Origin of the sequence: Pseudomonas sp. TE3-3-F2023 (assembly GCF_036784815.1) — a bacterium.
Taxonomy (GTDB): Bacteria; Pseudomonadota; Gammaproteobacteria; order Pseudomonadales; family Pseudomonadaceae; genus Aquipseudomonas; species Aquipseudomonas pudica.
The window spans coordinates 3,250,200-3,480,885 of record NZ_CP145113.1; the positions used below are offsets into that span (position 1 = coordinate 3,250,200).

Sequence of the window (230,686 nt, forward strand, 5' to 3'; positions counted from 1 at the left end):
GTCGATGACCCGCATGCTCGACCGCCTCGAGCAGAAGGAGCTGATCGTGCGCAACCGCTGCGCCGACGACCGCCGCCAGGTGCGTCTGGCTCTTACCGCCGATGGCCAGCGCCTGGCTGACCGCCTGCCGGAAATCGGCGCGGCGGCCATGAACGAGTTGTGCGGCGCGCTGGCAGCCGAAGAGCTCCAGGCCCTGGAAGGCCTGCTGGCCAAGGTCCTGCTCGCTGCCGGCGACCCGTTGACGATCCGCCGCTTCGGCGATCGTTGATCCCTGTCACGAATTATCCAAGGTATTGTCATGGCCATTCCCGCAGACACCCCGACTCCCTCCGCCGCGCCCGAACCGTCGCGCAAGCGCAAAGCCTGGCTGCTTGGCCTGCTATTGCTGCTGATCCTTGCCGGCGCCGGTGCCTGGGCCTGGTACAGCCTGGTCGGGCGCTGGCACGAAAGCACCGACGATGCCTACGTCAACGGCAACGTGGTGGAGATCACCCCGCTGGTCACTGGCACCGTCACCAGCATCGGTGCCGATGACGGCGACCTGGTCCACGCCGGCCAGGTACTGCTGCAATTCGACCCGGCCGACAGCCAGGTGGCTTTGCAGTCTGCCGAAGCCAGGCTGGCGCGCAGTGTGCGCCAGGTGCGCGGGTTGTACAGCAACGTCGACGCGCTCAAGGCCCAGCTGGAAACCCGCCAGGCCGAACTGCGCAAGGCCCGGCAGGACTTCAATCGGCGCAAGGTGCTGGCCGACAGCGGTGCGATTGCTGCCGAAGAGTTGTCCCATGCCCGCGATGACCTGAGCGTGGCCGAGGCCGCCGTCAACAGTGCGCGCCAGCAGCTCAGCACCAGCGCCGCGCTGGTCGACGACACCGTGGTGTCCTCGCACCCCGAGGTGATGGCCGCCGCCGCCGACCTGCGCCAGGCCTACCTCGACCACGCCCGCACCACCCTTGTGGCACCGGTCACCGGCTATGTTGCCAAGCGTACCGTGCAGCTGGGCCAGCGCCTGCAACCGGGCACCGCGACCATGGCAGTGATCCCGCTGGACCAGGTGTGGATCGACGCCAACTTCAAGGAAACCCAGCTGCGCGACATGCGTATCGGCCAGCCGGTGCAGATCAGCGCCGACCTGTACGGCAGCGAAGTCAGGTACAGCGGCACGGTCGACAGCCTAGGCGCCGGCACCGGCAGCGCCTTCGCCCTGTTGCCTGCGCAGAATGCCACCGGTAACTGGATCAAGATCGTCCAGCGCGTGCCGGTGCGCATCCACCTCAGCCCCGACCAGCTCAAGGACCACCCACTGCGTATCGGCCTGTCCACCGTGGTCGAGGTCGACCTGCACGACCAGAGCGGCCCGGCCTTGGCCCAGCAGCCACCCCAGCAGGCCAGCTACACCACCCAGGTGTATGACCGCCAGCTGGTCGAAGCCGACAACCTGATTGCCCGGTTGATCCACGAAAACAGCGCAACCGGCAAGACGGCCCAGCGATGAGCAACAACGCTGCTGCCCAGTTCACGCCGCCGAGCCTGCTGCTGACCACCATCGGCCTGTCGCTGGCGACGTTCATGCAGGTGCTCGACACCACCATCGCCAACGTGGCCTTGCCGACCATTTCCGGCAACCTGGGGGTGAGCTACGAGCAGGGCACCTGGGTCATCACCTCGTTCGCGGTGAGCAACGCCATCGCCTTGCCGCTGACCGGCTGGCTCAGCCGGCGGTTTGGCGAGGTGAAGCTGTTCATCTGGGCCACGCTGCTGTTCGTGCTGGCCTCGTTCCTGTGCGGTATTGCCCAGTCGATGCCGGAGCTGGTCGGTTTTCGCGTGCTGCAGGGCGTGGTGGCCGGGCCGTTGTACCCGATGACCCAGACCTTGCTGATCGCGGTCTACCCGCCGGCCAAGCGCGGCATGGCCCTGGCGCTGCTGGCGATGGTCACGGTGGTGGCGCCGATTGCCGGGCCGATTCTCGGGGGCTGGATCACCGACAGCTACAGCTGGCCGTGGATCTTCTTCATCAACGTGCCCATCGGCCTGTTCGCCGCCGCCGTGGTGCGCCAGCAGATGCGCACCCGGCCGGTGGTCACCAGCCGCCAGCCGATGGACTACATCGGCCTGCTGACGCTGGTCATCGGCGTTGGTGCGTTGCAGGTGGTGCTGGACAAAGGCAATGACCTGGACTGGTTCGAGTCGTCGTTCATCATTGTCGGCAGCCTGATCTCGCTGGTGTTCCTGGCGGTGTTCGTGATCTGGGAACTGACCGACCGTCACCCGGTGGTCAACCTGCGCCTGTTCGCGCACCGCAACTTCCGCGTCGGCACCATCGTGCTGGTGGGGGGCTATGCCGGGTTCTTCGGCATCAACCTGATCCTGCCGCAGTGGCTGCAGACGCAGATGGGCTACACCGCTACCTGGGCCGGCCTGGCGGTGGCGCCGATCGGCCTGTTGCCGGTGCTGATGTCGCCGTTCGTGGGCAAGTACGCGCACCGCTTCGACCTGCGTGTGCTGGCCGGGCTGGCGTTCCTGGCGATCGGCAGCAGCTGCTACATGCGTGCCGGGTTCACCAGCGAGGTGGACTTCCAGCATGTGGCGCTGGTGCAGCTGTTCATGGGCATTGGCGTGGCGCTGTTCTTCATGCCGACCTTGAGCATCCTGCTGTCCGACCTGCCACCGCAGCAGATTGCCGATGGCTCGGGCCTGGCAACTTTCCTGCGTACCTTGGGCGGCAGTTTCGCAGCGTCGCTGACCACCTGGATCTGGATTCGCCGGGCGGACCAGCACCATGCCTACCTGAGCGAGCACATCAGCCAGTTCGACCCGGCCACGCGGCATACCCTCGAGCAGCTGGGTGGGGCCAGCCCGCAGAGCTATGCGCAGCTGGAGCAGATACTCAACGGGCAGGCGTACATGATGTCGACGGTGGACTACTTCACCCTGATGACCTGGGTGTTTGCCGGGTTGATCCTGCTGGTGTGGTTTGCCAAACCGCCCTTTACAGCCAAGGCCGGGCCGGCGTCGGCAGGGCATTGAGCCGGGCCAGAACAGGGCCCGGGCTCTAGCCCTTGCCAAATGCCATGTCAGGCACTCGCTGCTGTGTACCAGGGCCGCTGCATGCGCAGCACCAGCCGGTCTATTTGCGGCACCAGCAGGTTGCCGGCCAGCACGGCGAAGCAGAGGCCATCGGCATACAGACCGAATTCGCGAATCAGCTCGGTCAGCGTGCCGACGGTGACGCCGAAGAGAATGCGACCGGCGCGAGTATCGGGGCTGGTTACCGGATCGGTGGCGATGAAGAAGGCGGTGAAGAGAAAGCCGCCTAGGCTGAGGTTGTACACGGCTTCCTGAAAGCTGTGGCCGGCAGCCATGCACAGCAATACCGTGCTCGCTATCATCGCCAGCGGAATCTCGATCCGGATCACCCGCAGCGAAGCCAGCAGCAAACCGCCGGCAATGTAGCCGAACCCCGACAGGTTGTGGGTGACATGGGTGAACTCGTTCTGCGCCAGCTGAGTGGCGCCAGCGAACGCATCGAGATCCAGGCGCGGCACCAACTGTAGCTGTTGCAGCAGAACCGCCTTGGCATCCAGGGCTGCGGTCCAGGGGGCATGGTTCGATGGCGCGGGGTACAACTGCTGGTAAAAGCAGATGGCAACGATCCCCAGGCCAACCATGGCAGGGTTGAGGCGGTTGCGACCAAGGCCTCCACTGGCGTGCTTGCACAGTGCGAGCGCGGCAAAGCTGGCCAGGGCGATCATCCATAACGGCACCATCAGCGGCAATGCCCGCGCCAGTATCAGGCCCAGCACCAGCCAGCTGAGGTCGCTCAAACCCTCGCGTACGGCATGCCCGCGCAGGCGCAGCAGGGCGGCTTCGAAGCCCAGGGCGAACAGTACGCACCAGAAGGCCTGCAACCAGACCACGACACCGAATTGCCAGGCATACAGGCCGGTGCCCGGCAGCAGGCACAGGACGACCAGCAGCATCACCGTGCGCAGCCGTTGCGGGGTGGGGTGGCGTACCAGGCTCATGCGCGGACCTCCGTCTTGCTCTGGCGGAAGCGTTCGCGCAACGGGATATTGCTTGGGCAGATGCTGCTGCAGCTGCCGCATTCGATGCAGGCGTCCAGGCGCAGTTCCTGCAGGCTGGCCTTGTCCTGGCGTTCGGCGGCAGCATAGAGGTCCAGCGGCCTGAGCGACATCGGGCAGACATCCACGCAGCGCGTGCAGCGAATGCAACTGCTGGCGGGGCGAGCCGCTGGCAGGTAGCGCTCGGCGCCGAATATCAGGCAGCTGCTGGTCTTGCTGACGAAGGCGTTGGCGTCTGGTAGTGGCTGGCCCATCATCGGGCCGCCGACCTGGGTCAGCTGCCCAGTGGGGGACGCGCCAGCAATCGCGCGCAGTTCACTGATCGGGTAACCCACTGGCACCCGCACATTGCCTGGGCGCTCGCAGTCACCGGTCAGCGTCAGCACGCGGCTGGTCAGTGGTTCGCCATGGAAGACGGCCCGGCCCAGTGCGTAGAGCGTTGCGACATTCAGCGCCAGCACGCCGATATCGGCAGGCCGGCTCCCCGGGGCCAGATTGCGGCCACTGAGGCTCTTGATCATCAGTGGTTGCCCACCTGCCGGGTAACGCTCCGGAAGTGGACAAATCTCGACCCGGGTACGCGCCTGGCGAGCGGCGGCACGTAGCGTGGCCATCGCTTCCGGCTTGTTGGTTTCTATGCCGAAACGGGTTGCCGTTATCCCAAGCAGTGCGGCGACATAGTCGGCGGCCTCGATCAACGCTTCGGCATTCTCGCGCATGAGGCGGTCATCGCAGGTAAGGAACGGCTCGCACTCGGCACCGTTGATCAGCAGCAGGTCGGGCTGCCGGGCGCCGGCCAGCTTGAGGGCTGTCGGGAAACCCGCACCACCCAGGCCGACTATGCCCATCTGCAATGCACGCTCGACCAGCGCATCTGGCGTTTGCGGCAGGCCCGGTGCCGGGCGTTCGATGCACTCATCCAGGCCATCTGCGTTCAGGATGACGGCCATGACCGGCTCGGCCGAGTCGGCCGCGAAGACGTGATCGATCCGTTCCACGGTGCCGGAGGTACTGGCATGCACCCAAGCGGTGGTGTTGTCGCCAATACCGATCACTTCGCCCTTGCGCACATGCTGCCCCGGCTGCACGCAAGGCTGGACAAACCGCCGACCCCGCCCGAGCGGGATCGCCAGCTGGATCTTTCCGACCGCGACCGGGGCAACTGGCGTGGCGTTGGACAGTTCCTTGTATCCCCTGAGCTCGATCCCTCCGTGCCAACTACGCTGAGAAGACGAGGCGATTGCCAGCAGACGGCGCCAGAAAGGCTTCTGTTGCGGCTGACGCTGGGCGCGGATGCGGCTCTGCAGGCGTTCGACGCTCTGCAACGAATGGCTAGACATTGACTGTCCTCCAATTTTTGGGCAAAGGACGCCCCTATGCGCTTATGCACATGATGGTTTTGTAAATTCCGGGACGTTAAGCGGAAAGGGAGGGGGGATGATTGATCACCCGCGCAGATAAGAGTGCTCGAGGAGGATTTTGTTCGGTTTTTGACCAGGTTTGCTGATGAACGGTAGGCCAATTGCCATCTCGCAATTCTGGTGAAATAACCTGTGCCGCGAACGGGCGGCCAGAGTCGGCGAGGTGTCGAATGATGCGCGCGAGTCTGCTGGTCATGCTGGTGACGCTGCTGTGTGGCTGTGGCGAAAGGATCGAACGCTTTGGCGGGCCGACCATGGGCAGCACTTATTCGGTCCAGTACGTACCCACCGCGCAGGCGCCCGCCGCGCAGCAGGTAAAGAGTGAAGTCGAGATGATTCTCGAGGCGCTCGACAAGCAGTTTTCCAACTGGCGCGGCGACTCCGTGGTTTCCCGCTTCAACGCTCTGCCGGCCGGCGCCTGTCAGGCAGTGCCGGAAGAGATGCAGCACTTGCTGGCGTACGGTGTTTCTCTGTTCCGCGAAAGCGGCGGGGCCTTCGACCTGACGGTTTTGCCATTGATGAACCTCTGGGGCTTTGGCCCGCAGTCACGAGGCAGGCAAGTGCCAGATGCCAGCACGCTGGCGCGTGAGCAGGCACGGGTAGGCCTGCAGCATTTGCACCTGCATGGAGAAAAGCTGTGCAAGGATGTGGCGGCGCAGTTGGATTTCGACAGCATGCTCGCCGGTTATGCAGTGGACCGGGTAGGTGACAGGCTTGCGGCGTTGGGTATCCAGGCCTATCTGGTCGAGATCACCGGCGAACTCAAGGGGGTCGGCCGCAAGCCGGATGGCGCGCCCTGGCGTATTGCCCTCGAAGTACCAAGTGGCGAGGGCGAGCAGCAAGTGGAGCGCGCCATCGCCCTGGATGGCTACGGTGTTGCCACCGCCGGCGATTACCGCAACTATTTCGAGGAAGGTGGCCAGCGCTATTCGCATACCTTCGATCCACGTGTCGGCAAGCCGGTCAAGCACGCGCTGGCGGCAGTGTCGGTGGTCGACCCTTCCGTGCTGCGTGCCGATGCCCTGGATACGCTGTTGATGGTGCTCGGCCCGGAGGAAGGCTATGCCTTCGCCGAGCGGCATGAAATAGCTGCCTATTTCATCATGCACCAGGGGCCGGGTTTCGTTGCGCGGGCGACGCCGCGATTCGAGACGTTGTTTCCCCGGCAGGGCAAGCCCAGGCAGTAAAAGGAAAGGTCATTCCCACGCGCAGCCTTTTCCCCTATTGTCGAAGCTCCCTTTCCAAACGATTGGCAGATCCATGGAGAAAGTCCTCGTCATCACCGGTGCCAGCCGCGGCATCGGCGCCGCCACGGCACTGCTGGCCGCCCGCCAGGGCTATCGCATCTGCATCAACTATCACACCGACGATCAAGCCGCCGATGACATCCTTGAACAGGTCCGCGCCTTGGGCGCCGAGGCTATCGCCGTACGCGCCGACGCCAGTGTCGAGGATGAGGTCATCCGGCTGTTCCAGCGCGTGGACGAAGAACTCGGCCCGGTCACCGCACTGGTCAACAACGCAGGTACCATCGGCCAGCAAAGCCGGGTCGAGGACATGTCCGAATTCCGTCTGCTCAAGGTCATGAAGACCAATGTCGTCGGCCCCATGCTCTGTACCAAGCACGCACTGCTGCGCATGGCGCGCCGGCACGGCGGGCAGGGCGGGGCCATCGTCAACGTGTCGTCGGTGGCCGCACGCCTGGGCTCGCCCAACGAATACGTGGACTATGCCGCTTCCAAGGGCGCCCTCGACACCTTCACCATTGGCCTGGCAAAGGAAGTGGCAGGCGAGGGTGTGCGGGTAAATGGTGTGCGGCCAGGCTACATCCATACCGGGTTCCACGCGCTGTCGGGCGACCCCGACCGGGTAAGCAAGCTCGAGCCCGGCTTGCCCATGGGCCGCGGCGGGCGCCCCGAGGAAGTGGCCGAGGCCATCCTCTGGCTGCTCTCGGACAAAGCCTCGTACTCCACCGGCAGCTTCATCGACCTGGGCGGCGGGCGCTGAGCGCGCCGCTCAATCCTCCAGCAGCGCGCGTATTCGGTCGGCCAGCACTGCCAGCTCGAACGGTTTGGTCAGTACCTGAGTACCTTGCAGCAACTGGCCGTCACTGAGCGCCGCACTTTCGTCGTAGCCGGTGATGAACAGCACCCTGAGGCCGGGGTGGCGCTCGCGGCAACGTTCAGCCAACTGGCGGCCATTCAGGCCGCCGGGCAGGCCGATATCGCTCAACAGCAGGTCTGGCCGCTCGCCATCTTGCAGGTAAGCGAGGGCGGCCGGGCCGTTCTCGAATGCATCGACCCGATAACCCAGTTCTTCCAGCACCTCGCAGACGACCAAGCGCAAGGCGGCGTGGTCTTCGACCAGCAGGATACGCTGCGTGGCGCTGCTGCTTTTTTCCAGCAATGTGCGCGCTGGCCTGGTGGCGGGGGCTGCGGGGGGCTGGTGGTGGCGGGGAAGCAGCAGCTCGATGCGGGTGCCTTCGCCAAGTGTCGACAACACCCGTAGCTGCCCGCCCGACTGGCGTACGAAACCGTAGGCCATCGACAAGCCCAGGCCGGTGCCCTGGCCCATCGGCTTGGTGGTAAAGAACGGGTCGACGGCGCGTTCGGCCACCTCCGCCGACATGCCGTTGCCGTTGTCGCTGATGCACAGCCGTACGTATTCACCAGCTGGCAGTTCCAGTGCACGGGCTTGCTGGTCGTCGAGCTGCAGGTTGTCACCGAGGATATCGATCACGCCGCCGGCGGGCATGGCATCGCGGGCATTGATGCACACGTTGAGCAGGGCGCTTTCCAGTTGCGGCGGGTCGATGAAGGTCGGCCACAGCTGGCAGGGGAAATGGCTGGTCAGGGTGATGGAGGGGCCGATGGTGCGGCGCAACAGCTCTTCCATGCCGCCCACCAGCGTGGCCACCTGCGTGGAGCAGGGCTGCAGGGTCTGCTGACGGGAAAATGCCAGCAGCCGGTGTACCAGCGAAGAGGCCCGCTGCGCCGAGTCGCTGGACAGCTTCAGCAACGGCTCCAGGGCGTCGAAACGGGATTGCTCCAGGCGTTGGCGCATCAGCTCCTGGGCACTGAGGATGCCGCCCAGCAGGTTGTTGAAGTCGTGGGCGATGCCGCCACTGAGCTGGCCGATCGCTTCCATCTTCTGTGCCTGGCGCAGGGCCTCCTCGGCCTTGGCCTGTTCTGCCAGTGCCGTGTTGACTCGTTGTTCCAGCTCCTCGTTCAGGCGCCGCAGGGCCTCCTCTGCCCGTCGGCGTGCGGTGACGTCCTTGAACAGTACCGCCACCTGGCGCTTTTCGGCAGGCTCTACGCGGAAGGTGGTCACCGACAACACATGGCCGGTGGCGACCAGCTCCTGCTCGAAATGCAGCGGCTCGCCCGTGCGCAGCACCGCGCCATAACGAGCGACCCAATCGTCGGCCTCATCGGGCACCATCTCGCGCAGTTTCTGCCCGACCACGTTGGGGATGCCGGCGTGCTTGGCATAGGCCGCATTGGCCAGCACATGCACATAGTCGCTCAGCGGGCCGTGCGGGCCATCGAAGAATTCGATGATGCAGAAGCCTTCGTCCATGGTGTCGAACAGCGAGCGGTAGAAGTTATGGTCGTGTTGCTGCTGGCTTGCCAGGCGGGCTTCCAGCAGCGCGTTCTGTTGCTGCAGGGCTTCGACTTGTTGGCGCAGTGAAAGCAGGTCGCGGGAGGGCATGCCGACGTCCGACAGTGGATGAAGCCCAGACTTTAGCGTGTTCGGCAACAGGCGAATAGGCAGTCAACGCGGGTGTGGCGCAATGCCCAGCAGCCGCTCGATCCGTTCGCCAAGGGTGCTCAGGTCGAAGGGTTTGTGCAGCAGTTCGGTGCGCCTGTCGGGCCGGGCAAAGTGCATCTTATCGGCAGCGTCGTAGCCGGTAATCAGCAATACCGGGGCATGCTCCACAAGGTTTTGGTAGGCCTCTGCGAGCTGATAACCGTCAACCCGCCCAGGCAGGCCGACATCGGTAATCAGCAAGTCCGGTGGCGGCCCTTCCTTCAACGATTCAAGCGCCGGGTGGCCGCCCTCGAATGCCTGCACCTGGTGGCCCAGCTCCGTCAGCACTTCGACCAGCACCAGGCGCAAGGCCGGTTGGTCTTCCACCAGCATGATCCGGCACCCGCGCGCCTGCAGGGGCGCGGTGGCGGATGTTGCTGGCTCGTCGTGGCAGGTTGCGGGAGCGCTCCGGTCCCGGGGCAGGTACAGGTGAACGCAAGTGCCTTGCCCGATGACGCTGTCGATCAGCAGCTGGCCCCCGGACTGGCGAACAAAGCCATAGACCATGGACAATCCCAGGCCAGTGCCCTGGCCCAGTGGCTTGCTGGTGAAGAAGGGTTCGAGGGCGCGTTGCAGCACCTCACTGGACATGCCCACGCCAGTGTCCTCGACTCGAATGCGCAGGTAGTGGCCTGGCGGCAGGTCCAGGCGCTTGGCGTCGGCCGCTTCGAGATCGGCGTTTTCGCAGCCGATCCGCAAGGTGCCGCCCAGCGGCATGGCGTCACGGGCGTTGATGCACAGGTTGAGCAGGGCGTTCTCCAGCTGTTGCGGGTCGATGCGGATCGACCATTGTGCAGCCAGCGTGCGATCATGGAAGTCGATGTGACGGCCGGTCGAGCTGCGGATCAGGTCATGCATGTCGGCAACCAGTCGTTGCACGTCCACCGCCTGTGGCATGAGCGTCTGCTGGCGCGAAAAAGCCAGTAATCGCTGCACCAGGGCTGAGGCGCGCAGTGCGTTGCTACGGCCGAGCCCAAGCATGCGGGCGGTGTCGGCAAGGCGTTGCTGGCTCAGGCGTTGCTCTGCCAGCTCCAGTGCGCCAAGCAGGCTGCCCAGCAAGTTGTTGAAGTCGTGGGCGATGCCACCGGTCAACTGGCCGACCGCCTCCATTTTCTGCGACTGGCGCAGGGCTTCTTCGGCCTGGCGCAGGCGCTCCTGCTCGGCCGTGCGCTCGGTGATGTCATAGGCAAACAGATACCCGCCCTGGACTTGCTGTTGCGCATCGTGCAACGGGTGGTAGCGAATCTCGTAGTGGCGGGGGGCGTCGGGCGGGCCGAGGGTGATGGTGTCGATGAAGGCTTCGCCGGCCAGTACGCGTGGCCACACCGGTGCCAGGCGGCCCATGATGTCAGGCTGGTTGATCAGGAACTGTGGCACGTAATCGCCGATCTGCGGCACGAAGCCACGGTAACGCTCGAAGGTTTCCCGGGCCGTGCGGTTGATCGCTATCAGGCGCATGCTGCGGTCGGCAGCAAACACGTTGGCCAGGCTGTTGTCGAGCAGCTCGCCCAGCAGCTGGATATGGGCCTGTACCGTGTCGTCGCGCTTGGCCAGGCGCGCTTCCAGTTCTGCGACCCGCGCTTGCAGCTGAGCCAATGACGGGAGCGAATCTGCTTGCATGGCGAGGGCCCGGTGAGCGTATCGGGCAACTATAGTCGCCCACCGGGGCACCAGCCATCAGAACGAGCGGATGATCCGCCCCAGGGTTTCCATGGCCCGTTCGGCATCCTCGTGCCAGGGGCTGCCGTAGTTCAGGCGGATGCAGTTGCCGAAGCGCCGGGTGGGCGAGAAGATCGGACCGGGGGCGATGCTGATGCCTTGGGCCAGGGCCATGTGGAACAACTTGAGGGCGTCCATCTGTTCGGGCAGCTCCAGCCACAGGAAGTAGCCGCCGGACGGTTGGCTGACCCGTGTCTGCGCCGGGAAATGCCGGGCAATGGCCGCCAGCATGTTGGCCTGCTGGCCTTCCAGGGCATAACGCAGCTTGCGCAGGTGGCGGTCGTAGCCGCCGTGCTGCAGGTAGTCGGCGATGGCCGCCTGAGCCGGCATCGAGGCACACAGCGAGGTCATCAGCTTGAGCCGTTCGATCCTCTGCGCAAAGCGCCCGGCTGCCACCCAGCCGATGCGGTAGCCGGGTGCCAGGCTCTTGGCGAACGAGCCGCAGTGCATCACCAGGCCCTGGGTGTCGAAGGCCTTGGCCGGTTTGGGGGCCTGTTGCGCGTAGTACAGTTCGGCGTACACGTCGTCTTCGATCAATGGCACCTGATGACGCGTCAGCAGCTCCACCAGTGCCTGCTTTTTCGCCTCCGGCATGCTGGCGCCCACCGGGTTCTGGAAGTTGGTCATGCACCACACGGCCTTGACCGGGTGCTTCTCCAGCGTTTGCGCCAGCACACCCAGGTCCATGCCTTCACGCGGGTGCACAGGGATTTCCACGGCCTTGAGCTTGAGCCGCTCCAGTACCTGCAGGCAGGCATAGAAGGCGGGGGCTTCGATGGCCACCAGGTCGCCGGGCTGGGTGACGGCCTGCAGGCACAGGTTCAAGGCTTCCAGCGCGCCGTTGGTGATCAGCAGCTCCTCCATCGGCAGCATCAGCCCGCCGACCATGTAGCGCAGGGCAATCTGCCTGCGCAGCTGCGGGTTGCCGGGTGACAGGTCGGTCACCACCATGCGCGGGTCCATGCTGCGGCTGGCGCTGGCCAGCGAGCGCGCCAGGCGTTGCAGCGGAAACAGCTCGGGGCTGGGGAAGGCCGAGCCGAACGGCACGGTGTTTGGGTCCTTGATCGAGTCGAGGATCGAGAACACCAGCGCGCTGACGTCGACGTCGGTGGATTCGCTGACCGGCTGCAAGGCCTGCGGCTCGCTGAACTGGCGCGGGGCGTGGGCGTTGACGAAATAGCCCGAGCGCGGCCGGGCACGGATCAACCCGCGCCGCTCCAGCAGGTAGTAGGCCTGGAACACCGTGGACGGGCTGACCCCGTGGGTCTGGCTGGCATAGCGCACCGAGGGTACGCGCTGGCCGGGGCCCAGCACCCCGGAGCGGATCAGTTCGGCGATGTCGTCGGCAAAGCGTTCGTAGCGTTTCATTCTGGCCTTCTGTCGAAGCCTGGCAGGCAAGGTGGAATCAGTGTAAGGGATCAACGGTTCATCGGTGCGACGAAGCGGCTGTGGGCCACGCTGCGGATGCTGGGGTCGTCGCGCTCGCTGATTTCAAAGCTCAGCGTCTGCGAGCTGCTGGCCGGGCGCTCGGCGAGCATCGCCACCGACACCGGCAGTTCACTCATTTCACCGGCCGGGATCATGAATGAGGTCTTGCCTTGCAGGCTGAAGCCGTCGGCGTCCAGCAGGCGCAGCTCGTAGTGCCGGGTGCTTTCGGTCTTGTTGATGACCTTGAGCAGGTAGATGTTCTCGATCTGGCCCTGGGCATTCTCGCGGAACAGGCCGCGGTCCTTGATCACGTCCAGCGACACCATCGGGCGCAACTGCAAGGCCACCACCAGCGCCGCGATCATCACCCCCAGCGCGGCAGCGTAGCCTAGCAGGCGCGGGCGCAGCCAATGGGTGGTGCCACCTTGCAGGCTGCGTTCGGACTTGTAGCCGATCAGGCCACGGGCGTAGCCCATCTTGTCCATTACCCCGTCACAGGCATCGATGCATGCCGCGCAACCGATGCACGCCATTTGCAGGCCATCGCGGATATCGATGCCGGTGGGGCATACCTGCACGCACAAGGTGCAGTCGATGCAGTCGCCCAGGCCCTGGGCGCGGAGGTCACTGCCTTTCTTGCGCGGGCCACGGGCTTCGCCGCGACGCGGGTCATAGGCGACCGCCAGGGTGTCCTTGTCGAACATCACGCTCTGGAAGCGCGCATAGGGGCACATGTGCAGGCACACCGCTTCGCGCAGCAGGCCGGCATTGACGTAGGTGGCGGCGGTGAAGAACAGCACCCAGAACAGCGCCACGCCGCCCAGTTGCAAGGTGAACAGTTCTGCCGCCAGGGGGCGGATCGGGGTGAAGTAGCCGACGAAGGTCAGCCCGGTGAGTACGCCAATGCCCAACCACAGGCTGTGCTTCAGCGTGCGACGAGCCAGTTTGTTCAGGCTCCAGGGCGCGGCGGCCAGCTTGATGCGCTGGTTGCGGTCGCCCTCGGTGACCTTTTCGCACCACATGAACAGCCAGGTCCAGGTGCTTTGCGGGCAACTGTAGCCGCACCACACGCGGCCGGCATACACGGTGATGGCGAACAGGCCGAAGGCGCAGATGATCAGCAGCGCCGACAGCAGGATGAAGTCCTGCGGCCAGAAGGTGGCGCCGAAGATGTGGAACTTGCTGTTGCCAAGGTCCCACAGCACGGCCTGGCGGCCGTTCCAGTTCAGCCAGGCGGTGCCGAAGAACAGTACGAACAGGGCGCCGGCGAAGCCGATGCGCAGGTTGCGGTACAGCCCGGTGAAGCTGCGGGTATGGATACCATTGTCGGCGCGTCGCGGCAGGGGGCTGGCTGGGGCGGTGGCGATCTCTGTGAAAGGGATTCTATCGTTCATGGCTCGGTGCTCATCAGGCCTCGATCAGGCATGAGCACTATGGCCCTGAGGCTGTTATCAGCACAGGCTCAGATTTTGCGATAAAAACCGTATCAGATTTCCGGGCGGGCCCCGCCAGGCCTCAGATTACCGAGCCTGGAGTGCTGGCCTTCAGATGCCTGCGGCTATCCACCGCACCCGCCACGGTCAGTGCATCGGCCTCGGCTTCAGTGATGGGCACACGCTGGCCGGCGAGCAAGGCCACGGACATGCGCAGCTGTTCGTCGGTGACGATTTCGATGGACGGGCCATCACCCTCGATGCGCAGGTCTTCGCTGATGAGGGTGCAGCGGCGGGTGGTTTCATCGATTTCAACGGGCATGGGGTGGTCCTCCTGGGGTGGTTACAGGGTGGACCATAGGGGGACGGCGGTTTCTGCATCAGGAAGCTGAGCGGCACTTTGCGCTGTGTTCATAGGTCAGTCTTTGTAGATGGCAGGCCCGGCCTCTTCGTGGGTAAACCCGCTCCCACAGGGATCGGAACACCTGTGGGGGCGGGTTTACCCGCGAAGAGGCCGGCCCTGACAACACAATGCTAAGCATGGAACAACGCAATGGACCTCATCTGGCAAGCAATCCAGGCCGAATTTGCCGATATCACCGACCAGCGCGAGGTCACGCGAATCCTCGTACGCCTGCTGATGGCAGCCCTGCTCGGCGCCGTGCTGGGCTTCGAGCGTGAGCACAAGGGCAAGGCCGCCGGGGTGCGCACGCATATGCTGGTTTCGCTGGGCGCCGCGCTGTTCGTGCTGGCACCGAGCATGGCCGGGGCCGATGAGCAGGCGCTGAGCCGGGTGATCCAGGGCATTGTCGCCGGTATCGGTTTTCTGGGTGCGGGCACCATTCTCAAGGGCAACGGCCAGGACGCCAGCCATGTGAAGGGCCTGACCACTGCCGCCGGGTTGTGGATGACCGCCGCCATCGGTACGGCAGCCGGCATGGGCCGCGAAGCCACGGCGTTGATCAGCACGATACTGGCCCTGCTGGTGCTGGGCACGATGCCGTTGCTGGTGGACAAGCTCGAGGGGCAGGATGAGGGAAAGCAGGAGGAGGAAGAGGGCAGGAAGCACTGAGGGGAGCCGAAGCTCCCCCCAAAGCGTTGTTGCCTGCTCTTTTTTTATTATTGGGACCGGCCTTTTGTTGTTTTTGTCAGCCTGTCCTGTTGTTGCGGGCGACCCCCATGCGGGGTCAAGAGCAAACGTATTTTTTTGAGCGCTGACCTGCCTTCATCATTGCTGATCCGAACCTGGCTGCCGCTACCTGAAGGTAGTTTTATTGTTCTGTGCCAGACCGCGGGGCGTACCCCTGAAAAGCGTGTCGACTCCAAAAAAATCTGCTTGCTACGCCTCTGCCGTGTTGTTCTTGTTATGTCAGAGCCGTTACCTGTTGTTTTTATTGGGTGTCACATTCTTTTTGTTGTTGTACCAGAGATATAGCAGGGTGCGTGCCAACTTTTTAAAACCCTTTTAAATCAAGCGTTTGGCGATTTTTGTCGAAATCGACCAGCCTGAAATTCTGCCGATTTGTTTCCCTGTTACCCGATTTTTTGCTGCAAAACGTGGGGGCGGTAACACTCACCCACACCAATGTGACACCCGTATGACTTATTGCGCGCTACGCGCCCGCGCTACCCGCGACCCGTTGTCGCGGCCCAGCACGCTGCTGATGCGGCGGCCGGCGGTGATCAGCCGCTCAAGGTCAATGCCGGTTTCAATGCCCAGCCCCTGCAGCAGGTACACCACGTCTTCACTGGCGATATTGCCGGTAGCACCTTTGGCATAGGGGCAGCCGCCCAGCCCGGCCACCGAACTGTCGAACACGCTGATGCCTTCGAGCAGGCTGGCATACACATTGGCCAGGGCCTGGCCATAGGTATCGTGGAAGTGACCGGCCAGTTGCTCGCGCGGTACCTGTGCCGCGACCACCTCGAACAGGCGTCGGGTTTCGCCGGCGGTACCGGTGCCGATGGTGTCGCCCAGCGATACCTCGTAGCAGCCCATGTCGTGCAGGGCACGGGCTACCGGGGCGACCTGCTCGGCGCTGACCTTGCCTTCATAGGGGCAGCCGAGCACGCACGACACATAGCCGCGCACGCGCACACCGTGGTTGCGCGCGGCTTCCATGATCGGCTCGAAGCGCTTGAGGCTGTCGCTGATCGAGCAGTTGATGTTGCGTTGCGAGAAGGCTTCGGAAGCGGCCGCGAACACCGCCACCTCCTTCACGCCGGCGGCCAGGGCGTCCTCGAAACCGCGCAAGTTGGGGGCCAGCGCTGCATAGGTGACCCCCGGGCGCTGGTGGATGCCGGCGAACACTTCGGCGGAGCCGGCCATCTGCGGCACCCACTTGGGCGAGACGAAACTGCCCACTTCGATATAGGCCAGGCCCGCTTCGGTGAGATCGTCCACCAGGCGCACCTTGTCGGCGACGCTGATGGGCTGGGCTTCGTTCTGCAGGCCGTCGCGGGGGCCTACTTCGACCAGGCGGACGTGTTTGGGCAAAGGCATGGCGGGTTTCCTGTGGCGTTCAGCGGTTGTCTTTGTTGTTCAGGGTGGCGGCCAGGGCTTGTTCGCAGCGCTCCTGGGCGGTGTCCAGCTCCAGCTGCATCTGGTGGATGTCGAGCATCTGCTGTTCCAGCTGGGCGCGGCGCTCGGCGATTTTCGCCAGCATGCTGTTGAGCTGCTTGAGGTTGCCGCTGGAGGGGTCGTACAGCTCGATCAGCTCACGGCATTCGGCCAGCGAAAAGCCGATGCGCTTGCCGCGCAGGATGAGCTTCAGGCTGACCTTGTCACGCGCCGAATAGATACGCTCCAGGCCGCGGCGCTCGGGGCTCAGCAGGCCCTGTTCCTCATAGAAGCGGATGGCGCGGGTGGTGATGTCCAGTTCGCGGGACAGGTCGGAAATGCTGTAGGTCTGGGTGCTCATGCTGGGGCTCGGCGTGGGGTATGCGGGTATCCTGAGGGTAGGTTGACGTATACGTCAAGCAGGGGCGCGAGATGGGTGCTGCCTGTGCCGGCCTCTTCGCGGGTAAACCCGCTCCCACAGGAAGTGCACAGGTCTTGAGGGCTGCGCAGTCACTGTGGGAGCGGGCAAGCCCGCGAAGAGGCCAGCACGGGCGAAAAAATTACTCAGACAAACCCGACCTGCGATACCCATTCGGTGTCTGCCCACTCAACCGCTTGAACCACCGGGCAAAATAGGTGGGGTCGGTAAACCCCAGGCTATCCGACAACTGCCCGATGCTCATCCGCGTATAGATCAGGTTGCGCCGCGCCTCCAGCAGCAAGCGCTGGTGCACCACCTGCAGCGCGGTCTGCCCACTCAGCGCCCGGCACAGCTGGTTCAACTGCAAACTCGGAATATTCAGCCGCGCGGCAAAGTCCTCCACCGACAGGTGCTCACGGTAATGCGCCTCGACCAGGCGCAGGTACTGCCCCAGCAACTGGCGGTCACGTTCATCGCGGTTGCGCGGTGCCTGACCCAGCTGCTGGCGGCGGCTGATCCACACCATCAGCGCCGTGACCAGCGCCTCGAGCAGTGCCGCCCGCGCCGGGGCATTGCCCTGGTATTCCTGCTGCAGGGTTTCGATCAGGCTGCGCAAGCGCACCCGGTCCCGACCAAGCGGGTAACTTGCCGCCTTCGCCAGCACCGCCAGCGGCGCGCCCAGGCGCTGCTCCAGGTCGGCCACCAGTGCCGTGCCAAAGGTCAGCACATGCCCCTGAATATCGGCGCTGAAGCGAAAGCCGTGCACGGTCATCGGCGGCACTACCTGGATTGCCGCTTCGCTGATGATGCTGCGCACCCCCTCGACCTCCACCTCGGCTCGGCCGCGTTGCACATACAGCAACTGGAACAGCTCGGCGTGCTGGTGCGGCTTGATTTCCCAATGGTGCAAACGGCTACGCGCCGGGATCGACTCGCAGTGCAGCAGGTCGGTGCCGGGCCAGGCCTGGTTTTCGCCATACAGCTTGAACAAGGGGACGCCGGGGAGGGTGGATTTCATGCGTGCTGGCCTGTCCGTTAATCGAACGTTTTTTGTAAAAGTGCAGGTTATGCATGGAATAGCACACTTCAATGGCTGTTTTTGCCAGTAAAAATGCAAGGGCAAACCCTAACAGCAGATGCCGCTCCACTGCCAGTCCAGGGCCGGCGTCGTCCGTACAGAGACAACAACAATGAAAACTCAGGTTGCAATTATTGGTGCAGGTCCATCTGGCCTGCTGCTGGGCCAACTGCTGCACAAGGCCGGTATCGATACGCTCATCGTCGAACGCCAGACGCCCGAATACGTGCTTGGCCGCATCCGTGCCGGGGTGCTGGAGCAAGGCACGGTCGACCTGCTGCGTGAAGCCGGTGTGGCCGAGCGCATGGACCGTGAAGGCCTGGTACACGAGGGGGTCGAACTGCTGGTCGGCGGGCGCCGCCAACGCCTGGACCTCAAGGCGCTGACCGGTGGCAAGACAGTGATGGTATACGGCCAGACCGAAGTCACCCGTGACCTGATGCAGGCACGTGAAGCCAGCGGCGCGCCGATCATCTATTCGGCAAGCAATGTCCAGCCGCACGAACTCAAGGGCGAACGGCCCTACCTGACTTATGAAAAAGACGGCCAGGTGCACCGGGTGGACTGCGACTACATTGCCGGCTGTGACGGTTTTCACGGTGTCTCGCGGCAGAGCATCCCCGAGGGCATCCTCAAGCAGTACGAGCGGGTCACCCGTTTGGCTGGCTGGGCATGCTGTCAGACACGCCACCGGTCAACCACGAACTGATCTACGCCCACCACGAACGCGGTTTCGTGTTGTGCAGCCAGCGTTCGCACACCCGTAGCCGCTACTACCTGCAGGTTCCGTTGGAAGAGCAGGTAGAGGCGTGGTCCGACGAGCGCTTCTGGGAGGAGTTGAAGGCACGCTTGCCCGAAGACGTGGCTGCGCGCCTGGTCACCGGCCCGGCCCTGGAAAAGAGCATCGCCCCGCTGCGCAGCCTGGTGGTCGAGCCGATGCAGTATGGCCACCTGTTCCTGGTCGGGGATGCTGCGCATATCGTCCCGCCGACCGGCGCCAAGGGCCTGAACCTCGCCGCATCGGACGTCAACTACCTGTACCGCATCCTGGTCAAGGTGTATCGCGAAGGGCGCACCGACCTGCTGCAGCAGTATTCGCCGCTGGCCCTGCGCCGGGTGTGGAAAGGCGAGCGATTCAGCTGGTTCATGACCCAGCTGCTGCATGACTTCGGCAGCCACAAGGACGCCTGGGACCAGAAGATGCAAGAGGCCGACCGCGAATATTTCCTGACCTCGCCGGCGGGGCTGGTGAACATTGCCGAGAACTATGTAGGGCTGCCGTTCGAAGAAGTGGCCTGAGGCCGTGTGCTGCCTGTCCTGGCCTCATCGCCGGCAAGCCAGCTCCCACAGGTACTGCGCAATGCTTGAGGTCGATGCAGTCGAGGTGTAGCTGGCTTGCGTGCGATACGCGCGAAGCCCGTGCCACTTTGAAAAAAAATACGACAGGGCTTGAAGTCAAGTTTGCGCATCACCGACAGTGCCTTGCTGAATAGGTAACGGCAGGAAGCACAACGATGACATTCTCCTCCCCCCTGATGGGCGCCTTGTGCCTGGTAGCTGCCAGTGGCTGGGCCTGTGCCGACCAGGTGCTGCCCGCACCACCGGAACTGGCCTCCGGCTACCGCACCGGCCTGCAGCCGGTGCATGCCAGCCGGCACATGGCCGCCGCCGCCAACCCGCTGGCCAGCGAGGCGGGGCGTGCGATGCTGCGTGCCGGTGGCAGCGCCATCGACGCGGCCATCGCCATGCAGATGGTGCTGACCCTGGTCGAACCGCAATCCAGCGGCATTGGTGGCGGGGCGTTCATCCTCTACTGGGATGGCCAGCGCGTACAGGCGTTCGATGGTCGCGAGGCAGCCCCGGCGGCGGTCACGGAAAACCTGTTCCTGCAAGCCGATGGTTCACCGATGCCGTTCAGGGCGGCGCAGATCGGCGGGCGTTCGGTGGGCGTACCGGGGGTTCTGCATGCCCTGAAGCTGGCCCATGAGCAGCACGGCAAGCTGCCTTGGCGCGACCTGTTCGCCCCGGCCATTGCACTGGCCCGTAACGGTTTTGCGGTTTCCGAGCGCCTTCACACGCTGGTGGCGGGCGACCCGTTCATTCCCCATTCACCAGCCATGGCCCGTTACTTCCTGAATGAGCACGGCAAGCCGCTGGCGGTGGGGACTACCTTGCGCAACCCCGAGCTTGCGCAAACCTTCGAGCAGATTGCCGAGCAGGGCCCCGAGGTGTTCTACAGCGGCAAGATCGCCGAAGCCATCGTCGCCAAGGTGCGCAGCCATGCCAATGCCGGCTACCTGTCGTTGCAGGATATGCAGCAATACCGGGCCAGGATGCGCGAGCCGCTGTGCGGCCCCTACAAGGCCTGGCGCATCTGTGGCATGCCACCGCCGTCGTCGGGTGGGGTGACGGTGCTACAGACCCTGGGTATCCTCGAAGCACTGCAGCGGGCGTCGCCACAGCGCGACCTTGCCGCCATGCGGCCGTTGCGCACTTCGTCCGTTGCCGGGTTGGAAGCCCCGCCCCTGGCCGTGCACCTGGTTGCCGAGGCCGAGCGCCTGGCCTATGCCGACCGCGCCCAGTACCTGGCCGACAGCGATTACGTGCCGGTGCCGCTCAAGGCCCTGACCGACCCCGCATACCTGGCCAGCCGCGCCGCGCAGGTCGGCGAGTACAGCATGAAGCGCGCCCGCCCCGGTCAGCCGCAGGGGGCCGACCTGGCCCTGGCGCCTGACCGCTCGCCGCTGCGCATTTCCACCTCGCACCTCAGCGCGGTGGACGACCGCGGCCAGGCCCTGGCCATGACCACGTCGGTGGAAGCAGCGTTCGGCTCGCACCTTATGGTCAAGGGTTTCTTGCTCAACAACCACCTGACCGACTTCTCGTTCATCCCTCGGGAACAAGGCAAGCCCGTGGCCAATCGGGTGCAACCAGGGAAGCGGCCGCTGTCCGCCATGGCGCCGACCCTGGTGTTCTCGCAAGCCTCTGGCGAGCTGGTGGCCAGCCTGGGCTCGCCCGGTGGCTCGCAGATCATCGGCTACGTGAACAAGGCGCTGATCGGCCTGCTGGATTGGCAGCTCGACCCGCAGCAGGCCGCCGGCCTGCCCAACTTCGGCAGCCGCAATGCCGGCACCGAAGTAGAGGCGGGGTTGGCCAGCCCGGCACTGATCCGCCAGTTGGCAGCCTGGGGGCATGAGGTGACGCCGATGACCATGACCAGTGGCACGCAGATCATCCAGCGCAGTGGCGAGGGTTGGTCGGGTGGTGCCGACCCTCGGCGCGAGGGCGTGGCTGTCGGCGACTAGCGGCCCGCGTTGCGGTGCAGCAGGTGGCGTGATAGAAGTCAGTCTTGCCATTCAGAAGTTGAATATCAAGATGTCCATCAGCGTGAAATCGAATAGGGCCCTGTTCGACCTCGACCTCCTGCGTGCCATTGTCGTGGTGGCCGATTGCGGCAGCTTCACCACGGCTGCTGCCCGCCTGCACTCCACCCAATCGACCATCAGCCAGAAGGTGCGCCGCCTGGAGGAAATGGTTGGCCACCGCCTGCTGGTGCGTGGCAATCGCGACGTGCTGCCGACCGACGCCGGGCAGACCCTGCTCGGCTATGCCCGGCACATGCTGGCCCTCAACGACCAGATGCTCGAAGCCTTGGCCGGGGCAATGGTCGGCGTGACCGTGCGCCTTGGCGTGCCTGAGGACTTCGTGGGTGGGCGTACCACCAATGCACTGTCGGCGTTCAGCCGGCTGCACCCGCAGGTGAAGCTGGAAGTGACCAGCGGCCTGTGCCGCGACCTCAGCCAGGCCTACGACAACGGTGAACTCGACCTGGTATTGCTCAAGCAGCGGCGCAACAGCCGCGAAGGCGTGGCCTGCTGGCCCGAACGCCTGCAGTGGATCGACAGCGCGCGCGCGCCCGCCTTCGAGCTGGACCCGATCCCGCTGGTTACCTTCCCGCCCCGCGGCCTGTACCGCGACGACATGATCACCGCCATCGAAGGCATGGGCCGGCGTTGGCGCATCAGTTTCACCAGCTCCAGCCTCAGCGGCATCCAGGCCGCGGTCGCCGATGGCATGGGTATCAGCCTGCTGCCGCCACGGGCGGCGACTGGCGAGCACCGGGTGCTGGGGGCAGGGCAAGGGTTGCCGGAGGTCGACAGCTACGAAATCGTCATCGTCCACCGGCCGACGGCAGATATGATGGTCAAGGCGTTGGCCGAGGTGATGACGCAACTGCTTGCGGGTGGCGGGATCTGACATGGTTTGGGGCCGCTTTGCGGCCCATCGCCGGCAAGCCGGCTCCCACAGGGTACGCGGACCACCTGCAAATCAGTTCTTGGCCTTGAGAACGGCGCGATCGGAATGGGGGCCTGGCTTGTCGGCGATAGAGCCGTACGTGCATTTCAAGGCTGGCGCTCGGCCACCGCCCGCAATGTCCGCAACGTCACCACTGGCGCATCCACCACAAATCGGTTGGCCAGCCACCCCGGCACATCGCCCGCCGGGTCGGCCTGCAGTTGGTAGATCACCTCGGTCTCGCGCTCACCCAGCGGTTTCATCCGCCACTCACCGCTGAGGTGCTGCACGCGGATCAGCCCCTTTACCTTGGGTATCCTGCCTGGCTCGGCGCTGAGGTGGCGCAGCAGCGTGCCGTCGTCCAGGCGTTCGGTGGTGACCTTCAGCACGATGTCCCGCGGCATGGTCGGCCACGGCAGGTTGGTGGTCAGGTACACCCAGGTGTTTTCGCCCTGCACATCCAGCAGGCGCATTTCGGCGCAGGCATACAGCCACTTGCAGGCTACCCGAAGGTTCTCCTGCAGGTCGGTGAGCGTGCGAACGCTGGCTTTCATGGTGCTGACACCACGGAATTGCTGGTAGGGCGAGTCGGGGGTGGCGCTCAGGTAAACGCGGATGCCTTCGCGGTCGTAGGCCAGGTTCCAGTCATCGGCGGCTGGGGTGGGGGGGCAGAGCAGCAGGGCGGCGAGCAGCAGGCAGCGGTTCATGGCTGGTACCGCGCGGGGGTGGGTGTTTCAGTATGCGCGGCAAACAGAAAGCCCGCCAGGTTGGCGGGCTTGCGGGCATCAGCCTGGGCTTAACGCTTGGGGTTCAGCGTCAGGTGCACATGACGGTTCACGTCCTTGTACAGCAGGTAGCTGAACTTGCCTGGGCCGCCGGCGTAGCAGGCTTGCGGGCAGAAGGCGCGCAGCCACATGAAGTCGCCGGCTTCCACTTCGACCCAGTCCTGGTTCAGGCGGTACACCGCCTTGCCTTCCAGCACGTACAGGCCGTGTTCCATCACGTGGGTCTCGGCGAACGGGATCACGCCGCCCGGCTGGAAGGTGACGATGTTCACGTGCATGTCGTGGCGCATGTCGGCCATGTCGACGAAGCGGGTGGTGACCCAGCGGCCTTCGGTGCCCGGCATTTCGATGACGGTGGCGTTGTCACGGTGGGTGACGAACGACTCGGGAACGTCCAGGCCTTCGACCTTCTGGTAGTGCTTGCGCAGCCAGTGGAAGGTGACGTTGGACTTGCTGTTGTTGCGCAGGCTCCACTCGGCGCCCGGGGCCAGGAAGGCGTAGCCGCCCGGTACCAGGGTGTGGTGCTTGCCTTCGACGGTGATGTCCAGTTCGCCTTCGACGATGAACACCACGGCTTCGGCGTTCGGGTCCAGCTCAGGGCGCTCGCTGCCGCCTTCCGGGGCCACTTCGACGATGTACTGGGAGAAGGTTTCGGCAAAACCGGTCAGCGGGCGGGCGATGACCCACATGCGCATCTTGTCCCAGAACGGCAGGTGGCTGGTGACGATGTCACGCATCACGCCCTTGGGGATGACGGCATAGGCTTCGGTGAACATGGCACGGTCAGTCAGCAGCTCGGTCTGAGCCGGGTGCCCACCGTGGGGGGCGAAGTACGAATGGTTCGACATGGACGATCTCGACTTGTTGTTCTCTCCCCATGCCGTGAACCGCACCGGCCGGTGCGGCGCAGGGGATGTGGCGACAGAATAGGGTCGAGTGTGTGCCATCCACAAATTAAATGTTGGAATACCCGGTATTTGTCGGCTGAATGCGAACCTGCCGGCCAGCGTGCCCTTCCGGCAAGCGGTCGCCCTGGCCGAACAGCTTGTGACGCAAGGTGCCTTCGGCATAGCTCAACGGGTAGCGCCCACGGCGTTGCAGCTCGGGCACCAGCAGCTCGACCACGTGGGCCAGGTCGTCCGGTTGCACTGCGTAGGTCAGGTTGAAGCCATCGATGCCGGTCTGGTCCAGCCAGCTTTCCAGTTGGTCGGCGACTTCGCTGGCAGTACCCACCAGTACCGGGCCACGGCCGCCCAGGCCAACGAACTCGGCAGCCTCGCGCACGGTCCAGCTGCGGTTCGGGTCGGCGGCGGTGAAGGCGGCCAGGGCTGCGCGGCCGGCATCGTTTTCGACGTATTCGATGGGCGCATCGGGGTCGAGGCCGGCAAAGTCGATGCCGGTCCAGCCTGACAACAGCGCCAGGGCGGCGTCCAGGTCGACATAACGGCGGTATTCGGCGAAGCGTGCCTCGGCCTCCTCCCGGGTGGGGGCAACGATCAACAGCGCCTGGGCATAGATCAGCACTTCTTCACGGCCACGCCCGGCGACCTCGCTGGCCTGGCGGATGCCGTCGGCGTAGCGGCGCAGGACCGTGGGCGTCGGCCCGCTGATGAACACGCATTCGGCGTGCCGCGCCGCGAACTGCTGGCCGCGCGCCGAAGCACCGGCCTGGAACAGCACCGGCGTGCGTTGGGGCGAAGGTTGGCACAGGTGCATGCCTGGCACCTGGAAGTGCTCGCCCAAATGGCTGATAGGGTGCACCTTGGCGGGTTCGATGTAGCGCCCGCTGTCACGCTCCAGCACCACCGCATCGTCGTCCCAGCTTTTTTCCCATAGCTTGTACAGCACCTGCAGGTATTCCTCGGCCAGGTCATAGCGCTGGTCGTGGCCCAGCTGGCGCGCCAGGCCCAGGTTGCGCGCGGCGCTGTCGAGGTAGCCGGTGACGATGTTCCAGCCGACCCGGCCATTGCTCAGGTGGTCGAGCGTGGACATGCGCCGGGCGAAGGGATAGGGGTGTTCGTAGGTGAGCGAGAAGGTGACGCCGAAGCCCAGGTGCTCGGTCACCCCGGCCATGGCCGGCACCAGCAGCAGCGGGTCGTTGACCGGCACCTGCACGCCACCACGCAGGGCGGCTTCGGGGCCGCCCTGGTAAACGTCGTAGATGCCCAGTACATCGGCGATGAACAGGGCGTCGAACAGGCCGCGTTCGAGCAGTCGGGCCAGGTCGGTCCAATAGCTCAGGTGGTTGAAGGCCACGCTGGTGTTGCGCGGATGGCGCCACAGACCGGGGGACTGGTGGCTGGCGGCATTCATGCTGAAGGCGTTGAAGCGGATCGGGCGGGGCATGGTGGGCGCGCTCCGCTCAAGGCAGCACGGAAGCCGGGTAGACCGCGTCGGCCACCTGCAGCTTGCGTGGAATCAGGCCCAGGCCCTGGAAGGTATCGGCCAGCTTCTGTTGCTCGGCAACGATCTGCGGGGTGATGGCCACGGCATTGTAGTTGCGCCGCTCGCTGGCCACTTGCAGCACGTTGGCGTTGATCCCCAGTTGCGGGGCCAGCAATGCGGCGACTTCCGCAGGCTTGGCATTGGCCCACTGGCTGACTTTGCCCAGTTCGACGAAGAAGGTCTTCAGCAAGGCGCGATGCTGGTCGGCGAAGCTGGCGGTGGACAGATAGAAGGTGCGGTTGTTGGACAGACCGCTGCCGTCGCGCAGGTTCTTCAGGCCCGGCTGGCTCTCTGCCGCGGCAAGGAACGGGTCCCAAAGGGTCACGGCCTGGACGCTGCCCGATTGCAGGGCTGCCACGGCATCGGCGGCGTTGTTGACGTAGGCCGGGGTGATGTCCTGGTAGCTGAGGCCGGCCTGTTCCAGGGCAACGGCCAGCAGGTACTGGGCGTTCCAGCCGCGGCCGGTGGCCACGCGCTTGCCCTTGAGGTCTTGCACGCTGGTCAGGTGGTCCTGCTCGCGCACCACCAGGCCGATGCCGCGTGGGTAGGGTTGCTCGGCGGCCAGGTAAACCACCGGCTTGCCTGCGGCCTGGGCGAACACCGAGGGTGCGTCGGCGGCATGGCCGAGGTCGATGGCGCCGGTACTCAAGGCTTCTAGCAGCTGCGGACCGGCGGCGAACTCGTGCCAGCTGACTTTCACGCCTTGCGGCGCCAAGGCCTTCTCCAGGGCGCCGCTGCCCTTGAGGATGTTGATGCTGTTGAACTTCTGATAACCGATGCGCAGGGTCCTGGCCTCGTCGGCAAGGGCCTGGGACCAGGGCAACAGGGTACTGGCGACACTGGCCAGCAAGCCGCCGATCAACAGGCGGCGCAAGGGGGAGAAGGCACGGGCGGGCATGGGCATTGCTCCTTGATATTGGAAGGGAAGCGGTGTGCCCAGACTAAGGAGGTGGCGTTTGGCTTTCAATTTCAATATTCCAATTTGTTAGAACGTTTTGTTATTTTTATATCCTTTTGTTTTGTGATGAATGGTCCATTTCGACATTTTTTTCACATTCGCTTGCTAGGCTCCGCCGGCATTTCCGAGGAGCCCTACATGTCGCACTTCCTGCGCAAGCGCAGCACTCGCATGGCCCTGGCCGCCAGCGCCGGCCTGCTCACGGCCACCCTGGGCTTCTTTGCCTGGCAGAGTTTCTACCCGGTGCAGGCTGCCTCCGGCTGGGGCGTCGAGGTGTTGCACCGCGACGTGACCAAGGCCGCATCTCTGTTGCCGCAAGCCGATGGCAGCCTGTTGGTCAGCCGCGAGCTGGACGACGGCCGTGGCAGCATCCTCAGGATCACCGCCCAGGGCGATCGGGTGGTGGTCATCGACAACCTGTCCAAGCCCGACGGTATGGTGGCTGCGCAGGGAGGCTGGGTGTTCAGTCAGGAAGGCGGGTTTGCCCCGGTCAGCCTGGCCCGCGATGGCCAGGTCACGCGGCTGTTCGACGGCCAGAGCGTGCAGGGCCTGTGGAACGACGGAGAGCACCTTTACGCCATCGAGGACCGCAAGGGCGATGGCCGTTTGATGCGTTATGACTGGCGCAGCGGCCAGCTCGATGTGCTGCGCTCCGGCCTCACCGAAACCGAAGGCCTGACCCGCTGCAGCGACGGGCGTTTGCTGTATACCGAAAAGGCAAGCGGCAAGGTCCGTGCCCTGTCCGACGATGGCCGGGACCCGGTGGTGGTCGATGGCCTGCGCAACCCGACGTTCCTGTTCTGTGACCAGCGCGGCCTGTGGATCAGCGAAGACAACACCCACCGTGCCCGGCTGCTGCGCATCGGCGCCGATGGCGCGTGGCAGACCGTGCTGTCGTTCCTCAAGGCGCCGCAGTCGATCGTCGCCGATGGCAAGGGCGGCTACCTGCTGGCCGAAGGCGGGCGCAACCGTGTGCTGCACCTGACGCCGCCGCTGGAGCGCAATACCGCCCAGCGCGATTGACCCTGCGCCTGGCTGGGCAGGCGCAGTTTGTGGGTGGGCAGCAGCGGTGGGTGATGGCTACACGACCAACAGCGCGCTTCCCTGCATGGGCGCGCTCGCGGATAATCCCCCCATTCCAATAAACAGCCTGTGAGTGGGTATGAGTGATTCCGTAGTCGGCCTCGGCCAGCCTGAAACCGAAGGGGGGCGCAAGACGCGCAAGAACAACCCCGAGAAAACGCGCGAGGACATCCTTCAGGCCGCCATCAACGAGTTCGTCCAGCAAGGGCTGGCAGGTGCCCGTGTCGACGCCATCGCCGAGCGCACCGCCACCTCCAAGCGCATGATCTATTACTACTTCGGCAGCAAGGAGCAGCTTTACTGCGAGTGCCTTATCAAACTGTACGGCGACATCCGCAAGACCGAGCAAAGCCTGGAGCTGGAGTCGCTGCCGGCCGAGCAAGCGATCCGCCGGCTGGTGGAGTTCACCTTCGATCACCACGACCGCAACGTCGATTTCGTGCGGATCATCTGCACCGAAAACATCCACTACGGCGAGTACGTCAAGCAGTCACCGGCGATTCGCGAAATGAGCAGCCTGGTGCTCGAGGCCCTGGGCAACACCTTGCGTCGTGGGGTGCAGGAAGGTGTGTTCCGCGCCGGCATCGAGGTCATCGACCTGCACATGCTGATGAGCTCGTTCTGCTTCTATCGGGTGTCGAACCGCCACACCTTTGGCGAGATCTTCCAGATCGACCTGTCCGATGAGCAGGTCAAGCTGCGTCACAAGGCCATGATCTGTGATGCGGTGTTGCGGTACATCCAGATCGAGCATCGCCCCTGAAGGTTTTCCAGTGCCTGGGCTTGCTTCTTCGCGTGTAAACCCGCTCCCACAGGATCACTGCTGTCCCAAAGATTTGCACAGTACTTGTGGGAGCGGGTTTACCCGCGAAAGGGCCGGCCCAGGCGACACATCGATGAAGCCTTGATGCTCACTCGCCCAACCGCTGCTCACGCGACGGCGGGTAGCCAAAGTAAGCCGCATAGCATTTGCTGAAATGCGACACCGAAACAAACCCGCAAGCCACTGCCACTTCCATCACCGACAGGTCGGAATACTGCAACAGGCGCCGGCTCTTGGTGATGCGCAGCTCCATGTAGTAACGCCGCGGCGAAGTGCCAAGCTGGGCCTGGAACAGGCGGTCGATCTGGCGGCGCGAGCGCCCGCTGTAGGCGGCCAGCTGGTCGAGGCTGAGGGTTTCCTCGAGGTTGTTCTCCATCAGCTCGACGATGGTACGCAGGTGCAGGCTCATGGACTTCTTCGCGCCCGGGCCGACCTGGCGGTAGCGGGCGCCGGAGAACGACAGGATTTCCTCGACGCCTTCGGCCAGGCCGTCGCCATACAGCCGGCGCACCAGGCCGAGCATCAGCTCCATGGCGCCATTGGGGCTGGCAGCGCTGAGGCGGTCGCGGTCGAGGGTGAAGCTGGCCGGGGTAATCCGCGTCTGCGGGCTGCGCTCGGACAGGCTGGCGCGCTGTTCGGGGTGGATACTGCAGCCATAGTCGTCCAGCACCCCGGCGCGGCCGAGGAACCAGGCGCCGTTCCACAGCCCGCCCAGGGCCATGCCGTGGGCCGCGCAATCGCCCAGCAGGCGGTCAAGCTCAGGGTACTTCAATGGCGTGCGCAGGCCGCCGCAGATCACCAGCAGGTCCAGCTCCTTCAGCGCTTCGGCGGATAACTCTGTGGCCACCAGCTCCAGCCCCAGGTCGCTGAGCACGCGGTCGCCTTCCAGCGACAATGGGGTGAACTGGAAGCTGTCGGCGCGCAGCAGGTTGGCCGTGACCAGCACGTCCATGGCCACGGTGAAGCTGGCCATCGAGAAGTGTTCGAGCAATACGAAATCGACTCGATAGGGGGCCTGGGCATTGGCGCTGGCGGACTTCAGCCGCAGCATGTTGCTGGTGCTGGTCTTCTTGCTGAACTGGCGTGGCGTGGGCACTCTGGACTCCGCTTCCTGGCTGGCCTGGAGAGTGTGGCGGCTGGCCTGGGGAAAGACAATCTCCCGGGTGGCCGTGTCGTATTCCAGGTCGTATTCAGGCAACCTGCCTGATGTGGCCGTTGGCGCTATGCTGATGTCCCGTCACTGAGGATGCCTTTGATGAAATCCGCTTTTGCCCTGCTGCTTTGCCTGTTGCCGTTGCTGGCCAATGCCCTCGAACCGGGCGACAAGCTCGCCCCGTGGACGCTGCTCGACCAGCACGACCACGCCTACAGCCTCGACATCGGTACGCACATCCTGCTGGTGGCGCGCGACATGGACGGTGCCAAGCTGGTGAAGGCGGCGCTGGCCGACCAGCCCGAGGGTTATCTGGAGGCGCGCGATGCGGTGTTCGTTGCCGACATCCAGCGCATGCCAGCGCTGATCAGCAAGCTGTTCGCCATCCCCGCCATGCGCGATTACAACTACCGGGTTCTGCTCGACCGCGACGGGCGGGTGGCCAGCCGTTATCCCGGGCAGGATGGCCAGGTGCAGTGGTTGCAACTGGAGCAAGGTAAGCTGGTGAGCCAGCGTGCATTTGCCGATGCGCCGGCGTTGAAGGCGGCGCTGGAGACTGCACCGCGGCATTGAGAGCTGTCACTGCACCTTGTAGGAGCGGCCTTGTGTCGCGATGCGCTGCGCAGCAGCCCCCTGCGGTCCTTTGTAGGGCAAAAATCCTGGGGCTGCTGCGCAGCCCATCGCGACACAAGGCCGCTCCTACAAAGGGCCGCGGTGCCATGCCGCCAGCCAAATCAATCTGAACCCTGGGCCGCTTGTGCAACCCAACCCTTTACATGCCAAATGGGAGAGCGCTCATGGAAATCGGAACGATCTGGATCATCATCGCGGCCTTTGTGATCATGCTGGAAATCTGGGCCATCTGGCACATCATCGGCAGTGACCGGCGCGCCGAGCGCAAGATGCTGTGGATCGTCTTCGTGGTCTACGCGCCATTCCCCGGCTTGCTGTTCTGGGCCTGGCGCGGGCCTAGGGCGGTGAAGGGCAGGGCGGTACTGCAGGAAAAATGATGGAAACGGCCTCAGGCGCGGGGCGCCTGGGGCCGTCGGTGTTCACTTGGGCAGGATTTCGAAGCGAATGGCGGACCCCAGCCCGTCCACCATCAGGCAGCCGTAGAACTTCACGGTCGACAGCACACTAAGATCCTTGAGCGCTTCATGAATGTAATCGTGAAGCAGCTTTTCGGCGTCGCGCCTGCGGTCTGCGAGTGTGGTGCTGTTGAGCGTGATGACCCCGAGCAAGGTGGTCTCTATGTGTTCAACGGTGTCCAGCCCAATTTTCTCGCGCAGGTGCAGGCGCGCCTTTGCCGCATCGTCTTCATCTCGTGCGTTTTTTGGCTTGATGGTGTAAGCCAGCTGAAAATGATTTTTGCTCATCGCTTTATCCTTCATACGTACAGGCCTCCGTGCCGGGCCCTGCAATCTAGCGCCTGGCGGTCACCGCGCATACGAACGTGTGGTTCCACAAAGCCAGCGTGCTGTGCGAAACGTCCTACGCAGGCAAGCCCGCTTTCACGATGCATGCTTGACCTCGAGTTAACTCAAGGTTCGATACTTCGTCCCACTTCCCATTGATCGAGGGCTTACCGTGAGCCATTCAACCGCGTTTCAGCTGAGCAATCCCGAAGGTCTGTACGACCCCAGCGGCAATGCCTATTCCCATGTCGCCGAGGTTCGTGCCGACAGCCGCCTGCTGTTCATCGCCGGCCAGGGCGGGGAAGGCCGCAACGGGCAGCTGTCGTCCCAGTTCGCCGAGCAGGCGCGTCAGGCACTGGCCAACCTGGAGATTGCCCTGGCGTCGAAAGGCGCCAGCCTGGCCCATGTGTTCAAGCTGACCCTGCTGATCGTCGGGCATTCCGAAACGCGCCTGCGTGAGTGGGTAGCCGAGGCTGACAGGGCCTGGGGCCCCTGCATGAAGCCGACCTGCACGCTGATCCCGGTACCCCGGCTGGCGCTCGATGGCATGCTGGTAGAAATCGAGGCGATGGCTGCGGTATAGAGCCGGGCGATTCGGTGGTGGCGCCAGATAAACACTCTATTGTATACCGGTGCTGGCAGCATGGCCGCTATAACAACAATTGATCTCAGAGGTGACCACACCATGAGCACCGGCACCACCACGCTCGCCGACCGCAAGGCCCGAAGCTGGGCCTGGCTAGCACTGTTCAGCCTGATGGCCTTCGCTGCTAACTCGGTGTTCTGCCGGCTCGCGCTGAAGGAAGGGGCTATCGACCCGGCATCTTTCACCATGGTGCGCCTGGCCAGTGGTGCACTGTTCCTGTTGCTGTTGATCCGCCTGCGCAAACCAGCGCTTGCCATGGGGGGTAGCTGGCGCGGCGGCCTGGCACTGTTTCTCTACGCATTTCTGTTTTCTGCGGCATACCTGCAACTGGGCGCAGGCGCGGGTGCGTTGCTGCTGTTCGGCGCGGTGCAGATCACCATGTTCGGCTTCGCCTGGTACAAAGGCGAACCCATCACCGCGCGGATGCTGCTGGGCATGCTGATCGCCTTCGCCGGCCTGCTGGTGCTGCTGTTGCCCGGTACCGCGGCACCACCCCTCGCCAGTGCCTTTGTGATGGCCCTGTCCGGCGTGGCCTGGGGCGTTTACACGCTGCTGGGCAAAGGCTCACCCAGGCCGCTGGCCGACACCGCTGGCAATTTCGCCCGGAGCCTGGCATGCCTGGTGCTGCTGGTGCCGATGCTGTTGCTGGGCGCCGGCTTGCACCTGAGCCCGCTCGGCTTGCTGTATGCGCTGGGTTCCGGAGTGCTGGCGTCGGGAGCAGGCTATGCCGTTTGGTACGGCGTGGTCAGGCAAGTCAGCGCGCAGCAGGCGGCGACCATGCAACTGAGCGTCCCGGTGATTGCGGCGTTGGGTGGTGTTGGCCTGATCGGCGAGCCATTGTCGTTGCGCTTGCTGGTGGCGTGCGTGGTGGTGCTGGGCGGTATCGCCCTGGCGCTGACGTCGCGGCGTTAAAAGAAACTGCGTTGCGCCTTGAGCGTGACCATGCTGTCGCAGTAGGTGTTGATGCCCGAGTACGCATCACACCCGCCACCACTGAGGTTGGAGTTGCTGTAGACCAGGTTCAGGTCGATGCCGAGCCAGGGCCGGGACAGCTCCAGTGACCAATCGGAAAAGGCATTCACCTGGCTGCCATCACCAATGGTGAATGGCGTACCCAGACGGTGATGGGCAAGCTTGACGCTCAGGTCGACGTCAAACAGCGGTAGTTGGCCGAAGTCTGCGAACAGCGTGCCGGTGCGGTTGTCGGGGTTGTTGCGCAGCGCGCCACCGAAACGGCTGCCCAGCACCGAAACACCGCCGTACAGGGCATAGCTGTCGGGGCCTGCGATGTTTGGCTGACTATAATGGATCAATCCCACCTCGTAGCCCAGGCTGCTGTCGAACTGGTGCTTGTAGCCCAGGTAACTATCCAGCCGCAGGGTGGAGTCGGGCGTCACGCCCATGCTCGGGGCGTACTGGCCGAGGTACCAGCCACTGGGGTGGCTGAAGTCGAGGCCGCCGTGGAACGCACCGATGGCGCTGGGCGAAATCAGCCCCTGGGCCATGCTGCGTGAGGGTGTGGTGCCGAGCGTGAAGTCGAAGTCGCCCAGTTCGCGTTTGATCTGTTGGGCCAGCAGCCCGGGGCTGAACAGCAGTGCAGCACCCAGCAACAGAAGGGGCCTGGTCATGGTCTCCGTCCTGGAAGGCTTGCGGTTGAGCGGTAGAGCATACCTGTGCAGGTAACGGGAGGGAACCTCTGGGTGGCCCACTCAGCCTTTGGTCGAACGGTCGGCATCTGCAGCTTCGGTCACCACGGGCAGGTTGCCGGCACGCTGGATTACCCGCCGTTGCTGCTCGTAGTCGTCCAGCGACAGGCCACGGCGTTGCAAGGCTTCCAGTTGCAGTTGACGGGTTTCTTCGACGGTGTAGGGGCGCAGTTCGGGGTGGCTGGCACAGCCGCTGACGATCGCGATGGCAAGAACGGCAAGGGTGGTGGACAGCAGGCGGGCCAAGGTGTTCATCAGGTAGCTCCAGGGGCCAGAGGGCGGGCGGCGAGTCGATGGAGCTAGGTTATTCGGCCATGTCGTTCGGTAGAAATTGCCAGTCTCGATAGTGACTATCGATGGTTCCAGAGAACCGGAGGGTGCGATGGGGCAAGACGAGCAACCGCGTAAACGGGGCGTGCTGCAACCGATCGACCGGATCACCGAAGTCATCTTCGGCCTGTTGATGGCGATGACCTTCATCGGCTCGCTGAGCGTGGCCACGGCAGGGCGCGAAGACGCCCGGTTGATGCTGATTGCGGCGCTCGGCTGCAACCTGGCTTGGGGCCTGGCCGACGCGGTCATCTATCTGCTGCGCACCTGGACCGAACGCACCCGCAGCCGGACCTTGCTGGCCCGCCTGCAAGCCAGCGATATTACCCAGGGGCGCAGGCTGATTGCCGATGCGCTGCCAGAGCGCATCGGCCTGGCACTGGATGAAGACGGGCTGGAGATGCTGCGCGGACGGATGCTGCGTGATGCTGGGCGCCCGCTGCCGGCACGCCTGGGTCTGGATGATTTCATGGCGGCCCTGGCCACGTTCCTGCTGGTGGTACTGGCAACCTTCCCGTTGGTCATTCCGTTCCTGCTGATCGACACCACCGGTACGGCCATCCGTGTATCGAACCTGGTCGCCCTGGCCATGCTGTTCCTGGCGGGCTGGCTGCTGGCACGCTATTCCGGTGGTCGCACCCTGTTGACCGGCGTGGTCCTGGCGGTTGTCGGGGTGTCACTGATCCTGGCGATCATCGCCCTGGGCGGCTGAGCATCAACCGCTCAGTATTTGATGTCGCGGGCGCGTTCACGGCCTTGTTGCTTGGTGTGGCGTTTGTCCTGTCGGCAGCCTCAATTACAGATCTCAACCCAGCCCTGAGATAGCTTCAAAAGCAGCAACCACCCTTACCTTTAGAGCGCGAAAAGTTTGCACCCACGCATCTGGCCAAAAGCATCGCCATTGCTACCCTTAATCCACGCGGTCTGACCTCATGGAGAGAAGCGATGCGCATCCCATTGTCAGCGGTCCTGTCGGTAATCCTGTATCTGAGCGCCCCGCCCGGCCTGGTGCTGGCAGAAGATGTACCGGCTCCGGACCCGGCACCACAAGCCGACACGGTCGCGACCAAGGACCCGGTGTTCACCCAGGAGCAACTGGACCAGATGCTCGCGCCCATCGCACTGTACCCCGATGCGCTGCTGGCCCAGGTACTGATGGCTTCGACTTATCCGGGGCAGGTGAGCGAAGCGGTGACCTGGTCCAAGGCCAACCCCAAGGCCACCGGTGACGATGCGGTCAAAAAGGTGGCGAACCAGCCTTGGGACCCAAGCGTACAAGCGCTGGTGGCCTTCCCGCAGGTGCTGGCGACTCTGGGGCAGGACCCGGTCTGGGTGCAGCGCCTGGGCGACGCCTTCCTCGCGCAGCCCGACGATGTCATGGGCGGCGTGCAGCGCCTGCGCCACCAGGCCCAGGCCGCCGGTAACCTGCAGAGCAACCAGTACCAGAGCGTGACCGTGCAGACAGCACCGGCACCGGCCTCCAGCGGTAAAAGCGCGCAGGCCGTTACGACCAGCAGCCCGCCCACCACCATCATCATCGAGCCGTCCGACCCGCAAGTGGTGTACGTACCCACCTACAACCCGACCACCACCTACGGCACCTGGGCCTACCCGGCATCGCCGCCGGCGTACTACCCGCCACCGCCCATGTACTACCCCGGCTCCGCGCTGGTGGCGGGCCTGGCCTTCGGTACCGGTGTGGCAATCGTCGCCTCGCTGTGGGGTGACTGTGACTGGGGCAACAACGACATCGACATCGACGTAAATCGCTACAACAACATCAACGCCAACAATCGCATCACCAACAACCAGAACAAATGGCAGCACAACGCCGCCAACCGCGACGGCGTGCCGTACCGCGACTCTCGCAGCCGCCAGCAGTACGGTCGCCAGCTTGACGGTGCCACCCAGCGTACTGCCTTCCGCGGCGATGACGCCCAGCGCGCCCAGGCGCGGGACAAGGCCAGGGCGTCGATGGACCGGGCCGGCATCGAACGGCCGGCCACCAGCAACCGCCAGGCACGCCAGCAGATGCGCGAGGCGCAGGCGGGCAATTCGGTCGGCAACCGCATGCAGCCTCGTAGCGACAACCCGCGGGCAACTGACCGCCGACAGGAAACCCGCAACACCCAGGCTCGGCAGCAGAACAACCAGGTGAGCCCGCGCAGGCAGGGCGAAGGCCAGGGGCGGCAGCTGGCGCAAAACCGGCCTTCCAATACCGCCGGTCGGGCGCGTAACAATGCCTTCGACGGCGTGCGTTCACCCTCGCGCACCAGCGCGCAGGCCAGGCGTGGCCGCACCAGCCAGTCGTTCGCCCAGCGCCCGAGCGCATCGCGTGCCGCAGGGCACCAGATTTCCCGGCCCAGTGCGCCCGCACGCCGCGGGGGAGGTGGCCGTCGATGAACCGTCAATCGATAGCGGCACTGGTAATCGCAGCGGGTCTGGCCTGGTCGAGCCTGGCCGCTGCGCAGGACGCCTTCCCGACACCAGAAAAGGCTGTGGAATCCTTCGTTGCGGCGCTGGGTGAGGAGAAACCTGATGAAGACCGCCTGGCCCGGTTACTGGGCGATGACTGGCGTACCTACATACCGCGCGGCGGTGTGCAACGCAGTGACGTGGACACGTTCCTTGAGCAGTATCGCGAGCAGCACAGCATCGATATGTCGGGGGCGAACAAGGCCATCCTCGCGGTGGGCAGTGATCACTGGACGTTGCCCATACCATTGACCAAAGGTGGCGAGGGTTGGCGTTTCGACCTCAAGGCCGGCGGCGCCGAAATCCGCGCCAGGCGCATCGGCCGCAACGAGCTGGGCGCCATGCAGTCGTTGCTGGCCTACCACGACGCGCAGATGGACTACGCCACCCAGGACCACAACGGCAACGGTGCGCTGGAATACGCGCAGAAGATATTCAGCGAGCCCGGCAAGCATGATGGGCTGTACTGGGATGACGATGGCGATGGCCAGGTCAGCCCGCTGGGCCCGCTGTTCGGCCAGGACGTGGTCGGCGATGCCTGGTATGGCTACCACTTCCGCATCCTCGATGCACAAGGCCCATCCGCCCCTGGCGGTGCCTACAGCTACCTGATCGGCAACCAGATGAGCCGTGGCTTCGCCATGGTTGCCTGGCCGGCCAGGTACGATGACAGCGGGGTGATGAGCTTCATGATCAGCCATGACGGCGAGGTGTTCGAGAAAGACCTCGGGCCGCACGGTGACAAGCTGGCCAAGGAGATGAAACGCTTCGACCCGGATGACAGCTGGAAGGTGGTGGATGTGCCGGCGGGAGATTGAGTGAGGCGCACCCGCCGTGGCCGGTTCAAGGTGCGGTTCGCGATTCAAGGTCCATATCAGCTGGCCAGCTCACCTTGGGTGCCAGGCGCAGGGCGAACTCGCACCAGAGCACATCGTTGTGATCCTTGGGTTCCCCAGGTGGTGGCAGGGCTGAGGGGCCTTCCTGCATGTAGGTGCAGATGTAGGCCCAGGCATGCTGGTCGGCACCCATCGTACTCAGGTGAAAACGGTCGATGACGTTGTTCGTGCCCGGCGCGACGATGGACAGCATGACACCCCATTTGAAAATGACCCCACCGTTTGGCAGGGCGCCGGTTTGTGACCAGCGCTCGGCGCGGACTTGGGACCAGTCGTAACTGACCGGCACGACCTTGCCTTTGTCGAAGGGGTTCCACCATTGGCGTTTGAAGTTGTAGGCGTAGATTTTCTGGCGCGCACGGTTGAACCTGATGGGTAAGTCGCGAGGGGGGCATATATCAACTTGGTATCCAAAAAACGTACACCAGACGCCAAGGAGCAGTACAAGAATTCCAATGATGACTAGCTCTATGCTGCCAATACTCCAGCTTTTGAAGATCATGTGAGGAACCTGCAGCGTAAATATGGCCGCAGGCACGGAGAGTGCCGAGAGGATACCTCTAGGTGAAATAGGGGACCGAGGCACTTCAAGGTAAATCGTATCTTGATGGTTTGGTATCTGCCTGCCCAAATTCCTGTCAACGGCTGGAGGAGTGGCTGGGCCAGGCAGATCCTCCTTCCAGCCAGCGCAAGGAGGGACTAGTAATGGGGAGGCCAATTGAGGTGCTCCAAAGATCTGATGTTGTTCTCTGCCATGCTTATCTGTGCTCGAGCTGACTCATTATCAGGATCAGGCCAATAAATCAGGCTTAACTCCAGAGAGGTAATGTTGTGATGATCTGTCAAGGGGAACGCCCCTTGGATGTTCAGCGTCCTGCTTTCTGTGTCGACGCTTTTGTGTAGGCTTTCTAGTATGTCGTCTGCAAAAACGCCGGCAACACTCAGTGCCGAGCTTGACGGCAGTACTAATCTAGTGCTGTCTCCTGATAGGGTGATGGTTTCTTTGCTTCCCCCGGTACGATGCAAATCCAGCTTCCATTGATAATGTGAAGTACCCACCGTGAAATTTGGCATGCTCATATACGCGTTCAGTACAAAGCCTGCTGCCACCGTGCTGCCGTCACTGATTACTGAATCTATTTCCCCCTGTTTGAAACCAATTTTTATCGAGGCCTCGGCTCTCATGCCAAGCGCTGCGGCATTCAAAGCGCCAATAGCCAAATCAATACTTTTTGCCTCACCCCAATACCGATGTTCGGGTGGTAATCCCCATCTGCTACGTCGAGCCCATAGTTCTGTCGCGGATGATTCTTGTTGCTTCGCCCTGGTCGCCAATGCGTATGCTGCCAAGCCCAAGATTATCGCGATTCCCAGCGGCCCTAGTAATGTGCCTGGGACAAGGGCGGCATAGCCCGCCGGGAAGATCGTGGCAAAGGCAATGGCGCTTGCATAGCCATAGGTTTGGGCGGACGCAACGTCCCCCTGGTCACCTGACCTTCGCGCAGCGAAGGCATATTGTGCTGCGTCAGATGCCCCCGCGAGTGCTGCTATGACGCCACCGAATTTAGCGATGCGCTCACCTAAATTCACGGTGCTAATAGCGTTTGGCCACAGCTTTTCCGGGCGAAGTAACTGTGCGGTAAGCCCCACACTCTCTACGCTTGCTCCCAGCACACCAAGGGAAGAAGACCATATTGCGGCAAGCGCTTCCGGGTCTACGTTGGCAGTTTCAAGTAGCGCCTGATAATTTTTGCGCAGGCTATCTTGATGGAACCATATTCCGCCTAGCCCAAGCATCAGGCTGGCGCTTGTCGGGTTTGTTACAGCACTCCGCAAACTATTAGTCGTATCGCTTGCCAAGCTACGAGCCGCCTCTGCACTTAGCCGAAAGGCGTTTGCACCTACAGTAATAGTACGCGCCAGCGTAGTGGCCCCTGATACGGCACTTGCCCGCAACTGAACTAGCCGCGCCTGTAAACTTTCAGCACTTTCCAACGTCCAGAGCATCACCTCGATCATCTGGCTACGGTTACCCGCTGCCGCAATATTGATCGCGCCACTCAGCACCATGGCCCGCACCTTGCGGCCCAGTGGGTCACGGAACTGCTTGTCTACCTGCTGCAGAAACGCATCGGTCCGCGCCTCCAGGGCTTCGTTGAGCAGGCTCATGTATTCGCCCACTGTCAGCGACACCCGCAGCGGCGTTACCTGCTGCCCCGCAAACAGGGCAAACGCCGAGCGATGCACATGGCCGATCAGGGTCTTGGTCCGTTCACTCAGGTGCTGGCTGAGCGCATTCCCGGCGCTGTTGGTCGCGGCCAGCAACTGGCCAACGGCATCCTGTATCGGCTTGATCATCAACAGCTGCCCGTCGGCGGTGCCGGCGATGCCCTTGATGATGTCGTACACCTTGCCGAAGTCATCCCCGGCCAGCGCGCTGGCCACCTGCTGCATCAGCTTCTGATTCTTGGCCAGCAGTGCCTGGTAAAGCAGGCTGCGGTCGTCTTCCAGCAGCTGCTGCCAGATATGCTGGGTAATCCCGAGCGGCTGACCCTCCTGCGGCAAGGTTTCAGTGGGCCCGCCGGCCAGGCAGGCGGCCATCATCTGGATGAAGTACTCCACCGAAACAGGGGAGGTCGCGTCATAGTCGTAGTAGCCGATCTGCTGAAACGCCCGCTTGGCATAGTGCCGCGCATACAGATCGCCAACCTGGTCGATCATCGACTGCCAGTTTTTCAATTCGCGGTCGTAATCGGCCTGGAACGCCGCGCGGGCGCTTTCGTCGTAACGCTCTTCCAGCCGCTCGCGGGCGTCCTGCTGTTTGCGCGCGATGTTGCGTTCGGTCTGCGCGTCGATGTCCACCGGAGGCAGATACGCCTTGGCCGCGATCGGGCTGTCGTTCCACTGCTCGACCTGCCGGGCTTGCCGCTGCGCGTCCTCGGCACCCTGCGCGGCAGCCATGGCAGCGTGCAGTTCGCGGATGCCCAGTAGTGCTTGCGAGGTGAAGTACTCGAAGTGCCGCTGCGGTTGCGCCCGCCATTCCTGCAGGGCCTGCACCCAGCCAGTGCGTTGCGCGTTGAGCTCCATGACCATGCCGACCGGGTCGGGCAGCGTCAGCGCCAGCAGGCCATTGGGCAGTTGTTCCTGCTGAATGACATTGCGCACATGCGTGCGGGTTTCATGCCAGCGGCCCAGGCGGCTGTAAAAGCCATGGACGCTGGTGAACCTGGCAGAGGAGAAGGTAGAGAACTCCAGCACCTGTTCCAGGCCGAAGCGGAAGCTGTCGGTCATGGCGATGCCGAGGCTGGCAGGGTCGTTGCGTGCGGTGTTCAGGTCCACCTCGACGAAGCGGGCGAGGGTGCCCGGGTCACTGTCGACGATGCCTTGCCGATAGCGGTCGAGTACGGCACGGGGCCAGGGGTCGTTGGCGAAGGCGACCCAGGCCTTGCGGTAGAGCAGGGTATCGATGTTGATGAACGAGGCGATCACATCGTGGCCTTCGGTGGCGCATACCTTGGGTAACGACCTGGGTGGCCCCAAGGGCATCTGCGACACCGGAAAGCGCTGCAAGGTACCTTCCGCCGCTACCTCGTAGGCCTGCCAGATTTCCTGGTCGAGCAGTACGTAGACATAACCCTGGCGCAGGAGGCGCAACTGGTCGGTGTGCATCGGGTGGAAGATGATTTCGCTATCGTCTGCCAGGCGATAGGGGCGCCCTGTATCCGGGCGCGGGGCGTAGGCCTCGCGCAGCAGCAGAATTGGCAGGCCGGAGCGTCCGCAGGCGTTACAGGTGCCGTAGGTGTTGGGGATTTCTTCCTGCATGGCGATGTGGATGGTTTTGCTGATGCTCATCAGGAGTTCCTTTTCCAGTGATTTGACGCAACGGCCAAAACACTAGCGAGGAACGCCTTCGCGGGGGAGCAATGGGCTTCCTAAAACGTTGTAGGATTTTTCGCTTTAGTGCCCCTATAGCAGCGGCCTTGCGTCGCGACGGGCTGCGCAGCAGCCCCAGGATCTTGCAGGCGATAAAGGCCTATTGCCCCAACATCTGCCGCACCAGCCACTGCCCCGCCGGCCCGAGCGCGCGCCGGCTCGACCATGCCACATCCATGTCAACCCGTCGCGGGTACCCGGCCACCTGCAGCTCCACCAGCCCACTGCCAAAGCGTGCCACCAGTGCCCTGGGCAGTTCGGCCCAGCCGAACCCGCGCACGGCGAACTCCAGCAGGGTGAGGTAGTCCGGTGCCGACCAGGCCTGGCCACGCCCCTGGTGCAAGCTTTGAGCATAGGTCTTTATATACAGCTGCCGGACGTTCTCCAGATGCTGCATCTGCACCTGGGGCAAAGCCGCCAACGGATGCCCGCTGGCCACGTACACACCAAACTCTGCCTGCTCGGGCAGGCGTGCCACGGCAACGTCAGCGGGGTAGCTGGGCTGGGTGGCGAGAATACCGACATGTGCCAGGCCCTGCTGGATCAGCTCGATCACGTCGGCATCTTCCGACGGGCCGCAGCGCAGCTCGGTATGCGGGTAGTGCTGGGCGAAGCGGGCCATCACCGCGCCCTGGAACGTCACGCTGTAGCTGTCCGACATCACCACCGAGACCAGTGCCTCGACGTTTTCAGCCAGCCGCACCGCCAGGGCATCGAGCTGGGCGCTGGCATCGAGAATCGCCTCGACATGGCTCAGCACCTGTCGCCCAGCCTCGTTCAGCGTGGGGTGACGGCCGCCACGCTCGAACAACGGGCAACCCACATCGGCCTCGAAATTGGCGATGGCGATGCTGATGGTCGACTGGCTTTTGCGCAATTTGCGCGCCGCAGCGGAAAACGAACCCAGCGATGCAGCTTCGACAAAGGCGACCAGAGCTTCGGGTGAGTAGCGCATGGTATTGATAAAATCGATGGTAGCTATATCGCTAGTATCAGTTCTATCAAAGAAAATAGGAAGCACGACTCACGCAAAGGATGGATTTTGCAATGAAAAACGTGTCTTTCACCGAGCGCCTGGTTCACGCCGTCGGTTATGAAGTATTCGCCGTGCTGCTGTGTGCGCCGCTGCTGTCCTGGATCATGGGCAAGTCGCTGGCGACAGCGGGAGCGCTGGCGGTGACCCTGTCGGTGATCGCCATGCTGTGGAACATGGTCTACAACGCGCTGGTCGATCGCTACGTCCGCGGCGAGCGCATCCACTGGAAGGCCAGCGCACGCTTTGTGCACGGCCTGGGCTTCGAAGCCGGGCTGGTGGTGTGGTGTCTGCCGGTGGCGGCGTGGATGCTGGAGATTTCGTTGCTGCAGGCGTTCATGGTGGAGTTGGGCTTCTTCGTGATCATCCTGCCCTACACCGTGCTGTACAACTGGGCCTTCGACAAAGCCCGGCACCTGCTGATACAGCGTCGCCTTGCATGAGAACTACCTGCCTGCGCGGCCCCTCGATTTGTGCATTGTGCGGATATCCTGGGGCCGCTTCGCAGCCCTTTCGCGACACAAGGCCGCTCCTACAGGGACGGCGCAGGCTTCAGGCTTGCGCTGTACCTGTGGGAGCGGCTTCAGCCGCGAACACCGGCGCAGCCGGTGCCATCATAGTTGACCGCGTCAGCCAATAAAAAACGGGGCATGCCATCGCTGGCATGCCCCGTTTTTCAAGCCGCTAAAGCGTCTCAGGCAACCTTGACGATCCAGCCAGCCGGTGCTTCCACGTCACCGCTCTGAATACCGGTCAGCTCGTTGTAGAGCTTCTGGGTAACCGGGCCGACCTTTTCCAGGTCGTGGAACACGTGCAGTTTGCCGTTGTACTCGATGCCGCCGATCGGGGTGATCACCGCCGCGGTACCGCAGGCGCCGGCTTCGACGAAACGGTCCAGCTTGTTGATTTCCACATCGCCTTCGATCACGGTCAGGCCCAGGCGCGATTGCGCCAGTTCCATCAGCGACAGGCGGGTGATGCCTGGCAGCACCGAAGCCGATTTCGGGGTGACGAACTCGTTGTTGGCGGTGATGCCGAAGAAGTTGGCCGAACCGACTTCCTCGATCTTGGTGTGGGTCAGCGGGTCGAGGTAGATGGCGTCGGCGAAGTTGGCTTTCTTCGCTTCTGCACCCGGCTGCAGGCTGGCGGCGTAGTTGCCACCGACCTTGGCCGCGCCAGTGCCTTGCGGGGCAGCGCGGTCGAAGCTGGAGATCTGGAAGTTGTGCGGCTTCATGCCGCCCTTGAAGTACGAGCCAACCGGGATGGCGAAGATCGAGAAGATGAACTCGGGGGCGGTGCGCACGCCAATGTTGTCACCGGTGCCAATCACGAACGGGCGCAGGTAGAGGGCGCCTTTACCATGCGGAGGCACAAACTTCTCGTTGGCCTTGACCACTTGCTTGCACGCCTCGATGAACACATCGGTCGGCACCTGCGGCATCAGCAGGCGGGCGCAGCTGCGCTGCATGCGGGCGGCGTTCTGGTCCGGGCGGAACAGGTTGATCGAACCGTCCTTGCAACGGTAGGCCTTGAGGCCTTCGAAGCACTGCTGGCCGTAGTGCAGGGCGGTGGAGCCTTCACTAATGTGCAGTACGTTGTCTTCGGTCAGGGTGCCCTTGTCCCACTCGCCATTGCGCCATACGGACAGGTAGCGTTTGTCGGTCTTGATATAGTCGAAACCGAGCTTGTCCCAATTAATGCTTTCGTTGCTCATGACACCCTCATTGTCTTGCAAGTGCCCGATTGCTCGGGCTGCTGTTATATGCGCACCACGCCACCATAATACATCCGTGGCAGATCGGGAACGGCCAGTCACGAATTGATAGCCTGCAATGCATTTATTGCGGCGTTTACAGGTGCAGGTACTCGTCCAGCGCCAGCTGGTCGAGCAGTACCTGGTCGTGGGACGCCACCACCAGCGCCCCGCGAAACTGCCCGAGCATGTGTTCCAGTGCGGCCAGCGATGGCAGGTCCAGGTGGTTGCCGGGTTCGTCCAGCAATAACAGGTCGAGCGGCCGTTCGCGGTATAGCACGGCGGCCAGTGCCGCCTTCATCCGCTCACCCCCGCTGAGCAGGCTGCTGGGTAGTTCGATGCGGGCCGCATCCAGGCCCAGTTGCGCCAGGCGGCTGCGCAAGTCGCCCTGGGCCAGCGTCGGGTTTGCCTGGCGCAGGTGCTCGAGCACACTGGTATTGCCTGGCAGTGCGCTGCAGTGCTGGTCGAGCAGGGCGGTTTCCCCACTGAGGCGCAGGCTCTCGGTTGGTGCTGGCAACTCACCGTTCATCAGCCTGAGCAGGGTGGACTTGCCACTGCCATTGGCGCCTACCAGGCCCACCCGCTGGCCCAGGCACACGCGCAGGTTCAGTGGTTTGCGCGTCCCGCGTGGCAGGCGCAGCGCCTGCAGGGCCAGCACTTCGCGGCCTGGATGACGCTGCGGCGTGGGTGCATGCAGGGTAATGGCGCTGTCCTGCTCGACTTCGCGGGCGGCGTCACGCACTTTGCCCTGCAGCGCCTGCCGGGCGTCGCGATGGTCGCGGCGCTGTTTGCCCGCAGTGGCCTGACTGCGCTCCTGCTGGCGGTCGACCAGGATCTTGGCCTGGTTGGCGTGCCTGGCATTGCGCCCGGCGCGGGCTTGATGACGTTCCAGGTCTTCGCGCTGACGCTGCAGTTCGCGCGCCTGGCGTTGCTCCTCCTGTTTCAGCCGGGCAAGTTGCTGTTGGGCCTGCGCTGTCTGGCTGGCTTTCTGGGCCGAATAGAAGGTGTAGTTGCCGCCATATGCCCGCAAGCCCAGGCTGGATAATTCGACGATGCGCGTCATGTGCGCGAGCAGGCTGCGATCATGGCTGATCACCAGCAAACCCCGGTCCCAGGCTTCGATCATGCCCAATAGTTGGGCGCGGGCGTCGCTGTCCAGGTGATTGCTCGGTTCGTCGAGTATCAGGTAGTCCGCTTCGCTGAGCCAGGCGCCGACCAGCGCCACGCGCATGGCCTGACCACCGCTCAGGCTGTGGGCGGGCTGGTGCCAGTCGAGTTGGCCCAGGCCGTGGCGTTGCAGGTGCCCCTGCAATTGCTCGCGAATATCCCAACGTTCGCCGACGGCGTCGAAGTCACTGGGTGCGACACTGCCTTGCTCGATGCGCTCCAGCGCAGCGAGCACCGCGCCCACCTGGGCCAGGTCGGCGACCGTGGCGCTGTGCTCGATCACCTGCTGGTCCAGAAGATGGACGCGCCCAAGGCGCCGACACTGGCCGCTGCTTGGTTCGCGCTGGCCGGCAAGTATCTGCCCGAGCAGGCTCTTGCCCACACCGTTGCGCCCGACCAGGCCGGTGCGGCGTTGGTCGAAGGTTTCGCTGAGGTCGGTAAATAACAGCCTGCCGTCAGGCAAGGCCAGGGAGACGCTGTCCAGCGTCAGGATCGACGTGTTCGTCATGCACAACTCCACAAATGCCGCGACATCTCCGGAGCGAACCGGAGGCTGAAGACTGGCCGTCGAAGTGACGGCGGCATCAATGGCGCATTGGACGAATACCTCGTGACAGGGGAATGCGTAGCCTAACGGATAGAGGCATTGTTGTCGCGGGAAAACACATTCCGCGAGTGCGCCACGGACCCTGTGGGTGAGGGTTCACCCGCGAGACAGGCGACGCGGTGGATGGCACGGGCTTCGCCCGTGTTCGCGGCTAAACCCGCTCCCACATGGCCGGCGTCGCCCTTAAGGCGTGCACCGGACCTGCAGGGCCGCGCATGCCCCTGGTTCAGCGCCCCACCAAACGCCTGGTCCAATCGCCCCCGTGGCTCTGCTGGCTCGCCTCTTCACTGTCAAACCGTACATGCCAGGCTGGATGATCCAGCTGAATGCCGGCCTGCTCCAGCGCAAGGCCCGTCAGCGCGAGCATGCGCATTTTGGCGTCGCCCGCCAAGGCGGCGGCCTTTTCGGCCTCTCGCTCGAATACCCAGGTAATACGCAGGCTGGCCGGAAACTCCTCGAGAGCCAGACGATGGGTAAGCCAGCTGAAACCGACGATCTCCGCCTTGGCGGTTTCGCAGGCTTCGGTCAGGCAAGCCACCAGCTCACGCTCCAGGCGTGCCATATCGCGCTTGTTCAGGGGTTTCACCGGGGGCCTCGCTGCTCAAAGCCACCACTCTAACGCAGTTGCGGCACTTGTTGTCGGCCAGCCCGACAGCAATGGTTGACCACCCGCCAGCCACTGCGTAGCCTTGCCACTTCGAGGTTCTTCGGCCAGGCCGAAGCTAAGACGGGAACGCGGTACAAGCCGCGGCTGCCCCCGCAACTGTAAGCACCGACAACGGATCGACACAGCCACTGCGCCCGCGCGCGGGAAGGCGTCATCCCGCCAGCCTGCTGCACCAGCGGGCACATGGAACGGTGCGAGCCAGGAGACCTGCCTCGTCACGTTTTCGACTTTCAACCGGGCGGGGTGATCCGGTGGCGAACAAGCCCGGCCGGCCTGGCCTGCGGCTGTCGTCCTGCATGCCCGCGCCAATCTGCCAAGGGCAATGCGACATGAAAACACTGGCCAAGCTCCCCGTCACCATCGTCACCGGCTTCCTCGGCTCGGGCAAGACCACCTTGCTGCGCCACATGCTCGACAACGCCCAGGGCCGCCGCATTGCGGTGATCGTCAACGAGTTCGGCGAACTGGGCATCGACGGCGAAATCCTCAAGCAGTGCAGCATCGGTTGCACCGAAGAAGAAGCCACCGGTCGCGTCTACGAGCTGGCCAACGGCTGCCTGTGCTGCACCGTGCAGGAAGAGTTCTTCCCGGTGATGCGCGAGCTGGTGGCACGCCGTGGCGACCTGGACCATATCCTCATCGAAACCAGCGGCCTGGCCCTGCCCAAACCGCTGGTGCAAGCCTTCCAGTGGCCGGAAATCCGCAATGCCTGCACCGTCGACGCGGTGATCACGGTAGTCGACAGCCCGGCCGTGGCCGCCGGCACCTTCGCCGCCTACCCGGACCAAGTCGATGCCCAGCGCAAGCTCGACCCCAACCTGGACCACGAGTCGCCGCTGCACGAACTGTTCGCCGACCAGCTGGCCAGCGCCGACCTGGTGGTGCTGAACAAGGCCGACCTGATCGACGCCGAAGGCCTGGCCAAGGTCCGCGCCGAGGTGGCCGAAGAACTGCCGCTGGCGGTCAAGGTGATCGAAGCCAGCAGCGGCAAGCTGCCGCTGGAAGTGCTGCTGGGCGTGGGTGCCGAGTCCGAGGCGCACATCGATGGCCGCCGTACCCATCACGACTCGCACCATGACGGCGATGACCATGACGATCATGACCACGATGCCTTCGACTCCATCTCCATCGACCTGCCAGAAGCCGACGAAAGCCTGCTGCTCGACGCCCTGACCCAGTTGGTGGTGGAATTCGGCATCCTGCGCGCCAAAGGCTTCGCTGCCATCCCGGGCAAGCCGATGCGCTTGCTGGTACAGGGCGTGGGCACCCGTTTCGACAAGCACTTCGACCGCGCCTGGCGCGCCGACGAACCGCGCATCACCCGCCTGGTGCTGATCGGCCAGGACCTCGACGCCGCCCAGCTGGAAGCGCGCCTGCGCCAGGCACTGGGCGCCTGACCCATGCACCTGCTGCGGACCCAGCCCGGCGGCTTCGTGCCGGATGACAGCATTGCCGACCTCGGCCAGACGCCCGCCGAGCTGGTGATTCTCTGCAGCGGCGATTCCCATCTGGCATTGCTCGCCGATACCGCCGAGCAATTGCCCCAGGATTACCCCAGCCTGCGCCTGGCCAACCCGATGCAGGTACAGAACCATGCCTCGGTCGACCTTTACGTCGACCAGGTACTTCGCCATGCCAAGGTCATCCTGGTGTCGCTGCACGGTGGCGTCGGCTACTGGCGCTATGGCGTCGAGCAGCTGGTCGAGCTGGCCGGCCGAGGCGTGCAACTGATCCTGGTGCCGGGCGACGACCGCCCGGACCCGGAACTGACCAGCCTGGGCAGTGTCAGCGGCGAGCAGGCCGAACGCCTCTGGCACTACTTGCGCCAGGGCGGCAAGGCCAACGCCATCAACCTGTTCAACTGCCTGGCCAGCCAGTGGCTGGGCCGCGACTATGCCTGGGACGAACCACAGCCTTTGCCGCGCACTGCCGTGTATCACCCGGCCAAGGGCAGCGCCACGCTGGAGGACTGGTACCCGCAGTGGCTCCCCGAACAGCCAGTGGCGCCGCTGCTGTTCTACCGCTCGCACCTGCAGGCGGCCAACACCGCGTTCATCGATGTGTTCTGCCAGCGCCTGCAGGCCGCCGGGCTCAACCCGTTGCCGATCGCCGTGGCCAGCCTAAAGGAAAGCGCCTGCCTGGAGCAGGTCGAAGCCTGGCTGGACGAGGTGGGGGCCGAAGTGCTGGTCAACACCACCGGCTTTGCCCTGTCCAGCCCCGAACGCCCCAACCTGCGCCCGTTCCGTCGCGACATCCCGGTGCTGCAGGCCATCTGCGCGCAAGACAACCAGCCCGGCTGGGAAGCCAGCGAACAGGGCCTGGGGGCGCGTGACCTGGCCATGCACATTGCCTTGCCCGAACTGGACGGGCGCATCATCACCCGCCCGGTCAGTTTCAAGGACATGGCCTGGCGCAGCGAGCGCAGCCAGTCCGACGTGGTCTGCTACCGCGCCCACCCCGAGCGCATGGACTTTGTCGCCGAACTGGCCCGCCGCTGGGTCGAGCTGGCGCGCCTGCCGAATGCGCAAAAGCGCGTGGCCCTGGTGCTGGCCAACTACCCGACCCGGGATGGCCGCATTGGCAACGGCGTTGGCCTGGACACGCCAGCGGCGGCGCTGAACATTCTCAAGGCCCTGCAGGCCGAAGGCTATCCGCTGGCCGACTTGCCGGGCAGTGGCACGCAACTGATCCACCAGTTGCTCGGCGGCGTGACCAACGACCTCGACCATCTGGACCTGCGCCCCTGTGCGCAGAGCCTGAGCCTGGCCGACTACCAGGCCGCCTTCGAGCGCCTGCCAGAGGCCAACCGCCAGGCTGTGCTGGAGCGTTGGGGGCCGCCGCAGCAAGACCCGATGTACCGCAGTGGCCGGCTGATGGTGGCCGGCCTGCGCTTTGGCTTGACCTTCGTCGGCATTCAGCCGGCGCGGGGTTACCAGGTGGACCCCAGCGCGGTGTACCACGATCCGGACCTGGTGCCGCCGCACGGCTACCTGGCGTTTCACTTCTGGCTGCGCCATGCCTTTGCCGCCGACGCGGTGATCCATGTCGGCAAGCACGGCAACCTCGAATGGCTGCCCGGCAAGGGCGTCGGGTTGTCGGCACAGTGCTGGCCGGACGCCTTGCTCGGCCCGCTGCCGAACATCTACCCGTTCATCGTCAACGACCCGGGCGAGGGTGCCCAGGCCAAGCGCCGCACCCAGGCGGTGATCATCGACCACCTGATGCCGCCGCTGACCCGTGCCGAAACCTATGGCCCGTTGCGCCACCTGGAGCAATTGGCCGACGAGTTCTACGAGGCCCAGCTGCTCGACCCGCGGCGCGCCCGCGAGTTGCAGCGCGACATTCTCGAACTGGTCAAGGCCAACCACATCGACCGCGAACTGCAACTGGAAGGCCAACTGGACGATGCCGCGGTGTGGCTGCCGCGCCTGGACACCTACCTGTGCGACCTGAAGGAATCGCAGATTCGCGATGGCCTGCATGTGTTCGGCCAGTCCCCGGAAGGCCGGCTGCGCCTGGATACCTTGCTGGCGCTGTTGCGGGTCGAGCGTGGCGACGGTCGCGGCGGCAATGCCAGCCTGCTGCGGGTTCTGGCCAAGGCGCTGGTGCCGGGTTTCGACCCGCTCGATTGCGAACTCGGCCAGCCGTGGCAGGGCGCACGCCCCGAGCAGTTGCAGGCCATGAGCAGCGAGCCCTGGCGCACCTGTGGCGATACCCGCGAACGCCTCGAACTGCTGGCGCTGCAGGTAATCGACCAGGCGCTGGGCGGCACCGCACAGTTGCCTGCCCAGAGCGAATGGCAGCCGGTGCACGATGTGGTGCAGGCGCTGCGCGAAGCGGTGGCACCCAGCCTGGACGCCTGCGGCAGCGCCGAAATGAATGGCCTGCTATCGGCGCTGGCCGGGCGTTTCGTGCCCGCCGGGCCCAGTGGCGCGCCCAGCCGTGGGCGCCTGGACGTGCTGCCTACCGGTCGCAACTTCTATACCGTGGATGTGCGCAACCTGCCTACCACCACCGCCTGGCGCCTGGGCTTCGCCTCGGCCAACCTGGTCCTCGAACGCCACCTGCAGGACCACGGCGATCACCTGCGCCAACTCGGCCTTTCGGTGTGGGGCACGGCAACCATGCGTACCGGCGGCGATGACATCGCACAGGCCATGGCGCTGATGGGTGTGCGACCGGTATGGGCCACCGGCAGCCAGCGGGTCGACGATTTCGAGATCCTGCCGCTCAGCCTGCTCGACCGCCCGCGGGTTGACGTGACCTTGCGCGTTTCCGGCTTTTTCCGTGATGCCTTCGGCAACCTCATCCGCCTGTTCGATGCTGCAGTGCGGGCGGTGGCCGCGCTGGATGAACCGGAAGATCTCAACCCCCTGGCCGCCCGCGTGCGTAGCGAGCGCGCCGCGCTGCAGGCGCAGGGCGTGGACGCCGAGCAGGCCGCGCGCCAGGCTGGCTGGCGGGTGTTCGGTGCCAAGCCCGGGGCCTACGGCGCCGGGGTGCAGAACGCCATCGATGGGCGCCTGTGGCACAGCCGCGACGACCTGGCCGAGGTCTACCTCAACCACGGCGGCTATGCCTACGGCGCCAGTGACGACGGTACCCCGGCCCGCGCCCAGTTCGCCCAGCGCCTGGCCAAGGTGCAGGCGGTGCTGCAGAACCAGGACAATCACGAACACGACCTGCTCGATTCCAACGACTACTACCAGTTCCAGGGTGGCATGCTGGCGGCGTCGGAAACCTTGTCCGGTGCGGCAGTGGCCAGTTACCACGGCGACCACAGCCAGGCCGACCGGCCGCGCATCCGTACCCTCAAGGAAGAGCTGAACCGGGTCATCCGCGCCCGGGCGCTGAACCCGAAGTGGATCGACGGGGTCAAGCGCCATGGCTACAAAGGCGCCTTCGAGATGGCGGCGACGGTCGAAAACCTGTTCGCCTTCGACGCTACCACGCAGCTGATCGACGACCATCATTACCAGGCGCTGGCCGATGCCTACGTGCTCGACCCGGCGACCCGCGACTTCATGCGCGAGCACAACCCCGAGGCCCTGCGCGACCTTACCGAACGTTTGCTGGAGGCCCAGCAGCGCGGCCTGTGGCAGGCGCCTGGCGACTACCGCGAAGCCCTAGAGGAACAACTGCTCGACGGCGAGGAACAGGCTTGAAATGAGTGAACCCGTGCAATTTCCACTGGCAGCCGTGGTCGGTGCCGACGACCTTAAACTGGCGCTGTGCCTGACCGCCATCGACCCTAGGATCGGCGGCGTGCTGATCGAGGGGCCGCGTGGCATGGCCAAGAGTACCCTGGCCCGTGGCCTGGCCGACCTGCTCGGTGAGGGCCCGTTCGTCACCCTGCCACTGGGCGCCAGCGAAGAGCGGTTGGTCGGCACCCTCGACCTGGATGCCGCGCTGGGGCAGGGCAAGGCGCAGTTTTCCCCCGGGGTGCTGGCCCAGGCCGATGGCGGCGTGCTGTATGTCGATGAGGTCAACCTGCTGCCCGATACCCTGGTCGACCTGCTGCTCGACGTGGCGGCCAGTGGCACCAACCGCATCGAGCGCGACGGCATCTCGCACCGGCACAGTGCCCGCTTCGTGCTGATCGGCACCATGAACCCGGAGGAGGGCGAACTGCGCCCGCAGTTGCTCGACCGCTTTGGCCTCAACGTGGCTCTGGAAGGCTTGCCCGAGCCTGAGGCGCGCCAGCAGATCATTCGCCGGCGCCTGGCCTTCGACAGCGACCCGCAGGCCTTCTGTGCGCAATGGGCCGAGGCCCAGGCGCAATTGCGCGAGCGCTGCCAGGCGGCGCGCCACGCCCTGGCGGACATTGCCCTGGACGACCAGGCGCTGGCCTGGATCACCGAACGCTGCTACGCCGCCGGGGTCGACGGCCTGCGCGCCGACCTGGTCTGGCTGCGCGCTGCACGCGCCCATTGCGCCTGGCGTGGCGGCGAGGCCATAGAGGAGGCCGATGTCGATGCAGTGGCCGAGTTCGCCTTGCGCCATCGCCGCCGTGTTACGCCCCAGGCCAACCCGCCTTCAGCTCCGCAGCAGCCTGAGCAACAGCCCAGCCGACAAGGCACGGGCAACCCTGGCGAACAGGGTGGGCAGGGCGACTGGGGGGCAATGCCGGCACAGCCGGTGGCCAGTGGCGCCCGCCGCGAGGTGCCGAACTGGGCAAAAAAGCCCTGAGCATCCCCCAGCCACCTGCCAAAGGGGTGGATGCCAAAGCAGGCGCAGGTAAGCAGTACGGTGCCAGCCGAGGCCGGGCGCGCAATGCCGCGGCCGGTCGGGTGGCCTGGCTGCCGACCCTGCTCAAGGGCCGGCCACGCCAGCGCCAGGACCTGTGCTGGCAGCAACGCCAGGCCAGGCCCGCAGAGCTGTGGCTGATAATTGTCGATGCGTCGGCCTCGACCCGCCGCTACCAGGCGCTTACACAAACCAAAGGGCTGCTGGCGGCGCTGTTCGACCACGCCTACCGCCAGCGGGCCCGGCTGGCCCTGCTTACCGCCAGCGGGCGCACGCCACAGTGGCAGCGCCACGGCCTGAAGGCCTCGGCCGCCTTGCAACCGTGGCTGCAAGCCTTGGGGGCCGGTGGCGGCACGCCGTTGATCGCTGCACTGGAAGAGGCCCGGCAATGGTTGCAGGCGCGGCGACGAGCCCACCCCGAAGAAGCGCTACGCTGCCTGGTGTTTACCGACGGTCGTCTGCAGCACTGGAATACCGTGCAGCCGATGCCGTGCGCCACTCTGCTGGTGGATATGGAACTGGCACCAGTGCGCCTGGGGCGTGCGCAGCGTCTGGCGCAACAACTTCAGGCTGATTACCAGCATCTGCAACAGTTCAGTTTGGTGGATTGAAAAGTATCGATGCGACACTATGTCGCAATAAGAAAAGTTGCCAGAACAGCAACCCGGAAGTCGTACAAGTGCGTGGCGATGCACGCACTTGGTTTGCCGGCCGATATTATTTCGGCATCGACCATGGCTGCAGGTCGTAACCTTTCTCGCACAACTCGGCGCGCACTTCCTCGATCAGGCTGGCCCACTGGGCCGGGTCGGAGTAGATACGCGAGGACACTTGCTTGCTGCCGATGCGGGTGCTGGTCCGGTCGATCACTGCCAGGCTCAGTTCACCAGTACCGTTGGGTGCATCCCAGGCTACGCACTGGAAGGGTTCGAAGGCGTGGTCGGCAATCAGCAGTGCTTCGTTGACACGGAGCGGGGCATTCATGGTTCGGTCTCTCTATGGTCCCAAACATCCAGGTAAGTCCGCGTTGCTTCAAAGTCGCCTCGGTTATCGCGAAGTGCAGCGCGGGGTTATGTGTACTGATGCTCGTTGTCCGGGGGCGAGTCACACATTGGTTGAAAAAAATTTGCCAGGTTCGAATCCGTTCTTGCCCACGCCGCCATGTGATGTCGATAAAGTGCGAAAATTCCCGTCATTGATTGTAAAAAAATGATTCGGCAGACAGACGGTACTGGGAACCGTCAACTTCGTTGCTACTGTTAATTGGGCGCCACAACTTACTGTTTTATTTCAAAAAACCGAAAACTGGCGCCAAGGATCGGTCATGCAGCAGCCTGCCGCCCAACGCCGTTTGCTCATCGTCGACCCCTGCGATGACTGCCACCGTTTGTTGCCTGGATTGTCTAGCGCAGGCTGGGATGTACACAGCTGCATGCTCGGAACCGCGCTGGATCATCCCTGCGATGTGGGCCTGCTGCGCTTGCAGGCGTCACATCTCAGGCGCCCGGACGGGGTCAAGGACTTGATCAAGCGCAGCAACACCGAATGGATTGCGGTGCTCAGCGCCGAACAGTTGCGCATGCCGGCCGTCGGCGATTTTGTCTGTGAATGGTTCTTCGACTTCCACACCTTGCCGTTCGACGTTTCCCGCGTGCTGGTCACCCTGGGCCGGGCCTTCGGCATGGCGCGCTTGCGCGGCAAAGGGGTGGCGAGGGTGGATGAAACCAGCCACGAGCTGCTCGGTGACAGCCGCCCGATCCGCGAGCTGCGCAAACTGCTGGGCAAATTGGCGCCTACCGAGTCGCCGGTGTTGATCCGCGGCGAAAGCGGCACTGGCAAGGAACTGGTGGCCCGCACCCTGCACCGCCAGTCGCAACGCAGCGAGCAGCCGTTCATTGCGATCAACTGCGGAGCGATCCCCGAGCACCTGATCCAGTCGGAACTGTTCGGCCATGAAAAGGGCGCTTTCACTGGTGCCCATCAGCGCAAGGCCGGGCGCATCGAAGCGGCCCATGGCGGCACGCTGTTCCTCGATGAAATTGGCGACCTGCCGCTGGAGTTGCAGGCCAACTTGCTGCGTTTTCTGCAGGAAAAGCACATCGAGCGTGTGGGTGGCAGCCAGCCGATCCCGGTGGATGTGCGGGTGCTGGCGGCTACCCATGTGGACCTGGAAAGGGCCATCGAGCAAGGGCGCTTTCGCGAAGACCTGTATTACCGCCTGAACGTGTTGCAGGTAGTGACCGCGCCTTTGCGCGACCGGCATGGCGACCTGTCGATGCTGGCCAGCCATTTTGCCCATTACTACAGCCTGGAAACCGGGCGTCGACCGCGTTCGTTCAGCGACCATGCCCTGGCGGCCATGGGCCGGCATGACTGGCCCGGCAATGTCCGCGAATTGGCCAACCGTGTGAGGCGCGGGCTGGTGCTGGCCGAAGGCCGGCAAATCGAGGCGCAGGACCTGGGGTTGCAGGCCCTCGACCAGGTGCAGCAACCGCTGGGCACGCTGGAAGAGTACAAGCACCGGGCCGAGCGCCAGGCGCTGTGCGATGTACTCAGCCGGCACAGTGACAACCTGAGCGTGGCGGCCAAGGTGCTAGGTATATCGCGGCCGACGTTCTATCGGTTGCTGCACAAGCACCAGATTCGCTGAGCAGTGGATGGCACCGGCTACGCTGGTGTTCGCGGGTAAACCCGCTCCCACAGGTACTGTATCGACCGTGACGCTGGCGCAGTACCTGTGGGTGGGGCTGCCCGCGAACAGGCTATCGATCAATGCGGCCCGCGCGGAATGGTCTTCAGCAGGTCTTCCGGACTGATGTGCCCCACCACCTGGGCCACCGCGCTGCCTGGGGTCGGCAGGTCGATGATGTGGCTTTTCATCTTGCCGATCACGTGCATTTCGCACGGCTTGCAGTCGAACTTGAGGGTCAGCACTTCATCACCCTGAATCAGCTGCATCGGTGCCACCTTGGTGCGCACGCCGGTCACGCCCTTGGCCTGCTTGGGGCACAGGTTGAAGGAGAAGCGCAGGCAGTGCTTGGTGATCATCACCGGCACTTCGCCATGCTCTTCATGGGCCTCGTAGGCCGCATCGATCAGCTGCACGCCGTGGCGGTGGTAGAAGTCGCGGGCCTTCTGGTTGTACACGTTGGCCAGGAACGACAGGTGCGACTCTGGGTAAACCGGCGGTGGCGTGGTCTCGGCCTTGCGCCCGCCACGCGGGTGCGCCTGAACGCGTGCATCAGTCAGCGCCTCGATGGCTTCGCGGCGCAGGGCCTTGAGCTGCGAGTTGGGGACGAAGTACGCCTGCGGGGCGTCCAGCTCGATGCTGTCGGCGTGGTACATGGTGGTACCCAGCTGGCCGAGCAGGTCGTGCAACTGCTCCAGCGCCTGTTGCGGCTTGTTGGCCGGGCCGAACGGGCCGTCCAGTGCCACTTGTGCGCTCACGCCTTCCTCGCTGGTGACGGTCAACGCCAGGCGTTGCTCGCGCAGTACCGCGTGCCATTGCACGCCGACCCGGCGCTCGGCCGAGGTGCGTTGCAGGGCCTGCTGCCAGTTGTGGTCGAGGTTGCGCGACAGCGGGTGGTTGGGCCGCAGCTTGTGCAGGCCTTCGGGCATTTCGTTGGGCTCGACGCGGTAGCGGTAGCGCTTCTCGCCGTCTTCCTCGAACTCCCCACGCGGTTCGGCGATGTTGGCGCGGAAGCCCACCACTTCGCGCTTGACCAGCACATTGAGGCCGTCGCCATTGGTCAGCGGCACCTCGGTGACTACCAGCATGTCACGCTTGCCGACCTTTTCCACCACGCCCACCGGCAGGCCGGTGAAGGTTGGCGAGTCGAAGGCACCGATGTCGACCTTGCGGTCGGTGACGAAGTAGTCGGTGCTGCCGCGGTGGAAGGTCTTGTCCGGGTCGGGCACGAAGAAATGTTCGGTGCGACCGCTGGAGGCGCGGGCCAGCTCCGGGCGGCCTTCGAGGATGGCGTCGAGTTCCTTGCGGTAGTGGGCGGTGATGTTCTTCACATAGGCCACGTCCTTGTAGCGGCCTTCGATCTTGAACGAGCGTACGCCGGCATCGACCAGGTCAGCCAGGTTGGCGGTCTGGTTGTTGTCCTTCATCGACAGCAGGTGCTTCTCGAACGCGACCACCCGGCCCTGGTCATCCTTCAGGGTGTAGGGCAGGCGGCAGGCTTGCGAGCAGTCGCCACGGTTGGCGCTGCGGCCGGTCTGCGCATGGGAAATGTTGCACTGGCCGGAGAAGGCCACGCACAGCGCACCGTGGATGAAGAACTCGATGGCAGCGTCGGTTTCTGCGGCGATGGCGCGGATCTGCTGCAGGTTCAGTTCACGCGCCAGCACCAGCTGGGAGAAACCGGCCTGATCGAGGAACCTGGCCCGTTCCAGGGTGCGGATGTCGGTCTGGGTGCTGGCGTGCAGCTCGATCGGCGGGATGTCCAGCTCCATCACCCCCAGGTCTTGCACGATCAATGCGTCGACACCGGCGTCGTACAGCTGGTGGATCAGCTTGCGCGCGGGCTCCAGCTCGTTGTCGTGAAGGATGGTGTTGATGGTGGTGAACACGCGTGCATGGTAGCGATGGGCGAACTCGACCAGTTCGGCGATATCGCTGACTTCGTTGCAGGCGTTATGGCGCGCGCCGAAGCTCGGGCCACCGATGTAGATGGCGTCGGCGCCGTGCAGGATCGCTTCGCGGGCGATGGCCACGTCACGGGCAGGGCTGAGCAGTTCCAGGTGATTCTTTGGAAGGGACATGTCGTTATAGGTTCGGGCTGTCACGGTTTAGGCGGGCATTGTAGCGGCGAAACGGGCTGGCGGCATCATCGGGGTGCTTGCAGGAGCGGCCTTGTGTCGCGAAGGGCCGCAACGCGGCCCCGGCAATACCTGCTGCGGAGCTGAGAATCTGGGGGCGCTGCGCACCCCAATCGCGACACAAGGCCGCTCCTACAGGATTGCGTATTGCGCGAAAATCAGCGCTTGGCGGCCATTGCGGTCACTTCCACGCGCATGCCTTCGACCGCCAGTGCAGCCACACCCACGGCAGCGCGTACCGGCCAGGGCTTGCTGAAGAAGCGCTGGTAAACCTCGTTGAATGCCGCGCGGTCGGCCATGTCGGTGAGGTAGATGGTCAGGTGCAGCACGCGGTCCATGCCGCTGCCGGCCTTCTCCAGCGCCACTTTCAGTGCCTGCAGGGTGCACTCGCTCTGCTCGACGATGCCGCCCAGTTCCAGGCTGCCATCGGCGTGGGTCGGGATCTGCGTGGTGACCAGCACGCCGTTGTATTCGGCGACGTCGGAGGAAATCGACTCGGCGTCCGGGTCCGGGGTGTAGATGATGTCTGCTTGTGCCATTGTGTGTTTTGCCTTGCTACGGAAGGAAAGCGGCAAGCCTACGCGAGCGCGCTGGCCCGGTCGAGGGCACCCCGGAGTTTGAAATGCGCGGCGTTCGCCGTCAGAATCGCGGCCGATTGCAAAGCAGGGGTTTACGTTGAACGAACAGACATTGTCCAGGCGCCTGGAGCGCGTGGCTGCACAAGTACCGCAAGGTGCACGCCTGGCCGACATCGGCTCGGACCATGGCTACCTCCCGGTGGCCTTGATGCTGCGCGGCGTACTGGACGCGGCGGTGGCGGGCGAGGTGGCGCAGACGCCGTTCGCCTCGGCCCAGCGCAACGTGCGCAGGAACGGCCTTGAAGGGCGGGTCAGCGTACGCCTGGCCAATGGCCTGGCAGCGGTCGAGCCGGAAGACCGCATTTCGGTGATCAGCATCTGCGGCATGGGTGGCGACACCATGTGCGAGATCCTCGAGGCCGGCAAGCAGCGCCTGGCTGGCGTCACCCGCCTGGTGCTGCAGCCCAATGGCGCCGAGCGCGAACTGCGCCAGTGGCTGATGGGCAATGGCTACCGGATCGTCAGCGAAGAACTGCTGCGGGAAAACCGCTTCGACTACGAGATCATCGTCGCCGAGCCGGGCGGGGCAGCGTACAGCGCTGAACAGCTGTATTTCGGCCCGGTGCTGGTGCAGGAGAAAAGCGAGGCGTTCCTGGTCAAGTGGCGGCGCATGCTGCGGCAGAAGCAACAGACCCTGGCCAACTTCGAGCGGGCCCGCGGTGCGGTGCCTCAGGCGAAAATCGACGACTTCAGGCAACAGGTCGGCTGGATCACCGAGGTGCTGGCCTGACTCACTGCTGCGAGCAGTTGCCCATTTCCCGGTAGTCGATTTCGTGTTTCTGGCCCTGATGGTCGACATACACCATGTGCGCGGTACCAACCTGGCAGTCGGCGGCGTTGGTGGCCGGGGTGATGGAGATGACCTTGGCCACATCCAGCGGCATGCCGTATTCGTAATTGCTGCTGCTGACCGGCTGGTTGCTGCCGGTGTCGGCAAAGGCACCGAACGAGCCGAGAGTAGCGGCAACGGCAAGGACAGCGATCGAACGTTTCATGGCAGGCTCCTTTTTTTCAATATATGGCTAATGATCCATTCATTGGTCATCCACAATAAATGGGCTAACTCGTGATAGATTCCTGCCTGTAACGCAAGAATAAGACCGAACAAGGAGCACACCTTCATGGACATGCTGCATGCCATGCGTACCTTTGCCCGTGTGGTGGAATGCGGCAGCTTCGCTGCAGCCGCCAATGCCCTGGACATTTCCGCGGCTCAGGTTTCGCGCATCGTTGCCGAGCTGGAAAACCAGCTGCAGACCCGCCTGCTGCACCGCACCACGCGGCGTTTGCGCATGAGCGAGGCGGGCGAGCGGTTTCTCGAGCGCTCGCGGCAGATCCTGTTGCTGACCGAAGAGGCGGTGGGCGAAGCCCGTGGCGCGCACCTCACGCCCCGCGGCCACCTGCGCTTGCATTGCCCGCACGGCATGGGCCTGTTGCTGATGCCGCTGGTGGCCGGCTACAACGCACTGTGCCCGGAGGTGGTGATCGAGCTGACCCTGTCCCAGCGCAACCCCGACCCGCTGGCCGAAGGGCATGACGTGGTGATTACCGTGGATGGAGCGTTGCCGGATTCGCAGCTGATCGCCGTGCCGCTGGGCAACATTTTCAGCATCCCCTGCGCGGCCCCGAGCTACCTGATGGCCCATGGCGTGCCAGAGCGCCCGGAAGACCTGCACCAGCACCGTTGCCTGCGCATGGCTTATCCGATGTACGAAGGTGACTGGGTGTTCCCGCAAGGGGTGGACCAGTGCGTGATCGCACCGAGCGACAGTTTTTCCACCAACGTCGCCGACGCCATGCTGGTGGCCAGCGAGCTGGGCATGGGCATTGGCCTGCTGCCGTTCTACACCGCCAGCCAGGCGATCGAGCAGGGGCGGTTGTGCCGGTTGCTGGCGCCGTATCGCCTGCGCGAGAGCGCGCTGTACGCGATCTACCCGTCACGGCACTACCTGGATGCCAAGGTGCGTACCTGGATCGACTACCTCAAGGAGCAACTGCCGGCGCTGTTCGAGGGGCATGCCAGGGTGGTGGATGATTCGCGGTATTGGCGTTGAAGCACTGATCTGGTTTTTTTTGGCAACTTCTCGCACTGCCTGTACTGGCCCTATCGCCGGCAAGCCAGCTCCCACAAGGTACTCCACAGGTTGCGAAGGCGGTGCAGTGCCTGTGGGAGCTGGCTTGCCGGCGATAGGGCCGCACAGCGGCCCCTGTATCCCGTCTGATTACAGCGGATAGTGCTTCAACTCCCGCGCAATCAGCATCCGCTGGATCTCGCTAGACCCTTCATAGATCTGCGTGATCCGCGCATCGCGGTAGTAGCGCTCCACCGGGTAATCCTCCAGGTAGCCATAGCCGCCATGCACCTGGATCGCCATCGAGCACACCCGCTCGGCCATTTCCGAAGCGAACAGCTTGGCCTGCGAGGCCTCCGACAGGCACGGCTTGCCGGCGCTGCGCAGGCGTGCGGCATGCAGGATCAGCAAGCGCGCGGCATTCACCTGCACCTGCATGTCGGCCAGCAGGTTGGCGATGCTCTGGTGTTCGTTGATCGGCTTGCCGAACTGCACCCGGTCACGCGAGTAGACCAATGCCGCCTCGAACGCGGCGCGGGCAATGCCCAGTGCCTGGGCAGCAATGCCGATACGGCCGCCCTCGAGGTTGGACAGGGCGATGGCCAGGCCCTTGCCACGCTCACCGAGGATGTTGGCGGCAGGGATGCGGCAGTTGTCGAAGGTGACCGCGCAGGTGTCGGAGGCGCGGATGCCCATCTTGTGCTCGCTGCGATCGACCTTGAAGCCCGGGTTGTCGGTGGGCACCAGGAACGCCGACAGGCCCTTTTTGCCCAGCTCCGGGTCGGTCACCGCGAAGACGATGGCCAACCCGGCGCGGCGGGCGTTGCTGACGAACTGCTTGGCGCCGTTGATCACCCACTGGCCATCCACCAGCTCGGCGCGGGTGCGCAGGTTGTGCGCCTCGGAACCGGCCTGTGGCTCGGTCAGGCAGAAGCAGCCGATCACCTCGCCGGTGGCCAGGCGTGGCAGCCACTGCTGTTGCTGTTCTGCCGTGCCATAGGCCAGCAGCGGGCCGCAGCCCACCGAGTTGTGGATGCTCATCATCGCTCCGGTGGCGCCGCAGGCGGCGGCGATTTCTTCCACCGCCAGGGCGTAGGCGACGTAGTCGGTGTAGCTGCCGCCGAAGTCTTCCGGCACCACCATGCCCAGCAGGCCCAGTTCGCCCATCTTGCGCACCACGCCATCGTCGATCCAGCCGGCCTTTTCCCAGGCCTGTGCATGCGGGGCGATCTCGCCACGGGCAAAGTCCCGGGCCATGTCGCGGATCATGATCTGTTCTTCGCTCAGTTCCAGGTCTTGCATCTGTGTACTCCCGGGCTCACAGGCCTTCGAAGAATTGGTCGACCCGCTGGCGTTGCAGTGCGGCCAGGGTCGGCGGGTTCCAGCGTGGCTGCTTGTCCTTGTCGATGATCAGCGCGCGCACGCCTTCGATGATGTCGCCGTGCTGGAACCACTGGCGGTCCAGGTGCAGCTCCATGGCAAAGCAGTCGTCAAGGCCCAGCTGGCGACCCCGGCGCAGCATCTCCAGAGTAACCGCCATGGCCAGCGGCGAGCGGCTTTCCAGCTGGTCGGCGGTGGCCACGGCCCAGGCGTGGCTGTCGCCAATGCTCACCGCACGCAGTTGCTCGACGATGGCAGGCACGTCCGGCAGAGCGAAGAAGTGGTCGATGACCGGTCGCAGTTTTTCCAGCGGCGCATCGGCGAGCACCTGGGTGCCGAGCCTGGCCAGCAGGTTTTGCAGGTCCTTGAGGGGGTGGTCGCCAAAGCGCAGCTGGTCCAGGCCCTGGTCGAGGGCTGCCAGCTGGTCGCTGGCCAGGTACCAGTCGGCCAGGCCGCAGTACAGTGCATCGGCTGCCTGGATCTGCGTGCCGCTGACACCCAGGTAGGTGCCCAGTTCGCCGGGGATGCGCGACAGGAAGTAGCTGCCACCCACATCCGGGAAGTAGCCGATAGCCACTTCAGGCATGCCCAGGCGGCTGCGTTCAGTGACCACGCGCAGGTCGCAGCCCTGGGCCAGGCCCATGCCGCCACCGAGGGTGAAGCCGTCCATCAGCACCAGCACCGGCTTGCGGTAGCGGTGGATGGCCAGGTCAAGGGCGTATTCCTCGACGAAGAAGGTTTCATGCAACGTTTCGCCGGCCTTGAAGCTGTCGTGCAGCGAACGGATATCGCCACCGGCGCAGAAGCCCTTGGGGCCCTCGCCACGCAGTACCACGGCGCGAACGTGCGGATCATCGGCCCACAGGTCGAGGTGCTGGCGCAGGCTGCGGACCATGTCCAGGGTCAGGGCATTGAGGCCGGCGGGGCGGTTCAGGGTCAGGTGGCCGACCTGGTTGCGGACCTCGGCCAGCACATGGTCGGTTGCCGAGGTATGAGCGTGCGCAGTCATTGCGTTCTCCCTGCTTTGTTATTGATTTTCCAAGTGAAGTCTGGAGTTCGCTGGAGGATCGCAGGATCCTGTCATGCGAATTTGCCTTGCACAATCGACAAATCTGCAGGGGGATTCTGCATTTTTGTCTTGTGTGGCGATAACGCCACTCTAGCAAGGTTTCAGGTTGGCCGGGCTGGCCCTATCGCCGGCAAGCCAGCTCCCACAGATACCGCACAACCTTCAAGGCCTGCGCTGTACCTGTGGGAGCTGGCTTGCCTGCGATAGGGTCATGAGCGACAGCGCATATGCTAAATCGTTACCCTGACCGTAACGATCAATGCCTGAGCTTGATTGATGCGCAACCACCCCAGCCCTAAGGTGACCCCCACGACAGCGAACCCGTGGAGTCACCATGACAACAACCAAGAATCCACCGCCGCAATGGTCGCGGCGGCGCGCCGAAAAGCAGCGTCGCCTTGACCGGGTCCGCCACCTCGCCGACGGCGTGGTGCTGCCCACCGAGCGAATCGTCGAAGCCCTTGAACTGCTGCTGGCTCCCGGCGACCGGGTAGTGCTAGAAGGCAACAACCAGAAGCAGGCCGACTTCCTCTCCCGCGCGCTGGCCAAGGTCGACCCTGGGCGCCTGCACGACCTGCACATGATCATGCCCAGCGTCAGCCGGGCCGAGCACCTGGACCTGTTCGAACGTGGCATCGCCCGCAGGCTCGACTTCTCCTTCGCCGGCCCGCAGAGCCTGCGCATTGGCCAACTGCTGGAAGACGGCCTGCTCGAAGTCGGCGCCATCCACACCTATATCGAGCTGTACTCGCGGCTGTTGGTCGACCTGATCCCCAACGTCACCCTGGTGGCTGGTTTCATGGCCGATCGCGATGGCAACCTGTTCACCGGCCCCAGTACCGAAGACACCCCGGCACTGGTGGAACCGGCCGCTTTCAGCGACGGCATCGTCATTGCCCAGGTCAACCAGCTGGTGGACCGTGTGGATGACCTGCCGCGGGTCGATATCCCGGCATCCTGGGTCGATTTCGTGGTGGTTGCCGACCAGCCTTTCTATATAGAGCCGCTGTTCACCCGCGACCCGCGCCATATCAAGCCGGTGCACGTGCTGATGGCGATGATGGCCATTCGCGGCATCTACGAAAAACACCAGGTGCAGTCGCTGAACCATGGCATTGGCTTCAACACCGCCGCCATCGAGCTGATCCTGCCTACCTATGGCGAGTCCCTGGGCCTGAAGGGCAAGATCTGCCGCAACTGGACACTCAACCCGCACCCGACGCTGATTCCGGCCATCGAGACCGGCTGGGTGGAAAGCGTGCATTGCTTCGGCACCGAGCTGGGCATGGAGGACTACATCGCCCAGCGCCCGGACGTGTTTTTCACCGGCCGTGATGGTTCGCTGCGTTCCAATCGCATGATGTGCCAGCTGGCCGGGCAGTACGCTGTCGACCTGTTCATCGGGGCCACCCTGCAGGTGGATGGCGATGGCCATTCCTCGACCGTGACCCGCGGCCGCCTGGCCGGCTTCGGCGGTGCCCCGAACATGGGCCACGACCCCCGTGGCCGGCGCCACGCGACCCCGGCCTGGCTCGACATGACCGTGCCGGAAACCATGCTCGAACGCGGTCGCAAGCTGGTGGTGCAGATGGTCGAGACCTACCAGGAAGGCGGCAAGCCCACCTTCGTGGAAACCCTCGATGCTGTGGAAGTGGCCAGGAAGGTCGGCATGCCGCTGGCGCCGGTGATGATCTATGGCGACGATGTCACCCACCTGCTGACCGAGGAGGGCATTGCCTACCTGTACAAGGCCCGCAGCCTGGAAGAGCGCCAGCAGATGATCGCCGCCGTGGCCGGGGTTACCGCCATCGGCCTGCGGCACGACCCCAAGGACACTCAGCGCCTGCGCCAGCAAGGCCTGGTCGCCTTGCCCGAAGACCTCGGCATCCGCCGCACCGACGCCAGCCGCGAACTGCTGGCTGCGCGCAGCATCGCCGACCTGGTCGAATGGTCCGGCGGCCTCTACAACCCGCCTGCACGGTTCAGGAGCTGGTGATGAAAGCACTCGACTTGCAACCGCGTGGGCTTCTTCGCGAGCATGCTCGCTCCCACAGGGAAAGTGATGCACTTGAAAATTGCGCGGTCCCTGGCACAGAACCCGAACCTGGTGCGGTCCCTGTGGGAGCGGGCATGCCCGCGAAGAGGCCTGCACAGGCAACCAAATTACCCCTGGCCGACCACCTGGCCGACCTGGCCGTGGAAGCCCTGATCGACGAAGCCGACCTGTCCCCCAAACCCGGCCTGGTCGACCGCCGTGGCAACGGCGCCCACCACGACATGACCCTGGCCCTGATGCATGCCTCGGCCCTGGCCCTGTGGCCCTGCCTGCGCAACATGGCCGAAGCCGCTCAGGCCATCGGCACCCTCGGCCAGCCCCTGCGCACCACCCTGGGCCAGCTCGGCCGCGAAGGCGAGGCGGCAATGCTGGCCGCCACCGGCGGGGTCAACACCCACCGCGGCGCAATCTGGGCCCTCGGCCTGCTGGTAGCATCCAAGGCCCTCGATACCCAGGCCGATGCCAGCACCCTGGCTGCCCGTGCCGGTCGCATCGCACTGTTCGACGATCCCGCCATGACCACCCAAGACAGCCATGGCCTGCAGGTACGCCGCCGCTATGGCACTGGCGGTGCCCGCGAACAGGCGCAACAAGGTTTCCCGGCGGTTATCGGCCACGGCCTGCCGCAACTGCAGCGCAGCCGCGCCGCCGGTACCAGCGAGCCGCACGCCCGGTTGGACGCGCTGCTGGCGATCATGGCCGTGCTCAACGATACCTGCGTGCTCTGGCGCAGCGGCCCGACCGGGCTGGCTGCCGTCCAGCACGGCGCCCGTACCGTGCTGGGCGAAGGCGGCAGCGCCACGCTGGCCGGGCGCCGGCAGCTGCGCCGGCTGGACCAGCACCTGCTGCACCTGAATGCCTCACCGGGCGGCGCCGCCGATCTGCTGGCCGCCTGCCTGTTCCTCGACAAAGCCGGGAGCCTGTGACATGGAAACCCTGACCTTTCAATTCCCCGCCGCCGCACCTGGGCGTGGCCGCACGCTGGTGGGCTGCGTCAGCTCCGGCGACCTTGAAGTGCTGATCCAACCCGGCACCGCCGGCAGCCTGCAAATCCAGGTGGTGACCTCGGTCAACGGCAGCGCTGCCCGCTGGGCGCAGCTGTTCCAGCGCCTGTTCGAGGGCCGCACCTGGCCGGCCGTGAACATCGACATCCATGATTTCGGCGCCACCCCAGGCGTGGTGCGCTTGCGCCTGGAGCAAGGCTTCGAGGAGATCGCCCATGACTGATATCGCGCGCCTGCTGCACAGCCGCAGCTTTGTCGAACTCGGCGCCCGCCAACGCGCCCGCGCCTTGCTCGACCCGGGCAGCTTCCGTGAACTGCTGGGCCCTTTCGACCGGCTTATGTCACCCTGGCTGCCGCGCCAGGGCATCGTGCCCCAGGCCGATGATGGCGTGGTCATCGCCAAGGGCCTGCTGAACGGGCGCAACGCTGTGGTTGCCGCCATCGAAGGCGGTTTCCAGGGCGGCAGCATGGGCGAGGTGGGGGGGGCCAAGATAGCCGGTGCGCTGGAACTGGCCATCGAAGACAATCGCAACGGCATCCCCACCTGCGCCGTGCTGCTGCTTGAAACCGGCGGTGTACGCCTGCAGGAAGCCAACCTGGGCCTGGCGGCGATTGCCGAAATACAGGCGGCGATTGTCGAGCTGCGCGCCTGGCAGCCGGTAGTCGGCCTGGTCGCAGGGTCGGTCGGCTGTTTCGGCGGCATGTCCATCGCCGCCGGCCTGTGCAGCCACTTGCTGGTCACCCGCGAAGCCCGCCTGGGCCTCAACGGCCCGCAGGTGATCGAGCAGGAAGCGGGCATCGGTGAATACGATGCCAAGGACCGCCCCTTCATCTGGAGTTTGACCGGCGGCGAGCAGCGCCACGCCAGCGGCCTGGTCGACGCCTATGTGGCCGATGACATCGAGGCTTTGCGGGAACGCTTGCTGCAACTGCTCGAGGAGCCTTCAACGGATCGCGCCGGTCAACACGCCTGGTTCCTCGAACGCCTGGCCCGGCTGGGTGATGGCTGCCCGCAACTGGATGCCGCTGCCGTGCGTGACCTTTACCAAGGAGATGCCGAATGAACCGTGCCTTGAACTGGCTGCCGGGCCTGGCCGGCGGGCAAGCCTTGCCAGGCTACCCCGCGTCGTTGCGGGTAATCGATGGCGAACTGGACAACCGCCTGGCGCGCTTCATCGCCGTGGTGCCGGACGCCGAAAACCCGTTCCCCCGTGCGCGCTCGGGCGAAGTCGGCCTGCTGGAAGGCTGGGGCCTGGCCAAGGCCGTGAGCGAAGCGGTCGAGGCTGACCGCCGTGGCCAGAAGCGCGCCATCGTCGCGGTGATCGACGTGCCCAGCCAGGCCTATGGCCGCCGTGAGGAGGCGTTGGGGATCCACCAGGCTTTGGCTGCTGCGGTGCAGGCCTATGCCCAGGCACGGCTGGCGGGGCACCCGGTGATCGGCCTGCTGGTCGGCAAGGCCATGTCTGGTGCCTTCCTGGCGCACGGTTACCAGGCCCAGCGCCTGATCGCCCTGGACGATGCCGGGGTCATGGTGCACGCCATGGGCAAGGCTGCGGCGGCGCGCATCACCCTGCGCAGCGTCGAGCAACTGGAAGCCCTGGCCGCCGAGGTGCCGCCAATGGCCTACGACCTTGCCAGCTACGCCTCGCTTGGCTTGCTGTGGCGCCGCCTGACGGTGGACAACGCCGAGACGCCTAGCAGTGCCGACATCGCTCAGGTACGTGCCTGCCTGGCAGATGCGGTGCGCGACATCGGCAGCTCGAGCGACTTGTCGTCGCGGCTGGCGGGCGAAAACCGCAGCGCCTCGCGCCAGGTGCGCGAACAGCTGCGTCGCCAGTGGCAGGGCGCTTGAGATGAACGCGCCAAGGCCACACGACCTGCTCTGGGGCATGCCCGTATCTGGCCTGCCTGCCGATGCGCCGCGTTGGGCGCAGGATGTGCTGCTGAGCGGCCAGCCGGTGGTGGTGCGCCGTGCCACCTGTGCGGACGGCTGGGTGGCGGTGGGGCTGCGTGGCCAGGGCAGGGCGCAGCGGTCGGGCGTACTGATGCGGCTGGCCGATATCCAATGTCAGCAAGGCCCCGAAGCGCTGCGCTGGCAGGCGGAAAGCCCTTGGCCTGCATTGCAGGCCCTGGCCTCGGTCGCCCCGGTGCTGGATGCCAGCGGCCTGGCCTGGGGGCCGACAGGTGGGGTGGGGTATCAGCTCGCCACCGGTATGGAGGTGGTACACGCCGAGAGCGACCTGGACTTGCTGCTGCGCACGCCACAACCACTGGCCCGGGCGCAGGCGCGTGCGCTGCTGGATATTCTCGATTGCGCGCCTTGTCGTATCGACCTGCAGCTGGAAACCCCGGCGGGCGCTGTCGCCCTGCGCGAGTGGGCCGGCTTCGCCCGCCGCGTGCTGCTCAAGTCGGCCGATGGCCCACGCCTGGTCAGCGACCCATGGGCAGTGATGGAGCGTGCCGCATGAGCAGCCTGTTCGCCTTCCCCGGCCAGGGCGCTCAGCAGGTGGGCATGCTGCAGCGCCTGCCCGAGTGTGCCGGGCAATTGCTGGAAGAAGCCAGTGACACCCTCGGCCAGCAGGCCTTGGCGCTGGACAGCCAGCAGGCCCTGCAGACGACCCGTGCCGTGCAGCTGTGTCTGCTGCTGGCTGGCGTGGCCTGGGCGCGCTGGCTGATGCAGCGCAGCCCCGCGCCGGATTACGTGGCGGGGTTGTCGATCGGCGCCTATCCGGCAGCGGTCACGGCGGGCGCCCTGGGCTTTGCCGATGCCGTGCGCCTGGTTGCCCTGCGTGGCGAACTGATGCAGCGCGCCTATCCGCAAGGCTATGGCATGACTGCACTCAGCGGCCTGGACCTGGCCTGCGTCGAACGCTTGTTGAGCGACACAGGCGGCGAGGTGTATGTCGCCAACCTCAACAGCGACGACCAGATCGTCATCGCCGGTAGCGATGACGCGATGGCTGCGGTTGCCGCCAGGGTACGCCGCCTGGGCCAGGGCGTGGCCCGGAGGCTGGCGGTCAGCGTGCCGTCGCATTGCCCGTTGCTGGATGGCCCCGCGGCCGAACTGGCCAGTGCCTTCGCCACGGTCGAGTTGCAGCGACCGCGTATCACCTACCTCAGCGGCAGCAGCGCACGGCCGGTGTTCGATCCACAGCGTCTGCGCGACGACCTGGCCGGCAACATGGCGCGGCTGGTCGACTGGCGTGCCACGTTGCGCAACGCCTATGAGCGTGGCGTGCGTCTGCACCTGGAGTTGCCGCCCGGCAACGTGCTCGGCGGGCTGGCCCGACCGGTGTTCGAACAGGGCAGGGTGGTTGCTGTTGAAGGCACCCGCTGGGACACCCTGGATGCGCTGCTGCGCCAGGAGGTGGCTAACGAACGATGACAGCGGCACTGCGGCGGATGGTGACCCCTGTGGGAGCGGGCGTGCCCGCGAAGCAGGCACCTCGGTGAATGGCACGGGCGTCGCCCGTGTTCGCGGGCACGCCCGCTCCCACAATGACCGCGATAGCCGCACAAAAGTGTGTTTACGAAGAACAACAACAAGCAACTTCGACACTACCTGAGGACAACAACAATGATCATCTATGGTGTGGCACTGCTGGCGGTCTGCACGCTTGCCGGCGTCATCGTCGGCGACTTCCTGGGCGTGCTGCTGGGCGTCAAATCCAATGTGGGCGGGGTCGGTATCGCCATGATCCTGCTGATCTGCGCACGCCTGTACATGCACCGCAACGGCGGCATGAGCAAGGAATGCGAGTTCGGCGTGGGCTTCTGGGGCGCCATGTACATCCCGGTTGTGGTAGCCATGGCTGCCCAGCAGAACGTGGTCACCGCCCTGCACGGCGGGCCGGTGGCGTTGCTGGCGGCGGTGGGGGCGGTACTGGTGTGCGGTGCGACCATTGCCCTGATCAGCCGCAGCCACCGCGGCGAACCCCTGCCGGCAGTGGAGGCCGGCCCCGAAAGCAATGTGCAGGCTGCCCCTGCAGGAGGGCGTTGATCATGTGGCCGATCATCGACAATGCCCTGGAACATAACGGTTTGATCACTGCCTTCGCGGTGGTGGGCGCGATCATGTGGTTGTCGGTGGTGCTGTCGAAGTACCTGACCTTCGGCCGCGTGCACGGCTCGGCCATCGCCATTGTCATCGGCCTGGTGCTGGCCTGGGGCGGTGGCACCATAACCGGTGGCCAGAAAGGCCTGGCCGACATGGCGCTGTTCTCTGGCATCGGCCTGATGGGCGGGGCCATGCTGCGCGACTTCGCCATTGTCGCCACGGCCTTCGAGGTGCAGGCCACCGAGGCGCGCAGGGCCGGGATGATCGGCGCGGTGGCTCTGCTGCTCGGCACGGTGTTGCCGTTCATTGTCGGCGCGGCGGTGGCCTACGCGTTCGGTTACCGTGATGCGGTGAGCATGACCACCATCGGTGCGGGTGCGGTGACCTATATCGTCGGGCCGGTGACCGGGGCGGCGCTGGGGGCCAGCTCGGACGTGATGGCGCTGTCGATTGCCACCGGGCTGATCAAGGCGATCCTGGTGATGGTGTTCACCCCGGTATCGGCGCGCCTGCTGGCGCTGGACAACCCACGTTCGGCGATGGTGTTCGGCGGGTTGGCGGGAACGGTGTCGGGGGTGACGGCCGGGCTGGCGGCGACCGATCGGCGCCTGGTGCCGTACGGGGCACTGACAGCCACCTTCCATACCGGGTTGGGCTGCCTGATGGGCCCATCGATCCTGTACTTCTGCGTACGCGCCCTGGTCGGGTGACAACAATCTGCTGGCCTGCGCAGACCCCTTGTAGGAGCGGCCTTGTGTCGCGATCGGGCCGCAACGCGGCCCCAGCGATATCCGCATCGCCGTCAAGATCCTGGGGCCGCTGCGCGCCCCATCGCGACACAAGGCCGCTCCTACAGGTACAGCGACAACCTCGAGAGCAATGCTGTACCTGTGGGAATATCTCGTGACGAACACCTGCAAACCACCCCCCGTTTCGGGGAAAACCGCTGGGGAATCCTCCCCAACCTGTGTCGTTTACCGCTGCAACCAACTGAAAATAAAAGCAATCCGTTCCTGGCATACACCTTGCTCCAGCTCCACGCAGAGATCCTGTGTACCGGAGGTGCAGCATGTCTATGCCACTCAAAGGCCCCATCCTGTCATCACTCGTACTGGCCTTGCTCGGCTGGGAGTCGACCAGCGAAGCCGCCGTGCAGTGCCAGCGCACCCTGGTCGCCAACGTGGTGGCGCTGGACCAGCCACTGATGTTCAACCGCCTTGGCGCGCAAAACGCCAACGGCATGATGTTCGCCCTGCGCGAGGATGTGGTGGACGACAAGATGGTCCCCCTCAGCAGCGGCGGGGCGGCGGTACCGGGCAAGGTCACCCTGCGCCCGGACAAGCGCCCGCGGCCCATCGTGCTGCGGGTGGCCGCCGGTGAATGCCTTACCGTCAACCTGACCAACCTGCTCGACTACAAGGCCAACCCCAACAAGCACGGCATCGAGGCTGAAGAGCCTGAGGGCGAAGCGGAGGGGCCGGAGCTTGAAAATGACGCCGCCGAAGGCTTCGTAGCCGACGAGCAGGTGGCCGAGCGCATGGTCGGCTTCCAGGTCAACGGCATGCAGGCGGTCAACAGCATCGCCGACATTTCTGCCTACACCGGGCGTAACGGCAACTTCTTCGTCAGCCCAGGCAGCACCCGCAGCTATACCTTGTACGCCGCACGCGAAGGCGCTTTTGCCGCTACCAGCAAGGCCGCCACATTCGGCGGCGAGGGCACTGCGGGCAACGTTGCCAACGGCCTGTTCGGCCAGGTAGTGGTGGTGCCAAAACTCGGCCGCACCTACCGCAATACCCTTACCGAAGAAGAAATGCGCCTGGCCACCACCGGCCGTACCGCCACCGGCCAACCGGTGATCGACTACGAAGCCCGCTACCCGCAAATGCAACCCTGGATCGCCGAAGGCAAGGCCGGCAAGCCGATCATTGCCATGGTCGACGGCAACCAGATCATCAACAGCGAAACCGATGCCATCGTCATGGGCCCCAACCCCGATGGCAGTTTCCCCAAGTCCACCTACCCGCTGGAAAGCCTGGGCAAGCGCAACCCGGCGTTGCCCAACCGCCTGGAGGCGTTCCGTGACTTCGCCTCGCAGTTCGCCGACGAGGTCGCCGGCACCCAGGCGTTTCCTGGTTACTGGGCCGACCCGGTGATGGGCCACGTACTGGAACCCACCCGCGACTCGTTCATGATCAACTACGGTTCCGGTGGCATGGGCGCCGAAGTGGTGGCCAACCGCCTGGGCGTGGGGCCGATGCATGACTGCCTGTCGTGCGCCTATGAGGAGTTCTTCCTCAGTTCGCACACGGTCGGTGATGTCGGTACGCTGGTGGACGTGCCGGCCAACGTCGGCCTGGAGCACATCCGTCCTGGCGAGGTACCACCGGCCAGCGCCGTCGGGGTCAAGGCCAGCATGGCCCTGTTCCCGGCGGAACCGGCCAACGTGCACCACAGCTACATCGGTGACTTCACCAAGTTCCGCAACACCCACAACGGCCATGAACAGCACATCTTCCACCTGCATGGCCACCAGTGGCTGTTCAACCCCAATGACGACAATTCCGACTACATCGATGCCCAGGGCATTGGCGCGGGGGTCGGCTACACCTACGAAATCGCCAACGGCGGTGCGGGCAACCGCAACCGGGTGGCGGGCGATGCCATCTACCATTGCCACTTCTACCCGCACTTCGCCCAGGGCATGTGGGCCATGTGGCGAGTGCATGACGTGTTCGAGGAAGGCACCCGCCTTGAAGTGAGCGGGCAGGGCGAAAACGGCTACCACAGCACCCCGTTCGCCCTGCGCAGCGGCAAGCCGGCGGTTGGCGCACGGGCCCTGCCCGATGGCGAGATCGTTGCCGGCACGCCGATCCCGGCCATCGTGCCGCTGCCCGGCAAGGCCATGGCGCCGATGCCAGGCAAGGTGGTGGTGGTACCGAAGCTGTCCGAAGAGCTGGTTGCTGCCAATGACGACGAGCCCGAAGAAGAGGATGACGAGCCAGCCAACCAGGCGCCGGTTCGCAAGGCCATCGGCTCGCTGGCGCTGGTCGACCGCAGCGACGCCAACCGCAACGCCGACGGCACCTTGAAGAACCCTGGCTATCCGTTCTGGATCGGCGGTATGGAAAGCAGCGTGGGCAACCGCCCACCAACCCCGCCACTGGACATGCTCGACCCGGCCATGGCACGCCAGCTCAAGGAAAGCGGCAAGGCTCTGTGGGCCAACCTCGACCCCAACCAGGTCGATGGCTGGGACGGTGGCCTGGGGCGCCATGCGCTGGACGGCGTATCCGCCGGCGGCGAAGCCGAAACCACCACCACCAAGCTCGATTTCACCAAGGTGGTACACAAGGCCAAGCCGATCTATCTGCCCGAAGAAGGCACCGATGTCGAGCAGGCGGCCATGCAGTTCCACGCCCAGGCCGAACACCAAAGCTTTGCCCTGATCCCCGGCAGCGAGCCGGTGGCCAAGGCGTTCCGCACCAACGGCGCATTGCCCACTGCCGGCGCGCCGTTCTACGAGCCGTGCATGGATGACCGGGGCAAACGCCTGACCCAGTCCTCCGGGGTAGGCGAATACTTCAGCGGCGAAAGCCTGTCGGGCCTGAACTTCCGTGGCGCCTCGGCCTTCACCGCCGACCGTCCACGCATCTACAAGGGCGCCAACATCCAGTTCGACGCGGTGTACAACAAGGTCGGCTACCACTTCCCGCAGGCACGCATCATCGCCCTGTGGGAAGACGCCTGGCCGGTGATCACCAAGCAGCGCCCGCCAGAGCCGCTGGTGATGCGCATGAACACCTTCGACTGCACCATGTACCAGCACACCAACCTGATCCCGAACATCTACGAGATGGACGACTACCAGGTGCGCACCCCGACCGACGTGATCGGCCAGCACATCCACCTGCCCAAGTGGGACCTGACCGCCGCCGACGGCTCGGCCAACGGCTGGAACTACGAAGACGGCATCCTCTCGCCCGGCAGCGTGGTCGAGCGGGTGCAGGCCATTCGTGCCTACAACGGCTGCACCCAGGGCGATAGCCGCGACGGCACCGCCGCCTGCCCACAAGCCCGGCAGCACCCGTACTTCGGCCGCTTTGGCCGGGCCGACTGGCTGGGCGCACGCACGGCCATGCAGCGCTGGTTCGCCGACCCGCTGGTGAACGTGTACAACGTCGACCGTGGCCTGGGTACCATCTTCACCCACGACCACCTCGGCCCATCGACCCACCAGCAGCTTGGGCTGTATGCCACCGTGCTGGCCGAACCGGCCAACTCCACCTGGTACCACGCCGAAACCGGCGAGAAGCTGTACAACCCGGCCACGCGGCAGGACGGTGGCCCAACTTCGTGGCAGGCGGTGATCCAGACCGGTGACCACGACGGCGACGGCAAGAACGACAGCTACCGCGAGTTCTTCCTGGAATACAGCGACTTCCAGCACGCGTACGAGGCCGGTGTGTACGTCGGCGCCGGGCCGGACGGCATCCCCAATGCCCAGTCGTACCCGGCCACTGCCGACAGCTTCCGCTACGCCATCAACCCGCCCGTGCGCGGCAAGGCATCGAACCTGCTGGAGGCCATCGTCGAAGAACGCGGCGGCATCAACCCGGGTTGCCCAAGCCGGCCCTGCCCACAGGCCATCTCGGTGGATGACCCGGGCATGTTCGTCGTCAACTACCGCAACGAGCCCCTGGCCCTGCGTGTTTACGACCCCAACAAGGTCGGCCCGGACGGCAAGCGTGGCATGCAGGCCGACGGCCTGGCCGGCGACCTGAGTTACGCCTTGCAAACCCGTACCGACCGCGCCATCCCGGCAATGAACCTGGCGCCCTCGGCGATCACCTCGGCGGTCGGCCCCACTGGCGGCACCACGCTGTTCCCGCCGCACATCAACGCTGCCGGCAGCGAACCGGGCGACCCGTTCACCCCGATGCTGCGCACCTACTCCGGTGACAACGTGCGCCTGCGCATGCACGCCGGTGGCCATGAAGAGGAGCACAACATCACCTTGCATGGCGTGAAGTGGCTGCAGAACGGCACCGGCTACGGCAACAGCTCCAACTCGGGCTGGAAGTCATCGCAGATGATCGGTATTTCCGAGCAACTGGGTTTCATGGCGCCGGTGTCGATGATCTCCAGTTCGGCGGCCACCAACGGTGACTACCTGTATTCGCTGGATGCGGCCCTGGAGGGCTACTGGAACGGCATCTGGGGCATCATGCGCAACTACACCGCGCAGCGTGCCGACCTGTTCCCGCTGCCCAACAACCCGCAGCCGGTGGCCATGCGCAACACCGTGAACTTCGATGGCATCTGCCCGAAAACCACGGCCAACCCCAACGGCATCGGCACCCGCCCCACGGTCAAGCGCAGCTACGAGATCGTCGCGGCACTGGCCAACGATATCCTCGAGAACCGTAACGGTGTCAGCATCAACGACCCGGCCGGTGTCGGCCAGCATGTCGGCGGCCCGCTCAAGGCCAACGGCGGCACCTTGGTGTTCAACAGCCGCAAGACCGCCATTCCGCTGGTCAGTGGGGTAGACCCCGAAGATGGGGAAACCTTCACCATCGGTGGCCACAGCGCGCCGCTGCACGACCCGACCGCGATCCTGTACGTGCGCAAGGCCGACCTGGACGCCACCACCGGCAAGCTGAAGGCGGGCGTGCCCGTGGAGCCGCTGGTGCTGCGCGCCAACGCAGGCGAGTGCATCAGCATCACCCTGGAAAACCGCCTGCCACTGGTAATGCCGGACTTGCCCAGCACTGCGGTGATGCACAACGTGGTCAAGCGTGACCGCTTCGACAGCGAGGGTGCCACCGCGTTTGCCAACAATCTGATGCGGCCATCCAGCCACGTGGGCCTGCATGCCCAGTTGCTGGCCTACGACATCACCAAGTCCGACGGCGCCAACGTCGGCCTCAACCCGGTGCAGACCGTGGCCCCGCGTACCGGCACCAGCGGCGCCTGGCCGACCCGTACCTATCAGTACTATGCCGGCCACCTGGAGCGTGAAGGCAAGCCGGTGTCGCAACTGGGCCGCACGGTAGACAACATCAACACCACGGCCATCGAATTCGGCGGCCTCAACCTTACCCCGTCGGACGTCATCAAGCAGCCGCAGAAAGGCCTGGTGGGTGCCATGAGCATCCTGCCGCAGACCGCCACCTGGACCGAGGACACCGCAACAAGGGCCCAGGCCACGGTCAAGGTCACCGGCCAGCCGGACTACCGCGACTTCGTCACGGTATGGCAGCGTGCGCTGAACATGCGCTGGGCCGACGGTCGCCCGGTGGAGGGCATCAATACCGAAGGCAACGGCGCCGCCGGCGACCCTCAGGACAACGGCAACATGGCGGTCAACTACAAGACCGAACCCCTGTGGCTGCGCTTCGGCATGGCCCCCGACTCACCCTTCGGCCGCGCCGGTGGCCTGGGCTTTGGTGATGTACCCAACGCCCATATGGCCTACGCCAACGCCCTGGTCGGTGGCGACCCGCAAACCCCGGTGCTGTACGCCAAGCCCGGCCAGCCAGTGCGCAACCATATCGTGATGCCCAGTGGTGGCAGCCGCGGCATGGTCTATCAGCTGGATGGCCACTTGTGGCCACTGCACAACTACCAGGCCGAGAAGAACGACGTGGACGGCTACCCGCTGAGCCTGCCCGGCATCGGCTCGGTGCGCTTCGGCTACAACCCGATGGCCATGTACATCGGTGCCCAGGAAAGCGTGCTGCCAGCGGCGCACTTCAGTTTCATGCTGCCCAGTGCCGGCGGCGCCAACGCGGTGGCGGGTGACTACCTGTTCCGCGACTACGCCGCCTACGGCAACCTCTCGGGGCTGTGGGGGATCTTGCGAGTGACCAATGAAGCGCCGCCGGCAACGGCACCGGCGCAGTGACGGTAAATGGGGGCGCGAACATGAACAAGAAAACCCGCCTTGCATGCATGGGTGTAGCACTGGGGGCAGCGCTGATCGGCCTGGGCGTAGCCTATGAAAGCCTCTGGTGCGATCCGCGCGAGTATCTGCAGGACGCTGACGACCCGCAGGCCCTGCACCGGCTGAGCCGGGACGGCGTGACCGTGGAGTTCGAGGCCCGGCCGCTGGCGGGGGGCGAGCTGCAGGAGGGCAGCTTTGCCAACATCCGTTTCAAGGTCAGTGACCAGGCCAGTGGCCAGCCGTTGTCGGGCATGGCCCCAGGGGCGTGGATCGACCCGACGCAGTCGGCCCCGGAGGGCGACCGCGACCAGAGCTGCAAGGCCCGTGTCGCGCTGTTTCTCAAGAGCAGCATCGGCGCCCGGCCATTGCTCGACCTGAACGGTTACTTTCTGTTGATGATGAACAGGGACGCCAGCCTGACGGTGATCGACCCGACCGTGTCGGTGGGCGGCGTGACCAGCACCATGGCCCGCATCGACCTGCCTGGGCGGCCCATGGACTGGGTGGCCACCAGTGACGACAAGCTGGTATTCGTGTCCATCCCCGAGCGCGGCAAGGTCTCGGTGATCGACACCGAGACTTTCACCCGCGTGGCCGACCTGGACGCTGGCGACCAGCCGCTGCGTGTGGCCCTGCAGCCGGACCAGCACCGGCTGTGGGTAGGCAACAACAGCAGCGACCCGGCCAAGGGCGGGGTGACGGTGATCGATGTACCGGGTCGCAACACCCTGAAAACCTTCAACACCGGCAGCGGGCACCACGAAATCGCCTTCAGTGCCGACTCGCGCTACGCCTATGTCAGCAACCGTGACAGTGGCACCCTGAGCGTCATCGACATCCCGGAAATGCGCCTGGCCAAGACCATCAAGGTTGGCCCGCACCCGCTGTCGGTCAGTTACTCGGCGTTGTCCCAGGCGGTGTACGTGGTCGACGGCGAGGAGGGCAGCGTGCGCGTGTTCGACGCCCGCAACCACCAGCTGCGGCACACGGTCCAGGCCGATCCGGGCCTGGGGCCGATGCGCTTCAGCAGCGATGGCCGCTACGGCATCGTGCTCAACACCCTGGAGAACCAGGCCCTGGTGATCGACGCCAGTACCGACAAGCTGATCCACCAGATCCCGGTGGCGGCCGAACCGTACCAGCTGACCTTCACCAAGGGCTATGCCTACGTGCGCGGCCTGGCTTCGTCGAAGGTGAGCATGATCAACCTGGCCAGCCTGGGCGAGGGGCGTTCGCCGATCATCCAGGGCTTCGAGGCCGGCCCGGCGGCGCCACGCCAGGCGGGTGACCTGCCGCTGGCCCAGGGGCTTTCGGTATCGCGCGACGACAATTCGGTGTTCGTGGTCAACCCGGTGGACAACACCACCTACTTCTACGCCGAAGGCATGAACGCACCGATGTCCGGTTACAACAACCGCGGCCACCAGGCCCGCGCCGCCATCGTCGTCGACCGCAGCCTGCGTGAACTGGCACCGGGCGTGTACGGCTCGACGGTGAAGATGCCCGCGGCCGGCAAGTTCGACGTGGCCTTCCTGCTCAACCAGCCGCAGATCATCCACTGCTTCAGCACCGACGTGGCCGCAGCGCCGAATGCCGGCAAGCGCAAGGGTGCGCACGCCGAGTTCATCGGCCTGGACAGGCCGTTGTCGCAGCACAGCGCCATTAATGCACGGGTGCGCATCCTTGGCGACGATGGCCAGCCGCGCCTGGGCCTGAACGACCTGAGCCTGCGTTACTTCCTGGCGCCTTCGTCGATGCCGCGCAACCTGCGGCTGGAGGAAGTGGGCGAGGGCATCTATCAGGCAGCCCTGACCCTGCCAGAACCCGGTGCCTGGTACCTGCACGTGCAGTCGCCGTCGCTGGGGCGCAGGTTCGCCGAGGAAAACTACACCAGCCTGCGCGTCCTGCCGGCCGCAACGTCCACCGTTTCCGAGAATGACGTGAGGAATCTGCGATGAACGCCAAGCATGCTTGCAAACTGTTGGCCTTGAGCCTGGCTTTTGCCGGCAACCTGGCCCAGGCCCATGGTGGCCACGACCACAACGGCCACGCCGAACAGCCACCGGCGGCGCGCCAGGAAAAGGCCAGCGTGCGCTTTGCCGATGTCTCGCTACTGAACCAGGACGGCATGCCGGTACGCCTGGAAAAAGACCTGGTGGGCGACCACCTGGTGGTCATGGGCTTCATCTACACCAGCTGCACCACGGTGTGCCCCGTGGTGTCGTCGATCATGGGCAAGGTCCAGCAGCAACTGGGTGGCCGGGTAGGGCAAGACATTCATCTGGTGTCGATCAGTGTCGACCCGCAACGTGACGACGCCAAGCGCCTGCAGGATTACGCCAAGGCCTTCCAGAAAGGGCCGGGCTGGAGCTGGCTGACCGGCACGCCGTACGCCATCAGCGAAACCCTCAAGGGCCTGGGCAGTTTCAGCGCCGACCTCAGCCAGCACCCACCGCTGATCCTGGTGGGCGACGGGCGCACCGGGCACTGGACGCGCTACTACGGGTTTACCGACCCGGCTGTGCTGATCGATGAAATCAACCGCCTCGGCGCCCGCCGGGTGCATGCCAAGAGCACGGCCATTGCCGACCATCACGAGGTGCAACCATGAGCCAGACAAGCTCCCGCCGCGTAGGCATGCGCGGTTTTGACTGGCTGGTGCTGGGTGGCTGCCTGTGGATCCTTGCCTCGGTGGCGCTCGCCCATGAAGGCCATGCCCCGCAGGCGCCAGAGCCGCAGCCGGCCCCGCAGGCGATGACCAGTGGCGGCGGTACCCGCGATGCCCAGGCCTGGTTCACCGACACTGTGCTCAAGGACCAGAACGGCCGCGAGCTGCGCTTCTACAGCGATGTGCTCAAGGACAAGGTGGTGATGCTCAACGTGATCTTCACCCACTGCACCGACGCCTGCCCGCTGATCACCCGCAAATTGCGCGAAGTGCGTGAGACCATGGGGCCGCAGCTGGCCAGCCAGGTGACCTTCGTGTCGATCAGCAGCGACCCGCTCAACGACACCCCCGAGGTGCTCAAGGCGTTTGCCGGGAAGCAGGGCGTGGATGGGCCCAACTGGTTGTTCCTGACCGGTAACAAGGCCAATGTCGACCTGGTGCTCGGGCGCATCGGCCAGTTCCTGCCCAGCCCCGAGCAGCATTCCACACAGCTGATTGCCGGCGACGTGGCCGGCAAGCGCTGGAGCAAGATCCGCCCGGATGCACCGCCGGCGGCGATTGCCCAGCGCATGCAGTTGCTGGCACTGCCTCTGGCAGGGCGGTGAGCATCATGCGCAGTACTTCGCCAATGCCGGCGCCTAATTTGGCGCGAATCCCGGCGCGAATCCTTGTAGGAGCGGCCTTGTGTCGCGATCGGGCGCGCAGCGGCCGTAAAACCGGCATACCCGGAGTACCTGATGAAACACATTCGCCGGTCCTGCGGCCGCTGCGCGCCCGATCGCGACACAAGGCCGCTCCTACAGGGATTCGCGTCCGTATTGAAGCACTGCTGCGCTATCTGGCATTTGCATTAGGCATTGCCATGTGCAGCGGTGCACTCGCCCTGGACCTGACCGAACATGAACAAGCCGGCAAACACCTCTACCGCCAGGGCATCTCCAGCAGCGACGCACAGTTGCAGGCCCGGGTCGGTGCCAGCGACATGACGGTGCCCGCCAGCGTGCTGCCCTGTGCCAGCTGCCACGGCAACGATGGCCGCGGCCGCGCCGAAGGGGGTGTACGCCCGCCCAGCCTCGACTGGCAGCGCCTGGCGCAAGGCCAGGGCGAACGCGAGGTCAACGGCCGGCGCTATCCGGCCTACACCGACAGCAGTCTGGCCCGGGCCATTCAGCACGGCGTCGACCCGGCCGGCAATCGCCTGGACCCGGCCATGCCACGCTTCGAACTGACCCTGGCCGACCAGCGCAACCTCACGGCCTACCTCAAGCGCCTGGGCCAGGAGCGCGACCCCGGCGTAGAGGAAGGCGTGCTGCGTTTGGGCACCCTGCTGCCGGCATCCGGCCCGCTGGCCGAGGCCGGCCAGGTGGTGCGTACTGTGCTGGAAGACGGCCTGACGCAACTCAACCAGCAAGGTGGCATCCATGGGCGACGCCTGGAACTGGTGGTGCTCGACCCGGGCCCCGACCCGGTCAGCGCCGAGCGGGCGCTGCAGCAGTTGCTGGAGCAGGAGCGAGTGTTCGCCCTGATCGCGCCATTGGCACCCATGCTCGACCAGCGCCTGGCAACCTTGCTGGCACCACACAATGTACCGCTGATCGGCAGCACCCCACGCAGCGGTGGCAGCCCACAGATTTTCGACCCGTTGCCCGGCTTGCCTGTGCAATTGCTCAGCCTGGCCGGCCACGCCCGCGCGGCGTTGGGCCTGGCAGCGGGCGACTTGCGTGTGGTGTATGCCGGCAACGAACAAGCGGCGTTGGCCGAGCAGGTGCGCGAACGCTTGCAGCAGCAGGGCTGGGTACCACCGGCGGCCCAGGCCTTTGCTGGCCAGCCCGTGGACGGGCGGGGCATTGTCTTCCTCGGCCGTGCCCAGGCCTTTGCCGAACTGGCTTCGGCACTGCAGTCAGCCGGCCGCCAGCCATACCTGTTCGCCGCCTCCAGCCAGGTGACCGGCGCCGTGGCGCGCTTGCCCGAGGTTTGGTCGCAACGGGTGTTCCTGGCTTATCCGTACGTGCCCGAGGACTGGACCGAACAGGGCCTGGCGACCCTGGCCGGCCTGCAGCAGCGCCAGGGCCTCGACCCACGCCAGGCGTCGTTGCAGGTCAACACACTGTGCGCCCTGCGCCTGTTGAGCGAAGCGTTGAAGCAGACTGGCCGTGACACCAGCCGCGAGCAGCTGATTGCCGCGCTGGAAGGCCTGCATGATGTGTCCACCGGCCTGACTCCGGCCTTGGGCTTCGGCCCAGGTCGTCGGCAAGGCATGGCCGGTGCCCATGTGGTGGCGGTGGCCCTGCCCGGGCCGCGCTTTACCGCAGTCACCCCGTACCGGCCACTGCCGGAAAACCCTTGAGCGGAGGTTGCCATGCGTGTTCTGTTGTTGTGCCTGTTGCAGGTGCTGGCCAAGGCAGCCTGGGCTGACATGCCGGTGGCGCGGGTCAACGGTGTGGAGATCGAGACGATGCGCCTGGAGCGCTATTTCAGCGAATACCTGGACGCCCAGGGCCGCGCGGTAGCCAGTATCCGCAACCCCAACCTGTATCAGCGCCTGCGCGACCAGGCCCTGGATGAGCTGATCGACAAGGAGCTGTTGTGGCAGGAGGCCCAGCGCCGCGGCATAGCCGTCAGCGATGAGCAGGTATCGGCGCATGTGGGCGAGGTCGAGGCCGCGCTTGGCAGCCCGGCAATTTTTGAGCGGCGGCTGGCGGAAGCGGGTTTCGATAGGGCACAGTACAATGAGTACACCCGGCGCGAGCTGGCCGCGCAGCAGGTGTATGCCCAGCTCAGCGCGGTGGCCGCGCCCAGCCAGGCCGAAGTGGAGGCATTCTATGATGCCAATTCGCGAAAACTGCAAGGAGTGCAGCAACAAAGTGACGACTCTTCGGTCATACGCGAACAGGGCCTGGCGCTGGCCAGGGCCGCGCTCATCGGGCAGCGGGAGGCGCAGGCGCGCCAGGCCGTGCGCCAACGTTTGCGTGCGTCCGCTACCGTTGAGATCGCCAACTGAGGCCCCTGATGGCGTTTCCCCAATGCTGGGGAATAACGAAGTAGCAGTGTGCTATCAGTTTCCCCGCATGTGGGGAACGGGGCCGGTACGCCTGTTTGCCGCGTTGCGGGTGGTGATCGGCGCCCCTGCAAAATCAATGAGTTACGGTTATTCAGCATGACTATTCACGCCTGGCACGAAGCCTGCTCAAGCCTGTACAGGGGCGCACTTCGCAGACCGGGTTACCGGGCAGTTCTTGGGAGTCGACCTTGGTGAACAGAGTATTGGTAGTCGATGACGAACAGACTCTTGCGCAGAACCTGCAGGCGTACCTGCAGGCGCAAGGCCTGGAAGTTCATGTTGCCCACGACGGTGCCAGTGGTATCGAGCAGGCTGCAAGCCTGGCACCGCAAGTGATCGTGCTGGATTACCGCTTGCCCGACATGGAGGGGTTTCAGGTTCTGGAGACCGTACGCAGGAACAGGCAGTGCCACTTCGTGCTGATTACCGCCCACCCCACCGTCGAGGTGCGTGAGCGGGCCGCCGAACTGGGTGTGAGCCATGTCCTGTTCAAGCCGTTCCCGTTGGTGGAACTGGCCCGTGCGATCTTCGACCTGATGGGCATCGAGCGCCGGCGCAGGGCCACGGACAACCCGGCTGAAGGGTTCGTCGAACGACGCCAGAACAGGAACGAATCGTTCCCCCTGCAGTTGTACGATGGAAGCTGGGTTTTGGCCGACCGCCGCCGTAACGGCGCCAAGCCTCCAGGGCCCGACGACGATCAACTGCTCACAGGGGAATAGCGGCGCCCGCACCCTTGGCCGAGCCAACCTGCGACGCGCCCCTGAGCGGAGTCGCAGGCCATGCCAGAAGCATTCGATGCAACCCAGGACGCTCTACCGCCTGCACCGGCCTCTTCGCGGGTACACCCGCTCCCACAGGGGCACTGCAATCCTGAAGATATCGAAAATCCTGTGGGGGCGGGTTTACCCGCTAAAGGGCCGGCACAGGTAAAAGCATATTCTGCCTACCCCCGCGACCTGTTGGCCCAGGCCCGCCTGCAAAGCAGCGACGAACGCCTGCTCACCCGCCTGGAACAGCTGGCCTGCGACACCCCCGACATATTCACTCAGCGCCTGGGCCATACCCTGCATTATCCGGTGCTGGGCAGCCATGCCCTGCTGGCCAGCACCCCACGCTTCGACAAGGTCAGCCTGGCGATGTGCCTGAAGCGTGAATTCGTGCTGATCGAGCAGGGCGGCCAACTGCTGGGCGTGTTCGCTGATCCCTTCGACCACGCCCGCCTGGCCTGGATCGACGATGTGCTGCAAGGCGCACCGCTGTACCTGGCCCATGCCGCAGACCTGGCCACCTTCCTGGCCCGCCATGAAGAAAGCTTCCACGCCGTGGACGCTCTTGACCACGACGCCGAAACCAGCAGCGAAAGCGACCCGCTGCAGCGCCTGTCGCTGGCCAGCATCAGCGAAGACCAGAGCCGCGTGGTTAAGCTGGTCAACTCTACCCTGTACGACGCCCTCAAGCTGCACGCCAGCGACATCCACCTGGGCATGACCGGCCAGGGCCTGACCATCAAGTACCGCATCGACGGCGTGCTCAACGGCGCCGGCAAGGCCAGCGGCAGCGCCTTCGCCGACCAGGTGATCTCGCGCATCAAAGTGATGGCCGAGTTGGACATCGGCGAAAAACGCGTGCCCCAGGACGGCCGTTTCAAGGTTGCCGTGGGCGACCGGCAAATCGACTTCCGGGTATCGATCATGCCCAGCATCTTCGGCGAAGACGCGGTGCTGCGGGTGCTCGACAAGCAGGACCTGTCCGACCGGGTCAGCGGCGTGCAGCTCCAGGCCCTGGGCTTTGCCGAGGAAACCCTGCGCGCCCTGCGCCGGCTGGCCGCCGAACCGTACGGCATGATCCTGGTCACCGGCCCTACCGGCAGCGGCAAGACCACCACCCTGTACGCCATGATCAGCGAGATCAACCACGGCGTGGACAAGATCATCACCATCGAGGACCCGGTCGAATACCAGCTGCCCGGCGTGCTGCAGATCCCGGTCAACGAGAAGAAGGGCCTGACGTTCGCTCGCGGCCTGCGCTCGATCCTGCGCCACGACCCGGACAAGATCCTGGTCGGCGAAATCCGCGATCCGGACACCGCGCAAATTGCCGTGCAGTCGGCGCTCACCGGCCACCTGGTGTTCACCACCATCCACGCCAACAACGTATTCGATGTGATCGGCCGCTTCAGCCAGATGCAGGTCGACCCCTACAGCTTCGTCTCCGCGCTCAATGCGGTGCTGGCCCAGCGCCTGATTCGCCTGGCCTGCCCGCACTGCGCCACGCCGTGCGAAGTCGACGACGACACCCTGTACGGCGCAGGCCTGACCCGTGAGGGCGTGGCCGGCTGGAGGTTCGTCCGCGCCCAGGGTTGCGGTCAGTGCCGCGGCAGTGGCTACCGCGGCCGCAGTGCCATCGCCGAACTGCTGCACCTGGACGACGACCTGCGGCAGATGATCGTCGAGCGCCGCCCCCTGTCGCAAATCAAGAACCTCGCCTGCCAGCGCGGCCTGCGCCTGCTGCGGGCCTCGGCCCTGGATCTGGTCCGGGATGGCCGTACCACTCTCGAGGAGATCAACCGTGTCACATTCATCTGATCGTGGCGCTTACAGATACAGCGCCGTACTCGGTGCCGAAGGTGTGGGCCTGGGTAGCTGGCACGCCAATCACCACCAATGGCTGGGCAGCCGCGACTTTACCTGCGATGCCACCCAGCCGGCCTGGGAGGCCGCCGCCGACGCCCTGGCCACGCTGCTGGCCGAGCATGCTGTGCGCGGTGCCCAGTTGCGGGTACTGCTGTCGGCCCGCTACAGCCGCTTCTGCCTGGTGCCCTGGAGTGATGCCATCAGCCACCCGCGCGAGCTGGACGCCTACGCCCGGGCCTGTTTCGAAAACCTCTACGGGCAGCCGCTGGACGACTGGCGCATCGTGCTGTCGCCCGAGCCGGCAGGTGCCGCGCGCATCGCCACGGCGCTGCCCGAAGCCTTGCTGCAGCGGCTGCAGGCGCTGGGCCGGGAAAGCCACCTGAGCCTGCGCTCGGTGCAGCCGTACCTGATGGCCGCCTACAACCGCTGTTCGGCACAGCTGGAGCAGGGTGACTTCCTGTTCGTCCTGGCCGAACCGCGCCGCAGTGTGCTGCTGCTGGCCGCCGGAGGGGCCTGGCAGCAAGTGCTGGCGCAAGGCTGCGCCGATAGCGACCAGGCCCTGCAAGCACTGATCGAGCGCACCTGCGAGCTGTACGGTGAGCACCTGCCACGGGTCTACCTGCATGCCCCGGGCCGGCGCGAGGTGCCGCAACTGGCGGCGGTGCAGCTGTGCCAGCCGGCCAGCGATGCCGACCCGCTTTGCGCCATGTGGCGGGCGGTGGCCTGACATGCGCCGTCTCGACCTGGAATTCCAGCCCCGGCGCAGCAGCCCGTTGGCCTGGTCGCTGCTGGCCGTGGCGAGTGCCATGGTCGCCGGCCTGGTGCTGGTGCAACAAAGCTTGCAGGCCGAGCAGGTCGAAGTGGAGGCCAGCGTGCACCGCCTGGAGCAGCAACTGGGCCGTCGCCCGGCCACTGTCGCACCGCTGAGCAGCGCCGCCAGCCGCGAACAGGTCGAGCGCCTGGCGCAGATGCAAAGCGTGTCGCAGCAGCTGCAACGGCCCTGGCAGCAGCTGTTCGGCATGCTCGAAGCGCAGCCACAGGACGACGTGGCCCTGCTCAGCCTGGCCCCCGACGCGCGCAAAGGCCAGCTGCGCATCACCGCCGAGGCGCGCAACCTGGAAGCGATGTTGCAGTACCACCAGCGCCTGGAAGGCAGTGCCGAGCTCAGCGATGTGTCGCTGCTCAACCACGAGGTGCTGGCCGCGCAGCCCGAGCACCCGGTGCGCTTCACCCTCACCGCCACCTGGGAGACCGGCCATGCGCGCCCGTGAATCGCTGAACAGCCTGATCCTCCAGGAACGTCTGCGTCGCATCGGCCCGGTCGGCCTGGCAGCGGTTGCGGTGGGCCTGCTGGCCGTGGGCGTGCTGTGCGTCGGGGTGTTGCCGCAATGGCAGAACCTGCGCGAGCTGCGCGCCGCCGAAGCGGACGCCAGCGTGCAGGTCGAGCGGGTCAGGCGTGGCGAGCTGAAGATCGCCATCAAACCCGAGCAGCAGGCCCTCGACAGCCTGCGCCAGCAACTGCCGGGGCAGCCCCAGGCCAGTGCGCTGATCGAGCGCGTGTACCACCTGGCCAGCGCCGAGCACATCAGCCTCGCGCGTGGCGAATACGCCCTGGGCATCGACCCCAGGACGCAACTGGCGCGCTACCAGATCGTGCTGCCGGTGCGCGGCAGCTACCCGCAGATTCGTGGCTTCCTCAAGGGCCTGCTCAAGCAGTTGCCGACCCTGGTACTGGAAGACCTGGAGCTGCAACGCAAACGCATTGGCGACAGCGAGCTCAACGCCCGCCTGCGCATGACCCTTTACCTGTCGAGGTCGTGATGAACACACAACGTGCTGTCATCTGGGTTGGCTTCCTCGGCGTGAGCGCGGCGCTGGCCTGGGCCCCGGGCCATTGGTTCGGCGAGGAAGACAGCGTCGTCCCCTTCGCGGGCAAACCCACGTCCACAAAATCGGCGGAAACCACGGCCCCTGTGGGAGCAGGTTTACCCGCGAATGGGCCGGAACAGGCCTCCAGGGATCTGTTCCCAACCCAGCAATGGACCAAGCCCCAGGCCCTGGCCACCGTCACCGAACAACCCGTGGTCACCGCACCCGCCGTAGCCGCAACCCCGACTGCCCCGGCCCTGCCATTCCAGTTCATTGGCCGCATCGGCGACCGCGACGACCTGCAGATCTTTCTGCAGAGCGGAGAAAAACTCTACGTCGTGCGCCAGGGCGACGTGATCGAAGACACCTACCGCCTCGAACGGGTATCGGCCAGCGAGCTGCATCTGGTCTACCTGCCTTTGCATCAGTCGCAGACTTTGTCTGTAGGGAGCGCACCATGAAGTCGTCAAAGCTGTGCAAACCGGCTCCGTTCCTGCTAGTGGCGCTGTGCGTGGCCATTGCCGGCTGCGGCTCCAGCGCGGTACGCAAGGACAGCGACCAGCTGATGAAGGAGGGCCAGTACGAAGCCGGCATCGCCAGCCTGGAAGAAGCCTTGCGCGAAGACCCACGCGACACAGAGCTGAACATCGCCCTGGCCCACAGCCGCCAGGCCGCGGTCGAGGCGCTGCTGACCCAGGCCGACGCCGACCGTATCCGCCACGACTTCGCCAGCGCCCGCATGGGCTATGGCCGTGTGCTGACCCTGGAGCCGAACAACCGCCGCGCCCAGGAAGGTATCCGCCAGCTGGAGCTGATCCGTACCCTCGACGAGCGCGTGGCGCTGGGCCAGGCGGCGCTGCGCCAGGGTGACCTGTTCGGTGCCGAGCGCTACATGCGCGAAGTGCTGCGCCTGGACCCGCAGAACCAGAAGGGCATTGCCCTGCGCAGCGACATCGAGAACGTGCAGGCGCGCACCGCGCAACCGTTCCCGCAGCTGCGCAGCAAGCTGGAGCGGCCGGTGACCCTGGAGTTTCGCGATGCCAACCTGAAGACCATCTTTGAGGTGCTGTCCCAGGTCGCCGGCATCAACTTCATCTTCGACAAGGACATGCGCCCGGACATGAAGGCCACCATCTTCGTGCGCGAGTTGCGCATCGAGGACGCCGTGGCACTGCTGCTGGAGCAGAACCAGCTGCGGCAGAAGATCGTCAACGAAAACACCCTGATGATCTACCCCGACTCGCCACAGAAGACCAAGGACTACCAGGAACTGGTCATGCGCACCTTCTACCTGACCAGCATCGACTCCAACACCGCGCTGAACATGGTCAAGACCATGCTCAAGACGCGCGACGTGTTCGTCGACGAACGCCTCAACACCTTGACCATGCGCGACACCCCCGATGCCGTGCGCATGGCCGAGAAGCTGCTGCAGTCGCAGGACCAGTCGAACCCCGAGGTGGTGCTGGAAGTGGAGGTGATGGAAGTGGCCACCTCGCGCATCCTCGACCTCGGCCTGCAATGGCCGAACACCTTCGGTGTGCTGAGCTCCGACGGCCAGCCGGTGAGCGTGCTCGACCAGCTCAAGGGCATCGACTCCAGCCGCATCAGCATCGCGCCGGCGCCGCAGGCCAAGATCAACGCCCAGGACAAGGACATCAACACCCTGGCCAGCCCGGTGATCCGCGTCAGCAACCGTGAGCAGGCACGCATCCACATCGGCCAGCGGGTGCCGATCATCAGCGCCACCTCGGTGCCGTCCACCCAGGGCCCGGTGATCACCGAAAGCGTCACCTACCTGGACGTCGGCCTGAAGCTTGAAGTGCAGCCCACCGTGCACCTGAACAACGAGGTGGCGATCAAGGTAGCCCTGGAGGTGAGCAACGCCACCCCGCTGGAGGCCACGCGTCAGGGCACCATCCCGGTCCAGGTCGACACCCGCAACGCCCAGACCACCCTGCGCCTGCACGATGGCGAAACCCAGGTGCTGGCCGGCCTGGTGCGCAACGACCACAACGCCAGCGGCAACAAGATCCCGGGCCTTGGCGACATCCCCGGCCTGGGGCGGCTGTTCGGCAGCAACAAGGACGACATGAGCAAGTCGGAGCTGGTGCTGGCGATCACCCCGCGCATCGTGCGCAACCTGCCGTACCAGAGCCCGTCGGACATGGAGTTCGCCACCGGCACCGAGTCGGCCATGCAGGTGCGGCAGATGGCGCCGTTGCCGCCGGCAGATGTGCCTGGCAATGCCCCGGCCACCGACGCACCGGTGGTGGAAAGCCAGATGGCGATCGCCCCGGCCAAAGGGAGCCCGCGGCCATGATCGCGCAGCGCCGCATGCAGGGCTTCAGCCTGATCGAGGTGGTGCTGACCCTGGCACTGCTCGGGATGCTTGCCAGCATGGCCGCACCGTTGACCGAAACCGTGGTGCGCCGCGGCAAGGAGCAGCAGCTGCGCGAGGCGCTGTACCAGATCCGCGATGCCATCGACGCCTACAAGCGCGCGTTCGATGCCGGCTACATCGAGAAGCGCCTGGACGCCAGTGGCTACCCGCCGAACCTGCAGGTGCTGGTCGACGGCGTGCGCGATGTGCGCAGCGCCAAGGGTGCCAAGTTCTACTTCCTGCGGCGCATCCCGCACGACCCGCTGGTGGCGACCAAGGGTGAGGATGAAGGCGGTTGGGGATTGCGCGCCTATGACAGCAGCCCGGACAACCCGCGCGAAGGCGAAGACGTGTTCGACGTGTATTCCAAGGCCCGCGGCAAAGGCCTGAACAACATCCCCTACGGGCAATGGTGACAGCCATGAAACGCAGCAAAGGCTTCACCCTGATCGAACTGCTGGTAGTGCTGGCGATCATCGCCACGCTGATGACCATCGCCATGCCGCGCTACTTCAACAGCCTGGAAAGCTCCCGCGAAGCCACCCTGCGCCAGAGCCTGGCGGTGCTGCGCGAGGCGCTGGACCACTACTACGGCGACACCGGCCACTACCCGGACTCACTGGAGCAACTGGTGGAGCAGCGTTACCTGCGCAACACCCCGATAGACCCGATCACCGAGCGCAGCGATGCCTGGCAGCTGGTGCCACCGCCCGAAGGCGTGGCCGGCGGCGTGGCCGATATCAAGAGCGGTGCCACAGGGAGGGCGCGCGATGGCAGCCTGTTCGCGGAATGGTAAGGCCGACGCCGGCTTCACCTACCTGGGCGTGTTGCTGCTGATTGCGGTCAGCAGCGTGGCCCTGGCCGCCACCGGCACGCTCTGGGCCAGTGCTGCCCAGCGTGACCGCGAACGCCAACTGTTGTGGGTGGGCAGCCAATATGCCCAGGCCCTGCGCAGCTACTACCGCGCCTCGCCGGGGCTGGCCCAGTATCCCCAGGAACTGGCCGACCTGCTGCAGGACAATCGCTTCCCGCAGGCCAGGCGGCACATTCGCCGGCTGTACCCCGACCCCATCACCAACAGTGACGATTGGGGCCTGCTGCGCTCGATCGATGGCCGCATCACCGGCGTGCACAGCCGCTCGGACGCCACCCCGTTCAAGCGCAGTGGCTTCAGCGCCGAATGGAGCGGTTTCGACGGGCTGGAGCACTACAGCGACTGGCAGTTCGTCGCCGAGCAGGCCTTTGCCGAAAGTGCCGGTGGCGTGCAGACCCATGCCGGCCCGGGAGACACGCCATGAGCCGCCTGGCCGCGCTGTATCTGGGCCTGCTGCTGGTGGCAGTGCTGGCCACCTCGGCCAGGGCAGGGGACGAGGACGAGATGCAAGGTTTCATCGTCGACAACACCATCTCGCACATCGGCCACGACTTTTACTACTACTTCGCAGACCGCCTGCGCGCCACCAGCCGGCTGGATTTCAACCTGGTGGTGCGCGAACGCCCGGATGCCCGCTGGGGCAGCCTGGTCACCGTGGAATTCGAGCGTGAGGTGGTGTACCGCCGCTTTCTGCCACCGAACACCACCGAGCTCAAGGACGAGGCCGTTGCAGCAGCCGACCTGGTCAAGCAGCAAATCATCCAACGCAAGTTGCAACGCCTGCTGCAGGACACCACCGATCTGGAGAGGGACGAGCTATGAAGTACCACATACCCCGTTGCATCGCCGCCTGCCTGTTTGCCAGCGCATGTGCCGTCCAGGCCACCGAGCTGGTGTACACCCCGGTCAATCCGGCCTTTGGCGGCAACCCGCTCAATGGCACCTGGTTGCTGAACAACGCCCAGGCGCAGAACGACCACGACGACCCCGACCTCCAGGACCGCTCCTCGGCCTTTGCCGGCACCACGGCCCTGGAGCGCTTCAGCAACCAGCTGGAGTCGCGGATGTTGTCGCAGTTGCTGGACAACATCAGTAACGGCAACACCGGCAGCATGGCGACCGATGCGTTTCTCATCGACGTCATCGACGATTCCGGGGCCTTGAGTATCAAGGTCACCGATCGCGCCACAGGAGAAATCTCGATCATTGAGGTCAGCGGCCTGAACCCTTGAGGGTGCAAGGCTATTTGTTGGGGAGAGAACACCATGAAACGTCTGCTGAGCACACTGCTGATTCTCACGGCCCTGGGCCTGCACGGTTGTGGCCTGCGCGAACCGATGCCCGCCGAACAGGACTCGGAAACCCCGACCCTGACCCCCCGGGCCTCGACCTACTACGACCTGATCAACATGCCACGGCCCAAGGGCCGGTTGATGGCGGTGGTGTACGGCTTCCGCGACCAGACCGGGCAGTACAAGCCGACCCCGGCCAGCTCGTTCTCCACCAGCGTCACCCAGGGCGCGGCAAGCATGCTGATGGACGCCCTGAACGCCAGCGGCTGGTTCGTGGTACTGGAGCGTGAAGGCCTGCAGAACCTGTTGACCGAGCGCAAGATCATCCGTGCTTCGCAGAAAAAGCCTGATGTACCGGAAAACATCATGGGCGAGCTGCCTCCGCTGCAGGCCGCCAACCTGATGCTGGAGGGCGGTATCATCGCCTACGACACCAACGTGCGCAGCGGCGGCGAGGGTGCTCGTTACCTGGGTATAGACATCTCCCGCGAGTACCGCGTCGACCAGGTGACCGTTAACCTGCGTGCGGTGGACGTGCGCACCGGGCAGGTGCTGGCCAATGTGATGACCAGCAAGACCATCTATTCGGTCGGCCGCAGCGCCGGGGTGTTCAAGTTCATCGAGTTCAAGAAGCTGCTCGAGGCCGAGGTGGGGTACACCACCAACGAACCGGCGCAGCTGTGCGTGCTGTCGGCGATCGAGGCGGCGGTGGGGCATCTGCTGGCGCAGGGGATTGAACGGCGGCTGTGGCAGGTGGCGGGGGATGCGGGGGAAGGGCAGGCTACGGTGGACAAGTACCTGAGCCAGAATCAGCAGCCGTGATTGGCTACGAGGGCCTCTGCGCGGGTGAACCCGCTCCCACAGGTACAGCTTCAACTCCAAGCCCGCGCTGTCCCTGTGGGAGCGGGCGCGCCCGCGAAGCAGGCTACGCGGTGGATGGCACCGGCTTTGCCGGTGTTCGCGGGCATGCCCGCTCCCACAGGGACCGCGTGATCTCAAGTGCGACGCCATCCCTGTGGGGTTTACCCGCAAATGGGCCGGTGCCGGGTGTCTGGCGGGCACCTGGGCTTTGTTGAAATCAAGCGGCAGTCGTGATTGAGCTTGAGGGCCTCTTCGCGGGTGAACCCGCTCCCACAGGTTCAGCGCCAACTCAAAGCCAGCGCAGTACCTGTGGGAGCGGGCCCGCCCGCGAAGCAGACGACGCGGTGGATGGCACCGGCTTTGCCGGTGTTCGCGGGCTTGCCCGCTCCCACAAGTACCGCGTGATCTCAAGTGCGACGCCGGCCCTGTGGGAGCGGGTTTACCCGCGAATGGGGCGGTGCCGGGTGTCTGGCGGGTACCTGGGCTTTGTTGAAATCAAGCGGCAGCTGTGATTGACCTCGTGGGCCTCTTCGCGGGTGGACCCGCTCCCACAAATATTGCGCAAGCTTCCAGATCTTGAGCAAGGCGGCGCTCCTGCGTGTCCCTTTACGTAAACGTCACCATATGCCACCTTCTACCGCAGCCTGATGACGGCCAGGGATTTCTCCCGCAAACTGCGGAAAATTCCCAAGCCCGTTCCCCGCCACCTTGGCGGGGCACAGCCGGAGTAGAAAATGGCGCGACAACTAATAACAAACGCCCACGACCCGCTGCACGAATCCCGCCAGGCCCGCCTCAGGCTGGCCAGCGAAGGCGAGCTGCCACTGGGCATGCTGCGCGACGAGATCGATGCCTCCTGGCGCCGCAGTCTGGGCCATGGCCTGGATTGCCTGCAGGGCGAGCAGGTCGGCCTGGGCCTGGAGCAGGGCCACGACCTGCGCATGCTGCTGGAGCGCAATCGCCTGCTGGTCGACGCCGTTACCCCCGAACTGGACTACCTGGTCGCGCGCCAGGGCAAGGCCGGCATCGTCATCCTCGGCGACGCCCAGGCCAACGTGCTGGCCATAGAAGGGCAGAAGCACGTGCTGCAACGCGAGGGCCTGCGTGACCTGCACCCGGGCAGTTGCTGGAGCGAGTCATTGCGCGGCACCAACGCCATCGGCACGGCAGTGGTAGAAGGCCGGCCGACCTTGATCAACTGCGGCGAACATTACCTCGACCGCCTTAGCCCGTTCTCCTGCACCTCGGTACCCCTGCGCGACCCGCGCGGCGAGGTGATCGGCGTGCTCGACATCACCCGTGAAGGGGTGATGGCGCAACCACAGGACAGCCTGTCGACGCTGATGCTGGCGGCCGGCAACATCGAAAGCCGCATGTTCGGCCTGTGCCACCCAGAGCAATTGGTGCTGGCCTTCCATAGCCGCCCGCAATACCTCAACAGTGCCTGGCATGGCCTGCTGGCGCTGAGCCTGGACGGCGAGGTGCTGGCTGCCAACGACAGTGCCTGCCAGCTGTTGCAGGTGCCGCGCCATGAGCTGTTGGGCCGGCGCAGCAGCGACCTGCTGGGTGAACGGTCACCGGCCTTCATCGCCCGCCTGTGGCAGGGCGGGGTTAGCAGCGTGCAAACGGCCAAGGGCGAGTTCTACTTCCGCGCCCTGCAGCTGCCGCGCCATGGCCGGGTCAACGGCAGCACGCCGGTGAGCAAGCCGGCGCCGGGCAAGCAGTCGCCAGCCCTCGACGCCCTGGCCGGTGGCGACCCGCGCCTGGCGCGCAACCTGCGCATGGCCCGCCAGGGACTGGGCAATGGCCTGCCGGTGCTGTTGCTGGGCGAGACCGGTACCGGCAAGGAGGTCGTCGCCCGGGCTCTGCATCAGGCCAGCCCGCGTGCCGACAAACCGTTCGTGGCCGTCAACTGCGCGGCCATCCCCGAAGGGCTGATCGAGTCCGAACTGTTCGGCTACCGTGAAGGCGCGTTCACCGGTTCGCGCCGGGGCGGCATGGTCGGCCGGCTGATGCAGGCCCATGGCGGCACGCTGTTCCTCGACGAAATCGGCGACATGCCGCTAGCACTGCAGGCGCGCTTGTTGCGGGTACTGCAGGAACGGCGAGTGGCCCCGCTGGGGGCGGGCGACGAGCAGGAAATCGACGTGGCATTGATCTGTGCCACCCACCGCGACCTCAAGCGCCTGGTGCAGGAGCAGCACTTCCGCGAAGACCTTTACTACCGGGTCAACGGCGTGTCGCTGCGCCTGCCGGCACTGCGCGAGCGTGATGACCTGGCGGCGATAATCCAGGGGCTGCTGGACAAGTCAGATGCCCGGGGCGTGACGCTGGACCCTGCCCTGACCGCGCTGCTCGAAGGCTTCGACTGGCCGGGCAACATCCGTCAGCTGGAAATGGTCGTGCGCACCGCGCTGGCCATGCGCGAGGACGGCGAGCAGGTGCTGACCCTCGACCACCTCACCGACTGCCTGCTGGACGAACTGGCCAGTGGCACGGCACCTTCCGGCAGCCTCAAGGACAACGAGCTGGAGTTGATCCGTGGTGCCTTGGCGCGTCATCAGGGCAACGTGTCCGCGGCGGCCGAGGCGCTGGGTATCAGCCGGGCGACGCTGTACCGCAAGCTCAAGCAGTTGCGCGGCTGACGTGGGCGGCCTGTTCGCCCGGCTGGTGGAATCCAGCGACCCTGTGCTCATGCGCCAGGCGTTGGCCTGGCTGTATGGTTTCGTGCGCCCCCATCGACGCGCCATCGGCCTGTTGCTCGGCTTGTCGCTGGGCGCCTCGTTGCTGGCGCTGGCGCAACCCTGGCTGGTCAAGACGCTGATCGACGAGGGGCTGCTGGCCAAGGACTACCAGACCCTCTGGCACATGGCCGCGATCATGATCGGCGCGGGCCTGCTGGGTACCGTGCTGGCCGGGGTAAACCGCTACCTGCACACGCGCTTGTCGGGGCGCATCCTGTTTGCCCTGCGCGATGACCTTTACCGCCACCTGCAGCAGCTGTCGCCGACGTTCTATGGGCGGCGGCGCATTGGCGACATCCTTTCGCGGCTGGATGGCGATGTGGCGGAAATCCAGCGCTTTGCCGTGGATTCGCTGTTTTCGGCGGTGTCGGCGGTGATCGGCCTGGTGGGCGCGGTGGTGCTGATGCTGATGCTGTCGTGGCAACTGTCGCTGCTGCTGGCGCTGCTGGTGCCGATCGAAGTGCTGTGGCTGCGCTGGATGCGGCGCAAGGTGGAGCGCGAAGTACGCAACCTGCGCGAACGCTCGGCGGATGTGTCGTCGTTCCTGGTCGAAACCCTGCCGGCGATGAAGTTCATCCAGGCCGCCGGCCAGCAGGGCCGCGAGGCGGGGCGCCTGGACCAGCTGGGCCAGGGCTACATGCGCCAGTTGCTGAAGGTGCAGGTGACCGAGTTCTTCACCCAGGCCATTCCCGGCACGCTGACCTCATGGTGCCGCGCCTGCGCGTTTCTGGTTGGCGGCTGGTGGGTGATCCAGGGCACCTGGCAACTAGGGGCGCTGATCGCCTTTTCCACCTACATGGGCATGGCGGTAGGGCCGGTGCAGAGCCTGCTGGGCCTGTACGTGGCGGTGCAGCGCATGGCGGTAAGCCTGGGGCGGGTGATGGAACTGAAGCAGGAGGCCGTCGCCGTGCGTCCGGCAGCCAACCCTCAGCCCCTGCCCGATGGCCCGGGCGAATTGCGTCTGGAAGGGGTGAGCTTTGCCCATGAAGGGCGCCAGGGCGCGGTCCTGAACAACGTGCAGGTGTGCGTGCCGGGTGGCCTGAAGGTGGCCATCAGCGGTGCTTCGGGGGTGGGCAAGTCGACCCTGATCGACCTGCTGCAGCGCTTCTATGACCCGGACGCCGGGCGCATCCTGCTGGATGGCACCGACTTGCGCGAGCTGGACCTGGCCGCCCTGCGTCGGCGCATTGCGGTGGTCAGCCAGGATATCGTGCTGTTCCGCGGCACCCTGGCACAAAACCTGGCCTACGGCGTGCCCGAGGCAAGCCGTGAGGAACTGGAACGGGTAGTGCGCCTGGCGCGGCTGGACAGCCTGGTCGACAGCCTGCCGCTGGGCCTGGACGGCCTGCTGGGTGAGCGTGGCCAGCAGTTGTCGGGCGGGCAGAAACAACGCATTGCCATCGCCCGCGCGGTGTTGCAGGCGCCGGCGATCCTGGTGCTGGACGAGGCTACATCGGCGGTGGACGAAGCCACCGAGCGCGAGGTGATCGCGGCCATCGACCAGCTGTTCGCCGGCCGCACGCGCATCCTGATCAGCCATCGTGCTTCGACCCTGGCCGATGCCGACCTGCACCTGCAGCTGCACGATGGCCAGGTGCAGGTGTTGCCCGAGGAGGTGATCAAGCATGGGCACTGACTTGCGCGTTGGCGTCATCGACAGTGGTTGCTCGCCGGAGCAGGCCAGTGCCTTGCTGGGCGCGCGCCGCTTCTGGCTGGAGGACGGCCGGTTGCGCGAAGGTGACCTGCTGCCCGACCAGCTTGGGCACGGTAGCGCCGTGCTCGCCGGCTTGCAGCGGGAGGCAGGGCCGGTACCCGTGCTGCTGGCCCAGGTTTTCGACGCCCAGGCCAGCACCAGTGCCCTGCAGGTGGCGGCCGCGCTGCTGTGGCTGGTGGAGGCGGGGGCTACGCTGGTCAACCTCAGCCTTGGCCTGCAGCAGGACCGGCCTGTGCTGCACCAGGCCTGCGCCGAGGCTTTGGCCGCGGGTGTGCTGTTGTGCGCCTCCAGCCCGGCCCAGGGCGGGCCGGTGTATCCGGCCAGCTACCCCGGGGTGATCCGGGTTACCGGCGATGCCCGCTGTGCGCCGGGCCAGTGGTCCTGGCTGGGTACCCGGCAGGCGGACTTTGGCGGTTATGTGGGCGTGGGCGGCAGGGCGGGCGCGAGCCTGGGCTGTGCGGCCCTGAGTGGCAGGGTGGCTGCGTTGCTGCGTGATCGGCCGGGCATGGACCTCCCGCAGGTTCATGACTGGTTGCGCCACCACGCGGCGTTTGCCGGCCCTGAGCGACGAGGTGCCGGCCATGGCTGAGCCACGCATTGTGGTGCTGGGGGCAGGCCCTGCGGGTGCGGCCACGGCCATTGGCCTGCGGCGGCTGGGCTATGCGGTGGCGGTGGTGTCCGAATGGCGCCGGTTTGCGGCGGTCGAAGGGGTTTCGCAGCGGGTGCTGGAGGGGCTGCGCCACGCCGGCCTTGGCGGGGCGTTGCGCCAGGCGGCGATGCCGGCGACTCGGCAAGTGCACTGGAATGGCCAGCAGCTGCACCTGAACCAGGAATTTCTGCTGGATCGGCAAAGGTTTGACCGGGCGCTGCGTGACGACCTTCAGCGTGCGGGTGTGAGCGTGGTCGAGGGGCGGGTGCGCGAGGTGGTTCGCGACGTCGGTCATGGTATCCGCCTGGACGACGGGCAGGTACTGCAGGCCGATTTCCTGGTCGAAGCCCGAGGCCGCCAGGCCCCGCTGGCTGCCGATCGCCTGCGTGGGCCGGAGACGGTCAGCTTGCTGAATGTCTGGCAGGCCGCCCCCGGGGCGCCCGCATCGGCGGTGGAGAGCCTGGCGGATGGCTGGGCGTGGATGGCGCGCCTGGAAGACGGCCGCTGCTACTGGCAAGTCACCCTGGACGCCGCGGGGCTGCCGGGCAAGGCCGGGTTGGCGGATTACTGCGCGGCGCGGCGAGCCGACAGCGCGCTGGTGGCCGAGCTGTTCGATGCCAGGGCATTGGCGTCGGCAGAGGTGCATGCTCGCAGCAGTACCGCGATCCTGGCTGGTGAGTGCGTCGGGCAGGACTGGATACGCGTGGGCGATGCCGCGATGGCCGTTGACCCACTGTCGGGCAACGGGATCTTCCAGTCGCTGTCTTCGGCGCTGCAGGCGCCGGTGGTGATCAATACCTTGCTGCGCAGGCCCGAGCGGGCAGGGTTGGCGCGGCAGTTTCACCAGCAGCGGATCGAACAGCTGTTTTTGCGCTTTGCCCGGATCGGGCGGGATTTCTATGGCCAAGAGCAGGGGCGCGTGGGGCAGCCGTTCTGGGCACGGCGGCAGGGGTGGCCGGACATGCAGGCATTGCACGTGGCGGCGGACTGGCGTGCGGTGAGGGTCGAGCGGCGGCCGGTGTTGCGTGACGGGCTGGTGGATGAGGCGGAAGTGGTGGTGACGGCGGATCAGCCGTTGGGGGTGTGGCATTTGCAGGGGGTGGAGCTGGCGCCGGTGGTGCGGGGACTGCGTAGCGGCCGACCTATCGAGGCAGTGTTGTCAGGCCTGCCAGGGGAGCAGCAGGTGATGGTGCGGCGGTGGTTGTTGGAGCAGGGTCTGGCTTGAGATTGCAGGGGCCGCTTTGCGGCCCTTTCGCGACACAAGGCCGCTCCCACAGGTTCACGCAAACCTTGAGGGCAGCGCTGTACCTGTGGGAGCGGCCTTGTGTCGCGATGGGCTGCGCAGCAGCCCCGGGATCTCGAATCAGAAGAAAGTCCCGACGATCAACTGCATGTAGGTCCCGGTATCCCGCACGCCCAGCTGCGTTCCGCCATTGGCCGCGCTGCGCTCCGGCTTGTAGAACCCTACCAGCGGGCTGATCAGCAGGTGGTCGTTGACCATCCATTCCACATACAGGTCCAGCTCCCGCCCGCCCAGGTTGCCCTGGTCGGTGTCCAGCGTATCGAAGTCGAAGTACAGCGCCCCGACGGTCAGGTTGGCCCGTGGTTTGCCCTTCAACGCCACGTGATGTACCTGGCTGTTGCTGTTGAACGGCCCGGCATAGTTGGCTGCCACCTCACCCTGGAACCAGGTGCCATAGCCACGGCTCAAGCCATAGAACAATGGGTCGAAGTCTTCGGAAAAGCGGCTGTAGCGGTAGGTGGCGGTGGGTGACCAGGGCAGTTCGGAGAAGGTCCAGTTGCCTTCCAGGTACCAGGCGTTCTCCCGCCCGCCGGTTTTGTCCTGGGTCACGTACTCGGCGGCCAGCTCCAGGTCTTTCACCCCCAGGTTGCCACGCCCGCGCAGGCTGGCGGTGTCCATGCCGTCACGGTGTTCCAGGCCCATGATCTGCGCGTAGCGCTGGTCCACGTCGAGGCCGCGGATCCAGCTCAGGCCCACGGTGCCGGCGTCGGCGACGTGTTCCAGGTTGGCCACCGCCAGCGATGTGTCGGCCTGGTAGTGGTTGTCGGACTTCAGCCACATCAGGTCGCTGCGCCAGCCTTGCTTGCCGCCCAGGCGCAGCACGGCGGTGCGGTCGAAGGCCTTGCGTGCGGCCAGGTAGTAGGCACCGCCGCGGTCGAAGTTGGCGCCCAGGTCGACCTTGCCCAGGTTCACCGGATCGCCCTGGATCAGGAAACCGTCGCCCAGGGTCACCACTTGGCGGCCGCCGGAAATATCCACGCCGTCCTCCCCCAGGGCCGGGAACAGGTTGGCCGAGCGCCAGCCCAGGTACAGGTCTTCGATGGCGGTGCGGCGCTCGTCGCCCAGGGTAAGGCCGGCGGCATCGCCATCGCCCCAGGTGGCGGAGCTGAGCAGGTTGAAGGCGCCGTAGAGCGCGCCGCTGTCGGCCAGGGCCTGGCTGCCGCTGAGGCCATACTTGACGTAGCCTTCCTGCCAGGCGGTGCTGCCGGGCTTGCGGTTGCCGGCCAGGTTGAAGCTTTCGTCGCTGTGGAAGGCGCCGAACAGGGCTTCGAGGTCGGCGTTGAGGGTGGTGCCGTCGTGGTTGTACAGCTCGTAGGCCTGGGTGACTTGGGCGGCGAACAGCAGGGCCAATGTGCAGGCGAGTTTGTGCCTCATGGTGTGCTCCATGTTTTTGTTGTTGTTTTCGGGTTGCCTGTGCCGGCGTCTTCGCAGCACAAGGCTGCTCCTACAAGGACCCCACAGTATTCAGGCCTGTGGTGATCCTGTGGGAGCGGGTTTACCCGCGAAAGGGCCGGTACTGGCTGAAGATCAGAGCTTGATCAACACCGACTTCAGCTCGGTGTAGTGCTCGATGGCAGCGGCCCCCATCTCACGGCCGACCCCGGACATCTTGTAGCCGCCAAACGGCAAGGCAGGGTCGAGGGCGCTGTGGCAGTTGACCCACACCGACCCTGACTTGATGCGCGGGATCATCCGGTGCACGGCGGCCAGGTCGTTGGACCAGATGCTCGCACCCAGGCCGTAGGGGTTGTCGTTGGCCATGCCGATCACTTCGTCGATGTCATCGAACGGCATCGCCACCAGCACCGGCCCGAAGATCTCTTCCTGCACCAGGCGGTGGCGCTGGTCGACATCGACGATCACCGTCGGCTTGACGAAGTAACCCGGCCCGAAGCCTTCGCCGCCGCAGGCAATGGTCGCACCCAGCTCGCGGCCAAGCTCGATGTAGCCGGTGACGCGGTCCTGCTGCTTGGCCGAAATCAGCGGGCCCATCTGCACCGCCGGGTCAAGGCCGCTGCCCAGCTTCATGCCGTTGGCGATGCCGGCGATGTCGGCCACCACGTTGTCGAAGTGCTTGCGGTGCACGTACAGGCGGGACCCGGCGCAGCATACCTGGCCCTGGTTGAAGAAGATCGCCGTGGCGGCGCCGGCAGCGGCTTCCTGAAGGTTGGCGTCGGGCATGACGATGGTCGGCGACTTGCCGCCGAGTTCCAGGGTGACGCGGGTCATGTTGTCCATGGCCGCCTTGCCGATCAGCTTGCCGACCTCGGTGGAGCCGGTAAAGGTCAGCTTGTCCACGCCGGGGTGGCGGCTGAGTGCGGCGCCGGCGTTCAAGCCGGTGCCGGTGACCACGTTGAACACGCCAGCCGGATAGCCGGCTTCGTCCACCAGCTCAGCCAGCTTGAGCACGCTCAGCGGGGTTTCGTCGGCGGGCTTGAGCACTACGGTGCAACCGGTAGCCAGGGCCGGGCCGAGCTTCCAGCAAGCCAGCAGCAACGGGAAGTTCCAGGCGACGATGGCGCCGACCACGCCCACTGCCTCGCGTCGCACGAAACCATGGAACTGGTCGTTGGGCATCAACGGCATCGAGGCTTCGACGGTGCTACCCTCGATCTTGGTAGACCAGCCGGCCATGTAGCGCAGGAAGTCGATGGCCAGTTGCACGTCCATCACCTGGGCCACGGCGGCGCTCTTGCCATTGTTCAGGCATTCCAGTTCGGCCAGCTGGCGGGCGTCGCGTTCCATCAGGTCGGCCAGGCGCCACAGCAGGTTCTGCCGTTCGCGCGGGCGCAGGCGGCTCCACGGCGAATCATCGAAGGCCTGGCGCGCGGCGCGCACGGCGCGGTCGACATCTTCGGCCTCGGCGGCGGGCACTTCACCCAGTACCTCGCCAGTGGCCGGGTTGCGGAACGACAGGGTGCGACCGCTGGCGGCGTCCTGCCAGTCGGCGCCGATGCGCATCTTCAGCTTGCGTTCGAGAAAGGCGCGGGTGGCGGGCAGGATGGGCAGTTCAGAAAGCATGGGACGGTGCCTCTTGTCATTGGATGTGACGGGCACAGGCGCAATGGGCGTGCCAAGGTCGGCAGATGGCCGCAAGCCGTTGAGCAGGTTGGTTTTTGTCCTGGGGCAAGGTTGGGATTGCAGGGTTGCGCTGTTGCACATTGAGACGGTGTGAGACGGTGGTGAAACAGTGGCATCAAGGGCCAATCGTCGGCAAGCCAGCTCCCACAGGTACAGCACAGGCCTTCAAGGCAGTGATTAACCTGTGGGAGCTGGCTTGCCGGCGATTGGCCTGCGCAGCAGGCCTTGTCTCAGGATGAAACACCCTGTCGCGAAATGGCACGCTGCAATTGGCCATACCTGCTGCTGGCCAAGGCCGGAAAACCGGTTAAAAGGTTGAAAGAAAACACTTTTACAGCACCTGGCACAGTTCCTGTATCACTACCGTCACATGCACACCTGCTGTACCAAAGCGTGCGAAAACGATAAGAACAACAACCGTGGAGGTCTGACCTTGAAGACGACTCGACTCCGGCGGCATGCGGGCAAACTGGCGCTGGTCGCCGCCGCGCTGCTGAGCACCCAGGCCATGGCGGCCGAGCAGGGCCCGAGCCTGTTGCAGAACAAGTGCATGGGGTGCCATATCCCCGAAGGCAACGACACCTACAGCCGTATCAGTCACCAGCGCAAGACGCCGGAAGGCTGGCTGATGAGCATCGCCCGCATGCAGGTGATGCACGGCCTGCAGATCAGCGACGACGACCGCCGCACCCTGGTCAAGTACCTGGCCGACAAGCAGGGCCTGGCGCCCAGCGAAACCGATGGGGTGCGTTATGCCATGGAGCGCCGGCTGAACACCGTCGAGCAGTTCGACACCCAGCTCAGCGAAACCTGTGGCCGTTGCCACTCCGGTGCCCGTGTCGCCTTGCAGCGGCGCCCGGCCAAGGAATGGGAGCATCTGGTCAACTTCCATCTCGGCCAGTGGCCGTCCCTCGAATACCAGGCCCAGGCGCGTGACCGCGACTGGCTGCCGATCGCCCTGCAGCAAGTGGTGCCTGACCTGGCCAAGCGCTACCCGCTGGAAAGCGCGGCATGGGCCGAATGGCAGAAAGCCAGGCCCAAGGCCGATGCGCTGCCGGGGCAGTGGGCATTCAGCGGCCACATGCTGGCCAAGGGCGACGTGCGCGGGGTGATGAGCGTCACGCCTGACCAGGGTGACACCTTCAAGGTCGAGGTCAAGGGTGCGTATGCCGACGGCACACCGTTCAATGGCAGCGGTTCGGCGATCCTCTACAACGGCTATGAATGGCGTGGCAACGTCAAGGTGGGCGACGCCAACCTGCGCCAGGTGTTCGCCGCGCTGGATGGCGAAATGAAGGGCCGCATGTTCGAGGCCGAGCACGACGAGCGTGGCCTGGACTTCACCGCGGTGAAGGAGGGCAAGGCGCGCCTGCTGGCGGTACAGCCGGCATTCATCAAGGCTGGTGGCGAAAGCGAGATCACCCTGGTCGGCAGCGGCCTGGCCGGCAAACCGGACCTGGGCGCTGGCGTGGAAGTGACCGAGGTGCTGGAGCAGACCCCGACCCTGGTACGGCTGAAGGCCCGCGCCGCGGCCGATGCCAAGCCTGGCCAGCGCGAAGTCGCCGTAGGGACGCTCAAGGGTGTCAACCTGGCGGTGTACGACAAGGTCGAGGAAGTGAAGGTGGTGCCGGCGTTTTCCATCGCCCGCATCGGCGAGAACGGCGCTTCGGTGCCCAAGGTGCAGGGCCGTTTCGAGGCCGAAGCCTGGGGCAAGGACGCCAATGGCCAGCCGCTGCGCATCGGCTACCTGCCGGCCAGCTGGAAGGTCGAGCCATTCAACGAGCGTGCGGTCGAGGACGAAGACGTCAAGTTTGCCGGGAAGATGCAGGCCGATGGCGTGTTCGTGCCAGGCGGTGCCGGCCCCAACCCGGAGCGCAAGATGATGACCAACAACGCCGGCAACCTGAAGGTCATCGCCACCCTGGCCGACGGTGGCCAGACTGGTGAAGGGCACATGATCGTCACCGTACAGCGCTGGAACAACCCGCCGCTGCCGTAACGGCAGGGGCTTACGGTTTTCCAACGGATCGTTTATCGGGAGGTCGCCATGGGCGCGCTACTGAACCTGGTCGAACGCAACCTGCATGAAGTGCAGGTCGACGCCGACCGCATGCTGTTCCATATCCCCAGCAGTTCGCTGTTCACCGCCGACGCGGTGACCGGCGGCATCATCGACACCCTGCGCCAGCAAGGCTGTTCGGCCGAGGAGCTGATGCAGCGCCTTGGCCAACAGTTTGCCGGCAGCGATATCCAGGACACCCTGCGCGAGCTGATCGCGCTGGAGCTGGTCAGCGACGGCTCGCCGCTGACCCCGGAAATCGCCCTCAGGCAGGTCGAGCGCACGGCGCTGAACACTGTGGTGCTCAACGTCAACACCGGCTGCAACCTCAGCTGCACCTACTGCTACAAGGAAGACCTGGACAAACCGTCCGCGGGCAAGAAGATGAGTACTGCCACCGCCGAGGCTTCGGTGGAGATGCTGCTCAAGGAGTCGCCCGACGAGCAGCGCTATAGCGTGGTGTTCTTTGGTGGCGAGCCGCTGTCCAACCGGCCGTTGATCGAGCACATGGTCGCCTACTGCGAGCGGCGCTTCGCCGAGGCTGGCAAGCAGGTGGAGTTCATCATGACCACCAATGCCACCTTGCTCACCGAAGAGATCGTCGACTGGCTCAATGCCCACCGGTTCGGCCTGTCGGTCAGTATCGATGGCCCCAAGACCGTGCACGACCGCAACCGCATCACCGTGGGCGGGCAGGGCACCTATGACGTGGTAAGGCGCAAGGTCGACATGCTGCTGTCGCGCTACCACAGCCGCCCGGTGGGCGCGCGAGTCACGCTGACCCGTGGCATCACCGACGTCGAGACCATCTGGAACCACCTGTTCAACGAACTGGGGTTCGCTGAAGTCGGCTTTGCCCCGGTTACCTCCGGCGATATGGCCAACTTCAACCTCACCGGCGAAGAGCTGGTACAGGTGTTCGCCAACATGAAGGCGCTGGGCCGGCGTTACCTGGAGGCTGCGCTGGAGCACCGCAATATCGGCTTCTCCAACCTGCACCAGCTGATCACCGACATCCATGAAGGCCACAAGAAGGCCCTGCCGTGCGGCGCCGGGCTGAAGATGCTGGCCGTGGACCATGAGGGCGAGCTGAACCTGTGCCACCGCTTCACCGGCTCCAGCCTGCCGACCTTCGGCAATGTGCACCAGGGCGTGAAGCAGGCGCAGCTCAACGACTTCCTGTCGCAACGCCTGGACCGCAGCAACACCGGCTGCGACAGCTGCCGCATCCGCAACCTGTGCTCCGGCGGCTGCTACCACGAAAGCTATGCCCGCTATGGCGACCCGCAGCACCCGACCTACCACTATTGCGAACTGATGCGCGACTGGGTCGACTTCGGCATCGAGGTCTACAGCCGCATCATGGCCGCCAACCCGGCCTTCATCGATCGCTACATCACCCCGCGGAAGGCGCACTGACATGAAGCACTTGAAGCCCCTGAACAACAAGGCGCGCATCCTCGAGCAGGCCGCCGCCGAAGACCGTGTCGAAGAAGTCATGGCCATGAGCGCAGTGGCGGGCTGCACCGCCACCACCGACCCGGGCTGGGAAGTGGACGCCTTTGGTGGCGTGAGCTCGCTGTGCCAGCCGATGGAGGCCGACCTGTATGGCTGTTCCGACCCTTGCTGGTGGCCGGCCCAGGTGCCGGACATGATGAGCACCTACCAGGACTGGAACGCCCAGGCGAGCAACTCGGCGGAAGACTGGCGCAACCTCGGCACCGTGTTCCCGAAAGACAAGTGACCGGCCCAACAAGAATGACAAGGGGAAACCGCATGAAAGCTGGACGCTGCGCGTCACTCGCGCTCACCATCGCCGCCGCGGCCTGTGCCGGGCTGGTACAGGCCGCCGACACCGGGCCGGCGCTGAAGGCTGGTCACGAATACATGATCGTGACCAACTACCCGAACAACCTGCACGTGGTCGATGTGGCCAGTGACACGGTGTACAAGAGCTGCGTGATGCCCGACAAGTTCGGCCCCGGCACCGCGATGATGGCGCCGGACAACCGCACCGCCTACGTGCTCAACAACCACTACGGCGACATCTACGGCATCGACCTGGACACCTGCAAGAACACCTTCCACGCCAACCTGTCCAGTGTGCCGGGTGAGGTGGGCCGGTCGATGTACTCGTTCGCCATCAGCCCGGACGGCAAGGAAGTGTACGCCACGGTCAACCCGACCCAGCGCCTGAACGACCACTACGTGGTCAAGCCACCGCGGCTGGAAGTGTTCAGCACCGCCGATGGCCTGGAGGCCAAGCCGGTGCGCACTTTCCCGATGCCGCGCCAGGTGTACCTGATGCGTGCGGCGGACGATGGCAGCCTGTACGTCGCCGGGCCGGACATCTACAAGATGGACGTGAAGACCGGCAAGTACACGGTGGCCTTGCCGCTGCGCAACTGGAACCGCAAAGGCTACAGCGCCCCGGACGTGCTGTACTTCTGGCCGCACCAGAGCCCGCGCCACGAGTTCTCGATGCTGTACACCATTGCCAGGTTCAAGGATGACAAGCAGGACCCGGCCACCGCCGATCTGCTGTATGGCTACCTGAGCGTCGACCTGAAGACCGGCAAGACCCACACCCAGGAATTTGCCGACCTGACCGAGCTGTACTTCACCGGGCTGCGTTCGCCAAAAGACCCGAACCAGATCTACGGCGTGCTCAACCGCCTGGCCAAGTACGACCTCAAACAGCGCAAGCTGATCAAGGCGGCGAATCTGGACCACACTTACTACTGCGTGACCTTCGACAAGAAGGGCGACAAGTTGTACCTGGGCGGCACCTTCAACGACCTGGCGGTGTTCAACCCGGATACGCTGGAGAAAGTGAAGAACATCAAGTTGCCGGGTGGGGACATGTCCACCACCACGCCGCAGGTGTTCATCCGTTAAACCGGTGCTGGCTTCTTCGCGGGCTTGCCCGCTCCCACAGGGGCTGCACAGGCCTGGAAACCTGTGTGGTACCTGTGGGAGCGGGCAAGCCCGCGAAGAGGCCGGTACAGACAATACAAGAACAACAAGAGACCGCCATGCCCCAGCCAAGCTACTCCCAGGGCAACCAGGACAAACCCCTGCTTACCCAGTGCATCGGCGACGCCTTCGATACCACCGTCGCCCGCTTCCCCGACCGTGACGCCCTGGTCGTCCGCCACCAGGCCCTGCGCTACACCTGGCAGCAACTGGCCGAAGCCGTCGACCGGCACGCCCGTGCGCTGATGGCCTTGGGCGTGCAGCCCGGTGACCGCCTTGGCATCTGGGCACCCAACTGCGCAGAGTGGTGCATCACCCAGTTCGCCAGCGCCAAGGTAGGTGCGATCCTGGTCAACATCAACCCGGCCTACCGCTCCAGCGAACTGGACTACGCCCTCGGCCAGTCCGGCTGCCGCTGGGTGATCTGCGCCGACGCGTTCAAGACCTCCGACTACCACGCCATGCTGCTGGGCCTGGTCCCGGGCCTGGCCGGCGGCCAGCCGGGTGCCCTGATCTGCGAACGCTTCCCCGAGCTGCGCGGTGTGGTCAGCCTGGCCGTCGCGCCACCGCCGGGCTTTCTCGCCTGGCACGACCTGCAGGCCCGTGCCGCGGCCGTCAGCCGCGAAGCCCTTGCCGAGCGCCAGGCACAGCTGCGCTGCGACGACCCGATCAATATCCAGTACACCTCGGGCACCACCGGTTTCCCGAAAGGCGCCACCCTCAGCCACAGCAACATCCTCAACAACGGCTACATGGTCGGTGAAAGCCTGGGCCTGACCGAGCATGACCGGCTGGTGGTGCCGGTGCCGCTGTACCACTGCTTTGGCATGGTCATGGCCAACCTCGGCTGCATGACCCACGGCAGCACCCTGATCTACCCCAGCGACGCCTTCGACCCGCTGGCCACCCTGCGTGCGGTGGCGGAAGAAAAGGCCACTGCGTTGTACGGTGTGCCGACCATGTTCATCGCCGAACTGGACCACCCCCAGCGTGGCGAGTTCGACCTGTCGAGCCTGCGTACCGGGATCATGGCCGGTGCCACCTGCCCGATCGAGGTGATGCGCCGGGTTATCGGCGAAATGCACATGGCCGAGGTGCAGATTGCCTACGGCATGACCGAAACCAGCCCGGTGTCGCTGCAGACCGGCGCCAGCGACGACCTGGAGCGCCGCGTGACCAGCGTCGGGCGCACCCAGCCGCGGTTGGAGAACAAGGTGATCGATGCCGATGGCAACACCCTGCCGCGTGGCGAGGTCGGCGAGCTGTGCACCCGGGGTTACAGCGTGATGCTGGGCTACTGGAACAACCCCAAGGCCACGGCCGAAAGCATCGACGAGGAAGGCTGGATGCATACCGGCGACCTGGCGGTGATGGACGAGCAGGGCTATGTGCGTATTGTCGGGCGCAGCAAGGACATGATCATTCGCGGCGGCGAGAACATCTACCCGCGTGAACTGGAAGAGTTCTTCTTCACCCACCCGGCGGTGGCAGATGTGCAGGTGATTGGCGTGCCATGCAGCAAGTACGGTGAAGAGATCGTTGCCTGGGTGCGGCTGCACCCGGGGCATACGGCCAGTGCGGAGGAACTGCGCGATTGGGCGAAGGCGCGGATAGCGCACTTCAAGGTGCCGCGGTATTTCCGCTTTGTCGATGAGTTCCCGATGACGGTGACCGGCAAGGTGCAGAAGTTCCGCATGCGCGAGATCAGTGTCGAGGAGCTGTCTGCCGGGTGATGTGTCGCTTGTACTGGCCTCTTCGCGGGCACGCCCGCTCCCACAGGAAATTCACTGCCCGTCAGACCTGTGACATACCTGTGGGAGCGGGCGTGCCCGCGAAGAGGCCAGTGCAGGCAGCGGATGACCTCAGCCTTGCAACAGCTCCGGGCTGTTGAAGTTGCTCAACCTGCGATCATCGTCGGCACATTCCAGCCCCTGCACCGCTTCACGCAGCAAGGCCTTCTGCAAACTCCGCTCGCCCGCCGCCCAGGCCTGCTCCAGCACCGGCAACACCCTGCGTGGCAGCACGCTGAACATCGGCTGCCAGTACGCACCCTGGCGCACCATCGCCGCACTGTCACTGGTCACCGCCAGCCGCAGCAAGTCTTCGATCAACCCCCGGTCAACCAGCGGCGCATCGCAGGCCAGCAGCACCACCCATTCATGCCGCGCCACCTTTAGCCCCGCAATCACCCCCGCCAACGGCCCGGGGTAGTCCGCCTCGGCATCGCCCACCAACTGGTCGGCATACGCCCGGTAGGCCTGCTGGTTACGGTTGCAGGAAATCACCAGGTCATCGCTGAGCGGCCGTACCACGCGCTGCACATGCGCCACCAGCGGTTTGCCCTGCCAGTCGACCAGGCCCTTGTCACGGCCGCCCATGCGCTGGCCGCGGCCACCGGCGAGAATGAGGATGGAGCAGGGGGGAAGGGCATCAGGCATGAAAAAGGGTTCCGGGCAGTCAATGCCGGGAACCCTCCCATTTCACGCGGGGCTTGTCCAGTCAGCTGTCGCTGGTCACGGCCTGCGTGTCGGCACCCGCCTGGCGTCGCCCGGCAAGGCGCATCACCACCACGAAGAACACCGGCACGAACACCACCGCCAGGGTGGCGCTGAGCATGCCGCCGATCACGCCGGTGCCGATCGCCTGCTGGCTGGCCGAACTGGCGCCGCTGGCAATGGCCAGTGGTACCACGCCGAGGATGAACGCCAGCGAGGTCATCACGATCGGCCGCAGGCGCAGGCGCGCGGCCTGCACGGCGGCGTCGACGGCATCCACGCCCTGGTCGACCAGGCTCTTGGCGAACTCGATGATCAGGATGGCGTTCTTCGCCGACAGGCCGATCAGGGTGATAAGGCCGACTTTGAAGAACACGTCGTTGGGCATGCCGCGCAGGGTCACCGCCAGCACCGCACCGAGCACGCCCAGCGGTACTACCAGCAGAACTGCGGTGGGGATCGACCAGCTTTCGTACAACGCTGCCAGGCACAGGAACACCACCAGCAACGACAGCGCCATCAGCATCGGTGCCTGGCTGCCGGACAGCCGCTCCTGCAGCGACAGACCAGTCCATTCCAGGCCGGCACCGGCCGGCAACTGGGCTACCAGGCGCTCGATCTCGGCCATGGCTTCGCCCGAACTGTAGCCAGCCGCCGGTTCGCCGGAAATCGACACCGCCGGGTAGCCGTTGTAGCGGGTCAGCTGCACCGGGCCGCTGACCCACCTGGCCTGGACGAAGGCGCCCAGTGGCACCATCTTGCCGCTGTCGTTGCGCACGTGGATCTTCAGCAGGTCTTCGACCTGGCTGCGCTGGTCGCCTTCGGCCTGCACCACCACCCGCTGCATGCGCCCCTGGTTGGGGAAGTCGTTGACGTAGCTGGAACCCACGGCCACGTCCAGCACCGAGCCGATATCGGCAAACGACACGCCCAGGGCATTGGCCTGGCGGCGGTCGATTTCCAGCTGCACCTGCGGGCTTTCCGCCAGCGAGGCTTCGCGCACGTTGGTCAGCACCTTGCTCCTGGTGGCATTGGCCAGCAGCTCGTCGCGGGCGGCCATCAGCTCGGCGTGGCCCATGCCGCCGCGGTCCTGCAGGCGGAACTCGAAGCCGGTCGACTCGCCAAGGCCGTCGATCGGCGGCGGTAGCACGGCATAGGCCACGGCGTCCTTGAGCTGGGTGAAGGCCATGGTCGCGCGGTCGGCAATCGACTGGGCGCTGTCGTCGGCGCCGCGTTCGGACCAGTCCTTGAGCGTGGTGAAGGCCAGTGCCGCGTTCTGCCCACTGCCCGAGAAGCTGAAACCCAGGATCAAGGTGGTGTTACCCACGCCGGGCTCTTCGGCGTTGTGCGCCTCGATCTGTGCCGCCACCTGTTCGGTGCGCATGCGGCTGGCGCCCGGCGGCAGCTGGATATCGGTGATGGTGTAGCCCTGGTCTTCGGTGGGCAGGAACGCCGTGGGCAGCTGGCTGAAACCATAGCCCAGCACCGCCAGCAGCAGCACGTATACCAGCAAGTACCGGCCGCTGCGCTTGAGCGCCTGCATCACCCAGCGCTGGTAGCCGTTGCTCATGCCCTCGAAGCGGCGGTTGAACCAGCCGAAGAAGCCCTTGCGTTCGTGGTGCTCGCCCTTGGCCACCGGCTTGAGCAGGGTGGCACACAGCGCCGGGGTGAGGCTGAGGGCCAGGAACGCCGAGAACAGGATCGACACTGCCATCGACAGCGAGAACTGCTGGTAGATCACACCCACCGAGCCTTGCATGAAGGCCATGGGCAGGAACACCGCCACCAGCACCAGGGTAATGCCGACGATCGCGCCGCTGATCTGGCCCATGGCCTTGCGCGTGGCCTCCTTGGGCGGCAGGCCTTCCTCGGCCATGATCCGCTCGACGTTTTCCACTACCACGATGGCATCGTCGACCAGGATGCCGATGGCTAGCACCATGCCGAACAGGGTCAGCACGTTGACCGAGAAGCCCATGGCCAGCATCACGGCGAAGGTGCCCATCAGGGCCACCGGCACCACCAGGGTCGGGATCAGGGTGTAGCGCAGGTTCTGCAGGAACAGGAACATCACCGCGAACACCAGCAGCATGGCTTCGAACAGGGTGTTGATGACCTGCTCGATCGACACCTTGACGAATGGCGAGGTGTCGTAAGGGATGTCGTACTTGACGCCTTCGGGGAAGTAGCGCGCCAGGTCCTGCATCTTCGCCCGCACCAGGGTGGCGGTTTCCATGGCGTTGGCGCCTGGCGACAGCTGCACGCTGAAGGCGGTGGCCGGCTTGCCGTTCAGGCGCGTACCGTACTGGTATTCCTGGGCACCGATCTCGACCCGTGCGATATCGCCGATGGTCACCGTGGAACCGTCCGGGTTGGCACGCAGGACAATCCCGGCGAACTCCTCGGGGGTGCTCAGCTGGCCCTTGACCACCACGTTCGCGGTGATTTCCTGGGTGCCACGGGAGGGCAGGTCACCAATGCTGCCTGGGGCCACCTGGGCGTTCTGCGTGGCGATTGCCTCGGCCACGTCGTTGGGCGTGAGGTTGAAACCGATCAGCTTGCGCGGGTCGATCCAGATGCGCATGGCACGCTCCGAACCGTACAGTTGGGCCTTGCCGACGCCCTTGAGGCGGCGGATTTCGTCCATCACGTTGCGCGCCAGGATATCCGACAGGGCGGTTTCGTCGAGCTTGCCGTCTTCGGAGGTGAGGGTGGCCAGCAGCAGGAAGCCTGTGGAGACCTTTTCCACCTGCAGGCCTTGCTGGGTCACCGGGCGCGGCAGCCGCGACTCGACCACTTTCAGGCGGTTCTGCACGTCGACCTGGGCCAGATCCGGGTTGGTACCCGGGGCGAAGGTAGCGGTGATGGTCGCGCTGCCCAGGCTGCTCTGCGACTCGAAGTACAACAGGTTATCGGCGCCGTTGAGTTCCTGCTCGATCAGGCTGACCACGCTCTCGTCCATGGTCGCCGCCGATGCGCCCGGGTAAACGGCGTAGATTTCCACCTGCGGCGGGGCCACGTTGGGGTACTGGGCCACCGGCAACTGCGGGATGGCCAGGGCACCGGCCAGCAGGATGAACAGGGCGACCACCCAGGCGAATACCGGGCGGTCGATGAAGAATTGCGGCATGAATCAGGCCCTCACTGGCCAGTGTGCTGTGCGATGGGCGATGCCCCTGGTGCGTTGTCGACCTGCACCTGGTCACCGGCCTTGACGTGTTGCAGGCCTTCGACCACCACCCGTTCGCCGGGGGCCAGGCCTTCGCTGACGATCCAGCGGTCGCCCTGGGCGCTGCCCAGTACTACCTGGCGGTCGCTGACCCGGGCCTGCGGGTCGACCACCAGCACCTTGGGCACGCCAGCGCTGTCGCGCAGGATGGCGCGCTGCGGCACGCTCAGGCCCTTGGGCTGCACGGCTTGCTCCAGGCGCACCCGCACGTAGCTGCCGGGCAGCAGGTCGAGGTCCGGGTTGGGGAACTCGCTGCGCAGGGTGATCTGGTTGGTGCTGGGGTCGACGCTGATGTCGGAGAACAGCAGTTTGCCCGGCAGCGGGTAGGTGCTGCCATCGTCCTGGATCAGCGTGGCCTGGGCCTGACCGTCGCCGACCTGCTGCAGCTCGCCGGCACGCAGGGCGCGGCGCAGGGCGTTGAGCTCGCGGGTCGACTGGGTGACATCGGCGTGGATCGGGTCCAACTGCTGGATGGTCGCCAATGGCGTGGTCTCGTTCTGCCCGACCAGCGCACCTTCGGTGACCTGGGCGCGGCCGATACGGCCGGAAATCGGCGCGGTCACGGTGGCGTAGCCGAGGTTGAGGCGGGCGCGCTCCAGCGCAGCCCTGGCCTCGGCCACTGCGGCATCGGCCTGCAGGTAGCTGGCCTTGGCGTTGTCGTATTCCTGGCGGCTGACGGCCTTGTCGTCGACCAGCTCGCGATAGCGCTGCTCCTGCAGGCGCGCCTGGTACAGGGTGGCTTCGGCCTTGGCCAGGGTGGCGCGGGCGCTGTCGTGGTCGGCCTTGAACGGCGCCGGGTCGATCAGGAACAGCACATCGCCCTGCTTGACGTCGCTGCCTTCGCGGTACACCCGCTTGAGCACCACGCCCGCGACCCGCGCGCGCACTTCGGCGGTGCGTGGTGCGAGGATGCGGCCGCTGAGTTCACTGCTGATGGCCAGTGGTTGCAGTTGCAGGGTTTCCACCCGCACTTGCGGGGTGGGGGCCTGTTCTTCCTGTTCGGCGCTGTCGTCGCAGCCGGCCAGGGACAGGCTCAGGAGCGCCAGAAGCGCCAATTGGCGCAAGCGTGGGGGTAGGGTAGTAGACATACGGATCTTCCGATGATGACCACCGGTATGCTACGGCAGGCGTTCCTTGGGTGGCTGTTAATACCTGTAGGACGAGTGTGAAAAAGTGTGAAGAAGAATCCTGTCTGCCTGTAGTGTTCTATATCCTGAGTATTCCTGTGCCGGCCTCTTCGCGGGCTTGCCCGCTCCCACAGGGACTGCACAGCTTTCAAGTGCTGTTGGGTCCCTGTGGGAGCGGGCAAGCCCGCGAAGAGGCCGGTGAGGTCTTACCCCAACCCAGATTCCCAAGCGCCTATGCCCAATATTTTCCTGGTCGAAGACGACAGCGCCCTGTCCGAGCTGATCGCCAGCTACCTGCAACGCAACGACTTCCATGTCCAGGTGATCGCCCGTGGCGATCATGTGCTGGACGAGTACCGCCGGCAAAAGCCCGACCTGGTCATCCTCGACCTGATGCTGCCGGGCATCGATGGCCTGCAGCTGTGCCGCCTGCTGCGCCAGGAGTCCCAGGGCCTGCCGATCCTGATGCTGACCGCCCGCGACGACAGCCACGACCAGGTCCTGGGCCTGGAAATGGGCGCCGACGACTACGTGACCAAACCCTGCGAGCCGCGTGTGCTGCTGGCCCGGGTGCGTACCTTGCTGCGCCGCAGCAGCGTCAACGAGCCGCGGCTGGACAACGACCTGATCCTGATCGGTGGCCTGCGCATCGACCTGGCCGAGCGCACCGTGAGCTGGCGCGGCGAAGAGGTGGAGCTGTCAAGCGGCGAGTACAACCTGCTGGTGGTACTGGCGCGCAATGCCGGCGAAGTGCTGAACCGCGACCGCATCCTGCAGCAACTGCGGGGTATCGAGTTCAACGGCACCGACCGCTCGGTGGACGTGGCCATTTCCAAGCTGCGACGCAAATTCGACGATAACGCCGGCGAAGCGCGCAAGATCAAGACCGTATGGGGCAAGGGCTACCTGTTCAGCCGTGTCGAGTGGGAGTGCTGACTGCCCATGCTGAAGATTCTGGTGCGGTTGTACCTGGTGATCATCGTTGCCTACGCCGGTGCGCTGTTGTTCATTCCCGATACCATCGTCGGCCTGTTCCAGGACCGCTTCATGGCCTACAACCTGGACCAGGCCAAGGGCGTTCAATCGCTGATCGTGCGCCAGTTCCGCCAGGCCCCGCGCGAGCAGTGGCCAGCGGTGGAGCAGGAGCTGGCCAGTGATTTCGCACCGCTGGAGCTGCAGTTGCTGCGCATGGACCAGGCTGACCTGAGCGTGGACGAGCAGGCGCGCCTGGAGCATGGCCTGTACGCCGTGCGTATCGCCGAATGGGGCTATTACGAGACCGTGCTGGTGCCGCTGGACAAGGAATGGCTGGTGCGCCTGCACTCACCGCCAGACCCGCTGGACATCAACGTGCTGTCGTGGGGCGTGACCGTACTGATCGGTGCAGCCATGCTCGGTTGCCTGCTGCTGTGGGTATGGCCGCACTGGCGAGACCTGGAACGCCTCAAGGAAACCGCCCGACGCCTGGGCCAGGGGCAGATGGCCGAGCGTACGCATATCTCGCCGCACTCCAACATCGGTGAGCTGGCCGGTGTGTTCGACACTATGGCCAGTGACCTGGAGCGCCACGTCAACCAGCAGCGCGAGCTGCTCAATGCGGTGTCGCACGAGTTGCGCACGCCGCTGACCCGGCTGGATTTCGGCCTGGTGCTGCTGTTCGACGAAGTGCCGCCGGCCAGCCGCAAGCGCCTGCTGGAGCTGGTGGGGCATGTGCGCGAGCTGGATGAACTGGTGCTGGAGCTGTTGTCCTACAGCCGACTGTACAACGCCGACCAGGCCCGCGAGCGGGTCGAGGTGTCGTTGCTGGAGCTGGTCGACAGCGTGCTGGGTGGCTTTGCCGAGGAGCTCGATGGCCGGGGTATCCAGTGGGAAGTACGGGCCGAGGGGGATTTACCGCGTTTTGTGCTGGACCCACGGCTGACGGCACGGGCAGTGCAGAACCTGGTGCGTAATGCCATGCGTTACTGCGACGAGAGCCTGTTGCTGCGCTTGCGCCTGGAAGACGATGGCGCCTGCCTGGTGACGGTGGAGGATGACGGGATTGGTATTCCGGTGGAGGAGCGCGAGCGGATTTTCCAGCCGTTCTACCGCTTGGACCGTAGCCGTGACCGCAATACCGGCGGGTTTGGCCTGGGCTTGGCGATCAGCCGGCGGGCGATCGAGGGGCAAGGTGGCACCTTGACCGTGGCGCAGTCGGCGCTGGGTGGCGCGCAGTTCCGGATTCGCTTGCCTGCCGGGTGATGGGCTGCCTGTACCGGCCCTTTCGCGGGTGTACCCGCTCCCACAAGGACCGCACAAGGGCCGGGCCTGCTAATTGCTCTCTGCAAGCCGGGCGGACCACAGCACAAACCGGTCCTTGCCACTGTGCTTGGCCTCGTAAAGCGCCTGGTCGGCGCGCACCAGCGCCGAGGTCAGGCTGTCGCCCGGGTCCACCCGGGCCAGGCCGATGCTGACGGTAACCGGGTGCTCGCCAACGTCTTCGCGCACCCGTTGGCACAGCGCCGCCACCCGTTGCTCGGCGCCTTGCTGGTCCAGCCCCTGAAAAAAGATCGCGAATTCCTCGCCGCCCAGTCGGGCAAACTCGTAACCGGCCATGCTCGCCTTGATATGCAGGGCCACGCGCTTGAGCACTTCATCGCCCACGTCATGGCCGAAACGGTCATTCACCCGTTTGAAGTTGTCGATGTCGATCATCGCCAGGTACTGCTCGGCCGTGGCCAGGCGCAGCTGGCGGTCGGCCTGGGCCATGAACGAGCGGCGGTTGGGGATGTCGGTCAGGGCATCGACATAGGCCTGGTCCAGCAGCACCTTGGACAGGTAGAAGTTGTGCAGCTTGGCCTTGCGCATCTGCAGGTAGCTGTAGATGACCAGACCGCTGAGGAACACCGCATAGCTGATCAGCATGGCGCCTTCGAGTTCGTCCGGCCCGATGCGGGTGTGGTAGAACGGGTTGAGCACCACCCAGGTGATGGCCATGGCGCAGAAGAACGACCAGCGCCGCACCGGTAGCACCGACACGGCATACAGCACGGTGGACACCCCGAGCACCAGCCACACCGGGCGCAGGGCCACCGGGATGCCTTCGATCACCAGGCGCATGCCCAGGGTGATGGAGGCGATGAACAGCAGGTTGAGCACATCGAAATGATGGCTGCGACGGGTGAACCGCAGTACCACGGTGAGGCCGCTGAGCAGGGTGATGAACAGATAGGACAGCCAGGTGAAACCCTGGCCGCCGAGGAAGCTGACGATAAGGTCGAAGACCAGCCAGATCAGGATGCTGACGCAGAACACTAGCAGGCAGAACGGGCGCATGGCCTCGAATTCGTGCTGGCGGAATTCGGCGCGCAGGGCGGCGGGGGCGACCTGTTTGCGAACGTGGGCTTCGATGGTCTTGAACATTCGGGCTCCTGTGAGTACTGCTATGCCAGGCCCGACCCTTTCGCGGGCACGCCCGCTCCCACAGGGACCGCACAGGTTTCCGGTGCAGTAGGAACCTGTGGGAGCGGGCGTGCCCGCGAAGAGGCCAGGCCTGGAGACTCAATTGGTGGGCAGAACACCCCGGGCCCATGGCCGGTAACGCAGGTCGAACACCGCCTCGGCATGGCACCCGCCACCCATCTTCGGCTGGGCAGGCTCAGCCCGAAACGCCTGCCCTGGCGCGCTCACCTGGCGGAACGCCTCGCGCACCACGCCCACCCGGCACGGCAAGGCCTGCTCGTAACCCTGGCGTACCAACGCGGGCAAGCGCCCGGTCCCGGCGCCATCCTGCCACCACACAGTCAAGCCCAACCCGGCCAGTTGATCCAGCCATTCGGCATTGACCCGCGGTGAGAGTTTGCCGGCGCTGAAAGCGCTGATATGCAAGGGCTTGTCCAGCTGCCGGTTGAAGGCCTGCAACTGGCTGTACAGGGCACCGCGGCGCTCGGCCTCGCGAAAATGATGGTCGTCCAGCTCCATGGGCAGGTACCAGCCATCCACCGGCAACTGCCACGTCTGGCGCAGTTGCTGGTACTGGCTGAGCGAGCGCCCCAGTTGCGCCTTCCAGTAACTGTTCAGGCCTTCACCGTCCAGTTCGTCGAGGCGTTGGTAATAGGCCGGGTCCATGTACAGCCCCAGCACCAGTTGCAGGCCTTGGGCGCGCGCGCTGCGCAGGCTGTCGGCCAGCCAGCCCTGGGCACCACCGAAATCGCTGTCGCCATAGGCGCTCCATTGCACGATCAGGGTCTTGCCGCCCTGGGCCACGGTGGCGTGCCACAGTTGCTGCCACTGGGCGGGTGTGACATTGGCGTCGCGGTTGAGGGGTTGGTAGAACAGGCGCTGGTCGGCGCTGGCCGGCAGGCACAGGGCAAGCAGGCAAAGGGCCAGGAACGTACGCATCAGAAGGTCATCTCCGCACCGACCAGCACGCCGTTGGCGCGCTCGTATAGATTGCCGCCCAGCGATTGCTGGTACTCGGCACGCACTTTCAGCGAACCGCGGTAGGCGTTGTAGCGGTCGTCATCGAACCACCATTGCCAACGCACGCCAACCCCGGCCCGGGCGTCCTGGCGCCAGTCGTTGCTCGGGTCCTGGCTGGAAAACTCGACAAAGCCATAGGGCATGATGGTTTGCGGCGAGCTGCCCGGCAGTTTCCAGGCATGGCCCTGCTGGTAGCGCGACAGCCAGGCGTGGTCGCCGGCACGGGTCCACCAGGCGGCGTCGAGGTAGAGGAAGCGCTCGTTCCAGTCGTCTTCATCGACCCGCCAGTCGTTGCGCCAGTCACCCTGGTCGAGGAACGATGCGGTGGCACGCAACAGCAGGTCGTTGCTCGATTCGGCGTGGTGACGCAGATCGCCCCAGTTGCCACCGACCTTGGCCGGGCTCAGCAGTTGGCCCAGGCTCAGCCCACGGTAGTGCTCTTCGTCGATCTGACGCTGGTGGTACAGCTCGGCATACAGGTTGAGGTTGGCCTGGCCGAATGGCTTGTAGCGCAGGCCGACGCCGGTACCCATGCTTTGTGCGTAGTCGGTGCGGCTTTGCCCACCGAACAGTACCCGGCCATACACCGACAGGGTGCTGCCGTTGCGGCTGGGCTCTTCGCCCAAGGCGTGGTCCCACATGGCCAGTTGTACGTTCTGCGATTGCGCGCGGCGCGAAGTACCGCTGCGCTGGCCATTGTCGAGGAACTTGTCGTTGGTCGAGGTGCCGGCCGGCGACCAGGTGCTGGCCAGGGTGATGGTGTCGCGCCGCGACAGGCTTTCGTGGGCGCGGCGCTGGCGGTACTTGCGGGCTTCCAGGCTACCGTATTCGTCGTCGCCGTCGACCAGGTCCTGCTCCACATCGAGGATGCGGCGCAGTTCACGGCGTGCCGAAGCGCTGTCTTCGGCTTCGTCGTAGCGCAAGGCCAGCGTCTCGCCAAGGCGATAGTCCTCGGGGAAGTCCTGGGTAGCGCGCTCCAGGTAGGGGATCGACTGGCGGCGCTGGGCCTTGTCCATCGAGCCGGCCAGGCGCATGCCGTAGTCGGCGCGGTAGCGTGGCTGGTCGGGGGCCAGGCGCACCGCTTCGGCCAGCCAGGCGCTGCTCTGGGCACTGTCGCCAGCCAGTTGCGCAGTGCTGGAGGCGGCGTAGTAGTGGTCGGCCCGCGGGTTGTGTGCCAGGGCCTGGCGCTGGAAGCCCAGCGCGGCCGGGTAATCGCCCTGGCGCTGGGCGATGGCGGCACCCAGGGCCCAGTCGTCGGCGCTATCGTGCGCGGCGGCGTCCCAATAGCGCCGGGCCGCTTGTGCGTCGCCGGCGTTCAGCGCGCCACGGGCGGCGGTGAGGCGAGCGTTGTCGGTCCAGGCGCTGTCCGGCTGGGTGCGCCAGATGGGCAGGGCCGCTTCGGAGTCGCCAGCGGCTTCCAGGGCATAGGCCAGGGGCAAGCGACTCCCGCTGTCGCCCAGGCGCTCGGCGGCCTGGTAGTAGACCACCGCTTCGCCGGGCTGGTCGGGCATGGCGCAGCGGCCCAGGGCGCGGTACTGGCCTGGCTCGCTCGGGGTGGCCGGTACGGCCCGGCGCACGGCATCGCACTGGCCAGCCTCGGCCAGGCGGCCGAGCAGCTGGGCCCGGGTACTGGCGTCGACTCGAGGGATCAGGCCGAGCATTCGGCGGCTGTCCAGCGGCCCATCATTGCGCGCATACAGGTTGCCCAGGCGCTGCAGCAGCGACGGTGCAAGGCGGCCTTGGTGGCGGTCGTAGGCTTGCTCCAGCAGTTGCCGGGCGTGTTCACCGTGGCCCTGTTGCATCAGCAGGAAGGTGGCTTGCTCCAGTGCGGCCATATCGCCGCTCTGTCGATAGCGCTGCTCCCATTCGGCGGCGGTGCGTGGTTGTGGGGGCTGAGGCGGATCGCCGTACAGGCGTTGCTTGAGCACGGCGTAGGCCCTGGGGTCGGTGCTGGCGGTACAGCCCTTGAGCTGCTCGCGCGCCAGCTCCGGGTCGCGGCGCGACAGCCAGTCGACGGTTTCCAGGCAGGGGCGTTGCAGTTCGTTGCTCAGGCGCTGGACCAGTGGTGCGTCGTCACCTTCGCGGGCCAGCTCCCACAGCTGCTGGCGTTGCTCGGGCTGATTCAGTTGCGCGGCGGGCAGTGCCTGCAGCCAACGCTGGGCCTGCTGGTTCTGGCCGACAGCGATGGCACGGTTGGCCATGGCCAGGCGGGCCTGGTTGGCTGCTTCGGGGGAGGGGGCGCTGGACAGCAGTGCGTTCAGCCCTTTTTCATCCACCTGCTGGATATAGGCATTGGCCAGGCGCTGCCAGTCCTGTGCGGGCAATTGGCCTTGTTCGGCCAGCGGCTGCAGCTGTTCGATGGTTTCTTTCCAGTCGCGCAGCTGTTCGGCGAAGTTGGCCCGGGCAAGGCGCAGCACCTGGCCGTCCCTCTGTGGCGGCAATTGATTGAGCCAGTCCAGCGCCCTGGCGGCGCCACCGAATTTGGCCAGGCTCAGGCTGTAGGCCTGCCACAGGCGCCCCCGGGTGGTGCCATCGCTGGTGGCCAGCCATTGTTCCACCTGGCTGGCTGGCGGCGGGTCTTGTTCGATCCAGGTCAGGCGCAGTTCAAGCAGGGCATTGGCGTATTCGGGGCTGCCGTCCAACTGTTCGGCCAGGGCTTCGGCCTCCTTGTAGCGGCGCTGGTGCGCCAGGGCCTCCACCAGCAGCGCACGTGCTTCGTCGTTGTTCGGCACCCGGCCCAGCACGTGGCGGGTCAGGCGTTCCACCTCGGCCCAGTTGTCCTTTTTCGCTTCGCGGTAGCTGCGCTCCATGAACGGGTAGCTGGTAAACCGCTGGAAGTCGGTCATCGGCGTGGAAGCGGCGCAGGGCAGGGCGGTGGAGCACAGCAACAAGCCAGTGAAGGTGAGGGAAAAACGCGGCTTCATGCCACCTCCCGGGTCAGGTCAAAGGCGGCCTGCTGTTCGCTGGCCTGTTCGATCAGGGCCTGCTGCAGCACCTGCTCGGTGATGATGCCGCGGGCGATCAGGTGCTCGCCGAGGCTCTGGTGTTCCGGGTCGAAGTCGATCAGCGCCTGGTTGAACAGGGTGACCGGGACCATGCCGCGCACCTGCAGCAGGGCGCCCAACATCACCTGGTGGTGGCTGACTTGTTCCAGCAGCACTTCGTCGTCCTGGTGGCGCTCGAGGATGGCGAGCATCTCGCGGGTTTCCGGCTTCTGCCAGGGGCTTGGATAGTGGTAGCGCAGGCCCAGGGTCACCCGGCCCTGGGGCGCCAGGCGGGCGCTGACCGGCCGCTTCAGGTGGCGGCTGATCACCCCCAGCGACACCTGGCTCACCGGGCTTTCGCTGGCCAGCACCAGCGTGTCGCCGTCTTCGGCCACTGGCAGCACGCCATAGTGCGTCGCCAGTTTGCGCGGCAGTTTGGCGATCAGCTGCGGGTCGAGCTTGAACGGGTTGAGCGGTGCCCAGGGCAGGTCCATCTGCTCGGCCAGGGTGGCGACCAGCTGTTCGCTGTTCAGCCAGCCGCGCAGCAGCAGCTCGCGGCCCAGGCGACGGCGTACCGGGCTGGTGATCGCCTGTTGTAGTTGCTCGTCGCTGATCAGGCCCTTGGCCACCAGGCGCTGGCCCAGCGGCGTGCGGGCGGGGGCGGCGATGGCGGGGAATTCGTGGGTGGTCTTGTCCCAGGCCACGCGCCGCGAGTCACCCATTTCCATCACCTGGCGCAAGGCACGCAGGTTGGCGAAGAAGTTGACGAAGTTGCTCCACATCATCCGCGGTGCCGACAGAAGCCCTTCGCCGATGCCGTAGAAGCGGGTGACGAACCAGGCACGCTGGAACAGGCGGTTGAACAGCATCAGCCCGTTCAGCCAAAGCAAGGTGGTCAACAGCCAGCTGTCGCTGAGGATCGACATGAAGCGCCACGACTCCGGCGCAATCACCGTGACCAGCCACATGGCCAGCAACACCAGCAGCAACAGGTTGACCAGGAAACTCAGCAGGTAGGCGAACAGGCCGCGGCGGTCACGCCAGAGGAAGTAGTTGAGCGCGCCCTTGCGGCTCCAGCCAAGGTTGCTGGTGCCCTGGAACACGATGCCGACGATCCACCGCGACTTCTGCCGGATGGCATGCTGCCAGTCGCGCGGGAAATGTTCGCGCACGCAGATCACCTGGGAGAACTCGCGGCTCATGCCCGGGCGCCATTCCTGCTTCAGGGTCAGCGCCGGGTCGGTGATGGAGTAGCGGGCGAAAATGCACTTCATGCCCTTCTGCTTAAGACGGAAGCCGATGTCGTAGTCTTCGGTGAGGCTCTGTACGTCGAAGGCGATGCCGTCGCCGTCCTCGAGCAGCGCACTGATGGCGCGGCGGCTGAAGCAGGTGCCGACCCCGGCGCTGGGCACCTGGCCGGTCAGGGCCTCGCGCACGATCACGTCCTTGCCGTGGTTTTCGGCGAACTCGTCGACATAGTGGCCGGCGGTGAAGCCTTTCCATTCCGGTGCGTAGGGGTACACCGGGATCTGGATCATGTCCTTGTTCGGCAACAGGTAGTTGAACAGGCGCAGCTCCATGGGCGAGATCACGTCTTCGGCGTCGTGCAGGATGAAACCGGCGAACTGGATACCGGCGTCCTGCTGGAAGCGCAGCAGCGCGTCGATGATGTTGTTCAGGCAGTCGGCCTTGCTGGTGGGGCCGGGGCGGGCGCAGACCACCTTGTGCACGTTGGGGTAGTGCAGGCACACCGCGTCGACGTCGGCCTGGGTCTGCGGGTCGTTGGGGTAGGTACCGACGAAGATTTGATAGTTCTCGTAGTCGATGGTCGAGGCAGCCAGGCGCGCCATCTCACCGACCACGCCCACTTCGTTCCAGGCGGGGACCATGATGGCCAGGGGCTTCTCCGGTACCTCGTACAGGCGTTTTTCGTCGGCTTTTTCGTATTTGTCGTAGATGCGAAAGCGCCGGATCAGCTTGCGGCCCCAGTAGCAAAGGTCGATGAACAGGTCATCCAGGCCCAGCAAGAACATCAGCGTGGCCAGGACGATCGCGAGTATCTTCAGGCCGAACAGCACATAGGTGAGAAAATCGATGAATGCCAGGCTCATGTGCCGGTCACCGGCAGGAAGGGGTGGGCCATCGTCTATATCCTCGTTCGATTCCCTGGACGAAGTTGTACGACTTGTCGCCGTTTGCACTGGATAGATACAAGCAGCCGAACGCGGGGTTGTCCAAATTTCAGGCTTTTTCTTGTGGGCCACTTCTTGTAGCTTTGCAGGTCGTTTACCCAGGGAGCTGAACATGCAAGGCAAGGCACGCAAGATCGTCCAGGCCATACTTTACGAAGCCATCGCCGTCGCCTGTGTGGCGCCCGCGCTGGAACTGGCGTTCGGTGCCGGCATGGCGCAGTCGACCGTGCTGTCGGTGCTGATGTCGGGTATCGCGATGAGCTGGAACATGGCCTACAACTGGGTGTTCGAGCGCTGGGAGGCGCGCCAGCACCGCCGGGAGCGCACTTTCCTGCGGCGCCTGCTGCATGCGCTGGGCTTCGAGGGCGGGCTGGTGCTGATCCTGCTGCCGCTGGTGGCGTACTGGCTGGATGTCAGCCTGTGGGCGGCGTTGCTGACCAACCTTGCGTTGTTCGTGTTCTTCTTCGTCTACGCGTTTGTCTTCCAGTGGGGCTTCGACAAGGTGTTCGATGTGCCGCTTTCGGCGCAGCAGGCGAAGTGTTGACTTTGTGCCGCACTACCGGCTAAGTTCCTACCCCATGAATACTTTCCTGCACATCAACGCCATTATTATTGCCGCCATTATCAGCTTGGCGGGCTAGCGCGTACGTGCACCGAACCCGCCCTGGAGGCGGGTTTCTTCTCTCTGACTCCTGGGCAACGTGAACACAGCCAAGGAGTCACCGATGACCAGCTTCGTCAGCCCTCGTTCTACCGTCACCCCCCAGCAACTGCTGTCGGAGCAGGTGCGACGCATTCTTGCCGCCCCGGTGTACGACCTGGCCATTGAAACACCCTTGCAAGCTGCGCCTGCGTTGTCTGCCAGCCTGGGCAACCAGGTGTTGCTCAAGCGGGAAGACCTGCAGCCTACTTTCTCGTTCAAGATCCGCGGTGCGTACACCCGCCTGTCACGGCTGAGTACGGTGCAGCGCGAGCGCGGCGTGATCACCGCCTCCGCGGGCAACCATGCCCAGGGTGTGGCCCTGGCGGCATCCCACCTGGGCATGAAGGCCACCATCGTCATGCCTACCACCACGCCGTCGCTGAAGGTGGAAGGGGTGCGTTCGCGCGGTGGCCATGTAGTGCTGCAAGGCGAGAGCTTCCCCCATGCCTTGGCCCACGCTCTGAAACTGGCCGACAGCGAGGGTGCCACCTTCGTGCCACCGTTCGACGACCCGGATGTGATCGCCGGGCAGGGTACCGTGGCCATGGAGATCCTGCGCCAGCGCCCGGGTGCGCTGGACGCCATCTTCGTGCCGGTGGGTGGAGGTGGGCTGATCGCAGGCATTGCCGCCTATGTGAAGTACCTGCGCCCCGAGGTGAAGGTAATCGGCGTCGAGCCGGAGGATTCCAACTGTCTGCAGGCTGCCATGGCGGCCGGTGAGCGGGTGATCCTGCCGCAGGTCGGCACCTTCGCCGATGGTGTGGCAGTGGCGCAGATCGGTGCCCATTGCTTCGAGCTGTGCCGGCACTTCGTTGACGAAGTGGTGACCGTGAGCAGTGACGAGCTCTGCGCGGCGATCAAGGACATCTATGACGATACCCGCTCGATCACCGAGCCGTCTGGCGCGCTGGCCGTGGCCGGGATCAAGAAGTACGTGGCGCGCGATGGCGTACAGGGGCAGACCCTGGTGGCGATCGACTCCGGTGCCAACGTCAATTTCGACCGCCTGCGCCATGTGGCCGAGCGTGCCGAACTGGGCGAGCAGCGCGAGGCGATCATCGCTGTCACCATCCCGGAACAACCGGGCAGCTTCCGCGCCTTCTGCCAGGCCCTGGGCAAGCGGCAGATCACCGAGTTCAACTACCGCTACTACCCCGGCAAGGAGGCGCGGCTGTTCGTGGGTGTGCAGACACACCCGCTGCACGACCCGCGCGACCAGTTGCTGGCCAGCCTGCGCGAGCAGGGCTACAGCGTACTGGACCTGACCGACAACGAACTGGCCAAGCTGCATGTGCGCCATACCGTTGGCGGCCATGCCGCGCCCGGGGCTGACGAGCGGGTGCTGCGCTTCGAATTCCCCGAGCGCCCAGGGGCCTTGCTGGGCTTTCTGGAGCGGCTTGGCAAGCGTTGGAACATCAGCCTGTTCCATTACCGCAACCATGGTGCGGCAGAGGCCCGGGTATTTGCGGCGCTGGAAGTACCGGGGGATGAGTTGGCGGGGTTGCCGTTGGCGCTGGATGAGATGGGGTACCGGTACTGGGATGAGACCGACAACCCGGCGTACAAGCTGTTCCTGGGCTGATACGCAAACTTCATGATTAGGCCGCTCTCGTAGAACTGCACAAACTCATTGAATTGGCAGGGACCCTGTGGGAGCGGCTTTAGCCGCGAACACCGGCGCAGCCGGTGCCATCACAGCGTTGGCTTCTTCGCGGCTAAAGCCGCTCCCACAAGGTTTTGTGTGTGCCGGCAAAGAGTGCTCAGCGCTCGCGCATGAAGAAGCCCGCTACGAACTTGCGGAAGGTTTCCAGGCTCTTGAAGTCGGCGTAGCGCTTGAAGTTCTCGGTATCTGGCTCGGGCCCGATGGGCTGTTCCAGCAACGATACCGACAATACTCGGTCCTGGTCCGAGGTCATTACCAGTTCATCCATCACCTGGCCGCCGATCACCGGGCGGCGCATCTGTACTTTCACACCCTTGCCAGCCATCCAGTCGACCAGCGATACCAGGGCCTTGAGCGGCTCGCGTTCTTCGTCGCGATACACCGGGAACAGGTGGGCGCGGGACAGCACCGGTACGCTGGCCACATGGATCAGCTCGTAGAAATGGCTGCCGGCACTGGTCGGCGAGTACAGCGCCAAGGCCAGCAACGGCCCGGCGGTGCGGTTGCCGCCCCAGTACAGGTGGTGGCCCTGGAAGTCGAAGCCGTCTTCACTGCGGTTGTTGAACAGCTTGCGGCCTTTGATCTGGTCCACGGTGTCCAGCAGCAGGCCGTGCCGGCGGTGATTTCCGAACACCGTGGCTTCGCGCAGACGGGACTTGAGCATCATCATGTGCTTCATGTCCAGGCGGGTTTCCAGGTAGTTGCTGGCGGGCACCCGTTCCAGCAGCGGGTAGCGGCTGGCAACGCTGCGCAATTCGGCAAACTGCCCGGTCAGGTCCTTTTTCAGGTGCGTGGCATACAGGTTCAGGCCGCTGGTCTCGATCCAGGTCAGCAGCAGCGACAGCAGGCGCTGTTGTTCGCGCCGTTCGCTGCCATCGCTGCCGCCACTGGTGGTGCCGCTGCGGAAGTCGCCGATCAGGCGCAACGGTGTGTCGGGCGGCAGCCAGGCAGCGGGTGGCGCGGGGTCGTTTTCGCGCTCGGCCGCCTCTCGCTCGTCCTTGGTGAACGGGCAGCCGGGCGCGTGTTCGGCGGTACCCGGGTTGTTCTTGAGAAACAGCGTACCGGTGCTGCCGTTGAGGGTGACGTTGAGTACCGGCAGGGCATCGTTGCGGCAGTCGCAGGCCAGCCACTGGTTGGCGTTGCGCACTTTCATCAGCAACTGGTTGGCCTGCAGCAGGCGCGGGCCGGTGAGGCTGCCGGTGGCAAAGCCGACCAGCAGTTCCTCTTCTGCGGGGGTCAGGCTACGGACCTGTGCGGCGGTTTTGTCGATGATTCGCATGAAGCAGCTCCCAGCTACGAGCTCCAAGCTTCAAGCAAAGTCGCGCCGCTTTCAACTTGCCGCTCAGTTGCCACCGAACATCTTCGCCGCGCGGGCGCGAATTTCGTCGGGGGTCAGGTCCTCCTTGTGGGTCGAAACGAACCAGATGTTGCCGAATGGGTCTTTCAGGGAGCCGCTGCGGTCGCCATAGAATTGGTCCGTCACCGCATGCAACTGGGTAGCGCCGGCCGCAAGGGCCTGGGCGTAGACCTTGTCGCAGTCTTCGACATACAGGTGCAGGCCCACGCCTGCGCCGCTGAGTTTCTGGCTGGCTGTGAGGCCGCCTTCCATGTCGCACGGGTCGCCCAGCATTAGCGACGAATCGCCGATTTTCAGTTCGGCATGGCCAACGCGGCCGCCAGGGGCATCGAGGCGGAACATTTCCACCGCGCCAAAGGCCTTCTTGTAGAACTCGATGGCCGTGGCGGCGTCATTGATGGCCAGGTAGGGCGTGATGCTGTGCTGGCCTTCAGGAATGGGTTTGGCTGCCATGTTCGACTCTCCTTGAAAGTGGGCGCCGGTGGCGCCCTGTTGCTTAGAGTCGTTTGCGCGGATGGAAAATCGACAGGTGTGATAGAACGATTCTCTATAAGCGCGCCGATCAGAAGATGTAGTCGGTGGTCAGGAAGCTCGACTGCCGGTTGCGAATGATCTCGCTGATCAGTTCCTTGTTAGCCTCCTGGAAGCGCGTTGCGACCAGCGTGCGGATCGAGAACACTCGCAGGGCGTCGTGTACCGACAGGGTGCCTTCGGCGCTGTTCTTGCGGCCATTGAACGGGTAGGTGTCAGGGCCGCGCTGGCATTGCGCGTTGATGTTGATGCGCCCGACCTGGTTGGCGAAGATGTCGACCAGGCTGCCGATGGTCGCCGGGTCATTGCCGAACAGGCTCAGTTGCTGGCCGTAGTCGGAGTCCAGCACATAGTCGATCACCGTCTGCAGGTCGCGATAGGGCACCACCGGCACCAGCGGGCCGAACTGCTCCTCGTGGTACACGCGCATGTCGCTCTTCACCGGGTACAGCACGGCAGGGTAGAAGAACGAGCCACGGCTGTGCCCGCCGCCTTCGTTGAGCACGCGTGCGCCCTTGGCGGTGGCATCGGCGACCAGGCCGTCAAGGTAATCGACCTTGCCGGGCTCGGGCAGCGGTGTCAGCGCCACGCCAGGCTCCCAAGGCATGCCGGGCTTGAGCGCGGCCAACTTGCGCTGGAACTTGTCGAGGAAGGCGTCGACCACGTCCTCATGGACGAACAGGATCTTCAGTGCCGTGCACCGTTGGCCATTGAACGACAGCGCACCGGTGACTGCTTCTTCGACGGCGTTGTCGAGGTCCACCTGGGGCAGCACGATGCCCGGGTTCTTGGCATCCAGCCCCAGCGCGGCGCGCAGCCGGTGCGGGCGCGGGTGCAGTTTCTTCAGGTCGCTGGCGGCCTTGTGCGTGCCGATGAAGGCGAATACATCGACCTTGCCGCTGGCCATCAGCGCGCTCACCGTTTCCCGGCCACGGCCGTAGATGACGTTGATCACCCCCGGCGGGAAGCTGTCACGGAAGGCTTCGAGCAATGGCCTGATCAGCAGCACGCCGAATTTGGCCGGTTTGAACACCACGGTGTTGCCCATGATCAGCGCCGGGATCAAGGTGGTGAAGGTTTCGTTCAACGGGTAGTTGTATGGCCCCATGCACAGGGCTACGCCAAGTGGTGCACGGCGGATCTGCCCCAGCGTGCCCTGTTCCAGTTCGAAGCGGCTGGAACGACGGTCGAGGTCCTTGAGGGCGTTGATGGTGTCGACGATGTAGTCGCAGGTGCGGTCGAATTCCTTTTCCGAATCCTTGAGGTTCTTGCCGATCTCCCACATCAGCAGCTTGACCACGGCCTGGCGCTGTTCACGCATGCGCGCCAGGAAGGTCTCGACGTGCTGGATGCGCTCGGCCACGCGCATGTTCGGCCAGGCGCCACGGCCTTTGTCATAGGCCTGTACGGCGGCATCCAGGGCGGTGAGTGCGGTGTCGGCATCGAGCAGCGGAGCGCTGCCCAGCACCACCTGATGCTCATCGTTGCCTTCCTTGAGCCAGACCGGGCTGCGCACCGTGGCAAGGGGGCCGTCCCAACGCCTGAGCTCGCCGTTCACCAGGTAGTCGCGTTGTTCCAGGGGAGCTTCCAGGCGCCAGGTTTCCGGGATGTTCTCGGCGCTGGGGAAGAGTGAATCGAGCAGACGGTCCATGGGTACTGCACCTCACATTGCTGGGCGGGTTTCGAGCCGGGGTGAAACGCTTCAGCCAGGAGCATGCACCGGCCGCCGGAAAAACACCAGTCTGGCTTAACATGGCCACGAATGCCTGCCTGTTGTGCAGGCAGGCTCCCAGGGGCTGTCAAAGCGGAAGGTTGAACAGGTCATACGGTGGGTGCGTCAACCATTGCTGACGCAGGACGGGGTCTGCATCGATCAGCGCCAGGCGCCGCCAGAATTCTGTACGGGCATATCGAGGGCGGGACAGGAACGGTTCCAGGTCCAGCAAAGCCCTGAGGTCGCGCCGATACTGCAGCGGTAAACGCTGCCACAGGGCCATTTCGGCCGGGCCGGCCTGCTCGAAAAATTCCTGATAGTCACTTGCGCATACCATCAGGTCCACCTGATGCGCAGCGTTGTAAGCTTCGATCTGTGCAACCACGGGGGCGCCCAGCCATTCGCTTTCCAGGCGCAGTGCCTCTGCGACTGGCCTTGGCAAGTTGAAACCGTCTGGTAGCCGCAGCAGCTGGTTGTAGGCAACATCCACGATGATGGGCTCGACCATCTGGTCCAGGCCTTGCGGCAATTCGCTGAGCGCACAGTCGTTCAGGAACAACGTCCTCAGGTTGGCCAGCCCACGCAGATCTGGGGCCTGCAGCAGCGGGTTGCCCGAAAGGTCCAGCACTACAAGTCCGGCGCAGCGGTTCAGTGCCTGTTGGGCCTGAGTACTCCAGGTAATGCGGTTGCCTTCCAGATCCAGCCAGGCGAGGTGCTCAGGGCTACCCAGACGGGGTACGGTATCGAACCGGCAGTCGGTCAGCAGCAGGCGGTTGAGATTGGGAAAGCGCTCTTGGAACCCGGCTGGCAACTGGCTGAGCGAACGGTTGTAGCTGAGTGACAGGTGCTGCACATGGGTGAAGTCGTCGGGCAAGGCCAGGCTGGCCAGGTCCTGGTTGTCCAGCTCCAGGCCGGACAGGTCCAGGCTGTGCAGGCGGCCACCCCCTTCAAGCGCTACGGTCGACAGCCGCCGCCAGGCGTTGATGATGGGGCGGATGGCCAGGTGCCGCTGGTGAGGGCGTTGCGGATCGGGCCGAGCCCATTCATGCAGGTCGTGGCGCAAAGTATCCAGACGCTGTTGCAGGTCGTGCAGCCGTTGTGTGGGCGAGCGAATGTCATCGATGTACGGGCTGTCCTCGTCATTGCCGAGCCAGTTTTCGAACTCCCAGTCGGTGGCGTTGGGGAACAAGCGCCGATAGGCCCCGGCCAGCGAGCCTGCCAGGCGTGGCTGAGGCGGTTCGGGGTCAAGCGGGCGACCGCCGCGCAAGCTGACCATGGGCTTGCGCAGCAACGCGCGATGCCCCCAGAGGCGTTGGGCCAGTGTCTGTCTGTGCATTTCGACCCAACCCAATACGCGCTGGCGTAGCGAGCTGCCATCGGCCGTCGGGATACCCAGCGTATCGCGATGCGAGCCTGGCAGTGCCTGCTCGATGGCACGGCAGAGGTCCGGATCACGCAGCCCAGGCGCAGGGCGCTCGCCCCGGTCGACTTCATAGCCTTCGGCCAATTTGATCACGCGGCGCAGGGTGCTGGCCTGCCCGCTGCCGACCTGCTCCAGCAAGGGGCCTTCAGGGCTTGCGCCGCGCAGCTCCAGGCGCAGGTCCGCAGGCCAGTCGGGCATGGCATCCAGGGCGCTGAACAGCAGGCGTTCGCTGTCGCTGCTGGCCCGGGCAGGCTGAAGCACACCCTCCAGGGCGCGTACCAGGGGCAGCTCGCTGTGCACCTGTTCCAGTGCCTGGCGAAGCTGAATGGGTAGCAGGCCCTGCTGTTCCCAGGCGAGCGATTCAGCCTCGCCAAGCGGCGCCAGCAAACGCGTGGCCAGGGCAGGTGAAAGCCGCGGATAGGCAGCGAGCAGTTTCTGCGTTGAAGGGGTAGTGGGCACGCTGCCGTTATAGAGGTGCTCGAACAGGCCCGGCGGGGCCCTGTCAGCCAACGCCTCGACCTCGGCTTGTGCCGCAATGCGTTGCAGGGCATCGAGCAACAGTGGGGGCGTTGCTCGGCCTTCCAGGTGCACCCGGCGCAAGTAGTCGGCGTCGATGCCGCAGAGGCGGCCGGCCTGCGTAAGCTGTTCTGGCGTGAACGCGGTATATGCCTGGCCAAGACGGCGTGCCAGCTGCGCGAATGGCCACTGGCCGGGCTGTTCATGCTGGCCGCGCCAGGCACCTTGGGCATTGTGCGTCAGCGGGGGCTGCCAGGCATCGGGCGTGTTGGGGTGAATGACCCGCCATTGCTGCAGGTCGTGATCGAAGCGTTGTTCGAAGAGTTGACCATCCATGCGGATGAAATGCCGGCCCTCGTACAAGTACTGGCCAAGCGCATTGGGTTGCAGGGTTTCGGGTAGTGTCACGGCACTGCGGTAGGGGGTGAGGTCTTCATTCCAGAGCCGGTAGCGCCCGTCATTGCCACGTACTTGTTGCAGGCTTTCCATCAACGGGCTGTTGAACAGCTTGGGCACGACCTTGCCCGCTGCCACAAACCCTCCGATCAGGGCCAGGTTCAGGCCGACCGCCTCCAGGTGGCGCAGCGCCAGGTGGCGGTCGCCTTCATGCCAGGCCTGGTAGCCCTCGAAGGCCTCGCCGAGCAGTTGGCAGGCAGTGACGGCCAGCATCAGGGTGCCTGCACCCGGAACGAAGAACGCGGCAATACCGAGTGCATCCAGGCCAAGGCTTTCCCATTCCTCCAGGCGCCTGGTTCGCGCGTTGGCATCGGCCATGGCTGTCGGAACCGCCAGCAGGCTGGCTTCGTGCTTGAGGCGGGCCAGGTGCAGGTCCTGGTAGTGGCCGAAAGGCTCGGCTGTGATGGCCATGCGTGTGGGGCGCAGGTCCGCTTGCCCAGCGCGCTGCCAAGGGCGGTCAAAGGCCGTGTTGCCCGCAGCGTCGAGGTTCTGCTGCAACAGGTCGAAAAAGTGCGTGCGTTGGTCCTGCCTGATGTAGGCCGTGAAAGCCTGGCGGGCATCGGGCTCCAGCAGCAAGGTCGCCAGCGTGTCGTGTACCGCGTTCAGGTTGCTGCATTGACGCAGGGCCGGGTCATGGCCGGGCAGGTAAAGCGCCAGCCCCGCGCTGCCGGCATCGATCAGCATGACCTCGTGCAGAGGCGTGCCGAACAGCGACAGTTGCCAGCACCTGACGGCGCCACCCTGCAACAGCTGTTCGATCTGATCGCGCGTGCTGCCGTCGAGCAGGTGGCGCAGATAGGCAAGGTCGGCTGCCAGGCGCAGGCGGCCTTTCTGTACCCTGATGGCCAAGGCTCGAGTGGCGGGCTGGGCAAGGTGTTGTTCCAGGTGTGCCTGGTAAGCCTTACCCAGGTCCAGGTCACGGCACAGTATGGCGAAAGCGGCCGGCTCGAGTGGCAGCCGCTCTACCTGGTAGTGTTCCGACTTCAATGGAAAGTGCGCCAGGGGGGCTTGCATGCCCAAGGGAGTGGAGCCTTGTACCAGGATCGGTGTCACCTGAATGTCTTCGTTCAGGGCAATGGCGCTTTCAGCAGTGAACACCTCGTCGCTGGCGAAGTTTTGCAGGGCGGCCTGTAGCAGGTTGTCGCGACGATGGCGGTAAAGATAGCGCAGGGCGGCCCATTGCCAGCTGCGCTCGACCCGCAGCAGTTGGCTATTGCGCAGCGGCGCGTGAAAGCCGTGTTCGGCAAGACGCCGTTGCAGCAATGGCTCGGCGAATTCAGTGATCTGTTTCAGGCCTTTGAGCGAGCCGGCCAATGCCGCTTGCGCCTGCGTCAGGCGCGCCTGGCTGGCATGCACTGTTTCACGCAGGTCGGGGGCGGCATTGGCGAACCAGGCCTGTGCCTGCCATGGGGCGGTCTGGGTTCGCTTCAACGCGGCCCATTGATTGGGCGTTACCTGGCCTGCCCAGTGCGGCAGCTGCGCCTCGAGCAAGGCTTGATGAGGGTTGATGGCTGGCATGTCGATGCTCCTTTCATGCAAAGAGGGGCATCAAACGTTATTTCTCGAAGGCCAAGTGGTAATGGGATAACGCGGGTTGGATAGATGACCTGGGGTTGCCTGCTGACACCGTGATAAATGTGTAGTATCCAGGCGCATGGCAACGGCGAGCGGGGTGAGGGATGATCGAAGTATCACGGTTCTGGCGCGACCCGGCGTTGCCCTTCGTCGAAGCCCGGCGGGTAGGGGATGGGCGCCAGGTGTGCTACGCCGCGCATTCTCACGAAAGCTTTTCCATCGGGGTGATAACGGGTGGGCGCAGTTCCTACCTGTACGGTGACCGGTGTATCGAGGTGGCGGCGGGTACCACTGTGCTGATGAACCCAGGTGTGGTGCATGCCTGCAACCCCATCGACGATGAACCCTGGTCCTACCTGATGTTGTTCGTCGATATACCCTGGTTGCAGGCGCAGGGGTTCGCCTTGCCGGCCCAGGCCTGGAGTGGCTCGCCGGCGTTGTACCAGCGCCTGTTGCAGGCCTTTGCCGACCTGTTCGACGCCAGGGTGCCAGACCGGGAAGGCCGCCTGGCGGCGCTGTTCGGTGCACTGCCGGGCTTGCTTGGTGGTAATGCCAGCAAGAATGAAGAGGGCAACCCGCGGTTGGACATGGCAGCAGCGTTCATACGCGCCCATCGTGGCGACCCGCTGCGCCTGGACGACATCTGCGCGGCCTGTGGGCTGTCGCGTTCCTACCTGATTCGCGCGTTCCGCCAACGCTTCGGCCTGACGCCGCATGGCTACCTGCTCGACCAGCGCGTGCAACTGGCCCGGGCGCAACTGCGACAGGGGCGGGCAATTGCCGAAGTTGCGCAGGAGGCCGGGTTTGCCGACCAGGCGCACCTGCAGCGTGCCTTCAAGCGGCACCTGGCGACGACACCGGGGCACTACCGAAATGCATTCGGCTGAATTGCCATGTTGGCTGTGGCCCTGTCACCGGCAAGCCAGCTTTCACAGGTACAGCGTTGCTCTCGAGATTGTCGCTGTACCTGTGGGAACTGCTTTGTGTCGCGAAAGGGCCGGTGCAGCTAGCCTGTAATGACCAGATAAACCGCACTGCCCACGAGCAGCAACGCCAGGCTCCGATTCAGCAGACGCATGTGCCGTGGGTTGCCCAGGTACTGGCGAATCACGCTTCCGGCCCACGCCCAGCTGGCCACCGAAATGAAACAGATCGGCCCGTATATCCAGGCAAACAGCCACAGCAACTGCTGCTCGCCGCCGGTGTAGGCACCAACCCCGGCCACCGCTGCCAGCCATGCCTTGGGGTTGAGCCATTGCATCGCCGCGCCGTGCCAGGCCGAGGGGGCCTGGGCTGGATGGGCACTACCCAGCTGCCCATCGTCGCTGGCCAGCTTCCATGCCATGTACAGCAGGAACGCCACGCCGCCCCAGTGCAACAGCAGGCCCAGCAAAGGCCAGCGCAGCAACAACTGATGCAGACCCAGCCCGACCAGCACCAGCAGCAGGCAGAAGCCCAGCGTGGCGCCAGCCACATGCGCCAGGCTGGCACGCAGGCCATGGCGGGCACCGCTGCCCAGCGCGACGATGTTGACCGGGCCGGGGGAGATCGAGGCCGCCAGTGCGAAAGCGGCCATGGACAGGGACAGGCTCATGAAAGTGATCCGTTTGGTTGAGGGTGGCCCCCATGCTCTGGCATCGACAGCCTGCGGTATTGAAGAAAAGTACCTCATGCCCGGCCAGCGTATTTTTGTGCAGGGTTGTTACAGGTTTTGTAATAGTTTTGCACTATTACGGAAAGCTGCTGTGCTTGTAGGATCATTTTCCCAATTTGCTATCAAGGTCTATATGAGCACCTTCGCGGAGCCCCCCAGTCCCCGGCCTTCAAGGCCTTCCTTCTTCCGTCTTCGTGACGCTGCCCTCGTGAGTACCCGCTAATGGAATGGCTAGCCGACCCCACGGCCTGGCTGGGCCTGTTGACGCTTATCGTCCTCGAGCTGGTGCTGGGTATCGACAACCTGGTGTTCATCGCCATCCTCGCCGACAAGCTGCCGCCGCATCAGCGCGACCGCGCGCGGGTCATTGGCCTGAGCCTGGCCTTGATCATGCGTCTGGGCCTGTTGGCCAGCATCTCGTGGATGGTCACCCTGACCGCGCCGCTGTTCGAGGTGTTCGACAAGAGCTTCTCGGGCCGCGACCTGATCATGCTGTTCGGTGGCGTGTTCCTGCTGTTCAAGGCCACCATGGAACTGCACGAACGCCTGGAAGGCCACGTGACCCAGGCCAGCGGCGCGGTGCGCCATGCTGCCTTCTGGCCGATCGTCGCGCAGATCGTGGTGCTTGATGCGGTGTTCTCGCTGGACGCGGTAATTACCGCGGTGGGCATGGTCGAGCATTTGTCGGTGATGATGATCGCGGTGGTCTTCTCGATCGGCATCATGATCGTTGCCAGCAAGCCTCTGACCCGCTTCGTCAACGCCCACCCCACGGTGATCATGCTGTGCCTGGGCTTCCTGATGATGATCGGCTTCAGCCTCACCGCCGAAGGCCTGGGCTTCCATATCCCCAAAGGCTACCTGTATGCGGCCATCGGCTTCTCGATCCTGATCGAGCTGTTCAACCAGTTGGCCCGTGCCCGCCGCAAGCGCAGCCTGCAGCAGCACCGGCCGCTGCGTGAGCGTACCGCGCATGCCGTGCTGCGCCTGCTGGGTGGTCGCCGGGTCGAGGCTGACGAGGTGGGTGAGGAAATCGCCGACCTGGTCGAAGGCGGTGAGGAACAGGTGCTGTTCGACCGCCGTGAACGGGTGATGATCAGTGGCGTGCTGAACCTGGCCGAGCGGCCGATCCGCACAGTGATGACCGCCCGCACCGAGGTCGATGTAATCGACCTGGCGCAACCGGCCGACGCCGTTGGCCAGGCCCTGGCCAATTCGCCGTACTCGCGCCTGCCGCTGATTCGCGGTGGCCGCGTGGACGAGCCGCTGGGCTTCGTACACAAGAAGGAGCTGCTAAAGGAGTTGCTGTCGGGTAACCAGCCCGATCTGGAAGGCATGGCCCGGGTACCGCTGAACCTGCTGGAAAGTTTCAGCATCCTCAACGCCCTGGAGCAGATGCGAGGCCAATCGACGCACATCGCCTTCGTTGTCAATGAGTTCGGTGATTTCACCGGCCTGCTGACCATGACCGATATCCTCGAGTCGATTGCCGGCGAGCTGCCCGATGCCAGCGAGGTCGACGGCCCGGGCATCGTCCAGGAAGGTGAAGGCTTTGTGGTCAGTGGCGCGTTGAACCTGAGCCAGGTGCAGGCGCGTACCGGCTTCAGCGCTCGCGCCACCGAAGACTACCAGACCCTCGCGGGCCTGGTTATGAGCCTGCTCGACCGCCTGCCGATGGTTGGCGACCGCCTGGCCTGGAATGGCTGGACGCTGACAGTGGAGGCAGTCGAGGAGCGGCGGGTGCGCCAGGTTCGGCTTACACCGAGCGGCGACGTTGACGCAGCAGGTGCTTGAAGCCCTCGATCACCAGCACCAGCACCGCGGCCCAGATCGGCAGGTAGGTCAGCCACTGATCCGGGCCGATGGTTTCGCCCAGCAGCAGCGCCACGCCCACCAGCAGCACCGGTTCGACGTAGCTGAGCAGGCCGAACAGGCTGAACGGCAGCAGGCGGCTGGCCAGCACGTAGGCGATCAGGGCCGAGGCGCTGATCGCCCCGAGGATCGGGATCAACGCATACAGCCCGGGGTGTGCCTGCAGGTCGGCAGGGGAAAGCGGGCCCTGGATCACGAAGTACAACGCCCAGGGCAACAGCAGGCACATGTCGCACCACAGGCCACCCAGATGGTCGGTGCGGCAGCGCTTGCGCAACACGAAGTAGATCGGGTAACCGATCGTCACCACCAGGGTTTCCCAGGCGAAACTGCCATGCTGGTACAGCTCGTGCCCCACACCCAGCGCGGCGCAGGCCACGGCCACCTTCTGCAGGCGTGACAGGCGCTCGCCATACACCAGCCGCCCGGTCAGGACCATGGCCAGCGGCAACAGGAAGTAGCCCATCGACACTTCCAGGCTGCGCCCGTGCAGGGGGGCCCAGAGGAACAGCCACAGCTGCACGCCCATCAGCCACGATGTGCCGACCATGCCCAGCAACAGCAGCGGCGTTCGTTTTACCCGGGCGAGCAGTTCGCCCACCCGTTTCCAGTCTTTCGAGACAAGCATGAACAGGGTCAGGCAGGGCAGCGTCAACAGGGTGCGCCAGCCAAAGATCTCTTCGCCATCGAGCGGCGTGAGCAAAGAGGTGTAGAAGTACATCACGGCGAACAGACAGGACGCCATGACCGACGAAAGAATGCCTTTTGACACGAATGCCTCGGATAGGGAATTGAGCGGGTGAATCAGCCGCGCATGATCTCAGGGGGCGAGGCTTGCGGCAACCGCAACGCAGCCGGGCGTGCCGCCAGTGCCTCGAGGAACTGCGCAGCCGGCATCGGCCTGGCGAACAGGTAACCCTGCTGGAAGTCCACCTCGTGACGGGCCAGGTAATCGCGCTGTGCTTCGGTTTCCACGCCTTCGGCAACGATGCCAAGGCCCAGCTTGGCCGACAGCTCTATGATGGTCTCGAGGATGTGTACCGACAGCGCGTCGGCACCGATCATGGCAACGAAGCTCTGGTCGATCTTCAGGTAGTCGACCTTGAACTGGCGCAGGTAGTTGAGGCTTGACTGACCGGTGCCGAAATCGTCCAGGGCGATTTTCACACCCATGGCGTTGAGCTTCTCGAACAGTTCCAGGGCTACCGGTGTGGCCTCGATCAGCTTGCGCTCGGTCAGCTCCAGGGTGAGCACCACCCGGCCTGGCGGGAAGTGCTGGAGGAAGGTCCGGCAGTCGTCCAGCAGGCTGAAGTCGCGGCAGTGGTCGGCAGTGATATTGATGCCGATATGGAAACCGTCCTCCAGCAGCCCGGCATAGGGTGCCAGGTTCTGCGCGGTGTGCATCATCAGCGCACGGGTCATGGCGACGATCTGCCCACTGTGTTCGGCATAGGGGATGAACAGGTCAGGGCGTACCAGGCCTTCGCGCGGGTGGTTCCAGCGCATCAGCACTTCGGCGCCGGCCCAGCGGTAATCGCCCTTGCGCACCACCGGCTGGAAATACGGCAGGAACTCGTCGGCTTCCAGTGCCCTTTGCAGCTCGGCGCGCGGCGAGGTGGCGCGACGAACCTGCCAGCGGCACACCAGGGCGGCCACCACGCCCAGTACCAGCAGCAAGCCAAACAGGGCGGGGTAATGGCTGCGCCAAAGTAGCCCCTGCTGGTCGGCGCCATAGCCGCCCTGCACGCTGAACGGGTAGCGGGTCGAGCCCAGCAGTACATTTGCGCTGGCCGCCGCAGGTGGCACGCCCTTTTGCACGATGCCATCCTTGCCCATCCAGGCATCACCCACGCGGATCTGCAGGACTTCATCGGGGCCGATCAGGCGCAGCGCGGTCAGCAGGTGTTCGCCATCCACCGTACTGATCGCGCCGCGGTCGCCGTCGCTGGCCCGATACACCAGCAGCGGGTGGCCTGGGGTGACCGAGTTGCCGTCCATCAGCCACAGCTTGCCGTCGATGTAGTCGCCAGGGTTGACCGGCTCCTCGAATGCACCAAACAGCGAGGTGCAATAAAGGGCGTTGTGCCGGAACAGGTTGGTCGAGCGTACGAAGGCGTTGCGCGTGACCTGGGCACGCAGCATGAGCTGGGCCTCGTCGCACGGGCTGTCGACAAGTGGCAGCAGGGCATTGGCAGCGCTGGACAGGTTGTCGAGAATGCGCTCGACGTGCTCCACCACCTGGCGGGCGGTGGCCTGGCTGCTGGCCTGCATTTCGCGCTCGATCTGCCAGTTCATCACGGGCAGGCCGCACGCCACCGGCAGCACGCCGACGACCCAGGGCAACAGGGTGCGCCAGCCGAGGCCGGCGCGGCGTTTGACGGTAAGGGGCATGCTGACCTGATCTGTAGAAAGGATTACGAGAGGATAGCCGCTTGTCGGAACCCGTGAGCAACTAAAGCGCGACAAACCATTTTACGCAATGTAGAATCGATTTACGAATACAACAATAAGGTCCTTCGATACCGAAGGATCAAGCCCGCCGAGAATGGGTCCATATGACATACCATGGGTTCAAGCTGATAATAGGGGACTTCCTCGCCCGCAGCGTGCGGGGTATCCCGTGCTCACCGCCGTTTCCGTGCCACATCCTACGCAATCAATAATTTTTCGCTGCAGATGAGGACACGAACATGGCTGATATCTTCGACAATCCAATGGGCCTGATGGGCTTCGAATTCATCGAACTGGCTTCGCCGACCCCTGGCGTACTCGAACCGGTATTCCAGATGCTGGGCTTCACCAAGGTGGCTACCCACCGGTCCAAGGATGTGCACCTGTATCGCCAGGGTGACATCAACCTGATCCTGAACAACGAACCCAAGAGCATCGCCTCGTACTTCGCCGCCGAACACGGCCCGTCGGTATGCGGCATGGCGTTCCGCGTGCGTAACGCCCACGAGGCCTATGCCCGCGCCCTGGAACTGGGCGCCCAGCCGGTGGAAATCGAAACCGGCCCGATGGAGCTGCGCCTGCCAGCGATCAAGGGCATCGGCGGTGCGCCGCTGTACCTGATCGACCGTTTCGAGGAAGGCAGCTCGATCTACGACATCGACTTCAAGTTCATCGAGGGTGTGGATCGCAACCCGGTCGGTGCCGGCCTGAAGATCATCGACCACCTCACCCACAACGTTTATCGCGGGCGCATGTCGTACTGGGCCGGCTTCTACGAGAAGCTGTTCAACTTCCGTGAAATCCGCTACTTCGACATCAAGGGTGAGTACACCGGCCTGACTTCGCGTGCCATGACCGCACCGGATGGCATGATCCGTATTCCTTTGAACGAAGAATCGTCCAAGGGCTCCGGGCAGATCGAAGAGTTCCTGATGCAGTTCAACGGCGAAGGCATCCAGCATGTCGCGTTCCTGACCGATGACCTGCTCAAGACCTGGGACGCACTCAAGGGCTTCGGCATGCGCTTCATGACCGCACCGCCGCAAACTTACTACGAGATGCTCGAAGAGCGCCTGCCAGGTCACGGCGAGCCGGTAGACCAGTTGAAAGCACGCGGCATCCTCCTCGATGGCGCCTCCCAGCCTGACGACAAGCGCCTGCTGTTGCAGATCTTCTCCGAGACCTTGCTCGGCCCGGTGTTCTTCGAGTTCATCCAGCGCAAGGGTGACGACGGCTTTGGCGAGGGCAACTTCAAGGCCCTGTTCGAGTCGATCGAGCGCGACCAGGTACGCCGTGGTGTGCTGAGCACCGACTGATCCCCGAGAGTACCGCCGTCACGATTCGATGGCGGCGGTATCAACCCTTCTTCTTGCCCGAAATGGTCAGGCCCAGGTACATGATGAACATGCTGGCGACTCCGACCAGTACCAGCGATGGCAGTACCTGATGCAGGGATATGCGAAACTCCTGGGCGGCGTACCCTTTGGGGTAACCGCCGATCACCACATAGCCATATTTCTGGGATATCGTTTGCTCGGTGAACTCGACCTGGGACGGGCGTTGTGCGTCGCGGCTGTCCCCCTCGCTCCAGATATACAGGTCGTTGAATTCAAGAAGTAATGTCAGGCCGTCCTGGAAAGCACGCAGTTCGTCACGCAATTGCCGCCCGTACGCTGTTGCGATTACTCCGGGATCGTTGTGCGGCCTTTGGATCTTGATAATCGCCGCGTTAGGCGACGATGGCGCGTCGAACGCCAGCTCCGTCTGCCGTCCGGACTGGGAAAAAGCCGAGATGTATGGCAAAGGGTCCATGTCCGTCGCGCAATACGCCTGTTGGTCGCGGGTGAGTATCAACGAGCGAAGATGCGGGCTGTTGGCGACTCTCTGTTCCAGCGTATCGAGCACTTGGTCACAGGGCTTGCCTGCCAATGGCAGGATCATGTCCAGATCGGCCTCCATGCGGCCCAGTGCCTGGTCGATGCTGAAAACCGCTTCCTGAACGGAGACCTTGGCATTCTCCTCGAGTTTTCTTTCAAGTTGATAGTCCATCATCAATAACCCGGATAGGACCGGTATTGAGCCGATGGACACTATCAACAGTAGTTTCCGCCAGTTGATGCCGAGACTTGGTATTGCTGCCATAGGACCGCCGCTCCGTTGAACCTTGCTGTTCGGGTTGAACAGGTCAGCGCTGATCCTATGTGCTTGATGACACTCCGGCTGTAGGCCAAAAGGGTTGCGGTTTTACAGAAAAGCAGAACCTCGCTGTCAGCCTCCGTTCAGTCTGGCGAGCACCTTTTCCGCCAGCAGGGCCGTGGAGGCAGGGTTCTGGCCGGTGATCAGCCGATCATCGGCCACCACGAACGGCTGCCACGGGTCATCATGCTTGCTGTAGATACCGCCGCGGGCGCCCAGTTCGTTTTCGGTCAGGAAGGGGACCACCTTGTCCAGTTCGACGAGCTTCTCCTCGGTATTGGAGAAGCCGGTCACCTTACGGTCCTTGAGCAACAGGCTGTTGTCGCTGAGCTTGATGTTCAGCAGCCCGACAACGCCATGGCAGACCGCTGCGATTATGCCGTTGTTCTCGTAGACCCGGCGTGCCAGGTCTTGCAGCGGCTGGTTATCGGGGAAGTCATACATTACTCCATGCCCGCCGGTGTAGTAGATGACGCGGTACTCTTCGACCTTAACCTGGCCAGGGCTCAAGGTGTTGCCCAGGCAGGTCATGAAGCGCTTGTCGTCATACCACTGCCAGTCCAGGTCGGGGGCCATTTGCAGGCTATGCGGGTCGACGGGTACGTAGCCGCCCAGCGGGCTGACATAATCGACCGTATAGCCGGCTTTCTCGACTTTTTCGACAAAGTGCACCGCTTCCCCGAGCCACAACCCGGTTGCCCGCTTGAGGGCCGGATACTTGGCTGTATTGGTCAGCACCACCAGCATTTTCTTGCTCATGACCACGCTCCCGTTGGCAACCTGAATGGGCCGTTGCTCCCTGGCCCGAGGGAAAACCTAATGAGCATAGCTCTCAGACGCCAGGACGCCATATTGCGTGGCGTGTGTTGTGCTAACGTGAACCACATCTACGGGGGCCCCCGTACTTGAACCATGCTGGAGTCACGATAGTGGTCGAAAATGGTACGCCGCGCGAGCCTGCGTCGATGGTCATCCTGCAGGCGCCCGTGCTGGCACCGGTCGACACCATGGGCGAACGTATTGCACGGTTCGACTGGGGGTGTACATCGCTAGGGCCGCTGCCGCGCTGGTCGGCCTCGTTGCGCATTGCAGTCGACATGATGCACCTGTCACCGTTCCCGTGTGCCGTGGTCTGGGGGCCAGACCTCAGTGTGGTCCACAATGAAGGCTACCTGGCGTTGCGGCCGGTTGCCCCGGATGCATTGGGCATGGCCTTCGATGTGCTGTGGAGCGATGTATGGCCGACGATGGGGCCCTGCGTGTTCAAGGCGCTCGAAGGGCGCTCGAGCTTTGTCGAGGACCTACCACTGCGTATTGCCTGTGGCGAAGGCGGGGAGCCGTTGCGGTGTGCGTTCGGCTACACACCGTTGCGCGACGAACTGGGCAGCGTGGCAGGGTTTCTGCACGCGGTGATCGAGACCACGGCCAGCGTCGAGGCGCACCGCCATTGGCGCGAGCAGGTGCAAGGCTTCGAGCGGCAGGTCGAGCGACACCTGGTAGAGCGCGAGCAGTTCTGGCAATTGTCGCGTGATGCAATGATGACGGTTTCGCCCGAGTTGAAGGTGCAGGCCGCCAACCCTGCCTGGTACCGCATTCTGGGCTGGGCCGAGGAGGAGGTACGGGATATTCCGGTACTGGACCTGGTGCATCCGGCGGATCGTGCCGAGGTTGAGGTGGCCGTTACCGGGTGCCTGCAATACCACAATGCCGAGCAGATAGAAACGCGCCTGCGCCACCGCGATGGCCATTACCACTGTTTTCGCTGGAGCGCACGGTTCGATGGCAGCCAACTGACTGCCGTTGGCCGCGACATCACCGAGGAACGTGAAGAGGCCGCGCGTCAATCCGAAGCCCTGATGCGCAACAACGAACGCTTGGAGGTGGTTGGCCAGTTGGCCGGGGGCATGGGCCACGAGCTGAACAACTTGTTGTCCGGCATCGGCGGCAGCCTGGAGTTGCTGCAACGGCGCCTGCAGGAAGGACGGCTGGAGCGGGTAGAGACCTATGTCGAGGTGGCGCGTGATTCGGTGCAGCGTGCCATGGAGCTGACCCATCGCCTGCTGGCGTTTTCCCGCCATCAACCTTTGGCGCCCAGGCCGTTGGACTTCAACCGGCAACTGCGATTGAGCGAACCACTGCTGCGCAGCACGCTGGGCTCGGAGATGCGGTTGCACTGGCAGTTGGATGTCACGCCGTGGGCGGTGAACCTTGATGTTTCCCAGCTTGAAAATGCCTTGATCAATCTTTGCACGAACGCCCGTGAAGCGTGCCTTGATCGCGGCAATGTCACGCTGCGCAGCGTCAACCAGCGGCTGACGACATGTTTCCCGGATGAGGGCGGCCTGCCGCCAGGCGACTACGTGGCCTTGCAAGTGGAGGATGATGGCCACGGCATGGCGGCGGTGGACATTGCCAGGGCCTTTGAACCGTTCTTCACAACCAAGCCGGTCGGGCGCGGCTCAGGGCTTGGCTTGTCGATGGTATATGGGTTTGTCGGCCAGTCGGGGGGCTACGCCTGGATCGAGTCGGAGCCGAGCCAGGGCACCAAGGTCTGCATGCTTTTCCCAAGGTGTCATGACCCGGTACCCGAGGCGCCCGCGCTGGTACCGCGCTCCCAGCGCATGGCCGTGGGACAGCGCCTGTTGCTGGTCGATGACGAACTCGGTTTGCGTGCGGTGATGCGCGAGTACCTGACCGAGCGTGGTTTCGAGGTCATTGATGTGGGCGACGCCAATAGTGCGCTGGAGCGCTTCCGTCATGACGGTCCGTTCGACCTGGTAATCACCGACATCGGCTTGCCAGGCGGTTTCAGCGGCCGTCAGGTGGCCAAGGCCATGCGCATGCAGCTGCCGTTGCAGAAAATCCTGTTCATCACCGGCTATGCCGGTCAGCCGATCGTAGCGCAGTTGCTCGAGCAGCCGGGCACCGCATTGATGAACAAGCCGTTCCCGCTGGCGGACCTGGTGGATGAGGCGCTACGCATGCTCAAGGAGTGATGTGGTTCAGGGCTTGCCCAGTATCTGGGTCACCTGGACCTGCAGTTGCTTCAGCTCGAAGGGCTTGCAGATCAGGTGCATTCCCGCCTCCAGGAACCCCTCGCGGGCCATGGCCGTTTCCGCGTAGCCGGTGATGAACAGCACTGGCAAACGTGGGCGCAGGTTGCGTGCAATCTCGGCAAGCTGGCGGCCATTCATGCCGGGCAAGCCGACATCGCTGACCAGTAGGTCCACCGGCTGTGTCGAACGCAGTACCTTCAGGCCCTCATTGGCGTCGGCAGCACTGTGGCAGGCAAAGCCATCCTCGCGCAGCGCCTGGCACAGCAATTGGCGCACATGCGGGTCGTCCTCGACCACCAGCACGTGATGGCCCTGGTAGCCTCGCACGGGCTGCACGGGTTTGTCCGGCGCCAGGCCCTGGTCGACATGGCGTGGCAGGTACAGGTCTACCCGGGTCCCTTGGCCAATCTGGCTGTGCAGGGTGACATGGCCGTGGGATTGCTTGCTGAAACCGTACACCATGGAAAGGCCCAGGCCGATGCCCTGGCCGATCGCCTTGGTGCTGAAGAACGGCTCGAAGGCATGCTCCAGCGTGCTTTGCGCCATGCCCTGGCCGTCATCGACGATTCGCAGGCGTACATAGTCGCCGGCGCACAGGGCGCCGCCGGCGAACTGCCCGGCGCCGATGTGCTGGTTACTTGCCTCGATGCGCAGCTGGCCGCCATTGGGCATGGCTTCGCAGGCGTTGAGCAGCAGGTTGCCGAGGGCTTCCTGCAATTGCTGGTCATCGGCTTCGACCGACCACAGGCCCTTGGCGATTTGCACGTGCAGGGTAACGGCCGGGGTCATGCAAGCCTTCAGGCGCTTTGCCTGAAGCAGGTTGTGCAGGTCGACCTGCTGGCTGTGCAGCGATTGCCGGGAAGAGAAGGCCAGCAGGCGGTGAGTCAGGCGGGCGGCGCGTGACACCGCCTCGCGGCCCATGCGCAGCACGTTGTCCAGGCCATCGCTGCGGCCCTGGCGCAAGCGCCGGTCGATCAGCTCAAAGCTGCCGCCGATGCTGGTGAGCAGGTTGTTGAAGTCATGGGCGACGCCCCCGGCCAGTTGGCCGATGGCCTCCATCTTGCGCGTCTGGTTGCGTGCGAACTCGCTGCGCTGCTGGTCTTCGCCGGGAGTTGCGGCCTGGGCGTCAAGACGTTGCTGCAGGTCCAGAAGCTGGTTGCGTGCCAGGTACTGGCGGCGCCGGTTGCGCAGGGCGGATTGGGTCGTCTGCAGCAGCTGGGCGTTTTCGAACGGTGCGGCCAGCATTATCAGGTTGCCCACCGGGTAGTTGGCCGAACCCATGGTCGTTTGGCTCCCTTGACCGAGCAGCACGATGGGCAGGTCCGACCAGCACGGTTGTTGGTCGATGAATGCCTGCAGCAACGCGCTTGGGCCGTGCTTGAACACTTGTTCGGCAATGATCGCCAGGCCCGCGCCTTGGGCCAGGCAGCTCCGCAGGTTGGCCAGATCGACCGCGCAGAGGCTGTCGATGCCTGCTGAAGCGAGCAGGCGAGCAGTATCTGCGGCTATTGGCGGGGGCGCCAGGATCAATGCACGTTCGTCCAGCGCCAACGACCTGGCCAAAACGACTCTCCTGCAGGGTGGTCTGATATCCACTGGACCAAGGCACAGCCCCAGGGGTTCAACAAATTTTCGGACGTTGCCTACAGCCCCTGTTGCAGCACCGGGTCGTCCGGGTTCTGCCGCTCCAGCTCGGCCAGCAGCACTTGCACATTCTGCAACTGGCCGGACTCCTTCCAGTACTGGATCAGCAACACCCGTGCCCGGCGATTGGCAGGCTGGCGGCTGAGCACGGTTTCCAGTTGCTTTTGCGCGGCGTCGAGTTGTTCCAGCTCATGCAGGGTGACCGCCAGTGTATAGCGGTAGTCGGCGTTGTCCGGGTCCAGTTCGACGGCGCGGGACAAGGCCAGCAAGGCGTATTCGCGCTGCTCGTGGCGGTTCAACCAGAGCCCCAGCTCGTACTGCAGAAAGGCCGAGTCGGGGCTCAGCGCCAGGGCTTTGCCCAGTACCTGGCGCGAGGCGTCGTGATGGCCCTGGCGTTCCAGCAGGCGTACCTGGGTGGCCAGTGCGTCGAGGTTGCCTGGCGCTACCGTCAGGGCTCGTTGCAGGGCGGTGGCGGCCAGGGTGTAGTCGTTTTCGTGCAGGTACAGGCGTGCCAGGTGGACCTGGGCGTCGGCGTCTTCGGGTTGTTGCTCCAGGGCCTGCTGGTATTGCTCCAGGGCGACCTGCAGCGGGCCGAAATACAGGCCGATGTCATCCGGGGCAAGGCCGAGCAGGGCATCGACCGCAGCAAAGCGCACGCTTTGCTCGTCGTCATCCAGCAGCGGGCCGAGTACCAGGCTGCGCTGCGCCGCCGGCAGCAGGCGGCGGATGCCGGCAATGGCTGCACGGCGCACCAGCGGGTCGGCATGTTCCAGGTCCTGGCGAGCGAGTTTCAATGCCTGGGGCGAAGGGTAGTTGGGCAGTTCGGCATACAAGGCCGCCCGGCGGATGGGTGGCAGGTCGGTGCGCTGCAATTGTTGGTACAGCACCCGTGCGGCGCCGGGTTGGCCGTCATGCGCCTGGCGCAGGGCCTTGGCGTAGCTGTGCGCAGGCAGGGTTGGCGGGGCTGGCGGAGTGTCGCGCCACAGGTAGCCGAACAGGGCCGATACCAGGATCAACAGCAGCAGGGCGATCAGGTAGCGGTTGCGTCTGGGCATCGGACGATCCGTGGCGGCGGGAAGGGCAGAGCTTGGGCTAGCCGGGGGGTAATTGCAACCGAGTGAGGGCTGACAGGTGCTTGTCTCGGGTTATGCGGCGGCGCTCGATCTCAACGACAACGATGATGTCGTGGCGAACACCCCCAAAAAAACATAAAAAAGCCCCGCAAACCAAGGCCTGCGGGGCAAACGGTTGGGGGAGGAACCAACCAAAGGAGCCGTTGAAACGGGTGTATCAGCGCGCGCTGGCTACAGTCTCCGGTTGCCAGCCGCCGCCCAGGGCCTTGTAGATGGAGACGATGCCGCGGTACAGCTCGACCTCGCCCTGGGCCTGCGCATCTTCTGCGCTCAGCCGCTCACGCTCGGCATCGAGCAGCACCAGGTAGTCCACCGTACCCTCGCGATAACGAATCGAGGCCAGTTCCGCCGCCTTGCGGCTGGCATCGCTCTGGCGCATCAGCGACAACAGCCGCTGCTGGGTCTTGTCGTAGTCGCTGAAGGCGTTGGCCGATTCTTCCAGGGCCAGCAACACCTGCTGTTCATAGTTGGCCAGTGCCCCTTCGGCATCGGCCTTGGCACCGCGCAGGCGGGCGCGCACGCTGCCCAGGTCGAAGGCGGCCCAGGTGATGCTCGGGCCCAGCGCCCAGGCATTGGCTGCCGAGGAGCCGATCTGCGAGCCTCGGGCTGCGGTAAAGCCGAGGAAGCCGCTGAGGCTGACACGCGGGAACAGGTCGGCCGTGGCCACGCCGACGTTGGCGGTGGCAGCCGCCAGCTGGCGTTCGGCGCTGCGGATATCCGGGCGGCGGCGCAGCAGTTCTCCCGGGTCACCCACCGGTAGCGCCTTGGCGATGGCCGGCAGGGCCTTGGGCGACAGGTCGACGCTGAGCGCCTCGGGGCGCTGGCCGAGCAGGGTGGCGATGCGATGCCGGGCCCGCGCCTGTTCCGCCTGCAACTGCGGCACGGTGGCTTCGACCCCGGCCAGGCGCGCGTCGGCGCGCACCACGTCAAGATCGTTGCCCACGCCGGCATCGCGCAGGGTTTCAGTGATGGCGCGCGATTCCTGCTGGGTCTTGAGGTTGGCCAGGGCGATCTTCTCGCGTAATTGCGCGCCGCGCAGCTGGCCGTAGGCATCGACCAGCTCGGCGATCAGGCTGACCTGCAGCTGCTGAAGGTCGGCCGCGGCTACCGCTTCCTGGGCTTCGCTGGCTTCGATCTGGCGTTGGATGCGGCCGAACAGGTCAAGCTCCCAGGCCATGTCCAGGCCCAGGTCGTAGCGCTCGCTGTTCACCCGTTGCGTGGTCTGGCCGGGGACCTGGCCCTTGCCAATGTCGCTGCTGGCGCGGCTGGTGACCACCGGGAACTGATCGTTCTCGGCGTCCTCACGGATCGAACGGGCTGACTTCAGGCGGGCGAAGGCCACGCGCAGGTCACGGTTGCCGTCCAGCGAAGCCTGTACCAGCTGGTTCAGTACCGGGTCGTCGAACTGCCTCCACCACAGGCTTTCGAAGCGGCTGCGGTCGTAGGCCTTGGTCTGTACATCGCTGGCCAGCTGCGCGGGCTCGGTGGCCGGCGCCTGGTAGTCCGGGCCTACCGCGCAGGCCGCCAGGGCCAGCGCAAGCAGGCTCGGGGTCAAGGGTTTGAGCAGGTTCATGCATGGCTCTCCAGCGAGTGGGCGCGCTCGGCCTTGCGGGCCTGGCGACGCTCGACGAAACGGCGAATCAGGAAGAAGAACACCGGGGTCAGGAACAAACCGAACACGGTCACGCCGATCATTCCCGAGAACACCGCCACACCCATGGCATGGCGCATTTCAGAACCTGCACCGGAGCTGAACACCAGTGGAACCACACCCATGATGAAGGCGATCGAGGTCATCAGGATCGGCCGCAGGCGCAGGCGGCAGGCTTCCAGTACCGCAGCCAGCGGGTCGAGCCCCTTGGCTTGTTCGTCCTTGGCGAACTCGACGATCAGGATTGCGTTCTTGCACGCCAGGCCCACCAATACGATCAGGCCGATCTGGGTGAAGATGTTGTTGTCCCCTCCCGACACGATCACCCCGGTGATGGCCGACAGCAGGGTCATCGGCACGATCAGGATCACCGCCAGCGGCAGGCTCCAGCTTTCGTACTGGGCGGCAAGCACCAGGAAGGCCAGCAGCACGCACAGCGGGAACACGAACAGCGCAGTGTTGCCCGAGAGGATCTGCTGGTAGGTCAGGTCGGTCCACTCGAAGGTCATGCCGTTGGGCAGTTCCTCTTTCAGCAGCTTCTCGATTGCAGCTTCGGCCTGGCCGGAGCTGTAGCCCGGTGCCGCGGCGCCGTTGATCTCGGCGGTGATGAAACCGTTGTAGTGCATCACCCGGTCAGGCCCGGAGGTGTCGCTGACCTTGAGGAAGGTCGCCAGAGGGATCATTTCGCCGATGTTGTTGCGCACCTTCAGCTGGCCGATCTGCTCGGCATCGAGGCGGAACTGCTGCTCGGCCTGGACGTTCACCTGATAGGTGCGGCCAAAGCGGTTGAAGTCGTTGGTGTACAGCGAGCCCAGGTAGACCTGCAGGGTGTCGAAGATGTCGGTGATCGCCACGCCGTGGGTCTTGGCCTTTTCCCGATCGATGGCGGCATCGACCTGCGGCACGTTGACCTGATAGCTGGTGAACAGGCCCGCCAGTTCCGGCACGTTGTGGCTCTTGGCGATGATGTTCTGGGTTTCCTTGTACAGCGCCTCGTAGCCCAGGTTGCCACGGTCTTCGATCTGCAGGCGGAAGCCGCCGATGGTGCCCAGGCCTTGTACCGGCGGTGGCGGGAAGATCGCGATGTAGGCGTCCTGGATGTCGGCGAACTGGGCATTCAGTGCAGCAGCGATGGCCGCCGCCGACTGGCTCGGGTCCTTGCGCTCGTCGAACGGCTTGAGCGGGGTGAACACGATGCCGCTGTTCGGGCTGTTGGTGAAGCCGTTGATCGACAGGCCTGGGAAGGCTACCGAGTCGGCCACGCCAGGCTGCTTCAGGGCGATTTCGCTCATGCGCTTGATCACTGCTTCGGTGCGGTCGAGGCTGGCCGCATCAGGCAGTTGGGCGAACGCCACCAGGTACTGCTTGTCCTGGGCCGGCACGAAACCGGTCGGGGTGGACGAGAAGCCCAGGTAGGTCAGGCCCATCAGGCCGGCATACACGAACAGGGCGATGCCGCTGGAGCGGATGACCCGACGCACGCCGCCGACGTAGCGGTTGGAAGCGCGGTCGAAGAAGCGGTTGAACGGGGTGAACAACCAGCTGCCCAGCAGTTTTTCCAGGAACCGCGAGAAACGGTCCTTGGGCGCATGGTGGTCCTTCAGCAGCACGGCAGCCAAGGCCGGCGACAGGGTCAGCGAGTTGAATGCCGAGATGACCGTGGAAATGGCGATGGTCAGGGCGAACTGCTTGTAGAACTGCCCGGTCAGGCCGGAAATGAACGCAGCAGGCACGAACACCGCGCACAGCACCAGGGCGGTGGCGATGATCGGCCCGGTCACTTCACCCATGGCCTTTTGCGTGGCTTCCAGGGGTTTCAGGCCCAGGCCGATGTTGCGCTCGACGTTTTCCACCACGACGATGGCGTCGTCCACCACGATACCGATGGCCAGGACCAGGCCGAACAATGACAGTGCGTTGAGCGAGAAGCCGAACAGGTGCATCACGGCGAAGGTACCGATCAGCGATACCGGCACGGCCATCAGCGGGATGATCGAGGCACGCCAGGTCTGCAGGAACAGGATGACGACCAGCACGACCAGCACCAGTGCTTCGAACAGGGTGTGCACCACGGCTTCAATGGAACCACGGACGAACACGGTCGGGTCATAGACGATGCTGTAGTCCATGCCCTCGGGGAAGTCCTTCTTCAGCTCGGCCATTTTCGCCCGCACTTCGTCGGAGATCTCGATGGCGTTGGAGCCTGGGCGCTGGAAGATCGGGATGGCCACCGCCGGCTGGTTGTTCAGCAGCGAACGCAGGGCGTATTGGCTGGAGCCGAGTTCGACCCGGGCGATGTCCTTCAGGCGAGTGATTTCGCCATCGGCACCGGCGCGGATGATGATGTTCTCGAACTCTTCCTCATTGACCAGGCGACCCTGGGTGTTGATCGACAGCTGGAAGCTGGTCGAACCCGGGGCGGGCGGTGCGCCCAGCTGGCCGGCGGCCACCTGGCGGTTCTGCTCGCGGATCGCAGCCACCACATCACTGGCGGTCAGATTGCGCGAAGCGGTCTTGTTCGGGTCCAGCCAAACGCGCAGCGAGTAGTCGCCCATGCCGAACAGCTGCACGTCGCCCACGCCACCCAGACGCGCAAGCTCGTCCTTGATGTTGAGGATGGCGTAGTTGGAGAGGTAGAGCATGTCGTAGCGGTTGTCCGGCGAGGTCAGGTGCACGACCATGGTCAGGTCGGGCGAGGCCTTGTCGACGGTGATACCGATGCGGGTCACTTCCTCTGGGAGCTTGGGCTGGGTACGGGTGACGCGGTTCTGCACCTGCACCTGGGCGTTGTCCAGGTCGGTGCCCAGGGCGAAGGTGATGGTCAGCGTCAGCTTGCCGTCAGCGGTGGACTGGGAGGACATGTACAGCATGTTCTCCACGCCGGTAATCGCCTGCTCAAGTGGCGCGGCGACGGTTTCGCCGATGACCTTGGGGTTGGCGCCGGGGAAGTTGGCGCGCACCACCACGGTGGGCGGCACCACTTCGGGGTATTCGCTGATCGGCAGCTGGAACAGCGAGATGGAACCCGCGATCAGCAGCACCAGCGACAGCACCGCGGCGAAGATTGGCCGGGTAATGAAGAATTTCGAGAAGTTCATCGGTGTGGTCCCTTAACCGCGTGGCGCCTGGGCGCTGGCGACTTTCACGTTGTTGCCCGCCACCTTAGGCGCCGGGTTGCTGGCCTCCAGGGCCTGGCGCTGCTGGGCGAGGGCGGCGAGGGTCTGTTCGCTGGCCATCGGTGTCTCTTCCGGGGTGACCGGTGAGCCAGGGCGTACGCGTTGCAGGCCCTTGACCACGATGCGGTCGTCCTTGCCCAGGCCACTGCGCACGATGCGCAGGCCCTCCAGCTTCGGCCCCAGCTCCACGGCGCGGTAGGCGGCCTTGTTGTCCTTGTCCATGACCAGCACGAACTTCTTGCCAAGGTCGGTGCCGACGGCTTCGTCGTTGATCAGCACGGCCTGGTACTGGGCGCTGCCTACCAGCTTCAGGCGTGCATACAGGCCAGGGGTGAACTGGCCGTCGCTGTTGTCGAACACCGCACGGCCACGGATGGTGCCGGTGCGCGGGTTGACCTGGTTGTCGACGAAGTTCATCTGGCCCAGGTGCGGGTTGCCGGTTTCGTTGGTCAGGCCCAGGTACACCGGGGTGCTCTGGCCGCGCTGGCCTTCGCGGGCCAGCTGGGTGTACTTGAGGTACACGCGCTCGTCGGCGTCGAAGTAGGCGTAGACCTTGTCGGTGGAGACCACGCTGGTCAGTGGGGTGACATCGGCGGTAACGATGTTGCCGGCGGTGAACTGGGCGCGGCTGACGCGGCCGCTGATGGGCGCGGTGACACGGGTGAAGCTGAGGTTCAGGCGTGCCAGGTCGAGCTGCGCCTGGATCGCGTCAACCCCGGCGCGGGCTTCGGCGGCGGCGCTGCTACGCGATTCGGCCAGCTCTGCGGAAATGGCGTTGCTGTCACGCAGGCGTTCACCACGGCGGGCTTCGTTGGCGCTGCGGATGGCAGTGGCCTTGGCTTGCTGAAGCTGGGCTTCGAGGCGGCGGACCTCTGCCTGGAACGGGCGTGGGTCGATCTGGAACAGCAGGTCACCTTTCTTGACCTGGGCGCCTTCAGTGAAGGCCACCAGGTCGATCTGGCCGGAGACCCGTGGGCGTACCTCGACGGTTTCCGGTGCTTCGAGGCGGCCGGTGAACTCGTCCCATTCATTGATCGGTTGCTCGATCACCTTGGCCACGCTGACCTTCGGCGCCGCGGGAGCCTGCACGGCGTCGGGGGTTCGACCGCAAGCGCTGATCACCACCACTGCCAAGGCAGCGAGGGGAAAGCGCAAGGGTTTGAGTGATTGTTCCATGGAGAACTCCGCCAATGTATTAGTAGTGGGCGGAGTGTGAGTGTCTTGCGCGTGATGCACGAATCGAACGGGGCGAAGGTTATTATCACGATGAATGATATCTGTGGGTCGTTCATCGATTTGCGGCATGGTTGGGATTTCTGGGGCTGCGTTGCAGCCCATCGCGACACAAGGCCGCTCCTACAGCTTACGCGTTCCCCTGTAGGAGCGGCCTTGTGTCGCGAAAGGGGCGCAACGCGCCCCCGGCAATGTCAGCTCGATACGCGGAACCCATGGGTGCCATCGCGCTCCAGCTGGGCAATCCAGCCGAATTCCCAGTCCAGATACCCCTGCATCGCTTCACGCGGGTTGTCCGTCCCTTCATAAGGCCGGCGATAACGGTCGGTACGCGCCACGACCAAGCGCGTTTCGCGGCTCTCCAGCGCCTTGCCCGCTGCAATCCAGCGCGCCGTGCCACCGTCCAGCACGTACACCGGGGTTTGCGTCAGTGCCTGCAAGTCCAGCGCCGCAAAGCGCGCCAGCAGGCTGCTCGACATCGATTTCGGTCACCGCTGGCAACGCCGGCTGCGGCGCCTGCCACTCGCCGGCTGCTCTGAAGTCTGCCGCTGACAAACCGTCCAGCACTGCTACCTGCCAGCGATTACCCCTTTACTGGCCCTTTCGCGGGTGAACCCGCTCCCACAAGGGCAGTGCAGCACTCGAACACTGCGCAGTTCCGGTGGGAGCGGGTTTCCCCGCGAAGAGGCCGGCACAGCCACCACCGTTTCCGAGGAATACCCATGACCACCCGCAAGATCAAGCTCGGTGCCCTGACCATGGGCTGCGGCGGCCCCGGCCGGCACAACCAGTGGCTCGACCCGGAGCTGCCTGCCGACGCCAGCGTCAACATCGACTGGTACATCGACATCGCCCGCCAGGCAGAGGCGGCGTTATTCGACCTGATGTTCTTCGTCGACAGCCAGTACATAACCCCCGGTTCGCCGCTCCATTACCTCAACCGCCTGGAGCCGCTGACCCTGCTCTCGGCGCTGGCGGTAAGCACACGCCACCCCGGGCAGTTCCGCCGCCTTACCGAGCAAGTGGTGCCGCTGCTGCAGGAGCGCGGGGTATATCGCACTGCCTACGAGGGCACCACCCTGCGCGAAAGCCTGGGTCTGGCCATTCAGTGAATGCTCGAGGCCAGTTCGAAGATCGGCATGTACATCAGGATCACGATCAGGCCGATCAGAAGGCCGATGAAGGTCATCAGCAGTGGTTCGAACAGTTTGACGAACCACTCTACCCAGCGGCCGATTTCCTGGTCATGAAAGTCGGCGCAGCGCTCCAGCATCTCGCCCAGGTTGCCGGACTGCTCGCCGGCCCGCAGCAGGCGCAGCGATACCGGCGTGACCAGTTGCCCGGCCTCCAGCGCGTCGGAAAGCGGCAACCCTTCGCCGACCCGCTGGCTGGCGTGCTCCAGGCCTTGGGCCGCCGCGCTGCCGAGCAGGCCGCGGGCCATGCCCATGGCGGTGAGGATGGGGATACCGCCTTGCAGCAGGATGCCCAACGAGCGGTAGAAGCGTGCCAGTTCGTACATCATCAGGCGTTGGTGCAGTGCTGGCAGGCGCCGCAGCTGGCAGGCCGCCCAGCGCCGTACCCGTGGTTGACGGCGCAGCAGCCAAAGCGCCGTGACCGCACCTAGGGAGCCCAACGCCAGCGGCAGTTGCTGGGCGTGCAGGAACAGGCCGATCTGCATCAGCAACCGAGACAGCCAGGGCAACTCGGCGCCCATGCCCTCGAATACCTGGCTGAAGCGAGGCACCACGTAGCCAAGCAGGAAAAGCACCACGCCACCGCCCACCAGCAACAGCAGCAACGGGTACACCGAGGCGCCCACCAGCTTCTGCCGTACCAGGTCCAGGCGCTGGCGGTAGCTGATGTAGCGGGCGAGGGCGTCACCCAGCGCGCCGGTACGCTCGCTGGACTGCACCAGCGCCACGTACAGCGGCGGGAACACCCGTGGCTGCTGGCCCAGGGCCTGGGACAGCGAGCGGCCTTCGTACAGTTGGCGGACCAGTTCGGCGAGCACTTTGCGCGTTGCCGCTGCGGGGGCCTTTTCCGCCAGGCTTTCCAGCGCGTCGATCAGCGGCAGGCCGGCGTTGAGCAGGGTGGAAAGTTCCTGGCTGAACAGCACCAGGTCAAAGCTTGCTTCGCGGCGCCAGGCCATGCCGCGCAAGGCGCCGCCATGGCCACGCAGGCTGAGCACGCGCAGGCCCTGGTCCTCGGCCTGGCGGCGGGCCTGGTCGGCGTCCTCGGCGTCGATCTGCAACTGCACCACACCCTGCCTGCCCAGGGCCTTGAGGCTGTAGCGCATGGCCGTTCTCCCTACTGCCAACTGGTGATTTCGGCGTTTTCCCCGTCGCCGCCGGGCTGGCCATCCTTGCCCATCGACAGCAGGTCGTATTCACCGCCATTCTCGCCGGGTTGCCGGTAGATGTACGCGCGGCCCCACGGGTCTTGCGGCACGGCCTTCTGCAGGTACGGGCCGGTCCAGCGCGCTTCGCCACTGGGGGCGATCACCAGGGCCTGCAGGCCTTGCTCGCTGCTGGGGTAGTGGCCGACTTCGAGGCGGTAAAGGTCCAGGGCCTTGCTCAGCCCCTCTATCTGCGCCCGCGCTACCTTGGCCTCGGAGCGGCCGAGTTGGCTGAAGTACTTGGGGGCGACGATACCGGCCAACAGGCCGAGCACCACCAAAACCACCAGGAGTTCGAGCAGGGTGAAGCCAAGTTGAGGGTTGGTTCTGCGCTGCATGGTGAAGCCCTCCGCTGCATGGGGACAAGCTTTTGCAGGCTCCATGCAACAGCCGTGCACGCCGGCGCTGGCGCCTTGCACCACGCGGCATGCAAAGCGGCACAGTGCTTGCGTCGTGGTCCTCGACCCCGGGTTTTCCGGGGTATATCCCCCAACATCGGGGGTACCACGAAGAGGCGACCGACATGCGTGGACTCATTCTCGGTTTGATCTGGCTGGTGGCAGGTGCTGCCCAGGCCGATGTGTACATTTCCATCGACGCCAAAGGCAGCTACATACTGACCAACGTCCATCGACCCGGGCGCCTCTACGAAACGGTGATCAGCGAGACGAAGGCCCAGGCCGGCCCGGCCAACGCGCAACTGATCACCGGCCGCCCCTACGCCAAGCTGGTCGCCGCCGCGGCGCGCACCCACGATATACCCCCGGCGTTGCTGCATGCGGTGATCAAGGCCGAGTCCGGCTACAACCCCAAGGCCCGTTCGCCGGCGGGCGCGGTGGGGCTGATGCAACTGATGCCGGATACCGCTCGGGAGATGGGCGTGGAAAACCGCCTGGACCCGGAGGACAACGTGCAGGGCGGGGCCCGCTACCTCAAGCGCATGCTCAACCTGTTCGACAATGACATCACCCTGGCCGTGGCGGCCTACAACGCCGGCCCCGAAGCTGTGCTGCGCCGTGGCGCGGTACCGCCGTTCGCCGAGACCCGGCGCTATGTGCCCAATGTGCTGCGGGAGTACCGCAAGTTGCAGGGGTTGACGGGTGATTAGCCTTTGCAACCTCCCTGTGTGAGCGCCGGCAGCTGCAGGCACCCCACTAGGGTAGAAACAATACCCTTCGGCGGATGCCACCAAGCCGACCCGATGGTTTCCCCAACTCTGGGCTATAACCTTCTGAAGGTGCCCAGTTGTGGAGTCCGCCATGGACATCGCCCCTCGTTCCGACGCCATTGAATTACCCGCCGGTATCGAACTGGCCACCCCACGCAAGCCGTTCAACCTCCTGCGCTGGTACGCCTGGGTCAGTCTGGCCATCATCCTCTCGGTAGCTGTCGGGCTGGGGTTGATTTCCAGCCGTTTCATCATCGACGAGAGCATCGAGCGCGACGCCTTGCTCACCGCTCAGTTCATCACCTCCATCGCCGACGCCGAAGTGCGCCATGTGTCGATCCCCAATGTGCGCACCATGGGTGAACTGCTCGACCCGCGCATCGATCGCGCCAACCTGCTAGATGTCGACCCGGACGCTCGGCGCAGGGCGCGTGGCGAGTTCCTTGACCACATCGCTCACCTGCCCGACATGCTGCTGGCCAATATCTATGCCCCGGACCGTACGGTGATCTGGTCCAGCAACCCGGCCCTGGTCGGCAAGCTGATCGAAGGCGACGAAGACCTGGAGCAAGCCTTCGAGTACAAGATGCGAGTCTCGGCCAGCTACCACAACTTCGAGCAGGCCCGTGCCGAGCAGAAGTTCGTCACTCCACCCAAGCAGTTGTTCATCGAGAACTACATTCCGCTGTTCGATGCCGATGGCGAGCAGGTCACGGCGATGGTCGAGATCTACAAGGAGCCCCATGACCTGATCGTGCGCATCGAGCATGGCCTGATCCTGATCTGGCTGGCGATCACCGTCGGTGCCGGCCTGGTCTACGTCGGCCTGTACGGCATCATGCACCGCGCCGCGCGCCTGCTGTCGGTGCAGCAGAAGCGGCTGATCAGCAACGAAACCTATGTGGCACTGGGCGAGGTCTCCTCGGCGGTAGCCCACAGCCTGCGCAACCCGCTGGCCAGCATCCGTTCCAGTGCCGAACTGGCCCAGGCGTTCGACGATGGCCCGGCGCAGCGCAATGTCAATGACATCATCAGCCAGGTCGATCGCATGTCGCAGTGGATCCGTCAGATGTTGCAGTCATTGCGCCCGTTCAACGATGAGGCAGTGGCAGTGGATCTGCCGCTGGCATTGCAGGAAAGCCTGCAGACCTACGCGGTGCCGCTGGCGCGCGGCGGAGTGAGCCTGGACCTGCACCCGTTACCGGCGGTACAGGTGCTGGGGCACCCGGTGTTACTGCGGCAGATTTTCAGCAGCCTGATCGCCAATGCCCTGGAGTCGATGGAGCAGGGTGGGCGGTTGCGTGTCGAGGTGGTGCGTCATGACCGGCGCAGCCTGACTCTGCGCCTGTCCGACAACGGCAAAGGCATGAACGAAGAGCAGCAGCGCATGGCCTTCCGGCCTTTCTTCACCACCAAGCAGGGTGGGTTGGGCGTGGGGTTGGTATTGGTGAAACGCATCATGGAACGCTTCGGGGGCAGTGTCCGGCTCAGCAGCAGTGAAGGCCATGGCACCCGGGTTTCGTTGAGTTTCCGGCTGGTCAGGGAGTGATTATTGACTTTAATAAACGACCATATCTACTTGTTTATAAAGGTTTTTATCATTTTTGGGTGAAAATCCCCAAAAATGGGGAATTATCCTCGAGGCTGGTTTAGGAAGATTCATTAACCTGTTGATTAGTAATGATTAATATAATAGGTAAAGTTACTGGCTGGGTTTTTGCTTCATGACAGGCAGAGCGCAATACACGACAAATGGCAGCTGCGGCTGCACGAGTGGAGTGCTATCAATTGGCTACTGTTCGTCGCCTTGATGCATTTCTGAACGGACGCCCTGCGCGGGAAGCACGCGATGCAGATGCTGGATAATGAAGTGCCAGACAAGGCCCGTACTACCGCCAGCGGTGTGGCCGTGCCATTGCGCGAATTCAACCTGCTACGCTGGTTCTCGGTGATCAGCCTGCTGATTATCGCCTCGGTGGCAGGCGGGCTGGGTTATGTGTCGACGCGTTTCGTGGTGCGCGACAGCGTCGAGCGCGATGCCATGCTCACCGCCCAGTTCATCCAGGCCATGGCCCAGGCCGAAGTCCGCCATTCGCAGTTGCCGCCGGGCACCACAATGGGCGAGTTGCTTGACCCGCGCCTGGACCAGCAGCACCTGCAGTTCACGCCAGACCTGGCTGAATCGACCCGGGTCGAGTTCCTCGACCATGTCGAGCACCTGCCGGACATCTTGCTGGCTAATGTCTATGCACGCGACCGTACCATCGTCTGGTCGACCAACCGGGAGCTGATCGGCAAGCGCATCGCGGCGGATGGCGACCTCGACCGCGCCTTCCGCTCGCGCAAGGCGGTGTCGGCCAGCTACCACCAGGCCGACGATGACCGCGAAGAGCAGAAGTTCCAGCGTGAACCGCGCTACCTGTTCATCGAGAACTACATCCCGCTTTTCGACAGCCAGGGCGAGCAGGTGCTGGCCATGGTGGAGATCTACAAGGAGCCGCAAGACCTGGTCCGGCGTATCCAGCGCGGCTATGTGCTGATCTGGGCCTCGACCCTGGTGGGCGGGGCGCTGGTCTACTTCGGCCTGTTCTGGATCGTGCGCCGCGCGGCGCAGCTGCTGCACTTGCAGCAGGACCGGCTGGTGGCCAGTGAAACCTATGTGGCATTGGGCGAGATGTCCTCGGCAGTGGCGCATAGCTTGCGCAACCCGCTGGCCAACATCCGCTCCAGCGCCGAACTGGCCCAGGAAATCGCCAACCCCGCGGCGCAGAAGAACATCACCGACATCATCAGCCAGGTCGATCGCATGTCGCGCTGGGTGCGTGACCTGCTGGTGTCGCTGCGCCCGACCAGTGACGACGCCGAGGCCGTGGACCTGGTGACGGCCATCGAGGACACCCATCTGGCCTTCGCCCAGCAGATCGAACGCAACGGTGTGCGCTTCTGCTACGAAGGCCCTGGGTCACAATGGGTGGCCAGCCAGCCGCTACAGCTCACGCAGATTCTCAACACCCTGTTCTCCAATGCCCTGGAGGCCATGCCCGAAGGCGGCATGCTGCGCGCTCAGGTCAATGTGCAGGATGGGCAGCGTGCCGAATTTGTCCTCACCGATACCGGCAAGGGCATGAGCCAACAGCAGGAACGGATGGTGTTCAAGCCGTTCTACACCACCAAGCAGGGTGGCCTCGGCGTAGGCCTGGCCCTGGTCAAACGCATCATGGAGCGTTTTGGAGGCTCGGTCAGCCTGAGCAGCCGCGAAGAGGAAGGAACCCGCGTCAGCCTTACATTCAATATCGCAGCGGGAGGGGACCATGGAGCACAGCATCCTGGTAGTCGAGGATGATGAAATTCTCGCCGACAACATTCGCACCTACCTCGGCCTCAAGGGCTTCGAGGTCACCGTTTGCCACAGCGCGGAGTTGGCGCTGGAGCAGATCAAGCGGGGCCAGCCCGATGCGGTGCTGACCGACAACTCGCTGCCGGGCATGAGTGGGCACGACCTGCTGCGTACCTTGGTGGCGCAAGTGCCGGACCTGAAAGTGATCATGATGACCGGCTACGGCAATGTCGAAGATGCCGTGCAGGCAATGAAGGAGGGCGCCTTCCATTACCTGAGCAAACCGGTGGTGCTGGCCGAGCTCAAGCTGACCCTGGACAAGGCGCTGGCTGCCGAGCGCATGGAGCGCACCTTGTCGTTCTACCAGGAGCGCGAGGCGCAGAAGTCCGGGTTGCAGGCGTTGATCGGCGAATCACCGACGATGCTCACCCTCAAGCACACCCTGCGCCAGGTGCTGGATGCCGAGCGGCGCATGGCCAGCGATGATTTGCCACCGGTGCTGATCGAAGGCGAGACCGGTACCGGCAAGGAACTGGTGGCCCGCGCCCTGCATTTCGATGGTTCGCGCAGCAAGGGGCCGTTCATCGAGTTCAACTGTGCCTCGATTCCGGCCAATCTGCTGGAAGCGGAGCTGTTCGGCCACGAAAAGGGCGCCTTTACCGATGCCAAGGAACGCCGGGTGGGCCTGGTGGAGGCTGCCGATGGCGGTACCTTGTTCCTCGACGAGATTGGCGAGATGGACCTGGTGCTGCAGGCCAAGCTGCTCAAGTTGCTGGAAGACCGCACTATCCGCCGGATCGGCTCGGTGAAGGAGCGCAAGGTCGACCTGCGGGTGATCAGCGCCACCAACTGCAACCTGGAGCAGATGGTGCAGCAGGGCAAGTTCCGCCGCGACCTGTTCTTCCGACTGCGCATCATTGCCCTGAAGGTACCGCGCCTGTATGCCCGCGGGCAGGACGTATTGCTGTTGGCGCGGCATTTCCTGGCCCATCATGGCCGGCGTTATGGCAAGCCGAACCTGCGCTTTTCCGCCGAGGCGGAAAACCTGATGCTCGGTTACAGCTGGCCAGGCAATGTGCGCGAACTGCGCAACATGCTGGAGCAGACCGTGCTGCTGGCACCGAACGAGGTGGTGCAGGCGCATCAGCTCAACCTGTGCATGACCCTGATCGACGAGCCGCTGGTGCAACAGGCGGCGCCTGCGGTGTTCGAAATGCCTCGCCACGAACCCGAGCCCGGCACCAGCCTGCCGGACATGGAGCGTGACCTGGTATGCAAGACCCTGGACCGCACGGACTGGAACGTGACCAAATCGGCGCGCATGCTCGGGCTATCGCGGGACATGCTGCGTTACCGGATCGAGAAACTGGGGCTGACCCGGCCGGACAAGCGCCAGTGGTGAGGCCCCCACCTGTGGGAGCGGCATTTGTGGGAGCGGCCTTGTGTCGCGAAAGGGCCGCAAAGCGGCCCCGGGATTGATGCGCAACAGTTGAAATTGCTGGGGCTGCTTTGCAGCCCTTCGCGACACAAGGCCGCTCCTACAGGGATTGCGGCAACTTTTGGAATTTGAGGGCATTGATCAACGCTGATTATCGGCTGCTCCCTGCCGCCCGGTACCTTCCGAGCCACTGCCATCCATACCCGGCAAATCCCGGTTGTCATTCTGTTCAGCGGGCGGGCTGTCCGGGTCGTTGCCTTTTATGCGTGGGTCGGTGTCCCGCGGCATGGGCTTTTCGATCGGGTTGAGGGTGCTGTCCGCGCCCGGCTTGGGCGCCGGGTTGTGCGGGTCGTCGGGGTAGGTGGGGCCAGTGCCGGCAGCCATGGCCAATGGCGCGGCGAGCAGGGCAATCAGAAGGATGCTTGAGCGGGGCATGGCAGGCTCCTTTGCTTCGGGTAGGGTTGATACTTCTGTTCGGCCCTACCCGAAGCTTCAAGGTGCCATTACCCCGATCAACGGTTACACCACCAGCGACAGCAACATGATGAAGATGATGCCGACGATCGACAGGATGGTCTCCATCATGCTCCAGGTCTTGAAGGTTTCCGCCACGGTCATGTTGAAGTACTGCTTCACCAGCCAGAAGCCGGCGTCGTTGACATGGGACAGGATCAGCGAGCCGGCGCCGGTGGCCAGCACCAGCAGCTCGCGGTTGACCCCTGGCACCAGGTCGATCACCGGTGCAACGATGCCCGCGCCGGTGATGGTGGCGACCGTGGCGGAACCGGTGGCAATGCGGATTACTGCCGCTACCAGCCAGGCCAGCATGATCGGCGAAATCTCCGCCTGCACGGCCATCTGCCCGATCACGTTGCCCACGCCGGTATCTACCAGCATTTGCTTGAAGCCGCCGCCGGCACCAACGATCAGCACGATCGCCGCAGTCGGTGCCAGGCTCTGGTCGAGCATCTTCATGATCTGCTGGCGGTTGAAGCCGCGGGCCGAGCCGAAGGTATAGAAGGCCAGCAGCAGGGCAGCGAGCAGGGCGGTAATGGGGTGGCCGATCAGGTCCATCCACTGACGCACGATGTGCTCGGCTGGCAGCACCACGTCGGCAAAGGTCTTCAGCAGCATCAGCACCACTGGCAGCAGCACGGTGACCAGGGTGATGGTGAAGCTCGGCAGATTGCCCTGGTCGGACTCCTTGGCGATCTGGTCCATCAGCTCCTGGGACGGGGTGCCCGGGATGTAGCGTGAAATGAAGTTACCGAACAGCGGGCCGGCGATGATGGCGGTAGGCAGCGCCACGATCAGGCCATAGAAGATAGTCTTGCCGATGTCGGCATGGAAGATGCCGATCGCCAGCAGCGGGCCCGGGTGTGGGGGCACCAGGCCATGCACCACTGACAGGCCGGCCAGCAGCGGAATGCCGATCTTGATCAGTGACACGCCAGAGCGCCGGGCGACGATGAACACGAGCGGAATCAGCAGCACGAAGCCGATCTCGAAGAACAGCGGAATGCCCACCAGGAAGGCGGCGAACATCATTGCCCAGTGCACGTTCTTCTTGCCGAAGGCGCGGATGAGGGTTTGCGCGATCTGGTCAGCCCCCCCGGAGTCGGCCATCAGCTTGCCAAGCATGGTGCCCAAGGCAAGCACGATGCCGACGAAGCCCAGCACGCCGCCAAAACCGTCCTGGAACGATTTCATGACCTTGGCCACCGGCATGCCGGAGGTCAGGCCAAGGAAGCCGGCCGCGATGGTCAGGGCGACGAAGGGGTGGACTTTGAAGTGGGTGATCAGCAGGATCAGCCCGACGATGGTAACCAGCGCGTCGAGCAGCAGGAAGGTATCAGTAGCCAGTCCGAACATGGTTTGAAGGCCTCGGTCTTATCGTTGTTTTGGCGTAGCTTTTTGGAACTTTGCTTGCGCTCGTGGGGCAGGGTAGCGCTGTCTTGGGTAGCCCGGGTAAGCCGCCAGGTTCAGGCGGTTTGTGCCAGGCCCGGCTCACCGCGGCCCTTCAGCCAGCTGTCCACCGCTTCGGCAAGCGCTTCGATGGGCTGGGTGGCGTCAAGCGCGATGGTCAGTGGTTCGCCGTGTGGCGGCTCAAGGGCTGCGAACTGGCTGTCGATGAGGCTCGCCGGCATGAAATGCCCGGGGCGGGCCAGCACGCGTTTTTCCGCTTCGGCCGGTGACAGTTCGAGGAATACGAATACCAGCCCGGGCATGGCATCGCGCAGGGAATCGCGATAGCGGCGCTTGAGCGCGGAACAGGTCAGGATCGGACGTTCCCCGGCCTTGGTCGTGGCTTGCAGTTCCTGGCCAAGACGCACCAGCCAGCCGGCACGGTCGCTGTCGTCCAGGGGTATGCCAGCGCTCATCTTGCGGATGTTTTCGGCAGAGTGGAAAGCGTCGCCTTCGATCAGGCGGCCGCCGCTTCGGGCGGCGATGGCAGCACCGATGCAGCTTTTGCCGCAACCGGCCACGCCCATCACCACGATGGCGGACAGGGGAGAATTCATCAGTACCTCCTGCGGGTGAGATAGCGCTGTCTCGTCGTCGACGAACAGTCACCTCCCCGGTGTTATTGATCTTGTCCTTACGCAGTATGGACGCTTGGCGGCCAGCGCGCGGCGGCGGCTACAAAGATTACATTGCCTGCGTCCTGAGACAGCGCTACCTTAGTGGCCGTTCCCTTTCCTTGCAAGTAGTAAAATTACAACATCCATGTCCCGCACCGGCTCCCGCACCACAGGTCGTCCCACTCTGGCAGAAGTGGCCAGGCTTTCCGGGGTTTCCCCGATTACCGCCTCGCGCGCCCTGCGCGGGGTCAGCACGGTTGCGCCAGAGCTGGTGGAAAAGGTCGTTGCTGCCGCGGCGAGCCTCGGCTATGTGGCCAACCCGGCGGCCCGTGCCCTGGCTTCGGCGCGCAGCCAGTCGGTGGTGGTGTTGATCCCGTCGCTGTCCAACCAGCTCTTCATCGACACCCTGGAAGCCATTCATGAGGTCATGCGCCCGCGCGGGCTCGAAGTACTGATCGGCAACTATCACTATGATCTTGCCGAAGAAGAGAACCTCATCCGCAACTACCTGGCCTACCAGCCCTGCGGCATGCTGCTGACCGGTTTCGAGCGCAGCGAGGCATCGCGGCAGATGCTGGCGGCCAGTGGGGTGCCCTGTGTGCACATGATGGAACTGAATGGCGAGGCCGGGGCGTTGTCGGTCGGCTTCTCGCAGCAGCAGGCGGGGCGCGCCGCGGCCCGCCACCTGATCGAGCGCGGGCGCAAGCGCCTCGCGTTCATTGCCGCGCAGCTCGACCCGCGGGTGATGCAGCGTGCCGAAGGGTTCCGCCAGGCGTTGGCCGAGGCCGGCTTGCAGGCTGCCGAGCTGGAAGTGCTGGCGCCGGAGCCTTCTTCCATTGCCTTGGGCAGCACGTTGTTCAGCCAGCTGCTGCAGCAGGCGCCGGATGTCGACGGCATCTTCTTCTGCAACGACGACCTGGCCCAGGGCGCGGTGCTGCAGGCATTGCGCCAAGGGGTGGAGGTGCCGAGGCAGGTGGCGATGGTCGGTTTTAACGACCTGCCGGCTTCGGCGCACATGGTGCCGCGGCTGACCTCGATTCGCACGCCTCGGGCCGCCGTGGGGCGCGGTGCTGCACAGGCGCTGCTGGCGTTGCTCGATGGCAAGCGGGTGCCGAACGCGCAGCAGGACCTGGGCTTCGAGTTGATGGTGCGGGAGAGCTCGTGAGTTTGTCCTGAGGGGGGCGAGCGCCGCGCGGGCGGCGCTCGATCTCACAAGCGCCACAAGAACCACGACTTACGCCAGGCGATCTATGCTCAGGACACCGTGCATAAAGGAGCCCGGCGTCATGTTCGATTTCCACCGCAAGTCCGATCTGGTCGAGATTCAGCGCAGTCATCAGGCCTTGGCCAGCTTGCAGGCCAAGCTGGCGGCTATCAGCCGCTCCATGGCAATGATCGAGTTCACCCCCGACGGCACAATTCTCGATGCCAATGAGCGCTTCTGCCAGGCCATGGGCTACAGCGCCGAGGAGTTGCGCGGCAAGCACCACCGGCTGTTCTGCGACCCTGGCTACGCGAAGAGCGCCGAGTACCAGCAACTGTGGCGTGAACTGGGGCAGGGCAAGGCCATCAGCGGTACCTTCGAGCGCATCGACAAGGCCGGCCGCGAAGTCTGGCTGGAAGCCAGCTACATGCCGGTACTGGACGAGCAGCACCAGGTCACCAGCGTTATAAAGGTGGCATCCGACATCAGCCAGCGGGTGATGGAGGAGCACGAGAGCGAAAGCCTGCTCAAAGCCATCAGCCGCTCCATGGCTGTGATCGAATTCACCCCGCAAGGCCGGGTGATCAAGGCCAACCAGAACTTCCTCGACACCATGGGCTATCGCCTGGACGAGGTGGTCGGCCGCCATCACGGGCTGTTCTGCCTGGCGCATGAGCGCGAATCGGCCGAATACCGTGAGTTCTGGGCTTCGCTCAACCGCGGCGAATACCACTCGCACCGTTTCGAGCGCGTCGACAAACATGGCCAGACGGTCTACCTGGAGGCTTCCTACAACCCGATCTTCGACAGCAAGGGCCGCCTGTACAAGGTGGTGAAGTTTGCCAGCGACATCACCCGCCAGGTCAGCACCCAGCAAAGCGCTGCCGATGCTGCCCATGCCAGTTCGGTACAGACCGATGCCTGCGCGCGCAAGGGAACCGAGGTGGTACAGCAGGCGGTGCAGGTGATCGAACAGATTTCCAATGAACTCAACGACGCGGCACGCAGCATCGATGCGGTGAGCAAGCAGTCGGATGTGATCGGGCAGATCGTGCTGACCATCCGCGGTATCGCCGACCAGACCAATCTGCTGGCCTTGAACGCAGCCATCGAGGCTGCCCGCGCCGGTGAACATGGGCGCGGTTTTGCCGTGGTGGCCGACGAGGTGCGCAACCTGGCGGCACGAACCAGCAAGGCCACACTGGAAATCGTTGATGTGGTGCGGCAGAACCACGACCTGTCGCTGTTGGCTGTGGCCAGCATGCAGTCGAGCCTGAAGCGTACCGGCCATGGTGTTGCGCTGGCCAACGAGGCCGGCACCGTGATCATGGAAATCCAACAGGGTTCACGGCACGTGGTAAACGCCATCAGCCAGATCAGTTCGACGCTGCAATTGCATTGAGCGCATCGCCCAGCTCGTCCAGCAGGGTCTCCAGGCTGGCTTGTAATTGCAGGCGCAGGTCAACCGTCGGCAGGCCCTGATCCTGGGCCTGCTCGATGGCTTCGCAATCCTTGACCACCTTGCGTACCTTGAGCATTTTCGCCCCGCCCTTGATCCGGTGAGCCAGGGCGCGCACAGCCTCGCCGGGGGCGTCTGCTGCCAGTGTGCGCAGGGTGGCCAGGTCTTCGCTGACGCTTTGTGTCAGCTGTTCCAGCAAATTCCGCGTCAGTTGCTGGTCGTCCTGGGTCAGGTGACGCAGTTCGCCAAGGTTGAACCCGCTGGCGCGCCGCGCTGGCGGTTGTTGCCGGGATTGAGTGTGGGGCAGGTGGGTCTTGAGCGTACGCAGGCCAATGGGTTTGAACAGGCATTCGTCCATGCCGCTGGCCAGGCAGCGGGCACGCTCCTCAGCCTGGGCGTTGGCGGTGACACCGAGAATGCGGCAAGGCGCCAGGCCGCGTTCGCCCTCGAAGCTGCGGATGCGGCGGGTCAGCTCGTGGCCATCCATGACCGGCATGCTGCAGTCGGTGATCACCAGGTCGAAGCGCGCGGCCTGCCAGCGTGCCAGTGCGATTTCCCCGTTCTCCGCCAGCGTGACCCGATGCCCCAAGGTATGCAGTTGCCGCTCCAGCAGCAGCAGGTTGGCGGGGTAGTCGTCGACTACCAATATGTTCAGCGGGCTGCTGTTTTCCAGCACCGGCTCATGCTGTTCGACCTGTACCGGTGCTGCGCAGACGGGCAACTGCAGGCTGACCTGCACCTTGGTGCCAACGCCTTCGACGCTCTGCAGGTTCAAGGTACCGCCCATCAACTCGGCCAGGGTGCGGCTGATGACCAGCCCCAGGCCGGCGCCCTGGCGTGCCCGTGGGCCGTCGGCCTGGACGAAGGCGTTGAACAGCCGGGCCTGGTCGGCTGGGCTGATGCCGATGCCGGTGTCTCGCACGTTCAGTTCCACTGCCAGGCTGTCAGTGTCGGTGTGCGAGGGCAGCAGCAGGCTTGCCTGGACTTCACCGCGGTCTGTGAACTTGATGGCATTGCTGATCAGGTTGGACAAGACCTGCTTGAGGCGCAGTGGATCCCCCAAAACCCAGATCGCTGCAGCGGGCAGTTCGCTGTGCAAGTGCAGGCCTTTGGCCCGTGCATTGCCTTCGAATACCCGCACGGTGGCGCGTACCAGTTCGACCAGGTTGGTGGGCACCGGCTGCAGGGTGATGTGCCCGGATTCGATGCGGGAAATGTCGAGAATATCGCCGATCAGCTCAAGCAGGCCGATGGCCGAATCGTGGGCAGTCTGCAAGGTCTGGGTGTCGCAACGGCCGCCGCGGCTGTCTTCCAGGGCCAATTCCAGCAGGCCGATCACGGCATTCATCGGTGTACGGATTTCATGGCTCATGGTGGCCAGGAAGGTGCTTTTGGTCTGGCTGGCCTGTTCGGCGTCGTCCTTGGCCTGGCGCAATTGCTCCAGCAGGCCGCGGCTGAGCGCAAGCTGTGCCTGCAGGGCATGCTGGGCCTCGGTGCGCTGGTTGATCAGCTTGCGCAGATAGCTGTTCCAGAACACCACACCGGCCAGCAGCAAGGCCGACAGCACCAGTACCTGCAAGGCCAGGGTGCGATAGTCGCGCCAAGGGCTGTCACTGACCATGGTGGTGATGCGCCAGCGGTTGATCAACTGGTCCAGTTCTTCGGGTGGAATGCTCAGCAGCGCCTTGTCGAGGATTGCCTGCAGCTGCGGCTGGTCTGCGGCCACGGCGAATGCGGCGATGGCCGGGTCGTCGTCGAGCACGCTGGCAATGCGCAGGCGGTCCTTGAAAACATGGCTGATGTAGTAGGCAGCATTGATATGGCTGCTCAAGGCGACGTCTGCGGCACCGTTGGCCACGGCTTCCATCAGGCCGAGCGGGTTGTCCACTTCGACCATCCTGGCCTTTGGGTAGCGTTGTTGCAGCACGGCCCGTTGCGGCGAGCCACGCACCAGGGCAATGCGCTGGCCATCCAGCACCATGGCCTGCGCCGGTAATGCATTGTCGCCACGGGTGACCAGCACCCGCGGGCTGACCAGGTAGGGGCGGGTAAAGCGCAGTTTTTTCGAACGGTCCGTGCTATAGCCCAGTGCGCCGATCATCTGCGCATCGCCGCGCGCCAGGCGCTCGACCATTGCCTGCGCCGACGGGCTTTCGACCGGCTTGAAATGCAGCCCTGTGCGCAGCGAGATCTGCTTGAGCAGGTCGAGGGTGATGCCGCTGGGGCGGTGCTGGGTATCGTTGAAGGTGAGCGGTGCCAGCGAGGTGTTGACCAGCACGCTGACGCTTGGGTTGGCGGCGATCCAGGCTTCTTCTTCGGCGGTGAGGGCGGTGAGGTGGCGCTGCAGCAGCAGGCTGGTGTTGCCACTGCTCCAGCGGCGCAGGATGTTCAGGCGTTCGCTTTCGCTGATGCGCGCCAGCGCCTTGTCGATCAACTGACGCAGGCGCGAGTTGTCACTGGCCAGGGCAAAGGCAAACGCCCCAGGGGCAACCTGGCAGAAGTGGTCGATCTTCAGTGTGCCCTGGTAACTTTTGCCAATCGCGAAGTCGGTACTGATGGCATCGCCCAGATAGGCGTCGGCCTCGCCCAGTTCGACGGCAGCCAGCCCGGCCAGCGTCGAGCGATACAGGCTCAATTGCGCCTTTGGGTACAGGCTGCGGACGCTGCTGGCCGGCAGGTAATGATCGACCATGGCCAGGCGCAGGCCGGCGAGGTCGGGGGTGTTCTTCAAGCTGTGCCCCTCGCGGGTGACGATGACCGGCAGGTCTTCGGCGTAGCTCGCACTGAGGCTTAGCTGAGCATCCGCTGCCTCGAAGGCGTTGGAGCTGCCCAGCAAGTCGATACGGCCGTCGCGGAGCGCAGCGATGGCTTCGTGGCGGCTGTCGAAACGTCGGACTTCGATGTTGATGCCCAGCTGTTCAGCGATGATGCCTGCGTAGTCTGCGCTGAGGCCTTCGTAGTCGCGCTGGCTGACATTGATTTCCAGCGGTGGGTAGTCGGGCCGTGAGCTGCCCAGCACCAGGTGCTGGCGCTGCTGGAGCCATTGCCGCTCTTCGCTGGACAGCGCGAGCGGGGCGGTGGCGCTGATCGAGCGTGCCAGTAACTGGCGGGGTTCGCTGTTGGCCAGCAGCGCGCCGGAACTGGCCAGGCCGATGACCAGAAGGGCGCTTGCCAGCAGGCGCTGCATTGCCACCGAGCGCTCAGTAGACGTTGTTGCGTTTGGCCAGGTCGACCATCTCAACCAGCGATTCCGTCTTGAGCTTTTCCATGATGCGGCCCCGGTAGGTGCTGATGGTCTTGGCACTGAGGTTCATGCAGGTGCCGATATTCTTGTTGTTCTCGCCGCGTGACAGGCGCCTCAGCACTTCCATTTCCCGGTTGGACAGGCTCGCCAGGCGCATAGGCTCGCTTTCCAGCGAGTTGCTGTTGACCGACATCTGCGGGAAGGTCGAGTAGCCCTTGACCAAGGCCTTCAGCGCAAACAGCAAGGCCTCGTGGTCCTCGTCCTTGGTGACGAAGGCGCCGATGCCGGCATCCAGGCAGCGCCGTACATACAGGTCGGTGGCCTGGCCGGTCAGTACCATGATCTTGGGGGCCGGTTCCAGGCTTTGGAGGCGCTTGATGACTTCCATGCCGTCCAGGCCCGGAAGCCCGATGTCAAGGATGACCACGTTCGGGCGCAGTCTGCGGACCACCTGCGTGACTTCACTGCCATCGCCAACTTCACCGACGACCTCAAAGCGCTCGCGGTCGAGCAACATTTTCAAGGACAGTCGCACTATGGGGTGGTCGTCGACGATGAGCACGGTAGTCATGAAGAAAACTCCTGTCAGGATGTGGTCCGCTTCCTGGATCACTCAGGAATACGTCTGCAAGTGGGGTTATCGGAAGCGCTGCACGATACGACCATTCCCGAAATTTGGTAATGCCGAGTATAGAAGTGTTGAAAGTCCCCGGGCTAGTTGTTGAAAAGTCCTACAAAAAGTGGGAAAGACATCACCCTGACAAAGCGGCGATGTCCGTTTTCTGAATGTTTTGAAACAGCTCACGCGCAAACCGAGTGTGCTTTGCTGACACGCTGGGTCGAGGCAGGGTTGTTGACCAGCGCCTGGCCGACCCGTGTCGGGCGTGCCACCAACTGGCCGGTGCAATTCGGGCAGCGGCCCTGGAAACGGGTTTCGGCGCAGGTGCGGCAGAAGGTGCATTCGAAGGAGCAGATCAGCGCATCGGGGCTGTCACCGGGCAGGTCGGTATCGCAGCACTCGCAGTTTGGGCGTAGGTCCAGCATGGGCATGACTCCTGTTTGCAGGCGGGAAACCGGAGTCTGCTACGCCCGTGGCGAACCTGGCAATGCTCAGTCGCCAGTGCGATACAGGTGGGCGTGCCCGGCGCGGTACAAGGCAGAATCGGCAAACGGGGCGTCGCCCAGCACATGGCCCACCAGGATCAGCGCCGTGCGCCGAAAGCCCTTGGCCGCGACGCGTTCGACGATATCGCCAAGAGTGCCGCGCACCCAGTCCTGGTCCGGCCAGGTGGCGCGGTGCACCACCGCCACCGGGCAATGCGCGCCGTAGTGCGGCAGCAGTTCATCGACGATACGCGACAGGTGCTTGACCCCCAGGTGAATTGCCAAGGTGCTGCCGTGGCGCGCCAGGTCGCCCAATTGCTCGCCGGGCGGCATCGGCGAACTGTCGCCATAGCGGGTGAGGATTACTGTCTGCGCTATCTGGGGCAGGGTCAGTTCGCAACCGAGCAGGGCGGCGCTGGCCGCCGTGGCGGTGACCCCGGGGATGATCTGGTAATCGATGCCCAGCGCCTGCAGGTGGCGGATCTGCTCGCCGATGGCGCCGTACAGGCTGGGGTCGCCACTGTGTACCCGGGCCACATCCTGGCCTTGCTCATGGGCATTGCGCATGGCGGCAATGATCTGCTCCAGGTGCAGTTCGGCACTGTTGATCACGGTCTCGGCCTGGTGGCCCTCGAGCACGGCTGCGGGTACCAGCGAGCCGGCATAGATGATCACCGGGCACTGGCGGATCAGCCGTTGGCCCTTGACCGTGATCAGTTCCGGATCGCCGGGGCCGGCGCCTATGAAGTAGACCGTCATGGAAAGTCCTTGCAGGAAAGAGGGGGAAACGCTCAACAGGCCAGGGCGAGGGTGGCCGGGCTCAGCACCTGGCGAGTCAGCAGCAATCTTGCCGTGCCAAGCCGCTGGCTGGCCAGGGCCAGGGCCGCACTCTCTGCCACGCCCCAGCAGCCGCTGTGGGCATGGGCAGCGGCGGAGCGGTGGCTTAGCTGGGATTCGTAGGGCTGCAACTGCGCGCTATCGTACAACACCAAGGGCACGCCGAGGCGTTCGGCCAGTTGCTGCAAGCCGGGTTCGTCGGCCTTCAGGCTGATGCTGGCGATGCCGTGCAGGTCGGCCAACGCCAGGCCCTGGTTGGTCAAGGCCTGGCGTAGTAAGGTTTCCAGTGTATCCGCCGGGCAACCCCGGCGGCAGCCGAAGCCGGCGTAAAACGCAGGCATCAGGCCTGGCTGGAGCGCCGGAACAGCCAGGCGCTGAGCAGGCCCAGGGCCAGCCAGAAGGCGGCGTTGGTCAACCAGGAGGCCACTTTGAACTGGGTTTCCAATGCGGCGGGGGCCAGGCTCTCGTGCACTTCTGGTTGCGGCGCACCGATCACGTGGGGAGTCACCAGCAGCACGGCACCCAAGGCCTTCAGCAACCAATGGCGGGCGAACACCAGCAGGGCGAGGCCCAGCGCGGTGGCGCTCGCGGTGCCTATCCACCAGGCCTGGCGCTGTCCCAGGTCGGCGGCTGCGGTACCCGGCAGCTCCGGCGGCAGGCCCAGGGTTGGGGCCAGGCAGAACACGGCGAAACCGGCCAGGCCCCACAGTGCGCCGGTGCCGGCACGTTTGGGTTCGCGCAGGCTGTACAGGGCGGTGAGGATCAGGGCGAAGCCGACCGCGACCACCAGGTTGCCGCCAGTGGTCGACAGCACACGCTGCCAGCCGTCTTCAGGCGACCAGGCTTCGGCGCTGTGTTCATGGGCGGCCACTTCGCCGGCATGCTCGTGCTGGGCAACCGGGGCCGAGGATTCGTAGGTTTCTGCCTCGAGGATAAGCGGGGCGACCCAGAAGCTTTGCAGCAAGGTCAGCAGCAAGGCCGCCAGCAACCCGCTGAAGCCCGCGGTACGGGCAATGCGTGTGATCATCGGGCGTACTCAGTGGCAGGGGAAGGCGGCGCTGTGGCGGGTGTCATGGGCGGCGTTGTGCACGGCCTCGATGTGCGAGAAGCCGGCGAAGTACACCAGGCACAGGCCCAGCAGGCTGGCGCCGACGGCGATGACGACACGTTGGCTGAGGGTGACGGGGGTAGTGATGCTGTGTTGCTTGGCGCTGGTGACGGGCATGACGCGTTCCTCTGCTTTTTGTGGGCAATGGGCAAGCGCGGCAGCCCCGAGCATGACGGCCCAGGGGAATGCAACAGCGCCCGCCCTCCGCGGGGTGTTCATGAACGCCAGGCCGGTCTCCGGGCTTGCGAGGAGGAGCCAGGCTCCTGGAAGGCGTCACCTTCCCATGCCGGGTGATCGGGCACAGTGGTACAGACGCTTCGCTCGCTTACCGTTGCGGGGGCAGCACCGGCCTTGTCCGGCCCTGCTGGAGGGCCTGCGACGCACCGGTTTCCCGTTTCACCCCCATGGGGGCACCTGAACGCGAGGCATAAGGAGACCATGGGGCGGGGCTGCCGTCAATTGCCAGGTTCGAGTTTGCGGTCGCTCCCGGTCAGCCTCGGGCAAACGCCGCCAGCTTGTCCCCGTCCAGCCGGTAGCGCACCCACTCATCCTGCGCTTCGGCCCCCAGCTTCTGGTAGAAGCCGATCGCCGGCTCGTTCCAGTCCAGCACGCTCCATTCCAGCCGCCCGCAATTCTTCGCAACCGCTTCGCGGGCAATGTGCCTCAGCAATTGCCGCCCGGCACCGTCGCCGCGTTGCTCGGGCGTTATGTACAGGTCTTCCAGGTAGATGCCGTTGCGCCCGAGCCAGGTCGAGTAGCTGTAGAAATACACGGCAAAGCCGATTGCCTGGTCATCGCGCTCGCAAATCAGGCTGTGCACGGTGCTGCCCTCGCCAAAAAGGCTGTGCTCGATATCGGCAACGCTCGCGATCACCTCGTGGCGAGCGCGTTCGTACTCGGCCAGTTCGGTGATGAAGGCCAGGATCTGCTCGGCATCGGCGCGAACGGCAGGGCGGATGGTGAGGCTCATGGTGGACGGCTTCCTTGGTCTGGTGGTAGCGGTACAGCGATGTGTATCTACACAATTTAGTAGAACTGTATCGGTCGCGGAGAAGGGCGACTCCGTTAGTGTGACAGCACCCATAAAGAATGTGGAATGCCTGCCATGCTTGCCTCTGCCGACCTGCTCACCGCCTTCGTGCTGTTTGCTTTCGTGTCCTCCATCACTCCTGGCCCCAACAACACCATGCTTTTGGCCTCGGGCGTCAACTTCGGTGTGCGCCGCTCCATTCCCCACGCGATGGGGATCAGCGTCGGTTTCATGGTAATGGTGCTGGCTGTTGGCCTGGGCCTGGGCGAGGTGTTCAAGGCCTGGCCGGCGCTGTACACGGTCTTGCGCTATACCGGTGCCGTCTATCTGCTGTACCTGGCCTGGAAGATCGCCACTTCGGGGCCGGTCGGCACAGCTTCGTCCAGTGCCCGCAAACCGCTGGGCTTCTGGGGGGCGGCGGCATTCCAGTGGGTCAACCCCAAGGCCTGGGTGATGGCTGTCGGGGCAATCACTACCTACACGCCGGCGCAAGGCTATGTAACCAACGTCATTGTCATTGCCGCCTTGTTTGCCTTGGTCAACCTGCCGAGTGTCGGGGTGTGGGTGATGTTCGGCAGTGCCCTGCGCAACCTGTTGCAGAACCCGCGCTGGCTGATGCTGTTCAATGTCCTGATGGCCTTGTTGCTGGTGATTTCACTGTACCCGCTGCTGTTTGTAGAATCGGCGTTTTCCTGACCCCGCGAGTACAGCAAACCGATGCAGTTGATCCCCTGGTCCCACGAATGCACCGAAGGCTTCACCCTGCGTGGCTGGCGAACCCCGGCCAGTGGCAAGCCGCTGCTGCATTTTTTGCACGGCAACGGTTTCTGCTGCCTGGCCTACCAGCCATTGCTGATGCGCCTGGGTGAACATTTCGACCTGTGGCTCAGTGATGTCCAGGGCCATGGTGACAGTGACCATGGCGGGGTATTTCGTGGCTGGAACCGCACCGCTGCGCTTGCGCTGGAGGCTTTCGCAGCCGGGCGAAGCGAGTATGGCGACGTGCCGCGTTTTGCCGTCGGGCACAGCTTCGGTGGTGTGCTTACCGGCCTGATCCTGGCCAGTGAGCCGCAACTGTTCACCCGTGCCGTGCTGCTCGACCCGGTACTGTTCAGCCGGCGCATGCTGGGTGTGATGGGGGTGGCAGCCCTGGTTGGCTTGCACCGGCGTCACGCCCTGGCACGCAAGGCCGCCAGCCGTCGCAGTCACTGGCCCGACCGCGAGGCAGCCCAGGCTTCGCTGCATGGGCGGGGCATCTTCAAGGGGTGGACCGATGCGGCGCTGCGGGCCTACGTCGAGCATGCCATCGGCGACTGCGGCGATGCGGTAGTGCTCAAATGCCGCCCCAGCCGCGAAGTGGAAATCTTCAGTTCCTTCCCCAAGCGCATGTGGGCAAGCCTGGCGGCGATCCGCACGCCCACTCAAGTGCTGTACGGCGAGCACACCTACCCCTTCGTGCACCATTCGGTGAGCCGCCTGGCGGCGCTGAACCCTCAGGTGAGCGCCAGGCAGGTTGCAGGTGGACACTGCTTCATGCAGGAACATCCTGAGGCTTGTGCTGAAGAAGTGCAGGCCTTCCTGCTGCAGGGACCGGCGGGATAGTTTTTCCAGACAGTGCCGAGAGTAAAGGCGTGAGTAATCTTGGGCTTTGCCCGAGCGTATGAACATGACCAGCAAGACCTTGCTACAGCCATCGTATCTGCAAAAGCGCTACGACTATTCCTGCAAGACAATCGAGTCACTCAGGCAGGCCATGTGCAGCCCGCTTGCACCACTGGCGGGGCGGGCTCCTCTGGCCGTGGTCAGTGTGGGCTCCTATGGCCGATGCGAGGTTTCCCCTGTTTCGGACATCGACTTCTTCATTGTTCATGACAGCAGTCTGCCGGCGGAACGTCTGGACGACATACTGCGCCAGGTCGGCGACCTTGTTCGGCCCATCAGCCATCCGGGGGAAAGCGACGAGGCGAAATTCGGCCGAGAGGCGTTGGCGCTGTACTCGGACTTGAGTGAACACATAGGCTGGAAGTGCGAAGACAATACCGCGCTGACCAGGCGGATGCTGATGTTGCTCGAAGGCCGGCCTCTCTTCGGGCATGGAGCCTTTGCCCGGTGGCAGCATGACCTGCTGTGCCGTTATGTACCTGACGACCATGGCAGCGGGCTTGCCAGGTTCCTGCTTAACGACCTGATCCGCTACTACCGCACCCTCATGGCGAACTTCGAGGAAAAGAGGGCCGAAGGCAAGGCATGGGGGGTACGCAACATCAAACTGCAATTTTCGCGAAAACTGCTTTTTGCAGGCGGCATCGTGGCGATTGCCGAGGTCCATGGCCTTCCGGCGCCGTCGAAGATCATGCGCCTTCAACAACTGCTGGCCCTTACCCCTTTGCAACGCCTGGCAATGCTCGGTCATTCCAACCCGTATAGCGTGGGTCTGTTCGAAGACTACGCAGTCTTTCTCGAGTTGATTTCCTCGGTGGAAAATCGCCTTCATCTGGACAGACTGACCCCAGGCCAGGCAATGGCGGATCCGGTCTATCGGGAACTCAGGGTGCGGGGGCAAGCCTTTTCGTTGAAGCTGGAGCATTGGTTGAGGTCGCAGTACCCGGGGCATCCGATACTTCACGCCGTGTTTTTCTGATTGTCCTTTTAATGAGACGATGCATGCCATTGAAGCCAACTATTGCTTGATTGGTATCACTGGTAAGGTTATCTCAACCAAGAGAGGAGCCTTCTCATGAAAACGATTCTGGGTATTCACCGCAGCCCCCACGCTCATTGGGTAGGTGATGGTTTCCCGGTGCGCAGCCTGTTCACCTACGACAACCTGGCCAGCAAGATCAGCCCGTTCTTGCTGCTGGACTATGCTGGCCCTCATGACTTCACCTCGACCAGTGCACGGCGCGGCGTTGGCCAGCACCCGCACCGAGGCTTCGAGACCGTGACCATCGTTTACCAGGGCGAACTGGAGCACCGCGACTCCACCGGCGCTGGCGGCTTGATCGGCCCCGGTGACGTGCAGTGGATGACTGCTGCCAACGGCATCATCCATGAAGAGTTCCACTCCCCAGGCTTCGCCCGCACTGGCGGTACGCTGGAGATGGTACAACTGTGGGTGAACCTGCCGGCGCGGGACAAGCGCGCAGCGGCTGGCTACCAGACGCTGCTGGCCGAGGACATCCCGGTGGTGGCGCTGGACGGCGAGGGCGGCAGCCTGCGGGTGATTGCAGGCGAATATCGTGGGCATTCGGGGCCGGCGCGGACCTTTACCGCCATGGATGTCTGGGACATGCGCCTGCATGCCGGTGCAACCGTGCAATTGCCGGTTGCCGCCGGGCGCAATGCGGCGCTGGTGGTGTTGCGCGGCAATGTGCGGATCAACGGCGAGCGCGAAGCCGGCCCAGCCAGCCTGGTGCTGTTTGACCGCGCCGGTGAGGATGTTGCCGTCGAAGCGCTGGAAGGTGCCAGCCTGCTGCTGCTCAGCGGTGAGCCGATCGACGAGCCGATCGTGGGTTATGGCCCGTTCGTGATGAACAGCCAGGCAGAAATTGCGGAGTCGTTCGACGACTTCCATACCGGGCGGTTCGGGCAGATGCAGGATGCACGGGATGGTGCGGCGCATTGATCCTGGTTGATTGAATGGCTGTCCGGGCTCTATCGCCGGCAAGCCAACTCCCACAGGTACAGCGACAATCTCGAGAGCGACGCTGTACCTGTGAGTGCTGGCTTGCTGGTGATAGCGTCGGTACAGGCATTACATTTGCTGGCATGATGCAGCCATGCTCAAGCTCACCCCCTTGCACGCAGTGCGCCGATCGTTACCCACCCCTGGCCACCAAATTCTGTGGCTGCGCTACCGCGCCCCTTATCATTGGCCCTCGACTCTGGCCTTCCTCGCTGCCCGCTGCATCCCCGGCATCGAGACCTGCCTTGACGGTACCTACCGCCGTACCCTGGTAATTGCCGGCCGCCACGCCGTCTTGCATGCCACACCTTCGGGCAGCCAGTACCTGCGGGTCCGCCTTGAAGGCGTTCCGGCCCGCGCGCTACCCGGCCTGACTGCCAGGCTCAGGCGGGTCTTCGACCTCGATGCCGACCCCGCGCGCATCAATGCCGTACTGTCCCGCGATCCGCTGATGGCCCGCCTGCTACAGGAACGCCCAGGCCTGCGCGTGCCGCAAGGCTGGGACGCTTGCGAGCAGGCCATGCGCACAGTGCTGGGGCAGCAGGTCAGTGTGGCCGGGGCCATGACCCTGGCCGGACGCCTGGTGCAACGCCACGGCATGCCCTTGCGCTGGCCTGCACCGGGCCTGAGCCATGTGTTCCCGGCGTTGCCGGTACTGGCGGCTGCGCAGTTCGATGGCATGGGCATGCCGCGGGCGCGCGCCGCCACTCTGGGCACGCTGGCCAGTGCCTTGCTGGCCGAGCCTGGATTGCTACGCCGCGGGCAAGAGCTGGATCAACTGCTGCGCAAGCTGTGCCAACTCAAGGGGATCGGCCCCTGGAGCGCGCACTACCTGGCGTTGCGTCAGGCCGGCGCGGCCGATGCCTTGCCGCTGGGCGACGTGGCGCTGGTCAAGGCGTTGCGCCTGCTCGAAGGAGACGACGCCCAACTGGCGCAACGAGCCCTGGCCTGGCGACCGTGGCGCGCCTATGCGGCGCAACATCTCTGGGCGTCGCTGGGGCCTGCCGACACCGCTCGTCGTTAAGTCTGCCATTGCGTTCGAACACCCGGCCTGCGCAGGCAATCTTCCACTAAGGTGCTAGATGATTCCCCGCATGATCATTGCCCAGGCGCATGGATGCCTGCCCCGGCATGCGCAATATCAATTGGCGCCTCGCCCGACAAAGGCGTACTCACACAACAGGCCATCCCAAAGAGAGGGTCGTACCATGTCGTTGATAGGAGTTTCGATGCTAGAAATGCGGCAGATGATCGAGCAGGCCTGCCTGCCCGACCGTTGCGAAGTCAGCTGCACGGACGGCGCCAACCTGACCATCCGCCTGTGTCAGGGCCAGAGTCTCGAGGAGAGCGTGACCCTAAGCGGGGTCCCCCTGCAAAGCCTCAACAGTTGCCGCGACCTGGTCAACCTGGTGGGGCAGCTGCACGCACTGCGTGACAGCCACCCGGCGCCACTCAAGGCGATTGCCTGAGGCACCTGCCGCGCCCCGGTCAGCCCAGGCTGGCCGGGCGCACATATTCCGGCATCAGGCCGTTGAACCAGAACAGGATCATCGCCACCAGGATGGTCACCAGCAGCAGCAACCCCACCCCCCATACGCAGGTCGCAAACAGCATGGCCTGTTCCTTCTTCAGGCGCAGGAAGGTCTGCAACCCGCCATACAGCAACACGCTGGCATAGGCCGAGGCTGCCAGCAGCGCCGCCAACGCCAGCCAGCGGATCGGCAGCAGGCCGACTACCCCGGCAAAGAACCATGGTGTGGCGCAGTAGGCGGCAAAGCCGATGCACTGGTTGAGGCTGGGCTGTGCATCGAAACCGCGCGACATCCAGCGGATCATGGTGCCCATCAACATCACCCCGACGACCGTGGTGGCATAGAGCAGGCCCGCCAGTTGCGCGGCGCTGGCCATGCTCAGGCGCACCCGTTCCTCGGCCGCCAGGCTCCAGCCGAAGGTGGTGGTGCCCACGAACAGGCACACCGCGGGGATCAACGCCAGGGCCAGCAGGCGCGGCAGATACTGCTGCGGGTGGTCTTCCTCGGCCCGGCGGATTTCCAGCCAGGCGTCGGCGGGGTGAGTGAAGAGCTTGAGCAAAGGACTGTTCATTGGCGTTCTCCGCGTTCTCCGGCGGGCGTGAGCCCTTTTGCTATGGAGACGTGCCGCACCTGCTGGGTTCAGCCGGGTTGCTCGCCGTTGATCGTCTTACAGCAGTTCCAGCAGCAGGTTCAGGCCGCCATCGCCGCACTTGCCCTGGTCGCGAACCACGCCGTGGTAGCTGCGCCCGTCCCAGACGAAGGCCACGCTGTGGGCACGGTCGACCTTGTCGGGCAGCGGCGGGCAGATGTGCAGGCGCAGGCCCGGGCGGCCCTGCAGCTCGAGGGCAGCGAGCTGGCACTGGCATTCCACGCTTTGTGCCACCGGGCCGAACAGGGTGTCGCGTACGTAATCGAGTTGTAATGAGGCATTGGGGGCGCGGCAGGGCATCTTCATGGGCGCGCGGCTCCGCTGTGAGGTGTCGGGAAACAGGGTTGGCAGGGCATAACGGGCTCCGGCTGAATAGTGCGGCTTATCGTTTGAAGCTTGCCTGGCCAAGATGTTCAACGCGTTTCATGCGCGTTCATCCTGTTTGCGCCGGGTGACGGGCCGTTGGTCCGATCAGTCACCGGCCTTGCGCAAGGTCAGGTTGATCCGCCGCTCACCCAGGCGCGGATGGATGCCGGGCTTGATCGGGAGCACGCCGTGAAAGCGCAAGCGGTCCTCGCCACCCCACACCAGCACATCGCCATGGCTCAGCGGAATGCGCTGGGTCTTGTCGGCGCGCTGCAGGCCACCGAACAGGAACACTGCCGGCAAGCCCAGCGACACCGACACGATCGGCTGGCCAAAGTCCCGCTCGTCGCGGTCCTGGTGGAGGCTCAGGCGGGTGCCCGGCAGGTAATGGTTGACCAGGCAGGCATCCGGCACGAAACCTTCGAACCCGGCCATGCTTGCGGCGCGGGCGGCGAGCTCGAGCAACACGAGGGGCAGGGCGGGCCAGAGTTTGCCGGTGAGCGGGTCGCTGGGGCTGTAGCGGTAGCCGTGTTCGTCACTGACCCAACCCAGCGTGCCGCAGTTGGTCAACCCTACCGCCATGCGCAGGCCTCCCGGAGTGTGCATGTGCCGGAACGGCGCGGCACGCAGCACCGGGCGCAGGGCATCGAGCAAGGCCTCGATCTCGGCCAGGGCGAAGCCGGGCAGCAGCACGGTGTGGCTGGCCAGGTGTTGCGGCTGGGGACCGAACAGGTCGAGGTCGGACTGGATCATGGGATTGGGCATCGGCTTGGTTGGGGCCATTGTAATGCGCTTGGCAGGCTTGGCCTATTCGCGGGTGGACAAGACGCCCCGCTTTGCAGGAGCAGCCTTGTGCTGCGAAGAGGCCGGTGCAGGCAACAGATATGTATGGTCATTGCCGGCCACTTCGCAGCACAAGGCTGCTCCTGCAAGGCCCTCGCTAAAACAATAAAAAAGGAGTTGTGACAGAAATAAAAAGGAACCGCGGCACCAGGGAGAGGAGCACCGCGGTTCAAGGGGGGAGCGATCTACTGCTGGGTCACAGTGGCCACGTTGGTGCTGCCCAGCTGGGTGATGGTCGCGGTCTGGGTCACACCGCTCTGGTCGACATACGCCTTGTTGCCCTGGCCTCCCTGGGTCACGTAGGCGATGTTGTAGCTGTCAACCTGCTTGATGGTGGCTTCGTTGCCGCCACCGTACAGCTGGTTGGTGTAGCTCTGGTTGCTGTAGCCGGACTGGTCCAGGTTGATTACGTTGCCATTGCCCTGGCTGTTGCCGTAGGCGTAGTTTTCGGTGCCACGCTGGTCGGCGATCAGGATGTTGTCAGTACCGTTCTGCTCGAAGTACAGCTCGTTGTTCATGTCGGCCTGCTTGGTCTCCATCTGGTTGCCGGTGCCTTTCTGGGTCAGCGTGGCCAGCTGGTTGTCACCGTTCTGAGTCAGGTTGGCGCCGTTGCCATTGCCATTCTGGTTGATGGTGGCGTTCTGGTTGGTACCGAACTGGCCGCCCATCTTGGCGCCTTTCCAGTTGCTGGCAGTGACGCTGTTGCCATTGCCCTTGGTGTTGATGGTCAGGTTGAGGTTTTCACCGTTCTGGTAGGTGAAATGCAAGTTGTTGCTACCGGTCTGGGTGATGGTGGTGGTCGAGTTGTTGGTCTCGAACTGGTCCGACCAGCTGGCATTGGCTGTGCCCTGTTGCGACAGGCTGACCTTGTTGTTCATGCCGAAGCTCTGGTCGATATAGCCTTCGTTCATCTGGCCGGACTGGGTTACTGACGCCTGGCTGGCGGTCTGGTTGTCCTGCCACACTTCCACCGAGTTGCCGCCACCGTACTGGCCTATGCCGATGGTGCCGCCGGTGCCGTCGCGCTGGTCGCCGTATGCCCAGTTGCCCGTGCCATCCTGGTAGACCTGGATGTCGCCATCGACGTAGCCCAGATGCTCGGCAGCGGCGTAGTTTTCCTGGCCTGTCTGGTTGATGCTGCTGCGGTTGTTGCTGCCACCAAAGGTCTGCTCGATGAAGGCTTCGTTGCGCTGGCCGGCTTGCCAGGTCTCGGCCTTGCTGCCTTCCTGGCTGTCCTGCCACACGGTCGAAGTGTTTTCGGCGCCTTGCTGGTTCTGCTGCGACTGGTTGCCCAGGCCCAGCGACTGGCTGACGAAGGCATCGTTGTAGCTGCCGCTGGCGTGCTGGGTGGCCTGGCTGCCGTTCTCGACCAGTTGGTCGGCGTAGCCGGCGTTGTACTGGCCGTTGGCGCTCTGCTGGATATCGCTGGTGCTCTCCGATTGCACCGCCAGGTGGTTGTTGCCCTTGCCGGTCTGGGTCTGGGTGGCCGAAGCGAATGGTGCCAGGGACTGGCTGACTTCGGCGATGTTTTCCTTGCCGTCCTGGGTCTGGGACGAGGTGCTGTCAGCAGCCATGGCCTGACCTGCAAGGGCCAGGACGATAGCGGCACTTAAGGGAGCGAGCTTGTACATGGGGGTGCCTCCAGGTCTATCGGTATTGGGTGATCTGAACGTGCTGGCCATTGCCGGCCTGGGTCACGGAGCTGTTCAGGCCTGTGCCCGACTGCACGATGCTGGCGCTGTTGTCGTTGCCGATCTGCTCGATGGCCGCGCTGTTGCTGCTGCCGCTCTGGCGGATCGACGCGCTGTTGCCATTTCCCTGTTGGCTGATGATGGCCATCAGGTCACTACCTTCCTGCAAGATGTACGCTTCCTGTGCGCCACCGGCCTGGACGATGCGGCCCAGCAGGGCCTGGCCGTTCTGGTCGAGGGCGGCGCGGTTGCCCGTGCCTTGCTGCTCGATCACCGCAGCCTGACCGGCACCGGCCGGCAGCAGGCGGATGATCACCGGTTCGCCGAGGTCGTTGCCGGGCGCGAGGTCGGCATTGTCCAGCAGGTCCTCGGCCCAGCAGGCCTGGCCCACCAGGGCCAGGCCGAGCAGCAGGGGATACAGGCGTTTCATTGCAACCTCCAGCCTTTACTGCACTGTTACGTTGACGGTGCGTGTGGTGCCCTGGCTGGTGGTGATCGTCGCCGTCGGTGCCGCAGTCGGGATGATCGTGGTGCTGTTGCTCACCGCCAGGCGCCAGCGACCAGTCAGCGCTACCGTGGCGGTGCCAAGGGTCTGCACGCCGGTAGTGGTGGTAACCCGCACGGTGACGGTGTTGCCGGTGGTGACCGACGAGGTACCGCTGAGGTCCCAGTTGTAACGGTTGTTGGAGCGTGCCGTGACCGTGGCTGCCGTGACCGCGAAGTTTTCGGCGGCGGGCCGTGGCGACACGTTGACGGTGACGGTGCTGGGGTTGGACAGCGCCCCCAGCGAGTCACGAGCCTGGTAGGTGAAGGTGGTGGTGAAGGCGGTGGTCACCGTGGCCGGAGGGGTGTAGGTCACCGTGGTGCCGTCGGTGCTGACCGTGCCCCGACCGGTAGCCGGCTGGGTGAGGGAGGTAGCGGGGACAGTCAGCGGCACGTTGCCTTCCGGATCGGTGTCGTTGGCCAGCACGTTGATGGTCAATGGCACGCCCAGGGTGGAGACGGTTTCCGGGTTGGCGGTTGGTGCCTGGTTGGGCGCTACGTTGATGGTGACAGTAGCCGGTTCCGACTTCAGGCCCTTGGCGTCCACTGCCCGGTAGCTGAAGGTGGCCACCACGGGTTGCGTGGCCCCGGCTGGCGGGGTGTAGGTGACCGAGGTGGTGCCGTTCATCACCACGCCGCCAAGGCCGGTACCGGGCTGGGTCAGGTCGCTGATGGTCAGCGGCACGTTGCCGTCCGGGTCGCTGTCGTTCTGCAGCAGGTTGAGGGTGATCGGGATACCGACGCTGGTGCTACCGATATCGGCCTGGGCCAGCGGTGGCTGGTTGGCCGCCTCGACCGGCGCATTGCCGACCACCACCACCGGTTCGACATCGCTGCCGCCACGTGCCGACTTGACCGTGATGGTAGCTGGTGGCTGCGGCACGTCGTTGACGGTCAGGCTCTGCAGCGTGCCTGCCTTGGACAGGCGACCGTAGCCCTGGGCGAGCAGGTCGGGGATCGCCACTTCATCACTGGAACTGGCCTCGATCAGCAGGCGCTTGTTGGCCCAGTCATAGCGTGCGGTGCTGACCTTGACCACGTCGGTGAGCTTGCTCGACAGCGCGGTCGGCTGGGTACCACCGGCGCTGTTGCTGGCGGTGACCACTACCACTGCAGGCGGTGCTTCCTGGCCTGACTGCTGGTGGAAGAACAGCCCGTTGTTGTCGGCGGTGAGGGTGTACTGGCATGGCGAAGGCGGGGTGCCGACCAGGGCAATGCCATTGCGCATGCACAGGCTGGCTGCGCTGGGCGCCTTGGCGAACACTTCCGTGCGGGTGCCGGTGGCGTTGCGCGAATAGGTGGCGCGTTCCAGGCTGACCGGGGTCTGGGCACGCTGGTCCAGTACCTTGCCGGAAACAGAGAAGGTATTGGTCTGGATGGTGCCAGCGGGGCCTTCGATGCGCACGAAGTTGGTATTGAAGGGGCTGCCGGTCACCGCTTCGGTGATATTGGGGTCGCCGATGTAGGTTTCGATGGCGCCGGTATCGGGGTTGACCTCGGTATAAGGCCCGCCAACACCCTTCAGCCAGGGGCCGATCGCCCCGGCCAGCGCTCCCCGGAAGTTGCCAGGGGCACCAATGCCTATGTCCCGGGTGATGTTGATCGCCCGACGCCCTGCCGTGGTGACGTTGACCGTCTCCACCCCGTACGGGTGGGTGATGGTGTAGGTACCGGTGCTCGGGACCGAAGCACGGATACGGATGCGGGCAAAGCTCTGCTGGTCACCATCGACCGGGTTTTCGGCGGCGAAGGCTGCCTCCACCCCGGCTACATAGACCTCCAGCTCATAGCCGCTGTTGCCGGCCTGCGGAATGGTGGTTTCAGCCAGGAACCAGAACATCTCTGGCGGCCAGTTGTCCGGGAATACCAGCGGCAGGGCGTCGTCATAGATGCCGGGCTCGGGCAACAAGGTACACATGTAGGCGGGCGCCCCTGGCGCGCCTGGCGCACGCGTACTGGTGGCACGGGACTGGCACAGCTCCAGGGACTGGTCGAGGCTGTCCTTGTACCACATCGGATAGCCACCGGTGGCGAAGGTGTAGGGCCCCGGGTCGACATCGGACAGCGCGGCAAACGCGGCGCTGGTAACGGTAAGGGAGAAACCGGCGGCCAACAGCGCACGGCGCGACCAAGTGTTCATGCTGCCTCCTTGAAGGCTGAGCCTTTGTCTGTTCATGGCACCAGCACCACGTCTTCGGTGTCGCTACCGCCGTTGGCACTGGTGACTTGCACCTTGGCCGGCGGGATCGGCGACAGGCTGGTGCTCAGCGTCTTCACCGCGCCGGTACCACTCAGGTTGCCGATCAGCGTGCCGTTGCCGGTATGTGCGGTGAGCACTGGCGGCGAGGTTTCGTCGCTGGTGCTGGCCACCAGGGTCAGCTCGCCGGTGGACAGGCGGTACTGGGCCTGGGTGATGGTGACCAGATCGGTCAGCGGCACGTTGGCGGTGGTCAGGCTGCTGGTGGGGATCGCCACGCTGTTGTCGGCGGTCAGGGTCAGGACCGTCCCGGCGGCCGGGTCGAGCACCGACTGGGCGTACCAGGCGCCGGTACCGTTGGCCTCGGTGAGGTTCAGGTTGGGTGTCTGGCTGGTCAGGGTGACGCTGGCCGGCGGCGGCGGGGCCATCACGAAGATGTCCTGCTGGGCGCGCAGATCGCCGTTCTCGGTATGCCGTGAGTAGGTACTGCGTTGTGGCATGAGGGGGGTTGGCAGGGCCACTTCGGAAAGCTTGCCCGAAACCGCGAACAGCTCGGTGCGCAGGTCGATGCCGCCGGGGCCTTCGATGCGCACGTAGTTGGTATTGAACGGGCTGCCGGTCACCCGTTCCTCCAGGTTGGGGTCACCGATGAAGCGCTCGCTACCTTCGGTGTAGGGGCCGTTGACACTGCGCAGGAACGGCCCGACATCGCCTTTCAGGGCACCGGTGAAATCCCCTGCGCCGGCAATGCCGATGTCGCGGGTCATGTTGATCGCCCGGCGCCCTGCCGCAGGTACGTCGAACACTTCGACGCCGTACGGATGGGTGATCACGTAGGTGCCGGCGGTTGGCACGTCGACCCGGATACGCACCCGGGCGAAGCTGACCTGGTCGCCATCGACCGGTTCTTCGGCGGCAAATGCCGCCTCGATCGCGGTGCCGTAGCTGAGGTCTATGCCGCGGGTAGCATCGACGATGGCGGCGTCGGCGGTGAACCAGAACGCCTCGTCAGGGAAGTTGGTGGGGAAGACGATGGGTTGGGTATCGTCGAACACGCCGGGGGTGGGCAGCAGCGTACACATGTACGACGGTGCGCCAGGCGCGCCAGGCACCCGCGAGCTGACCGCCTTGGTCAGGCACAGGTCGAGGGTACGACCGTGGCTGTCCTGGTACCAGGCGGGGAAGCCGCCGTTGGCGGGAACATAGGCGCCTGGATCGACAGCGTTCAAGGCAGCCTGCGCGGGGAGCTGGAGCAAACCGGCGAAAATCGCCACTGCCAGCGGGTGGGGAATCGGTCGGTGCATGAGTCATTTCCTCCTGCAAACGGGCCCATGGACTTGGGGCGTCTGGCAGGAGATCGGCAATAGGCGTGCCAAGCCGAAATAAATGTGCTGTAGCCCTTGCAGGGCAAGGGATCCAATTCTTTTGCAAAGGCATTTGCAGGTGTTTGCCGTTGGGCACCGTGTCCCCAAGATTGGGGGCTGGGGAAGGTCGTGCCGACCCACATCCGGCCGGCGCTTTCAGTACGTCCTGAAACCGGTTTCAAAACATTTCTGAACACGCTAAATTATTCGGCTGTTTTCTTGATGGCCTATCAAGACCACCCCCCATATTGAAAATCAGATGGCGCTTTTCAAGGCCGCACACAGCCGATGAGGATTCGCAATGCCTGAGCATGCCCCAGACAACCCGCGCAGGGACTTCCTGCGCAAGACCTTGACCTTGATCCCTGTGGTAACCGTGGCCAGCACGGGGCTTGGCGTGGGTGCCAGTCAGTTGCTTGCGGCCCCGCAACACGAGCCCAAAGTGCCGGCCACACCGCCAGCGGGCAACTACCAGCCGACGTTCTTCACTGCCGAAGAGTGGGCCTTCGTGCAGGCAGCCGTCTCGCGCATCATCCCGGCCGACGAGCTTGGCCCTGGCGCGCTTGAAGCCGGCGCTGCCGAATTCATCGACCGGCAGATGAACACCCCCTATGCAACCGGCGCGCAGTGGTACATGCAGGGCCCGTTCAAGGCCGACGCCGCGCCCGAACTGGGTTACCAGCTGCAACTCAGCCCGCAACAGATCTACCGCCTGGGCATCGCCGCCGTGGACGGCTGGTGCAAGGCCAATTCCGGGCAAGTTTTTGCGGCGCAAGATAGCGCTACCCGAGACCACGTTCTCAGCAAGATCGAGGCTGGAGAGCTTGCTTTCGACACCGTGCCGGCCAAGGTATTCTTCAGCTTGCTGGTGCAGAACACCCGTGAAGGGTTCTTCTGCGACCCGATCCATGGTGGCAACAAAGGCATGGTCGGCTGGACCCAGATCGGCTTCCCCGGCGCCCGCGCCGATTTCATGGATTGGGTCGAGCGCAACGAGCCTTACCCGTTCCCGGCTGTTTCGATCCGTGGCGAGAGGGCCTGAGGCATGGCGACCGTGATGAAGAAAGTGGACGCGGTAATCGTGGGCTTCGGCTGGGCCGGCGCGATCATGGCCAAGGAACTGACCGAGGCCGGGCTGCAGGTGGTGGCCCTGGAGCGCGGGCCGATGCAGGACACCTACCCGGAAGGCAGCTACCCGCAGGTGATCGACGAGCTGACCTACAGCGTGCGCAAGAAGCTGTTCGTCGACGTGTCGAAAGAAACCGTCACCATCCGCCACAGCATGAATGACGTGGCGCTGCCCAATCGCCAGCTCGGTGCCTTCCTGCCGGGTAAAGGTGTAGGTGGCGCAGGCCTGCACTGGTCGGGCGTGCACTTTCGGGTAGACCCGATGGAACTGCGCATGCGCAGCCACTACGAAGAGCGCTACGGGCGCAAGTTCATCCCCGAAGACATGACGATCCAGGACTTCGGGGTCAGCTACGAAGAACTGGAACCGCACTTCGACTTTGCCGAAAAGGTATTTGGTACCTCTGGCCAGGCCTGGACCGTCAACGGGCAGATCGTCGGCCAAGGGAAGGGCGGCAACCCCTATGCGCCGGACCGCTCCAGCCCGTTCCCGCTGCCTTCGCAGAAGAACGTGGTGTCGGCCAGGCTTTTCGAAAAAGCGGCGGCCAGCCTGGGCTACAAGCCCTACAACCTGCCATCGGCCAACACCTCCGGGCCGTACACCAACCCGTATGGGGCGCAAATGGGGCCGTGCAACTTCTGCGGTTTCTGCAGCGGCTACGTGTGCTACATGTACTCCAAGGCCTCGCCCAACGTGAACATCCTGCCGGCGCTGCGCCAGGTGCCGAACTTCGAATTGCGGCCCAACGCCCATGTGCTGCGGGTGAACCTGGACGACAGCAAGCGCAAGGCCACCGGGGTGACCTACATCGACGCCCAGGGGCGGGAAGTGGAGCAGCCGGCGGACCTGGTGATACTGGCGGCGTTCCAGTTCAACAACGTGCGCCTGATGCTGCTGTCCGGCATCGGCAAACCGTACGACCCCATCAAGAACGAAGGCGTGGTCGGGCGTAACTTCGCCTACCAGAACATGGGCACGGTCAAGGCGTTCTTCGACAAGGACACCTACACCAACAACTTCATCGGTGCCGGTGGCAACGGCATTGCCATCGATGACTTCAACGCCGACAACTTCGACCATGGCCCGCACGGCTTCGTCGGTGGCTCACCGATGTGGGTGAACCAGGCCGGCACACGGCCGATTGCCGGTGGTGCGACCCCGCCAGGCACACCGGCCTGGGGCAGCGCCTGGAAGAAGGCCACCGCCGATTACTACACCCACCAGGTGTCGATGGACGCCCACGGCGCCCACCAGTCCTATCGTGGGAACTACCTGGACCTCGACCCGACCTACCGCGACGCCTACGGCCAGCCGCTGCTGCGCATGACCTTCGACTGGCAGGAGAACGACATCAGGATGAACCAGTTCATGGTCGACAAGCTGAGCAAGATCGCCCAGGCGATGAACCCCAAGACCATTGCCGTGCTGGGCAAGAAGGTCAAGGATCACTTCAACACCGCCAGCTACCAGACCACCCACCTGAACGGCGGCGCGATCATGGGCACCGACCCGAAAACCAGTGCATTGAACCGCTACCTGCAAAGCTGGGATGTGCACAACGTGTTCGTTCCGGGAGCTTCGGCGTTCCCCCAGGGGCTGGGCTACAACCCGACCGGGCTGGTGGCGGCGCTGACCTATTGGTCGGCCCGCGCCATCCGCGAGCAGTACCTGAAAAACCCTGGCCCGCTGGTTCAGGCTTGAGGAGCGATGCGCATGAAGACAATGTTGATCGCAACCCTGCTGGGTGCCAGCGTGGCCGCACAGGCTGCGCCGAATGACGATGCGCAGGTGCGCCAGGGCGAGTACCTGGCCCGCGCCGGCGACTGTGTTGCCTGCCATACCGCCAAGGGCGGCAAGCCGTTCGCCGGTGGGCTGCCGATGGAGACACCGATCGGCACGGTTTACTCCACCAATATCACCCCGGCTGCCAGTGGTATCGGCCAGTACAGCTTCGAAGACTTCGACCAGGCGGTGCGCAAGGGCATCGGCAAGGACGGCAGCACCCTGTATCCGGCCATGCCATACCCATCTTACGCACGTGTCAGCGAGCAGGACATGCAGGCGCTGTATGCCTATTTCATGAAGGGTGTGGAGCCGGTCGAGCAGCCGAACAAGGCCACCGACATCCCCTGGCCGCTGAGCATGCGCTGGCCGCTGGCGATCTGGCGCGGGTTGTTCGCGCCAGAGGCCAAGCCCTGGCAGGCGTCGGCGGCCGACCCGGTGGTCAACCGCGGCGCTTATCTGGTCGAGGGCCTTGGGCACTGTGGCGCGTGCCATACGCCGCGCGCGCTGACCATGCAGGAAAAGGCATTGAGCCCACAGGATGGCGAGCAGTTCCTGGCTGGCAGTGCACCGCTGGAAGGCTGGATTGCCAAGAACCTGCGTGGCGATCACAAGGACGGCCTGGGTAGCTGGAGCGAAGAGCAGCTGGTGCAGTTTCTCAAGACTGGCCGTAGCGACCGCAGCGCCGTGTTTGGTGGCATGAGCGATGTGGTCGAGCACAGCATGCAACACATGAGCGACGCTGACCTGACCGCCATCGCCCGGTACCTGAAGACGCTGCCGCCGAGCAACCCTGCCGACCGGCCGCACGTGTACGACAAACAGGTGGCAGATGCGCTGTGGAAGGGCGACGACAGCAAGCCCGGGGCGGCGGTGTACATCGACAACTGCGCGGCCTGCCACCGTACCGATGGCCAGGGCTATACCCGCGTGTTCCCGGCCCTGGCCGGCAACCCGGTGGTGCAGACGGCAGATGCCACATCGCTGATCCACGTGGTGTTGGCAGGGGGCACGGTGCCAGCGACGCACGCGGCACCGTCGAACTTCACCATGCCGGCGTTCGGCTGGCGCCTGAGTGACCAGGAGGTTGCCGAGGTGGTGAACTTCATTCGCACCAGTTGGGGTAACCAAGGGGATGCCGTCACCGCCAGTGACGTGAAAGCCCTCCGTTAACTGCATCCCTCTGTCTGCACCCCCAATCCACTGTGGGAGCGGGTTTACCCGCGAATGCGTCGGCACATTCAACATCGCATTCGCGGGTGAACCCGCTCCCACAGGGCTTTGTGTTTGCTTTCCTATATATTTCAACTGCTTAAAACGCACTTTTATTGTATCTACTAAGCATATAAATCGCCCTGCCGACCAACGGCATGTTGACGAACGCGTGCGTTTTTGCTGTATTGAAACCGGTTTCATCGCTATCACAACAATCATAAGGACAGCCCATGACCGACGCGCCTGCCCATGCCCGCGAACGGGTCACCATCAGCGAAGTAGCGCGTGTCGCTGGCGTTTCCAAGGCCACCGTCTCCCGTTACATCGGCGGTGACCGGCAGTTGCTCGCCGAAGCCACCGCCAAGCGCCTGGAAGAGGTCATCGAGCGCCTCGGTTACCGCCCCAACCAGATGGCCCGTGGCCTGAAGCGCGGCCAGACGCGCCTGATCGGCATGCTGGTGGCCGATATCCTCAACCCCTATTCAGTGGCCGTGATGCATGGCGTGGAAACTGCCTGCCGCCAGCACGGCTACAGCCTGGTGGTGTGCAACACCAACCGCGACGACGATCAGGAGCGTCACCACCTGGTGGCCCTGCAGTCCTACAACGTCGAAGGGCTGATCGTGAACACGCTTGGCCATCACCCCGGCGAATTGCTCAACCTGCAGCGCGACATCCCCATGGTGCTGGTCGACCGCCAGTTGCCGGAACTGAATGTCGACCTGGTGGGCCTGGACAATGCCGACGCTGTCGAGCAGGCCCTGGACCACCTGCAGGCGCAAGGCTATCGCGACATCCTGGCGGTAACCGAGCCCCTCGATGGCACCAGCTCGCGCCTGGAGCGGGTACAGGCGTTCGGTACATCGATCAGCCGGCGCCCCGGCATGCGCCAGCAGGTGCTGGAAATCGGCGCCGGGCTGGATGACCAGCTGGCTTCGTTCCTCGTCGGCAGTGGTCATGGCCCGCAGGCCATCTTCACCTTCAACGGGGTCGCCACCCTGGCCGTGACCCGAGCCCTGCACCAGGCAGGGCGCAACCTGTTCGCGGACGTCGGGCTGATCGCCCTCGACGACCTCGACTGGTACCCCTTGGTCGGCACTGGCATCACTGCACTGGCCCAGCCCACCGAGCGTATCGGCGTGGCAGCATTCGAGAGCCTGCTTGGCCGCCTGCGCGGCGACAGCGGGGCAGTACGGCGCATCGACTTCAAGGCCGAGCTGATCATCCGAGGTTCAACCCAGCCACAGTAATCACAGGCAGGTACCTGCGTGCCTGCTGTTACCCAAAAATGAAACCGGTTTCACAAGGACAACAACAATGCATCCGAACCCCGTTTCCATCAGCCTTTCCAGCTACGGCGCCGACTATGTCCGGCAACGTGGCCAGGAACAGTTCCTTGATCTGCTGGCTGCCGCTGGCGTCACCCGCGTGGAACTGCGCGAAGAACTGTTCACTTGTGCCCCGGATACTGCAGCGCTGTCTGCAGCCATTGCCGCGCTGCGCCTGGAGTGCCTGTATTCCACGCCCCTGGAGCTGTGGACCGCACAAGGCGTGCCAGACCCGCAACTGGCGCAGAAACTGGACACTGCCCGCGCCCTTGGCGCGGTCGCGCTCAAGGTTTCCCTGGGCCACTACCATGCGGGCTGTGACGTCGCGGCCCTGGCGACGCTGTTGCCGGCGCACGGGCCGTTGCTGCTGGTGGAGAACGACCAGACCGCGCAAGGTGGGCGAATCGAACCCCTGCAGCAGTTTTTCCAGCGCGCCGACGAACTCGGGCTGAGCCTGGGCATGACCTTCGATATCGGTAACTGGCAGTGGCAGGGCGAGCCTGCTCGCCACGCCGCTCGCCAGCTTGGCCGCTGGGTCAGCTATGTGCATTGCAAGGCCGTGCAGCGCCGGGCCGATGGCCGCCTGGTAGCCGTCCCGCCAGAGGCTGCGCACCTGCAGGATTGGGCCGAGTTGATGGCCGAGTTCACCCCCGGCGTGGTGCGTGCTGTCGAGTACCCGCTGGTGAGCGACGATCTGCTGGCGCTGACCCGGGCCCAGGTGCGCGACCTCGCGGCGCTGGGGCAGGGCGTGGCATTGGGCGAGGAGCTGAGCCATGCATGAGCATGACGTGTTGTGTTTCGGCGAGACCATGGCCATGTTCGTCGCCGAGCAGGCTGGCGACCTGGCCAGTGTCGGCCAGTTCGGCAAGCGCATCGCCGGCGCTGACAGCAACGTGGCCATCGGCCTGGCGCGGCTGGGCTTCAAGGTCCGCTGGCTGAGCCGGGTGGGCGACGATTCGCTGGGCCGTTTCGTGCTCGACAGCCTGCGCCGCGAAGGCCTGGACTGCTCCGGCGTCGAGGTGGATGCCTGCAACCCCACCGGCTTCCAGCTCAAGGCCCGCTGCGATGACGGCAGTGACCCGGCGGTGGAGTACTTCCGCCGTGGTTCGGCGGCCAGCCGGCTGTCGCCTGCGTTGCTGCGCCCGGGCTCTCTGCAGGCGCGCCACTTGCACGCCACCGGCATTCCGCCAGCGCTGTCGGAGAGTTGCCGGGCGCTGTCCCATGCGTTGATGGACGCCATGCGTGCCGCCGGGCGCAGCATTTCGTTCGACCCCAACCTGCGCCCCTCGCTGTGGCCTGACCAAAGCAGCATGGTGCGTGAAGTCAATGCCCTGGCCGCCAAGGCCGACTGGGTTCTGCCCGGGCTGGAAGAGGGCCGCCTGCTGACCGGCCAGCACACCCCGGCAGACATCGCCGCATTCTACCTCGACCAAGGGGTGGAACTGGTGGTGATCAAGCTGGGCGATGCCGGTGCGTACTTCCGCAGCGCCAAGGGTGAAGGCCAGGTGGCGCCAGTGCCGGTCAGCCATGTGGTGGACACCGTTGGCGCCGGCGATGCCTTTGCCGTCGGCGTGCTCAGTGCGCTGCTGGAGGGCCACCCGGTAGCCGAGGCAGTTGCGCGTGGCAACTGGTGCGGCAGCCGCGCCGTGCAGTCGCGTGGCGACATGGAAGGGCTGCCGCTGCGCCATGAGCTGCAGGCCCACGACCTGCGCAGAAGCGCGTGAACGCTTGACCCCGAAACACCTGTTGCAACAAAAACAACAAGCTCAGGAGAAACGAACCATGCAAAGCCAAAGCCTGGCACCTCGCCGCTGGTGGTACATCATCCCGATCGTGTTCTTCACCTATAGCCTGGCGTACCTGGACCGTGCCAACTACGGGTTCGCCGCCGCTTCCGGCATGGCTGAAGACCTGCATATCACCCCCGCACTGTCTTCACTGCTGGGGGCACTGTTCTTCCTTGGTTACTTCTTCTTCCAGGTGCCCGGCGCCATCTATGCCGAAAAGCGCAGTGTGAAGAAGCTGATCTTTGTCTGCCTGATCCTCTGGGGTGGCCTTGCCACGCTCACCGGCGTGGTCAGCAACGTCTACATGCTGATCGGCATCCGCTTCCTGCTCGGGGTGGTGGAGGCGGCGGTGATGCCGGCCATGCTGGTGTACCTGTGCCACTGGTTCACCCGCGCGGAGCGTTCGCGCGCCAACACTTTCCTGATCCTCGGCAACCCGGTGACCATCCTGTGGATGTCGGTGGTGTCTGGCTACCTCGTCAAGCATTACGACTGGCGCTGGATGTTCATCATCGAAGGCCTGCCCGCGGTCATCTGGGCGTTCTTCTGGTGGCGCCTGGTGGATGACCGCCCGGCCCAGGTGAAGTGGCTGAGCGAGCAGGAAAAGACCGCTCTGGAACAGGCGCTGGCTGCCGAGCAGCAAGGTATCAAGCCGGTGAAGAACTACCGCGAGGCGTTCCGCTCGCCGCAGGTGATCATCCTTGCGCTGCAGTACTTCTGCTGGAGCATCGGTGTGTATGGCTTCGTGCTGTGGTTGCCGTCGATCCTCAAGCAGGCGGCCAACCTCGATATAGTGCAGGCCGGCTGGCTGTCGTCGGTACCTTACCTGGCGGCGGTGCTGGCCATGGTCGGTGTGTCGTGGGCGTCCGACCGCCTGCAGAAGCGCAAGCGCTTCGTCTGGCCACCACTGCTGATCGCCGCCGTTGCGTTCTATGGCTCGTACGCCCTGGGCAGCGAGCACTTCTGGCTGTCGTACGCGTTGCTGGTGGTCGCCGGCGCCTGCATGTATGCCCCCTACGGCCCGTTCTTCGCGATCGTGCCCGAGATCCTGCCGGCCAACGTCGCGGGCGGTGCCATGGCGCTGATCAACAGCATGGGCGCGCTGGGCTCGTTCGGTGGCTCGTGGCTGGTGGGTTATCTCAATGGCGTCACGGGCGGGCCAGGCGCCTCCTACCTGTTCATGTGCGGTGCGCTGCTGGCCGCAGTGGCGCTTACCGCCGCGCTCAATACTTCCCAGACATCAGGCCGGGCCAAGCGCGGCAACTCGCGCCTGGCCATGAACCATTAGGAACCAGTGCAATGAAGAAGCGAATCGTCCTGTACAAACGCCTGTCCGACGACTTGATGGCACGCCTGCAAGAACGCGTCGAGGTGACCTGGGTGGATACCTCCGGGCCCGATGGCCTGGCGCGTTTGCGCGACGCCTTGCCGGGGGCGCACGGGCTGCTGGGGGCCAGCCTGCGCCTGGACGCCAGCCTGCTCGACCTGGCGCCACAGCTTGAAGTGGTGTCCAGCGTTTCGGTCGGCGTGGACAACTACGACATCGCCGAGCTCAGCCGGCGTGGCGTGATGTTGACCAACACCCCCGACGTGCTCACCGAAACCACCGCCGACACGGGCTTTGCCTTGATCCTGGCCACCGCCAGGCGGGTGGTGGAACTGGCTAACTGGGTGCGAGACGGGAACTGGCAGGCCAACCTCGGCCCGGCGCATTTCGGCAGTGATGTACACGGCAAGACGCTGGGCATCGTCGGCATGGGCCGCATCGGCGAGGCCCTGGCCCGGCGTGCTGCGGCCGGCTTCGGCATGCGTGTGCTGTATCACAGTCAGCGTGCCAAGCCTGAGGTGGAGGCGCGGCATGCCGCGCGTCAATGCAGCCTGGATGAGCTGTTGCAGCAGGCGGATTTCGTTTGCCTGACCGTGCCGCTGAGTGCCAGCACCGAAGGCCTGATCGGCGCGCGGGAACTGGCGCTGATGAAGCCAGAGGCCATCCTGGTGAACATTTCCCGCGGGCGCGTGGTGGATGAGCCGGCACTGATCGAAGCGTTGCGTGCCCGGCGCATACGCGGCGCCGGCCTGGATGTGTTCGTGCAGGAACCGTTGCCGGCGCAGTCGCCGTTGTTGCAACTCGACAATGTGGTGGCGACCCCGCATATCGGCTCTGCGACCGAAGAAACCCGCCAGGCCATGGCGCGTTGTGCGGTGGACAACCTGCTCAGTGCGCTGGCCGGCGAGCGCCCGGCCAACCTGGTGAATGGCTAGCGCCAGATCCACAAGCCTGCGCGGCCCCTGTGGGAGCGGCCTTGTGTCGCGAAAGGGCTGCAAGGCAGCCCCCGGATTCAATGCGATTCTGAACGCTGCGCCTGCGCTGGCGCAGCACTCTCCACCGGCTCCAGCGGCGGGTGCTCCTGCGCCGCATGCATCAGGTCTTCGGTCACCCGCAGCTCGGCACCGGTCGGTGAGAAGGTGGTCGAAGCGGTGAACGGGGCCGGGTGCTCCGCCGCCGGGCGCTTGCCACGGCGCCACATGAAGAAGCACACCATGGCCAGGTTGACCACGGAAAAGGCCCAGAACAACCCGGCCTCGCCAAACTCGGTCATCATTGGCGAAATCGCCACCGGCGCCATGGCCGAACCCAGCGAGTTGATCAGCAGCAGTCCCTGGATCATCGGCACAAGTGCATCCGATGGCGCCCGGTCGGCCGCATGGCTGACCGCCACCGGGTACAGGGTGAACACGCCACCACCCAGCAGGAACAGCATTGCTGGCAGCAGGATCGAGTCCGACGGCAGAAACACCGTGACCAGCGACAGCAGCACGCACAGCGCGGCCAGGGCAATCAGCACATCCTGGCGGTCCTTGCGGTCGGACCAGCGCCCGACCGGGTATTGCAGCAGCATGGCACCCAGAATCACCCAGGCCATCATGTTACCGACCTCGCCCACGTCCAGGCCGATGCGCTGCAGGTACAGCGGCAGCAGGGCATAGATGCCGGCGATGGCCACACCCGAACCGAAGCAGCCGACCAGGCCCGACGGCGCAACGCCCAGCAACTGGCGCGGCTTGAGCGGTTCGACCTGTTCCAGCAGCGGCGACACTCGGGGCAGGATCACGATGGGCAGTACCGACAGGGCGGCGAGCACGCCGGCCAGCATGAACGGTGCGGTGTCACCCATGTGGGTGATTTCGCCAAGGCCGGCCTGGGCGATGACCCCCGCGCCGTAGAAGGCGATCATGTACAGCGCCAGCAGGCGGCCGCGGATCTTGGCGTCACCGGCCAGCAGCAGCCAGCTTTCGATCACCAGGAACACGCCCACCGCCGCCCAGCCGTTGATCAGGCGCAGCACCGACCACCAGGTGACGTCGTAGAACAGGCCTTGCAGCAGGATGGTCACGGCGATCAGCGAGGCGAAGCTGGTGTAGGCGCGGATATGGCCGATGCGCAGGATCAGCCGGTCGTTGAAGATGGCACCCAGGGTCAGGCCGATGAAGTAGGTCGAGGAGACCACACCGATGGTGGTGGCCGACTCGCCGGCAGCGCCCAGGCGCAGGGTGGTAAGGGAAGACATGAAGCCGTTGCCCAGGGCAATGATGAACAGCCCGAGCAGGGGCGCCAGCGCCATGGCCAGCAAACGCGGAGACATACGTACCTCTAGTTGGATGAGCGGAATGAGCGCCTTTTCGGACGCGCACGCCGGCTCGACCCGAACGGGCCGAGGGGCTGCACGGATGTGCCTGGGCTGGATGCGACGCTGCCGGTTGCCACCGTTCAAGGCGACGGGCGAAAAGGATGCGCGATTCTACGGGCTTGCGCGGTTTTGCCCAAGGGGCTTGGGTGTGCGACGAGACGCCGCAGTCTGCGGGCGACACGAATGCGTCTTGGGCGGACATCCCGGGGCCGCAAAGCGGCCCCGGCAATCCCGCAGTCTGCGGCATAATGCGGGGCCCACCCCCAAGGAAGGCCCACCAATGTTCGCTTCGCTGTTCGCAGTCCTGGCCCCGGTTTTCATCGTTGCCGGCATCGGCTATGCCTGGGCCCGCAAGGGCCTGGACTACCCCACCGAATTCATCGCCCGAGTGGTGATGACCGTGGGCACACCTTCGCTGGTGCTGTCCACGCTCAGCCGTACCGAGCTGGACCCGAACGCCTTCACCAGCATGGCCATGGCCTGCCTGCTGTGCACCTTGGGGATGGCCCTGGCCGGCTTGCTGGTGTGCCGCGCTTCGGGCATGCACTGGCGTGTCCTGTTGCCGGCGTTCATGTTCCCCAACACCGGCAACATGGGCCTGCCGATCAGCCTGTACGCCTTTGGCGAACACGGCCTGGCCCTGGCCGTGGCGTTCTTTCTGACCTTGTCGATCGTGCAGTTCACCCTCGGCATGGCCATTTCCGGTACTGCGGCTTCGCTCAAGGCACTGCTGCGCAACCCGATCGTGATCAGCCTGGCCGGGGCCATGCCGATCATCTTTCTCGATTTCGAGTTGCCGCGCTGGCTGGCCAATACGGCAGACCTGCTGGGCGGCATGACCATCCCGCTGATGTTGCTGACACTGGGCGTGTCGCTGGCCAGCATTCGCCTGCATCATGTGGGCAGCGGCATGCTGCTGGGGGCTTTGCGCATTGGCCTGGGGGCCGCCGTGGGCTGGGCAGTAGGTGCGGCGCTGGGCATGGGAAGCCTGGAGCGTGCGGTGCTGGTGGTGCAGTCGGCGATGCCGGTTGCCGTGTTCAACTACCTGATGGCAGTGCGCGCCAACCGCGAGCCGGAGCAGGTGGCGAACCTGGTGATGTGTTCCACGGTGCTGTCGTTTGCCTGGTTGCCAGTGGTGCTGGCGTGGTGGATGTAAGCCTGTACCGGCCCTTTCGCGGGTGAACCCGCTCCCACGGTTACAGCGCAGGTTCCAGCCTTGTGATGGAACTGTGGGCGCGGGTTCACCCGCGATGAGGCCGATACGGCAAACGGCTATTTCTCCTGCAATCGCCACCCCTGGCTGGTCAGCACCATCGCCCGGGTTTCCTTGAGCGGCGTGTCATTGCTGGCCACCGCCTTGCCCAGTTCGGCAATGCTGGCCTTGACCCCTTCGTCCCCGGCCCAAGCCGGTAACCCGGTGATCTTGTAGGCATAGGTCACGTTCGAAATCTTCTGCCCGGTCACCTCGCTCGGCTTGCTGAACTGCTCGATGGCGGTGACCTGCGCCTTGCCGAAGCACAGCCCGTTATTTGCCTTGTAATACCTGCGCCCTTCGTCGGTGAGCTCATAGGCGTAGTAGATGTCCGTGCGTGCCGCTTGCCACAGGCGGGCGGGCACCTCGGTCCGCGAGATCTCCTTCTCGCTGACGACACCGACCCGGGCCAAGGCATGCAACGCCTTGTTGGTGCCATGCAGGTCGAAGTCCTGGGTCTTGGTAGGGAATGAACTGATGACGAAGCAGCGGGGGTACTGGGTATCGAGGTAGGCCTGGGCGGCCTTCTGAAAACTGGCCTCGCTGGTGTCCTCGCTGTTCGAGCAACCGGCCAAGGTTGCAAACAGCGCCAGCGGCACGATCTTCCTGTACATGGTGACACTTCCTTGATTGACAAAGGCAAACGGGTCGTGCGCGATTAGAACCTACGGGCTAGAGCGGCGCAATCATGGCAAGACGGCATCTCTGCATGATCTTCGCTGGCCTCTTCGCGGGTAAACCCGCTCCCACAGGTATTGCACAGTTTTCAAGACCTGTGGTGAACCTGTGGGAACGGGTTTACCCGCGAAGAGGCCAGTGGCAACAACATCAATCCTGGCTGCGAGTATCGATACTGACCACCACCGACATCCCCGGCCGCAAGCGCCGAGCCTCCGGCTGGTCGGCATCCACGGTGATCCGCACCGGTATGCGCTGGGCAATCTTGACGAAGTTGCCGGTGGCATTGTCCGCCTGCAGCAAGGCGAACTCGGAGCCGGTGGCCGGTGATATCTGCTGCACATGCCCCTGCAGCTTCAAGTGGTTCAGCGCATCCACGGTGAAACTCACCGGCTGGCCAATGCGCACATTGGCCATCTGGGTTTCCTTCATGTTGGCGATCACCCACAAGGTGTCGGGTACCAGCGCCATCAACTGCGCACCGGAATTTACATAGGCCCCCAGGCGCGTGCCGATCTGCCCCAGCTGGCCGTCGCGCGGGGCGGTGACGCGGGTGTTGTCGAGGTCGATGCGGGCCAGCTCCACGGCGGCCTTGGCGTTTTCCACGGAGGCCTCCAGCGCGGCCCGGTTGACCACCACGGTTTCGCGGTCCTGGCGGGCGATTTCCAGTGCCGCCCTGGCCTGGGCCAGGCTGGCGACAGCTGCGGCCTCGCTGGCCCGGGCCAGGTCCAGGTCGCGGCGCGACACCGAGCCGTCGCTGACCAGCGCCTGGTTGCGGCCGAGGTCGGCCCTGGCCTTGGCTGCCTGGGCAGCGGCATCGCCAATGGCCGCCTGGCGCTGCGCAATGGTGGCTTCGGCACTTTTACGTTGCTGCAGGTTGTTGGCCAGCGCCGCCTGTTGTTGCTGCAGCTGGGCGATGGCCTGAGCCAGGCGCTGCTTGTAGATGCGGTCGTCCAGTTGCACCAGCAGGTCGCCGGCCTTGACAAACTGGAAGTCGTGCACCGGCACATCGACGATATAGCCGCTCAGCTGCGGCCCGATGATGGTCACCTGGCCGCGCACCAGGGCGTTCTCGGTACTTTCGATGGCGCTGCTGAATGGCGGCAGGCGCCAGGCATAAAGCACCAGCAGGATACCGGCCAGGGCCACACAGGCGAAGCTGATCGACGACAGGATACGCACCCGCCGCGAACGCACCGGGCTGGTCGGCTCGCTGGGCGGCGTGGCGCCTTCCGGGGTTTCGGCAATGGCAGTGGTGGTCGTGGTGCGGGTGTCGTCGGTCATCGGGTGGGCGCGCCGGGGGTGGAGTCAGGGGAAATGGCCCGGCGTTTGGTGTGCCAGAGCCAGGTGCCACGGATGCAGATCCAGATCATGGTCAGGATAGCGATGCAGCCGATCAGCACGAACACATCGTTGTAGGCCATGATATTCGCCTCGCGGGTGGCGGCACTGGCCAACAGCCGCATGCCGGCTTCGCTGCGCAGCGCCGGGTCGGCAATGATGCCGCCGTAGCCGGCACCGCCGCTTTGCACGCGGGCCGTGACCAACGGTTCCAGGTAGCTGAGGCGGTCCATCAGGTGGCTGGAGTGGAATTTTTCTCGCCAGGTCTGGAAGGTGCCCAGCAGCGCCGCGCCAATCAGGCCGCCGAGGTTGTTGCAGATGCCGAACAGCACCGAGAAACTCACCAAGTTGCGCGGGTTGGCGCGCACATGGCTGATGCCCAGAGCCATGGATGGGCCGAGGAAGAAGGTGCTGCCGAACGCCAGCAGGAACTGGCTGAGGTACATCTGTGCCGGGCGGGTGAGGTTGCTCGAACTGCTGTCCATGAAGGCGCCGGTGGCCATGGCCAGCAGCGAGATGAACAGCGGGATCACCAGGTGGTTGGGGTTGATGGTGAGGGCACTGCTGGCCAGGCCGGCCACTGCGCCCAGCAGCATGACCGCGTACAGCGTGCGCATCTGTTCGCTGCCCATGTTCAGCGCCTGCAGGAAGCCGACCGCCCCGGTGGACTGCTCCGAGGTGACCATGCGGATCAGCACCACGCACAGGGCCAGGCGAATGATCGCGCCGCTGCCCAGCCAGCGGGTCATAAGCAGCGGGTTCTGGCGGTTGTGCTCGATGGCCAGGCCGCTGAAGATCAGTGCGATCGAGGCCGCCAGCGCCATGCCGATCCAGGGCGCCTCCAGCCACCAGTCGATACGCCCGAGTGACAGCACGGCGCACAGCAGGGCGGTGCCGCTGGCCATCAGCGAGAAGGTGAGAAAGTCCAGCGGCTCGAAGGTCTTGAAGCGGTCACCGGGGGGCAGCTTGAGCATCAGCACGCAACCCAGCGCAGCCAGTGCAAGGCCCAGTTCGAACAGGTACAGGCCGCGCCATTCGGCGATCTGCAGCAGGTCTTCGGAAAATATCCGTGCCAGTGGCAACGCCAGCTGCGAGGCGCCCAGGCCAAGCACCATCGCCTTCAGCCGCCATTGCGCCGGGAACGCCTGGATCATGTAGTACAGCCCCAGCGAGCTGAGCGCGGCACCGACCATGCCATGGGCCGCCCGCACTGCGATGGCCGAGTTGAGGTCGTTGACCAGCAGGTGGGCGAAGGTGACCAGGGCATAGAGCACCAGGAACACCTCGGTGAACGCGCGCAGGCCGAATTGCTGGCGAAACTTCACCAGCAGCAGGTTGATGGACACGTTGGTCATTACGTAGGCAGCCGGCAGCCAGGCCATTTCCGCCGTGGTTGCGCCCAGCGCACCTTGCAGGAACACCAGGTTGGCGGTGACCAGCGCGTTGCCCAGCCCACCGGTGATCGCCACCAGCAGCCCGACGACGCCGTAGGCCAGGCGCTTTGCGGGCGTGTGCAGGGGCGTGGAGGGGGAGCCCGGCAAGCTGGGCTTTTCGTGGGGGAGCCACTGGCGGGGGGCGTATTTGTCCATGGGGCAGACTGTACTTGAGGGCGCCGGGGGATGAAAACAGTCTATCGCCTGCACTTGCCTCTTCGCGGGTAAACCCGCTCCAACAGGTACTGCACAGCTTGCAAGATCTGTGGTGACCCTGTGGGAGCGGGTTTACCCGCGAAGAGGCCGGTGCAGGCGCTACAAGGCCTTGGCCAGAAACTCCGCAGTGCGGCTTTCGGCACACCCGGCCACCACCTGTGGCGTACCGCTGACCACCACCTGGCCCCCGGCATCCCCGGCCCCCGGCCCGATGTCGATCACCCAGTCGCTCTGCGCCACCACTCGCATGTCATGCTCGACCACCACCACGCTGTGCCCGCCATCGACCAGGCGGTTGAGTTGCACCAGCAGCCGGTCGATGTCCTGCGGGTGCAAGCCGTTGGTAGGTTCGTCCAGTACATACAACGTCGCCCCGCGGGCCATGCGTTGCAGCTCGGTGGCCAGCTTGATGCGCTGCGCCTCGCCGCCGGACAGTTCGGTGGCCGGCTGGCCCAGGCGCAGGTAGCCCAGGCCGATGTCCTGCAGCACCTGCAGGCAGCGCCGCGCCGCAGGCTGTTCGGCAAACACCTGCAGGGCCTGGTCGACCGTCAGCTGCAGCACCTGGGCAATGTTCATGCCCTGCCAGCTCACCGCCAGGGTTTCCGGGTTGTAGCGGGCGCCATGGCAGGTCGGGCAGGGCGCATAGACGCTGGGCATGAACAGCAACTCGACGCTGACGAAGCCTTCGCCCTCGCAGTTCTCGCAGCGCCCCTTGGCAACGTTGAAGGAGAAACGCCCGGCATCGAAGCCTTTTGCCTTGGCCTGTTCGGTGGCGGCGAACAGCTTGCGCACATGGTCGAACAGGCCGGTGTAGGTGGCCAGGTTGGAGCGGGGCGTACGGCCGATCGGCTTCTGGTCGACCTGCACCAGGCGCCTGATGCTGCCAAGGCCGGCGCTCACATGCCCGCCGCTGGCCTGTTCGGGTTCATCTTCCAGGCTCTGTTCTTCGGGCTCGTTGCGCTGGGCGGCATGGCCCAGGTGCGCACCCACCAGCTCCAGCAGGGCCTGGCTGACCAGGCTCGACTTGCCCGAACCGGAAATACCGGTAACGGCGGTAAAGCAGCCCAGCGGGAATTGCGCACTGAGGTTGTTCAGGTTGTTGCGGCTGATGCCTTCGAGCTTCAGCCAGTCGCGCGCCTGGCGTGGTGTGCGCGTGGTCTGGGCCGGTGCACTGAACAGGTAGGCACGGGTGCTCGACTGCTCGACCTCGGCCAGGCCCTCGGGCGGCCCGCTGTAGAGGATGGTGCCGCCATGCTCGCCAGCGGCAGGCCCTACATCCACCAGCCAGTCGGCGCGGCGCATGGTGTCCAGATCATGTTCCACCACATAGACCGAATTGCCAGCGTGCTTCAGGCGCTGCAGCGCCTCGAACAGGGCTTCGCTGTCGGCCGGGTGCAAACCGGCCGAAGGCTCGTCGAGCACATAGATCACGCCGAACAGTTGCGAATTCAGTTGTGTGGCCAGGCGCAAGCGCTGCAGCTCGCCAGAGGACAGGGTCGGCGTGCTGCGCTCCAGGGCCAGATAACCCAGGCCCAGGTCGAGCAGGGTGTCGATGCGTTCGAGCAGCTCGTTGGCGATGCGTTGGGCAGCCAGGCGCTTTTCCAGGGTCAGGTCGTCCTGCTGTTGTGCCAGGTAGTCTGCTGCCGCCACCTTGCGCAACACCTCGGCCAGCGCCTGCAGCGACAGGTGCGACAGCTCGGCGATGTCCAGGCCGGCGAAGGTCACCCCCAGCGCCTCGCGCTTCAGGCGCTTGCCCTGGCACAGCGGGCACGGGCTGGGGCGCATGAACTGGGCAACGCGCTTGCGCATCTGCGCGCTTTGCGAGTGCATGAAGGTGTGCAGCACGTACCGCCGGGCCCCCATGAACGTGCCTTGGTAGCTGGGCTCTAGCTTGCGCTTGAGGGCGGCGCGGGTTTGCGCCGGGGTCAACCCGGCATACACCGGCGCGGTGGGTGTTTCTTCGGTGAACAGGATCCAGTCACGCTGCGCCTGTGGCAGGTCGCGCCACGGGATATCGACGTCGTAGCCTAGCGTCACCAGAATGTCGCGCAGGTTCTGGCCCTGCCAGGCCATCGGCCACGCCGCCACGGCGCGCTCGCGGATGGTCAGCGACGGGTCGGGGACCATGGTCGCTTCGTCCACTTCGTAGACCCGGCCCATGCCATGGCATTCCGGGCAGGCGCCCTGCGGCGTGTTGGGCGAGAAATCCTCGGCATACAGCATCGCCTGGCCGGCTGGGTAGTGGCCGGCGCGGGAGTAGAGCATGCGGATCGAGCTGGACAGGGTGGTCACGCTGCCCACCGAAGAACGTGCACTCGGCGTGCCGCGTTGCTGCTGCAGGGCCACGGCCGGGGGCAGGCCTTCGATGGCGTCGACATCCGGCACGCCAACCTGGTCGATCAGGCGTCGCGCATAGGGCGCGACCGACTCGAAGTAGCGGCGCTGGGCTTCGGCGTAGAGAGTGGAGAAGGCCAACGAGGACTTGCCCGAGCCGGACACGCCGGTGAATACCACCAGTGCGTCACGGGGAATATCGACATCGATGTTCTTGAGGTTGTGCTCGCGGGCGCCACGGACGCGGATGAAGCCGGTGGGGGTGGTGGGGCGTGGGGGCATGACGCAGTCCTTGGCTTTGGCTGAACAGTGAGCTCAAGGTAACAGCAAAGGCATGACTTTGTGTTCCACCGTGTGAAACCAGATTCGATTGTGCTCCCAGCTTCCTCGCGCTTATCTGTCAGCCAAGCACGACCTGCCTCACCCGTCGTGACCTCAAGGCGAACAACAAGAACGGGAATCCACCCGCGCGAGGAGACTCTACATGTCCCGACATCAGCATATCCTGGCCTGGCTGAACGATGTGGCCAGCGACCTGCACGCAATCCGTCACGATATCCACGCTCACCCGGAACTGGGGTTCGAAGAAAGCCGCACTTCGGCGCTGGTTGCCCAACTGCTCGAAGAATGGGGCTATGAAGTGCACACCGGTATCGGCAAGACCGGCGTGGTCGGCGTACTGCGCAATGGCAGCAGCCCACGCCGCCTGGGCCTGCGCGCCGACATGGACGCGCTGCCCATCCACGAGGCTACCGGCGCCGCGTACAGCAGCCAGCACCAGGGCTGCATGCACGCCTGCGGCCATGACGGGCATACCACCATGCTGCTTGGCGCCGCGCGCTACCTGGCGGCGACCCGGCAGTTCCACGGCACGCTGACGTTGATCTTCCAGCCGGCCGAGGAGGGCCAGGGTGGCGCCGAGGCGATGCTGGCTGACGGCCTGCTGGAGCGCTTCCCTTGCGATGCACTGTTCGGCATGCACAACATGCCCGGGCTGCCGGCCGGGCACCTGGGCTTTCGCGAGGGGCCGATGATGGCCTCGCAAGACCTGCTCACGGTGACCCTCGACGGGGTTGGCGGCCATGGCTCGATGCCGCACCTGACCGTCGACCCGCTGGTGGCGGCGGCCAGTGTGGTGATGGCCCTGCAAACCGTGGTGGCGCGCAATATCGATGCGCAGGAGGCGGCCGTGGTTACCGTCGGCGCCTTGCAGTCCGGCGAAGCGGCCAACGTGATCCCGCAGCAGGCGCTGCTGCGCCTGAGCCTGCGCGCGCTTAACGCCGAGGTACGGGCGCAGACCCTGGAGCGGGTGCGGGCCATTATCGTCAGCCAGGCCGAGAGCTTTGGCTGCCGCGCCACCATCGAACATCGCCCGGCCTACCCGGTGTTGGTCAACCATGCCGCGGAAAACGCCTTCGCCCGGCAGGTGGGGGTGGAGCTGCTCGGTGCCGAGGCAGTGGATGGCAACACCCGCAAGCTGATGGGCAGCGAAGACTTCGCCTGGATGCTGCAACGCTGCCCGGGCGCCTACCTGTTCATCGGCAATGGCGTATCGCGGCCGATGGTGCACAACCCGGCCTACGACTTCAATGACGACATCCTGCTGACCGGCGCCGCCTACTGGGGCGCGCTGGCAGAGCGCTGGCTCGCGCCCGCCTGACCTTCCTGTTGACGACTGCCGCTGGAACCCGGGCGCGACCGCGCCTGGGCGATCACCCAATCATTGTGGGGAGTGTTTCCTATGCAGACTTCGAGCACCGGCGTGTCGCGTACCCGGCAAGTGGTCGCCGCCGTCATCGGCAACGCCCTGGAGTGGTATGACTTTATCGTGTACGGCTTTCTGGCCAGCATCATCGCCCGGCAGTTCTTCCCCTCCGACGACGAATACGCCTCGCTGCTGATGGCCCTGGCCACCTTCGGCGTCGGCTTTTTCATGCGCCCGGTGGGCGGCGTGCTGCTGGGCATGTATTCCGACCGCAAGGGCCGCAAGGCAGCGATGCAGATGATCATCCGGCTGATGACCGTGTCCATTGCCATGATCGCCTTTGCCCCCGACTACCTGGCCATCGGCATGGCCGCGCCGATGCTGATCGTGGTGGCGCGCATGCTGCAAGGTTTTGCCACCGGCGGCGAGTACGCCAGCGCCACGGCCTTCCTGGTGGAGAGCGCGCCGGCCCACCGCAAGGGCCTGTATGGCTCGTGGCAGCTGGTGGGGCAGTGCCTGGCGGTGTTCTCCGGGGCGGCGATGGTGGCCCTGGTCACCCACTTGTGCACGCCTGCGGCGCTGGACAGCTGGGGCTGGCGTATCCCGTTCGTGCTCGGCCTGCTGATCGGCCCGGTGGGGCTGTGGATTCGCAAGCACATGGAAGAGCCCGAGGAATTCATCGAGGCGCGCCGCCAGGCCAAGGGCCAGTCGCCCAGCCTGTGGCAGGTGCTGCGTGAGCATCGGCGCAGCCTGTTGGTATCGATGGGCCTGGCCTGTGGCGCGACGGTGTCGTTCTACGTGGTGCTGGTGAACATGCCGACCTTCGCCCACAAGAACCTCGGCCTGCCGCTGGACCAGGTGCTGCTGGTGCAGATGCTTGCCGTTGGGCTGATGACCGTGGTGATCCCGCTGTCCGGGGCGTTGTCTGACCGGCTGGGGCGGCGCCCGGTGCTGATGGCCTTCACCCTGGCGTTCTTCGTCATGGTCTACCCGTTGTATGTGTGGGTGGCTGCCGCGCCGTCGCTGGAGCGCCTGCTGGTGATGCAGCTGCTGCTGTGCACCGCCATCGGTGGCTTCTTCGGGCCGGCGCCCACGGCCCTGGCCGAGCAGTTCCCGGTCGAGGTGCGTTCTACCGGTGTGTCGGTGGCCTATAACGTGGCGGTGATGGTATTCGGCGGCTTCGCCCCGTTGATCGTCACCTGGCTGAGCAAGGTACTCGGTACCCCGGTGGCGCCATCGTTCTATGTGCTGTTCGCCTGCCTGCTGACACTGCTGGGCACCTATTGCCTGAAAGAAGCCCCACGCGCGGGCAAGCCTGCTGCTTTCAACCTTGGAGTGAAACCGTGATGCCGCTAGCCATCGACCCCATCGTTGCCCTCGATGCCGAGGCATTGTCCCGGGCCATCCATGCCCGCCAGATGTCGTGCCGGGAGGTGATGCAGGCTTATCTGGCGCATATCGAACGCTTCAACCCGCAGGTCAATGCGCTGGTGTCGCTGCGCCCGGCCGAGGCACTGCTGGCCGAGGCCGATGAGCGTGACCGCGAGTTGGCCCGTGGTCATTCGCGCGGCTGGATGCATGGCATGCCCCAGGCGATCAAGGACCTGGCCGCCACTGCCGGGCTGCGCACCACCCTGGGCTCGCCGCTGTTCGCCGAGCAGGTGCCCGATCAGGATGCAATCAGCGTGGCGCGGGTACGGGCCAGTGGGGCGCTGATCGTGGGCAAGAGCAATGTGCCCGAATTCGGCCTTGGTTCGCAGACCTACAACACCCTGTTCGGCACCACCACCAACGCCTACGACCCGGACAAGGTGGCCGGAGGCAGCAGCGGCGGGGCGGCGGCGGCGCTGGCCATGCGCCTGCTGCCGGTCGCCGATGGCAGCGACATGATGGGCTCGCTGCGCAACCCGGCGGCATTCAACAACGTGTATGGCCTGCGCCCGTCGCAGGGCCGTGTTCCCCACGGGCCGGCGCCGGAACTGTTCGTGCAGCAGCTGGCCACCGAGGGGCCGATGGGCCGCAGCGTCGTGGATGTGGCGCGGCTGCTGTCGACCCAGGCGGGCTTCGATGCGCGGGCGCCGTTGTCGCTGAGTGAGGGCCGGCGCGATTTTGCCGCCGGGTTGCAGCGCGATTTCCGCGGCGTGCGGGTTGGCTGGCTGGGCGACTACGACGGTTACCTGGCGATGGATGACGGGGTGCTGAGCCTGTGCGAAGCGGCCCTGGCGGACTTCGTCGAACTGGGCTGCCGGGTCGAGGCCTGCCAGCCGGCGTTCGACCTGGCGCGCTTGTGGCAATGCTGGCTGACCCATCGCCACTTCCTGGTGCACGGCAACCTTGGTGCGGCCTATGCCGACCCTGGCAAACGCGCGCTGCTCAAGCCCGAGGCGCAGTGGGAGGTGGAGGGTGGCCTGCAACTGAGCGCGACGGCGGTGTACCAGGCTTCGGTGGCCCGCAGCGACTGGTACCGCGCGCTGGGCAAGCTGTTCGAGCGTTACGATTACCTGCTGTTGCCATCGGCCCAGGTGTTCCCTTTCGATGCACGGCAACCTTGGCCAACGGTTGTCGGGGGGCGGACAATGGACACCTATCACCGCTGGATGGAAGTGGTGATAGGGCCGACCCTGGCCGGCTTGCCGAGCATCAGCGTACCGGTCGGTTTCAACGCTGCCGGGTTGCCGATGGGTCTGCAGATCATCGGCCCGGCCCAGGCCGACCATGCGGTGTTGCAGCTGGCCCATGCCCATGAACAGCTCACCCGTTGGGTAGCGCGGCGCCCGCCCCGGAGCCTGCAAACGCCATGAAACTGCTGGGCAGGCGCGGATCTTGCTGGCTATCCTGACCATCCAGCTACAGGGAGGTCACACTCATGGGTATCACGGCAGACAGTGGCGGCGTGCGTTCGGTGGAGCGGGCGCTGGCCATCGTCGACCTGCTGGGCGAACACCAGGCGCTGGGCCTGGAAGAACTGCATTACCTGACCGCGCTACCCAAGGCCACGGTGTCGCGCATGCTCGCCACCTTGCAGGAGCAGGGCTGGGTCTACCGCGGCCTCAGCGACCGGCGTTACCGGCTGTGTGCGCGGCGCCTGTTCGGCGACCGCCAGCTGCGTTTCAAACGGCGTCTGGTGGAGCACGCAGCGCCCATGTTGCTGGAGTTGAGCGAGCGCACCGGGCTGGTGGCCGACCTGTCGTGTTTCGACGGCGAGCGGCTGGAGGTGATGGAAAGCGCCATCCCCCAGGTATTGCGCAAGCGCTACCCGCACACCTGCCAGATCGTCGGCCATCATGCCAGCCTGTTCCATTCGGCGATGGGGCGGGCATGCCTGGGTGAGTTGGCGGTCGATGAAGTGCAGCGCCTGGCGGCCCATGAGCGGGTGGGCGACGAGACGGTGCTGCGCGATATCGAGGAGGAAGCGAACAAAGGGTTCGGCCAGCGCACCGAAGGGCACTGGGAGTACCCGGTGCGCTTGCCGTTCCTGATCCGCGCGATAGCCCTGCCGGTGCATGCCGAAGGGCGCCTGGCCGGGAGCATTGCCTTGCACTGGCCGCTGGACCAGGCGCCGGTGGAACGGGTGTTGAACCTGCACCTGAACAGCCTGGCGACAACGGTGTGGGAGGTGCAGCGGGCCTTGGTGGTTTGAGTCAGCCTGTACCGGCTTCTTCGCGGGTAAACCCGCTCCCACAGGGAATGTGCATTGCCCGAGGCCTGCTCGGTACCTGTGGGAGCGGGTTCACCCGCGAAGAGGCCAGTGCAGCAATCAACAAAAAGCAGCTGTGTCCGAGGCCCCTCAGCGCTCCAGGCTGTACATCCGGCACTCCGCCAGCAGCGCCAGCAGGTTCGGCTCACGCTCCCGCGCCTTGAGGAACACCACGCCGATATGCTGCTGCAAGCGATATTGCGGCTTCAGGGCAATCAACCTGACCCGGTTTTCGTACACCGCCGCGATCCGCCCGGGCAGCAGGGCAAAGCCCACGCCAGAGCTGACCATGCTCAGCAGGGTGAAGATATCGTTCACCTGCATGGCCACCTTGGGTTCGAAGCCGGCCTGCTGGAACACCCGGGTGCCATCGCGGTGGGTGGCAAAGCCCTGCGTCAGGGTGATGAAGGTGGAGCCGGCCAGGTCGGCCAGGTCCACTTCGGCCTGCTCGGCGAAGGGCGAATCGATGGGCACGGCGAGGAAGATGTCGTCGGAGAACAGCGGCAACTGCTCGCAGGCCGGGTCGCTGACGCTTTCGTCGAGCGACACGAGGATGGCCTCCAACTCGTGATTCTTCAGGCGTTGCAGCAGGTCGACGTTGGAGCCAAGGGTCAGGTCGATGTTGAGTTCGCTGCGGCGCAGCTTGAGGCCCATGACCAGCTTGGGCACGGTTTTCACCGTCAGCGAGTAGAGCGCACCCAGGCGGAAGCGCTCGGCGTAGAAGCCGGCGGCCTCGCGGGTCTGGCGGACCATCTGCTCGGCGTCCTGGATCAGCTGCCGGGCCTTTTTCTCAAGCACGTAGGCGCTTTCCAGCGGGATCAGCTGGCGGCCTTCATGCTTGAACAGCGGGCAGCGCAGTGCGCTTTCCAGCGAGTGGATGGCGCGGTGCACGCTGACGGCACTTGTGGCCAGCTCCGCGGCAGCGCGGCCGAGGTTGCCGGTGCGCATGAAGGCGAGGAAGGTTTCCAGCTTCTTGAGGGTCAGTTCTTCGTCGATCAGCATGGGGGCCTGGGGTGTGCGGCTTGGGGGTTATGGTGGGTTTGAGATCGAGCGCCGCCCGCGCGGCGCCTCGATCTCAAACCCACCAGATACCTCAAGCCCGACGCTCGATCAACGCCCACAACGCCGGGTCGTTGAAATCATCGATCACCAACCCAGCCCCCGCCGCCAGCAACCGCTCCGGCGTCTGGGTAGTGGCCACGCCCACGGTAAAGATCCCCGCGCCACTCGCTGCCGCCACCCCCGGCAGCGAATCCTCGAAGGCCAGTGCCTGGTCGGCTTCGGCACCCAGCCGCTGCAAGCCGGTCAGGTAGGGCAACGGGTCCGGCTTGGGCCGTGCCAGTTCCTCGGCCACCAGCACATGCTCGAAGCGCTGGCCCAGGCCCATGGCGTTCAACATGTGCTCGGCGTTCAGCCGCGGTGCGTTGGTCACCACGCACATGCCGATGTCACGAGCCCGGGCATGCTCCAGCAGGCGCACAAGGCCCGGCATCGGCTCGAGCGACGGCGACATGTCGCGGAACAGCGCCTCCTTGCGGTCGGCCAGCACCTGGCATTGTTCGGCACTGGCACCGGCAAACAGCTCGGCGAACAGCTCGCCGTTGGCGCGGCCGCTGACCTGGGCATCGAACTGCGCCTGGCTCAGCTCGCGGCCGTCATGCTCGCGCAGCAGTTGGCGAAAGGCCTGCAGGTGCAGGGTGTCAGTGTCGGTGAGGGTTCCGTCGAGGTCGAACAGCAGGGCAGTCAGCATTGGGTATTCAGGTCCAGAAATCGTGGGCGGGCCAGAAGGGAGATTCTTTGCCTTTGGAGTTACGTGAACTTCGCGACTTCTGAGTGTACTGGAGTACGGCAGCCTTGGCAGAGCTGTGCTCGAACTCGAGGTTGGCGCCTGCGCATCGAGTCAGCAACTGCCAAAGCTGGAAAGGCAACCGAGTAACCGGCCGTTGGCACGCTCCGGCTTTCGAAGTTTGGTCATCAGTTCTGGTTGGCGTAGGTGGCTGGGCGCAGGTAGCTGATCTTCTGTACCTTGCCGTCGCTGTCACGGTAGGTGAGGGTGGCGATCTCGGCGTTGCCGGTGGTGTGGCTCGAAGCCTCCACAGCGATCACCTGGGCGATGTCCAGGTTCATGCCGTACTGGTACGCAGAGGCTGTCTGGGCGAAGGCGCCGACGCTGCTGCCGAAGGTCAGGGTGGCGAGAGTGATTGCTTTGATGATGTTCATGGTCATGCTCCGTTAGCTTGGGTAGTGGGATCAGCGACTGCTTGCTGCCTGGGTTTAATATTGCGCAATGATATTTAGTGCGCAAAATATATTTCCACTATCCGGTCTATTGGAGCGCTGCATCGCCTGAACGATGGTGCGGATCGCCGCGAGGGCTTCCCGCACACCGTCTTCCGCAGTCAGGTTCCCGGACCAGCCATATAGCCTTCAGCATCATTGCGGTAGTTTCGCGATCACCTTGATCTCGAAGTCGAAGCCCGACAGCCAGGTCACGCCGATAGCGGTCACCGTCGGGTAGGGAGCCTCACCCCAATACTCGGCCGCCACCTCCCAGATGGTCTCGAATTTCGAGTCCGGGTCGACCATGAAGATGGTCGTGTCAACCACATCCTCGAAACTACTGCCGGCTTCGGCCAGGATCGCGTTGAGGTTGGCGAAGGCCATGCGAACCTGCGCCGCGAGGTCCGGCTCGGCCGAGCCGTCCTTGCGGCTACCTACCTGGCCGGAAACGAACAGAAAACCGTTGGAACGAATCGCTGGCGAGTAACGGTGGAGCTCATACAAAGCATGGCGATCAGGCGGGAAGACGACATCACGTTTGCTGGACATTGCGTACCTCGTTCGGGGCGCTGGCGGCCCGGTGATTAGGGTGAAGCCACTATAAGAAAGGCCGCCGGCCTGAATAAACGGGCAGCGCTGGCCATGACTGTTTGTATAATCCAAACAATCCAGGCGCGAGTGAGACGTGGAATGGACCGTTTCGATGCAATGCAGGCATTTGTCCGCGTGGTGGAAACCGGCAGTTTCACCAAGGCGGCAGCCACGCTGCACATGAGCAAGACCACCGTGACGCAGCTCGTTCAGCAACTGGAAGCGAGGCTGCGTGTGCGCCTGCTCAACCGCACCACACGCAAGGTCAATGTCACCGCCGACGGTGCGGCCTACTACGAACGCGTCGTCCGGCTGCTGGTCGACATGGACGACGCCGAGACCAGTTTGTCCAGCGCGTCGATGACACCACGCGGGCGGCTGCGAGTCGATGTACCCAGCCCACTGGCGCGAATGCTGCTGATACCCGCCTTGCCAGGGTTCTTTGCACGCTATCCAGAAATTCAGCTGACTGTGGGCGTGAGCGATCGTATCGTCGACATCATTGGTGAAAACGTCGACTGCGTGGTGCGTGGCGGCGAGATCACCGATCAATCCCTGGTGGCAAGGCATGTGGGCGATTTGAAACTCGGCACCTATGCCGCGCCCAGCTATTTGCAGCGCTTCGGTACGCCGGTGCACCCCCGTGAGCTGGAGGAGGGCCGACACAACACCGTCGGCTTCCTCTGGTTTCGTACAGGCAAAGCCTTGCCCTACGCGATGCAGCGGGGCGAGGAGCGCATGGAAGCCCACGGCCGCTCGCAGCTGATGGTCGACGACGGCAATGCGTACCTTGCCGCCGGCTTGGCTGGCCTGGGGATAATCTGGCTCCCGCAGTACATGGCCAGACCGCACCTGGCCAGCGGCGAGCTGCTGCCGTTGTTCGAAGACTGGCAGATGACGCCAATGCCGATGTACCTGGCATTCCCGCCGAATCGCCATGTCAGCGCCAAGGTGCGGGTATTTATCGACTGGATGATCGAGTTGATGGCCGAGCATGCGCCTGTGGCTGGGTGAAACAGGGGTAAACCCATTTCGCCATCCAAAAGCATCAGCCTTTTCCCTGGAGTATCAGCCCAGCCATTGAACGCAGCCGTCAAGCCGTCGACGAAGGGGGCTGTTCAGCGCGCCCCGAAAAGAGTACAAATGTGCTCCATGGACAATCTAACCCCAAAACGCCGCGCCATCTTCGAGTTCATCCGTGAACGCATTGCCGATCAAGGCCAGCCGCCTAGCCTGGCCGATATCGCCACGCGCTTCGGTTTCGCCTCGCGCAGTGTCGCGCGCAAGCACATCACCGCCCTGTGTCAGGCCGGCTACATCGACGTCACGCCAAACCAGGCGCGGGGCATACGCCTGGCCGAACCGCTGCGCCGCCCGGAAATCCTCGAAGTGCCGGTGCTGGGCCAGGTGGCGGCAGGCGCCCCCATTGGCCCGGACCTCGACATTCACGAGCAGTTGCTGCTCGACCCCAGCCTGTTCCGCCGTACCCCCGACTACCTGCTGAAGGTGCGCGGCGACTCGATGATCGACGACGGCATTTTCGACGGTGACCTGGTTGGCATCCTCCAGCAGGCCGATGCCCGCGATGGCCAGATCGTGGTCGCGCGCCTGGACGGCGAGGTGACCATCAAGCGCCTGCAGCGCCAGGGTGGCAATTACCGGCTGTTGCCACGCAACCCGGCCTATGCGCCCATCGATGTGCGGCCTGAACAGGAGTTCTTCATCGAAGGCGTGTTCTGCGGCTTGCTGAGGCGTGACTGATGGGCGCGGTGGTCGACCTCGACAGGTTGCTCGACCAGCGCCGGGTATGGCGCGGTCGGCAGGCCCAGGCGCGGCCGCTCGGCCTGCAGCCCACGGGCCATGCCGCCCTTGACCAATGCCTGCCGGAAGGCGGTTGGCCCGCGGCTGCGCTCAGCGAGCTGTTGCTGGCCAGCCCCGGCTGTGGCGAATTGCAGCTGCTGTGGCCAACCCTGGCCCGCTTGAGCGCTGAGGCCAGCCGAATCGTGCTGGTGGCTCCGCCATTCATTCCTTACGCCCCGGCCTGGCAGGCCGCGGGGGTGGACCTGCGCTGGCTGGTACAGGTGGACGCCGCACCTGCCGATGCCCTGTGGGCCGCCGAGCAGTGCCTGCGCTCTGGCAGTTGCGCGGCGGTGCTGTGCTGGCCGGAACGAGCCGATGATCGCGCCCTGCGGCGCTTGCAGGTGGCTGCCGAAACCGGGCAGGCGCTGGCCTTCGCCTGCCGGCCGCAACAGGCGGCCCACAACCCTTCACCCGCAGCGCTGCGCATTGCCGTCGACACCCGTCCGGCACAATGGCGCGTGCTGAAAAGCCGTGGCGGCATGCCTCCGGCGCTGCCCATCGCCTGCCCGGGGCGGGGCTGATGCAACATGCTCTGGGCCTGCATCCTGTTCCCTCAGCTGGCGCTGGACACGGTCCTGCGTGAGCGTGACGACCCCGATACGCCCCTGGTGCTGCTTGGCGGGCCGACCCAGCGACGCGTGCTGCAGGCGGTCAACACGGCGGCGGCCGCGCTCGGCCTGCGGGCCGGGCAAACCCTGACGGCGGCGCGTGCGCTGGCCGATGGCTTCAGCTGCGTCGAAGCCGACCCCAGGCGCATCGACCAGGTGCAGCAGTTGCTGGCAGCCTGGGCCTACCGCTTCAGTGCCCAGGTCAGCCTGCACTACCCACGGGCGCTGTTGCTGGAGGTGGGCTCCAGCCTGCAGCTGTTCGGCCCCTGGCCGCTGTTCGAGGCACGCCTGCGCCAGGAACTGGCGGAACTGGGCTTGCGCCAACGTATCGTCCTGGCCAGCAACCCGGTGGCGGCGCGCATGCTCGCCAACGCTCACGATGGCCTGGCCGTGAGTGACGCCGATGCCACCCGTGCGGCGCTGCTGGGCATGCCCATCGAGCGTATCGGCCTGCCAGCCCAGGCTGCCGAGGCCTTTGCCCGCATGGGCCTGCGCCAGTTGAGCCAGGTGCTGGCCTTGCCCCGCGACAGCCTGGCCAGGCGCTTTCCGGCCCAGGTGCAACTGCACCTTGACCAGTTGCTCGGCCTGCGCAACCTGGGGCTGGGCTTCTACCAGCCGCCGGACCGTTTCGAGACCCGGCTGGAGCTGAATTTCGACGTCGAATCGCACCAGGCCCTGCTGTTCCCGCTGCGGCGCATGCTCAACGACCTTGCCGCGTTCCTCGCCGGGCGTGACTGTGGCGTGCAGCGTTTCTGCCTGCACCTGGAGCACGTCGAAGGGCCGGATACCTTGCTGAAGGTAGGCCTGCTGGCCGCCGAACGCGATGCCGCGATGCTGTTCGAACTGGCGCGCGGCCGCCTGGAACCGCTGCGCATTCCCGCACCGGTGCGCAACCTGCGGCTGGTTGCCGAGGACCTGCCACCCTTCGTGCCGCAACGCCAGGCATTGTTCGACCCGCGTGCGCAACAGGCGCAACCTTGGGAACAATTGCGCGAAAGGCTGCGTGCCCGCTTGGGCGATGAGGCGGTCAAGGGCCTGAGCGCGGCAGCCGATCATCGCCCTGAATGTGCCTGGCAAGCGGTAGAGCAGGGTGCCCAGGGCAACATGCCGGTCGTCCCTGGCAGCCGTCCTGGCTGGCTGCTGTCGGCTCCCATGGCGCTGGACGAAAGCGGCTATCGCCTGCAAGGCCATGCCGAGCGCATCGAATCGGGCTGGTGGGATGGCGGCGATGTGCGCCGCGACTATTACCGCATCGAAACCCGTGACGGCCTGCGCGGCTGGGCCTACCGCGACCTGGGCAAGGCCGGCCCGTTGTGGCTGCATGGCTGGTTCGCATGAACACCCCGGGGTATGCAGAGCTGCACTGCCTGTCCAACTTCAGCTTCCAGCGCGGCGCGTCGAGCGCCGACGAGCTGTTCCGGCGCGCGCGTGAACAGGGCTACCAGGCGCTGGCGATCACCGACGAATGCACCCTGGCCGGCATCGTCCGTGCCTGGCAGGCAGCCAAGGAACACCAGCTGCAGCTGATCGTGGGCAGTGAAGTGCAGTTGCAGGACGGCCCCAGGCTGGTGCTGCTGGTGCAGGACCTGGCCGGCTACCAGAACCTGTGCGCGCTGATAACCCGGGCCCGGCGGCGGGCGCAGAAGGGCGAGTACCAACTGTTTGGCGATGACCTGCAGCAGCACCATCAGGGCCTGCTGGCATTGTGGGTAGCCGATGACAGCGGCGATGCCACCTCCGGGCAGTGGCTGCACGGCGTGTTCGGTGAGCGCCTGTGGCTGGCCGTGCACCTGCACCGCGGCAGTGACGATACCTTGCGCCTTGAACGCTTGCGCGGCCTGGCGGCCAGGGTCGGCATCCGCGCCGTGGCCTGTGGCGACGTGCACATGCACGTGCGCGGTCGTCGCGCCTTGCAGGATTGCATGACCGCCATTCGCCAGCATTGCCTGGTGGCCGAGGCCGGGCGCTTCCTGTTTGCCAATGGCGAGCGGCACCTGCGCAGCCAGGCGCAACTGGGCGAACTCTATCCCGCCGACCTGCTGGCCGAGACCCTGGCCATCGCTGCGCGCTGCCAGTTCGAACTGAGCGAATTGAAATACCAGTACCCACGCGAACTGGTGCCCCAGGGGCATAGCCCGGCGAGCTGGTTGCGCGAATTGTGCCAGCAGGGTTTGCCGTCGCGCTGGCCAAACGGGCCGAGCCGCAAGGTGCGGGATGTGCTGGCCAAGGAGCTGGCGCTGATCGAGGAGCTGGGCTACGAAAGCTACTTCCTGACTGTGCACGACATCGTCGCCTTCGCTCGCAGCCAGCGCATTCTGTGCCAGGGGCGGGGCTCGGCTGCCAACTCGGTGGTGTGCTTCGTGCTGGGCATCACCGAGCTCGACCCCATGCAACACCACCTGTTGTTCGAGCGCTTCCTGTCGCGCGAGCGCAACGAGCCGCCGGACATCGACGTGGACTTCGAGCACGACCGGCGCGAGGAAGTGATCCAGTATGTATTTCGTCGCTATGGCCGGCACCGGGCGGCGCTCACTGCGGTGGTCAACACCTACCATGCTGCCGGTGCGGTACGGGATGTGGCGCGGGTGCTGGGGCTGCCGGCCGACCAGGTGGACGCCCTGGCCAAATGCTGCGGCCGCTGGAGCGATCGCATACCCGATGACCAGCGCCTGGCCGAGGCTGGTTTCGAGGCGGGCAGCCCTTCGCTGCGCCGGGTGCTGGTACTGGCCGGCGAACTGATCGGCTTCCCCCGGCACCTGTCACAGCACCCGGGCGGCTTCGTCATCTCGCAGCAACCCCTGGACGAGCTGGTGCCGGTGGAGAATGCCGCGATGCCGGAGCGCACGGTGATCCAGTGGGACAAGGACGACCTGGACATGGTCGGCCTGCTCAAGGTCGACGTGCTGGCGCTGGGCATGCTCAGCGCCTTGCGCCGTTGCTTCGACCTGCTGCAACGCCACCGTGGCCGGCACCTGACCCTGGCGACCATCCCCGGCGAAGACCCGGCCACCTACGCGATGATCAGCCGTGCCGAGACCATGGGCGTGTTCCAGATCGAGTCACGCGCGCAGATGGCCATGTTGCCGCGGCTGCAGCCCGCAAAGTTCTACGACCTGGTCATCGAGGTGGCCATCGTCCGCCCCGGGCCGATCCAGGGCGACATGGTCCACCCTTACCTGCGCCGACGGCTGAAGCAGGAGCCGGTGACGTACCCTTCGCCGCAACTGAAGGAAGTGTTCGAGCGCACCCTGGGTGTGCCGCTGTTTCAGGAGCAGGTGATGGAACTGGCGATGGTCGCGGCCGACTATACCCCGGGCGAGGCCGACCAGTTGCGCCGCAGCATGGCCGCCTGGAAGCGCCACGGCGGCCTGGAGCCGCACCGCGAGCGGCTGGTGCAGGGCATGTTGCGCAATGGTTACGACCTGGCGTTTGCCGAGCGCATCTTCGAGCAGATCAAAGGCTTTGGCAGCTATGGCTTTCCGGAATCGCACGCGGCCAGCTTTGCCTTGTTGTGCTATGCCAGCAGCTGGCTCAAGTGCCATGAACCGGCGATTTTCACCTGCGCGCTGGTCAACAGCTGGCCCATGGGCTTCTACAGCCCCGACCAGTTGCTGCAAGAGGCCCGGCGCCAGGGTATCGAGGTCAGGCCGGTGGATGTGTGCCACAGTGACTGGGACTGCACCCTCGAGCCTGAGCCTGGAGAAGTGCTGGCCATTCGCATGGGCTTGCGCCTGGTACGGGGCTTTGCCGAGGCCGACGCCAGGCGCCTGGAGCAGGCGAGGGCGCAGCGGCCATGGCGCGATGTCGAAGACCTGTGCCTGCGTGCCGGGCTCGATTCGCGGGCCCGGGCCCGGTTGGCCGATGCCGGCGCGCTGCGCGCCTTGGCCAGCGACCGGCACCAGGCGCGCTGGCAGGTGGCGGCGGTGCAGCCGCAACTGCCTTTGTTCGCCGATATCGAAGCCTTGCCGGAAAGCACCGTCGAACTGCCCGTTCCCAGCGTGGCAGAGGACCTGATGGCCGATTACCAGACCCTGGGTACCACGCTTGGGCCGCATCCCTTGACCTTGTTGCGCTCACGCCTGCGGGCGCTGGGCTGTCGCAGTTCGCGCGAGCTGCAAGGTGTCGGGCATGGTGACAACATTGCCGTGGCCGGGCTGGTGGTGGGCCGCCAGCGGCCACAGACCGCCAGCGGCGTGACCTTCGTCACCCTGGAGGACGAGCATGGCATGGTCAATGTGGTGGTGTGGCGGGAGCTTGCCGAACGGCAGCGGCGGGCACTGGTGGGGTCGCAGTTGCTCAAGGTCAGCGGGCGGCTGGAGCAGGAGAATGGCGTGCGCCACCTGATCGCGCGGCGGCTGGAGGATGTGAGCCAGTTGTTGCAAGGGCTGGACGTACGCAGCCGGGACTTCCATTGATCCCCGACACATGGCGCAAATCCTGATTTCTGCGCGGCCCCTGTGGTAGCGGCTTTAGCCGCGAACACCGGCGCAGCCGGTGCCATGCACCGCGTTGTATTCTTCGCGGCTAAAGCCGCTCCCACAGGGTACCAGGATCGCTTGCGAATTCAGTTCTGTTACACCATCGCCAACCGTTGCTTGCGTGTCGGTGCCGGGAACGCCCGGTCGATCGCCCGCAGGTCTTCGCTGGTCAGTGTCAACGAACCCGCAGCCGCATTCAGCCGCACATGCTCGGGCGCCACGGCCTTGGGGATGGCTATCAACCCGTCATCCCGGGTCACCCAGGCCAGGCTGACCTGAGCCGCCGTGGCGCCATGGCGCTCGGCGATTTGCGCCAGCACCGGGTGCTGCAGCAGGCGCCCGGCCTGGGCCAGCGGGCAGTAGGCCATGGTCGGCAGGGCGCGCTTTTCGCACCACGGCAGCAGGTCGAACTCGATGCCACGCTGGGCCGGGTTGTACAGCACCTGGTTGGTGGCGCAATCGGGGTTGTGCAGCTCGCGCAGGTCGTCGACGTCGAAATTGGAAACACCCCAGCGCTTGATCTTGCCTTGCTCGCGCAAGCGCTCGAAGGCCTCGACGGTTTCCTCCAGCGGGTGCTGGCCACGCCAGTGCAACAGATACAGGTCGATGCAGTCGGTGCCCAGGCGCGTGAGGCTGCGTTCGCAGGCCGCCGCCATACCGAGCCGGCTGGCATTGTGCGGGTACACCTTGCTGACCAGGAACACCTGGTCGCGGCGCCCGGCAATGGCCTGGCCGACCACTTCTTCCGCGCCACCTTCGGCATACATCTCGGCGGTATCGATCACGCTCAGGCCAAGTTCGATACCCTGTTGCAGAGCCGCCACCTCGGCCGCCTTGCGGGCCGGATCTTCACCCATGTACCAGGTACCCTGGCCGATGGCCGGAACGCTCGAACCTGCCAGTTTCACGTAACGCATGTCACCTCCGGTATGCGGGTATTGGTAAGCAGTACCTCAAGCAGCGCTTGCGCCGCCGTGGAAAGCTTGTGTTCGCTGAGGGCAATCACGCCGATGCGGCGCTCGACCGTGGGCTCGACCAGGGTCACGCAGCGGGCGCCAAGCTCCTGCATCTGGTTGATGCACAGTGCCGGCACGGCACTGACACCCAGGCCACTGGCAACCATGCGGCCGATGGTCGACAGCTGGTGGCTTTCGAAAGCCACCGCCAGTTTGCCGTGCTGGGCGGCCACGTTCTGTTCCATCAGCAGACGCACCGCCGAAGGGCGTTGCAGGGCAACGAAGTCTTCGGCCAGCAACTGTGCCCAGCTGACCTGAGGCAGCTGCGCCAAGGGCGAATCGGCGGGCACCACGGCGACGAAGCGGTCCATGTACAACGGGTGGAAATCCAGGCCATCGATGTTGTCCGGTTCGAAGCCGATGCCCAGTTCGACGCGACGATGGCGCACCAGTTCCTGCACCTGTTCGTTGATCACATCGTGCACCGTGACGTTGACCTTCGGGTAACGCTGGCGAAATACCTTCAGCGAGTAGGGCAGCAGGTTGCCAGCAAAGGCCGGCATGGCCGCCACCGAAACCCGGCCCAGTTGCAGGGTGAAACGCTGGCGCAGCATTTCTTCGGTGTCGTCCCAGTCGGCCAGCAGGCGCCGTGCCAGCGGCAGCAGCACCTCGCCCTCGGCAGTCAGGCTGACGCTGCGTGTGGTGCGGCTCAGCAGGGCGCCGCCAAGGTTTTCTTCCAGGGCCTTGATGGTCAGGCTGAGGGCCGGTTGCGAGACATGCAGGTGTTCACCGGCCTGAGCGAAGCTCTGGTACTTGGCCACAGCGACAAAAGCGCGCAGTTGCTTGACGTTCATGACAGGCCTTTAGGTTGTTTTGCAAAAGTTATCAATCGATGATGAAAACAAAATTAACAAATCAGTCGCTTGCGGTGAAGATGTCCTCACACGCTCACCGACAGCCTCGTCGGTTCAACAACTACAAAAGGCGGATCAGCATGGCCGGACTGGACAAGCGCGTTGCAACCTATGAACAGGCCCTCGAAGGCCTGACCGACAACATGACGGTACTGGCTGGTGGTTTCGGCCTGTGCGGCATCCCGGAAAACCTTATCAGCGAAATCAAGCGCCGTGGCGTCAAGGGCCTGACGGTGGTTTCCAACAACTGCGGTGTCGATGGCTTTGGCCTGGGCGTGCTGCTGGAGGACCGGCAGATCCGCAAGATGGTCGCTTCCTACGTGGGCGAGAACGCCGAGTTCGAACGCCAGCTGCTGAGCGGCGAGCTGGAAGTGGAACTGACCCCGCAAGGCACCCTCGCCGAGAAGATGCGCGCCGGTGGCGCCGGCATCCCGGCCTTCTACACGGCCACCGGCTACGGCACCCCGGTTGCCGACGGCAAGGAAGTGCGCGAGTTCAACGGCCGCAAGTACATCCTCGAAGAATCCATCACCGGCGACTTCGCCATCGTCAAGGGCTGGAAGGCCGACCACTACGGCAACGTGGTGTACCGCAACACCGCGCAAAACTTCAACCCGCTGGCAGCCACTGCCGGCAAGATCACCGTGGTCGAAGTGGAAGAGATTGTCGAACCTGGCGTGCTGTTGCCCAGCGAGATCCACACCCCGGGCATCTATGTGGACCGCGTCATCGTCGGCACCTTCGAAAAGCGTATCGAAAAGCGCACCGTCAAGGCCTGAGCGCCATCCACCAGAACAACAAAGAGATCCTGACCATGGCACTGACCCGCGAACAGATGGCGCAACGCGTCGCCCGTGAACTGAAGGACGGCTACTACGTCAACCTGGGCATCGGCATTCCGACCCTGGTGGCCAACTACGTACCCGCCGACATGGATGTGATGTTGCAATCGGAAAACGGCCTGCTCGGCATGGGCGAATTCCCCACTGAAGGCACCATCGATGCCGACATGATCAACGCCGGCAAGCAGACCGTCACCGCCCGCCGCGGTGCCTCGATCTTCGATTCTGCGCAGTCGTTCGCCATGATCCGTGGCGGCCATGTCGACCTGACCGTGCTCGGCGCTTTCGAAGTGGATGTGCAAGGCAATATCGCCTCGTGGATGATCCCGGGCAAGCTGGTGAAGGGCATGGGCGGCGCCATGGACCTGGTGGCCGGTGCCGAGAACATCATCGTCACCATGACTCACGCCTCCAAGGACGGCGAGTCCAAACTGCTGCCGCAGTGCAGCCTGCCGTTGACCGGCGCTGGCTGCATCCGCAAGGTGCTGACCGACCTGGCCTACCTGGAAATCGAAGACGGCGCCTTCATCCTGCGCGAGACTGCGCCAGGGGTGAGCGTTGAAGAAATCATCGAGAAAACCGCCGGCAAGCTGATCGTGCCGGATGATGTGAAGGAAATGACCTTCTAATCTATCGCCGCACACCGCCCCTGTAGGAGCGGCCTTGTGTCGCGAAAGGGTTGCAAGGCAGCCCCGCGATTTTGGCATCGATGCCGAGATCGAGGGGTCGCGTTGCGGCCCTTTCGCGACACAAGGTCGCTCCTACAGGGGTTTTGCGTTTGCTGATGTATCCGATAAAACCAATAAAAGGAATTGAACTGTGGCCGCTGAAATCCAAGACAGCCGTTCCGCGCGCTTTGCCTTGCGCTGCTCCAACTGGGCCGAACGCTGGTTCCCCGATTCCTGGGTGTTTGCCGCCCTGGCGGTGCTGCTGGTGTGCATCGGCGCCCTGGCCATGGGCGCCAAGCCGACCGATACCGCCAAGGCCTTTGGCGATGGCTTCTGGAGCCTGATCCCGTTCACCATGCAGATGGCCTTCGTGGTCATCGGCGGCTATGTGGTAGCAAGCTCACCGCCCGCGGCGCGGCTGATCGACCGCCTGGCGCGCATCCCCGGCAATGGCCGTTCGGCAGTGTGCTGGGTGGCGCTGATCTCGATGCTGGCATCGCTGCTCAACTGGGGCCTGTCGCTGGTGTTCGGCGGCCTGCTGGTGCGCGCCCTGGCCCGCCGCACCGAGCTGAAGATGGACTACCGCGCCGCCGGTGCAGCCGCCTACCTGGGCCTGGGCGCGGTGTGGGCGCTGGGCCTGTCTTCGTCGGCGGCGCAACTGCAGGCCAACCCGGCCAGCCTGCCACCGTCGATCCTGTCGATTACCGGGGTGATCCCGTTCACCGAAACCATCTTCCTCTGGCAGTCCGGCGTGATGCTGGCGGCGTTGGTGGTGGTCTCGCTGGTCATCGCCTACGCCACGGCCCCGGGCCCGAACAGTGCGCGCAGCGCCCAGGACTGCGGAGTCGACCCAAGCTTCACCGCGCCACCGGCACCCCAGCGCACCCGCCCGGGCGAATGGCTGGAACACAGCCCCATTCTGATCCTGCTGCTGGTGGCCCTGGCCGCCGGCTGGCTGTACCAGGAGTTCGCCACCAAGCCGGCGATTACCGCCATTTCCGGGCTGAACACCTACAACCTGTTGTTCATCATGCTCGGTGCCTTGCTGCACTGGCGCCCGCGCAGCTTCCTCGATGCGGTGGCGCGTGCGGTTCCGACCACCACCGGGGTGCTGATCCAGTTCCCGCTGTATGGTTCGATCGCGGCCATCCTCACCCAGGTGAAGGGCGTCGACGAGCAGACCCTGGCCCACCACATTTCGATGTTCTTCACCCAGATCGCCACACATGACACCTATGCCGTTTTGATGGGCGTGTATTCGGCGGTGCTGGGCTTCTTCATCCCTTCGGGCGGTGGCAAGTGGATCATCGAGGCGCCGTACGTGATGCTGGTGGCCAATGACCTGCAGTACCACCTGGGCTGGGCAGTGCAGATCTACAACGCCGCCGAAGCCTTGCCAAACCTGATCAACCCGTTCTACATGCTGCCGCTACTGGGGGTGCTGGGGCTCAAGGCACGTGACCTGATCGGCTTTTCGTTCGTGCAGTTGCTGGTGCACGTGCCGCTGGTGCTGGTGTTGCTGTGGGCATTGGGCACGACGTTGCAGTACCTGCCGCCGGTGATGCCGTAAAGTCGGAGCCGCTGCGCGGCCCATCGCTGGCAAGCCAGGCTCCCACATTGGCTGCATTGGCCCCAAGCCATGCGCAGTACCTGTGGGAGCCTGGCTTGCCGGCGATGGGCTGCAAGCAGCCCCAGCATTTCCCTGGCGGTCCACGTATCATTACCAGGCTGCCTTCGCCTGGGAAAACCGCGTCACATGTCTATCCGATTGAAACTGCTGCGAAAGAAACTGGGGATGACCCTGGAGCTGCTGGCCGACAAGACCGGCATGACCAAGAGCTACCTGTCCAAGGTCGAACGTGGCCTGAACACCCCCTCGATCTCCGCCGCGCTGAAGCTGGCGCGGGCACTGAATGTCAATGTCGAAGAACTGTTCGCAGAAGAGCAGGCCGGCCAGAGCCGCTACAGCCTGGTGCGCCATGGCGAGCGCCAGGCCCTGGTGGGTGACGGGGCAGGGCCGGGGTACGCGGCCCTCACCAGCCAGGTCGGGCAGCGCAGCCTGCTGCCGTTCCTGATCCAGCCGCCGACCGAGTTCAGCGACCCCACGTTCAAGGAACACCTGGGCGAAGAATTTCTGTTCGTCCACGCCGGCCAGGTGGAGGTGGACTTCATGAACGAGCGGGTGCTGCTGGAGCAAGGCGATGCCCTGCATTTCAATGCCCAGACACCCCACCGGCTAAGGTCAGTGGGACCGCTGCCGGCACAGTTGCTGGTCGTGGTACACCACGCAGACGAGTAACACGCTGGGGCAAGTGCCCCCACGGCCTTGCCTTTCTCAGCGATGAAACGTTGGCGCCACCAAGACAGCACCCTTTTCTCAACTTGTGCGTCGATATTTTGACGATACTGTTGGTCGCCTATTGAATTTTATTATAGTGTCGAATCGTTGACGCAATGTCATTGTGTTCATAAGCTCAATTCAACAGTGAAACAACTCCCGGATACCACGCCAGCAAATAGTTGATTTTCCTCTTTACAGGAGGGGGCGTATGCGCACGGCTCTGATTATCAAATCGATGTTTTTGCTGGCGCTGTTGAGTGGCGCGGCGCGTGCGGCGGATATGTATATAAATCAGAACAGTATCATCCCTGTTTCAACCGCAGGGTGGTTCTTTGCATTTGCTGTCGTTGGCTTTGTGGCAGTCGCCAACAGGAAACAGATCTGAGTCCGCCAGCCTGGGTTTAACCCTTGACACCAGCGGCCCGGGGCCTGGCTTGTCAATTCCCCAGCCGTTGCTATATTGCCAGTAGCCCGTGCAGGTCCACGGTTGCAGGCAGCACAGCGTCAAGGCAAGGCCTCTGGAAGATCGAGGCCATCGCGGTTGGTGTATGCCGCGAAGCGGAGCGAGAGTTGGTGTGTTGTTCTCATTCAGTGCTCTTTTTCGGGCCGTTTCGGCCGGAGGGACCCTCATGGTGCGTTCAATGTTTGCCGCGTTCTGCATGCTGATGGCGTGGTCTGGTGCCGGTAAGGCCGACCCTAACAATGCTACCTACCTGCTCAGCCCCGGCGATGTGGTGATGGTTTCGGTATGGCAGGAAGATAGCCTGCGCCAGGAAGCCACCGTACTTCCCGATGGCAGTATCACGTTCCCCCTGGCCGGGCGCATCGATGTTGCCGGGCTGGATGTGACGACCGTTGAAAAACAAGTGGCTGCCAAACTCGAGAAGTTTCTCCCCGACCCGAACGTCAGCGTTGTCGTCAAGAGCATTGCCGGTAATCTGGTCTATGTACAAGGCAAGGTGATCAAACCCGGGCCGGTACAAATGGCAGGCCCTACGGCAGTGCTGCAGGCCCTGAGCATGTCTGGCGGCCTGGACAAGTTTGCCGATGAAAGCGAAATCAAGGTGGTGCGTGGCACCGGAGCTTCCCAAAAAATCCTGCCCGTGCGATATAGAGACCTGGTGTCTGGCCGGGATATGTCCACCAACATCCAACTGCAGGCTGGCGATACGCTGGTCGTTCCTTGATCTTGCCTTCAATAAGAACACTTAATGCCTCTTCTAAGAACAACTAGCATTGCAACGGCAATCTTGGTGTTGCCGTTTACGGACACAGTCCTGGCAGCAAATTGGCAGTCTACGGTGGTGGTACCGACATCCGTCGAACATGACAGCAACCCCTTGCTGCTGTCGTCGGGTGAAAAGGGCATAACGCGCACGATCATCGCGCCGGATTACACCCTGATCGGTACCTTCGACCGTGACGAACTAAGGTTGGGGCTGGGCATGAACGTATTACGCTCATCCGACACGGCGGTGGTCGACGACCGTGAGGACCCCGACGTCAGCCTGGGCTGGCAGCGCCAGACCGAGCGCGGGCGGTTCGGCCTGCTGGCGCGTTACAACGAAAGTTCGACGCTTTCGGGAACGGTGCTGGATACCGGCGTGGTCACCACCGATGGCACGCAAAAGCTGTATACGCTGGGCGGCAACTGGAGCCAGGCGGTTACCGAACGCAGCACCCTGAGCAACGAAACCACGTACAACCGTGCACGTTATGACATCAGTACGCTGACGGGTTACGAAGAACTGGGCAACGTGTTCACCTGGACCTACGCCTGGAGCGAGCGGGCCGATCTGTACAGCCGCTTTGGCGCCCGGCGCTATGAGCCCGAGCAGGACCAGACGGCGACGGCGTCCAACAGCTACAGCCCGGCGGTCGGGGTCAAGTACCAGCTCTCCGAACGCCTCAGCGCCGACGCGCATGTGGGTGTCACCGAGGTTTCCGGTGACGAAGGTGGCCGACGTGGGGAGGGTGGGGTAGCGCTGCTGTATACCGGTGCGCGCGCCGTCGCCAGCTTCACAGCAGAACGCAGCACGGTGGCCAGTGCCGAAGGCGGCTTCGCCGAGCTGGACCAGGTGCGCGGTGTGTGGAGTTATGCCGTCAGCGAATTGACCCGGGTGGGCGCGGACGCTGCCTGGCAAGACAGCAAAGGGCAGACCCCCAACACCCTGCAGACTTACAGCGTGTGGGCCAGCCGCGAGTTTTCGCCGTACTGGGACCTGCGCCTGTCGCTGATGTACAAGGAACGGCAGCAGGATCACGAAGCCGATGCGAACGCTACTATCGTGGGTTTGACGTTGACGTACAGGTACCCCGACATCTGAACTTCAGGCAGGTGGCCCCATGAAGTCCGACTACGAGCTCTCCCTCAGAGATTACATCGCCATAATCAAGGACCGGGCCCTGTTATTGGGGTTGAGCATCGCAGTCATCCTGGCCGCGACCGTGGCAGTCGCGGTGATGGTGCCGCCGATCTACCAATCGACCGGCACCATCCTGGTGGAGTCGCAGCAGATTTCCCCCGAGCTGGTGTCGACCAACAACACCAGCTTTGCCGATGAACGCATCGAAGTGATTCGCCAACGGGTGATGACCCGCGAAAATCTGCTACGCATCATCGACAAGTACAACCTGTTCCCCGACAAGCGCTTCAGCGATAGCGACAAGATTGACCACATGCGCAGTGCCATCGTGGTCGAAACCCTCACCACCTATGTACGCGGGCGCGGCGAAGCGACCGTGGCGTTCAATGTGTCCTTCGAGCACAAGCAGCCCGAGGTGGCCAAGGAAGTCGCCGACGAGTTGGTCACGCTGTTCCTCAACGAGAACCTCAAGCAGCGTACCGAAAGGGCCAACGAAACCACCGAGTTCCTCACCCAGGAAGCGAACAAGCTAGGGGCCGAGCTGGCCAGCCTGGAAAACCAGCTGGCGGATTTCAAGCAGGCCCACGCCAATGCTCTGCCCGAGCACCAGACCTTGCGCATGAACATGCTGTCACGCTCGGAGCTGGAGTTCCGCGAGGTCGACCGTGATTACAAGGCCGCCCAGGAAGAGCTGCGTTACCTTGAGCTGGAACTGTCCGCGGCCAGTGCCGGGCTGGCCACCAAGGCCGGCGAAGGGCCCAGGGTGGCCAGTGCCGAGCAGCCCCAGGACCTGCCCAGCCTGAAGGCCGAGTATGCCCGGCTGCTGAGCCGCTACAAGGAAGCCCACCCCGATGTGGTGGCGGTCAAGCGCAGGATCCAGGCGCTCGAAGCCAGTGGCAATCGCACGGCTGCGGCCTCCACGGTCGGCCTCGATGTCGCCCGCGTGCGCGCCAAGATGAGTGCGGCACAGGTGCGCATTGCTTCGCTGGCCGAGCAGAAGCGCGAGCTGACCCGCAAGATGGAAGGCTACGAGGCCGAGATCCTCGAGGCGCCGCAGGTCGAGCGTGGCCTGGTGACCTTGATGCGTGACCACGACAACGCGCGCAAGAAGTACGAGGAAATCCGCGCCAAGGAAATGGGCGCGAAGATTACCGAAAGCCTGGAGCAGGAGAACAAGGCCGAGCGCTTTGTGCTGCTGGAGCCACCGCTGATGCCCGAGAAACCGATCAAACCCAACCGCAAGAAAATCGCTGCGCTGGGCCTGGTGCTGGCACCGGCAGGTGGCGGTGCGCTGGTGATGCTGCTGGAAATGCTCAACCAGCGCATTCGCGGCGTCGGTGCCTTGGAAAACCTGCTGGGCAGGAGGGTGCTGGTGGCGCTGCCATACATCGATACCAAGGCCGATGTGGCCAGGCGCAAGCGGTGGCGAAATTGGCTGATCCTGGCGGCACTGGTGCTGGCGACTATCATGGTGGTGCTGGTGCACGTGTTCTACATGCCACTGGATGTGCTGTTGCTCAAAGTCATGTCTCGGTTTGCATAGGAAAGCAGTGATGGACAGGACCAAGCCGGCTGTTGGCAATAATCTTCACCAGGTTACCCCGGGCACTCCGCAGGCCTTGTCACCCGCACCTGGGACGGCGCTGGCGGAAGTGCCTGGCCAGTTCGATTACGTTAACACCAAGGTGGTGCCGCTGCGCGCGGAGCACCTGGAGCGTCACCGTATCGTCGCCTACAACAAGAACTCCCACATGAACGGGCCGATCGACCTGCTGCGCACGCAAGTGCTCAGGACCATGGACGAGAATGGCTGGCGAACCTTGGCCATCACCTCGCCAACTCCTGAAGCGGGCAAGACGGTGCTGTCGATCAACCTGGCCATGAGCATTGCCCACCACACCACCAAGACCGCTTTGCTGGTGGACTTCGACCTGCGTCGGCCCAAGATCGGCAGCACCCTGGGCCTACCCATGGACCAGGCGTTGAACGAGTTTCTGACCGACAAGGCCCTGCTGCAGGACTGCCTGGTCAACCCGACCTTGCCTCGGTTCGTGGTACTACCCACACGGGTACCGGTGCCACTGTCTACCGAGATGCTGTCATCGCCCAAGGTGAACAACCTGATCAGCGAACTGCGCAACCGATACGAGTCGCGCATCTGCATTTTCGATTTGCCACCGCTGCTCAGCTCTGACGATGCGATCACCGTGATACCCAAGTTCGATTGTGTGCTGCTGGTGGTGGCCAACGGTATGAACAACAGGAAGGAAATCGAGGATTGCCTGCATCACCTGGCCAGGGTGAACCTGGTGGGGACGGTATTGAACAAGGCTGACGAGCAGC

The 230,686-nt window shown here is 64.7% G+C and carries 193 protein-coding genes, 4 pseudogenes and 2 riboswitches (2 of these 199 only partly in view); of the genes and pseudogenes, 112 read left to right on the forward strand and 85 right to left on the reverse strand.

The annotated features are described in order from the left end of the window. The 3 genes in view from V3314_RS14675 to V3314_RS14685 are tightly spaced (at most 30 nt apart) and all read left to right on the forward strand, a layout consistent with a single transcriptional unit that may run on beyond the window. Positions 1-268: the 3' portion of a MarR family transcriptional regulator gene (locus V3314_RS14675; protein ID WP_112252549.1), read on the forward strand. The gene continues 206 nt to the left of window position 1, outside the view; 268 of the gene's 474 nt are visible here — the last part of the coding sequence; the start codon falls outside the window, past its left edge; it ends in the stop codon at positions 266-268. A 30-nt stretch (positions 269-298) separates the two neighbouring features. Further along, a complete protein-coding gene (locus V3314_RS14680; protein WP_338459170.1) occupies positions 299-1,492 on the forward strand; it encodes an HlyD family efflux transporter periplasmic adaptor subunit in 1,194 nt (397 codons plus the stop codon). Beyond that, positions 1,489-3,024 carry a DHA2 family efflux MFS transporter permease subunit gene (locus V3314_RS14685; RefSeq protein WP_025338877.1) on the forward strand — a complete coding sequence of 512 codons (1,536 nt, stop codon included), beginning with the start codon at positions 1,489-1,491 and terminating at the stop codon, positions 3,022-3,024. The genes V3314_RS14680 and V3314_RS14685 overlap by 4 nt, the downstream gene beginning before the upstream one ends. Positions 3,025-3,071: 47 nt before the next feature. Here V3314_RS14685 and V3314_RS14690 read toward each other — a convergent pair whose 3' ends face one another. Together V3314_RS14690 and rsxC are read right to left on the reverse strand one after the other, a co-directional pair. Further along, the gene (locus V3314_RS14690) at positions 3,072-4,022 is read right to left on the reverse strand and encodes an RnfABCDGE type electron transport complex subunit D (protein WP_338459171.1); all 951 of its coding nucleotides are present in this window, start codon (positions 4,020-4,022) and stop codon (positions 3,072-3,074) included. Beyond that, positions 4,019-5,419: an electron transport complex subunit RsxC gene (rsxC, locus tag V3314_RS14695; protein ID WP_338459172.1), complete on the reverse strand. Its 1,401-nt coding sequence runs from the start codon at positions 5,417-5,419 to the stop codon at positions 4,019-4,021. The genes V3314_RS14690 and rsxC overlap by 4 nt, the downstream gene beginning before the upstream one ends. 251 nt (positions 5,420-5,670) lie before the next feature. Here rsxC and V3314_RS14700 point away from each other — a divergent pair, with 251 nt between their 5' ends. Then, positions 5,671-6,687, forward strand: a complete 1,017-nt coding sequence (locus tag V3314_RS14700; RefSeq protein ID WP_338459173.1) for an FAD:protein FMN transferase — start codon at positions 5,671-5,673, stop codon at positions 6,685-6,687. Positions 6,688-6,760: 73 nt separating this feature from the next. After that, positions 6,761-7,507, forward strand: a complete 747-nt coding sequence (locus V3314_RS14705) for an SDR family oxidoreductase (protein WP_046615388.1) — start codon at positions 6,761-6,763, stop codon at positions 7,505-7,507. Between the two features lie 9 nt (positions 7,508-7,516). Here V3314_RS14705 and V3314_RS14710 read toward each other — a convergent pair whose 3' ends face one another. From V3314_RS14710 to V3314_RS14730, 5 genes are all read right to left on the reverse strand, one after another. After that, the gene (locus V3314_RS14710; RefSeq protein WP_338459174.1) at positions 7,517-9,211 is read right to left on the reverse strand and encodes a response regulator; all 1,695 of its coding nucleotides are present in this window, start codon (positions 9,209-9,211) and stop codon (positions 7,517-7,519) included. A 63-nt stretch (positions 9,212-9,274) separates the two neighbouring features. Next, entirely contained in the window at positions 9,275-10,930 is a 1,656-nt protein-coding gene (locus V3314_RS14715; RefSeq protein ID WP_338459175.1) for an ATP-binding protein, read from the reverse strand. Between the two features lie 57 nt (positions 10,931-10,987). Then, positions 10,988-12,397 (reverse strand): GntR family transcriptional regulator MpaR, encoded by a 1,410-nt coding sequence (gene mapR / locus V3314_RS14720; RefSeq protein ID WP_196188760.1) that lies wholly within the window; start codon positions 12,395-12,397, stop codon positions 10,988-10,990. A 50-nt stretch (positions 12,398-12,447) separates the two neighbouring features. Next, positions 12,448-13,851 (reverse strand): cytochrome c oxidase accessory protein CcoG, encoded by a 1,404-nt coding sequence (gene ccoG / locus V3314_RS14725; protein WP_085602170.1) that lies wholly within the window; start codon positions 13,849-13,851, stop codon positions 12,448-12,450. Between the two features lie 121 nt (positions 13,852-13,972). After that, positions 13,973-14,212 carry a DUF3203 family protein gene (locus V3314_RS14730; RefSeq protein ID WP_046615383.1) on the reverse strand — a complete coding sequence of 80 codons (240 nt, stop codon included), beginning with the start codon at positions 14,210-14,212 and terminating at the stop codon, positions 13,973-13,975. 231 nt (positions 14,213-14,443) lie between these two features. Between V3314_RS14730 and V3314_RS14735 the strand changes: the two genes are divergently transcribed. Next, complete coding sequence (locus V3314_RS14735) at positions 14,444-14,962, forward strand: MgtC/SapB family protein (protein ID WP_046615382.1); 519 nt, start codon at positions 14,444-14,446, stop codon at positions 14,960-14,962. Between the two features lie 531 nt (positions 14,963-15,493). Here the strand turns inward: V3314_RS14735 and V3314_RS14740 are convergent. The 3 genes from V3314_RS14740 to V3314_RS14750 all read right to left on the reverse strand — a co-directional run bounded on the left by V3314_RS14740 (position 15,494) and on the right by V3314_RS14750 (position 17,889). Next, entirely contained in the window at positions 15,494-16,393 is a 900-nt protein-coding gene (locus tag V3314_RS14740) for a hydroxymethylglutaryl-CoA lyase (RefSeq protein WP_046615381.1), read from the reverse strand. Between the two features lie 19 nt (positions 16,394-16,412). Beyond that, positions 16,413-16,811, reverse strand: coding sequence for a MerR family DNA-binding transcriptional regulator (locus V3314_RS14745; protein WP_013972930.1), 399 nt, complete (start codon positions 16,809-16,811; stop codon positions 16,413-16,415). A gap of 199 nt (positions 16,812-17,010) precedes the next feature. Beyond that, positions 17,011-17,889 (reverse strand): helix-turn-helix domain-containing protein, encoded by an 879-nt coding sequence (locus tag V3314_RS14750; protein WP_196183738.1) that lies wholly within the window; start codon positions 17,887-17,889, stop codon positions 17,011-17,013. 172 nt (positions 17,890-18,061) lie between these two features. Here V3314_RS14750 and pobA point away from each other — a divergent pair. The 3 genes and pseudogenes from pobA (at position 18,062) to V3314_RS14765 (ending at position 22,206) form a co-directional block, all read left to right on the forward strand. Continuing rightward, positions 18,062-19,248 (forward strand): annotated as a pseudogene (pobA, locus tag V3314_RS14755) (4-hydroxybenzoate 3-monooxygenase). A gap of 215 nt (positions 19,249-19,463) precedes the next feature. Then, positions 19,464-21,254: a gamma-glutamyltransferase gene (gene ggt, locus V3314_RS14760; protein WP_153670839.1), complete on the forward strand. Its 1,791-nt coding sequence runs from the start codon at positions 19,464-19,466 to the stop codon at positions 21,252-21,254. 70 nt (positions 21,255-21,324) lie between these two features. Beyond that, a complete protein-coding gene (locus V3314_RS14765; RefSeq protein ID WP_196188762.1) occupies positions 21,325-22,206 on the forward strand; it encodes a LysR substrate-binding domain-containing protein in 882 nt (293 codons plus the stop codon). A 146-nt stretch (positions 22,207-22,352) separates the two neighbouring features. Here V3314_RS14765 and V3314_RS14770 read toward each other — a convergent pair whose 3' ends face one another. The 4 genes from V3314_RS14770 to V3314_RS14785 all read right to left on the reverse strand — a co-directional run bounded on the left by V3314_RS14770 (position 22,353) and on the right by V3314_RS14785 (position 26,373). Next, positions 22,353-22,952: an START domain-containing protein gene (locus tag V3314_RS14770; protein WP_046615376.1), complete on the reverse strand. Its 600-nt coding sequence runs from the start codon at positions 22,950-22,952 to the stop codon at positions 22,353-22,355. An 89-nt stretch (positions 22,953-23,041) separates the two neighbouring features. Next, positions 23,042-23,878, reverse strand: a complete 837-nt coding sequence (locus V3314_RS14775) for a bifunctional allantoicase/(S)-ureidoglycine aminohydrolase (RefSeq protein WP_013972924.1) — start codon at positions 23,876-23,878, stop codon at positions 23,042-23,044. Between the two features lie 106 nt (positions 23,879-23,984). Beyond that, the gene (locus V3314_RS14780; protein WP_338459178.1) at positions 23,985-25,376 is read right to left on the reverse strand and encodes an LLM class flavin-dependent oxidoreductase; all 1,392 of its coding nucleotides are present in this window, start codon (positions 25,374-25,376) and stop codon (positions 23,985-23,987) included. Between the two features lie 16 nt (positions 25,377-25,392). Next, a complete protein-coding gene (locus tag V3314_RS14785; RefSeq protein ID WP_135002324.1) occupies positions 25,393-26,373 on the reverse strand; it encodes an aliphatic sulfonate ABC transporter substrate-binding protein in 981 nt (326 codons plus the stop codon). A 198-nt stretch (positions 26,374-26,571) separates the two neighbouring features. Here V3314_RS14785 and V3314_RS14790 point away from each other — a divergent pair, with 198 nt between their 5' ends. After that, entirely contained in the window at positions 26,572-27,456 is an 885-nt protein-coding gene (locus V3314_RS14790; protein WP_338459179.1) for a hypothetical protein, read from the forward strand. 139 nt (positions 27,457-27,595) lie between these two features. Continuing rightward, entirely contained in the window at positions 27,596-28,279 is a 684-nt protein-coding gene (locus V3314_RS14795) for a TetR/AcrR family transcriptional regulator (protein WP_046615372.1), read from the forward strand. 148 nt (positions 28,280-28,427) lie between these two features. Here the strand turns inward: V3314_RS14795 and V3314_RS14800 are convergent, their stop codons facing one another. After that, positions 28,428-29,435 (reverse strand): GlxA family transcriptional regulator, encoded by a 1,008-nt coding sequence (locus V3314_RS14800; RefSeq protein ID WP_046615371.1) that lies wholly within the window; start codon positions 29,433-29,435, stop codon positions 28,428-28,430. Between the two features lie 159 nt (positions 29,436-29,594). On the opposite strand from V3314_RS14800, the gene V3314_RS14805 reads away from it, so the two are divergent. Together V3314_RS14805 and V3314_RS14810 are read left to right on the forward strand one after the other, a co-directional pair. After that, the gene (locus V3314_RS14805; RefSeq protein ID WP_338459180.1) at positions 29,595-30,065 is read left to right on the forward strand and encodes an FAD/FMN-containing dehydrogenase; all 471 of its coding nucleotides are present in this window, start codon (positions 29,595-29,597) and stop codon (positions 30,063-30,065) included. Positions 30,066-30,289: 224 nt separating this feature from the next. Then, on the forward strand, positions 30,290-30,502 hold the full coding sequence (locus V3314_RS14810; protein WP_046615369.1) for a PLDc N-terminal domain-containing protein: 213 nt from the start codon (positions 30,290-30,292) through the stop codon (positions 30,500-30,502). A 42-nt stretch (positions 30,503-30,544) separates the two neighbouring features. Here V3314_RS14810 and V3314_RS14815 read toward each other — a convergent pair whose 3' ends face one another. After that, a complete protein-coding gene (locus tag V3314_RS14815) occupies positions 30,545-30,868 on the reverse strand; it encodes a hypothetical protein (RefSeq protein ID WP_085602161.1) in 324 nt (107 codons plus the stop codon). Between the two features lie 211 nt (positions 30,869-31,079). Here V3314_RS14815 and V3314_RS14820 point away from each other — a divergent pair, with 211 nt between their 5' ends. Next, positions 31,080-31,490 (forward strand): RidA family protein, encoded by a 411-nt coding sequence (locus V3314_RS14820; RefSeq protein ID WP_046615367.1) that lies wholly within the window; start codon positions 31,080-31,082, stop codon positions 31,488-31,490. A gap of 102 nt (positions 31,491-31,592) precedes the next feature. Then, a complete protein-coding gene (locus V3314_RS14825) occupies positions 31,593-32,465 on the forward strand; it encodes a DMT family transporter (RefSeq protein ID WP_046615366.1) in 873 nt (290 codons plus the stop codon). Here V3314_RS14825 and V3314_RS14830 read toward each other — a convergent pair. Continuing rightward, on the reverse strand, positions 32,462-33,181 hold the full coding sequence (locus V3314_RS14830) for a TorF family putative porin (protein WP_108479887.1): 720 nt from the start codon (positions 33,179-33,181) through the stop codon (positions 32,462-32,464). The two genes, V3314_RS14825 and V3314_RS14830, sit on opposite strands and share 4 nt — an antisense overlap. 81 nt (positions 33,182-33,262) lie before the next feature. Further along, positions 33,263-33,514, reverse strand: a complete 252-nt coding sequence (locus V3314_RS14835; RefSeq protein ID WP_046615364.1) for a hypothetical protein — start codon at positions 33,512-33,514, stop codon at positions 33,263-33,265. 127 nt (positions 33,515-33,641) lie between these two features. Between V3314_RS14835 and V3314_RS14840 the strand changes: the two genes are divergently transcribed. From V3314_RS14840 to V3314_RS14850, 3 genes are all read left to right on the forward strand, one after another. After that, on the forward strand, positions 33,642-34,301 hold the full coding sequence (locus V3314_RS14840) for a hypothetical protein (RefSeq protein ID WP_153670844.1): 660 nt from the start codon (positions 33,642-33,644) through the stop codon (positions 34,299-34,301). A 233-nt stretch (positions 34,302-34,534) separates the two neighbouring features. Continuing rightward, positions 34,535-35,992, forward strand: coding sequence for a DUF3300 domain-containing protein (locus tag V3314_RS14845; protein ID WP_135002321.1), 1,458 nt, complete (start codon positions 34,535-34,537; stop codon positions 35,990-35,992). Next, complete coding sequence (locus V3314_RS14850) at positions 35,989-36,882, forward strand: DUF2950 domain-containing protein (protein ID WP_135002320.1); 894 nt, start codon at positions 35,989-35,991, stop codon at positions 36,880-36,882. Before V3314_RS14845 ends, V3314_RS14850 begins: the two co-directional genes overlap by 4 nt. Before the next feature lie 25 nt (positions 36,883-36,907). Here the strand turns inward: V3314_RS14850 and V3314_RS14855 are convergent, their stop codons facing one another. The 3 genes from V3314_RS14855 to V3314_RS14865 all read right to left on the reverse strand — a co-directional run bounded on the left by V3314_RS14855 (position 36,908) and on the right by V3314_RS14865 (position 41,848). Beyond that, the gene (locus V3314_RS14855) at positions 36,908-37,462 is read right to left on the reverse strand and encodes a DUF6708 domain-containing protein (protein WP_338459183.1); all 555 of its coding nucleotides are present in this window, start codon (positions 37,460-37,462) and stop codon (positions 36,908-36,910) included. A gap of 197 nt (positions 37,463-37,659) precedes the next feature. After that, the gene (locus tag V3314_RS14860) at positions 37,660-40,812 is read right to left on the reverse strand and encodes a T6SS effector BTH_I2691 family protein (RefSeq protein ID WP_338459184.1); all 3,153 of its coding nucleotides are present in this window, start codon (positions 40,810-40,812) and stop codon (positions 37,660-37,662) included. 181 nt (positions 40,813-40,993) lie between these two features. After that, entirely contained in the window at positions 40,994-41,848 is an 855-nt protein-coding gene (locus V3314_RS14865) for a LysR family transcriptional regulator (RefSeq protein ID WP_046614380.1), read from the reverse strand. Between the two features lie 92 nt (positions 41,849-41,940). Between V3314_RS14865 and V3314_RS14870 the strand changes: the two genes are divergently transcribed. Further along, positions 41,941-42,369: a multidrug/biocide efflux PACE transporter gene (locus V3314_RS14870; RefSeq protein ID WP_046614379.1), complete on the forward strand. Its 429-nt coding sequence runs from the start codon at positions 41,941-41,943 to the stop codon at positions 42,367-42,369. Between the two features lie 251 nt (positions 42,370-42,620). Here V3314_RS14870 and V3314_RS14875 read toward each other — a convergent pair whose 3' ends face one another. The 3 genes from V3314_RS14875 to V3314_RS14885 form a co-directional block, all read right to left on the reverse strand. Beyond that, a complete protein-coding gene (locus V3314_RS14875; RefSeq protein ID WP_046614378.1) occupies positions 42,621-43,640 on the reverse strand; it encodes a branched-chain amino acid aminotransferase in 1,020 nt (339 codons plus the stop codon). Positions 43,641-43,776: 136 nt separating this feature from the next. After that, positions 43,777-45,354 (reverse strand): ATP-binding cassette domain-containing protein, encoded by a 1,578-nt coding sequence (locus tag V3314_RS14880; protein ID WP_046614377.1) that lies wholly within the window; start codon positions 45,352-45,354, stop codon positions 43,777-43,779. 325 nt (positions 45,355-45,679) lie between these two features. Continuing rightward, entirely contained in the window at positions 45,680-46,039 is a 360-nt protein-coding gene (locus V3314_RS14885) for a hypothetical protein (RefSeq protein ID WP_046614376.1), read from the reverse strand. A gap of 97 nt (positions 46,040-46,136) precedes the next feature. Then, a riboswitch (cobalamin riboswitch) is annotated at positions 46,137-46,350 on the forward strand. A gap of 99 nt (positions 46,351-46,449) precedes the next feature. Between V3314_RS14885 and cobW the strand changes: the two genes are divergently transcribed. The 4 genes from cobW (at position 46,450) to V3314_RS14905 (ending at position 52,974) form a co-directional block, all read left to right on the forward strand. Next, the gene (cobW, locus tag V3314_RS14890; RefSeq protein ID WP_046614375.1) at positions 46,450-47,517 is read left to right on the forward strand and encodes a cobalamin biosynthesis protein CobW; all 1,068 of its coding nucleotides are present in this window, start codon (positions 46,450-46,452) and stop codon (positions 47,515-47,517) included. 3 nt (positions 47,518-47,520) lie between these two features. Beyond that, positions 47,521-51,282, forward strand: coding sequence for a cobaltochelatase subunit CobN (gene cobN, locus V3314_RS14895; RefSeq protein WP_338459188.1), 3,762 nt, complete (start codon positions 47,521-47,523; stop codon positions 51,280-51,282). A 1-nt stretch (position 51,283) separates the two neighbouring features. Continuing rightward, positions 51,284-52,306 carry an AAA family ATPase gene (locus tag V3314_RS14900; RefSeq protein WP_338459189.1) on the forward strand — a complete coding sequence of 341 codons (1,023 nt, stop codon included), beginning with the start codon at positions 51,284-51,286 and terminating at the stop codon, positions 52,304-52,306. Between the two features lie 101 nt (positions 52,307-52,407). After that, the gene (locus V3314_RS14905; RefSeq protein ID WP_046614393.1) at positions 52,408-52,974 is read left to right on the forward strand and encodes a VWA domain-containing protein; all 567 of its coding nucleotides are present in this window, start codon (positions 52,408-52,410) and stop codon (positions 52,972-52,974) included. Between the two features lie 106 nt (positions 52,975-53,080). Here V3314_RS14905 and V3314_RS14910 read toward each other — a convergent pair whose 3' ends face one another. Then, positions 53,081-53,347, reverse strand: coding sequence for a hypothetical protein (locus V3314_RS14910; RefSeq protein WP_013972506.1), 267 nt, complete (start codon positions 53,345-53,347; stop codon positions 53,081-53,083). Positions 53,348-53,687: 340 nt separating this feature from the next. On the opposite strand from V3314_RS14910, the gene V3314_RS14915 reads away from it, so the two are divergent. Then, positions 53,688-55,013: a sigma-54 dependent transcriptional regulator gene (locus tag V3314_RS14915; RefSeq protein ID WP_046614372.1), complete on the forward strand. Its 1,326-nt coding sequence runs from the start codon at positions 53,688-53,690 to the stop codon at positions 55,011-55,013. Between the two features lie 119 nt (positions 55,014-55,132). On the opposite strand, the gene V3314_RS14920 is transcribed toward V3314_RS14915, so the two are convergent. Continuing rightward, complete coding sequence (locus V3314_RS14920; RefSeq protein ID WP_046614371.1) at positions 55,133-57,133, reverse strand: U32 family peptidase; 2,001 nt, start codon at positions 57,131-57,133, stop codon at positions 55,133-55,135. 215 nt (positions 57,134-57,348) lie between these two features. Beyond that, a complete protein-coding gene (locus V3314_RS14925; RefSeq protein ID WP_046614370.1) occupies positions 57,349-57,729 on the reverse strand; it encodes a RidA family protein in 381 nt (126 codons plus the stop codon). Between the two features lie 136 nt (positions 57,730-57,865). On the opposite strand from V3314_RS14925, the gene V3314_RS14930 reads away from it, so the two are divergent. Beyond that, on the forward strand, positions 57,866-58,558 hold the full coding sequence (locus V3314_RS14930) for a tRNA (adenine(22)-N(1))-methyltransferase TrmK (RefSeq protein WP_046614369.1): 693 nt from the start codon (positions 57,866-57,868) through the stop codon (positions 58,556-58,558). A gap of 1 nt (position 58,559) precedes the next feature. On the opposite strand, the gene V3314_RS14935 is transcribed toward V3314_RS14930, so the two are convergent. Further along, complete coding sequence (locus tag V3314_RS14935) at positions 58,560-58,823, reverse strand: DUF2790 domain-containing protein (protein ID WP_046614368.1); 264 nt, start codon at positions 58,821-58,823, stop codon at positions 58,560-58,562. Positions 58,824-58,949: 126 nt separating this feature from the next. On the opposite strand from V3314_RS14935, the gene V3314_RS14940 reads away from it, so the two are divergent. Continuing rightward, positions 58,950-59,882, forward strand: a complete 933-nt coding sequence (locus V3314_RS14940; protein WP_046614367.1) for a LysR family transcriptional regulator — start codon at positions 58,950-58,952, stop codon at positions 59,880-59,882. A gap of 168 nt (positions 59,883-60,050) precedes the next feature. Here the strand turns inward: V3314_RS14940 and V3314_RS14945 are convergent, their stop codons facing one another. Continuing rightward, positions 60,051-61,202, reverse strand: a complete 1,152-nt coding sequence (locus V3314_RS14945; protein ID WP_338459193.1) for an acyl-CoA dehydrogenase family protein — start codon at positions 61,200-61,202, stop codon at positions 60,051-60,053. A gap of 16 nt (positions 61,203-61,218) precedes the next feature. Then, positions 61,219-62,289, reverse strand: a complete 1,071-nt coding sequence (locus V3314_RS14950) for an enoyl-CoA hydratase/isomerase family protein (RefSeq protein ID WP_046614365.1) — start codon at positions 62,287-62,289, stop codon at positions 61,219-61,221. 394 nt (positions 62,290-62,683) lie between these two features. Between V3314_RS14950 and mdcA the strand changes: the two genes are divergently transcribed. The 32 genes from mdcA (at position 62,684) to V3314_RS15110 (ending at position 98,391) form a co-directional block, all read left to right on the forward strand. Continuing rightward, the gene (gene mdcA / locus V3314_RS14955; protein WP_338459194.1) at positions 62,684-64,345 is read left to right on the forward strand and encodes a malonate decarboxylase subunit alpha; all 1,662 of its coding nucleotides are present in this window, start codon (positions 62,684-62,686) and stop codon (positions 64,343-64,345) included. Between the two features lie 134 nt (positions 64,346-64,479). Beyond that, complete coding sequence (locus tag V3314_RS14960) at positions 64,480-65,331, forward strand: triphosphoribosyl-dephospho-CoA synthase (RefSeq protein ID WP_338459195.1); 852 nt, start codon at positions 64,480-64,482, stop codon at positions 65,329-65,331. Between the two features lies 1 nt (position 65,332). Then, positions 65,333-65,632 carry a malonate decarboxylase subunit delta gene (locus V3314_RS14965; RefSeq protein ID WP_135002473.1) on the forward strand — a complete coding sequence of 100 codons (300 nt, stop codon included), beginning with the start codon at positions 65,333-65,335 and terminating at the stop codon, positions 65,630-65,632. Continuing rightward, complete coding sequence (locus V3314_RS14970) at positions 65,625-66,473, forward strand: biotin-independent malonate decarboxylase subunit beta (RefSeq protein WP_338459196.1); 849 nt, start codon at positions 65,625-65,627, stop codon at positions 66,471-66,473. The genes V3314_RS14965 and V3314_RS14970 overlap by 8 nt, the downstream gene beginning before the upstream one ends. Continuing rightward, positions 66,470-67,261, forward strand: a complete 792-nt coding sequence (gene mdcE, locus V3314_RS14975; RefSeq protein WP_322492708.1) for a biotin-independent malonate decarboxylase subunit gamma — start codon at positions 66,470-66,472, stop codon at positions 67,259-67,261. The genes V3314_RS14970 and mdcE overlap by 4 nt, the downstream gene beginning before the upstream one ends. 1 nt (position 67,262) lies before the next feature. Further along, positions 67,263-67,877 carry a malonate decarboxylase holo-ACP synthase gene (locus V3314_RS14980; protein WP_108481591.1) on the forward strand — a complete coding sequence of 205 codons (615 nt, stop codon included), beginning with the start codon at positions 67,263-67,265 and terminating at the stop codon, positions 67,875-67,877. Continuing rightward, entirely contained in the window at positions 67,874-68,794 is a 921-nt protein-coding gene (mdcH, locus tag V3314_RS14985; protein ID WP_338459197.1) for a malonate decarboxylase subunit epsilon, read from the forward strand. The genes V3314_RS14980 and mdcH overlap by 4 nt, the downstream gene beginning before the upstream one ends. A 192-nt stretch (positions 68,795-68,986) precedes the next feature. Further along, the gene (madL, locus tag V3314_RS14990) at positions 68,987-69,409 is read left to right on the forward strand and encodes a malonate transporter subunit MadL (RefSeq protein WP_003258591.1); all 423 of its coding nucleotides are present in this window, start codon (positions 68,987-68,989) and stop codon (positions 69,407-69,409) included. 2 nt (positions 69,410-69,411) lie between these two features. Next, on the forward strand, positions 69,412-70,176 hold the full coding sequence (gene madM / locus V3314_RS14995) for a malonate transporter subunit MadM (RefSeq protein WP_046614357.1): 765 nt from the start codon (positions 69,412-69,414) through the stop codon (positions 70,174-70,176). Between the two features lie 359 nt (positions 70,177-70,535). Further along, positions 70,536-76,376 (forward strand): manganese-oxidizing multicopper oxidase MnxG, encoded by a 5,841-nt coding sequence (gene mnxG, locus V3314_RS15000; RefSeq protein WP_338459198.1) that lies wholly within the window; start codon positions 70,536-70,538, stop codon positions 76,374-76,376. A 20-nt stretch (positions 76,377-76,396) separates the two neighbouring features. Continuing rightward, positions 76,397-78,373 carry a cytochrome D1 domain-containing protein gene (locus V3314_RS15005; RefSeq protein WP_046614355.1) on the forward strand — a complete coding sequence of 659 codons (1,977 nt, stop codon included), beginning with the start codon at positions 76,397-76,399 and terminating at the stop codon, positions 78,371-78,373. Next, positions 78,370-79,026, forward strand: a complete 657-nt coding sequence (locus V3314_RS15010) for an SCO family protein (protein ID WP_046614354.1) — start codon at positions 78,370-78,372, stop codon at positions 79,024-79,026. The genes V3314_RS15005 and V3314_RS15010 overlap by 4 nt, the downstream gene beginning before the upstream one ends. After that, positions 79,023-79,688, forward strand: a complete 666-nt coding sequence (locus V3314_RS15015) for an SCO family protein (RefSeq protein ID WP_135002467.1) — start codon at positions 79,023-79,025, stop codon at positions 79,686-79,688. The genes V3314_RS15010 and V3314_RS15015 overlap by 4 nt, the downstream gene beginning before the upstream one ends. A gap of 257 nt (positions 79,689-79,945) precedes the next feature. Then, entirely contained in the window at positions 79,946-81,430 is a 1,485-nt protein-coding gene (locus tag V3314_RS15020) for an ABC transporter substrate-binding protein (RefSeq protein WP_338459199.1), read from the forward strand. A gap of 12 nt (positions 81,431-81,442) precedes the next feature. Further along, on the forward strand, positions 81,443-82,084 hold the full coding sequence (locus tag V3314_RS15025; protein ID WP_108481597.1) for a SurA N-terminal domain-containing protein: 642 nt from the start codon (positions 81,443-81,445) through the stop codon (positions 82,082-82,084). A 248-nt stretch (positions 82,085-82,332) separates the two neighbouring features. Continuing rightward, a complete protein-coding gene (locus V3314_RS15030; RefSeq protein ID WP_046614351.1) occupies positions 82,333-82,866 on the forward strand; it encodes a response regulator in 534 nt (177 codons plus the stop codon). A gap of 60 nt (positions 82,867-82,926) precedes the next feature. Further along, entirely contained in the window at positions 82,927-84,732 is a 1,806-nt protein-coding gene (locus V3314_RS15035) for a GspE/PulE family protein (protein WP_338459201.1), read from the forward strand. Continuing rightward, a complete protein-coding gene (locus V3314_RS15040; protein ID WP_338459202.1) occupies positions 84,716-85,507 on the forward strand; it encodes a hypothetical protein in 792 nt (263 codons plus the stop codon). The genes V3314_RS15035 and V3314_RS15040 overlap by 17 nt, the downstream gene beginning before the upstream one ends. A 1-nt stretch (position 85,508) precedes the next feature. After that, positions 85,509-86,051, forward strand: a complete 543-nt coding sequence (locus tag V3314_RS15045; RefSeq protein WP_338459203.1) for a pilus assembly protein — start codon at positions 85,509-85,511, stop codon at positions 86,049-86,051. After that, positions 86,038-86,601: a type 4a pilus biogenesis protein PilO gene (gene pilO, locus V3314_RS15050; protein ID WP_338459204.1), complete on the forward strand. Its 564-nt coding sequence runs from the start codon at positions 86,038-86,040 to the stop codon at positions 86,599-86,601. Before V3314_RS15045 ends, pilO begins: the two co-directional genes overlap by 14 nt. Next, entirely contained in the window at positions 86,601-87,110 is a 510-nt protein-coding gene (locus V3314_RS15055) for a hypothetical protein (RefSeq protein ID WP_046614346.1), read from the forward strand. Before pilO ends, V3314_RS15055 begins: the two co-directional genes overlap by 1 nt. Beyond that, positions 87,107-88,972: a secretin N-terminal domain-containing protein gene (locus V3314_RS15060; RefSeq protein WP_046614345.1), complete on the forward strand. Its 1,866-nt coding sequence runs from the start codon at positions 87,107-87,109 to the stop codon at positions 88,970-88,972. Before V3314_RS15055 ends, V3314_RS15060 begins: the two co-directional genes overlap by 4 nt. After that, positions 88,969-89,448: a type II secretion system protein gene (locus tag V3314_RS15065; RefSeq protein ID WP_196182640.1), complete on the forward strand. Its 480-nt coding sequence runs from the start codon at positions 88,969-88,971 to the stop codon at positions 89,446-89,448. The genes V3314_RS15060 and V3314_RS15065 overlap by 4 nt, the downstream gene beginning before the upstream one ends. Positions 89,449-89,453: 5 nt before the next feature. After that, positions 89,454-89,828: a type II secretion system protein gene (locus V3314_RS15070; RefSeq protein ID WP_024087221.1), complete on the forward strand. Its 375-nt coding sequence runs from the start codon at positions 89,454-89,456 to the stop codon at positions 89,826-89,828. Beyond that, complete coding sequence (locus V3314_RS15075) at positions 89,803-90,330, forward strand: type II secretion system protein (RefSeq protein ID WP_038409722.1); 528 nt, start codon at positions 89,803-89,805, stop codon at positions 90,328-90,330. The genes V3314_RS15070 and V3314_RS15075 overlap by 26 nt, the downstream gene beginning before the upstream one ends. Next, positions 90,327-90,728 carry a curli production assembly/transport protein CsgE gene (gene csgE, locus V3314_RS15080; RefSeq protein WP_046614343.1) on the forward strand — a complete coding sequence of 134 codons (402 nt, stop codon included), beginning with the start codon at positions 90,327-90,329 and terminating at the stop codon, positions 90,726-90,728. The genes V3314_RS15075 and csgE overlap by 4 nt, the downstream gene beginning before the upstream one ends. Next, complete coding sequence (locus tag V3314_RS15085; protein ID WP_196188335.1) at positions 90,725-91,138, forward strand: curli assembly protein CsgF; 414 nt, start codon at positions 90,725-90,727, stop codon at positions 91,136-91,138. The genes csgE and V3314_RS15085 overlap by 4 nt, the downstream gene beginning before the upstream one ends. Positions 91,139-91,171: 33 nt before the next feature. Then, the gene (locus V3314_RS15090; RefSeq protein ID WP_015270587.1) at positions 91,172-92,020 is read left to right on the forward strand and encodes a CsgG/HfaB family protein; all 849 of its coding nucleotides are present in this window, start codon (positions 91,172-91,174) and stop codon (positions 92,018-92,020) included. A gap of 773 nt (positions 92,021-92,793) precedes the next feature. Beyond that, the gene (locus tag V3314_RS15095; protein WP_046614341.1) at positions 92,794-94,704 is read left to right on the forward strand and encodes a sigma-54-dependent Fis family transcriptional regulator; all 1,911 of its coding nucleotides are present in this window, start codon (positions 92,794-92,796) and stop codon (positions 94,702-94,704) included. A gap of 1 nt (position 94,705) precedes the next feature. Next, positions 94,706-96,439, forward strand: a complete 1,734-nt coding sequence (locus tag V3314_RS15100; RefSeq protein WP_196188333.1) for an ABC transporter ATP-binding protein — start codon at positions 94,706-94,708, stop codon at positions 96,437-96,439. Further along, the gene (locus tag V3314_RS15105) at positions 96,429-97,106 is read left to right on the forward strand and encodes a peptidase S8 and S53 subtilisin kexin sedolisin (RefSeq protein ID WP_196188332.1); all 678 of its coding nucleotides are present in this window, start codon (positions 96,429-96,431) and stop codon (positions 97,104-97,106) included. The genes V3314_RS15100 and V3314_RS15105 overlap by 11 nt, the downstream gene beginning before the upstream one ends. After that, on the forward strand, positions 97,099-98,391 hold the full coding sequence (locus V3314_RS15110) for a tryptophan 7-halogenase (protein ID WP_338459206.1): 1,293 nt from the start codon (positions 97,099-97,101) through the stop codon (positions 98,389-98,391). Before V3314_RS15105 ends, V3314_RS15110 begins: the two co-directional genes overlap by 8 nt. Before the next feature lie 138 nt (positions 98,392-98,529). Here the strand turns inward: V3314_RS15110 and V3314_RS15115 are convergent, their stop codons facing one another. Continuing rightward, positions 98,530-99,843, reverse strand: a complete 1,314-nt coding sequence (locus V3314_RS15115; RefSeq protein ID WP_338459207.1) for a hypothetical protein — start codon at positions 99,841-99,843, stop codon at positions 98,530-98,532. 153 nt (positions 99,844-99,996) lie between these two features. Continuing rightward, positions 99,997-101,490, reverse strand: coding sequence for an aldehyde dehydrogenase family protein (locus V3314_RS15120; protein WP_338459208.1), 1,494 nt, complete (start codon positions 101,488-101,490; stop codon positions 99,997-99,999). 493 nt (positions 101,491-101,983) lie between these two features. Here V3314_RS15120 and peaA point away from each other — a divergent pair, with 493 nt between their 5' ends. The 5 genes from peaA to V3314_RS15145 all read left to right on the forward strand — a co-directional run bounded on the left by peaA (position 101,984) and on the right by V3314_RS15145 (position 108,318). Next, positions 101,984-103,549 (forward strand): quinohemoprotein amine dehydrogenase subunit alpha, encoded by a 1,566-nt coding sequence (peaA, locus tag V3314_RS15125; protein ID WP_135002932.1) that lies wholly within the window; start codon positions 101,984-101,986, stop codon positions 103,547-103,549. A 48-nt stretch (positions 103,550-103,597) separates the two neighbouring features. Further along, positions 103,598-105,028, forward strand: a complete 1,431-nt coding sequence (peaB, locus tag V3314_RS15130) for a quinohemoprotein amine dehydrogenase maturation protein (RefSeq protein ID WP_135002933.1) — start codon at positions 103,598-103,600, stop codon at positions 105,026-105,028. A 1-nt stretch (position 105,029) separates the two neighbouring features. Next, the gene (gene qhpC, locus V3314_RS15135; RefSeq protein ID WP_004375838.1) at positions 105,030-105,353 is read left to right on the forward strand and encodes a quinohemoprotein amine dehydrogenase subunit gamma; all 324 of its coding nucleotides are present in this window, start codon (positions 105,030-105,032) and stop codon (positions 105,351-105,353) included. A 32-nt stretch (positions 105,354-105,385) separates the two neighbouring features. Then, positions 105,386-106,507, forward strand: a complete 1,122-nt coding sequence (peaD, locus tag V3314_RS15140) for a quinohemoprotein amine dehydrogenase subunit beta (RefSeq protein ID WP_196174047.1) — start codon at positions 105,386-105,388, stop codon at positions 106,505-106,507. A gap of 137 nt (positions 106,508-106,644) precedes the next feature. Further along, on the forward strand, positions 106,645-108,318 hold the full coding sequence (locus tag V3314_RS15145; protein ID WP_338459209.1) for a fatty acid CoA ligase family protein: 1,674 nt from the start codon (positions 106,645-106,647) through the stop codon (positions 108,316-108,318). A gap of 129 nt (positions 108,319-108,447) precedes the next feature. Here the strand turns inward: V3314_RS15145 and mobA are convergent, their stop codons facing one another. From mobA to V3314_RS15160, 3 genes are all read right to left on the reverse strand, one after another. Next, positions 108,448-109,023 (reverse strand): molybdenum cofactor guanylyltransferase MobA, encoded by a 576-nt coding sequence (mobA, locus tag V3314_RS15150; protein ID WP_196188328.1) that lies wholly within the window; start codon positions 109,021-109,023, stop codon positions 108,448-108,450. Positions 109,024-109,084: 61 nt separating this feature from the next. Then, a complete protein-coding gene (locus V3314_RS15155; protein ID WP_196188327.1) occupies positions 109,085-112,210 on the reverse strand; it encodes an efflux RND transporter permease subunit in 3,126 nt (1,041 codons plus the stop codon). Positions 112,211-112,221: 11 nt separating this feature from the next. Continuing rightward, entirely contained in the window at positions 112,222-113,397 is a 1,176-nt protein-coding gene (locus V3314_RS15160) for an efflux RND transporter periplasmic adaptor subunit (protein ID WP_196188326.1), read from the reverse strand. A 273-nt stretch (positions 113,398-113,670) separates the two neighbouring features. On the opposite strand from V3314_RS15160, the gene V3314_RS15165 reads away from it, so the two are divergent. Together V3314_RS15165 and V3314_RS15170 are read left to right on the forward strand one after the other, a co-directional pair. After that, a complete protein-coding gene (locus tag V3314_RS15165) occupies positions 113,671-114,372 on the forward strand; it encodes a response regulator transcription factor (protein ID WP_003259958.1) in 702 nt (233 codons plus the stop codon). A gap of 6 nt (positions 114,373-114,378) precedes the next feature. Further along, positions 114,379-115,677 carry an ATP-binding protein gene (locus V3314_RS15170; protein WP_046614330.1) on the forward strand — a complete coding sequence of 433 codons (1,299 nt, stop codon included), beginning with the start codon at positions 114,379-114,381 and terminating at the stop codon, positions 115,675-115,677. 69 nt (positions 115,678-115,746) lie between these two features. Here V3314_RS15170 and V3314_RS15175 read toward each other — a convergent pair whose 3' ends face one another. The 4 genes from V3314_RS15175 to nrfB all read right to left on the reverse strand — a co-directional run bounded on the left by V3314_RS15175 (position 115,747) and on the right by nrfB (position 122,992). After that, the gene (locus tag V3314_RS15175; RefSeq protein ID WP_046614329.1) at positions 115,747-116,838 is read right to left on the reverse strand and encodes a GGDEF domain-containing protein; all 1,092 of its coding nucleotides are present in this window, start codon (positions 116,836-116,838) and stop codon (positions 115,747-115,749) included. 138 nt (positions 116,839-116,976) lie between these two features. Continuing rightward, on the reverse strand, positions 116,977-117,816 hold the full coding sequence (locus V3314_RS15180) for a DUF4434 family protein (protein WP_046614328.1): 840 nt from the start codon (positions 117,814-117,816) through the stop codon (positions 116,977-116,979). Then, positions 117,816-120,821 carry a phage receptor gene (locus V3314_RS15185; protein ID WP_338459210.1) on the reverse strand — a complete coding sequence of 1,002 codons (3,006 nt, stop codon included), beginning with the start codon at positions 120,819-120,821 and terminating at the stop codon, positions 117,816-117,818. The genes V3314_RS15180 and V3314_RS15185 overlap by 1 nt, the downstream gene beginning before the upstream one ends. Further along, positions 120,818-122,992 carry a cyclic di-3',5'-guanylate-activated glycosyltransferase NrfB gene (gene nrfB / locus V3314_RS15190; RefSeq protein ID WP_153670859.1) on the reverse strand — a complete coding sequence of 725 codons (2,175 nt, stop codon included), beginning with the start codon at positions 122,990-122,992 and terminating at the stop codon, positions 120,818-120,820. Before nrfB ends, V3314_RS15185 begins: the two co-directional genes overlap by 4 nt. Before the next feature lie 193 nt (positions 122,993-123,185). Between nrfB and V3314_RS15195 the strand changes: the two genes are divergently transcribed. Both V3314_RS15195 and ilvA read left to right on the forward strand, forming a co-directional pair. Next, positions 123,186-123,617 (forward strand): PACE efflux transporter, encoded by a 432-nt coding sequence (locus V3314_RS15195; protein ID WP_003259966.1) that lies wholly within the window; start codon positions 123,186-123,188, stop codon positions 123,615-123,617. 181 nt (positions 123,618-123,798) lie between these two features. Then, positions 123,799-125,358, forward strand: a complete 1,560-nt coding sequence (ilvA, locus tag V3314_RS15200) for a threonine ammonia-lyase, biosynthetic (protein ID WP_080958436.1) — start codon at positions 123,799-123,801, stop codon at positions 125,356-125,358. A 178-nt stretch (positions 125,359-125,536) separates the two neighbouring features. Here the strand turns inward: ilvA and V3314_RS15205 are convergent, their stop codons facing one another. The 4 genes from V3314_RS15205 to V3314_RS15220 form a co-directional block, all read right to left on the reverse strand. Further along, on the reverse strand, positions 125,537-126,718 hold the full coding sequence (locus tag V3314_RS15205; RefSeq protein WP_046614325.1) for a hypothetical protein: 1,182 nt from the start codon (positions 126,716-126,718) through the stop codon (positions 125,537-125,539). 63 nt (positions 126,719-126,781) lie between these two features. Next, positions 126,782-127,249 carry a VOC family protein gene (locus V3314_RS15210; RefSeq protein WP_046614324.1) on the reverse strand — a complete coding sequence of 156 codons (468 nt, stop codon included), beginning with the start codon at positions 127,247-127,249 and terminating at the stop codon, positions 126,782-126,784. Between the two features lie 109 nt (positions 127,250-127,358). Next, positions 127,359-128,978 carry an NADP-dependent glyceraldehyde-3-phosphate dehydrogenase gene (locus tag V3314_RS15215; RefSeq protein WP_025339338.1) on the reverse strand — a complete coding sequence of 540 codons (1,620 nt, stop codon included), beginning with the start codon at positions 128,976-128,978 and terminating at the stop codon, positions 127,359-127,361. A gap of 148 nt (positions 128,979-129,126) precedes the next feature. Next, positions 129,127-132,954: a leucine-rich repeat domain-containing protein gene (locus V3314_RS15220; RefSeq protein ID WP_338459212.1), complete on the reverse strand. Its 3,828-nt coding sequence runs from the start codon at positions 132,952-132,954 to the stop codon at positions 129,127-129,129. Positions 132,955-133,115: 161 nt separating this feature from the next. On the opposite strand from V3314_RS15220, the gene V3314_RS15225 reads away from it, so the two are divergent. After that, complete coding sequence (locus V3314_RS15225) at positions 133,116-133,898, forward strand: AraC family transcriptional regulator (protein ID WP_085600824.1); 783 nt, start codon at positions 133,116-133,118, stop codon at positions 133,896-133,898. Positions 133,899-134,017: 119 nt separating this feature from the next. On the opposite strand, the gene V3314_RS15230 is transcribed toward V3314_RS15225, so the two are convergent. Then, positions 134,018-134,605: a LysE family translocator gene (locus V3314_RS15230; RefSeq protein ID WP_135002916.1), complete on the reverse strand. Its 588-nt coding sequence runs from the start codon at positions 134,603-134,605 to the stop codon at positions 134,018-134,020. A gap of 282 nt (positions 134,606-134,887) precedes the next feature. Between V3314_RS15230 and V3314_RS15235 the strand changes: the two genes are divergently transcribed. Further along, positions 134,888-136,459 carry a TerC family protein gene (locus V3314_RS15235; RefSeq protein WP_046614320.1) on the forward strand — a complete coding sequence of 524 codons (1,572 nt, stop codon included), beginning with the start codon at positions 134,888-134,890 and terminating at the stop codon, positions 136,457-136,459. Here V3314_RS15235 and rarD read toward each other — a convergent pair. Together rarD and V3314_RS15245 are read right to left on the reverse strand one after the other, a co-directional pair. After that, entirely contained in the window at positions 136,422-137,309 is an 888-nt protein-coding gene (gene rarD / locus V3314_RS15240; RefSeq protein WP_046614319.1) for an EamA family transporter RarD, read from the reverse strand. The two genes, V3314_RS15235 and rarD, sit on opposite strands and share 38 nt — an antisense overlap. A gap of 32 nt (positions 137,310-137,341) precedes the next feature. Further along, positions 137,342-138,928, reverse strand: coding sequence for a cyclic diguanylate phosphodiesterase (locus V3314_RS15245; RefSeq protein WP_046614318.1), 1,587 nt, complete (start codon positions 138,926-138,928; stop codon positions 137,342-137,344). A 299-nt stretch (positions 138,929-139,227) separates the two neighbouring features. Here V3314_RS15245 and hppD point away from each other — a divergent pair, with 299 nt between their 5' ends. Beyond that, positions 139,228-140,304 carry a 4-hydroxyphenylpyruvate dioxygenase gene (gene hppD, locus V3314_RS15250; RefSeq protein ID WP_025339331.1) on the forward strand — a complete coding sequence of 359 codons (1,077 nt, stop codon included), beginning with the start codon at positions 139,228-139,230 and terminating at the stop codon, positions 140,302-140,304. Positions 140,305-140,344: 40 nt separating this feature from the next. On the opposite strand, the gene V3314_RS15255 is transcribed toward hppD, so the two are convergent. After that, entirely contained in the window at positions 140,345-141,037 is a 693-nt protein-coding gene (locus V3314_RS15255; RefSeq protein ID WP_338459214.1) for a CSS-motif domain-containing protein, read from the reverse strand. A gap of 219 nt (positions 141,038-141,256) precedes the next feature. Further along, positions 141,257-141,943: a type 1 glutamine amidotransferase domain-containing protein gene (locus tag V3314_RS15260; protein WP_046614316.1), complete on the reverse strand. Its 687-nt coding sequence runs from the start codon at positions 141,941-141,943 to the stop codon at positions 141,257-141,259. A gap of 206 nt (positions 141,944-142,149) precedes the next feature. Between V3314_RS15260 and V3314_RS15265 the strand changes: the two genes are divergently transcribed. Then, positions 142,150-144,180, forward strand: a complete 2,031-nt coding sequence (locus V3314_RS15265) for an ATP-binding protein (protein ID WP_338460318.1) — start codon at positions 142,150-142,152, stop codon at positions 144,178-144,180. A 6-nt stretch (positions 144,181-144,186) separates the two neighbouring features. Here the strand turns inward: V3314_RS15265 and V3314_RS15270 are convergent, their stop codons facing one another. The 6 genes and pseudogenes from V3314_RS15270 to V3314_RS15295 all read right to left on the reverse strand — a co-directional run. Then, a complete protein-coding gene (locus V3314_RS15270) occupies positions 144,187-145,803 on the reverse strand; it encodes a response regulator (RefSeq protein ID WP_338459215.1) in 1,617 nt (538 codons plus the stop codon). A gap of 80 nt (positions 145,804-145,883) precedes the next feature. Next, a complete protein-coding gene (locus V3314_RS15275) occupies positions 145,884-146,939 on the reverse strand; it encodes a tetratricopeptide repeat protein (protein ID WP_046614313.1) in 1,056 nt (351 codons plus the stop codon). Between the two features lie 235 nt (positions 146,940-147,174). After that, positions 147,175-148,590 (reverse strand): TolC family protein, encoded by a 1,416-nt coding sequence (locus tag V3314_RS15280; protein WP_046614312.1) that lies wholly within the window; start codon positions 148,588-148,590, stop codon positions 147,175-147,177. After that, positions 148,587-151,766 (reverse strand): efflux RND transporter permease subunit, encoded by a 3,180-nt coding sequence (locus tag V3314_RS15285; protein ID WP_046614311.1) that lies wholly within the window; start codon positions 151,764-151,766, stop codon positions 148,587-148,589. Before V3314_RS15285 ends, V3314_RS15280 begins: the two co-directional genes overlap by 4 nt. A gap of 12 nt (positions 151,767-151,778) precedes the next feature. Next, complete coding sequence (locus tag V3314_RS15290) at positions 151,779-153,020, reverse strand: efflux RND transporter periplasmic adaptor subunit (RefSeq protein WP_046614310.1); 1,242 nt, start codon at positions 153,018-153,020, stop codon at positions 151,779-151,781. A gap of 251 nt (positions 153,021-153,271) precedes the next feature. Beyond that, positions 153,272-153,656, reverse strand: a pseudogene (locus V3314_RS15295) (rhodanese-related sulfurtransferase); the annotation flags it as partial. Between the two features lie 143 nt (positions 153,657-153,799). Between V3314_RS15295 and V3314_RS15300 the strand changes: the two are divergent. Next, positions 153,800-154,069: pseudogene (locus V3314_RS15300) on the forward strand (LLM class flavin-dependent oxidoreductase); the annotation flags it as partial. A 113-nt stretch (positions 154,070-154,182) separates the two neighbouring features. Here V3314_RS15300 and V3314_RS15305 read toward each other — a convergent pair. Next, positions 154,183-155,373 (reverse strand): type II secretion system F family protein, encoded by a 1,191-nt coding sequence (locus V3314_RS15305; RefSeq protein ID WP_085600846.1) that lies wholly within the window; start codon positions 155,371-155,373, stop codon positions 154,183-154,185. Positions 155,374-155,384: 11 nt separating this feature from the next. Continuing rightward, on the reverse strand, positions 155,385-155,810 hold the full coding sequence (gene gspG / locus V3314_RS15310) for a type II secretion system major pseudopilin GspG (RefSeq protein ID WP_046614306.1): 426 nt from the start codon (positions 155,808-155,810) through the stop codon (positions 155,385-155,387). A gap of 185 nt (positions 155,811-155,995) precedes the next feature. On the opposite strand from gspG, the gene V3314_RS15315 reads away from it, so the two are divergent. The 4 genes from V3314_RS15315 (at position 155,996) to V3314_RS15330 (ending at position 161,379) form a co-directional block, all read left to right on the forward strand. Beyond that, positions 155,996-156,580 (forward strand): lytic transglycosylase domain-containing protein, encoded by a 585-nt coding sequence (locus tag V3314_RS15315; RefSeq protein ID WP_046614305.1) that lies wholly within the window; start codon positions 155,996-155,998, stop codon positions 156,578-156,580. A 151-nt stretch (positions 156,581-156,731) separates the two neighbouring features. Continuing rightward, positions 156,732-158,189 carry a HAMP domain-containing sensor histidine kinase gene (locus V3314_RS15320; protein WP_046614304.1) on the forward strand — a complete coding sequence of 486 codons (1,458 nt, stop codon included), beginning with the start codon at positions 156,732-156,734 and terminating at the stop codon, positions 158,187-158,189. Between the two features lie 300 nt (positions 158,190-158,489). Then, on the forward strand, positions 158,490-159,983 hold the full coding sequence (locus V3314_RS15325) for a HAMP domain-containing sensor histidine kinase (RefSeq protein WP_046614303.1): 1,494 nt from the start codon (positions 158,490-158,492) through the stop codon (positions 159,981-159,983). Then, the gene (locus tag V3314_RS15330; protein ID WP_046614302.1) at positions 159,952-161,379 is read left to right on the forward strand and encodes a sigma-54 dependent transcriptional regulator; all 1,428 of its coding nucleotides are present in this window, start codon (positions 159,952-159,954) and stop codon (positions 161,377-161,379) included. Before V3314_RS15325 ends, V3314_RS15330 begins: the two co-directional genes overlap by 32 nt. 177 nt (positions 161,380-161,556) lie before the next feature. Here V3314_RS15330 and V3314_RS15335 read toward each other — a convergent pair whose 3' ends face one another. The 3 genes from V3314_RS15335 to V3314_RS15345 form a co-directional block, all read right to left on the reverse strand. Further along, positions 161,557-161,850, reverse strand: coding sequence for a hypothetical protein (locus tag V3314_RS15335; RefSeq protein WP_046614301.1), 294 nt, complete (start codon positions 161,848-161,850; stop codon positions 161,557-161,559). An 84-nt stretch (positions 161,851-161,934) separates the two neighbouring features. After that, positions 161,935-163,287, reverse strand: a complete 1,353-nt coding sequence (locus V3314_RS15340; RefSeq protein ID WP_015270532.1) for a GntP family permease — start codon at positions 163,285-163,287, stop codon at positions 161,935-161,937. A gap of 110 nt (positions 163,288-163,397) precedes the next feature. After that, entirely contained in the window at positions 163,398-163,937 is a 540-nt protein-coding gene (locus V3314_RS15345) for a gluconokinase (RefSeq protein ID WP_085600851.1), read from the reverse strand. Positions 163,938-164,142: 205 nt separating this feature from the next. Here V3314_RS15345 and V3314_RS15350 point away from each other — a divergent pair, with 205 nt between their 5' ends. Next, positions 164,143-165,162: a LacI family DNA-binding transcriptional regulator gene (locus V3314_RS15350; protein ID WP_046614299.1), complete on the forward strand. Its 1,020-nt coding sequence runs from the start codon at positions 164,143-164,145 to the stop codon at positions 165,160-165,162. A gap of 121 nt (positions 165,163-165,283) precedes the next feature. Beyond that, a complete protein-coding gene (locus V3314_RS15355; protein WP_046614298.1) occupies positions 165,284-166,603 on the forward strand; it encodes a PAS domain-containing methyl-accepting chemotaxis protein in 1,320 nt (439 codons plus the stop codon). Here the strand turns inward: V3314_RS15355 and V3314_RS15360 are convergent. The 8 genes from V3314_RS15360 to V3314_RS15395 all read right to left on the reverse strand — a co-directional run bounded on the left by V3314_RS15360 (position 166,578) and on the right by V3314_RS15395 (position 173,923). Continuing rightward, a complete protein-coding gene (locus V3314_RS15360; protein WP_338460319.1) occupies positions 166,578-169,847 on the reverse strand; it encodes a transporter substrate-binding domain-containing protein in 3,270 nt (1,089 codons plus the stop codon). The two genes, V3314_RS15355 and V3314_RS15360, sit on opposite strands and share 26 nt — an antisense overlap. A 13-nt stretch (positions 169,848-169,860) precedes the next feature. Further along, positions 169,861-170,475, reverse strand: a complete 615-nt coding sequence (locus V3314_RS15365; RefSeq protein WP_046614296.1) for a response regulator transcription factor — start codon at positions 170,473-170,475, stop codon at positions 169,861-169,863. 230 nt (positions 170,476-170,705) lie between these two features. Next, positions 170,706-170,948 carry a DUF1272 domain-containing protein gene (locus tag V3314_RS15370; RefSeq protein WP_046614295.1) on the reverse strand — a complete coding sequence of 81 codons (243 nt, stop codon included), beginning with the start codon at positions 170,946-170,948 and terminating at the stop codon, positions 170,706-170,708. A gap of 66 nt (positions 170,949-171,014) precedes the next feature. After that, positions 171,015-171,767: a precorrin-4 C(11)-methyltransferase gene (gene cobM / locus V3314_RS15375; RefSeq protein ID WP_046614294.1), complete on the reverse strand. Its 753-nt coding sequence runs from the start codon at positions 171,765-171,767 to the stop codon at positions 171,015-171,017. Between the two features lie 32 nt (positions 171,768-171,799). Beyond that, positions 171,800-172,186: a cobalamin biosynthesis protein gene (locus V3314_RS15380; RefSeq protein WP_046614293.1), complete on the reverse strand. Its 387-nt coding sequence runs from the start codon at positions 172,184-172,186 to the stop codon at positions 171,800-171,802. After that, positions 172,186-172,872: a CbtA family protein gene (locus V3314_RS15385; protein ID WP_046614292.1), complete on the reverse strand. Its 687-nt coding sequence runs from the start codon at positions 172,870-172,872 to the stop codon at positions 172,186-172,188. The genes V3314_RS15380 and V3314_RS15385 overlap by 1 nt, the downstream gene beginning before the upstream one ends. Positions 172,873-172,881: 9 nt before the next feature. Next, positions 172,882-173,070, reverse strand: coding sequence for a CbtB domain-containing protein (locus tag V3314_RS15390; protein ID WP_025339304.1), 189 nt, complete (start codon positions 173,068-173,070; stop codon positions 172,882-172,884). Between the two features lie 92 nt (positions 173,071-173,162). Further along, a riboswitch (cobalamin riboswitch) is annotated at positions 173,163-173,386 on the reverse strand. A gap of 57 nt (positions 173,387-173,443) precedes the next feature. Continuing rightward, positions 173,444-173,923, reverse strand: a complete 480-nt coding sequence (locus tag V3314_RS15395; RefSeq protein ID WP_046614291.1) for a GNAT family N-acetyltransferase — start codon at positions 173,921-173,923, stop codon at positions 173,444-173,446. A gap of 126 nt (positions 173,924-174,049) precedes the next feature. Between V3314_RS15395 and V3314_RS15400 the strand changes: the two genes are divergently transcribed. From V3314_RS15400 to V3314_RS15425, 6 genes are all read left to right on the forward strand, one after another. After that, positions 174,050-174,679 carry a LysE family translocator gene (locus V3314_RS15400; protein ID WP_046614290.1) on the forward strand — a complete coding sequence of 210 codons (630 nt, stop codon included), beginning with the start codon at positions 174,050-174,052 and terminating at the stop codon, positions 174,677-174,679. A gap of 21 nt (positions 174,680-174,700) precedes the next feature. Then, on the forward strand, positions 174,701-175,585 hold the full coding sequence (locus V3314_RS15405) for an alpha/beta hydrolase (protein WP_046614289.1): 885 nt from the start codon (positions 174,701-174,703) through the stop codon (positions 175,583-175,585). Between the two features lie 64 nt (positions 175,586-175,649). Further along, positions 175,650-176,624 carry a hypothetical protein gene (locus V3314_RS15410; RefSeq protein WP_046614388.1) on the forward strand — a complete coding sequence of 325 codons (975 nt, stop codon included), beginning with the start codon at positions 175,650-175,652 and terminating at the stop codon, positions 176,622-176,624. 96 nt (positions 176,625-176,720) lie between these two features. Continuing rightward, positions 176,721-177,608: a pirin family protein gene (locus V3314_RS15415; RefSeq protein ID WP_046614288.1), complete on the forward strand. Its 888-nt coding sequence runs from the start codon at positions 176,721-176,723 to the stop codon at positions 177,606-177,608. Positions 177,609-177,762: 154 nt separating this feature from the next. Next, positions 177,763-178,692 (forward strand): AlkA N-terminal domain-containing protein, encoded by a 930-nt coding sequence (locus V3314_RS15420; RefSeq protein ID WP_338459220.1) that lies wholly within the window; start codon positions 177,763-177,765, stop codon positions 178,690-178,692. 184 nt (positions 178,693-178,876) lie between these two features. Continuing rightward, the gene (locus V3314_RS15425; RefSeq protein WP_046614287.1) at positions 178,877-179,137 is read left to right on the forward strand and encodes a DUF1652 domain-containing protein; all 261 of its coding nucleotides are present in this window, start codon (positions 178,877-178,879) and stop codon (positions 179,135-179,137) included. 19 nt (positions 179,138-179,156) lie between these two features. Here the strand turns inward: V3314_RS15425 and V3314_RS15430 are convergent, their stop codons facing one another. From V3314_RS15430 to V3314_RS15460, 7 genes are all read right to left on the reverse strand, one after another. Then, complete coding sequence (locus V3314_RS15430) at positions 179,157-179,771, reverse strand: Yip1 family protein (RefSeq protein WP_046614286.1); 615 nt, start codon at positions 179,769-179,771, stop codon at positions 179,157-179,159. Between the two features lie 96 nt (positions 179,772-179,867). Beyond that, positions 179,868-180,155 (reverse strand): hypothetical protein, encoded by a 288-nt coding sequence (locus V3314_RS15435; protein ID WP_046614285.1) that lies wholly within the window; start codon positions 180,153-180,155, stop codon positions 179,868-179,870. Between the two features lie 165 nt (positions 180,156-180,320). Next, positions 180,321-180,968: a DNA oxidative demethylase AlkB gene (gene alkB / locus V3314_RS15440; RefSeq protein ID WP_046614386.1), complete on the reverse strand. Its 648-nt coding sequence runs from the start codon at positions 180,966-180,968 to the stop codon at positions 180,321-180,323. Positions 180,969-181,243: 275 nt separating this feature from the next. Next, positions 181,244-182,689, reverse strand: a complete 1,446-nt coding sequence (locus tag V3314_RS15445) for a curlin (RefSeq protein WP_338459221.1) — start codon at positions 182,687-182,689, stop codon at positions 181,244-181,246. Between the two features lie 16 nt (positions 182,690-182,705). Next, positions 182,706-183,179 (reverse strand): curlin, encoded by a 474-nt coding sequence (locus V3314_RS15450; RefSeq protein ID WP_135002485.1) that lies wholly within the window; start codon positions 183,177-183,179, stop codon positions 182,706-182,708. Positions 183,180-183,194: 15 nt separating this feature from the next. Further along, positions 183,195-185,432 carry an Ig-like domain-containing protein gene (locus V3314_RS15455; RefSeq protein ID WP_196182618.1) on the reverse strand — a complete coding sequence of 746 codons (2,238 nt, stop codon included), beginning with the start codon at positions 185,430-185,432 and terminating at the stop codon, positions 183,195-183,197. 32 nt (positions 185,433-185,464) lie between these two features. Then, entirely contained in the window at positions 185,465-186,793 is a 1,329-nt protein-coding gene (locus V3314_RS15460; protein WP_046614281.1) for a hypothetical protein, read from the reverse strand. Positions 186,794-187,154: 361 nt separating this feature from the next. On the opposite strand from V3314_RS15460, the gene V3314_RS15465 reads away from it, so the two are divergent. The 8 genes from V3314_RS15465 (at position 187,155) to V3314_RS15500 (ending at position 196,356) form a co-directional block, all read left to right on the forward strand. After that, positions 187,155-187,895, forward strand: a complete 741-nt coding sequence (locus tag V3314_RS15465; protein WP_135002487.1) for a gluconate 2-dehydrogenase subunit 3 family protein — start codon at positions 187,155-187,157, stop codon at positions 187,893-187,895. Between the two features lie 3 nt (positions 187,896-187,898). Further along, positions 187,899-189,683 carry a GMC family oxidoreductase gene (locus V3314_RS15470; protein WP_085600884.1) on the forward strand — a complete coding sequence of 595 codons (1,785 nt, stop codon included), beginning with the start codon at positions 187,899-187,901 and terminating at the stop codon, positions 189,681-189,683. A 12-nt stretch (positions 189,684-189,695) separates the two neighbouring features. Then, entirely contained in the window at positions 189,696-190,937 is a 1,242-nt protein-coding gene (locus tag V3314_RS15475; RefSeq protein ID WP_338459222.1) for a cytochrome c, read from the forward strand. Between the two features lie 272 nt (positions 190,938-191,209). Then, a complete protein-coding gene (gene ptxS, locus V3314_RS15480) occupies positions 191,210-192,229 on the forward strand; it encodes a transcriptional regulator PtxS (RefSeq protein ID WP_046614277.1) in 1,020 nt (339 codons plus the stop codon). Positions 192,230-192,296: 67 nt separating this feature from the next. Then, entirely contained in the window at positions 192,297-193,088 is a 792-nt protein-coding gene (locus V3314_RS15485; RefSeq protein WP_338459223.1) for an AP endonuclease, read from the forward strand. After that, positions 193,081-194,031, forward strand: coding sequence for a sugar kinase (locus V3314_RS15490; protein WP_046614275.1), 951 nt, complete (start codon positions 193,081-193,083; stop codon positions 194,029-194,031). The genes V3314_RS15485 and V3314_RS15490 overlap by 8 nt, the downstream gene beginning before the upstream one ends. 58 nt (positions 194,032-194,089) lie before the next feature. Then, positions 194,090-195,382, forward strand: a complete 1,293-nt coding sequence (locus V3314_RS15495; protein ID WP_046614274.1) for an MFS transporter — start codon at positions 194,090-194,092, stop codon at positions 195,380-195,382. A gap of 11 nt (positions 195,383-195,393) precedes the next feature. Beyond that, entirely contained in the window at positions 195,394-196,356 is a 963-nt protein-coding gene (locus tag V3314_RS15500; RefSeq protein ID WP_046614273.1) for a D-glycerate dehydrogenase, read from the forward strand. Between the two features lie 77 nt (positions 196,357-196,433). Here V3314_RS15500 and V3314_RS15505 read toward each other — a convergent pair whose 3' ends face one another. Continuing rightward, the gene (locus tag V3314_RS15505) at positions 196,434-197,738 is read right to left on the reverse strand and encodes an MFS transporter (protein WP_046614272.1); all 1,305 of its coding nucleotides are present in this window, start codon (positions 197,736-197,738) and stop codon (positions 196,434-196,436) included. Positions 197,739-198,063: 325 nt separating this feature from the next. On the opposite strand from V3314_RS15505, the gene V3314_RS15510 reads away from it, so the two are divergent. Next, entirely contained in the window at positions 198,064-198,939 is an 876-nt protein-coding gene (locus V3314_RS15510; protein WP_046614271.1) for an AEC family transporter, read from the forward strand. Between the two features lie 116 nt (positions 198,940-199,055). Here V3314_RS15510 and V3314_RS15515 read toward each other — a convergent pair whose 3' ends face one another. The 4 genes from V3314_RS15515 to V3314_RS15530 form a co-directional block, all read right to left on the reverse strand. After that, a complete protein-coding gene (locus tag V3314_RS15515) occupies positions 199,056-199,649 on the reverse strand; it encodes a hypothetical protein (protein ID WP_046614270.1) in 594 nt (197 codons plus the stop codon). Between the two features lie 214 nt (positions 199,650-199,863). Next, on the reverse strand, positions 199,864-200,997 hold the full coding sequence (locus V3314_RS15520) for an HlyD family secretion protein (protein WP_046614269.1): 1,134 nt from the start codon (positions 200,995-200,997) through the stop codon (positions 199,864-199,866). Further along, the gene (locus V3314_RS15525; protein ID WP_046614268.1) at positions 200,994-202,643 is read right to left on the reverse strand and encodes an MFS transporter; all 1,650 of its coding nucleotides are present in this window, start codon (positions 202,641-202,643) and stop codon (positions 200,994-200,996) included. Before V3314_RS15525 ends, V3314_RS15520 begins: the two co-directional genes overlap by 4 nt. Positions 202,644-202,802: 159 nt before the next feature. Continuing rightward, positions 202,803-205,319 carry an excinuclease ABC subunit UvrA gene (locus V3314_RS15530; RefSeq protein ID WP_338459225.1) on the reverse strand — a complete coding sequence of 839 codons (2,517 nt, stop codon included), beginning with the start codon at positions 205,317-205,319 and terminating at the stop codon, positions 202,803-202,805. Positions 205,320-205,521: 202 nt separating this feature from the next. On the opposite strand from V3314_RS15530, the gene V3314_RS15535 reads away from it, so the two are divergent. The 4 genes from V3314_RS15535 to V3314_RS15550 all read left to right on the forward strand — a co-directional run bounded on the left by V3314_RS15535 (position 205,522) and on the right by V3314_RS15550 (position 210,382). Beyond that, entirely contained in the window at positions 205,522-206,697 is a 1,176-nt protein-coding gene (locus V3314_RS15535) for a M20 aminoacylase family protein (RefSeq protein ID WP_338459226.1), read from the forward strand. Between the two features lie 81 nt (positions 206,698-206,778). Continuing rightward, positions 206,779-208,089, forward strand: a complete 1,311-nt coding sequence (locus tag V3314_RS15540; RefSeq protein ID WP_015270478.1) for a citrate-proton symporter — start codon at positions 206,779-206,781, stop codon at positions 208,087-208,089. Further along, complete coding sequence (locus V3314_RS15545; RefSeq protein ID WP_161797618.1) at positions 208,089-209,543, forward strand: amidase; 1,455 nt, start codon at positions 208,089-208,091, stop codon at positions 209,541-209,543. Before V3314_RS15540 ends, V3314_RS15545 begins: the two co-directional genes overlap by 1 nt. Positions 209,544-209,608: 65 nt before the next feature. Then, positions 209,609-210,382, forward strand: coding sequence for a helix-turn-helix domain-containing protein (locus V3314_RS15550; RefSeq protein ID WP_338459227.1), 774 nt, complete (start codon positions 209,609-209,611; stop codon positions 210,380-210,382). Positions 210,383-210,529: 147 nt separating this feature from the next. Here the strand turns inward: V3314_RS15550 and V3314_RS15555 are convergent, their stop codons facing one another. Both V3314_RS15555 and V3314_RS15560 read right to left on the reverse strand, forming a co-directional pair. Beyond that, positions 210,530-211,441 (reverse strand): LysR family transcriptional regulator, encoded by a 912-nt coding sequence (locus V3314_RS15555; RefSeq protein ID WP_338459228.1) that lies wholly within the window; start codon positions 211,439-211,441, stop codon positions 210,530-210,532. Between the two features lie 91 nt (positions 211,442-211,532). Further along, on the reverse strand, positions 211,533-212,189 hold the full coding sequence (locus V3314_RS15560; RefSeq protein WP_046614261.1) for an HAD family phosphatase: 657 nt from the start codon (positions 212,187-212,189) through the stop codon (positions 211,533-211,535). A gap of 53 nt (positions 212,190-212,242) precedes the next feature. On the opposite strand from V3314_RS15560, the pseudogene V3314_RS15565 reads away from it, so the two are divergent. After that, a pseudogene (locus V3314_RS15565) lies at positions 212,243-212,394 on the forward strand (LysR family transcriptional regulator); the annotation flags it as partial. A gap of 19 nt (positions 212,395-212,413) precedes the next feature. On the opposite strand, the gene V3314_RS15570 reads toward V3314_RS15565, so the two are convergent. Both V3314_RS15570 and V3314_RS15575 read right to left on the reverse strand, forming a co-directional pair. Continuing rightward, entirely contained in the window at positions 212,414-212,659 is a 246-nt protein-coding gene (locus V3314_RS15570; RefSeq protein WP_052970511.1) for a DUF2790 domain-containing protein, read from the reverse strand. A 213-nt stretch (positions 212,660-212,872) separates the two neighbouring features. Further along, positions 212,873-213,268: a RidA family protein gene (locus V3314_RS15575; RefSeq protein ID WP_135002736.1), complete on the reverse strand. Its 396-nt coding sequence runs from the start codon at positions 213,266-213,268 to the stop codon at positions 212,873-212,875. Between the two features lie 141 nt (positions 213,269-213,409). On the opposite strand from V3314_RS15575, the gene V3314_RS15580 reads away from it, so the two are divergent. From V3314_RS15580 to V3314_RS15600, 5 genes are all read left to right on the forward strand, one after another. Continuing rightward, a complete protein-coding gene (locus V3314_RS15580; RefSeq protein WP_338459230.1) occupies positions 213,410-214,324 on the forward strand; it encodes a LysR family transcriptional regulator in 915 nt (304 codons plus the stop codon). Positions 214,325-214,453: 129 nt separating this feature from the next. Further along, positions 214,454-215,071 carry a transcriptional repressor LexA gene (lexA, locus tag V3314_RS15585; protein WP_177421299.1) on the forward strand — a complete coding sequence of 206 codons (618 nt, stop codon included), beginning with the start codon at positions 214,454-214,456 and terminating at the stop codon, positions 215,069-215,071. Continuing rightward, entirely contained in the window at positions 215,071-215,691 is a 621-nt protein-coding gene (gene imuA, locus V3314_RS15590; RefSeq protein WP_025339259.1) for a translesion DNA synthesis-associated protein ImuA, read from the forward strand. Before lexA ends, imuA begins: the two co-directional genes overlap by 1 nt. A gap of 6 nt (positions 215,692-215,697) precedes the next feature. Next, positions 215,698-217,116 (forward strand): DNA polymerase Y family protein, encoded by a 1,419-nt coding sequence (locus V3314_RS15595; protein WP_046614257.1) that lies wholly within the window; start codon positions 215,698-215,700, stop codon positions 217,114-217,116. Continuing rightward, positions 217,113-220,193: an error-prone DNA polymerase gene (locus tag V3314_RS15600; protein WP_046614256.1), complete on the forward strand. Its 3,081-nt coding sequence runs from the start codon at positions 217,113-217,115 to the stop codon at positions 220,191-220,193. The genes V3314_RS15595 and V3314_RS15600 overlap by 4 nt, the downstream gene beginning before the upstream one ends. A 158-nt stretch (positions 220,194-220,351) precedes the next feature. On the opposite strand, the gene V3314_RS15605 is transcribed toward V3314_RS15600, so the two are convergent. Continuing rightward, positions 220,352-221,173 carry an aldo/keto reductase gene (locus V3314_RS15605; RefSeq protein WP_338459231.1) on the reverse strand — a complete coding sequence of 274 codons (822 nt, stop codon included), beginning with the start codon at positions 221,171-221,173 and terminating at the stop codon, positions 220,352-220,354. Further along, complete coding sequence (locus V3314_RS15610) at positions 221,161-222,066, reverse strand: LysR family transcriptional regulator (RefSeq protein ID WP_338459232.1); 906 nt, start codon at positions 222,064-222,066, stop codon at positions 221,161-221,163. The genes V3314_RS15605 and V3314_RS15610 overlap by 13 nt, the downstream gene beginning before the upstream one ends. Positions 222,067-222,206: 140 nt before the next feature. On the opposite strand from V3314_RS15610, the gene V3314_RS15615 reads away from it, so the two are divergent. The 9 genes from V3314_RS15615 to V3314_RS15655 all read left to right on the forward strand — a co-directional run. Continuing rightward, positions 222,207-222,905, forward strand: coding sequence for a CoA transferase subunit A (locus V3314_RS15615; RefSeq protein ID WP_015270421.1), 699 nt, complete (start codon positions 222,207-222,209; stop codon positions 222,903-222,905). 35 nt (positions 222,906-222,940) lie between these two features. After that, positions 222,941-223,597, forward strand: a complete 657-nt coding sequence (locus tag V3314_RS15620; RefSeq protein ID WP_025339254.1) for a CoA transferase subunit B — start codon at positions 222,941-222,943, stop codon at positions 223,595-223,597. 190 nt (positions 223,598-223,787) lie between these two features. Then, complete coding sequence (locus V3314_RS15625) at positions 223,788-225,206, forward strand: TIGR00366 family protein (RefSeq protein WP_046614253.1); 1,419 nt, start codon at positions 223,788-223,790, stop codon at positions 225,204-225,206. Between the two features lie 186 nt (positions 225,207-225,392). Beyond that, the gene (locus tag V3314_RS15630) at positions 225,393-225,935 is read left to right on the forward strand and encodes an XRE family transcriptional regulator (protein WP_046614252.1); all 543 of its coding nucleotides are present in this window, start codon (positions 225,393-225,395) and stop codon (positions 225,933-225,935) included. A 250-nt stretch (positions 225,936-226,185) separates the two neighbouring features. After that, positions 226,186-226,362: a hypothetical protein gene (locus V3314_RS15635; protein WP_200899999.1), complete on the forward strand. Its 177-nt coding sequence runs from the start codon at positions 226,186-226,188 to the stop codon at positions 226,360-226,362. Positions 226,363-226,606: 244 nt separating this feature from the next. Continuing rightward, the gene (locus tag V3314_RS15640) at positions 226,607-227,164 is read left to right on the forward strand and encodes a polysaccharide biosynthesis/export family protein (protein ID WP_046614251.1); all 558 of its coding nucleotides are present in this window, start codon (positions 226,607-226,609) and stop codon (positions 227,162-227,164) included. A gap of 24 nt (positions 227,165-227,188) precedes the next feature. Then, positions 227,189-228,304: a hypothetical protein gene (locus V3314_RS15645; RefSeq protein WP_046614250.1), complete on the forward strand. Its 1,116-nt coding sequence runs from the start codon at positions 227,189-227,191 to the stop codon at positions 228,302-228,304. A gap of 19 nt (positions 228,305-228,323) precedes the next feature. Continuing rightward, entirely contained in the window at positions 228,324-229,886 is a 1,563-nt protein-coding gene (locus V3314_RS15650; protein WP_338459233.1) for a Wzz/FepE/Etk N-terminal domain-containing protein, read from the forward strand. Positions 229,887-229,896: 10 nt separating this feature from the next. Beyond that, positions 229,897-230,686, forward strand: the 5' portion of a protein-coding gene (locus tag V3314_RS15655; RefSeq protein WP_338459234.1) for a CpsD/CapB family tyrosine-protein kinase. The gene runs 17 nt beyond the window's last position; 790 of the gene's 807 nt are visible here — the first part of the coding sequence; the start codon lies at positions 229,897-229,899; its stop codon lies beyond the right edge, outside the window.

Bases quoted from the DNA above. Each gene is read 5' to 3' on its own strand.
- V3314_RS15055 (WP_046614346.1), top strand. From the start codon at position 86,601: ATGAACACACAACGTGCTGTCATCTGGGTTGGCTTCCTCGGCGTGAGC.
- V3314_RS15340 (WP_015270532.1), bottom strand. From the start codon at position 163,287: ATGTTCGGACTGGCTACTGATACCTTCCTGCTGCTCGACGCGCTGGTT.
- V3314_RS15535 (WP_338459226.1), top strand. From the start codon at position 205,522: ATGTCCCGACATCAGCATATCCTGGCCTGGCTGAACGATGTGGCCAGC.
- V3314_RS14780 (WP_338459178.1), bottom strand. From the start codon at position 25,376: ATGCCCCGCCCGATCCGCTTCAACGCCTTCAGCATGAATGCCGCCAGC.
- V3314_RS15005 (WP_046614355.1), top strand. From the start codon at position 76,397: ATGAACAAGAAAACCCGCCTTGCATGCATGGGTGTAGCACTGGGGGCA.
- V3314_RS14705 (WP_046615388.1), top strand. From the start codon at position 6,761: ATGGAGAAAGTCCTCGTCATCACCGGTGCCAGCCGCGGCATCGGCGCC.
- V3314_RS15225 (WP_085600824.1), top strand. From the start codon at position 133,116: ATGATCGAAGTATCACGGTTCTGGCGCGACCCGGCGTTGCCCTTCGTC.
- V3314_RS15615 (WP_015270421.1), top strand. From the start codon at position 222,207: ATGGCCGGACTGGACAAGCGCGTTGCAACCTATGAACAGGCCCTCGAA.
- V3314_RS15210 (WP_046614324.1), bottom strand. From the start codon at position 127,249: ATGGCAGCCAAACCCATTCCTGAAGGCCAGCACAGCATCACGCCCTAC.
- V3314_RS14805 (WP_338459180.1), top strand. From the start codon at position 29,595: ATGAAATCCGCTTTTGCCCTGCTGCTTTGCCTGTTGCCGTTGCTGGCC.
- V3314_RS15045 (WP_338459203.1), top strand. From the start codon at position 85,509: ATGCGCCGTCTCGACCTGGAATTCCAGCCCCGGCGCAGCAGCCCGTTG.
- V3314_RS15490 (WP_046614275.1), top strand. From the start codon at position 193,081: ATGCATGAGCATGACGTGTTGTGTTTCGGCGAGACCATGGCCATGTTC.
- V3314_RS15335 (WP_046614301.1), bottom strand. From the start codon at position 161,850: ATGCCCCGCTCAAGCATCCTTCTGATTGCCCTGCTCGCCGCGCCATTG.
- V3314_RS15380 (WP_046614293.1), bottom strand. From the start codon at position 172,186: ATGCCTGCGTTTTACGCCGGCTTCGGCTGCCGCCGGGGTTGCCCGGCG.
- hppD (WP_025339331.1), top strand. From the start codon at position 139,228: ATGGCTGATATCTTCGACAATCCAATGGGCCTGATGGGCTTCGAATTC.
- V3314_RS14980 (WP_108481591.1), top strand. From the start codon at position 67,263: ATGAACGCGCCAAGGCCACACGACCTGCTCTGGGGCATGCCCGTATCT.
- ccoG (WP_085602170.1), bottom strand. From the start codon at position 13,851: ATGAACGATAGAATCCCTTTCACAGAGATCGCCACCGCCCCAGCCAGC.
- V3314_RS15410 (WP_046614388.1), top strand. From the start codon at position 175,650: ATGACCAGCAAGACCTTGCTACAGCCATCGTATCTGCAAAAGCGCTAC.
- pilO (WP_338459204.1), top strand. From the start codon at position 86,038: ATGCGCGCCCGTGAATCGCTGAACAGCCTGATCCTCCAGGAACGTCTG.
- V3314_RS15515 (WP_046614270.1), bottom strand. From the start codon at position 199,649: ATGTACAGGAAGATCGTGCCGCTGGCGCTGTTTGCAACCTTGGCCGGT.
- V3314_RS14935 (WP_046614368.1), bottom strand. From the start codon at position 58,823: ATGAAACGTTCGATCGCTGTCCTTGCCGTTGCCGCTACTCTCGGCTCG.
- V3314_RS15555 (WP_338459228.1), bottom strand. From the start codon at position 211,441: ATGCTGATCGACGAAGAACTGACCCTCAAGAAGCTGGAAACCTTCCTC.
- V3314_RS15230 (WP_135002916.1), bottom strand. From the start codon at position 134,605: ATGAGCCTGTCCCTGTCCATGGCCGCTTTCGCACTGGCGGCCTCGATC.
- V3314_RS15155 (WP_196188327.1), bottom strand. From the start codon at position 112,210: ATGCCGCAATTCTTCATCGACCGCCCGGTATTCGCCTGGGTGGTCGCC.
- nrfB (WP_153670859.1), bottom strand. From the start codon at position 122,992: ATGAGCCTGGCATTCATCGATTTTCTCACCTATGTGCTGTTCGGCCTG.
- V3314_RS15370 (WP_046614295.1), bottom strand. From the start codon at position 170,948: ATGCTGGACCTACGCCCAAACTGCGAGTGCTGCGATACCGACCTGCCC.
- V3314_RS15460 (WP_046614281.1), bottom strand. From the start codon at position 186,793: ATGCACCGACCGATTCCCCACCCGCTGGCAGTGGCGATTTTCGCCGGT.
- mdcH (WP_338459197.1), top strand. From the start codon at position 67,874: ATGAGCAGCCTGTTCGCCTTCCCCGGCCAGGGCGCTCAGCAGGTGGGC.
- V3314_RS15510 (WP_046614271.1), top strand. From the start codon at position 198,064: ATGTTCGCTTCGCTGTTCGCAGTCCTGGCCCCGGTTTTCATCGTTGCC.
- V3314_RS15090 (WP_015270587.1), top strand. From the start codon at position 91,172: ATGAAACGTCTGCTGAGCACACTGCTGATTCTCACGGCCCTGGGCCTG.
- mobA (WP_196188328.1), bottom strand. From the start codon at position 109,023: ATGCCTGATGCCCTTCCCCCCTGCTCCATCCTCATTCTCGCCGGTGGC.
- V3314_RS14750 (WP_196183738.1), bottom strand. From the start codon at position 17,889: ATGAAATCCACCCTCCCCGGCGTCCCCTTGTTCAAGCTGTATGGCGAA.
- V3314_RS14845 (WP_135002321.1), top strand. From the start codon at position 34,535: ATGCGCATCCCATTGTCAGCGGTCCTGTCGGTAATCCTGTATCTGAGC.
- V3314_RS15095 (WP_046614341.1), top strand. From the start codon at position 92,794: ATGGCGCGACAACTAATAACAAACGCCCACGACCCGCTGCACGAATCC.
- mnxG (WP_338459198.1), top strand. From the start codon at position 70,536: ATGTCTATGCCACTCAAAGGCCCCATCCTGTCATCACTCGTACTGGCC.
- V3314_RS15285 (WP_046614311.1), bottom strand. From the start codon at position 151,766: ATGAACTTCTCGAAATTCTTCATTACCCGGCCAATCTTCGCCGCGGTG.
- V3314_RS14900 (WP_338459189.1), top strand. From the start codon at position 51,284: ATGAGTGAACCCGTGCAATTTCCACTGGCAGCCGTGGTCGGTGCCGAC.
- V3314_RS15360 (WP_338460319.1), bottom strand. From the start codon at position 169,847: ATGCAGCGCCTGCTGGCAAGCGCCCTTCTGGTCATCGGCCTGGCCAGT.
- ptxS (WP_046614277.1), top strand. From the start codon at position 191,210: ATGACCGACGCGCCTGCCCATGCCCGCGAACGGGTCACCATCAGCGAA.
- qhpC (WP_004375838.1), top strand. From the start codon at position 105,030: ATGAAGCACTTGAAGCCCCTGAACAACAAGGCGCGCATCCTCGAGCAG.
- V3314_RS15635 (WP_200899999.1), top strand. From the start codon at position 226,186: ATGCGCACGGCTCTGATTATCAAATCGATGTTTTTGCTGGCGCTGTTG.
- V3314_RS14920 (WP_046614371.1), bottom strand. From the start codon at position 57,133: ATGTCCCTTCCAAAGAATCACCTGGAACTGCTCAGCCCTGCCCGTGAC.
- V3314_RS15545 (WP_161797618.1), top strand. From the start codon at position 208,089: ATGCCGCTAGCCATCGACCCCATCGTTGCCCTCGATGCCGAGGCATTG.
- V3314_RS15430 (WP_046614286.1), bottom strand. From the start codon at position 179,771: ATGAACAGTCCTTTGCTCAAGCTCTTCACTCACCCCGCCGACGCCTGG.
- cobM (WP_046614294.1), bottom strand. From the start codon at position 171,767: ATGACGGTCTACTTCATAGGCGCCGGCCCCGGCGATCCGGAACTGATC.
- V3314_RS15060 (WP_046614345.1), top strand. From the start codon at position 87,107: ATGAAGTCGTCAAAGCTGTGCAAACCGGCTCCGTTCCTGCTAGTGGCG.
- madM (WP_046614357.1), top strand. From the start codon at position 69,412: ATGTGGCCGATCATCGACAATGCCCTGGAACATAACGGTTTGATCACT.
- V3314_RS15400 (WP_046614290.1), top strand. From the start codon at position 174,050: ATGCCTGCCATGCTTGCCTCTGCCGACCTGCTCACCGCCTTCGTGCTG.
- V3314_RS14730 (WP_046615383.1), bottom strand. From the start codon at position 14,212: ATGCCCGTTGAAATCGATGAAACCACCCGCCGCTGCACCCTCATCAGC.
- V3314_RS14815 (WP_085602161.1), bottom strand. From the start codon at position 30,868: ATGAGCAAAAATCATTTTCAGCTGGCTTACACCATCAAGCCAAAAAAC.
- V3314_RS15075 (WP_038409722.1), top strand. From the start codon at position 89,803: ATGGCAGCCTGTTCGCGGAATGGTAAGGCCGACGCCGGCTTCACCTAC.
- V3314_RS15115 (WP_338459207.1), bottom strand. From the start codon at position 99,843: ATGAGGCACAAACTCGCCTGCACATTGGCCCTGCTGTTCGCCGCCCAA.
- V3314_RS14910 (WP_013972506.1), bottom strand. From the start codon at position 53,347: ATGAATGCCCCGCTCCGTGTCAACGAAGCACTGCTGATTGCCGACCAC.
- V3314_RS14735 (WP_046615382.1), top strand. From the start codon at position 14,444: ATGGACCTCATCTGGCAAGCAATCCAGGCCGAATTTGCCGATATCACC.
- ilvA (WP_080958436.1), top strand. From the start codon at position 123,799: ATGACCAGCTTCGTCAGCCCTCGTTCTACCGTCACCCCCCAGCAACTG.
- V3314_RS14945 (WP_338459193.1), bottom strand. From the start codon at position 61,202: ATGCAAGACCTGGAACTGAGCGAAGAACAGATCATGATCCGCGACATG.
- V3314_RS14685 (WP_025338877.1), top strand. From the start codon at position 1,489: ATGAGCAACAACGCTGCTGCCCAGTTCACGCCGCCGAGCCTGCTGCTG.
- V3314_RS15385 (WP_046614292.1), bottom strand. From the start codon at position 172,872: ATGATCACACGCATTGCCCGTACCGCGGGCTTCAGCGGGTTGCTGGCG.
- V3314_RS15035 (WP_338459201.1), top strand. From the start codon at position 82,927: ATGCCAGAAGCATTCGATGCAACCCAGGACGCTCTACCGCCTGCACCG.
- mdcA (WP_338459194.1), top strand. From the start codon at position 62,684: ATGACAACAACCAAGAATCCACCGCCGCAATGGTCGCGGCGGCGCGCC.
- V3314_RS15180 (WP_046614328.1), bottom strand. From the start codon at position 117,816: ATGCGTACGTTCCTGGCCCTTTGCCTGCTTGCCCTGTGCCTGCCGGCC.
- alkB (WP_046614386.1), bottom strand. From the start codon at position 180,968: ATGATCCAGTCCGACCTCGACCTGTTCGGTCCCCAGCCGCAACACCTG.
- V3314_RS15110 (WP_338459206.1), top strand. From the start codon at position 97,099: ATGGCTGAGCCACGCATTGTGGTGCTGGGGGCAGGCCCTGCGGGTGCG.
- V3314_RS15275 (WP_046614313.1), bottom strand. From the start codon at position 146,939: ATGCCCAGACGCAACCGCTACCTGATCGCCCTGCTGCTGTTGATCCTG.
- V3314_RS15650 (WP_338459233.1), top strand. From the start codon at position 228,324: ATGAAGTCCGACTACGAGCTCTCCCTCAGAGATTACATCGCCATAATC.
- V3314_RS15450 (WP_135002485.1), bottom strand. From the start codon at position 183,179: ATGAAACGCCTGTATCCCCTGCTGCTCGGCCTGGCCCTGGTGGGCCAG.
- V3314_RS15105 (WP_196188332.1), top strand. From the start codon at position 96,429: ATGGGCACTGACTTGCGCGTTGGCGTCATCGACAGTGGTTGCTCGCCG.
- V3314_RS14850 (WP_135002320.1), top strand. From the start codon at position 35,989: ATGAACCGTCAATCGATAGCGGCACTGGTAATCGCAGCGGGTCTGGCC.
- V3314_RS15320 (WP_046614304.1), top strand. From the start codon at position 156,732: ATGGACATCGCCCCTCGTTCCGACGCCATTGAATTACCCGCCGGTATC.
- V3314_RS15645 (WP_046614250.1), top strand. From the start codon at position 227,189: ATGCCTCTTCTAAGAACAACTAGCATTGCAACGGCAATCTTGGTGTTG.
- V3314_RS14795 (WP_046615372.1), top strand. From the start codon at position 27,596: ATGAGTGATTCCGTAGTCGGCCTCGGCCAGCCTGAAACCGAAGGGGGG.
- V3314_RS14785 (WP_135002324.1), bottom strand. From the start codon at position 26,373: ATGCCCGCCCGTGCCTTCTCCCCCTTGCGCCGCCTGTTGATCGGCGGC.
- V3314_RS15355 (WP_046614298.1), top strand. From the start codon at position 165,284: ATGTTCGATTTCCACCGCAAGTCCGATCTGGTCGAGATTCAGCGCAGT.
- V3314_RS15560 (WP_046614261.1), bottom strand. From the start codon at position 212,189: ATGCTGACTGCCCTGCTGTTCGACCTCGACGGAACCCTCACCGACACT.
- V3314_RS15290 (WP_046614310.1), bottom strand. From the start codon at position 153,020: ATGGAACAATCACTCAAACCCTTGCGCTTTCCCCTCGCTGCCTTGGCA.
- V3314_RS14840 (WP_153670844.1), top strand. From the start codon at position 33,642: ATGGGGCAAGACGAGCAACCGCGTAAACGGGGCGTGCTGCAACCGATC.
- V3314_RS15620 (WP_025339254.1), top strand. From the start codon at position 222,941: ATGGCACTGACCCGCGAACAGATGGCGCAACGCGTCGCCCGTGAACTG.
- V3314_RS14690 (WP_338459171.1), bottom strand. From the start codon at position 4,022: ATGAGCCTGGTACGCCACCCCACCCCGCAACGGCTGCGCACGGTGATG.
- V3314_RS14970 (WP_338459196.1), top strand. From the start codon at position 65,625: ATGACTGATATCGCGCGCCTGCTGCACAGCCGCAGCTTTGTCGAACTC.
- V3314_RS15315 (WP_046614305.1), top strand. From the start codon at position 155,996: ATGCGTGGACTCATTCTCGGTTTGATCTGGCTGGTGGCAGGTGCTGCC.
- V3314_RS15015 (WP_135002467.1), top strand. From the start codon at position 79,023: ATGAGCCAGACAAGCTCCCGCCGCGTAGGCATGCGCGGTTTTGACTGG.
- V3314_RS15070 (WP_024087221.1), top strand. From the start codon at position 89,454: ATGAAACGCAGCAAAGGCTTCACCCTGATCGAACTGCTGGTAGTGCTG.
- V3314_RS15265 (WP_338460318.1), top strand. From the start codon at position 142,150: ATGGTCATCCTGCAGGCGCCCGTGCTGGCACCGGTCGACACCATGGGC.
- V3314_RS14860 (WP_338459184.1), bottom strand. From the start codon at position 40,812: ATGAGCATCAGCAAAACCATCCACATCGCCATGCAGGAAGAAATCCCC.
- V3314_RS14925 (WP_046614370.1), bottom strand. From the start codon at position 57,729: ATGGCACAAGCAGACATCATCTACACCCCGGACCCGGACGCCGAGTCG.
- V3314_RS15330 (WP_046614302.1), top strand. From the start codon at position 159,952: ATGGAGCACAGCATCCTGGTAGTCGAGGATGATGAAATTCTCGCCGAC.
- V3314_RS15235 (WP_046614320.1), top strand. From the start codon at position 134,888: ATGGAATGGCTAGCCGACCCCACGGCCTGGCTGGGCCTGTTGACGCTT.
- V3314_RS15435 (WP_046614285.1), bottom strand. From the start codon at position 180,155: ATGAAGATGCCCTGCCGCGCCCCCAATGCCTCATTACAACTCGATTAC.
- V3314_RS14765 (WP_196188762.1), top strand. From the start codon at position 21,325: ATGTCCATCAGCGTGAAATCGAATAGGGCCCTGTTCGACCTCGACCTC.
- V3314_RS14950 (WP_046614365.1), bottom strand. From the start codon at position 62,289: ATGACTGCGCACGCTCATACCTCGGCAACCGACCATGTGCTGGCCGAG.
- V3314_RS15465 (WP_135002487.1), top strand. From the start codon at position 187,155: ATGCCTGAGCATGCCCCAGACAACCCGCGCAGGGACTTCCTGCGCAAG.
- imuA (WP_025339259.1), top strand. From the start codon at position 215,071: ATGGGCGCGGTGGTCGACCTCGACAGGTTGCTCGACCAGCGCCGGGTA.
- lexA (WP_177421299.1), top strand. From the start codon at position 214,454: ATGTGCTCCATGGACAATCTAACCCCAAAACGCCGCGCCATCTTCGAG.
- V3314_RS15280 (WP_046614312.1), bottom strand. From the start codon at position 148,590: ATGAACCTGCTCAAACCCTTGACCCCGAGCCTGCTTGCGCTGGCCCTG.
- V3314_RS14870 (WP_046614379.1), top strand. From the start codon at position 41,941: ATGAAAAACGTGTCTTTCACCGAGCGCCTGGTTCACGCCGTCGGTTAT.
- V3314_RS15405 (WP_046614289.1), top strand. From the start codon at position 174,701: ATGCAGTTGATCCCCTGGTCCCACGAATGCACCGAAGGCTTCACCCTG.
- V3314_RS15255 (WP_338459214.1), bottom strand. From the start codon at position 141,037: ATGGACTATCAACTTGAAAGAAAACTCGAGGAGAATGCCAAGGTCTCC.
- cobW (WP_046614375.1), top strand. From the start codon at position 46,450: ATGAAAACACTGGCCAAGCTCCCCGTCACCATCGTCACCGGCTTCCTC.
- V3314_RS15605 (WP_338459231.1), bottom strand. From the start codon at position 221,173: ATGCGTTACGTGAAACTGGCAGGTTCGAGCGTTCCGGCCATCGGCCAG.
- V3314_RS15185 (WP_338459210.1), bottom strand. From the start codon at position 120,821: ATGAAGCCGCGTTTTTCCCTCACCTTCACTGGCTTGTTGCTGTGCTCC.
- V3314_RS15530 (WP_338459225.1), bottom strand. From the start codon at position 205,319: ATGCCCCCACGCCCCACCACCCCCACCGGCTTCATCCGCGTCCGTGGC.
- V3314_RS15305 (WP_085600846.1), bottom strand. From the start codon at position 155,373: ATGCGCTACAGCCTCAAGGCCCTGGGCAGGCAGGGTGTGGTGCAGTTG.
- V3314_RS15260 (WP_046614316.1), bottom strand. From the start codon at position 141,943: ATGAGCAAGAAAATGCTGGTGGTGCTGACCAATACAGCCAAGTATCCG.
- V3314_RS14810 (WP_046615369.1), top strand. From the start codon at position 30,290: ATGGAAATCGGAACGATCTGGATCATCATCGCGGCCTTTGTGATCATG.
- V3314_RS15500 (WP_046614273.1), top strand. From the start codon at position 195,394: ATGAAGAAGCGAATCGTCCTGTACAAACGCCTGTCCGACGACTTGATG.
- V3314_RS15455 (WP_196182618.1), bottom strand. From the start codon at position 185,432: ATGAACACTTGGTCGCGCCGTGCGCTGTTGGCCGCCGGTTTCTCCCTT.
- V3314_RS15145 (WP_338459209.1), top strand. From the start codon at position 106,645: ATGCCCCAGCCAAGCTACTCCCAGGGCAACCAGGACAAACCCCTGCTT.
- V3314_RS15345 (WP_085600851.1), bottom strand. From the start codon at position 163,937: ATGAATTCTCCCCTGTCCGCCATCGTGGTGATGGGCGTGGCCGGTTGC.
- V3314_RS14855 (WP_338459183.1), bottom strand. From the start codon at position 37,462: ATGATCTTCAAAAGCTGGAGTATTGGCAGCATAGAGCTAGTCATCATT.
- V3314_RS15640 (WP_046614251.1), top strand. From the start codon at position 226,607: ATGGTGCGTTCAATGTTTGCCGCGTTCTGCATGCTGATGGCGTGGTCT.
- V3314_RS15020 (WP_338459199.1), top strand. From the start codon at position 79,946: ATGTGCAGCGGTGCACTCGCCCTGGACCTGACCGAACATGAACAAGCC.
- V3314_RS15610 (WP_338459232.1), bottom strand. From the start codon at position 222,066: ATGAACGTCAAGCAACTGCGCGCTTTTGTCGCTGTGGCCAAGTACCAG.
- V3314_RS14715 (WP_338459175.1), bottom strand. From the start codon at position 10,930: ATGCAAGCAGATTCGCTCCCGTCATTGGCTCAGCTGCAAGCGCGGGTC.
- V3314_RS15540 (WP_015270478.1), top strand. From the start codon at position 206,779: ATGCAGACTTCGAGCACCGGCGTGTCGCGTACCCGGCAAGTGGTCGCC.
- V3314_RS15415 (WP_046614288.1), top strand. From the start codon at position 176,721: ATGAAAACGATTCTGGGTATTCACCGCAGCCCCCACGCTCATTGGGTA.
- V3314_RS14960 (WP_338459195.1), top strand. From the start codon at position 64,480: ATGCCCGCGAAGAGGCCTGCACAGGCAACCAAATTACCCCTGGCCGAC.
- V3314_RS15215 (WP_025339338.1), bottom strand. From the start codon at position 128,978: ATGGACCGTCTGCTCGATTCACTCTTCCCCAGCGCCGAGAACATCCCG.
- V3314_RS14745 (WP_013972930.1), bottom strand. From the start codon at position 16,811: ATGAGCACCCAGACCTACAGCATTTCCGACCTGTCCCGCGAACTGGAC.
- V3314_RS14915 (WP_046614372.1), top strand. From the start codon at position 53,688: ATGCAGCAGCCTGCCGCCCAACGCCGTTTGCTCATCGTCGACCCCTGC.
- V3314_RS14775 (WP_013972924.1), bottom strand. From the start codon at position 23,878: ATGTCGAACCATTCGTACTTCGCCCCCCACGGTGGGCACCCGGCTCAG.
- V3314_RS15170 (WP_046614330.1), top strand. From the start codon at position 114,379: ATGCTGAAGATTCTGGTGCGGTTGTACCTGGTGATCATCGTTGCCTAC.
- V3314_RS14680 (WP_338459170.1), top strand. From the start codon at position 299: ATGGCCATTCCCGCAGACACCCCGACTCCCTCCGCCGCGCCCGAACCG.
- V3314_RS15365 (WP_046614296.1), bottom strand. From the start codon at position 170,475: ATGACTACCGTGCTCATCGTCGACGACCACCCCATAGTGCGACTGTCC.
- V3314_RS15395 (WP_046614291.1), bottom strand. From the start codon at position 173,923: ATGAGCCTCACCATCCGCCCTGCCGTTCGCGCCGATGCCGAGCAGATC.
- V3314_RS15165 (WP_003259958.1), top strand. From the start codon at position 113,671: ATGCCCAATATTTTCCTGGTCGAAGACGACAGCGCCCTGTCCGAGCTG.
- V3314_RS14700 (WP_338459173.1), top strand. From the start codon at position 5,671: ATGATGCGCGCGAGTCTGCTGGTCATGCTGGTGACGCTGCTGTGTGGC.
- V3314_RS15525 (WP_046614268.1), bottom strand. From the start codon at position 202,643: ATGGACAAATACGCCCCCCGCCAGTGGCTCCCCCACGAAAAGCCCAGC.
- V3314_RS14710 (WP_338459174.1), bottom strand. From the start codon at position 9,211: ATGCCCTCCCGCGACCTGCTTTCACTGCGCCAACAAGTCGAAGCCCTG.
- V3314_RS14770 (WP_046615376.1), bottom strand. From the start codon at position 22,952: ATGAACCGCTGCCTGCTGCTCGCCGCCCTGCTGCTCTGCCCCCCCACC.
- V3314_RS15390 (WP_025339304.1), bottom strand. From the start codon at position 173,070: ATGCCCGTCACCAGCGCCAAGCAACACAGCATCACTACCCCCGTCACC.
- V3314_RS14830 (WP_108479887.1), bottom strand. From the start codon at position 33,181: ATGACCAGGCCCCTTCTGTTGCTGGGTGCTGCACTGCTGTTCAGCCCC.
- V3314_RS15520 (WP_046614269.1), bottom strand. From the start codon at position 200,997: ATGACCGACGACACCCGCACCACGACCACCACTGCCATTGCCGAAACC.
- V3314_RS15505 (WP_046614272.1), bottom strand. From the start codon at position 197,738: ATGTCTCCGCGTTTGCTGGCCATGGCGCTGGCGCCCCTGCTCGGGCTG.
- V3314_RS15445 (WP_338459221.1), bottom strand. From the start codon at position 182,689: ATGTACAAGCTCGCTCCCTTAAGTGCCGCTATCGTCCTGGCCCTTGCA.
- V3314_RS15325 (WP_046614303.1), top strand. From the start codon at position 158,490: ATGCAGATGCTGGATAATGAAGTGCCAGACAAGGCCCGTACTACCGCC.
- V3314_RS14865 (WP_046614380.1), bottom strand. From the start codon at position 41,848: ATGCGCTACTCACCCGAAGCTCTGGTCGCCTTTGTCGAAGCTGCATCG.
- V3314_RS15420 (WP_338459220.1), top strand. From the start codon at position 177,763: ATGCTCAAGCTCACCCCCTTGCACGCAGTGCGCCGATCGTTACCCACC.
- V3314_RS14740 (WP_046615381.1), bottom strand. From the start codon at position 16,393: ATGCCTTTGCCCAAACACGTCCGCCTGGTCGAAGTAGGCCCCCGCGAC.
- V3314_RS15085 (WP_196188335.1), top strand. From the start codon at position 90,725: ATGAAGTACCACATACCCCGTTGCATCGCCGCCTGCCTGTTTGCCAGC.
- V3314_RS15475 (WP_338459222.1), top strand. From the start codon at position 189,696: ATGAAGACAATGTTGATCGCAACCCTGCTGGGTGCCAGCGTGGCCGCA.
- V3314_RS15205 (WP_046614325.1), bottom strand. From the start codon at position 126,718: ATGCGAATCATCGACAAAACCGCCGCACAGGTCCGTAGCCTGACCCCC.
- V3314_RS15120 (WP_338459208.1), bottom strand. From the start codon at position 101,490: ATGCTTTCTGAACTGCCCATCCTGCCCGCCACCCGCGCCTTTCTCGAA.
- peaD (WP_196174047.1), top strand. From the start codon at position 105,386: ATGAAAGCTGGACGCTGCGCGTCACTCGCGCTCACCATCGCCGCCGCG.
- V3314_RS15010 (WP_046614354.1), top strand. From the start codon at position 78,370: ATGAACGCCAAGCATGCTTGCAAACTGTTGGCCTTGAGCCTGGCTTTT.
- V3314_RS14825 (WP_046615366.1), top strand. From the start codon at position 31,593: ATGAGCACCGGCACCACCACGCTCGCCGACCGCAAGGCCCGAAGCTGG.
- mapR (WP_196188760.1), bottom strand. From the start codon at position 12,397: ATGAAACGCTACGAACGCTTTGCCGACGACATCGCCGAACTGATCCGC.
- V3314_RS15425 (WP_046614287.1), top strand. From the start codon at position 178,877: ATGTCGTTGATAGGAGTTTCGATGCTAGAAATGCGGCAGATGATCGAG.
- V3314_RS14790 (WP_338459179.1), top strand. From the start codon at position 26,572: ATGTCGCACTTCCTGCGCAAGCGCAGCACTCGCATGGCCCTGGCCGCC.
- V3314_RS15350 (WP_046614299.1), top strand. From the start codon at position 164,143: ATGTCCCGCACCGGCTCCCGCACCACAGGTCGTCCCACTCTGGCAGAA.
- V3314_RS15065 (WP_196182640.1), top strand. From the start codon at position 88,969: ATGATCGCGCAGCGCCGCATGCAGGGCTTCAGCCTGATCGAGGTGGTG.
- V3314_RS15550 (WP_338459227.1), top strand. From the start codon at position 209,609: ATGGGTATCACGGCAGACAGTGGCGGCGTGCGTTCGGTGGAGCGGGCG.
- V3314_RS15220 (WP_338459212.1), bottom strand. From the start codon at position 132,954: ATGCCAGCCATCAACCCTCATCAAGCCTTGCTCGAGGCGCAGCTGCCG.
- V3314_RS14940 (WP_046614367.1), top strand. From the start codon at position 58,950: ATGGACATGCTGCATGCCATGCGTACCTTTGCCCGTGTGGTGGAATGC.
- V3314_RS14875 (WP_046614378.1), bottom strand. From the start codon at position 43,640: ATGAGCAACGAAAGCATTAATTGGGACAAGCTCGGTTTCGACTATATC.
- madL (WP_003258591.1), top strand. From the start codon at position 68,987: ATGATCATCTATGGTGTGGCACTGCTGGCGGTCTGCACGCTTGCCGGC.
- V3314_RS15630 (WP_046614252.1), top strand. From the start codon at position 225,393: ATGTCTATCCGATTGAAACTGCTGCGAAAGAAACTGGGGATGACCCTG.
- V3314_RS14835 (WP_046615364.1), bottom strand. From the start codon at position 33,514: ATGAACACCTTGGCCCGCCTGCTGTCCACCACCCTTGCCGTTCTTGCC.
- V3314_RS15495 (WP_046614274.1), top strand. From the start codon at position 194,090: ATGCAAAGCCAAAGCCTGGCACCTCGCCGCTGGTGGTACATCATCCCG.
- V3314_RS15175 (WP_046614329.1), bottom strand. From the start codon at position 116,838: ATGTTCAAGACCATCGAAGCCCACGTTCGCAAACAGGTCGCCCCCGCC.
- V3314_RS15025 (WP_108481597.1), top strand. From the start codon at position 81,443: ATGCGTGTTCTGTTGTTGTGCCTGTTGCAGGTGCTGGCCAAGGCAGCC.
- V3314_RS14965 (WP_135002473.1), top strand. From the start codon at position 65,333: ATGGAAACCCTGACCTTTCAATTCCCCGCCGCCGCACCTGGGCGTGGC.
- V3314_RS15245 (WP_046614318.1), bottom strand. From the start codon at position 138,928: ATGCCCCTTACCGTCAAACGCCGCGCCGGCCTCGGCTGGCGCACCCTG.
- V3314_RS15595 (WP_046614257.1), top strand. From the start codon at position 215,698: ATGCTCTGGGCCTGCATCCTGTTCCCTCAGCTGGCGCTGGACACGGTC.
- V3314_RS15195 (WP_003259966.1), top strand. From the start codon at position 123,186: ATGCAAGGCAAGGCACGCAAGATCGTCCAGGCCATACTTTACGAAGCC.
- V3314_RS14880 (WP_046614377.1), bottom strand. From the start codon at position 45,354: ATGACGAACACGTCGATCCTGACGCTGGACAGCGTCTCCCTGGCCTTG.
- ggt (WP_153670839.1), top strand. From the start codon at position 19,464: ATGACATTCTCCTCCCCCCTGATGGGCGCCTTGTGCCTGGTAGCTGCC.
- cobN (WP_338459188.1), top strand. From the start codon at position 47,521: ATGCACCTGCTGCGGACCCAGCCCGGCGGCTTCGTGCCGGATGACAGC.
- V3314_RS15470 (WP_085600884.1), top strand. From the start codon at position 187,899: ATGGCGACCGTGATGAAGAAAGTGGACGCGGTAATCGTGGGCTTCGGC.
- mdcE (WP_322492708.1), top strand. From the start codon at position 66,470: ATGAACCGTGCCTTGAACTGGCTGCCGGGCCTGGCCGGCGGGCAAGCC.
- V3314_RS15570 (WP_052970511.1), bottom strand. From the start codon at position 212,659: ATGAACATCATCAAAGCAATCACTCTCGCCACCCTGACCTTCGGCAGC.
- peaB (WP_135002933.1), top strand. From the start codon at position 103,598: ATGGGCGCGCTACTGAACCTGGTCGAACGCAACCTGCATGAAGTGCAG.
- V3314_RS15575 (WP_135002736.1), bottom strand. From the start codon at position 213,268: ATGTCCAGCAAACGTGATGTCGTCTTCCCGCCTGATCGCCATGCTTTG.
- V3314_RS15160 (WP_196188326.1), bottom strand. From the start codon at position 113,397: ATGTCTACTACCCTACCCCCACGCTTGCGCCAATTGGCGCTTCTGGCG.
- V3314_RS15600 (WP_046614256.1), top strand. From the start codon at position 217,113: ATGAACACCCCGGGGTATGCAGAGCTGCACTGCCTGTCCAACTTCAGC.
- rsxC (WP_338459172.1), bottom strand. From the start codon at position 5,419: ATGTCTAGCCATTCGTTGCAGAGCGTCGAACGCCTGCAGAGCCGCATC.
- csgE (WP_046614343.1), top strand. From the start codon at position 90,327: ATGAGCCGCCTGGCCGCGCTGTATCTGGGCCTGCTGCTGGTGGCAGTG.
- V3314_RS15580 (WP_338459230.1), top strand. From the start codon at position 213,410: ATGGACCGTTTCGATGCAATGCAGGCATTTGTCCGCGTGGTGGAAACC.
- V3314_RS15485 (WP_338459223.1), top strand. From the start codon at position 192,297: ATGCATCCGAACCCCGTTTCCATCAGCCTTTCCAGCTACGGCGCCGAC.
- gspG (WP_046614306.1), bottom strand. From the start codon at position 155,810: ATGCAGCGCAGAACCAACCCTCAACTTGGCTTCACCCTGCTCGAACTC.